Here is a 223,219-nt window from a genome sequence, read left to right as displayed (position 1 = left end):
GATGCCACGCGAAGCCATGTTCTGACTCAGTTGCTGATCCAGCATCGAGGTAAACATCCGGCTTTGCTGGTTGTCGAACGCGCCTTCCTGCGGCGTGGCGTCGCGCATGCTTTTCATGACCATGTTCAGGAACAGCGCCTCGAACTGTCGCGCGGTAGCTTTCAGCGCTTCCGGGGAGTTCTGGCGCGCCGCCTGGCGCAAGTCGCCCACGCCCTTCTGGTCGATGGCGAGCTGGCCGGATATATTGTTGGCGGCGCTTAGCATGATGCGTTAAATAATTTCCAGTTCCGCTCGCAAGGAGCCGGCCGCCTTCATCGCCTGCAGGATCGCCAGCAGGTCTTGCGGCGTGGCACCGATCGCATTCAGCGCCTTGACCACCTCGGCCAGCGAGGCGCCGCCCGGCAGCAGCATGACCTTGCCCGGCTCCTTGTTGATCTCGATCTGCGAAGTCTGGGTAACCACGGTCTGGCCGCCGGATAGCGGCGCCGGCTGGCTGATGACCGGCTCAGTATTGATCACCACCGACAGATTGCCGTGCGACACGGCGCAGGTTTCCAGCGTCACGGTCTGGTTCATCACCACCGAGCCGGTGCGGGCGTTCAGGATCACCTTCGCCATCATTTGCGCCGGCGTCACGTCCAGGCTTTCCAGCGCGCCCAGGAATGCCACCCGCTCGTTGCTGCCGGCCGGCGCCTGCACCTGGATCACGCGCCCATTCTGCGCCGCCGCGATATTCGCGCCGAAGCGATTGTTGACCGCCTGCACCACGCGACTGGCAGTGGAAAAATCGCTGTAATTCAGTTCCAGATGAATCACGTTGTCCTGGCCCACGGCACTGGGCACCGCGCGCTCGACCGTGGCGCCGGACGAAATGCGGCCGACGCTCAGGTGATTGATCTGCTTCGAACTGCCGCCGGCCGCGGCACCGGCGCCACCGACCAATATGCTGCCCTGCGCCATACCGTAGATCTGGCCATCGGCGCCTTTCAACGGCGTCATGACCAGCGTGCCGCCGCGCAGACTCTTGGCATTCCCCATCGACGACACCGTGACATCCAGCATCTGACCTGGCTGCGCGAACGGCGGCAGCGAAGCAGTCACCATCACGGCGGCCACGTTCTTCAACTGCATGCGGTTGGCCGGCGGCAGGTTGACGCCCATCTGCTGCAGCATGCTGACCACGCTTTGTACGGTAAACGGGGTTTGCGTGGTCTGGTCGCCGCTGCCGTCCAGCCCGACCACCAGGCCGTAGCCGATCAACTGGTTTTGCCGCACGCCCTGAATGCTGGCCAGATCCTTCAGGCGCTCGGCATGCAGCGCCGGCGCGGCGCCGATACCGGCCGCGCACAAGGCCGCCAGCAGCAGCCTGCGGGTCAAGCCAATGGTGGGCTGGATTGTCATGTTCAAACCTGCCTTTCTGTTCTACAACGGCATGACGCTCAGGAAGAAGCGCGCCAGCGCCCCCATCACTTCGGTCTTGTCGATATTGGTGTTGGTGCGGTACTCGACCCGCGCATCGGCCACCTGGGTCGACGGCACGACATTGCCGGCGACGACATTGTCGGGACTGACCACACCCGAAAAACGGATGTATTCGGTGCTCTTGTCGAGCGCGATCTGTTTCTCGCCGCTGACCACCAGGTTGCCGTTCGGCAGGACGTCGACCACCGTCACCGTGATGGTGCCGGTGAAGTTGTTGTTGGAATTGACGCCGCCCTTGTCTTCAAACTTGAGCGCACCATTGCTGGCGAACGAAGAATCGCGGGTCGTGCTGGCCGGCACCCCGAACAGCTTGGACACGCCGAAGCCGACGCTGCCGGTCTTGCTGCCGTTGCTGTTGGCGGATTTGCCGGCAGCGGTCTTTTCAACGATCGCAATCGTGATCACGTCGCCCACCAGGCGCGCACGGCGATCTTCAAACAACGGCCGGTAAGCCGCGCTCTGGAAGATCGCGCCATTCGCCGGCGCCATCGCCGCCGCCGGTTGCGGGCGCGCGCTGGTCGGCTGCATCACGATCGAATCCGGCACGCTGGCGCAACCGCCCAGCACCAGCAGCATGGTCAGACAAACTAGGGGCGACAGGTATTTCATATCCACTCCATTGCGCATCCGGGCCGGGTTGCAACCGCGCCCGTTCACGCTTGCTTGAACATTACAGTTGGGACAGCCGTTGCAGCATCTGGTCGGACGTGGTGATGGCCTTGCTGTTGATTTCATAGGCGCGCTGGGTCTGGATCATGTTGACCAGTTCCTCGACCACGTTCACGTTCGAGGTTTCGACGTAACGCTGCGCCAGCGTGCCGCTGCCGTTCTCGCCCGGCGTTTCAAGATTGGGGTTGCCCGAGGCCGCGGTCTCGATGTACAGATTCTCGCCCCGGCTTTCCAGCCCGGCCGGATTGATGAAGGTGGCCAATTGCAGGGTGCCGATCTGCACCGGCTGGGTGGAGCCAGACTGGGTAACCGAAACGGTACCGTCACGACCGATGGTCAGACTCTGCGCGCCGGCTGGAATCTGCATCGCCGGCTGCACCACGTAACCGCTCGACGTGACCAGTTGCCCCTGGCTATCAGTCTGGAACGAACCGTCGCGGGTATAGGCGGTGGTGCCATCCGGCAGCAGCACCTGGAAAAAGCCGGCGCCCTGGATTGCCACGTCCTTGTCGTTGCCGGTCTGCTGCAGGTTGCCCTGAGTGTGGACGCGCTCGGTCGCCACCGGCCGCACGCCGGTGCCAAGCTGCAGGCCGGACGGCAATTGCGTCTGCTGCGACGACTGCGCACCGGGCTGGCGCAGGGTCTGGTACAGCAAGTCCTCGAACACCGCGCGCGAGCGCTTGAAGCCGGTCGTGCTGACGTTGGCCAGGTTGTTTGAAATGACATCCATCTGGGTTTGCTGCGCTTCCAGACCGGTCTTGGAAATCCATAGTGAGCGAATCATTATTCCTCCGAACCTGCGGTGCCGGCGTCCCGGATGGGGCGCCCGCCTGATTATCGATTGTGCCTGCTGTGCACCTAACTCAAAGCGAGGAGCTGAGCGGCTTTATTGGCGTTGGTCTCGGCGTTCTGGATCAATTTCATGTGCAGTTCGAACTGGCGCGCCAGGCTAATCATGTTGACCATCGCTTCCACCACGTTGACGTTGCTGCCTTCCAGCGAGCCTCCAATCAGGCTGACGTCCGCATCCGCCTCGGCTTCGCCGCCGCCCTTCAATCGGAACAGGCCATCGTCGCCGCGCACCAGCGCATCCGCAGGCGGATTGACCAGCTTGATGCGGCCCAGTTCGTTGACGGCATTCTTGTCGCTGGTGGTCGGTACCGCCGATACCGTGCCGTCACGGGCGATGGCCACGTTCACGTTCGGCGGCACGCTGATCGGACCGCCGTCGCCCAACACCGTCAGGTCGTTATGCGTTTGCAGCACGCCGTTTTCGCTCAATTTCAGACTGCCGTGGCGGGTATAGGCTTCGGTGCCGTCTTCCAGTTGCACCGCAAACCAGCCGGCGCCTTGCAGCGCCACATCCAGCTCGCGGCCGGTGTGCTGCAGCGGTCCCGGCGCGAAGTCGCTGCCGACCGTCGAATCGACTACGAAAGCGCGCGTCGGCAAGCCCTCGCCTTGCACCGGCACCGCCCGAAACGCATCGATCTGGGCCCGGAAACCGGTGGTGGTGGCATTCGCCAGGTTGTGCGACACGGTCGCCTGCTGCGCCAGGATGTGCTTGGCGCCGGTCATGGCGGTGTAGATCAGGCGGTCCATGTTTTCTCCCGCTGTGGACAGTCAGTCGCGCTTAGCGCAGGTTGACCAGGGTCTGCATCATCTGGTCCTGGGTCTTGATGGTTTGCGCATTGGCCTGATAGGCGCGCTGCGCGGTGATCATGCTGACCAGCTCGGCGGTCAGGTCGACGTTGGAGTCTTCGGTCGCGTTCGATTGCAGCGTGCCAAGCGTGCCGGTATTCGGCGAGCCGGAGAGCGCCACGCCGGACGCTGCAGTTTCGCCCCACAGGTTGTTGCCCAGCGGCGCCAAGCCGTTCGGATTGGCGAAATTGGTCAGCGTCACCTGCCCCAGCAGCCAGGTCTGGCCATTGGTGTACTTGCCCAGCAAGCTACCGTCCGGGCCGATATTGAAGCCGGACAGACTGCCCGAGGCATAGCCGTTCTGGGTTGCGGCGCTGCGACCGAAATCCGAGCCGTACTGCGTGGTGCCGATGAAATCGACGGTCAGATTGATCGGCGACGTGGCTCCGCCGCCAATCGGAATCGCAAACGCGCGCTTGGCCGTCAGCGGCGGTGTCGCCGGGGCGTCCGGCACGATGACGCCGTCGGTGGTGAATTCGAAGGTGCCGACCGGGTCCCCTGGCGCTGCCGGGAGCGGAGGATCAACCAATACACCGTCGCAAGATGCGAACATGCTCCACTCGCCGTTGCCGACGGCCGGCGCAATCGGTCCGGTCTTGACATAGTAGGTCTGCAGCGAATGGACATTGCCGAGGCTGTCGTAGACCGGCAGCGGCGTTGACCAGGCATAGGTGGAAGGATCGTTCATGTCGAAATTCGCTGGATCCAGGATCGGCGTGCGCGAATCCAGCCGCAGTATCATGGTTCCGGCGGTCGTCGTCTTGGGAGCGATGTCGGCGGTATTGATCTGTAGATCGATTTGCTTGCCGGTATCCAGCGCCGGCAGGCCGGTCGCCGCATTCAACACAGTGCCGTAGCCGGTCAGGCGCGCATAACCCTGGCTGGGGTTGACGATGTAGCCGCTCTTGTCGAGCTCGAACTGGCCGTTGCGGCCGTACATTACGGTGCCGTTGCTGACCATGCGGAAAAAACCGCTGCCCTTGATCGCGATGTCGAGCGGGTTGTTGCTGGAACTGACATTACCCTGCGTGAATTGCTGCGACACGTTGGCGACGTTGACGCCGATCCCGACCACCGAGGCGCCGGAGCCATTCATCGAATTCGCATACATGTCGGCAAACTGCGCCTGCCCCTGCTTGAAGCCGACCGTGCCCGAGTTGGCGACGTTGTTGCCGACCACATCCAGGTTCTTGGCTGCGGCATTCAGACCACTCAGACCTTGTTGAAAACTCATTATTGGCTCCTGTTTCAGTTCTCGTGTGTTGTGCCGGGATTAGATGATTTGCCGGATATCCGCCAGGCTGACGCTGTTGCCGCCGGTCAGATTGAGCGTGGCGCCCTGCCCTCCGGTCGAGACGCTGCCAACCTGGCCGAACGAGAGCGCGCTTGCCGGGCTGGCCACGCCGCCGCGCACGGCCGCCACCTCGAAGGCATAGCTGCCGTCCGCCGCCTGCGTGCCATCCTGGGCCTTGCCGTCCCACGCCAGCGGCTGCGCACCGGCCTGCTGCGCGCCGAGGCTGATTTGCTGCACGATCTGGCCGTCGGCATTGCGGATCGTGATTTGAACGTCGTCCGCAGGTTCGGCCAATTCGATGCCGAATATCGCCTTGTCGTCCTGCAGCGTCATGCTTGATCCGGGCACCAGCACACCGTGCCCGATCAGGTTGGCCGCCTGCAGCACCTGGCTGCTCTGTTGGCCGCTCACCATCGCCGCCAGCGTGGTATTCAGCTTTTCGATGCCGGTCACGGTCGACAACTGCGCCATTTGACTGGTCACCTGCGCATTGTCGAGCGGGTTCAAGGGATCCTGATTCTTCATTTGCGCCACCAGCAATTTCAGGAATCTATCCTCGGTGGCCGCGGTGCCGCTGGCTTTGCCGCTATCCGAGGCGGGATTCATCGTCGCCAGCAGGCTCGGGGATACCGTATTGTTTTGCACTGTGCTCATGAGAATCCTTCTGCGCGATGGTCGCCAGCCTGTTGTGAATGATCTTATTGACCGATGGTCAGGGTTTTCAGCAGCATGGTCTTGGCCGCGTTCATGGTTTCCACGTTGGTCTGGTACGAGCGCGAGGCGGAAATCATGTTGACCATTTCTTCCACCGTGTTTACGTTCGGCATCGCGACGTTGCCGTTGGCATCGGCCAGCGGATGTTTCGGGTCATACACCAAGCGCCCCGGCGAAGCATCTTCGACCACCTGCTGCACCTTGACGCCAGCCGCCGCGCCTTGCAGCGGCACCGCTTCGAACACCACCTGCTTGGCCTTGTAGACTTGGCCGGTCGAACTGGTGGTGCTGTCGGCATTCGCCAGATTGCTGGCGACCGCATTCAGCCGTTGCGCCTGTGCGCTCATGGCGGAACCGGCGACATTGAAAATGTTGAAGAGTGACATTGGATTACTCCCGTAAGTCGCGCGCCGGATCAGCCCTGGATCGCCGCCAGCAGGTTTCTGATCTGCATGCTGACCACCGTCAGGCTCGCCTCGTAGCGCAGCGCATTGTCGGCAAACTGGTTGCGCTCGACGTCCATGTCGACCGTGTTGCCATCGACGTTGCCCTGCGCGGTAGTGCGATACAGCAGCGGTGTACCGCCCACACTGGCGATTGCGCCGGAACCATTCAAATGCGCAGTTGCGGTTTTGACCAAACCGCCATGCGCCTGTTTTTGATGGTTCAACGCCCCCTGCAGCGCCTGATTGAAATCGATGTCGCGCGCCTTGTAATTCGGCGTGTCGGCGTTGGCGATGTTCGACGCCAGCATTTGCTGGCGCTGCGCGCGCAAGCTCAGCGCCAGTTCATTGAAGCGCAGTGCATCGTCCAGCTTTCCGATCATGTCCGGCTCCCGAAATGACCGGCCCAAGAAAGTGCGTCTTGCGCCGATAAGGGTTTTTGTATAGCTCGTATCATACGAAAGCTGAACCGGTTCGATTGCCCGATCAAGCACCCAAACCCATCCCTGTTTCACGCTTTAAGCGCTGCCGGAATCCGTACCATTGACCGTGCCCAAAAACCCCAGTCGATATGAAAAATCCTCTGCTCATCCTGGTCGTGCTGATCTCGCTGCTGTCGCCGGTGGTTATCGCGCACGCCGCCGACGCTCGCCAGGACCTGGCCACGTTGCAGAAAACCGCGCAGCAATTCCTGCGCGCGCAGGCAGCAGGGCTGCCCGGCACCGTCGAGGTTGAAGTGGACGCCGTCGATTCGCGCCTGAACCTGGCCGCCTGCCCGGCCCCCACGGCTTTCCTGGCGAACGGCAGCCGCGCCTGGGGCAAGACCACGGTCGGGGTGCGCTGCACTGCACCGGCCTCGTGGACGGTGTATGTGGCAGCACGCGTGCGCATCCTTGCCGAATACGTGGCCGCCGCCGCGCCGCTGGCGCAAGGGCAGGTAATTGGCGCCGACGATATCGCGACGCTGAAAGGTGATCTGACCACGTTGCCGCCCGGCATCGTGACCGACCCTTCGCAAGCCATCGGCCGCAGCGTGGCACGTTCCCTGCCCCTCGGCGCGCCGTTGCGTGAGGATTCGCTGCGCAACCAGCAGGCGATCCGGAGCGGCCAGGCCGTGCAATTGGTCACCATCGGGCCGGGGTTTCGCATCTCCGGCGAAGGCCGCGCGGTCAACAATGCCAATGAAGGCCAGATCGCCCAGGCGCGTACCGCGGCCGGGCAACTGGTGAGCGGCGTGGCCCGCGCCGGCGGCGTGCTGGAAGTTCGTTTTTGATCGATCGGCCAGTTTTGCGAGTACGCGGCCAAATGTTAAAGTTTGTGGCGATATCGTCGATAATCAGGTGCGCCCTGAGGCGATTTGCCCTAACCAGACAAGGATGATGTCGTGAAAATCGATAATTCGATCAAGAAAACCACCGGCCTGCCGGTTGCCTCGACCGAGACACGTGGCGGCAGCGGCGCCGGGAAAACGGGCGCGGCCGCTGCGGCCGGCGCCGCGCCGGCCTCCGACAACGTGCATATTTCCGCGCAACTGAAGGCGCTGTCCGGCCAGGTGGCCAGCGGCGCCGTATTCGATAGCGGCAAGGTCGAGGAAATCAAGGCGGCGATTGCCGGCGGCCAGTTCCAGGTTGACCCCGAAAAAGTCGCCACCGGCTTGCTGGAATCGGTACGCGATCTGATTCATTCACGCAAAAACTGACAATGACCACGACGCTCCCCGATCCTGCCGGCAATCTGGCCGAAGAACAACAGGTAGTGCAAAACCTGCTGGCATTGCTGCAACGGGAGCAAGAGTTGTTGATGGCGACTGGAATCGACGGCCTGCCGGAAACAACCACAGAAAAAAATCTCTTGATCAACCGCATGGTGGCGCTCGGCCGGGCGCGCTACACGGCGCTGGCTGCCGCGGACCACGACGCCGACGAAAACGGCATGCGGGCCTGGCTGGAACAAGGTCGGCACCACGCCGCGCAACGGCTCTGGACCGACTTGCGCACCCATGCCGAAGCGGCCAGGGAACTGAATCGCACCAACGGCATATTGATTGGCAAGCATCTGGCACGCAACCAGGGCGCACTGAATGTATTGCAAACTGCCGCCGGCGCCGGCGGCAGTTTCTACGGCCCGGATGGTCAATCCACCGTGCGCGGCTCAAGCCATCGGTTGATCGCCGGCTGATCGCCACATAAAGCCGGAAATTGCGGCTTTTTCGGCAATTCCGCGCTTCTCAAGCATCCATCAGCAAACCAACGATAACGCGGACCGTGGTTCGCGACCTGACATCGTCTTGTGCGTCGCCGCTTTATCCTGCTGAAACCACATGGCGCCGCCCATGCCTGCCCGGCGTTCACTTGCCGGCTGCGACGCCAGTTGCTGAGACCGGCACCTCGGTCACGGTTTCCGGCAGCGACGACAGGATCACGACTTCAACCCGGCGGTTGCGTTGCCGCCCGTCCGGCGTGTCGTTGGGCCCGAGCGGCCGGGTGTCGCCATAACCGACTGCGGTCAGGCGTTGCTTGTCCACGCCTTGCTCGATGAACAGCCGCACCACGCTGCCGGCGCGCACCGCCGATAATTCCCAATTCGAGGGAAACATCGCGGTGGCGATCGGGATGGTGTCGGTATGACCTTCAACCTGGATCGCATGTTCGCTCCCCTTCAGCACCGCGGCCACCGCGATCAGCGCCTGGCTCGACTCGGCCGTCAGCTTCGCTTCACCGGGAGCAAACAGGACACTGGCGTTGATTTCGATGTTGACGCCGCGGCTGCTTTGGGTGACGCGCACCTTGCCCTGTTTCACCAGCGGCGCCAGCGCATCGAGCAGGCTGCGCGCCATCGCGGTCATGTGCTCTTTCTCGCGCCGCAGCGCTTCGCTGTTGCGTGGCTTGGAGGACCCCAACTGCATCGGCCGCAGCGGTAGCTGCGGCGTGACTTGTACCGGATTCGGCGGAACCAGCGGCGACATGCGCGCCTGGCCAAAGGCATTGCCAAGCGCATTCGACAGTACCCGGTACTTGCCTTCGTTGACCGACGACACCGCGTACATGACGACAAAAAAAGCAAACAGCAGTGTCATGAAGTCGGCGTACGAAACCAGCCAGCGCTCGTGGTTATCCGCTTCGTCCTCATGTTTTTTTCGCGCCATGCCGACAGTCCTGCTCAAGCAAAGAGGTTGGGAGCGCGCCTTTGCAACGCGCCGGAGAAACCACTCCGAAAAATACGGCTTGGAGCGGCTCTCGCTCGATCCATATACTCAACTTACCGATAGCCAATTTCGCATTAAAAATGGCGGTTATATTAATATACTCCGCCAATTCCCGAGTTTACCGAGTAGTTCTCACTGTTCGAAATAGGCACGCATCCGTTCTTCGATCACGCGCGGATTGTCGCCTTGCGCAATTCCGGCAAAGGCGTCGAGCAGCATGTCCAGCCGTTGCACCTGCTGCGCCACCACCGCCTTCAACTTGTTGGCAATCGGCAGGAACACCAGGTTGGCCAAACCGACACCGTAAATGGTGGCGACGAAGGCGACCGCGATACCGGCGCCCAGCTTGGACGGATCGGACAGGTTTTCCATCACGTGAATCAACCCCAGCACGGCGCCGATGATGCCGATGGTCGGTGCATAACCGCCGGCCGCTTCCCAGATCTTCAATGCCTGGCGCCGGCCGCTTTCGTAGGTGGAGATTTCGACTTCCAGGATTTCCCGTATCCGGCCCGGTTCAATGCCGTCCACCAACAGGCGCAGACCCTTGGCGATGAACGGGTCTTCGCTACGCTCGAGGAAACGCTCCAGGCTGAGCAAGCCCTCGCGCCGGGCGGTGAAGCTCCAGACGCCGGCGTCGCGAATCAGCGCTTCGTGTTCCAGCGGCGGCGGCAGGAACGCCCACACCACCATGCGCACGCCGCGCACAAAAGGCACCAGGCCGCTTTGCAGCAGCACCGCTCCCAGCGTGCCGATAACGACGATGACGAAAGCGGCCGGCTGCACCAGCGAGGCCAGATGGCCGCCTTCCAGCAACTGCCCGCCGAGGATGCCGACCAGCGCAAGAACCAGCCCGGCTACGCTACCCCAGTCCACGCCTGCTCTCTCAAGGTGGCGCGCATGCGCGCGATCGCCTGGCCGTGCAACTGGCACACGCGCGACTCGGACACGCCCATCACGGCGCCGATTTCCTTCAGGTTCATTTCCTGTTCGTAGTACAGCCCCATCAGGATTTTTTCGCGCTCGGGAAGAGCTGTGATAGCGTCGATCACGGCCTCGCGGAAACCGCTGTTGAGCAGGGCCTGCAGCGGATCGTCGTTGGTGTCGGGACAGTAGCGGTCGAGAAAATGCTCATGGCCGCCTTCGGACGTATCATGAAAATCCTCGTAATACACCAGTTGATGGCCGCCGCCGTCGGCCAGCATCTCCTGGTAGGCTTCCAGCGACAGCTTCAATTGCTTGGCGACTTCGGTTTCCTTTGGCGGCCGCCCGAGGCGCTGCTGCAGCGTCGCCATCGCGACCTCGATCTTGCGCATATTCTGGCGCATGCTGCGCGGCAGCCAGTCGCTATTGCGCAACTCGTCCAGCATGGCGCCGCGGATACGCTGCACCGCGTAGGTTTCGAACTGCGCGCCGTGCGTCTCCTCGTAACGGTTGACGGCATCCAGCAAGCCGATCATACCGGCCTGCACCAAGTCGTCCGCTTCGACGCTGGGCGGCAGCCGGGCTTTCATCTGATAGGCGAGTTTCTTGACCAGCGGTGCGTGCTGCGTGAGCAGATTCTCCCTGTCCGACTTTCCGTTGGCGTTATACATATTCAAATTCCGCGATTGACCCCACTGGCCAGCATGCCATGGTTTCCTAACGGTAACTCACCCGGCGCCAATCGTCCAGCCATGCGGCGGAACGCAACCGAGGCACCGGCCAGCGGAAAGGCGTCCACCACCGCCCGCCCGAGGCGCGCGGCGCGCCCGATGTGGTCGTCAGCCGGAACCGAGCCGAGCGCATGCAGCGGCAGCGCCAGATAGCGGTTGGCCGCCTGTGCCATGTTGCGAAACACCAGTTGCGCCTGTTCTTCGCTGGCACCCGATACCAGCACGCCAAACGAGCGCCGACCGAAAGCAGCATTCAGGCGCTTGATCAGCGCGTAGCCGGCGGTGATCGAGGCGGCATCGGTTGCTACCTGGACCACCACTTCGCCGGCTGCCAACGCCGCCAGCGGCAGGCTGCCGTCGTCGCCGAGCGCGGCGTCCGCCAGCAGGATATCGGTTTGCTGTGTCAGCCGGCCGCATAACCGTTCCAGTTCGCCTGCGTGCGCCGCCAGTGGCGCCGGCCGGTTGCTGCCCGAAACCAGCGCCGCCAGCCCAAAGCCCTGCGGCAGCATACGCACCGCCTGTTCCAGCGTACGTTCGCCGCGCGCTACCTGCATCAGGCTTGCGCGCGGCAAGTCGCCCAGGCGGCCGGCGACGCCATTCGCCCGCAAACTGGCGTCCAGCAGCAGGACATCGCGGCCGGCGCGCGCCAGCGAGGCGCCCAGATTGATCAGCGTGGCGCTCTTCTCCGCCTCCGGCAGCACTGACAGCAGCGTGACAATGCGCGGCTTCGGCCCCGCCAGCATGCGCCGCAAGCCTTCCGCCTGGTCGTGATGAAAATTAGACAAGGCTGACCTCGCGCAGACTCTTGTCGTTCATCGCGTGCGCGGTGTTGGCCACCACCAGCGGCAATTCGGAATCCTGCAACGTGAACGGCGCGGTTTCGCGTTTCAGTTTGAAGGCGCGGTCGACCAGGTACTGGCGATTGGCCACGTGCAGATCTTCCGGCACGCGCTGGCCATTGGCGACGTAATACAGGCAGAGCTTGTGGCGGATCAGCGCATCCAGCGTGCTGCCGATGGTGGCCGCCTCATCCAGCTTGGTCATGATGCAGCCTGCCAGGCCGTCGCCCTTGTAGGCGCGGATCACTTCATTCAGGGTTTCGCCAGTCGAGGTGGCATTCAGGCACAACAGCCGCTTGACCTCGGCGCCGGCCCCGGTACTTGCGCCGGCCAGCATCGCCACCTGTTGCGCCACCATCTGGTCGCGCTGGCTGACGCCGACCGTGTCGATCAGCACCATGTGCTTGCCCTTCAATTCCTGCAGCGCGATCTTCAGGTCGGCTTCGTCCTTCACCGAGTGCACCATGACGCCCAGAATCTTGCCGTAGATGCGCAACTGCTCGTAGCCGCCGATGCGGTAGCCATCGGTGGTGATCAGCGCCAGCTTGCCGGCGCCGTGCCGCATCACGCAACGCGCCGCCAGCTTGGCGGTGGTGGTGGTCTTGCCAACGCCGGTCGGACCGACCAGCGCATACACGCCGCCCTGCTCCAGAATCTGGTCTTCGTTGTCCATCGTACCCAGATTGCGCGCCAGGATGGTCTTGATCCAGTTCATGCCGGCTTCGCGGCTGTCGCCGTCCTGCAGCTTTTCGGTCAGGTAGCGCGCCAGGCTGGCGGAAAACCCGGCCGCCAGCATCTCGCGCATGATCACCGCCTTCATCGGCTCGCGCTTTTGCAGCGCGCCCCAGGCCAGCCCGGCCAGTTGCGCCTCCAGCATGCCGCGCATCGAGCGGATTTCGCTCATCACTTCGTTCAGCTCGTTGCTGCTGACCGCGGCAGCCGCGGGCGCCTGCTCCGGAGCGCGGCTGAGCATCGCTGCCAGATTCGCCGCCTGCGTGTTTTCGTTGCGGCGCGGCAGCGCTTCGCTTGCGACTGGCGCCTCGATCGCGCTTTCCTGGTCGCGCGCGGGAGCCGCCAGCGAAGCGATGTCGTCGTGCGCCAGCGCCAGGATTTCGACGCCTCCCTCCACTGAGCGGTTGGACAGGATCACAGCGTCCGGTCCGATGGCGTCGCGCACCTGGCGCAATGCCTCGCGCGAGGTATGGGCTAGGAATTTCTTGACGTTCATGCTTGGCCTCCAATCAGGCTGGTCACTCTAATGGTTTTCGAATCCGGCAGTTCGGCCTGCGACAGCACCTTCAATTGCGGCAGCGCGCGGCGCAGGAAGCGCGCCAGCAGGGCGCGCAGCGGCGCCGGCACCAGCAGTACCGGCGGCAGGCCCATTTGTTCCTGCTGGCGCGTGGCGTGTTCGGCCTGCTGTGCCAGGGTGTCGGCCAGGCCGGGCTCGATGCCGGCGCCCTCCGGACCGCTGGCATGCAGCGCCTGCATCAAGAGGCGCTCGAGCCGGTTGTCCAGCGTCATCACCGACAATTCGCCGGTGGAGGGGAAGATCTGCTGCACGATTGCCGGCCCCAGCGCGACGCGTACCATCGCCGTCAGTTCGTTCGGGTCCTGCGTGCGCAGCGCCTGTTCCGCCAGGGTTTCGACGATGGTGCGCATGTCGCGGATGTGGATGCCTTCGGACAGCAGGTTCTGCAGCACCTTTTGCAGCGTCGCTAACGGAATCAGCTTCGGCACCAGGTCTTCCACCAGCTTCGGCGCATCCTTGCCGACGTGATCCAGCAACTGCTGCACCTCCTGCCGCCCCAGCAATTCCGCCGCATGGGTCGTGATTAGGTGATTCAGGTGGGTGGCGACCACGGTGCCGGCGTCGACCACGGTGTAGCCCATGGTCTGCGCCTGTTCGCGCAGGCCGCCGTCGACCCAGGTGGCGGGCAGGCCGAAGGCCGGATCGCTGGTGGTCGGGCCGGGCAAGGCGCCGGTCACCATGCCGGGATTGATGGCGAGGAACTGGCCGGCGTGCGCTTCGCCGCTGCCGACTTCGACCCCTTTCAAGGTAATGCGGTAGGCCGACGGCTTCAGTTCCAGGTTGTCGCGAATATGCACCGGCGGCGACAGGAAGCCAACTTCCTGCGCGAATTTCTTGCGAATGCCCTTGATCCGACGCAGCAGTTCGCCGCCCTGCCCCTTGTCCACCAGCGGAATCAGCCGGTAGCCGACTTCCAGGCCCAGGGTATCGACCGGGACGATGTCTTGCCAGGTCGCTTCCTCGATTTCCGGCGCGACCACCGCCGCCACCGCCTCGGGTTCTGCCTGCGCCGCCTGGGCAGCGCGCTGCGACAGGACATAGGCGCCGCCGCCCAGGACACCGGCCAGCAGCAGGAAGGCGACGTGCGGCATGCCCGGAATCAGGCCCATGCCGCCGATGATGGCGGCGGTGATGTAGAGCACCTGCGGTTTGGCCAGCAACTGCCCGACCAATTGGCCGCCGATATCCTGTTCGCTGGCCACGCGCGACACCACCACGCCGGCCGCGGTGGAAATGATCAGCGACGGAATCTGCGCCACCAGGCCGTCGCCGATCGCCAGTAGCGTGTAATTTTTCAGCGCCGCATCGAATGCGAGGTCATGCTGCACCATGCCGACCACCAGGCCGCCGATGATGTTGATGACGGTGATGATGATGCCGGCGATGGCGTCGCCGCGCACGTATTTGCTGGCGCCGTCCATGGCGCCGTAGAACTCGGCTTCCTGCCCGACTTCCTGGCGGCGGCGACGCGCTTCCTGCTCACCGATCAGGCCGGCGTTCAGGTCGGCATCAATCGCCATCTGCTTGCCCGGCATCGCATCCAGCGCGAAACGTGCGCCGACCTCGGCAATGCGGCCGGCACCCTTGGTGACCACCATGAAGTTGATGATGGTCAGGATCACGAACACCACCAGTCCGACCGCGTAGTTGCCGCCGATCAGGAAATGGCCGAAGGCCTCGATCACCTTGCCGGCGGCATCCGGGCCGCTGTGCCCTTCGGTCAGCACGATGCGGGTGGAAGCGACGTTGAGCGACAGGCGCAACATGGTCGAAACCAGCAGCACGGTCGGGAATACCATGAAATCAAGCGGCTTGACCGTGTACAACGCGGTCAGCAGAACGATGATCGACAGCGCGATATTGAAGCTGAAGAACACGTCCAGCGCAAATGCCGGCAACGGCAGAACCATCATCGCCAGCATCATGACGATGATGATCGGCGCCGCCATTGCGCGCGAGCCTTCTCCAGTCAGCCAGGCCGGCAGTTTCAGGCCGTTCATGCGGAGGCACCCGGTTCAGCGGCGGCGGCTGCGTTGTTCGGATCCAGCTCCGGCGGCACATCCAGTTCCTGCGGCAGCTCGGGGCGAATCCCGCCCTGTTTTTTATAGCTGCGCAACTGGAATACATAGGCCAGCACTTCGGCCACCGCTGTATACAACGCTTCCGGGATTTCATCGCCGAGTTCGGTGTGGCGGTGCAGTGCCCGCGCCAGGGCCGGCGCTTCCAGCATCGGCACGTTGTTGGCGGCGGCGATCTCGCGGATCCTGGCCGCCACTTCGTCGGCGCCCTTGGCCACCACCTTCGGTGCGCGCATCGCGCCGTCGGCGTATTTCAGCGCCACCGCATAGTGGGTCGGGTTGGTGACCACGACGTCGGCAGTCGGCACTTCCGCCATCATGCGCCGGCGCGCCATCTCGCGCTGCATCGAGCGGATCTTGGCCTTGATCTGCGGGTCGCCGTCGGATTCCTTGGATTCCTGCCGCACTTCCTGGCGCGTCATCTTCAGCTTGTTGGCATAACGCCACATCTGGAACGGTGCGTCGATCAGCGCGATCAGCACCAGTGCGCCGACGATCGAGATGAAGCCGGTCAGCATCAGGCGCGCCAGGTGCAGCGTGCCGTCCCTGGCGGTTTCCACGCCCAGCCCGAGCATGGCGTCGAGCTGGTGGCTGATCACCAGCCAGGACACGCTGCCGACCAGGATCGTCTTGGCGATTGCCTTGCCCAGTTCCACCGCGGCATTGACCGACACCATGTTGCCCAAACCCTTGAGCGGGTTGAGCTTGTCGAATTTCGGCTGCAGCGCCTTGGCCGAAAACAGCCAGCCGCCGATCAGCAGCGGCGAGGCGAGCGCCACGATCACAAGCAAAATCGCGATCGGCGCAAAGGCCAGCATGACACCAGTGACGCTGGCGCCGATCTGCTCGAACAGCACATTGGGATCGAAGGCTTGCGCGCGGTCGAAGCCAAGCCCTGCTTCCAGGCTCCGGTTCAGACGCTGTACCACCCCGCCGCCGAAAAACCACAGCCCGCTGCCGGCCGCCAGCAGGATGGTGCAGGTCGCCAGCTCGCGCGAACGCGGAACGTCGCCCTCTTCGCGCGCCTGCTCGATGCGCCGGGGCGATGCGGGTTCTGTCTTTTCGAGATCGCTGTCTTCAGCCACCGCCGACTCCTGTCATGGCGCCATCGGCGTTCCACACGACGCCATAGGCCCATCAGGCTTGATTATTGGTGAAGCGGCTGGCACGCGATCAGCCGAACAGGGATGGAAATGGGCTTCTTTTCAGGATTCTCCGACCCGGGGTGCGCAGTGCGTCGATCAATGAGGACCCCCTTCGGCTTAAGTGCCAGGGAAATCGATTTCCACTTGGCGCTTACCTTCTTCAGGTCGCGGAGACCGAATTATCGCCGTCGGCGATCGGGACGAAGCCCACGGCGCATTCGAACCGACGCAGCAACCGCTGTTACAAGGCAGGCAGCAGCATCGAGTTACGCTGCGGCACGGAGATACCCAACAGCACTGCCAGCAGCAGCGCAGCAGTCAAATTGTGCGCCAAGGCCAGCGCCAGCGGCAGATCCAGCGCAACCAGCCCCAGCCCCAGCGCCACCTGTAGCGCCGGCAAACCCGCCAGCAGCATGGCGGCAGTCCGTTGCCCTTGACGCCAGACGCGCCAGGCCAGCACCACCAGCGCGGCAGCCAGCAGCAGCCCGCCCGCACGGTGCAGCACATGTACCAGTGCGCCTTCCGCGTGAGTGGGCAGTACTCCGGCAGGGGGCTCCACCCAAGGGACGAACAGCTGCCAGGAGCCGGCACCGAGGTTGCAGGCGTCAAAGGCGGGGCAGCTCATGCCCGCATGGCCGGTACCCACGAGGCCGCCCAGCGCTACCTGCACCAGCATGAGCAGGGCAGCCAGCCAAATCCAGGCCGCCGGCAGCGGGCGGTCCACGGATGGTGCCGGGCCGCGCGCCGCCACCAAGGCCAGGCGCACGCTGAGAGCAAACAGGGCAACCCCCCCCAGCAGGTTGCCCAGCGTCACGGCGGGCAGCCGCGATTGTGCCGTCCAGCGCCCGAGCACGGCCAGAAACAGCACCAGCCCCAGCAGCCCCAATGCCATGCGGCCCTCGGGCCACAGTGCAGGGCGCCGGCCCAAGGCAGTCATCACCATCGCCAACACCAGCAGCAAGGCCGCCGAGGCAATTACCCGGTGGGCCAGGCGTGCCGCTGCCGTGGCGCTGTCGGCCGCGGGAACTGCGACATTCGCGGGTAGCGTCCGCAGCGCCTGGCCGTAGCACTGCGGCCATGGCTCACACCCCAGCCCGGCATTGGACAGGCGGAGGTAGGCGCTCAGGCTCATAACCAAGAGCACCATGACGGCGCATACCCAGGCCATGCGCCGCAGCAGCATCGATCTGCGGGACACGGAGGGGGCCTCCAATTCCATTTCAACCGGAGTCATGGGGATATTCGAAGAAAGGACATGGTTTAAAAGTGACAAATGGCTGCATGAACTGCCACCGGCAAGGTAAATCGCCCCGAATCGCGGAAGTATGCATGAAATCGTACTTGGGAATCCGGTTTTGTCGGGTTATCCACAAAGACCGGATGCCTTTTTCCAAGTATTGATTTAGATCAATGTTCAAGCCGGTAGCAACGGACAACAATGCCAGTTGCCAAAAAGCTTACTTGGGAGAAAACCATGAACCACCATGACGATGAGAACGACAAAGTTCCGCTCATACAGCAGCTGCTGGACAGCCCTTTCCTGCTGCTGTTTCTGGGCGTGATGGTCCCCATGATCGTGTACAACCTGTGGGGCGTCATCGACATCCTGACCATTCCAGCGGCCAAATAAAGGAGCCAACCCATGAGCGCAATTCTCCCTCCCTCAGAGCGGTTGTGGTGGAAACACCCGCTGGACCGCCTCGAAGCCGTATGGATCGGCATCTCCTTCGTCTGGTGCATGGTCATGTTTTTCATGATGGTGTTCTGGCACGTCTACGGCAAGCAGAACCTGGCGACCGAAACTTACAAGACCACCCCGGACAAATTTGCCGCCCAGGCGCAGGCCGTCGTCGACAAGTGGACGGTGCGCACCGAGACCGATCAGAAGATTCCGGTCGTGGCTCCGCCCGAGGGCGCCGACGTCTACATGATCGGCCGGCTCTGGAACTGGTGGCCCATCCTTGAGCTGCAAAAAGGCAAGACCTACAAGCTGCACCTGACCTCGATGGACTACAACCACGGCTTCTCCCTGCAGCCGACCAACATCAACATCCAGGTGGTGCCCGGCTACGAGCACGTGATCAAGGTCACGCCCAACGAGTCGGGCACCTTTTCCGTCGTGTGTAATGAGTATTGCGGCATCGGCCACCACGAGATGGTGGGTCGCATCTATGTAAAGTAACGCGAGGAACGCCATGACCGTCAATACCACTTACCGTACCTGCCCGCGTTCCGGCCTGCAGTTCGAAGCCCAGGCAGAGAAACTCATGATCGTCAACGCCGTCACCGCCGTGGTGGCACTGCTCGTCGGGGGCCTGCTGGCCATCGGCGTGGTGCTGACCCGCTGGCCGGCGGTGCACTGGCTGCCGGCCGACACCTTCTACATGGTGCTCACGGCCCACGGCATCGACATGCTGATCTTCTGGGTCATATTCTTCGAGATCGCCGTCCTGTATTTCGCCTCATCGACGCTGCTGCGCTGCCGCCTGGCCACGCCCAAGATCGCCTGGGCCGCGTATGCGTTGATGCTGATCGGCGCTGTGATGAACAACGTCGCCGTGTTCCGCGGCGATTCGAGCGTGATGATGACCTCCTATGTGCCGATGATGGCGCACTGGTCTTTCTACCTCGGCCTGATCCTGTTCGCCGTCGGCGCGCTGATCGCCTGCTTCATTTTCTTCGGCACGCTGGTCGTGGCCAAGCGCGAGAAGACCTATGAGGGTTCGGTGCCGCTGGTGACCTTTGGCGCCCTCACCGCTGCCATCATCGCGGTGTTCACCCTCCTTTCCGGCGCCATCATCCTGGTCCCGACCCTGTTCCTGTCGGTCGGCGCCCTGAATCAAGTCGATCCGCTGATCTACCGGACCATCTGGTGGGCACTGGGCCACTCGTCGCAGCAGATCAACGTAGCGACCCACATCTCGATCTGGTACGCCGTGGCCGCCATTGCCTTCGGCGCCAAGCCGATGTCCGAGCGCGTCAGCCGCGGCGCCTTCCTGCTGTACATCCTGTTCCTGCAACTCGCCAGTGCCCATCACCTGCTGGCCGATCCCGGCGTCAGTACAGAATGGAAAGTGGTGAACACCAGCTACTTCATGTACTTCGCCGTGCTGGCCTCGATGATCCATGCCCTGTCGATCCCCGGCGCGATGGAAGTGGCGCAGCGCGCCCGTGGCTACAACAAGGGCCTGTTCGAGTGGCTGCGCAAGGCGCCCTGGAGCAATCCGACGTTCTCCGGCGTGTTCATCGCGCTGGTAGGTTTCGGCTTCCTGGGCGGGATTTCCGGCGTGATGATGGGTACCGAACAGCTCAACCTGCTGATCCACAACACCATCTACGTGCCTGGCCACTTCCACGCGACCGTCGTGGTCGGCACCACGCTAACCTTCATGGCCCTCACGTATTACCTGATCCCGGTGCTGTTCCGGCGCGAAATGATCGCGCCCGGCCTGGCCAGGATCCAGCCCTACCTGTTCGGCTTCTCGATGTACTTCTTCTGCCTCGTGATGATGGGAGCCGGTACGCTGGGCGTGTCCCGCCGCCACTGGGACATGGCCTTCAGCGGCCATGCCCTGGCCTATGAGTGGCCTGGCGCCGCCTATCTGATGATGGGCCTGGTCGGCATCGGCGGTGTCGCAGCGATCGCTGGCGGTGTGATCTACGTCTACGTCACCGTCGGCTCCGTGTTCTTCGGCAAGAAGCTCGACGCCGGCGTGACCAGTCCGAACTTCACACCGGTGCCTCGCGCCGCGCCCACGGCCGCCGCGCAAACTTATGGCTCCGCCGGTTTCGTGGCGCCCGGCACTTTCGTGCTGGCCATGTTCTTCCTGGTGTCCTTCGTGCTGTACTACTTCGTCAACTGGAAGTACCTCGGCCAGTTGTGGGGCCTGAGCTAAGCTGGACCCGGCGCGATGCACACCACCCCGCTCAAGCCCGCCGGGCGCGGCACGGCGCAGATGGCGCGTGACGTCATCTCGCTGTTCAAGCTGCGCATCGGCGTGCTCATCATGATTACCGCGCTGGTAGGCATGGCGGTGACGCCGGGCCCGGCACCCAGCTTGATGCAGGTGCTGATCCTGGCCCTGTCGGTGCTGCTGGCGTCCGCCAGCGCGGGGGCATTCAACCAGTATGTCGAGTACCAGAGCGATCGCCTGATGGCGCGCACCAAGAAGCGCGCCTTCGTCACCGGCGCGCTGCCGCACCACCCCGCCTGGCTGGTCCTGATGACCGTGCTGCTGGCCGGTGCGGTAGTGGCAGCCTGGGTCATGCTGAATGGCACGGCGGCGCTGCATGTGTTTCTCGGCGCCTTCTTCTACGGGGTGGTGTATACCCTGTGGCTGAAGCGGCGCACTGCCCTCAACATCGTCATCGGCGGTCTGGCGGGAAGCTTCGCCGTGCTGGCGGGCGCTGCCGCCGTCGATCCCGCGCTCGGACCGCTGTCCTGGCTGCTGGCCCTGGTGCTATTTCTATGGACGCCTCCGCACTTCTGGAGCCTGGCGATTGCCAACCGCGACGACTATGCGCAGGCGGGCGTGCCGATGCTGCCCGTGGTCGTCGGGCCGGCCCGCGCGGCCCGCACGGTGCTGATCAGCACCGTGGCGCTGTTCGTCGCCTCGCTGCTGCCGCTGGCCTATGGCGCCGGGCCGGTGTATGCGGTGGGCGCGCTCGCCGGCGGCCTGCACTTCGTCCGCAAGTCCTGGCAACTGGCGCGCCGGCCTGGGCGTGCCACCGCCATGGGCTCTTTCTTCGCATCGCTGGTGCAACTGAGCGTCCTGCTGGCCGCTGCCTGCATCGACGCCCTGTTGCGTTGAGGGCGGGCCGTGGCCAAGTCGCTACTCTCCAGACTCCGGTGCGGGTTCGCGTTCTGTGGCCTGGCGCTGGCGCTGCTACCGGCGGCACTGGCCGCGGACAAGCCTGATCGCGCCGCCGACCTCGGGCTGGACCGTGAGCAGGCGCTGCGTACGAGCCAGGCCGCGATCGGCCGCCAGATCGGCGACCACATCCTGCTGAACCGCGAAGGCCGTCCGGTGGCCCTCTCCTCGTTTCGCGGCAAACCCCTGCTGGTGAGCTTCATCTACACCGGCTGCTTCCAGGTGTGCCCCACCACCACGCGTTCCCTGCAGGAAACCGTGGAGGGCTTGCAAAAGGGCCTGGGGCCGAACCAGTTCAATGTGGTCAGCATCGGCTTCAACCAGCCGGCCGATTCGCCGCAGGCTCTGAAGGCTTTTGCCGCCCAGTATCAGATCAGGCAGTCCAACTGGGATTTCCTGAGCCCGCCGGCAGCCATCGTTCCCGCGCTGACGCAGGATTTCGGCTTCGCCTACGAGGCGACCCCGGCGGGGTTTGACCATGTTTTGCAGGTCTCCGTCCTCGATGCCGAGGGCCGCATCGTGCGCCAGGTGTACGGCGAATCCCTGTTCCCGGCCGAATTGGGGGAACCGCTGAAGATGCTGCTGGCCGGGCAGCCGGTGCAATCGAACGATGTACTGGACCACCTGATGGACCGGGTGCGCATCCTGTGCACCGTGTACGACCCCAAGACCGGCGCCTACCGGGTGGACTACACGCTGCCGATCCAGATTGCCGGCGGCGCGACCTTCTTCATCCTGATGCTGGTATTTTTCATCAATGAATGGCGCTCGAACCGGCAAAGTTCACGCAACAAGCGGGTGCGAAACACCTGATGCTTGCCAGTACCATGCCAGTGCCAGGTCCAGCCGTCGCCGCCGAGGACTCCCGCACCTCAATCTCGCCTTCACCGGTTCCCCGCCCTGCCGCCGCCTACCGGGCGCTGGAGCATGCGTTCGATCGACCTTTCAGCGCGGCGCTGAATCCGCTCAAGCACCTGGGCGCCCTCGGCTTCATGCTGCTGTGGCTGCTGGTGGCGAGCGGAACCATCCTCTACATCGTGCTCGACACCTCGGCCGCGGAAGCGTACCGCTCGATCGAGGCGCTGGCCGAAGTGCCCTGGATGCTGGGCACCGTACTGCGCGGCGTGCACCGCTACGCGGCCGACGCGTTCGTGGTCGTCATGCTGGCCCACATCGGGCGCGAATGGGCGCTGGGGCACTACCGGCATTTCCGCAAGATACCCTGGCTGACCGGCGTGCCGCTGGTCGCGCTGGTCTTTGTCAGCGCGGTGGGCGGGTTCTGGCTCAACTGGGACCAGTTGGGCCAGTATTCGGTGGTGGCGACGGCCGAATGGATCGATGTCCTGCCCTTTTTCGGCTCGCCGCTGGCACGCAATTTCCTCGGGGCCGTCAGCCTTAACGACCGGCTGTTTACCCTGCTCGTCTTCATCCACATCGGCGTACCGCTGCTGCTGATCTTCGGCCTGTGGTTCCACATCCAGCGCATCAGCCTGGCCAAGGTGTTTCCGCCCCGGCCTCTGGCCACGGGGACTTTCCTCGCGCTGCTGGCGCTGTCCTTCGTGCTGCCGGTTTACAGCCAGGGCCCGGCCGACCTCGGCACGGTGCCGACGGCGCTCGCGCTCGACTGGTTCGTGCTATTCATCCATCCGCTGGCCGACGCCACCTCGGGCGCCACGGTCTGGCTGCTGCTGGGACTGGCCTTCGTGCTGCTGGCGGTGCCGCCCTTGCTGCCGGCACCGCCGCGCCAGCCGGCGGCCGTGGTCCATCCGGACCAGTGCAGCGGCTGCGCACGCTGCTTCGACGATTGCCCCTATTCCGCGATTACCATGGTGCCCCACCCGAACGGCCGGCGCGGCATGCGCATGGCGGAAGTGCGTGCCGACCTGTGCGCCAGTTGCGGCATCTGCGCCGGCGCCTGCCCCTCGTCCACTCCATTCCGCGGCGCCCAAGTGCTGGTGACGGGAATCGACATGCCGCAATTCCCCATCGACCACCTGCGCCGGCAACTGGTGCAGGGCCTGCGTGCGATGCCGGGCGCCAGGCGTTTCGTGGTTTTCGGCTGCGAGCAGGGAGCGCGCACGCGCCTGCAGGCGCCCGATGTGCTGCATTTCGGGCTGGCGTGCGCCGGCATGCTGCCGCCCTCCTTCGTCGAATACGCGCTGCGCGCCGGCGCCGACGGCGTCCTGATCAACGGCTGCCGCGCGGGCGGCTGCGAATTCCGCCTGGGCCAGCGCTGGACCACCGAGCGCCTGGCGGGGGAGCGCGAACCGCACCTGCGCCGCTCGGTGCCTACCGAGCGCTGGCGCACCGCATGGACCGATCCGGGCGACGAACGCGCGCTCGCGGCCGCCGTGCACGAACTACGCCGGCAATGCGATGCCGGCACCCCTGTTCCTGAGGAGAAACATCAATGAACCGCGCACTCAACTGGAGCGGCCAGGCCCTGCTGTACGGCTGCTTTGCCGTGGCGCTCGGAGTGTTTTCGCGCTGGCCAGCGTACCACCCGCTGCCGCCCGACACGGCGCAGATCAAGGTCAGCTTCATCCACCACGGGGCGCGCATCGCCGAGTGCCGCCCCTACACCGCCGAAGAGCAGGCGAAGATGGCGCCAAACATGCGCAAGGCGATGAAGTGCGAGCGCGAGCGTTCGCCAGTCAGCATCGAGGTCGACATCGACGGCAAGCCGGCGCTGCGCCGTACCGCGCCGCCCTCGGGACTGTCGCGCGACGGCGCCTCCACCCTGTATCAGCGCCTGGACATTCCCGCCGGCGAGCACCGCATCGCGGTTCGCTTCAAGGACAACCAGTCGGCCGCTGGCTTTACCGACCAGCGCGAGCAGACCGTGACGCTGAAGCCGGCGCAGATCATGGTCATTGACTTCAATCCTGATAAGGGAGGCATCGTCCTGCTATGAGCGCAAGCGTCTCGCCCCTGCCGGGGCTTTCCCGCGTGCCAGCGCGTCTGCCGGCGGCCTGCCCCGGTGCCGACTACCAACTGAGCATCCCGCAAGATACGCGCCGCGCGCTGGCACGGGGCTGGCTGTGGCTGGGGCTGGCCGCGCTGATCGGATCGGGCCTTTTTTCAGTGCTGCTGGTGGTCTCGCGCACGCCTTACGTGAACCAGTGGCTGCCGGCGGCCAATTTTTTCCATATCTCGCTGGTGCTGCACGTGGACCTGTCGGTGCTGGTCTGGTTCGTGGCGATGGCCGGGCTGCTCTGGAGCCTGCACGGCGGCACCCGCGCCCGCGAGATCGGCTGGCTGGCGCTGTGGGTCACGGCGGCCGGCACGCTGGCCATGGCGCTGGCGCCGTTCGTCGCGCCAGGCGAGCCAATCATGGCCAACTACATCCCGGTGCTCGAATCGCCGCTGTTTCTCGCCGGTCTGGTGGTGTTCGGCGTGGGGTCCACCCTGCTGGTGTTGCGCAGCCTGCTGGCCGCACCCCGGCTGGGGCTGCAGTACGGCGGCAGCGGCGCGCTGGACTTCGGCCTGAGCACCGCTGCCGTCGCCACCGCGGTGGGGCTGCTGTGCCTGGCCTGGTCCTGGGCCGAGCTGCCGACGACGCTGCATGACAAGACCTATTACGAAATCCTGTTCTGGGGCGGCGGCCACGCGCTACAGTTCACCTGGACGCTGCTGATGCTGGTGTCCTGGCTGTGGCTGGCCAGCACCTGCGGCGCGCGCCTGGTGTTGAGCCCGCGCGTCACGGTGCTGATGTTCCTGCTGGCGCTGGCCGGCGTCTTCGTCATTCCCTATGCCTATCTGGCCTATCCAGTGGCGTCGGTCGAACACCGCGACCTGCTGACCTGGTCCATGCGCCTGGGCGGCGGCCCGGCCATTGCCCCGGTCAGCCTTGCCGTGGTGTTCGGCGTGCTTAAGCTGCGACGGCTCGAACCGGCCATGCGGCCGCTGCGCGCGGCGCTGCTGTCCTCGGTGCTGCTGTTTGCCGCCGGCGGCCTGATCGGCGTCTTCATCAACGGCAGCAATGTGCGCATTCCGGCGCATTACCACGGCTGCATCGTCGGCGTCACGCTAGCGCTGATGGGTGCGGTGTACCGCATCCTACCCTCGCTGGGCTACCAGGCGCCGCAGGATCGCATGGCCACCTGGCAGCCCTGGCTATACGGCATCGGGCAACTGATGCACATCATCGGGTTGGTCTGGTCCGGCGGTTATGGCGTGCAACGCAAGGTGGCGGGCGCCGAGCAGGTGCTGCGCAGCACCGCCGAAGTCGCCGGCATGGGCCTGATGGGGCTTGGCGGCCTGATCGCCATTATCGGCGGGCTGCTGTTCGTGGCGGTCGTGATCCGCGCCATCCGCCACCCGCTTGCCGCCACCGTACAAGGCTGAAGGAAAGCGAAGAATGATCAAGAAATTCCAAGCATTGCTGCAATGGCCGTTCCTGCGCGCCGAAGGATTGTTCAACGCCGCCTTCGGCGACCGCATTAACCCGTTCTATCACCTCGGTGCCATCACCTTCTTCCTGTTCTGGGTGGTCGGGGCCAGCGGCCTATACCTCTATGTATTCTTTGAAACCGGCATTCCCGAGGCCTATACCTCGGTCGTGGCTCTGACCGACAAGCAATGGTGGCTCGGCGGCGTGCTGCGCAGCGTGCACCGCTATGCGTCCGACGCCATGGTGCTGACCATGGTGCTGCACATGCTGCGCTACTTCGCATTCGACCGCTATCACGGCTTCCGCTGGTTCTCCTGGGTCACCGGGGTAATGCTGATCTGGATGGTGTATGCCTCGGGCGTGAACGGCTACATGCTGCCCTGGGACCAGTTGGCGCAATACGTCACCGTTACCAGCTTCGAATGGCTGGACTGGCTGCCGATCTTCAACGGCACGCTGATGCGCAACTTCCTATATTCCGACCACGTCGGCAGCCGCTTCTTCACGCTACTGTCGTTCATGCACCTGGGCCTGCCGCTGGTGGTGCTGATGGTCATGTGGATCCACGTGCAGCGCGTGCCCAAGGCGCGTACCACACCGCCCAGGCCGATCGTCGTCGGCCTGCTGCTGACTGTGCTGGCGCTGTCGCTGGTGGCTCCGGTGCGGATTCAGGGTGGCGTCAGCGACCTCGCCAATGCAGTCACCCGCGTGGAACTCGACTGGTTCTACATGGCCGTGTTCCCACTGCTCACCGAATGGCCACTGGGCCACGTATGGGCGCTGGTGATTGGCGCGTCCGTGCTGCTCGCGCTGCAGCCCTGGCTGCCCCTTCGGTTCGGACGCGGCGCCAAGACCAAATTCCAGGTGGCGGTGCATGGCGAACAGGGCTTGCGCACCGAGTTCACGGTGCGCAAGGGCGAGACCATCCTCGACGCCGGCCTTCGCGAGGGCCTGACCCTGGACTACGACTGCCGCAACGGCGGCTGCGGCCGCTGCATCTGCAGCGTGGCGCACGGCAGCTACGACCAGCGCCCGTACCAGATCAGCGCGCTCTCCAACGCCCAGAAAGCCCAAGGCAAGGCCCTGATGTGCTGCATGGAACCGAGCGAGGATATGGCAATCGAGGTCGAGTACGACATCGGCGGCAAGGCCACGGCGCCCGAGGTGCACAGCGCCACCGTGGTGGGCATGAAGCGCCTGGCCGACGACGTGATGCACCTGGTGCTGGAACTACCCGACGGCAAGGCGCTGGACTTCGCCGCCGGCCAATACATCAACATCCTGCTCGACGACTGTCAGCGCCGCGCCTTCTCGTTTGCCAACCGGCCCGGAGAGGGCAGCCGGATTGAGCTGCACATCCGCCTAGTGCCCGGCGGGCGCTTTACCACCCATGTGTTTCAGGGCATGAAGGTGGGCGATCTGCTGCGCTTCGAAGGCCCGCTCGGCAGCTTCACGCTGCGCGAAAGTCCGCACCCCATTCTGTTCGTCGCCGGGGCTACGGGGTTCGCCCCCATCAAGAGCATCGTGGAAGATGCCTTCGCGCGTGGCGTGCAGCGCTCCATGCGCTTGTATTGGGGCGTGCGTCGGCGCCAGGACCTGTATATGCTCGAACGCTGCGAGCAGTGGCAGCGCGCCCACCCGAACTTCACGGTGGTGCCGGTCCTCTCCGAGCCCGCCGAAGGCGACGGCTGGACTGGTCGCACCGGCTTGGTGCACGAAGCCATGCTGGCTGACTTCCCGGACCTCCGCAGCCATGAGGTGTACCTGTGCGGTTCGGTTCAGATGGTGGAAACGGCCGTCCCCGCCTTCATCGCCCGGGGACTCGATGAGAATGCCTGCTTCTCCGACGCTTTCCTGATGACGGTGCCAGCCGCCGCTGCGTCGGCCCGGCAGGCCTGAGCAAAAGCCGCCGGCGCCGACCCACCGCGCCCGGCGGCTTTTTTATGTGCGCCCGCGACGGGTAGGTCTCCGCAGATAAGCAGACGGATTTGACGCGCACCCTACAACTGCAGGTTATGCGACCAAGCCAGCGCCGATAGATGCAGTTGATTTACTTCATCCGCCTCGACCTGCAGCGAAGCCGCCAGCGATCCGACCAGCGCGCTATTCAGCTCACACGCTTCGGCCAACGCCAGATATGGCCCGTAGATACCTCCACGCGAGGACAGTGCCTGCGCCAGCCCTTCGGGAAACTGCATCTCTTGCAGTACCTGCGCCATTGGAATTCCAAGCAGCCGGTCCAGCAGGGAAAACAGGCCGGCCACGAACAGGTTTTCGGATTCCCCGCGCGGGAGGGTTGGCGTTCCCAGCAGTTCGGCCAGACGGCCGCGAATCACCGCGGTCTGCATCAGTACCGGGGAGTAGCCGGTAGTACTGGCAGTAGCCAGCAGCAGCGAAAGCCAACGAAACAACGGGGCATAGCCCAGCAGGGTCACAGCGTGCCGCAATGAATGAATTTCCGTGCCATGCCCAAAACCAGCTGAATTGATGTAGCGCAACAGCTTAAAAGACAATGCGGCGTCGCGCTTCAGCACCGCTTCCAGTTCGCGCACATCGGCATTTTGCCGCACCATGCGCATCAACTGCAGCACCACCGTCTGCGCCGGATTCATGCCTTTCGGCTGCGGCCCGGGACGCGGGGTCAGATGCAGCTTGCCGACAAAGGCGTCCAGGCCGAGCGCTGCGCAGGAATCATATTGCTGCCAGGTGCTGACGCCACGCGCTACCAGGCGCACCGATGATTGCTTGAAGGCACCGTAAATCTTGGCCTGACTGGCCAGATCGTCCGGATCGAAACGAACTTCGATATGCGTCAGCAATGCCAGCAAACCCTTGTCAAGCGCCTTGAAATCGGCATTGCGCAACAAGATGCCATAGCCTTGTGCGCGCAATTCCTGGACTGCGCTTAGAACCGCCGGGTCTGCCAGATCCGCCGCAGTCAGGGCCAAAACGGTATTTTTGGGCGGTAGCGCCAGTAGCGCATCGGTCGCCAGCAGCTCCGGCGACGCCTGCAAAAACAGGAGCGCGCCACCCAGCAGCCAACCGCTTTCGCCATTGTTCAGATGTTGCCCGATGAGTCCGGCCAAAGCGACCGGATTGGAGGCACCTGGCAACCCCTTATCGCTGCCAGACTGCTGCCAGCTCAGCTCGTAGCCGAGCACCTGCTGTTTGGGATCAAGAAGCGGTTCTCGGACGATAAAATCTGAGGTATGCATGAAATCTGTCCTGACAAGCAACGATTAATCAGGAACGCCCGGTGGCTCGCCGCACCGATGCGCGGGCGATGCCGCCGCTCGCTCAGGCGCCAGCTTTTTCAAGCTTTTCAAAAATTTTCGCCAGCTTTTCATCCAGTGTGGCTGCAGTAAACGGCTTAACTACGTAGCCACTCGCACCCGCCTGTGCCGCCGCAATGATATTTTCCTTCTTCGCTTCGGCGGTGACCATCAACACCGGCAATTTCGACAGTGTCGGATCGGCACGGATCGTTTGCAGCATGGTCAGTCCATCCATCACCGGCATGTTCCAATCGGAGATCACGAAATCAAAATTGTCGGTGCGCAGCTTGGACAGAGCCATCGAACCGTCTTCCGCCTCATCCACGTTGGTATAGCCCAATTCCTTGAGTAGATTTCGAACAATGCGGCGCATTGTAGAAAAATCGTCAACCACTAAAAATTTGGTATTGGGACCGGCCATGAATCACTCCATTATTGCGTAAGACTCGTTATCGATCGGACCGGTAGCTCCGGCGCCGAACAAACGGGGAATAGGATTGCGGTGCCTATATTAATCTAAACCCGCAGCGCCCGGCTGCTATGCGTGGCAAGATAGTTCAACACCATGCCGGGAAGCTCGTTCAGTGCGCCGGTGTGATGAACGGCGCCGATGGCGATTGCTTCGCGCGGCATGCCGAACACGACGCAGCTCGCTTCGTCCTGGGCGAAATTTTGGGCGCCAGCCTGTTTCATTTTCAGCATGCCCTGCGCGCCGTCCTTGCCCATCCCGGTCAGGATGACGCCGACCGCATTCTTGCCGGCGCAACCTGCAACCGAGTCGAACAGGACATCGACCGAAGGCCGGTGCCGGTTTACTGGTGCGCCGGCGTCGAGCCGAGTCATGTAATTGGCGCCACTGCGTACCAGCAGCAAGTGAGCATTTCCAGGCGCAATGTAGGCGTGGCCGGGCAGAATGCGCTCCTCGCCGGCCGCTTCACTGACCGCGATCTTGCACAGGCTGTCGAGGCGCCGCGCGAACGATCGCGTAAACCCTTCCGGCATATGCTGGGTTATCAGGATGCCAGGGCTGTCCGACGGCATTTGCACCAGAAAATTCTTGATCGCCTCGGTGCCGCCGGTGGAAGCGCCAATGACGATCAGTTTTTCGCTACTGGTCAGGGGGTTGCGAATCAAGGGCAGTTCGCCCGCTGCCTGGCTGGCGCCGGCAGTGGCCATGGTGCGCGCACGGATATGCGCCTTCGACGCGATGCGGATCTTGTCGGCAATCAACTCCGTATAGTCGCGCATGCCGCTTTGAATCGACAGCTTCGGTTTGGTCACGAAATCGATAGCGCCAAGTTCCAGCGCGCGCAAGGTGATTTCGGACCCGCGCTCGGTCAGCGACGATACCATCACGACTGGCATCGGTCGCAACCGCATCAGCTTTTCCAGAAAGTCGAGGCCATCCATCTTTGGCATCTCGACGTCCAGCGTCAGGACATCCGGATTGGTCTGCTTGATCAAATCGCGCGCCACCAGCGGATCGGGTGCGACGCCAACCACTTCCATATCGGGCTGGCTGCCGATGATCTCTTTCATGACGCTGCGAATCAACGCTGAGTCGTCAACAATGAGCACCTTAATTTTCATAAACTCGTCTTCCGAATCACTCCACGCAAACGGTTGCAATCAAAACAGCTCGATTGCACCGCTGACGCGATTATTCTCCAGCCGGTTCGCGTAATCCTGTTCGCGATTGGCCAGCGTGTTGTTGTTCAGCTGTTTCAGTTTTTTTACCAGAACTTTCCCCGAGCGCGGGAAAAAATAAACTTTGCGCGGATGAATGTCATTCAAATCCTCAGCCACCATCCGAATGTTTTCCGCCTGCAGATACTCGCGCACGAATTGCGCATTGCGTTGGCCGACGTTCATCGAAGTAAATCCGGCCAGTACATTGCCGCCGCCGAATACCTTGGCTTCCAGGTTTTCGCGCCTGGCTCCGGCCTTCAACAGCTCGTTGATCAAAACTTCCATGGCATAGGTGCCATAACGCATCGAGGCCGACACCGGGCTGTCGAGATCACCGCTGGCAGGCAACATGAAATGATTCATGCCGCCGATTCCGGTGATCCTGTCCCGAATGCAGGCCGCAACGCATGACCCCAGCACGGTCACAATCAGCATGTCCTTGCAGGTGAAATAGTATTCGCCGGGAAGTATCTTGGCCGCATCCCGATCGAATGTGCGGTCGTAATACACATTATTAGCAAATTGCTCTTCAATTCCCTGGCTCATGACTGCAAGTCCAATTCGGGTTTCTTGCCACTCGCCTTTTTGTCATTGTGTAGCGCGAGCTCGTATACGGTCTTGGCACGTAACCTGAACGCGTCCGATATGTATGAGAAATTTTCCGAATGTCCAGCAAATAGCAATCCGTGTGCCTTCATTAGCGGTGCAAAACGGGACAAAATCTTTGCCTGGGTCATCTTGTCGAAATAAATCATGACATTTCGACAAAATATTGCATCAAACGAAGTGGAAATCGGCCAATTGCTAGCCAACAAGTTAAGTGGCTGAAACGTAATTAATTTCCCCAGTTCCGGACGTATCCTGGCCAAGCCACTCTGTGCTCCAGTCCCTTTCAGAAAAAACCGCTTTTTCCGCTCTGCGGAAAGCTTGTCGAGCCGTTCGATCGGATAGACGCCGCGTGCTGCTATCCCCAGCACGTTGGTATCGATATCCGTAGCCAGGATATGCACCGGTGGCGTCAGCGTTGCATACGTCTCGCACAAAGTCATGGCGATGGAATATGGCTCTTCACCAGTCGAACTGGCGCAGCACCAGATGGCAACCGGTTCGCGTAGCTGGCCAACATGCTCGGCAAGAATCGGAAAATGGTGCGACTCACGAAAAAAAGAGGTGAGGTTGGTGGTCAGCGCATTCACGAACGCCTCCTGCTCACCATCGTCGCCGCCACGCTCCAGCCAGTCGAGATAATCCGAGAATGTATTGATTCCAGTCGCGCGCAGGCGGCGCGCAAGGCGGCTGTACACCATCTCCTGTTTGCTGGCTGCCAGTGCGATACCGGCGTGCCGATGGATCAGGCTTCTTGCTCTTTCAAAATCGCGAGCAGTGAATTCGAATTCCTTGACTGCGTCGAGTTTATTCAGCGGCGCTGGTTTCAATCTGCTGCTCTTTCCTGTCAATTGCGCAAGCACATCGCGCCACGATCGGTGTCATCCGCTCTTCTGCATCAGGCGCTGTGGCGACACCTCGATCAAGCGCGCTGGTGCCGTTGGGGCGCTAACAGCGTCTGTGGTTAGCGCGCTGGAGCGATAGCCAACGCGGAAGGCTCCCCAGTGCTTACCATTCACATAAATTGGCACTGATAAATCATGCATGACTTCACCCGTATCGCGTTTATACGTTTGCAACAAAAACGACCCGGTATTGGCGCCACAACGGGCACCGGTTCGGTCATTGAAAATCCGCTTGGTCCGATTGTTGACCAAATCGAATTCATAATTGCCGGTCAGCGGCTGCGAGAATTTCCTGTTGTGGGTCGGGAAATAGCCGTTGTTATCCACTGCCCCGGCATAGGCCAACTGCGGCATCGCTTCCAGCAGCCCCTCTTGCAACTGCGGTAACACACGATCGGTAAATCTGTCAAACCGGGTCGAGTGTTTCTGCGGATTGGTTTTTGGAATCGGTGTATAAGACCGATCGAACAACGCATCCTCGCTGATCTGTCCGCCCTGAATCGCGTCGGCAAAAATTTTACCGACTTCTTTGGCCGCCGCTTCTGCGGAAGCGCGAATCGTATCATGCGTGGTCTGGATATTGAATTCCGCAATGGCACCATACACGGCCTCAGCCCGCTCCGACAGAGCCATCGCCGAAGCTGCGGCCGGTGGCAGTTCGGCATCGGTCAGCAACATACTGTCGCGGATTTTCAGGACGCCGTTGGCGATCTGGCGCGTCGTTTCGACGTGCTCGCGCGAAGCGTGGGCAATCTGCTGAACTTCATCTTCTGATACTGACGCAGCACGTTCGATATTGCCAAGGAAATCATGCACACGTCCGGCATTTTGCGCGGCCTCCATCACCTTGCCGGTTAGGGAGGCCATTCCACCCGCCGCTCGCTCAGCCTCTTCATTGATTTCGCGCACCATGTGGCCGATATCGTCGGTAGCGTTTTTGGTGCGCTGTGCCAATTGCCGGACTTCACCAGCCACCACGGCAAAGCCGCGCCCATGCTCACCTGCGCGTGCAGCCTCAATCGCGGCGTTCAGCGCCAGCAAATTGGTGCGGGCGGCAATCTCGTTAATCACTTCGGTAATCCCGTGAATACGTCGCGCCTTGTCTTGCAGTTGCGCCATTACCTGCGATGCGGCTTGGGCATCCTGGCGGGCGTTGTTGATTTGATTCACGCTTTGATCCACCTGGGATCGCCCGGCGGCGCTTTCGTCACGCACCTCGTGCGCCATGTTGGCCGCACGCTCGGCATTCGCCGCAATCTGCACCGTGGTACTGGCATTCTGCTCGGCTCTGCTCACGATTTCGTTGAGCGTCCGGAGATCGTACTCAATCTTGTTTTTGACCGAATCGACGAAAAATGATGTTTCTGCTGCGCCGATCATGATGTGGTCGATTTCCTGAGCAACCTTGTACCCAAAACGTGTGCCGCCAGCACCACCTCGCTCGCCAATCAGTACGGCGGCCAGCACGCCGCCAATTGATGCGATCACCGCCACCGCCAGCGAGCCGATTACAGCACCCGCCAGCCAGTCGATCAGGAGGGCGATAAGAATACTGGCGAATACACCCGCCGCCAGCAGCTTTAGCAGAGGCAAGAGTTTACGCATAGGGTTCATCGCATTCCAAACGGTAGGTTTTTGACACCAACAAAATCAGGTGATTGATCAGTTTATCTATCACGTTATCGACTATCGGCAAGATGAACTTGAATCTTGCCAGATGCACATCTCGCTCTTACATTAGAATTCGTCCCAATCATTGCCCACGGGCGCGGCCACCGTGGCCTTCCCAGCCGAGCCCTCTCCTTCCAGCTTGAAGACGCTGACTGCCTGCGCCAGTTGCACCGCCTGTTCCTGCATGCTTTCCGCCGCCGCCGCCGCCTGCTCCACCAACGCCGCATTCTGCTGCGTCATTTCGTCCATTTGCCCAATCGCCCGGTTCACTTCTTCGATCCCGCTGCTTTGCTCCTGGCTGGCAGCCGTGATTTCGTTCATGATGTCCGCCACGTGCTTGACCGAGGTCACAATCTCCCCCATCGTCTTGCCCGCTTCGTCCACCAGCTTGCTGCCTACGTCCACCTTTTCTACCGAGTCCCCGATCAGCCCCTTGATTTCCTTGGCCGCTCCCGCCGAGCGTTGCGCCAAGTTGCGCACTTCCGCCGCCACCACCGCAAATCCGCGCCCCTGTTCCCCGGCCCGCGCCGCTTCCACCGCCGCGTTGAGCGCCAGAATGTTGGTCTGGAACGCAATGCCGTCGATCACGCCGATGATGTCTACGATCTTTTTCGAGCTTTCCTTGATCGAACCCATGGTGTCCACCACTTGCCCCACCACTTGCCCACCCTTGACCGCAAAGTCGGATGCCGAGACCACCAGTTGATTCGCTTGCCGCGCATTCTCCGCGTTCTGCTTCACCGTTGACGTCAGCTCTTCCATCGACGAGGCCGTCTCTTCCAGCGAACTCGCTTGCGACTCCGTGCGCGATGACAGGTCCGCGTTCCCGCTCGCAATTTCTTCGGAAGCGCTGGTAATGGCGTCGGTCCCGACCCTGACCTTGCCGACGATTTGCAGCAAACTTTCGTTCATCCCCTTCAATGCCCGCAGCAAATCGCCAATTTCATCCTTACCAACCGCGTTCACACGCGATGTCAATTCACCCGCCGCCACTTTCCGGGCCACCTCTACCGCATCCTGCAAAGGCGCCGTGATGCTGCGCGTCAGCAGAAATGCCAGCACTCCACCCAATGCCAGGGCAACCGCCCCCATCAGGATAAACAGGTATGTCAGATTTCTTTGAGCACTGATGCTCCCCGCCAGCGTTTCCCGCTCAACCGCCTGCTGCGCCGCCACCAGCTTGTCAATTTCTACAACCGCTCTTTGATTCAATGGATCGATGCGGCCGGCGATAATTTTTCCGGCTTCCTCGCCGTTGAACGCCAACACTTGTTGAATCGCTTCCTTGAATGGCGCCTCGAGTTCCTTATCCAGTCTTGCAATTTCGTCCAGAGCTTTTTGTTCGCCCTGGCTCAATCCGGCTGCCACCAGCCGCATACGCGCATCGATGTAGCGTTTGCTTTCTTCCTTGACTTTGGCTTCTTCTCTTTGCATCGCCGCAACATCGGATTGCAAGCCGATGTTGCGCATGGCGATCCCTCCCTGCAGCAATGCGCTTTTCATGGTCACTGCCAATTCGCTTTTGGCGTTGGCCGCCTGCAACCTGTCAATCAGACTGGCCCCGCTCCGCGCGCTTGAAACATTGCCGATCATCAGTACCGCAACCAATATCATCAAGATCAAGCCAAAGCCCACTCCCAGGCGAGCGCCAATACGTAGGTTGCGCAGGTTCATCCTGTTTCCTCCTGATTCAGTTTTTATTGTCCCAGCTCTGGCAATCTGTGTAACGACGACCATAGTGGAAGCTGCTTACAACGGTGTACATTGTTCGCAACCGGATTATGAATCCATCAAATCACTCGTTGGCGTATCGAATTCCTCCTCTATCCATTCTTGCCGTTGGTGCTCTTGCTGGCCAACTCAGACCTGGTCGCAAGTATCTTGGTACAAGCAATGATTCGTTGCTGGAGGCTTCCAATCATGTATTTGCACCGCATTCGTTCAACCGATTCAGCAGCTAGAACGCTAAAACTCTTCCCAGTCCTCATTGCCCGCAGTTACCGCTGGAGCCGAACGAACTACCGCCGGGCGTCCGGTCTTGGGGCCAGCCACCGCCGCAATCCCCTTCGCGCCGCGCGCGTCCGCTACCGGTGGCTGCGTCTTGGCCGCAGGCCTGGCTACCACCATCACCTTCCCAGCCGTGCCCTCTCCTTCCAGCTTGAAGACGCTGACTGCCTGCGCCAGTTGCACCGCCTGTTCCTGCATGCTTTCCGCCGCCGCCGCCGCCTGCTCCACCAACGCCGCATTCTGCTGCGTCATTTCGTCCATTTGCCCAATCGCCCGGTTCACTTCTTCGATCCCGCTGCTTTGCTCCTGGCTGGCAGCCGTGATTTCGTTCATGATGTCCGCCACGTGCTTGACCGAGGTCACAATCTCCCCCATCGTCTTGCCCGCTTCGTCCACCAGCTTGCTGCCTACGTCCACCTTTTCTACCGAGTCCCCGATCAGCCCCTTGATTTCCTTGGCCGCTCCCGCCGAGCGTTGCGCCAAGTTGCGCACTTCCGCCGCCACCACCGCAAATCCGCGCCCCTGTTCCCCGGCCCGCGCCGCTTCCACCGCCGCGTTGAGCGCCAGAATGTTGGTCTGGAACGCAATGCCGTCGATCACGCCGATGATGTCTACGATCTTTTTCGAGCTTTCCTTGATCGAACCCATGGTGTCCACCACTTGCCCCACCACTTGCCCACCCTTGACCGCAAAGTCGGATGCCGAGACCACCAGTTGATTCGCTTGCCGCGCATTCTCCGCGTTCTGCTTCACCGTTGACGTCAGCTCTTCCATCGACGAGGCCGTCTCTTCCAGCGAACTCGCTTGCGACTCCGTGCGCGATGACAGGTCCGCGTTCCCGCTCGCAATCTCGGCCGACGCCACCCCGATCGTTTCGGTGCTGCGCCGAACCTGCCCAACCGTTTGAATCAGGCTGTCGGTCATGTGCTTTAGCGCCTGCAGCAACTGACCGATCTCGTCCTTTCTAGTGGATGCGGCGCAGGCCTGCAGATTACCGGAAGCCACCCGTTGCGCCACTCCAACTGCCTCACCGAGCGGGCGAACAATACTGCGGGTCAGCAACCACGAACACAAGCCACCGATCACAAGAGCAAACAGGCCGAGCGCAATCAGGATCACGCGTCCGGACCGGAAAGTATCGTCGGTATTCGCAGCAACCGCATCGATATTCCGACGTTGATAGTCAGACATTTTCTCGATGCTCAAAACATATGCGTTCATTGCGGGGGTCATCTTGGTGTCGATCAGTTTCTTAATTTCTTCTTCGCTATCGAATGACTTACCCTTAATGACTGCGTTGTTGGCATCCAGATAGATGGCATGTTTTGCCAAAATATCGGCAAACAATTTCTTTTCCTCCACCGTAACCAAAGCAGATTCCAATTTTTTCTGCAAGTCGCGGACTCTCTTGCCCTCCTCTTCGATTTGGTCTTCGAAAAATCTCTGCGCTCCGTAACCGGCACTCTTGGTAACCGCAGCAGTGCGCACGCCATTGAGGCTCACCGAGCGCAGCCAGTCAACCGACAATCGTTCCTTGACCAGCATTTGCTTGACCATGTAGTCGGTCGATTGACCTACTTCTTGCAAGCGCCAAATACTCACGGCGATCATCAATGCCGTCAGGATCAGCACTGCACCGAAGGCGATTGCAAGTCTCAAGCCGATTTTCAAGTTAGCGATTTTCATAGAACCCCTGCGCCGACGATAATTTTCGCTGCGTATAAAATTTACGAAGCGATGTGATTGTTCCTGGATACCATAGGGGCGGACTAAAAAAATCAGCCCATCCTGAAAATTTTCAGTTGACAATCACCTCTTAAAATTCCGCCCAGTCCTCATCGTTACCGCCGGCGGCCGCCGTCATTTTTTTGCGTGGAATTTCTTCCGTAAGCGTGAGACGCTTGCCCGCTCTCGCGGCCGACACCGGCAACCTGGCCTCGCTCGCCGGCCGCGTCGATTTCCTCCCCCATTCGCCCTCGGCCAGCTTGAAGACGCTGACTGCCTGCGCCAGTTGCACCGCCTGTTCCTGCATGCTTTCCGCCGCCGCCGCCGCCTGCTCCACCAACGCCGCATTCTGCTGCGTCATTTCGTCCATTTGCCCAATCGCCCGGTTCACTTCTTCGATCCCGCTGCTTTGCTCCTGGCTGGCAGCCGTGATTTCGTTCATGATGTCCGCCACGTGCTTGACCGAGGTCACAATCTCCCCCATCGTCTTGCCCGCTTCGTCCACCAGCTTGCTGCCTACGTCCACCTTTTCTACCGAGTCCCCGATCAGCCCCTTGATTTCCTTGGCCGCTCCCGCCGAGCGTTGCGCCAAGTTGCGCACTTCCGCCGCCACCACCGCAAATCCGCGCCCCTGTTCCCCGGCCCGCGCCGCTTCCACCGCCGCGTTGAGCGCCAGAATGTTGGTCTGGAACGCAATGCCGTCGATCACGCCGATGATGTCTACGATCTTTTTCGAGCTTTCCTTGATCGAACCCATGGTGTCCACCACTTGCCCCACCACTTGCCCACCCTTGACCGCAAAGTCGGATGCCGAGACCACCAGTTGATTCGCTTGCCGCGCATTCTCCGCGTTCTGCTTCACCGTCGACGTCAGCTCTTCCATCGACGAGGCCGTCTCTTCCAGCGAACTCGCCTGCGACTCCGTGCGCGATGACAGGTCCGCGTTCCCGCTCGCAATTTCTTCGGAAGCGCTGGTAATGGCGTCGGTCCCGACCCTGACCTTGCCGACGATTTTCAGCAAACTTTCGTTCATCCCCTTCAATGCCCGCAGCAAATCGCCAATTTCGTCTTTACCAACCGCGTTCACACGCGATGTCAATTCACCCGCCGCCACTTTCCTGGCCACTTCCACCGCATCCCGCAAAGGCGCCGTGATGCTGCGCGTCAGCAGAAATGCCAGCACTCCACCCAATGCCAGGGCAACCGCCCCCATCAGGATAAACAGGTATGTCAGATTTCTTTGAGCACTGATGCTCCCCGCCAGCGTTTCCCGCTCAACCGCCTGCTGCGCCGCCACCAGCTTGTCAATTTCTACAACCGCTCTTTGATTCAACGGGCCGATACGTTCAACAATAGTCTTGGCGGCCTCCTGTTCCCCATTAAATGTTTGCAGTTGTTCGATCGCTTCATTGAGCGGAGCCTCCAATTCCTTATCCAGCCGAGCGATTTCTTCCAGCATCTTCTTTTCCGCCGAACTCATTCCGAGTGCTACCAATTGATCGCGCGCCGCGGAAAACCGTTTGCTTTCTTCCTTGACTTTGGCTTCCTCCTTGCGCATTGAAGCAACATCATGCTGCAAGCCGATGTTGCGCATGGCGATCCCTTGCTGCAGCAATGCGCTTTTCATGGTCACCGCCAATTCGCTTTTGGCGTTGGCTGCCTGCAACCTGTCAATCAGACTGGCTCCGCTCCGCGCGCTTGAGACATTGCCGATCATCAGTACCGCAACCAATATCATCAAGATCAAACCAAAGCCCACTCCCAAGCGAGCGCCAATGCGTAGATTGCGCAGGTCCATCATGTTTCCTCCCGATTCAATTCTAATTTTTCGACGTCTGCCATTGTTGTAGTGACGCGCTGGATCGCAACTGTTTGCTGCAATCGAATTCTGCTCTGCCAGGTAAGATTCGGTTAGCGCATTCCAGAAATATATGATGTGCCCTTATACCCTGATCGGCACCCGCCAATTGACCCATGCAATATTGATACGGCTATCGAACACTCCTCTTAAGCGGTAATACATCAGAATTCTTCCCAGTCCTCATTGCCCGCAGTTACCGCTGGAGCCGAACGAACTACCGCCGGGCGTCCGGTCTTGGGGCCAGCCACCGCCGCAATCCCCTTCGCGCCGCGCGCGTCCGCTACCGGTGGCTGCGCCTTGGCCGCAGGCCTGGCTACCACCATCACCTTCCCAGCCGTGCCCTCTCCTTCCAGCTTGAAGACGCTGACTGCCTGAGCCAGTTGCACCGCCTGTTCCTGCATGCTTTCCGCCGCCGCCGCCGCCTGCTCCACCAACGCCGCATTCTGCTGCGTCATTTCGTCCATTTGCCCGATCGCCCGGTTCACTTCTTCGATCCCGCTGCTTTGCTCCTGGCTGGCAGCCGTGATTTCGTTCATGATGTCCGCCACGTGCTTGACCGAGGTCACAATCTCCCCCATCGTCTTGCCCGCTTCGTCCACCAGCTTGCTGCCTACGTCCACCTTTTCTACCGAGTCCCCGATCAGCCCCTTGATTTCCTTGGCCGCTCCCGCCGAGCGTTGCGCCAAGTTGCGCACTTCCGCCGCCACCACCGCAAATCCGCGCCCCTGTTCCCCGGCCCGCGCCGCTTCCACCGCCGCGTTGAGCGCCAGAATGTTGGTCTGGAACGCGATGCCGTCGATCACGCCGATGATGTCTACGATCTTTTTCGAGCTTTCCTTGATCGAACCCATGGTGTCCACCACTTGCCCCACCACTTGCCCACCCTTGACCGCAAAGTCGGATGCCGAGACCACCAGTTGATTCGCTTGCCGCGCATTCTCCGCGTTCTGCTTCACCGTCGACGTCAGCTCTTCCATCGACGAGGCCGTCTCTTCCAGCGAACTCGCCTGCGACTCCGTGCGCGATGACAGGTCCGCGTTCCCGCTCGCAATCTCGGCCGACGCCACCCCAATCGTTTCGGTGCTGCGCCGAACCTGCCCCACCGTTTGAATCAGGCTGTCGGTCATGTGCTTTAGCGCCTGTAAAAGCTGTCCGGTTTCATCCCCGGATCTCACCTCGATTTTCTGTGTTAGATCGCCGGCGGCAACACTGCGGGCAATTAGCACGGCTTTGTTTAGCGGCATGGAAATGGCGCGCGTCAGCCAGATGCCAATCCCTATCGCGAACAGGACTCCAAGCGCGATTGCGGTCACGCACGAATTCCGAACCCAGATGTATAGCTCCTGCGAATTTGTAAAATCAGCTTTTGCCACGTCCAATTGGATCTTGATCAGTTGCGCAATCCCCTGCTCTACATCCACGAAATTCTGACGCATGGGCCCTTGCATGATCTCCATCGCTAACTGGGTGTTTGGGGCGCGTAAAGCATCGATCGCCGGCTGCAAACCCTCGGCCACAAGCTTTTGATAGCTACCGTAAGCCTTATCGGCAATTTTTCTTTCCTCTTCCGCAAAATTGCCAGACCGATATGCTGCCCAAGTCTTATTGGTTTCGGACATTCCCAGGTCGACCTGATCCATCCGTTTGCTGATGGCCGCCGGATCATCGTTGAGGGATTGTGCAATCGCCAACTGATTCTTGTTGATCGCTACAATGATCTGGTTCAATTGCCCGGTCGGCACCAGCCGATGCGCATAAAGTGCTTCCAACGATCCATTGGTATAGCTCAAACTGGAGATGCCGATGACACCGCCGCAAATCAGCATTACGGATAGAACGCCAAGCACAAAAACAAGCCGCGACCGAATACTTAGATTTTTCAACACCTTTTTGCCCCCCTGGGTCGATAGCCGGATCACCAAATACCAAACGGGTTTGTTTGATGAGCTAGCCGATATCAGGCTGCAATCTTATCGATCAGTCCCATCTCGGCGCTCGACATCAACTTGTTGATGTCGACCAAAATCAGCATGCGCTCATCCAGGGTTCCCAATCCGATCAAATAATCGGTGTTGAAAGCGGTGCCCATTTCAGGCGCCGGCTTGATCTGCTCGGCTGACAATGTAATCACGTCAGACACGCTGTCAACCACCATACCGACGATACGTCCGTTGATATTCAAAATGATCACTACCGTAAATTGATCGTAAATCGGCTCACCGAGGTTGAACTTGATCCGCATATCAACGATCGGGACAATGATGCCGCGCAAATTCACAACACCTTTGATAAAGTCCGGTGCGTTCGCGATACGCGTGACGGCTTCGTAACCGCGAATTTCCTGCACCTTCAGAATATCGATGCCGTACTCTTCCTTGCCCAGCGTGAAAGCAAGGAATTCATCCCCTGTCCGATCTGCTTTTCCCTGCGACTCTGTCATATTTGACTGCTCGCTATGTAACATGGCTCTTCCTTTTCAAGAAAAAATGGATTCATCTTTGAGTTGTCGGCTCGAGCGTAAAAGCGCAGCCACATCAATAATCAGTGCTACTCCCCCGTCACCAAGAATCGTGGCCCCCGAAATGCCGGCAACCTTGCGATAATTTGATTCAAGGTTCTTGACAACGACTTGTTGCTGCCCAACCAGGTCATCCACAAACAATGCAGCCTGTCGGCCCTCGGATTCGAGGATGACCACGATTCCCTTTGATGGATCGGTGAAATGAGGATCAATCCCGAACATTTGATATAGCGGAATGAGCGGCAAATAGTTGCCGCGCACCTTCACCACTCGCCCCTGCCCACTGATTTCCTTGATATCCGCGGGAGCCGGTTGCAGTGATTCGACCACATAACCGAGTGGAAGAATATAAATCTCATTTCCTACCTTAATCGACATACCGTCCAGGATTGCCAGTGTCAGCGGCAGTGAAATGGAAATGGTGGTCCCAAACCCCTTGCTGGAACGTATATCAACGGCGCCACCCATGGCAGTGATATTGCGTTTGACGACATCCATACCGACCCCGCGCCCGGACACATCGGTAACCTGCTCGGCAGTTGAAAACCCGGGGGCAAGGATTAATTGCCAAACCTCGCCATCCGGCGCATCGTCAGTGATCGACATGCCCACCTGCCGCGCTTTACGGATAATCTTTTTACGATCTAGGCCGCCGCCATCGTCGGTCACATCGATCACAATATTGCCCCCCTGATGTGCCGCTGAAAGCGACAGCCGACCAAGTTCATTTTTGCCGGCTCTGGCTCGTTCCGCCGGCTGTTCAATGCCATGGTCAATACTGTTTCGAACTAGGTGCGTAAGGGGATCGACAATACGTTCGATCAGTCCCTTATCCAATTCGGTAGCTGCACCATGGGTGACGAATTCAACCTTTTTCCCTAATTTTGTCGCTAGATCTCGCACCATGCGTGGAAATCGCGAAAATACATAATCCATTGGCATCATGCGAATCGACATTACCGCTTGTTGCAGATCGCGGGTGTTGCGCGTCAACTGGCTTACGCTATCAAGCAGACGTTCATGCGCCATCGGATCCAGCGAACCGGTACGCTGCTCAATCATGGCCTGCGTGATGACCAATTCGCCGACCAGATTGATCAACTGATCCACCTTTTCGATCCCGACCCGAATTGAAGATGACTCGTGGTTTACTGTCGTTTTTTCAACCGCAGTTCTGGTTACGCTTTCGTTTTCCTGATGTAAATCAGGGATGTTTTTTCCGGCAGACTCCGGTTCTCGTACCAGCACCCGCCCAATCTCGGCAACTGGCTGGATATTCTCTTCAACGCCATCCGCAACCGGCTTCCCATTGGAGCTATCGAAAAGTGCAAACGGTTCAAAAAATCCGTACCCTTGTTTCTCTTCTTGCTCCCTGGTGGTAAGCGCGACTGCTTGCGGCGTCGGGGGCGTGCCCGACTCAAGCGTAATTTTCAGATCGGCCGGTTCCATAATAAAAGAGCAAATCGCGACGATATTGCTGACGTCTTCCGACGTGGCAAGGAAAAACACCGATCTACCATCAGCCAGCACGGACCTTGTGATCATTCCCAACAATCCCAATTCCACCGCCAACGCCTCGACGTCGCGCTCCGCAATCGCCGGCAATTCAATCCGAAAATGCTGCTCCGACGGCGGCGCCAATTCGGCCGGCCGCGACAAGGATTTCGCAGCCATTACAGATAAATCGGGGAGCGGCGCGGTTTCGACATTCTGCGATAACGACTGCAACATCATGCGCACATTGGTCACCGCATCCGAATCCACGGCAGAGCCGTGGCGATGCCCATCCAACTGCATTTTGAGAACATCCTTGGCATGCAGAAACGCATCTACATGCTCGGTAGTCAGCGCCATCTCGCCGTTACGTATCTTGTCGAGCAAGGATTCAAGGACGTGCGTGACTTCAGTCAGATCACCAAGCCCGAAAGTGGCTGCTCCACCCTTGATTGAGTGCGCCGTACGGAATATGGCGTGCAGTGATTCACTGTCCGGGGCAGTTACGTCTATCGCCAGCAGCAATTTTTCCATTTCCGCGAGCAACTCTTCAGCCTCGTCGAAAAACACCTGGAAAAATTGGCTCATCTCAATGGTCATCATCAAACTCCGTTGTGGATACTCTCAGCGTTCTTGAGGTTTCACTTGACCGTTAACCAATCACCTTTTTGACGACCTCCGTCAGACGTTGTGGGTCAAACGGCTTGACTAGCCAGCCGTTAGCCCCGGCCGCGCGCCCTTTTGCCTTCATGTCATCGCTCGATTCCGTCGTCAACATCAGAATTGGCACCCGTTGGTAATTCGAGATCTTGCGTAGCGCACGAATCAGGGCCAGGCCATCCATGCGCGGCATGTTCTGATCTGTCAGCACTAGGTCAAACGTTTGCTGTTGGGCTTTTTCCAAACCATCCTGGCCGTCCACCGCCTCGGTCACCCGATATCCAGCAGCCTTCAGACTAAACACCACCATTTGCCGAAGTGAGCCTGAATCATCGACTGCAAGTATTGTTTTTGACATTTCCTCTCCTGCATTTTTCATTTTGCTACGGGATATTTGTTCGAATGATTACTGATCAATCACTAAAACAATTCAATATCACCGCTTTCCATATGAGTCTGACCAACCGCTTTCCATAAATCGCTTTCCAGTTTTCCGCTCTGCTGTTCAAGCAACAGATTGACGTCGTTTAGCAACCCAACAATTTCCTCAATGCCGGTTTGCGCCATCATTCCGGAACTGCTGGTTCCTAAAGTTTCCAGCACCTTGCTCAAACCGGCTATCCGCTGCAAGGCTCTGCCAATCAACTGATTCGTCATGTCATGAAACTGAAGCGCGGTAACAACCGCGTTCAAATGGATATCCGTCTCGGCGGATTCCGCCTCCAGACGCGCAGCATACCCATCTCCATCACTTACATGTCGCTCCAATAATCTTTCGACAATTTTCTGCTGGGCGCAAATTGATGCATGAATTGCCATGAAACTGGCATTCAACTTCCCAATTGCCCCAGCCAGCAGGAAATTGGTTTGAAGCAAATCGGCCTCGATCTGGCTCAAGTGCTGGTTACCATGTTCGGCGACACTGGCCAGCAGGCGCTTCAATTGCAAATTCAACAATTTTTTTGTTGTCATAGAACCGTCCTGTTGTCGTCAACTCGCCCGTCCCAATGGCAGCGAATCAATTCCCGACCGTCTCAGTTATGCCTTGCTGAATTTCAGTCTCGTTTGCAACGGTTACTGTTCCGCCGTCCTGCGATGCCACTTCTTCCGCCTTTTTGTTCATCACGATAATGCTGATACGCCTGTTTACCGGGTTCAGTGGATTTTTTTTGTCAAACAATACCGCGGAAGAAAGCCCTACCACGCGCAAAACTTTCGCCTCATCCATCCCGCCCTGAATCAACTCTCTGCGCGATGCGTTGGCGCGATCGGCTGACAACTCCCAGTTACTGTAGCCCTTTTCCCCACTGGAATATACTGTGGCATCAGTGTGCCCGGACAAGCTGATCCGGTTCGGTACGTCATTCAACACCTGTCCGATCTCGTGCAAAATAATTTTCGTATAGGGTTGCAGTTCAGCCTTGGCCAGCGCAAACATCGGACGGTTTTTTTCGTCGACTATTTGAATCCGCAAACCTTCGGAAGTAATGTCAATCAGTAGCTGATTTTTGTATTGTTTCAGTAGGGGATTGCTGTCGATCAAGGTCTCGATGCGCTGCTTTAGCGCCTTCAGACGCTCTGCTTCCACCCGCTCAAGCGCCGCCTCGGCCGCTTTCAAATTGTAGGTTTTTTTGGTAACCGTATTTTCGCCCTTCTTGAGTTGGCCATCGCGCTGGCTGAGGTCGCGCCCTCCTCCGGGAATCACACTCGAACTGTCGCCGCTACCGGAACCGCCAGCCATTGCCACCTTGAGTGGCGTCTTGAAATACTCGGCGATTCCCTGCAAGTCCCCTTTGGTAGTCGAACCCAGCAACCACATCAGCAAGAAAAACGCCATCATCGCCGTGACGAAATCGGCGTAGGCAATTTTCCATGCCCCCCCATGAGTCCGCCTACCCGCCTTTTTAACCCGCTTGATGATGATCGGACGTAGTCCTTCGTCGGCCATGAGACGTTCCGTTACCTGGTTTTAGACGCCTTGATATGGGCCTCCAACTCGAGGAAGGATGGACGCTCAGTCGAAAACAGAACTTTTCGTCCGAATTCGATAGCCAGCGCTGGAGCATATCCATTCAAGCTGGCCAATAAGGTTACCTTGAGACATTGAAGAATCTTGGTCGATTCGTGCAGCTTCTGCTCCAGCAGGGTGGCAAGCGGTCCGATGAAGCCATAAGCCAGCAAAATCCCGAGAAAAGTGCCAACCAGCGCATGGGCAATCAATATCCCCAATTCCGCGGGTGGCAAGCCAACCGACTCCATGGTATGCACCACTCCCATGACGGCTGCCACGATGCCGAAGGCAGGCATTGCATCGGCCATTTTTGCCAGGCAATGTACCGGGATCTCACCTTCGTGGTGATGCGTTTCTATCTCGTTATCCATCAAATTTTCGATTTGAAACGCATCCATGTTGCCTGAGACCATCAAGCGCAGATAATCGGTCATGAATTCAACGATATGATGGTCGGCCAGCACCCCGGGATATTTGCTGAAAATCGCACTTTCCGCCGGCACCTCGATATCGCCTTCAATTGACATCAATCCTTCTTTGCGCACCTTGCTCAATATTTCGAACTGTAGCGCCATGAGCTCCATATACAGCGTCTTGGTATATCTTGATCCCTTCAACAAGCCCGGCAGGGCCCGCAAAGTGGCCTTGATCGCCTTGCTGTTATTGCCGACCAAAAAAGAACCAATTGCAGCGCCGCCAATCATCAGTAACTCTACCGGTTGCAGCAATGCCGCGAAATGGCCCCCCGCAAGGCCGAATCCGCCGAACACGGCAGCAATGACAATCAGGTATCCAAATATGACTAACAAACCTGCAACTCCAGTTGAACGGCAAGATCCGCTTGCCAACCTGCCCTTACAGGCTTGACCAAGAACAGTTGTGGGATTTCATTGGAAAATGGCTACGATCCCGGAGAATGACACCAGTCGGTTACGACCCGCCCCCCCGAAACTTGAGATGCCGTATGGCAATGTACCATACGCATTACTCAAATTACATGTGCCAGCCGTACAGAATCGGACCGGTCTCTTCCGGCTGCAGCCGAATCTGCGGGTCAATTCCCGGGATTCGGAATTCATGACTCAACAATAGTGTCCCGGGACGCATTTCTGCCCGAGCCTTTTCCCATAACGACGGCATCGCGGCGGGAGATAAATAGACAAACAGAACGTCATACTCGGAAAAATCAAGACGATTGTAATCGCCGAATATAAAGCGGCTGTTGCTTGAACCGAGAGCCTTTCGGGTGCGGCTGATTAGCCACGGCAATGGCGCCGCCTCGATACCGGTAAAGCATGCATCGGGATGGTGCTCAGCCAGATAAACGATCATTCCGCCTACCCCGCTGCCGGCATCCAGCACCCTCAATGGCCGACCTGCCGGCAGCAAGCGATCGACGGCAGCCCATACCGCCAGTCGGGATGGATAAAAGGGCACCTGAGTACGAAAAGTGGTCCAGTAAAATATTGCTAGGAAAATGAAGCCCGCAAGGAAAAATCCGGATGGCAGTTGAAGTGACTGCGCAGCCCAAATCGCGATGGGGAAAAAGAATTGGATAGGCATCCACCATGGCGCAAGCTGGACCTTGCGCGACGCGACCGATGCAATCGTACCTTGGAATATCAGGAACGGGAGGACGGGGATATCAAGCCCGATCACCCTCGCCAGCAAAAAAATGGCCACCGTGACAACAGCAACAGCGCACTGAATCATCAACGCACGCCAAGCAGGCAATTGCCATGCTGACTGGCGCGGCTGAGCCTTCATCCCGATGGCTGTGCGGTCAGGTTGAGGGTTCTGAACTTGATTTACAGATCAGGCAACCAAAGGAAGAGGGGCGGATATGGCCTGTCGAGCCTTTTTGGTTTTTCCGGCACGGGAAGGCATACGGCAAAGGCCACAAAAGTAGTGATCATGCAAATCAAGATGATGCACCACGAAATGCCCCCCACATTCGCTGCACGGCGTTGTCGTCAACATCTTACTCTCAAAGAAACGCAATAAGGTCCACGCCCTGGTCAAAGACAACACCGGTTCTTCGCTGCCGCTGTGACCAATCTGTTCCAGATAGAGCTTGTATGCCTTGACCACTGCCGTAATTCCTGAAACGGAGGCATGCGTGGTCAGATAGGTGTAAATATTGATGAACAGCGAGGAGTGCACGTTCGGCTGCCAAGTGACAAACCAATCCGTTGAAAATGGCAGCATGCCCTTTGGCGGCGATACTCCCTTCAATTCCTTGTACAGCTTCAAAAGCCGTTCGCGTGACAGCGTGGTTTCCGCCTCCAGCAATTGCAATCTGGCACCGAGATTGATCAATTCGATGGCCAGTTGGATTTCCTGCGCTTCAGTGACGACGCTTTTCTTGATCATTTGTTCGTGTCCCGCTCACGGAATGGATGCCGACTGCCGCATTGATCATCAAACAATTTCTTCAACTGGCTGGCCAGCCATCAAGATAGCAGCATGTGACTGGGCCAGCATTTTGTCTTTGCCGTGGCTGGTCAACAGACCAAGAATGGCACCGTCATCGAAACGAAAACGAGCCACCATCATGTTAGTGCCCGCAAGTTTCAGTATCTGACTATTGCTCAAGCCTTCGATCAGATTGGCTATCTCCTGACTGATACCAAGACGAAATACGGCAGCGGCCTTGTCGGAACGGATCATTTGCTGCGCAAGCATCAAGTACCCCAGATTCGCATCGCGAATTTCGGCCATCATGTCGTTGGTGTTCATATCCCTCTCCCGTCCGGTCAGTGCTGTTTGGCTGTTTATTCCGCCAGTGACTGCATTCTGAAACCAGACGCCAAAGCCAGAAATTGGCTTCGCTCGGTATTTCTTGTAGGGGGCAATAAGGCATGCCTGTAGGAAATTCTCCTACAAGCATAGAAAAACATATATTCCGCCCCTCCTGAAAAAGAGACGGAACCGAGTACTGGAGCGGATCTTGAGCCTTTTATAAAACTTGTGCTTCAGGCCAAATCCATCATGAAAGGTAGGTTAGATTTAAAATATTTTCTGCGTAATTTTTACACCGTCATGTAATTCCGACAAAAACACCGCCAGAAAAAATAACAATAAAACAACAATCTGTCAGTCTATGCATTATTAACGACTGCATTTCTGGAAACTTTTGGGCTGAAAAGCAGAATTTTTAAAAATTTCTACAAGACACGGCCGCTGTCCCTTTAACGACCCATGCAATCAGAACTTTAGGGCGTCGTGAAAATTTTTTGAGGGATAGTTCACCGATGCCCTCGCTTGGCCGGATTGGCGCTACATCGAGGTCGTGTGAGCTATACCAGGTGCTGGAATTTCCCGGAATCCAGATCGACGGGGCGAGATGGTGCGTGCACAGGCGCACACGCATCGCGGCTGTCAACCCTTTAAGGTGTAAGCCGCCTACGGCGACTGAGCGCGTGACTTTGCTGGCTATTGCTCTTCAAACGGCTGGCTGTCCAGGTCGGTACGCTCCCTGGCCTCTTCGACCATGCGCCGCTGTTCAATCCGTTTGCGCATGATCGCGGCGTGCTGCTCAGCAGTCATTGGCGGCACGGTCATCAAGTCCTTTAGCAACGCCATATTCCTGTCTTTGTTTTCCATTTCCCCGCCTGCCCCTTTCGGGTTCGAAAGGCATTTACCAAAAAATCAGTCTCGCCTTGTTTGGTACTTTACCATTTTGACGCGCACTGAAATCGGTATCGATAACACCAGCGGACCGATATTTTAGTTCCAAGGGATGGACAACTGGACTTGAAATGCCGAGGGACGCGGCATGATCACGGCTTCTGCAACCCTCAAACCTGAACTGCCGAAATCGCCCCGGACAAAGGTATCGGGCATAAAAAAGCCCCTGACAAGTCAGGGGCTTGGTATTGCTGGCGGAGACGCAGGGATTCGAACCCTGGATACAGGTTTAAGCCCGTATGCTTCCTTAGCAGGGAAGTGCCTTCGACCACTCGGCCACGTCTCCATTGCCTGTTGTGGCGGGGGCGCCGCAACAAGGCTTCGCATGATAGCTTTTCAGGCGGACTTGGTCAATGAAACTCTACCGCCCGATGCCCGCAATCAGTTGCTTTCGAGACCGAATGCCTTGTGCAAGGCACGCACCGCCAGTTCCATGTATTTCTCGTCGATCAGAACTGAAATCTTGATTTCGGAAGTGGAAATCATCTGAATGTTGATTCCTTCCTCGGACAGGGTACGGAACATTTGCGACGCAATCCCGACATGGCTGCGCATGCCGACGCCCACCACCGACACCTTCGACACCTTGTTGTCGCCGGCCACGCTGGCAGCGCCGATATGCGCCTTGACGCCATTGTTCAGGATCTCCAGCGCCCGCGCATAGTCACCACGCGGAACGGTGAACGTAAAATCGGTTTTGCCGTCGACCGACTGATTCTGGATAATCATGTCTACTTCAATGTTGGCGATCGCCACCGGGCCCAGAATCTGGTAGGCGATGCCGGGACGATCCGGCACGTCCCTGACGGTAATCTTGGCTTCATCGCGGCTAAACGCGATGCCGGTAATCGTGGCTTGTTCCACCTTGGTATCTCCCTCAAACGAAATCAGAGTGCCGGAGCGTGCTTCCTCCTCCAGCGGTATTAACGGATCGGTCAGCGATGACAGGACGCGGGTCGGCATGTGGTAATTGCCAGCGAATTCGACCGATCGAATTTGCAGGACCTTGGAGCCGAGCGAGGCCATTTCCAGCATTTCTTCAAAGGTGACCGTATCCAGTCGGCGCGCCTCCGGTACCACCCGCGGGTCGGTGGTGTAGACGCCATCGACATCGGTGTAAATCAGGCATTCGCTGGCCTGCATCGCTGCAGCCACCGCCACCGCCGAGGTGTCCGAACCCCCGCGCCCGAGGGTGGTGATATTGCCGTTTTCATCGACCCCTTGAAAGCCGGTAATGATGACGATCTTGCCGTCGTCCAAGTCGCGTCGCACCTTGGTGTCGTCGATCGAATGGATCCGCGCCTTGGTGTGCGCGGAATCCGTCTGCACCGGAACCTGCCAGCCGGCGTACGACACGGCCTTCTTGCCAAGCGCATGCAGGGCCATGGCCAGCAATGCGACCGACACTTGCTCGCCGGTGGCGGCAAGCATGTCCAGCTCGCGCAGATCCGGTTGCGGCACGATTTCCCGGGCCAGTCCGAGTAGGCGATTGGTTTCGCCCGACATGGCGGAAGGGACGACGATGACTTGGTGGCCGGCACTGTGCCACTTGGCGACACGCTGGGCGACATTCCTGATGCGCTCGGTCGAACCCATCGACGTGCCGCCGTACTTATGAACGAATAAGGCCATTTTGGAGAAGGAAAAGGAAGGAAAAAGGCGCGCAAACAATCTTTAACTTTACATTGTGCAGCGCAGAATAACAAGGCCCGCGCACGGTGGGCGTGATGAGAGCGCTTGCGGCCAGGCGCGGACGATGCGCACAGGCCGCCATTGTGGAGGAACGCTGCCGGTGATTGTCCTGCCGTCACACCATGAGGCTGCCACCCGGTACTCAGCCACACCCAATTTTCTGCAGTCAATCAATACCAAAAAATACCGGGTATATTGAAAAAATATAGAGAAAATAATCGGAATACGCCGCGATAGGATAGAGTATATAACGCTACCGCAATCGCTGGCGGCACATGACAGCCGCTGCGACTGGCTCACCCCGGTTCATGCGCGGACGGCATTCCAATCTCGGCCAGCCACTGCAGGGCGATCCCCGGCTTGGCCGTGACGACACGCGCATCCATCCCGATACCGCCGACAAACACCAATCGTTCGTCGAGATACACCAGCGGCAGCCGCGGCCGCTGCCAAGACGGGATCGCCCGCTCCTGGAACAAATGCTTGAGATTTTTGGATGGCCGGTTCAGGGCCGGCTTGAGGCGCTCGGAACCGCTGCGTGGGCAAATCAGCAGCGTTCCGCCCCTCAAGAGTTCGGGCGCAAGGCCTGGAGCGGCCGTCGATCGAAAAACCAGCCGGCCGCCCCACTCCGGCACCTCGATCGCCGCCTGCCCTTGCCATTGCAGGCGCAACGTGCCAAGTGGCAGCGTCGTCGGCGCGGGGTGCAGTTCCAACCGATTTTCAACCCGGCGCAACTGCACCGCGCCGAAATCGAAGAACGGGTGCAGGTCGGCGGCAGCCTCAAGCATTTGCCAGCGGATTTCCTCCAGCCGCGCCCTGCTTGGCAGGCGCAACCCCTGCCGGCCCAGCCAGTAGCGCAGCAGATTCCCAAGTCGATCCGGCGACAGGCGCTGGAGCGCTGCGATCTCCAGCGCCTCGCCGCCCTGGCCAGCCGCACAGACCAGCAGATCGGCCTGCGCTACTTCGTCTAGCAGGCGTTGCGCAGTTTGCATGTGCGTGGCGACGCGCGCCAGGCAGGGCGAAAAGGCGGGAAATTCACTTGCCACCACAGGAAAAAGCTTATGGCGCACGCCGTTGCGGCGATAGCGCAGATCGACATTTGATTCGTCGTCGACATGGGCCAGTTGCAGTTCGCGCGCGGCTTGCTGCAGCACGCCGCGCGGCACGGCGAGCAGCGGCCGCCCCAGGGCAATGCCGCCGCCCAGCAACGCGCTGTCCTGTTGCAGCGCCGGCATACCGGACAGGCCCGGCAGGCCGGCGCCGCGCATCATATGCAGGAATACCGTTTCCGCCTGGTCGTCCTGATGGTGCCCGGTCAGCAACAGCGTGGCGCCCAGTTGGCGGCACAGAATGCCGAGTTCTCGATAACGAGCGACGCGCGCCGCCTGTTCCACGCCGCTTGGATCGGACTGGCTGACCTGGACTTTCGCGGCGTGAAACGGAATCGACTGGCGCACGGCTTCATGGCGGCAATGCTGAAGCCAGGCATCGGCGTTGGCGCTCAGACCATGATGGATATGCAGTGCATACAGCGGCAAGCCGCGCGCCTGGGTAAATTGTCCGGCCAGTCGCAGCAGCACCGAAGAATCGACGCCGCCGCTATAGGCCACCGCCAGCGCCGGCGCCGCGCCGGGCGCGGAAAGACAAACGCGCGCCAGAATTGCTTCCAGCGCGCGTTCAAATACGAGCGGCAAGCCGTCGCGCTTATTCCTGCGCGGCGATTTCCTTGAATTTTCCATAACTCATCAGTTTCTCGTGGCGCGCCGCCAGCAGATCCTTGGTCTTGACGCCCTGGAATTGGCGCAAGGCATCCGCCAGCGCCCGTTTCAGCAAGGCAGCCATCTGCTTCGGATCGCGGTGCGCGCCGCCCAGCGGCTCATGCACGATCTTGTCGATCAGGTTGATCGCCTTCAGCCTATGCGCGGTCAGGCCAAGCGCTTCGGCCGCATCCGAGGCGCGCTCCGAAGTCTTCCACAAGATCGAGGCGCAGCCTTCCGGCGAAATCACCGAGTAAGTTGCGTATTGCAGCATCAGGACCGCATCGCCGACCGCGATCGCCAGCGCGCCGCCCGAGCCGCCCTCGCCGATGATGGTGGCGATCAGCGGCACTTTCAGTTCCGCCATCACGTACAGGTTATGGCCGATCGCTTCCGACTGCCCGCGTTCCTCGGCGTCGATGCCGGGAAAGGCGCCGGGCGTATCGACGAAGGTAAATACCGGCAGGTCGAATTTTTCCGCCAGCTTCATCAGGCGCATCGCCTTGCGGTAGCCTTCCGGCTTCGGCATGCCAAAGTTGCGCAGCGCACGCTCCTTGGTGTCGCGCCCTTTCTGATGGCCGATCACCATGCACGACTGGCCATTAAAACGGGCCAGTCCGCCGACGATTGACAGGTCGTCGGCATAGCTGCGGTCGCCGTGCAGCTCATGGAAATCGGTAAAAATCTCGTTCACGTAATCCATCGTATACGGACGTTGCGGATGGCGCGCGATCTGCGATACCTGCCACGGTGTCAGCTTGGCGTAGATATCCTTGGTTAACTGCTGGCTTTTTTTCGACAGCCGTTCGATCTCTTCCGAGATATCGACCGCCGAATCGTCCTGCACGAAGCGCAATTCCTCGATCTTGGCATCCAGTTCGGCAATCGGCTGCTCAAAGGATAAAAAAGTGGTTTTTGTCATCGGACTTCTTTCGTTTCAATAGTCGCTCGGAACCGGGTCGAGGCTGCGCCACAGATACCAGGTGGCGACCGTACGCCACGGCTCCCAGTTGGCCGCGACCTCGCGCGCATCGCTGCGCGATACCGGGTCGCTGGAAAAATAATTGACGCTGATGCCGCGGATCAACCCCAAGTCGTCCAGCGGCAGGATGTTGGGCCGGAGCAAATTAAATATCAAAAACATCTCCGCTGTCCAGCGGCCGATGCCGCGAATCTGCACCAGTTCCGCGATCACATCCTCGTCATCCATCTCGACCCATTTGTCGACATGCAGACGACGCGCCTTGAAATGCTCGGCCAGATCCAGAATATATTCCGCCTTCCGCTTGGACAGCCCGCAAGCGGCAAGATTTTCATGGCCCGCCTTCAGCACCTGCGGCGGCGTGCATTTCGGACAAGCCTGCAAGAATTTCTGCCATACGCTTTCCGCCGCCTTGACCGAAATCTGCTGGCCGACGATCGAGCGCGCCAGCGTGGTGAACGGTTCGCCGCGTCCGACCAGATGCAGGTCGCCGAACTGCGGAATCAATTTCTTCATGATGCGGTCACGCTTCATCAACTCGACCTTGGCCTCTTCCCAGTAGTGCGGAACGCCGCAGCCCATCGCCGGCACCATGCGCGTCATGCCCGCCGCCATTCGGTGATGCCGCCCGGCTTGTCTTCCAGCACGATTCCGGACTCCAACAGTTCCGCGCGGATGCGGTCGGCCGCGGCGAAATCGCGCTGCCTCTTGGCTTCGGTCCGCGCCGCAATCGTTGCCAGAATTTTTTCTTCCTGCGCTGAAACCTCAGCCGGAGCGGCATGTTCGGTTGCCGGCGACATGGGTTTACGGCCTTTCAAAAAATCATTGGCATTGCGCTGTAGCAGGCCCAACACTCCCGCGAGCTGCTGCAACTGGCGCGCCAAGGCGGCTGAACGGCTGCGGTTGACTTCATTGGCCAAGTCAAACAACACCGCCAGCGCCTGCGCGGTATTAAAGTCATCGTTCATCGCGTCGGCAAAACGCCGCGCGTGGACTTCCGTCTGGTCCAGCGGCGACGCATCCGGCACCACCTCCTTCACCGCGATATACAGCCGGGACAGGGCGTGGCGCGCATCGTCCAGGTGCGCATCAGAATAATTCAGCGGGCTGCGGTAGTGGGCGCGCAGGATGAAGAAGCGCACCACCTCGGCGTCGTATTGCTGCAGCACCTCGCGGATCGTAAAAAAATTGCCCAGCGACTTCGACATTTTTTCATTGTCGACGCGCACGAAACCGTTGTGCATCCAGTAGTTCACGAAGGTCTGACCCGAAGCGCCCTCGGATTGCGCGATTTCATTTTCGTGATGCGGGAACTGCAAATCCTGGCCGCCGCCGTGGATGTCGAAGTGCGCGCCCAGCAGTTCGCAGGACATGGCCGAACATTCGATATGCCAGCCGGGGCGGCCGGAGCCCCAGCGAGAATTCCATTTGACTTCGTCCGGCTCGTTCTGCTTGGAAGCCTTCCATAAAACAAAGTCGAGCGGATCGCGCTTGCCGGTATTTACATCCACCCGCTCGCCGGCGCGCAAATCGTCCAGCGACTTGCCCGACAACTTGCCGTAGGCAGGAAAGTCGCGCACCGAATAATTGACGTCGCCATCGCTCGCCCGGTATGCCAGGCCCTTCTGTTCCAGCGTTTCGATCAGGCTCAGCATCTGCGGCACATACGCGGTTGCGCGCGGCTCGTGATCCGGCTTTTGCACACCGAGCGCGGCGGCATCCTCATCCATCGCGGCAATGAAGCGCTGCGTCAGTTGGGCGATGGTTTCGCCGCGTTCCACCGCGCGGGCGATGATCTTGTCGTCGATATCGGTGATGTTGCGCACATAGTCGACCTCGAAGCCGGAGGCGCGCAGCCAGCGCTGCACCATGTCGAATACCACCATGACGCGGGCATGACCAAGGTGGCAATAGTCATATACGGTCATGCCGCACACGTACATGCGCACCTTGCCCGGCTGAAGCGGCACAAATGCCTGTTTTTCACGCGCCAGCGTGTTGTAGATTTTCAAGGCGCTCATGGATGAATAGTCTGTTGCGGACGGGAAGCTGCTGCAGCGCGAGGTGGGCGCGGCGCGCTGCCTTCGCGGGCGGCGCCAGCCCTTGCAACCAGGCCGCCCGATCTCTCTTGCGAGAGTATTTTGATAAAATGGCTTTTTGCGGAGTATAGCATTGATGAAACTTGGCGCCGTCGCCGCGCGGCACCGAAAACCTGGCGCCGCTCGTGCCTGATGGCACTACTCAAGCACTACCAAGCCATTGACCTCCATTCCCTGCATATTGTATTTTTTCAAGGAACCAAGATGCAAGATTCACGCCGCAAATTCACCGCCCTGCTCGGCATGCTGTCACTGGCCGGCGCCATCGGCATCGCCCATGCGGCCGAAGCGCCGCAGGTCGCACTGAAAACCAGCATGGGCGAGATCGTGCTGGAACTGTACCCGGAAAAAGCGCCGAAAAGCGTGGATAACTTCCTGCGCTACGTCAAGGAGGGCCAGTACAGCGGCACCATCTTCCATCGCGTCATCAATGGCTTCATGATCCAGGGCGGCGGCTTCGACGCCAACATGCAGCAGAAGCCTACCCGCGAGCCGATCCCGAACGAAGCCAAGAACGGCCTGAAGAACGTGGCCTACACAGTGGCAATGGCGCGCACCTCGGACCCACATTCGGCCACCGCGCAATTCTTCATCAATGTTGCCAACAACGCGGCGCTGGATTACCCAAGCCAGGATGGCTGGGGTTACGCGGTGTTCGGCAAGGTCGTCAAGGGCACGGAAGTGGTCGACCGGATTCGCCAGGTCAAGACCACCGGCAGCGGCATGTACCGCGACGTGCCGGCCACGCCGGTCGTGATCGAGTCGGCCGCGCTCGTCAAGTAACGCATTTCAATCCTCCCTCTCCAACAAACAGGAAATCCCATGGCTGTTCTGCTCACCACCAACCACGGCAACATCAAAATCGAACTGGACGCCGACAAGGCGCCGAAAACCGTCGCCAACTTCCTCGACTACGTCGGCTCCGGCCACTACGACGGCACCATCTTCCATCGCGTGATCGACGGTTTCATGATCCAGGGCGGCGGCTTCGAACCCGGCATGAAGCAGAAGCCGACCAACGCCCCAGTGGAAAACGAAGCCGCCAACGGCCTCAGGAACGAGCCATACAGTATTGCCATGGCGCGCACTTCCGATCCGCATTCGGCATCGGCGCAGTTCTTCATCAATATCAAGAACAACAGCTTCCTCGATTACCCAGGGCAGGACGGCTGGGGCTACTGCGTGTTCGGCAAGGTGGTCGAAGGCACCGAGGTGGTCGATCGCATCAAGGCGGTCAAGACGACGCGCGCCGGCATGCACGCCGATGTCCCGGTCGAGGACGTGATCATCGAAAAAGCGGAAGTGGTCTGAGCCGCCAGCGGCAAACCCACGCCGGCCAAGCACGATGCCTGCACTGAACGCGCGGCCGGCCGTAACAAGCAATTCGGCGCAACCGGAAATGGTTGCGCTATTTGTTTCCGACTTGCATTTGCAGCCCTCGCTGCCGCGCACCACCCAGGCATTTTTCGATTTCCTGGAACTGCATGCGCGGCGGGCGCAGCGACTCTACCTGCTGGGCGACCTGTTTGAATCCTGGGTCGGCGACGATGACATTGCCAACCCATTCAACCGCCGCATCGTCGACGCCCTGCGCGCCGTGGCCGACGCCGGCGTGGCGGTGTTCTGGATGGCGGGCAATCGCGACTTCCTGGTGGGCCCGGAATTCGCGGCGGCGGCCGGCCTGACGCTGCTGCCTGATCCATTCGTCGCCGAATTTGCCGGGCTGGCCGGCGCGTCCGGCCCATGCCGGATCGTCCTCGCCCATGGCGACGCCCAATGCAGCGACGACATCGGCTATATGAAATTTCGCGCCGAGGTGCGCCAGAGCGCTTGGCAGCAGGCGTTTCTGGCGCTGCCGCTGGCGCAGCGCAAAACCATCGTCGCCGGCATGCGCGACAGCAGCCGCGCCGAACAGCGCCTGAAAACGGCCGAGATCATGGATGTGAATGCGGGCGCGATTGCGCAATTATTCGCCGCGAGCGGCTGCAGCCGGATGATCCACGGCCACACGCACCGGCCGGCGCGCCACGAATATGCCAGCCAAGCCGGCATGCGCCAGCGTTACGTATTGCCGGATTGGGATTGCGACGCGGCGCCGGCGCGCGGCGGCTGGATCGGGCTGGATGCGCACGGCGTATTGCATCGCTTCGGTCTTGACGGCCTGGCGCTGCGCTGATCCAGCCCAAGCGCCTCCAAGCCGGCACGGCAATAGTGCAAAATAACGGGAGTATGCCAAAACAACGATCGCGTTTCGCCCGGAATCAGCCTGCACAATATGGGGTATATAACCCTTCACAAGGACTGCGGCGGGTGCTGACGGCCGATGTCAGTCAAACTGCTTCTTGAATTGCTCAAACTGCTGCACCAGCGCTTCCAGTTCGAGCCGCAAGCCTGCCACTTCCTGTTCCAGTTGCGCCACCCGGTCGTCACGCGCCATCGGCGCCGGGCGCCCGGCAACCGCGGCTGCCTGCAGAGAAATCAGCGAATCCTGTCCCGCCAGCAAATGCGCGTAACGCGCCTCCTTCGAGCCGGGGGCGCGCTCCAGGCGCGCTACCAGGGGCGGGTATTTATCGATCAGGAATTGCAGGCCGGTTTCCACCTCGGCCACGCTGGCAAATTCATGCAGGCGGCCGCTACGGGCGCGCACTTCACCAGCGGTCTGTGCGCCGCGCAGCATCAACGTCACCAGGATCGCCAGCTTGTCCTGCGGCAGCGTCCACTTGATGCGCAGGCGGTGTTCGTACTTGATCACCCGCGCGCCGGCCTGCCGCACTTCACTGACGAATTTTTTCTCGATCAGCCGCGCCAGCACCTCCTGCACCGCCGACTCTTCCAGCGCCATCACCGGATCGCGGCTGGAGAGCTGGTTGCAGCCATTGGTCAGGGTATTGATCGACAGCGGGTAATTATCCGGGGTCAGCGCTTCCTTTTCAGCCAGCACCGCCAAGACACGAATCTCGAGCGGATCAAGCGCGGACTCTGCCGACGGCGCAGGCACGGGTTGGTCGTTCATCATGCGCGCCTCACTCGACCAGACGGGTCAGTTCGGCCGGATTGAATTTATCCAGTTCCGGCAAGGTCTCGCAGCCGATGCCAGCCGCCTTCAGCGCCGCCACGATCTTCATCATCTGCGCTTCCTGGATCGCGGCATTGTCGATCAAGCCGTGCAACGCCTTCGATAGCGGATCATCGCCATTGGGCGTCACGCCGTAGGCGGCAAACATGCGCGCCGCCGCTTCTTCGCGCACATCCATCGTTTCCTTCTGGATGATGCGCGCCGGATTGCCGACCGCGGTGGCGCCCGGCGGCACTTCCTTTACCACCACTGCATTCGAGCCGATCTTGGCTGCCTCGCCCACCGTAAATGCGCCCAGAACCTTGGCGCCGGCGCCGATGATGACGTTGTTGCCCAGCGTCGGATGGCGCTTGGCGCCCTTGTGCAAGGAGGTGCCACCCAGCGTCACGCCCTGATAGATGGTGCAGTCGTCGCCGATCTCGGCGGTTTCGCCGATCACCACGCCAAAGCCGTGATCGATGAAGACGCGCCGGCCGATCGTCGCGCCCGGATGAATTTCAATTCCGGTCAGGCCGCGCGCTATATGGGAAATGAAACGGCCCAGCCATTTCAAGTCGCGCAGCCAGCACCAGCGCGCCCAGCGGTGCATGACGACCGCATGCAAGCCGGGATAGCAGGTCGCGACTTCCCACACCGTGCGGGCGGCCGGGTCGTGCGCCATGATGTTATCGATGTCTTCGCGAATACGGGTAAGCATGGGAACTCGGAGGTGTCCTTCAAGAGGCGAGAGGGTTGCACTGGGCGTTCGCGCCAGTCGCTGTGCTGGATCGGCGCGGCGGCCAGCGCACTTTCATCGCGGCATTATAAAAGCAGGTGGCGCTGCCGCGCTTGTGATGCCGCAAAGAACGATCAGGCGCGCGCCAGACGCTGGCGACGCGCCTCGTACAGGCAGACGCCGGACGCCACCGACACGTTCAAGCTTTCCACCGCACCGAACATCGGCACGCTCACCAGCACATCACAGGTCTCGCGCGTCAGGCGCCGCATGCCCTCGCCTTCGGACCCCATCACCAAAGCCGCCGGGCCGGAAAAATCGGCCTCGTACAAGCTCTTTTCGGCAGTATCGTCAGTACCGATCAGGCAAATGTCGCGCTCCTTCAGCTCGCGCAGGGTGCGCGCCAGATTGGTCACCGTGATGTACGGCACGGTTTCGGCGGCGCCGCTGGCAACCTTGGCCGCCGTCGCATTCAAACCCACCGCGCGGTCCTTGGGCGCGATCACCGCATGCGCACCGGCGCCATCTGCCACGCGCAGGCAGGCACCAAGGTTGTGCGGATCGGTGATGCCGTCCAGCACCAACAGCAGCGGCGGACCGTCGATCGCGTCCAGCAATTCATCCAGGTTGCGCGCCAGCGACAGCTCGCCGGCTTTCGCCACCACGCCTTGATGGCGGCGCGTGCCGACGATGCTGTTCAAACGCTGATCATCCGCATGGATGATGCGGACATTGGCCGCCTGCGCCGCGCGCAGCAATTCCTGCATGCGGCGGTCGTGGCGCCCGGCGTCGACATAGATTTCCTCGACCGACGAGGCTTCATGGCGCAAGCGCGCGGTGACGGCGTGGAAGCCGAAGATCATTTTACTTTTCATTGCTTAATGTTTTTTCTTGGCGGGATTGGCGCGTGGTTTCAGTAGCGCCGCGCGGCTGGCGCCGGCGGCGGATCTGGCCGGGGCCGTGGCTTTTTTGGCCGCGGGGGCGCTCTTCCCGCCCTTGACTGCCTTGGCCGGCGGCGCCGATTTCGGTTGTTCGCGCCGTGTCTGCTCGGCGTCGGCGCGGCGCGCTTCGCTCTTCAGCACGGTCTTGATGGCCGGCTCGTGCATCAGGCGCAAATCGATCTTGCGCGCATCCAGATCGACCCGGCTCACCTGTACCTTGACGCGGTCGGTCAACTGATACCGGATGCCGGTTCGTTCGCCGCGCAATTCGTGGCGTGCCTCGTCATATTGGAAGTAATCCGCGCCCAGTTCCGTTACGTGCACCAGACCTTCGATAAACAGCGTATCGAGCTGGACGAAGATGCCGAAACTGGTCACGCCGGAAATGGTGCCGGTAAATTCCTCGCCCAGCCGGTCTCGGATGAAATAGCACTTGAGCCAGGCTTCGACATCGCGCGAGGCTTCGTCGGCCCGGCGCTCGTTGGCGGAACAGTGAATTCCAAGCGACTCCCACACCGTGAGGTCGCCCTCGCGTTTTTTCTTGCCCTCGGCCTTGTCTCGCACCTGCTGTTTGCGCGCGGCCGGCGACAACGTCGCGTTCAGGCTCTCGACGTCGATCCCTTTCGGATCGTAGCGCTTGCCCTGCAGGATCGCCTTGATCGCGCGATGCGTCAGCAGATCCGGATAGCGCCGGATCGGGCTGGTGAAATGCGCATAGGCTTCATACGACAAGCCGAAATGACCGATGTTTTCCGGACTGTAGACTGCCTGCTGCATCGAGCGCAGCAACATGGTCTGCAGCAGCAGCGCGTCCGGGCGGCCCATGATCTTGGGCAGCAACACCGCATAATCGGAAGCGGCAGGCGCATCGCCGCCAGCCAGATGCAGGCCGACCTGTTTCAGGAAAGTGCGCAACTGCTCGAGCTTTTCCTTGCTCGGCACTGCATGCACCCGGTATAGCGACGGATGCTTGTGGCGCTGCAGCAGATCGGCGGCGCAGACGTTGGCCGCCAGCATGCACTCCTCGATCACCTTATGGGCGTCGTTGCGGGTGCGCGGCAGAATCTGTTCGATCTTGCCGGCGGCATTGCAGACAATATAGGTTTCAACCGTTTCGAAATCGATCGCGCCGCGCGCCCGCCGCGCCTGCAGCAGCGCCTGGTAAACCTCATGTAGGTGCAGCAAATGCGGCACCAGTGCCGGCCGGCGCGCCGCTTCAGGGCCGGCGGTGTTGCCGATGATGGCAGCCACCTCGGTATAGGTCAGCCGCGCCGCCGAATGGATCACCGCCGGATAGAATTGGTATGCCTTGATCTCGCCCTTGGCGGAGATAACGGCGTCGCACACCAGGGTCAGGCGGTCGACGTCGGGATTCAGCGAACACAGCCCGTTCGACAGCTTTTCCGGCAGCATCGGGATGACTCGACGCGGGAAATAGACCGAGGTACTGCGTTCCAGTGCGTCGGCATCCAGCGCGTCCTTCGGCTTGACGTAGTGGCTGACGTCGGCAATGGCGACGATCAGGCGATAGCCGCTGCTGCGGCCGATCTTGATCGGCTCGCAGTACACCGCATCATCGAAGTCGCGGGCATCCTCGCCGTCGATCGTGACCAACGGAATGTCGCGTAAATCGACACGCTCGCCCAGTTCGCTGGCCTGGACTTCGCTCGGCAGCCGGGCCGCCTGTTTCAGTGCGGCGGCGGAAAATTCATGCGGCACGCCATACTTGCGCACCGCGATTTCGATTTCCATACCGGGGTCGTCGATGTCGCCGAGGATTTCGACGATCTTGCCGACCGGCTGCGCATAGCGCGACGGCTGTTCGGTCAGTTCGACGCTCACCACCTGTCCGGTCTTGGCCTTGCCGGGGGAACCTGCCAGCAAGATGTCCTGGCCGATCCGCTTGTCTTCGGGCGCGACCACCCAGACGCCGTTTTCATTCAGCAGGCGGCCGATGACGTGGGTATTGGCGCGCTGCACCACCTCGACGATCGTGCCCTCCGGCCGGCCGCGGCGGTCGGTGCCGGTGACGCGCGCCTGGACCCGGTCGCCATGCAGCACCTTCTGCATTTCCTTTTCCGGCAGAAAAATGTCGCCGCTGCCGTCATCTGGAATCAGAAAGCCGTAGCCATCGCGATGGCTACTGACCCTGCCCTCGATGAAATTCGGCAAATGGCTGAGTTCGAAATAACCGGCGCGGTTCGAGCTGATCTGGCCATCGCGCTCCATCGCGTTCAGGCGGCGCGTCAGGCCATCCAGTTCTTCATGCTGGACGCCGAGCGCCTTAGCCAGGGATTTCAGGTTGTGCGACGCGGTCGCGCTGCGCAAAATGCCGAGAATTTCCTCGCGGCTGGGGATAGTGTAGGGATATTGGCTCAAAAGCTTGTGTCTTTAATTGTGAAATTCAGTTGTGATCGATCGGAAGCCAGTGTAGCGGAGCGGCGCGATTTTTGCCCGAGGCCCGAAAGGCGTGAGAAAAAAATCGGTATGCAGTTTGACTTTCGAGGCATTTCCGCTATAATCGCATTCTTTGTTGGCCCACGTGGCGGAATTGGTAGACGCGCATGGTTCAGGTCCATGTGCCGCGAGGTGTGGGGGTTCGAGTCCCTCCGTGGGCACCAGGTAAAACCGGAAAAACCCGTTGATTCGTCAACGGGTTTTTCCGTTTACGGGCGCGCGGCGGCTGGTCTGCCGCTGCCCGTGCTTGCCGCTCCTTGCTCGGAACAGAGCGTTGCGGTGCAAAAGGGGATATCAGGCTTCCCCTTTCTTCATCCAGGCTGCCAACTGGTGTGGCCGCAGACCGTCATACTCTTCAAATGGCTGGTGAATCCAGGGATTGGTCGGCAAATAATCAAGATAGAAATCCGGCTTGACCGCCGAGCAACCCTTGCACCAGATTACGGCAGACTTGATCTCGGTCACCGCCGGAAAATTTTCCTGCAGATGGTGCTGCACCTTTTCCAGCGTCACACCGGAATCCACCAGATCGTCCACCAGCAGCACCTTGCCGGAGAGCGCACCTTTGGTCATCGTGATGTACTTGGCAATATCCAGATTGCCACGCACCGTGCCGGCCTCCTCCCGATAAGAACTGGTTGAAAGAATCGCCAGCGGCACATCGAAGATGCGGGAAAAAATATCGCCCGGCCGCAAGCCGCCACGCGCCAGGCACAGCACCTGGTCGAATTTCCAGCCCGATTCATGCACCAGCAGCGCCAACCGCTCGATGGCGCGATGGTATTCGCGCCACGATACCCACAGGTCCTTGTCAGTCGATTCGGCCATATGTCGTCTCGTGCTTTCCTGTTATTTGAATGGGTGGCGCAAGACGATGGTTTCTTCCCGGTCGGGCCCGGTCGATACCATGTCGATCGGCACTCCGGTCAACTGCTCGATGCGCTTGATGTAAGCCAACGCGTTGTGCGGCAACTCCGCCAGCGCCTTGATGCCGACCGTCGATTGCTTCCAGCCCGGCATTTCTTCGTAAACCGGAACGCAACGCGCGGCATCGTCGGCGCCGATCGGAAAAATGTCGATCTGGCGACCATCCAGCATGTACCCGGTGCACAGATGCAGCCTTTCCAACCCATCCAGCACGTCCAGCTTGGTCAGGCAAATGCCTGTCACGCCGTTGATCTGCACCGAGCGCCGCAACAGTGCCGCGTCAAACCAGCCGCAGCGGCGCGCGCGCCCGGTGACGGTTCCAAATTCGTGGCCGACCGCCGACAAATGCTTGCCAACACCGTCGGCGGTCGACAGTTCAGACGGGAACGGGCCGGAACCGACGCGCGTCGTATATGCCTTGGTAATCCCGAGCACATAGTGCAGCATGTTGGGCCCGACACCAGCGCCGCTCGCGGCGTTGCCGGCAACGCAGTTGCTGGACGTGACAAACGGATAAGTGCCGTGGTCGACATCCAGCATACTCCCCTGAGCGCCCTCGAACAACAGGTGCCCGCCGGCGGTATGCGCCGCATACAGTGCGCTGGGAACATCCGCCAACATGGGCGCGATACGCGGCGCAGTGGCCAGCGCATCATCCAGCGTCTTTTGATAATCGACCGGCTGCACCTTCAGGAAATGACTCAGCACGAAATTGTGGTAATCCAGGTTCTCGCGCAGCTTGTCGCTAAACCGCCGTTCGTCCAACAAGTCGGCCACGCGAATAGCGCGCCGCGCCACCTTGTCCTCGTAAGCCGGCCCGATGCCCTTGCCGGTGGTACCGATCTTGGCGTCCCCGCGGGCGGCTTCGCGGGCCACATCGATCGCAACGTGATATGGCAGGATCAGCGGACATGCCTCCGATATCTTCAGGCGGGAAATGACTTCGACGCCGATCGCTTCCAGCTTGTCAATTTCGCGCAGCAGATCCGGCACCGACAACACAACGCCATTGCCGATATAGCAGGCCACGCCAGCGCGCATGATGCCGGACGGAATCAGTTGCAATGCAGTTTTTTGACCATTGATCACCAGCGTGTGGCCGGCGTTGTGCCCGCCCTGGAATCGCACCACGGCTTGCGCATGGTCGGTCAGCCAATCGACGATCTTGCCCTTGCCCTCATCGCCCCACTGGGTGCCAATGACAACAACGTTTTTCGCAACACTATTCTGTACCATTACTTAATCCAAATCCTTGAGAATCCAGTTTCCATTTTCAGCCACCACCACCCGATCGCAATCGAATTCATCGGGGCTGGTCTGCTGGCCAGGCAGGCTTTGAATCACCACCTCGCCGTTTTCGCGCCATGCCGCAATTTTCCTGCGCAAGTCAGGATCCGTGCTCCACGGCGCACAAATTGCGCACTTGCGTCTGGCCACCGGCAACAGGCGTGCCAGTTCGCGCAAATCCATCGAAAAGCCGGTTGCCGGGCGCGCCCGCCCGAAGGCTTCGCCAACATGGTCATAACGTCCGCCGCGCACCACTGCGTTCGGAAGGCCGGGAACGTACACGGCGAACATCACGCCGCTGTGGTAGTGATAGCCACGCAAATCGGCCAGATCGATCGTCACGTTCGCGCTTGCCGCCAGTTCCACCAGCGACTGCAACTCGTCCAACGCCTTCTGGATGCCGGCCAATGGCGGCAATACCCGCCGCGCCTCGGCAATCACCCCAGCATCACCGTACAGTCCGGGCAACGCCAGCAACGCGGCCCGCGTGACCGGGTCAAAATGGGCGCTGATCTCGCGCAGTCCAGGCATATCCTTGGCGCCCAAGAGTGCAAACAGTTCCGCTTCACACTCCTTGGCGGCGGGGTCGTTGGCTACCAGAGCGCGCAATACTCCGACATGGCATAAATCCAGACGCAGTTGCGAAACTCCGGCCAGGGCTAGGCAGGCCAGCGCCAATTCCTGGATTTCGGCATCCGCTTCGAGCCCTGCGTGGCCGTAAATTTCAGCGCCGATCTGGAACGGCTCGCGCGTCGCATGCAGACCGCTTGGCAGGGTGCGCAGCACGGTGCCGGCATAGCAAAGGCGGGTGATTGAGGTCCGATTCAGCAAATGGGCATCGATCCGCGCCACCTGGGTCGTCATGTCGGCACGCACCCCCATGGTTCGCCCCGATATTTGATCGACCAGTTTGAAGGTGCGCAGATTGGTGTCCTGTCCGGCGCCGGTCAGCAAGGACTCCAGATATTCCAGCATCGGCGGCATGACCAACTCGTAGCCGTAGACGCGGAAGCGATCAAGCATGAGGCGCCGCAACTCTTCGATCTTGCGCGCCTCGGACGGCAGGACATCGGCAATATTTTCAGGAAGAACCCAATGTGGCATAGGAAAAATTTAAAAAAAGTCTGCCAAATCGGGACTGGCGAGATTAACCAAGACATCAGGCTGGACGGACATATCTACCATCCGAACACCCTGTGCTGCCATAAAAATCCAGAGGCGCATATGCGGGAAAAGATCGCGCGAACGCAGACGCCGCCTTCAACTGGCGGCATCTGCGTTCAATTCCAGCAATTCACATTTGCCGCATTACCTACTTCTTCGGCGCCGCGGCGCTGCCGCCAGGAGCCTTGAAATACTTGAAGAATTCGGAATTCGGATCAACCACCAGCAGATCACTGCGCGTCTTGAAACTAGCCCGATAAGCTTCAAGACTTTGATAAAACTTGTAGAACTCGGGATTTTGACCAAATGCCTCGGCGTAGGTACGCGATGCCTTCGCATCCCCTTCACCGCGAATTTTCTCCGCATCGCGATAGGCTTCGGCCAGAATCACCACCCGCTGCCGGTCGGCATCGGCCCGAATTTTCTCCGACTCGGCGGCACCGGTCGAGCGCAACTCGTTGGCTACCCGGGCACGCTCGGATTTCATCCGGTCATAGACCGAGGCGTTGATCTGATCGACATAATCGACCCGTTTCAAGCGCACATCGATGATCTCGACGCCAATCTGTTTCGCTTCGTCCTGTACTTTCTTGCGGATTGCATCCATCACCTTGCCGCGCTCGCCGGAAATCACTTCACGCACCGTACGCTTGGTGATTTCCTCGTTGAGCGCCGCCTTGACGATTTGCGCCATCCGGTTCTGGGCGCGCCGCTCATCGTTGCCGAAGCTGACAAAATACAGCCGCGGATCGGTGATATGCCATTTGACGAAAGTATCGACCAGAATATTTTTCTTTTCCGCCGTAATGAAGCGATCGGTATCGGCCGCATCAATCGTCAAAATCCGCTTGTCCAGAAACAGCACATTCTGGAATGGCGGGGGCAGTTTGAAATGCAGCCCTGGTTCATTGATCACCTGCTTGACTTCGCCCAACGCGAACACGATCGCATACTGGCGCTGGTCAACCACAAATACCGTGGACAGCAAAATGAACAACGCGATGAATCCCAGGACGATGGAGGTCAGGAGGCGGTTCATTATCGAACCTCCCGTTGACGCGAATCCCGGTTGCGTACATCGCGCTGGCGGCTGTCGGAGGGCGATGACGGCATCTCGGCATCCTGCTTGCCGTCGCGCACGACCGGTGCGGCCGGCACCAAAGCAGGTGATTTACCGTTGCTCAGATCGGTAGCCGCTGCCTGCGCAATAAGCTTGTCCAACGGCAAATAAAGCAGGTTGTTACCGCCTTTGGCATCAATCATCACTTTTGTGGTATTTGCGAATATTTGCTGCATGGATTCGAGGTACATGCGGTCACGGGTGACGGCCGGCGCCTTTTGATATTCGGTCAGCACCTGTTTGAAGCGCGATGCATCACCCTCGGCCGTTGCTACCACGCGAGCGCGGTACGCCTCCGATTCCTGCATCAGCCGCGAAGCCGCGCCGCGCGCTTTCGGAATGACATCATTGGCGTATGCCTGCCCTTCGTTTTTCTGCCGCTCACGATCCTGCCCGGCCTTGACTGCATCGTCGAAGGCCGCCTGCACCTGCTCGGGCGGCTGTACACCTTGCATCGTCACATTGGTGATCTGGACGCCGGTCTGGTACAGATCAAGAATGCGCTGCATCAACTGGCTGACGTCGAGCGCGACTTTCTCGCGTCCCTCATACAGAACAAAATCCATCTTGCTTTTGCCAACCACCTCGCGAATCGAAGTTTCAGCAACCTGACGCACGGTTTCTTCCTGGTCGCGATTATTGAACAACCATTCGGAAGCGCTTTTCAACGTGTACTGCACGGCAAACTGGATGTCGATGATATTTTCATCTTCAGTCAACATCAGCGCTTCCTGCAGTTGCTTGTTCTTGGTATTCGAGCGATAGCCGACTTCGACCGTGCGCACCTGGGAAAGATTGACGGTTTCGTGGCTCTGAATCGGATACGGCCAGCGCCAGTTAAAACCCGGAAGCGACATGTGGCTGTACTTGCCGAATGTCAGGACGACGCCGGTCTGGCCCTCTTGTACAATGAAAAAGCCGCTCGCCAGCCACAAGAACAGCGCAATGATTGCGATCACGCCGGCACCGATGCCGGTACCCTTCATATCGGGCGTGAACCCACCACCGCCGTTGCCGGAATCGCCGCCACCCTTGCGATTGCCAAACAACCGGTTCAGGCGCTGATTGAAGTCACGCCACAATTGGTCAAGGTCCGGCGGGCCGTCGTTCGGCCTTCTGCCGTCCTGCTGCTGATTCTGCTGATTGCCATCCTGGGAGTCGCGCCCCCAGCGAGGATCGTTCAGTGAAAATCTCAAGCCGCGTTTTTTTAAAAAGGAAACAAGCATTCTATGAGGATCCGGCTCTTATTAAGTTATGGGTTGGAATGCCCGCTAACATCGTTCATATTTCAGCAGCTATCGTCGCAACCTGTACTTTATCGATACGCGCCGTGGTGGTCATCTGTGCGAATTCCGCAATGGCCTGCCGCAGCAAATCCAAACCGCTCCCTGTCTGAGCGCTGATAAAAATACGGCAAATTTTATCATACTCGTCACGCTCGACCGCTGGCCCCAGATCGGTCGCATCGATCTTGTTCCATACCAGGATTTGCGGGACGTGATCGGCGCCGATTTCCTGCAAAACGGCATTGACTTGCGCAATTTGCTCCAGCCTCGCCGGGCTAGCGGCGTCCACTACATGCAGCAGCAAATCAGCTTGTACGGTTTCGGCCAAGGTAGCGCCGAACGCCGCTACCAGTTGGTGCGGTAACTCCCGAATGAATCCCACCGTATCCGATATCACCACGCTCCCCGCTTCGCCAAGGTAAATACGACGCGAGGTCGTATCCAGCGTCGCAAAGAGCTGATCGGCTGCATACACCCCCCCTTTGGTGAGGGCATTGAACAAGGTCGATTTCCCGGCGTTGGTATATCCCACCAGCGAGACGGAAAAGGTGGCACTGCGCCCGCGCGCACGGCGCTGGGTCTCATGCTGGCGACGCAGTTTGTCCAGCCGGGAACGCAGCGTCTTGACTCGAATCCCCAGCAGCCGACGGTCCGTTTCCAACTGCGTCTCGCCCGGTCCGCGTAAGCCGATGCCGCCTTTTTGCCGCTCCAGGTGCGTCCAGCCGCGCACCAGGCGGGTCGACAGGTGCTGCAATTGCGCCAGTTCAACCTGTACCTTGCCTTCGTGACTCTTGGCGCGCTGCGCGAAGATGTCCAGGATCAGGCTGGTCCGATCCACCACCCGGGTCTGCAGCACGCGCTCCAGATTGCGCTGCTGCGCAGGTGTCAGCGCGTGATTGAAAATGGCGATATCCAGTTGATGCTCTACCACCAACTGGGCAATTTCCTGAGCCTTGCCCGATCCGACAAACAGTGCCGTATCCGGGGTCGTGCGTTTTCCGGTGACGGTGATGATTGGGGCGGCGCCGGCGGATTTCGCCAACAGGGACAACTCCTCCAACGTGGCAATGAAATCGGTGTTGCCGAAATCTATGCCAACCAGCGCGGCACGCATGCTGATCGCGTCTGTCAAGAGGGAACGCTTTCCGGCATCAGTCAGACTCGGCTTCGATGTTCAGGTTGACTGCGCGCGCAGGAACGACTGTTGAAATCGCATGCTTGTAGACCATCTGCGTCACCGTATTACGCAACAGGACGACGTACTGGTCGAAGGATTCGATATGGCCCTGGAGTTTGATTCCGTTCACGAGATAAATCGAGACCGGAACGTGTTCTTTACGCAAGGCGTTGAGGAAGGGGTCTTGTAACAATTGCCCTTTGTTGCTCATGGCAGCTCCACTGTGTTGTTGTGTTCAGGAGTTGGAGGCGACCCGTTCAATTTCAAGTGCCCCACGGAGAGTATGTCGCGACTTTAATCGATTTCAGGACCGAGCGCCAACCGGCGCTTACTTTGGCTGTCGCGCGTAAGGATTTTTCCCGGTCCGAAATTCGATGCGCATCGGAGTCCCAACCAGCGAAAAGGTTTCCCGGAAATGTTTTTCCAGATAACGCTTGTAGTTGTCTTCCACGGCTTCCAGTGCATTGCCATGAATCACCACAATTGGCGGGTTCTTACCGCCCTGATGGGCATACCGCAGCTTGGGTCGAATCGAGCCCTTGCGGCGTGGCTCCTGCCGCTCCACCGCTTCGATCAGCGCCCTGGTCAGCTTGGGCGTCGTCAAATCCGCCATGGCGGCGGCGTAAGCCGCGTCCACCGACTTCATCAGCGGGCCGATCCCGGTTCCTTTCAATGCGGAAATAAAATGGAACTTGGCGAACGTCAGAAAATCCAGCTTGCGTTCCAGATCAATTTTTATCTCATCGCGTTCCGGGCTGGTCAGTCCATCCCACTTGTTCACCGCCACCACCAGTGCCCTGCCGGTTTCCAGAATGAAGCCGGCGATATGCGCATCCTGCTCCGAAATATCCTGCTGGGCGTCGAGCAGCAGGATGACGACGTTCGCTTCCGAGACCGACTGCAGCGTTTTCACCACCGAAAATTTTTCAATTGCCTCAAACACCTTGCCGCGGCGGCGGATGCCGGCGGTATCGATCAAGGTGTATTGCCTGCCGCCGCGCTCGAACGGGATTTCGATTGAATCCCGCGTGGTTCCGGGCATGTCGAAGGCGATCACCCGCTCTTCGCCAAGCAGGGTATTGACCAGCGTCGATTTACCCACATTCGGGCGACCGACAATGGCAATCTTGATACCTTGCTCAGTCACCGGGGCCGACTCGTCCAAGGCCGGTTGCGAACGCGCCAGAGCCAGATCAAGCGCCTCGTCCACCAGGTCCATGACGCCGTCGCCGTGGGCGGCGGAAATCACATACGGATCGCCCAGCCCCAGTTCGTAGAAATCAGCCGCCACCGTCGTGTATTTCATGCCCTCCGATTTATTGACGACCAGCAAAACCGGACGCCCCGCCTTGCGCAGAAAATCGGTAATCGTCTTATCGTGGGGCGTCAGTCCTTGCCGACCATCGACGATGAAAACCACAACGTCGGCTTCGGCCACGGCCTGCCTGGTCTGCTTCGCCATTTCATGCAGAATGCCGTCTTTCGCGACCGGCTCGAAGCCGCCGGTATCGATCACCAGGAAGGGCCGCTCGCCGATCCGGCCGTGACCGTAATGGCGATCGCGAGTCAGCCCGGGAAGGTCTGCGACCAGCGCGTCACGCGAACGCGTCAAGCGGTTGAACAGCGTCGACTTACCAACGTTGGGGCGTCCTACAAGGGCAATAACCGGTTTCATCAAATTTTTCTATTCGGTGGTCAAGGCGACCACGGATCCGGCTTGAGTTTGGAAAATCAGGTTGCGGCCGACCACCACAGGTTCGGCAAGAACCGCGCTGCCGTCACTACTGACGCGGCCGATCAGGGAACCATCCTCACGTGAAAGAAAATGGACATAGCCCTGATAGTCGCCAACCGCAACGGCCCGCCCGAACGAAACCGGAGCCGACAGGCGGCGGTATGCCAGCTTGTCGTTACGCCAAGTGCTGGCGCCGCTCTGACGGGAAAATGCCGTCACGGCACCGCGCTCATCCGCAGCAAAGACAAAACGCTGGTCGATGGTGACCCCGACATAACTGGAAAATTCCTTGATCCAGCGCGCTGCTCCAGAGCTGGCATCAAAACAGCCGACCCGCCCTTGATACGCTACCGCGCACACCTCGCGCTCAAGCAACGCCGGGCGGCCCGAGGTGTCGGCGATACGTTCCAGCTCGGTGGTGCCACGCGGATCGCCTACCGCGACCTCCCAGCGTGGACCGCCGTTACTGAGGGCCAATGCGGATAATCTGCCTCCGGGCAGCGCCACGAATGCGGTTTCGCCACTGATTACGATTCCGGGTGCGGTGCGCAGCGTCAGTGGCGGAATTGCACGCTGCGCGGCCCAACGGCGGGCGCCGCTACTGGCGTCGTAAGCAACGATATGGTTATCCAGGCTGCGCACGACTACCAGGCCCTGGCCAACGGCGGGAGCCGAAAGAATTTCACTGCTTGCCTGCGCCTTCCAGCGCAGCTTGCCATCGGCGTCAAATGCCAGCACGGCACCCTTCTCGCCGGCCACCGCCACGGTATTGCCATCGGTACCGACGCCGGCGGTCAGCGGAGTGCCGGCATTGATGCGCCAGATGGCGCCGCCGCTGGCGACATCGATCCGCATCAGGGAACCGTCGGCGGCGGCGACGAACACGCTATTACCGGCCACTGCCGGAGAAAATAGATAGGCTCCGGCACTCCCGATCGAGCTGGACCATGCGGTGCCCACCGCCAGCGTCGGCGTGAAATTCACCAGCGCGGCCGGCGGATTGAGCGGCGGCGCCTTGCGCGCAAACGGGTTCAGCGAGGACAAGGTGGAACACCCGGTCAACAAGGCGACAGCGCCGATCGCGACCAACTTGGTTGCTCTATGCATTTGATTTTTTTCCCTTATGCCTTTTAAGCCGGCACTCAACCGGCGCTCTTCGCCGGCGCGCCACCAATCGCATCCAGCTTCAACTGCACCAATTGCCGGCCGGGATTTTTTTGATCCATTTTTTCCATGGCAAGCTGATAGGCGCTGCGCGCCTCTTCCAGCTTGTCTTGCGCCACTAGGAGATCCCCTTTGCGATCCGCAACTTCGCTCTCAAACGCCGGCGGAAAAGTCCCCGACAGAACTTTCATGCCTTCGTCATAGGTTTTTTGGTCCAGGTAAATGGCGGCCAGTCGGATTTTCGCCAATGCCTTGTATTCTTCGTCGCGCGCGTTGTCGGCAGCCCATTGCAATTGCACGCTGGCGGTCTTCAGGTCGTTCGCGTCAAATGCCGCTTTGGCCGCCGTGAGCGCCGCCATCTGTGCGTATCCGGTTCGGCTGAACTTGTCTTCCATGTCGCTTGCGGCACGCTGCACCTTTTCATTGTCCTTGGCGCCGACTGCTTTCTGCAACTCTTCATAGAGCTGTGACGCCTGTTCCGACTGCTTCGCCTGGTACCAATTCCAGCCGGACCATCCGGCATAACTTCCGAGCGCGATAATCAGCAACCACGTCAGCAGATTGCCATACTGGTTCCACCATGCCTTGAGGGTTGCGAGCTGTTCCTGTTCTTCGAGATCGTATGCCATGATGGATAAATTTAAGGATGATAATGAACGTGGTCGTGGTCGTGATCATCGCCGATAATTTGGTCGACCAGATAATCGGCTACCGCATCAAACGCAACCGCAACTTGCTGGTTGTCGCCATCGCCGTCACGCAGTGCCTTGATGGCGGCAGTGCCGGCGGCGATTTCATCGTCGCCGATGATGATCGCGTAGGCCGCGCCGCTGGCATCCGCCCGCTTCATTTGCGACTTGAAGCTGCCGCTGGCATTCGCCGCCGCGCAATGTAGCACAACATCCAGGCCGGCATCGCGCAATCGCTCGCCCAGTACGAACGCCTGCAATTGCGCCGCCTCGCCCTGGTGCACCAGATAGATATCACACTGATTGGGTGAAACCGGCTCGCCGCTGGCGCGCATCAATTCCAGCAAACGCTCAACGCCCATGGCAAAACCACAGGCCGGCGTCGGCTTGCCACCGAACATCTCGACCAGCGGGTCGTAGCGGCCGCCGCCACACACTGTGCCTTGCGCTCCCAGTTGGTCGGTGACCCACTCGAATACCGTCCGGTTGTAGTAATCCATGCCCCGCACCAGGCGCGGATTGATCGTGAACGGGATATTGTTGTGGCGCAGGATTTTCTGCAGCCCTTCGAAATGCGCCTTCGATTCCGCCTCCAGATAATCCAGCAGGCGCGGTGCTTGATTGATCATGTCCTGCATTGCCGGGTTCTTGCTGTCGAGGATGCGTAGCGGATTGGCATGCAAACGCCGCTTTGCATCGGCATCCAGCAGGTCGGCGTGCTGCTCGAAGTAGGCAATCAGGTCGGCCCGATGCCGATTGCGCTCGGCGGCGTCGCCGATCGAATTCAATTCGAGCCGTATGCCCTGCAGTCCGAGATCGTCCCACAGACGCTGACACAGGAGGATCAGTTCGGCATCGATGTCCGGCCCGCCAAAACCAAGCGCTTCCGCCCCGACCTGGTGAAACTGTCGGTACCGGCCGCGCTGCGGCCGTTCGTGCCGAAACATCGGGCCCGCATACCAGAGGCGCTTCGGGCCATCGTAGGTCAAATTGTGTTCCAGCGCGGCGCGCACCACGCAGGCTGTGCTTTCCGGCCGCAAAGTAAGCTGATCGCCATTCATCGAATCGGTAAACGAATACATTTCCTTTTCGACGATATCGGTCACCTCGCCTAGCCCGCGCGCGAACAAGGCGGTGGATTCCAGGATCGGAGTACGAATTTGCTGGAAACCGTAGCTTTTCAAGATCGTATGGGCGGTGTTCTCGAACAGTTCCCACAGTGGTGCATCTGCCGGCAGGATGTCGTTCATCCCTTTCACGCCGACGATTTTTTCCGTTTTTTTACTATCCGACATCGTTTTGAGAGAGTTGGTGAGGCGCGTTCGATTCTTGCGCCGGAACAAGGAGATTCAGGCGGCCAGTGTCTTACCGTAATGCGATCGGACATAGGCCAGCACAAGCTCCTGGAATTCTTCGGCGATATGCTCGCCGCGCAGGGTCAGTTTCTTTTCACCGTCGACAAACACCGGCGCCGCCGGTGACTCACCGGTGCCCGGCAAACTAATGCCAATATTGGCATGTTTTGATTCGCCCGGGCCGTTGACGATGCACCCCATCACCGCCACGTTCATGTTTTCAACCCCCGGGTATTGCTCCTTCCAGAGCGGCATCTGCTCCCGCAAATAGGTCTGGATCTTGCTGGCCAGCTCCTGAAACACCGTCGACGTGGTGCGGCCGCAACCAGGGCAGGCGATCACCATCGGCGTAAATTTCCGCAGGCCCATGGTTTGCAGGATTTCCTGCGCCACCACCACTTCCTTGGTACGGTCGCCGCCCGGCTCCGGCGTCAGCGAGATCCGGATCGTGTCGCCGATCCCTTCCTGCAGCAAGACTGACAACGCTGCGGTGGAAGCGACAATCCCCTTGCTGCCCATCCCGGCTTCGGTCAGCCCGAGGTGCAACGGATAGTCGCAGCGGCGCGCCAGCTCGCGATACACGGCGATCAGGTCCTGCACACCGGATACCTTGCAGGACAAGATGATGCGGTCGCCTGCCAGCCCCAGCCCTTCGGCGCGCCGCGCATTCTCGATCGCCGACGTGATCAATGCCTCATACATTACCGCCTGTGCATCCCACGGCTGGGCGCGCCTCGCGTTTTCGTCCATCGTGCGTGCCAGCAAGGCCTGATCCAAGCTGCCCCAATTGACGCCGATGCGTACCGGCTTGTCGTATTTGCAGGCGATCGCGATCATCTGGGCGAACTGACTGTCGCGCTTGGCGCCATGGCCGACATTGCCCGGGTTGATCCGGTATTTCGACAAGGCTTGGGCGCAATCCGGGAAATCGTTCAGCAGCGTATGGCCGTTGTAATGAAAATCGCCGACCAGCGGCACATCGACTCCCATGCGGTCGAGCTGATCCCGAATAGCCGGCACGGCGGCCGCCGATTCCGCGTTATTGACAGTAATGCGCACCAATTCGGAGCCGGCGCGCGCCAGTTCCTTGATCTGGATCGCGGTTGCCACGACATCCGCGGTATCGGTATTGGTCATCGACTGGATCGCCACCGGCGCCGCGCCGCCCACCAGCACTTCCCGCGTGCGGTAGCGAATGCTGACGCGGCGGCTTGAGCGGCGCGCGCCGGAGCCCGAGGGAATCGGTTCGGTAACGGATGACATGCTGTGCCTTACTTCAGGTTGATACGCGCCACATTGCTGGAAGCGCCGGTTTTCAAATCGAGCGGTATGTTGCGCAGAGAGGCATCGACGCCGGCGCTATTGCCCACCACCAGTGATACCGGTTCGACGATTTTGAACGTTTCCGTGGTGCCTGCCTTGGCCAGGCGCGCGACAACCACGCTACCGTCCTCGCGCTTGATCTCGATCCAGGAATCCTGGCGCAGCACCAGGCTCAACAAGTCATCGCCCGTCGGCGATGGTGCCGCTGCGGTAACCGGGACTGCCTCGGCCGCTGCTTGCAGCGGCACCGATTTCGCGGCGGTCGCGCCAGTATCCACCACCTGGATCAAGTCCGCCTTTGCCACCACACCGGCCGCCCCTGCGTCGCCGGCGTCGTTATCAACCGCGACTTTAGCCGGGACCGCAGCGGGCTCCGCGATTTGCGCCGCCGGCTGGCCGCCAACGACTGCCGATAACCCTTCGGATACATCAGACCACCAGCCTGCCTGCTGGACTCCCCAGACGCCGCCACCCAACATCAGGGCCAGCGCCAACAGCAACGCGCCTTTCCGGTTTGGCGCAACCCGATCGCGATACATCGATGGCAACCGCGTTTCAGAAAACGGTGCCGACAAGTCGCCTTGCCGGCGTATCGATTCGATTGGAGAGCAAGCATCGGCAGTCACCGTCGCCAGCAGCGGTGCCGCATCGATTTTCAGCAAGCGAGCATAAGTGCCGATGAAGCCGCGCGCCACCATCATGCTGGGCAGGGCTTCCCACCGATCGGCTTCGATGGCCTCGATCTGGCGCGGCGCCAGCTTCAGTTGCGTCGCCACCTGCTCGATCGACCACCCCTGGGATTGACGTGCGGCGGCCAGTTGGCTGCCGGGTGACGGCGGCGCAGCAGCCGGCGCCAGGCCGTCGAAGGTGGAAGATTCGTTGTGTGCCAGCTCACTCATCAAACGCTCCGCGCAAATAGCTCGCGTATTCCGTTGAGTCCGGGAAGCGTCGCCGCAACTGCGTTACCAGGCTGGCCTCCGCGCTCCTCTGCCCTTGCCGGCGCTCCAGCTTGATCCCGATCCAGAGAATTTCCGCAGTCAGCTGTCCCGACTTGAGCGCGCGATCGATATGAAACCGCGCCCGTTCATCGTTTCGCTGTCCGTAATAGACCTTGGCCAGATTGGCGTTGACTGACGGATTGGCCGGCTCATACTGAAAAGCCTGCAAAAAATAGCGCTCGGCGGCTGCATCATCGTTCAGCTTCAGGCTGCAGGCGCCGGCATTGTTCAAGGCCTTGGCCGGCGACTGGTACGACTTGTTGGCCAGTGCCGCTTCAAAGTACGGCAGCGCCGCCTTCTCGCGCCCGTTCTGGCACAGGAACCAGCCATAGTTATTCGACAAATCGGGATTGCGCGGCTGCAGCTTGAGCGCATGCAGCAGATTGTCTTCGGCCAGGCGCGTCTCGCCCATTTCCATGTAGATCAATCCGCGCAGGCTGTAAGCGTCGGCGAAGGAAGGGTCGGCATTCAGCGCCTGCTTGATTTCATCCAGCGCCACTTCCAGTTGCCGCTGGCCGTAATATCCGATTGCCAGTTGCATGCGGATTTGCGCTCGTTTCTGTGCGTCGGTTTGATCGGAACTGGTACGTAACTCGGCCTGCGCGCCGCCGCCGTCACTGCCCGCCTGGTTCGCCGCGCAGCCGCCGAGTATGCCAAACACGGCCAATGCGATCGCCAGCGGCAAACCGGCCAGAATCCGCGTCACGAAGAGACCTCCACCACGCGGCCAAAATCCTTACCGTACTTTTTCTGGTATTCGGCCATTTTCTGCATGCGCTCCTGCACCTTGGTGCGATCCTGCACCTCGCCGGCCAACTGGCCGCAAGCGGCGTCGATATCGTCGCCGCGGGTCTTGCGGATGGTGGTGACGATGCCGGCATCCATCAGGATTTGTGCAAAGGCCTTGATGCGCTGGTTGCCGGATCGCTTCAGTCCGGATTCGGGGAAAGGATTGAATGGAATCAGGTTGAACTTGCAGGGCAGCGGCGCGGCCCCGCCTTGCACCAGCGCAAGCAGTTCGCGCGCATGGGCGTCGCTGTCGTTGACGCCATCCAGCATGCAGTATTCAAACGTGATGAAATCGCGCGGCGCATGCGGCAGGTAGCGGCGGCAGGCCGCCAGCAGTTCCGCCAACGGGTGCTTCTTGTTCAACGGCACCAGGCTGTCGCGCAACGCATCGTTCGATGCATGCAGCGACACCGCCAGCGCCACCGGGCATTCCTGCGCCAGCTTGTCGATCATCGGTACCACGCCGCTGGTGGACAGCGTCACGCGGCGGCGCGACAGGCCGTACGCGTGATCATCCAGCATCAGTTTCAAGGCGCCCACTACCGGATGGAAGTTCAGCAGCGGCTCGCCCATTCCCATCAACACCACGTTGGTGATCTGGCGCTCGCCCTTGGGGCCGCCCTCGATGCCCTTGCTGCGGCGCAGGGTAAACTCAGCCAGCCACAACTGGCCGATGATTTCGCCGACCGTCAGATTGCGACTGAAACCCTGCTTGCCGGTCGAGCAGAAGCGGCAGTTGACGGCACAGCCGGCCTGGGTCGAAATGCACAGCGTGCCGCGCGTTTCTTCCGGAATGAAGACCGCTTCGACCGCATTGCCCTTGCCCACATCCAGCAGCCATTTACGGGTGCCGTCGGCCGATATATGGTCGCTGATGATGCCCGGCGCGGTGATGGCGGCATGCTGCGCCAACTTGTCGCGAAAGGACTTCGCCAGATCCGTCATGAGCTCGAAATCGCTGGCGCCGAACTGGTGAATCCAGCGCTGCAACTGCCGGGCGCGCATTTTGGCGCGACGCGGCTCTTCGCCCAGCTCGATGCAAAAAGCAAGGAGTTGGGAGAAATCCAGATCCAGCAGGTTGGTAACGGCAGCGACCATGATTGACTCGATGTTTCGCCGCCACGTTCAGGCTCTCGCGCAGCGGCTTCGGCGAAAGCGCCGATTAACGTGAATAAACGTTCAGTGCCGGGAAGAAATAGGCAATTTCAACTTGCGCCGTCTCGGCCGCATCCGAACCGTGTACCGCGTTGGCGTCGATGGAATCGGCGAAATCGGCGCGGATCGTGCCTTTTTCGGCCTTCTTCGGATCGGTGGCGCCCATCAAGTCGCGATGGCGGAGGATCGCGTTTTCGCCTTCGAGAACCTGCACGATGACGGGCCCGGAAATCATGAACTCGACCAGGTCCTTGAAGAACGGACGTTCGCGGTGCACGGCGTAGAAACCTTCGGCTTCGGCGCGCGACAGATGCATCATGCGGGCGGCAATGATTTTCAGGCCGGCGTTTTCAAAACGGGTATAAATCTGTCCGATTACGTTTTTTGCGACTGCGTCGGGCTTGATAATCGACAGGGTGCGTTCAATTGCCATCTATGAAAACTCCAATGAAATGAAAGGGTTAAAGCGATGATCCGAAAATTTGTTTAGCCTAGAATTTTATCATGAAACCCCGGCAACCACGGCACCGCATGACGACCTTCACACGACCGCCGGAACGCCGCCGCCCGGCGAGACTCGTATATACTCTGACATTGTATTGAACTGCATACCGCATTTTGCGGACACACTGGAGGCAAAATGAACCAAAACATTCAATCGGCTTACGGCAATGCCAGCGCCGCGCTGGTAGTACGCAACCGGGTGCTGCGCAACACCTACTGGCTGCTGGCCATCTCGATGATTCCCACCATCCTCGGCGCCTGGCTCGGTGTGCAACTCAAGCTGTCGCTGTTTGCCGGCAGCCCGATGATCGGCTTCATCGCCTTCCTGGCGATCGCGTTCGGCTTCATGTATGCGATCGAAAAAACCAAGACTTCCGGCCTCGGCGTCGTGGTTTTGCTTGGCTTCACCTTCTTCATGGGCGTGATGCTGTCGCGCCTGATCGGCCATGTGCTCGGCTTCTCCAATGGCGCATCGCTGGTGATGACGGCCTTCGGCGGCACGGCGGCGATTTTCGGCGTGATGGCAACCGTGGCCACGGTCTCCAAGCGCGATTTTTCCGGAATGGGCAAATGGCTGTTTGCCGGCGTGCTGGTGATCATCCTTGCTGCCGCTGCCAATATTTTCCTGCAGTTACCGGCGCTGTATCTGACCATCTCGGTGGTCGCAATCGCCATATTCTCGGCCTACATCCTGTATGACGTGCAACAGGTGCTGAATGGCGGCGAAACCAACTATATCTCGGCAACCCTGGCGATCTATCTGGATCTGTACAACATTTTCGCCAACCTGCTATCGCTACTCGGAATTTTCGGCGGCAGCCGCGATTAAGCGCTTTAGCCAATAAAAAACCGGCCCGCGGGCCGGTTTTTTATTGGGCAACCGCCTCATTCGACCGGCGCCGCCGGATCCGCAGCCAGCGGCGCCTTGCGCAACAATTGCATCGGTCCGAACAAGGCCTGCATGACCGGATTGGTGATGAAGCTCAGATTGTAGGGGTGTTCGGAAACCGCCTTCGGGAAGCGGCCGCTGACCGGCAACTGATCCAGTTGGCCGGCGATTTTGCCCCACAGCACCAGCGTCGGCGGCGCCACTCCGCACTCCTCGGCTTGTGCCGCCAGCGCCGCCAGCACCGCGTGCATGAAAGGCAGCCACGCCCTGGCCTCCTTTGCCGGCGGCATCTCCGGCCGGTATACCAGCGTCGCGTTCAATAGCAGGAAGCCGTTATCGAGCAGCCGCTGCTGCAAATCGGCGCGGCTGCGAATCCAGCCGGAGCCATCCGCTTGTGCCCGCTGCGCGACCGCCGTCAGCGCGCCGGCAGAAAGATGCTGCGGCTGCGCATGCCCCCCGGCCACCAGCAGCATCTTCATGAAGTTGCGCAGCGAGGTGGCGCGGTTGACCGCTTTCGACAAGCCCTGTTCCGACCATAGCGAATCGACCGCGCCATCCATGAAGCACACGCCGGTGGCGCTGGCCGCGCGCGGATACGGCCCTTCGCCGATCAGGACATACCGCACCTGCCGCAGCGGACCGGCGAACGCCGCAAACAGGCGACCATCGGTCGGCAGATAGGCGCCGGCTTCGAGTCCGGGCAAATAGGCTGGATCAAGCTGCGCCATCGCCTCCAGCCCTTGCCGCAAGATGGCATGCCAGGAAGAGTGGGTGGAAGCGAGAGCGGCAGAAATGGGAGCGGGAATCACGAAAGATGGCATCGATAAAAAGGGATGAAAGCAATCGGCGGCAAACCGTCCGCTGGCACCGGACCGGTACGCGACACCTCATATACTCCCAGTTTCATACCATGATTCCGGATATAAAACGGGCATTTTAATAATATACTCTCAAAATACTTGAAAAACTGGTGCTGGACAACCCGATGCGCCCGGCGCCTACGCCTTGCCCAACAAGGAGGCGACATTCTCCCCACCCGAGGCGCCGAACAACTGCTGCTTCAAGCTGGCGAGCTGATCGCGCACCTGTGCCGCTTTCTCGAACTCCAGATTCCTGGCATGGTCCAGCATCAGTTTTTCCAGCCGCTTGATCTCCTTGCTGGCCTGCTTTTCGCTCATCGCCTCATAGCGCGCGTGCTCCTCCGCCGCCTGCATTTCCTCGCGCGCCTCCTGCGGACTGTAGACGCCGTCGATCAGTTCGCGGATGGTCTTCTTGATGCCGATCGGCGTGATGCCGTTGGCCAGATTGAACGCGACCTGCTTGCTACGGCGGCGGTCGGTTTCGTCGATCGCGCGCCGCATCGAATCGGTGATCTTGTCGCCGTACAGGATCGCGGTGCCGTTCAGGTTGCGCGCGGCGCGGCCGATGGTCTGGATCAGGCTGCGCTCGGAACGCAAGAACCCCTCCTTGTCGGCGTCCAGGATTGCCACCAGCGACACTTCGGGAATATCCAGCCCCTCGCGCAGCAGGTTGATGCCGACCAGCACATCGAAGGTGCCCAGCCGCAGGTCGCGGATGATTTCGACCCGCTCGACGGTATCGATGTCGCTGTGCAGATAGCGCACCTTGATGCCGTTTTCATCCAGGAATTCGGTCAACTGCTCGGCCATGCGCTTGGTCAGCGTGGTGACCAGCACCCGCTCGTTCTTCTTCACGCGCTGGTTGATTTCCGACATCAGGTCGTCCACCTGGCTGGAAGCCGGGCGCACGCTGATCGCCGGATCGGTCAGGCCGGTCGGGCGCACCACCTGCTCCACTACCTGCCCGGCGTGCGCAGTTTCGTACTCGGCCGGGGTTGCCGAGACGAACACGGTCTGGCGCATTTTCGATTCGAATTCATCGAAGCGCAGCGGCCGGTTGTCGAGTGCCGACGGCAGGCGGAAACCATAATCGACCAGGTTGGTCTTGCGCGCCCGGTCACCGTTGTACATGCCGTTCAATTGCCCGATCAGCACGTGCGATTCGTCCAGGAACATCAGGGCATCCTGCGGCAGATAATCCACCAGCGTCGGCGGCGGCTCGCCCGGCTGGGCGCCGGACAGGTGGCGCGAATAGTTCTCGATGCCCTTGGTGAAACCGATTTCCTGCATCATTTCCAAGTCAAACCGGGTGCGCTGCTCGAGCCGCTGTTCCTCGACCAGCTTGCCTTCCTGCCGGAACCACGCCAGCCGTTCGCGCAATTCGTCCTTGATGGTTTCGATCGCGCGCAGCACGGTGGCACGCGGCGTCACGTAATGCGAGCCGGGATAGACTGTGAAGCGCGGAATCTTTTGCCGCACGCGGCCAGTCAACGGATCGAACAACTGCAGGCTGTCGATTTCGTCGTCGAACATGTCGATGCGCAGCGCAAGTTCGGCATGTTCAGCCGGAAAGACGTCGATCGTGTCACCCCGCACGCGGAAGGTACCGCGCGCAAAATCGACCTCGTTGCGCGTGTATTGCATCTGGATCAGGCGCGCGATGACGTCGCGCTGGCTCAGCTTGTCGTGGGCGCGCAGGGTCAGGATCATCTGATGGTATTCGTTCGGGTTGCCGATACCGTAGATCGCCGACACCGTTGCCACGATCACTACGTCGCGCCGCTCCATCAGCGACTTGGTGCAGGACAGCCGCATCTGCTCGATGTGTTCGTTGATCGAGGAATCCTTCTCGATGAACAGGTCGCGCTGCGGCACGTACGCTTCCGGCTGGTAATAGTCGTAATAGCTGACGAAATATTCGACCGCATTCTGCGGGAAGAACTCGCGGAATTCGCTGTACAGTTGCGCCGCCAGCGTCTTGTTCGGCGCGAACACGATCGCCGGCCGCCCCAGCCGCGCAATCACGTTGGCCATCGTATAAGTCTTGCCGGAACCGGTCACGCCCAACAGGGTCTGGTAGAACAGGCCGTCCTCGACTCCCTCCACCAGCTTGGCGATTGCCTGCGGCTGGTCGCCGGCCGGCGCGAATGGCTGATACAGCTTGTACGGGGAATCGGGAAAGGTAATGATCCGGGATTCGTCGAGCGTGCTCGGCACTTCGGATAGTTCAGCCATTGCATTCGACCTTTGGTAAAATTCTCGTTTGCAATTCAGCGCCGGGCTTAAGGTTCCGCACCGCGTTGAACCCTCCTTGCAACCCAAAATTGCAATCAACTTTTCATGTTATCACGATGAACGCACCCACTTCTGCCGCCCTCTTCAGCACCGTTCAACTGGCCCCGCGCGATCCGATTCTCGGCATCACCGAAGCCTATAACGCCGATCAAAATCCGCAAAAAATCAATCTCGGGGTCGGCGTTTACTATGACGACAACGGCAAGGTGCCGCTGCTGGAATGCGTGCAGAAAGCGGAAGCGCAATTGGCGCAAAAACTGGCACCGCGCAGCTATCTGCCGATCGATGGCCTGCCCGCCTATGACAAGGCCGTGCAAGAACTGGTATTTGGGGCCGACAACCCGGTAGTTCAAGAAAAACGCGCGATCACCGTGCAGGCTCTGGGCGGAACCGGCGCATTGAAACTCGGCGCCGATTTCCTGAAACGCATCGCGCCGACCGCGCAAGTCTGGATCAGCGACCCGAGCTGGGAAAACCACCGCGCATTGTTCGAAGCAGCCGGTTTTACCGTCAACAATTATCCGTACTACGATTCCGAAACGCATGGCGTGGCCTTCGACAAAATGCTCGACGCGCTGAAAACCATGCCGGCCGGCTCAATCGTAGTGCTACACGCCTGCTGCCACAACCCGACCGGCGCCGATCTCTCCGATGCGCAATGGAAAGACGTGATTGCGGTCGTCACCCAGCGCGGCCTGATCCCCTTCCTCGACATGGCCTATCAAGGCTTCGGCGACGGCATCGCGGAAGACGGCAAGGTGGTGCGGCAGTTTGCCCAAGCCGGCGGCCCGCTGTTCGTCTCAAATTCTTTCTCCAAGTCATTCTCGCTGTATGGCGAACGGGTTGGCGCGCTCTCTATCGTCGCCGCCAGCGCCGAGGAAGCCGGCCGCGTGTTGTCGCAATTGAAACGCGTGGTGCGCACCAACTACTCCAACCCGCCGATCCACGGCGGTCAGGTGGTTGCCACCACCCTGGTGGCGCCGGAACTGCGCCAATTGTGGGAAGACGAACTGACTGGCATGCGCGTGCGGATTCGGGAAATGCGGCAATTGCTAGTCAAGAAACTGAAGGAACAGGCGCCGGCCCACGACTTCGATTTCGTCACCCGTCAGCGCGGCATGTTTTCCTATTCGGGCCTGACCAAGGAGCAAGTCGCCCGTCTGCGCAACGAATTTTCGATCTATGCGGTGGATACCGGCCGCATCTGCGTCGCCGCGCTGAATTCGCGCAACATCGACCGAGTTGTGGAGTCAATTGCCAAGGTGCTTTGATACCGGACCAGCAAGCCGGAATCGTTAAGAACGATTGGCGATTCCGGCAGAAAATTTCGGCGCTTAAAGTTTGACACTAAGCGAAGTCCCAGCCTATAATCCTGCTTCTTTTCCCTGATAGCTCAGTCGGTAGAGCGACGGACTGTTAATCCGCAGGTCCCTGGTTCGAGTCCAGGTCGGGGAGCCAAGACACATAAGCCTCGCAGCGATGCGGGGCTTTTTCGTTACGCTCGCGTAAGCATTATTCCGACACTTCCCGTCGACAGACGCTTACGCTCAGCCTCTGCCCGCAACCTGCGGAACGTCGCCATCGCGCGCGACATTACTTTCGCAAGCGCGCTTCCTGCACCGACTGGTCAAACACAGCATCGGTCATCATCGACAATTCTGTGGTCAGCAAATTGATGATGTCGTCGGCGGTGACGATCCCGTACAAGGCGCCGGCAGCCGTCACAACTGGCATCCTGCGTATCCGGTGATCGCGCATCAGGCGCAATGTTTCAATAAAACCGGCCTCTTCGGATACCGTCACGATCGGCCTGCTCATGAAATCACCCGCCGTGAACGCCTCCGGGTCGAGTTGCAGCGCAATCGTTTCGATCACGATATCGCGATCGGTGATGATGCCCACCGGTATGTTTTCCCCGTCCTTGGTTTCGATCACAATCACATCGCCGACATGGTGCTTGCGCATCAGTGCGGCCACTGCCGGCAGCGAAGCATCGGCCTCGCAGGATACAACGCCAATGTTGCAACACTCCTTGATCGGCATGGCAATTCTCCCGTCCTCTCTGGTTCAGTCTGCGGCTTGAACTATGATCCGCCGACTACCATCTTGGTCCGCAAAAATGTCCTGGCTCTGATCTGGAGCAGCATCCGCTCAATCGGCCGGCGGATGCGCGCCGGGAGCTTTTGCACACTGTTCTTGCGTAACCCTGCTTCGGCTTCACCCGGGCTTGCTTTCGACATGGGGCGCATATCTCGCCGACAACCTCCCTGCCTGCATCGGCAACTCGATCGATCGCCACTACTCCAGCTCGGTGATCATCAACCAAGGGAACGAGCACGACTGTGAACCGGAGCTTAACCGCGGTCGCCGCGGATGTAATGCTCGAGTTGCTGGATCATGAACTGCTGCTCGGAAATGATGTCCTTCACCAGGTCGCCGATCGAGATCAGGCCGATCAGCTTGCCGCCATCCATGACCGGCAGATGGCGCAGCCGGTTTTCGGTCATCAGTGCCATGCACTCCTCGTTGGTTTGCTCGGGGCTGACGTACATGACGGAGGAAGTCATGATGTCGCGCACCGGCGTTTCCTTGGACGATCGCCCCATGAGCACCACTTTCCTGGCGTAGTCGCGCTCGGTAATGATGCCGACCACCGCCTCGCCCTCCATCACCAGGAGCGCACCGATGCGCTGTTGTGCCATCAGTTTGACGGCATCCAGTACCGAAGCCGTCGGCCCGATCGTGTGGACGACCTGGCTAAGCTTGGAGCGCAGAATATGGGAGACCCTTTTCATCGCCGAACTCCTTCCTGAAGATCGATAAGAGAATCATATACCCGTGCATTTTTTATCGGTGGGCTGGCCTGCCTCGCCTCCACCCAACTACAAAATAAAAATTCCCGCCGGCATGCTGTCGTTTCACCGCGCCGATGGTGAAATTGGCGGCGAAGCGGCTGGAGAAGAAGTTGAAGAGCGCGGCGATCGGCAGGTCGCCGGATCACGGGACAATCGAACACGTACCCCATGCCGATGCGGCGCGCCGGCCCGGACAGTACCCGGGAGAGTCAGATATTTCCGGCACCCGGGTCGCCTCAACGCTCACCATGCGGTTTCGCCGCAACGGTCTGCAGTTACGCATACGGCGCCTGCGCATCGAGGAGTCGATGCCTTGCTATACTTGAAGCCGTTCTCTCACCGGCAAACCGTCATGACAGACTTTCGGATGATCAAACCCCTTTTAGCGAGTCTGCTGCTCGCGATTGCCGCTTCCAGCGTCCCACTGGATGCCACCGCCGCACCGCAAGCGGTGGATGTCCAACAGGCTGCGGCGCTGCAAGGCAGCGGTGCGTTGCTGATCGACGTGCGTGAAACCGATGAATATGCAGAAGGACATGCGCCCGGCAGCGTCCTGATTCCGCTCGGCCAGTTGCAGCAGCGGCTGCCGGAAATCGAGAGTTACAGGGACAAGCCGGTAATACTGATTTGCCGCTCCGGCAGCCGTTCGGCCAAGGCGGTCAAGCAGCTCCAACAGGCCGGCTTTAGCGCGGCCTCCAACATCGAAGGCGGCATGATTGCCTGGAAAAAGGCCGCCTTGCCGGTTGTTTCCGGCAGCGCTGCCCGCTAGATATCACGCATCAACCACTTCGTCCCGGCGAGGTGGCGCGCTTGCCTGCTCCCTACAAAGTCCGGAATACCACTCTACTGATCGCGCAACGGGTCCAGCAGATGCCTCAGGGCGTTATGGTCCAGTTCATACATCAATGCCAGCAAGCCACCCAACTCGCCCTGGGGAAGTCCGGCACGCGCCAGCCAGCCAAGGTAGTGTGCGGGTAAATCCGCAATCAGCCGCCCCTTGTATTTTCCGTAAGGCATTTCGCGGCTGACCAGCAGTTTCAGGTATTCAGGAGTCATCGTCGATGATGGCACGCAGATGGGCCGGTTGGAAGAATTCTCTTCAAAAGGCATGATGATTGATGCCTGCCATTACATCCTGTAAAGTTTCAGGGCGCAGTGGCGGGAACGTGGTGCGGGGATGCGCCCGCGCAAGCGCCCCGCCATCGGTTTGCAGCCATCCGACCGGATCGGACAAACCCGCTTTGGCATTGAGTCTGAGACGATAGCCTCCACCGGCAAAAATGAACCACAAGTCGGCCGACGATCCGAAATCAGAGGAAGATCGCTATTTCACCACGGCGCTGGCGCGCGGGCTGGATGTACTGGCTTGTTTTCGTCCCGAAGACACCACACTGAGCAATCAGCAGATAGCGCAACGCTGCCACCTGCCGAAATCGACCGTGACGCGCATCGTCTATACGCTGACCAAGCGCGGCTATCTCGCCCAGATCAAGCCTGACGGCCGGTATGCGCTGGATACTGCGACGCTGGCGCTGGGCAGCGCGATGCTGGCCGGACTCGATGTTCGCGCCTTCGCGCGGCCGCTCATGCAGGAGTTGGCAGATTTTTCCCAAGGCACGCTGGCGCTCGGCCTGCGCAACCGGCTTTCCATCATTTTTACCGAAGTGGCACGCAGCAGCGCGACGCAGGCCCCGACCTTACAGGTCGGCTCGCACATTCCGATCGCGATCTCGGCGATCGGGCGCGCATATCTGGCCAGTGCCAGCGACAAGGAGCGCAGCGCCATCCTGAAACTGGCGTGCCCAAACGAACCGGGAGACAACGGCGTGCGCGTCGGGATCCAGCGCGGCCGGCAGGATTATCGCGAATAAGGTTGCGCCACCTCGTTTGGCGAATGGCAGCCTGATGTCAACGAAATTGCCGTGACGTTCCGGTCGCACGGCACGATAGCGATGCATGGAGTGAGCTGCTGCGGCCCCTCATCCAGCTTGTCGAAGGAATTCTTACTGGCCGAGGTACGCCCACGACTACTGGTGCTGGCCCGGCAACTGGAATTCTCGGCGCGTTCCTGATACCGGCCAGGCAGCTCGCCAGCCGTCGCCGGACCAACAGAGCCTAGATACTCCTCCAATATTCACATACTCCCATGCATACCACAAAAATTCGTCCATAAAATTTGTCATATCTGAATATACCCCGTTGATTTTTGGGACTCTATGTGAATTTCAGTGGGTAATCGACCCTGAGCTTCCCGCAGAGGACTAAATCATATTGATGCAGTTATCAAGATTGCGAAAGCTGCGGGGATTGCGTTTTTCCAGTTGCACATTGCTGTTGATGGCCGCGAGGATACCGTTGGAAATGCGCAATTTTGCTACTCTACGATGCCCGGCCAGTGCGCCTCGACGGTCTGGGCAAAGGGCGTGAGAGCCGGGGCGTCGGCCGCCGCCTCGGTGTACCACTGGCTCAGGAAGGTGGTCGCGGCTTCGGTATCGGGTATCTCCCACAGGTCATGAAATAGCGTCTGCAAGAGGTACGCCTCGCCCAAGGTCGGGTGCAGGACGCCGACGTCGCTCGACGGTGTCGTGCACCGCGCACAGCCTGTCGTTGGCGTCGGCAAACCGGCTAGGGTTCAGGCGTGAATTGGTGATACGGGGCGGGTACGGGCAAACCCGAGGTCCAGAAGGCTTTGGCGTAGCGCTGTGGCCAGAGGCGTGCCAGCGGGCAAAGAGACGCGGGACGCGAGAGTGCGCCCATCCAATTCATGAGGCCGTTGCCACAAATAGCCCATGCTCGCCAGTTCGCGCCACGGCGGGTAGAACAAGCCCACCATGCGAATGAAACCCCAGGGCAGACTGCCGACATGGAATCCCTGAGACGGCCGCAATTTGAATTCAGTGGCCGCTGCTTCAATACCGGCCAGTAATTCTTGGCCGGTTATCGTGTGGCCTGCAAAGTGCAGGTTCTCAAAATGCGCCGGAGTTGGCTTGGAGGCCACACGTTCAAACGCCCCCGCCAGGTCCGGCAAGTAGGCCCACGCGTGCGAAAGGTCCAGCGGCCCGGGGTAGACGAGCTTGCCGCGTCGGATGTCCTTGACGATTACCTGGTCCAACCAGGAGCCGCTGCCGCAACCGAAGAAGTCGCCAGCGCGAATGACAACGCAACGCATCCCCTGGCCCTGCGTCTGCGCGTCTTGCGCAGCCCGGCGCATCTCGTCCTCCATCGCGGCACGAATGAATGCTTTAGCGTGGTCGGGTTGCTGCGGAGTGTCTTCCCGCAGGACGAAAGGGAGTTGGCTGCCAAAGTTGTAGACATTGCCAGGCAGCATGAAGGTCGCGTCCAAAGCGCGCGCCACTGCAAGTCCCTGGCGCAATAGGGGCAGGGCTTCGGTGTGCCATTGGGTGTAAGGCGGGTTGATGGCATGCACGACGACACTGGCGCCGGCGGTACCGCGAACCATGGCCTCGGTGTCGCTCAAGGCAGTGGTCACCTCCGTCACGCCCGCTGGCCAAGTCGTGGCGGCTGCACGTCGCACCTGCGCCAGCACGCGCCATCCCGAGTTTGCAAAAACCCTTACGGCTGCTTGCCCGAATCGGCCGTTGGCGCCGAGTATCAAGACCGTTTTCATCACGCACTCCTTTTTATTAAGGCCTTTATTCTGGACATGATTTACTCATTCGTAAATTGATGAAGTCAGCAAGCCTGATATACACTAATGCATGGCCATCAATTTTGACTGGAGTCTGGTGCGCAGCTTCCTCGCGGTGCTGGATGCTGGCAGTCTGATGGGCGCCGCCCGCGCCCTGGGCGCGCAACAACCCACCTTGGGGCGCCACATTGCCGAACTGGAAGCCCAACTCGGCACGCCGCTGTTCGAACGCACCGGCCGTGGCCTCGTGCCCACTGCCGCAGCGCTGGCCATGGCCGACGCCGCGCGTCAGATGCAGGACTGTGCGGACCTGCTGGCGCGCCGCATCAACGGAAACCGCGAGGCCACCACCGGCACCGTTCGCATCACCACAAGCGAGGTCGCGGCCAGCTACTTGCTGCCCAGCTTGCTGGCACAATTGCAGCAAGCGGAACCGGGCATCCAGGTCGAGCTAGTGGCCTCCAACCAGATTCACAACCTGCTGCGTCGCGAAGCCGACATCGCCGTGCGGATGGCGCGCCCTGCGCAACAAAGCCTGGTGGCGCGCAAGCTGGCCGACATCCCCATCGTTGCGGCCGCACACGATAGCTACCTGAAGCGTGCGGGAATTCCTCGCAAGCCGGCCGACCTTTTGCGCCACACCCTGATCGGGTACGACAAGGACGACACCATCCAGCGCGGGTTTGCCACGCTGGGCATTGATCTGGCGCGCGAGGTGTTCAGCGTCCGCACGGACAATCATCTGGCCTATGGCCAGCTGCTGGCAGCGGGCGCCGGTATCGGATTCGTAGCCGCCTACAACTTGCGCCACTGGCCAGGCACGCGGACAGTGCTGCCGATGCTGAAGATCCCACCGTTGCCATGCTGGCTAGCCGTGCACCGAGAGATCCGGGGCAGCGCGTTGGTTCGCAGGGTTTATGACTTCCTGGCGGAAGGGATTCCGGCGGAATTGACCAAAAGCTCCCGTTAGCGGCCGCAAAGTGCGGCAAAGCCGGGCATGCCTCTCTCCAAAAACGAAAAGCCCCTTGCGGGGCTTTTTCCTTTTTTCTGGCGGAGAGAGGGGGATTCGAATATACCAAAGCCCATTATTTCATGCGGGTTTCACAGAAATACTGGCAATAAGCTGTCATTTCAGTTTCCACCATGGCCGACGCCTAGTGGCTCCGATTTCGGAATTCGAACCGCCGATTAGTCCTCTCGATTCACCTTCTTCTTCGTCGCTGCCCAGCGCTCCTGCAATTCAGTCAGTTGCTCGGCGTTCGGGATACAGACCTCGGCGTAATTGCGCTTGGCGATGTCGAGCTCGGCTGCGCATGTGGAATCAACGGCCGGGCCGGCTGTGCCAGCACCGGGTCTAGATCCGGCATCGTCACGCACGCCGAGTTGCGCGTCGTTGAGCACCCGGCCAACATCAGCAGGGACAGGGCAATCCACAGGCAGGGCAATTTTGGGTAGCGCACGGGCTTTCTCCAGTTGACGATTGACGCGATCGAGGTAGGCCGCGCTGGCGCGGTTGGTCATGCGCTGTAGTTCGTGCTCCGATTCGCGGGCATTCGCGATATCTTTGGCTTGCGCGGCCACCCAGTCGGCCCGCTCCACGCGTTTTCCGGCATTGAACACATACCAGTAGCTGCCCGCCAACAGCGTGAGCGCGCAAACCGCAGCTATGAGGCGGGCGCTCATAGCAACCCCTCGTATTTTTTCATCCGGTCGAACACCCGCGCCGGATACCGGCTGTTGATCTCGCAGAACGATTCGGCATAGCCGGTGACCCTTTCTCGCGCCTGCGGGCACTGGCGATCCAGATGCCCGAACCATTGCCCCGGATCGCAGGCCGACTCGGCGCGGCACAGCCGCACGCGCTTGGCCACGCTGCCAGCGCCACCGTTGTACTTCGCGGCGTCGCAGGCCCGCGCATCGAGCGTGCTGGACATCATGGCCTCGCAGTCGCGTGCGGTCGAGCGCAGCTTCAGCACCGCCGCACGCAGCTGATAGGTGACGTTGGTGCAATCGGCCCAGGTCCAGCCGGCCAGCGACGGATCCATGCGGCGTGTCTCGGCCAATGCGTCGAAGCGCACACGACCGGCGACGTCATAGGCGATCGTATGCTGCGACAGGCCGCAGCCGTGCTCGCGCGCGGTCTTGAGCCGAGCATTCACTCGCCACAGGCTTTCTTGCTCGATCACGCCGGCCGGAAATTGGCGCGGTACCAGATCGGGCCAGAAGCGATCGATCTCGGCCGCCAGTTGCGGCACCAACTGCGCGGCAGCGCCAGGCAACGGCTGGGCCGATGCCTGGAGGGCCAGCGCCGCGGCGAAGGCCAGCGCGATCCTGCGCAGAATCACAGCACCCCGTACAGGACAATGAAAGCAACCAGCCGCACCGCCCAGGCGAATTGGTGCGCGGCGAAGGCCAGCGCGGCAGACTGCGGGTTGAACTGTGCCATCCGCGCGCACTCCTGCACATCAACTTGTGGCGAAATGCCTATGCGGAGCCACATTACCGAAATCTCCGCCCACGCCAGGATCGCGGCAGCCTTCAGCCCCATCATCAGCTCCGGGAAGCGGCCGACCAGATCAAAGCGGTCGCGCCCCAACTGCACCAACAACTCAAGCCCAAGGAGCGCCATGCACGTCAGCACGAAAAACACCAGCGTGCGCCCTGCCATTCGCCTGATGATTCCCATCACTTCACTCCTTTAAAATAACCTGCTGCCGCAATACCTATAATGGCTACGATGACGGCTTTCCAGACGATGCCCCAAACACCCCGCCCCAGGTCCTTGTAAAAGCGGTTGACGATCGCCTGTTCCGCCTGGTTGACGATCGCCTGCACGTCGGCGTCCGTCAGCGTTCTTTCCCTACTGTCCATTGTCGGCATAGTTGGCCTTATTTTTTGAAGTTGAAAATCACGCGCACATTGTTCGCCACCACCGCCGCGTACACCGCGATCAGAGCGGCGAGAATGTAGAGCACATACTCGGACGGCAGGACGTAGATGTAGATCAGCGTCAGTAGCGCCACTTTCGGCGCCACCAGGCCGAGCGGCAGCTCGAGCTTGTCGATCAGCCACGCCATGACAGGGTTGGTTTCGTAGCCGATCTCGTTGTGGATGATGTACGCAGTACTTGCCACGTCCGCCCCTTGTAGCAGGCAGAGTACGAAATACAAAGCAAGCGCGGTCATGCCGGAACTCCCTCGCCGGCCGGCCGGCGCAGAGCTACCAGGGCCAGCGCTTCCGCCGCCGCCGCGTCGATCACTGCCTGAGCGGCGCTGCGCGCGTCCGCATCCTGATGATCGCCATCGATGTGCTCGCACGCCAGCCGCGCCTGCGCTCGTTCGACCGCCATCGCCGCCGCCAGCAGCGCCATGTCGGCCCGCGCATCGATCCCCGCCTGCCGCGCTGCCTCGGACACCACCGCGTATCGCGCCAGCTCGGCCTGTTCGTCCGCGCTCATCGTGTACTGCCCCAATGCCGCGCCGGTCGCTTTGCGATTCAGAATCGCGGTCGCAACGTCGGAAAACTCGCTGCGAATCATGGCCTCGGTGCGGTTGAGGATGTCGGCCTCGCTCCAGACGTCATTGGCCATCAGATTGATAAAACTCGCCATCAGTTGCTCCTTACGGCCATGATCGATACCCACACGCCAGCACCCGGAGCGACGCCGAACGTGACGGTTTCGCGGAAACCGTCGAAGCTGGTCGTATAGTCTTTGGTCGTGCCGAGCCGCTTCAATGTTCCAGTGGTGTACACCGCCTTGGTCGTGAATCCCAAGGGTAGCGTGAAGGCGGTTTGGGCGCCGACGGCGTCGAACTCGATGAATACGGGCTCTTTACCGAGTGCCTTTTTGGCTTCTGCTTTGCGCTTCAATTCATCGCGCAGCAGCAGTGCCGGTTGGTAAAACCGTGCCGCCGTCGCGCCGCCAGTGATGTACGCCCCTTGACCTGCCGATAGGCTGGTGATGCTGCCAACCGAGGTCGCGGCACTCTCGACGCGCAGCAGATCACGAAATGCACTACGGCCCCAGGAGGTACCAACATGCAGAATGTCGGCATCTTCGTCATGCGCCAGTGCGGTGACGGCAGTAGATGTGCCATCGAGCGTGCATTGGGCGCCGGGCTGGAATAATGGCAGTTCGGTGCGATACATATGGGCGAGTTGATCGGCGGAGGGCGTCGTCATCGTGTAGCGGATCAATGCCTTCGGCAGCGTGCCCTCGATGCGAATCACGCCGGCGCTTTCAGTCACGCCATCCAGCGCCGCGCCGGTCTTGAATTCCCACACACCCGATGCGGCCTTTTGCCATCCCATCAAGAATCCGCCAGTAGCAAAACCGCTGGCAGTCAGGTAATTCGCCACCGAAAATCCGCTATAGCCAACTAGTTGCGCACCCGATGCGACCGGGGCTTTGGTCAGCGTACCGGTGACGTTCAATCCGTTGTTTTTGACGCTGCGGTCAGGGACTGCGAGTTTGCAGGAAACATCGTCTACAACCGCAGTATTTGTGGCATTGAATACCATTACGTGAACGTAGAGCGTCGCCGAAGTCGCTACGAAGGTGAGAGTATTTTCACCCACCACAAAATTAGTGGTGTCGAGGGTCGCTATTGAGGCGCTTCCCACCGCACTGGCACTGACCCAGAAATACCTATTTGCTGTGTTGGATGAAACCAGTGTGCAACGCGCAGTGTAGGTTTTGCCAATCACACAATTGATTGACACGTATCCGCCCTGTCGCATGGATGCGGCAGTTCCCGTGACAGTCATTTGCCCGGATGCCCAGGATAGCGTTCCGCCTTGTGCGGTTGTATTCCACCCGGTTAAGTCCGTGGCAAACGTGCCATTCGCAACTAGCTCACCCGATTCTGTGATTGTCTCCGCTACCGTATCCGCCAGCCAGGCACCTCGAATGTCACCGACCAGCCAGCCGGTGCCGTAGGCGTTCGTAATATGGGCAACCATCGACTTCAGGCTTTGGCCTACTGAAATTTCCTCATTGAGTATTTGGGTGTAGCCCAACTCGCCGCCGTGGGCGACGATGGCCTGCTTGCCAGCGAATTTTGCGCCGGCTGCATACAGTGGCGCGGGAGCAGTGTTGTGAACGTATCGATAAGCGCCGAACCCTGCGGAAAACGGCGGTTTGGCAAACGCAACATTGCTCCCTGCCGCAATCGACCACCACAGGTTGTCCCGCCCATCAAAATGGACATTGCTTGCGCCGACGCTATTAAACCCGTTGACGACCGTGCCATCGTGTTTGATCACGCTGACGCCACCCCCGGTCGCCACGGCAATCGTCGGCACCGCCAAGCCCGTCGCTGGATCAATCGGCGCGCCCGGCAACACGGTCAGGGCGACGCCGTTGACCGTGTTGTGTACAATCGCTTTTGTTGCGTCAATTCCCCCTGCCGTGCCGAGAGATGACAGCGCCCGGCCAGTATAAGTTTGCTTTCCGCTTGTTCTAAAGACAGCCCACTCCTGTGCGATAAAATCAAAGATCGCAAGGTACTGTGCCTCGCCGCCATTCGCCCCAATCAGTAGCTTCCCGCCTTGCGCGAAACAGGATGAGACATTGCTAACGACTTGACCGATCCCCATCGTTGCCCACATCGGGCAACCTGGCTGCGTCAGGTCGTACAGCACGATTCGGCTTGTTTCTGCAATAATCGCTGCCTGCGCCGGGAAGCCGCGCACGTTGCCGCGAAAGACTTCGACGACCTGCGGGCTGGCCGCACCGAGCGCGTAAAATTTCTTGTCGGTGGTGTTCTGAAAATACGCTCCGGTGACCGCGCCAGTCATCGCCCATGCTGCTGCTGCGGTGGCCGCTTGGCCGAGCCATGCGCCGTTGATCGGTTCGTTGTACCAACTCTTGTCCTGGCAGCGCAGGCGCCAGGCGCCGCCATCACTGTCCTTGCTGGTGTCGTAAAGGATGGTCTTGACGATTGAGCCAGAATGCAGGGTCTTGCTGATTGACGGCAGCGTCTCGGCCGGGGCCATGCTTGCGCCCCAGGCGGCGATGGCTTGATCGCGGGCGGCGGACGAGGCGGCGGCGGACGATACAGCGCTTCCTGCCGCGGCCTGAGCATTCGTGTTGGCGGTTGACGCATTGACGGCGGACGCGTCCGCAAATGTCTTGCTGTCCAGCGCACTGGCCTCGGAGGCGGCGGCCAGCAACGCCTTACTCGTGGCGACGCTCGCGCCGTCGGAAGCGGTGGCCGCGCTTACGGCAGCGGCGCTGCTGGACACCGTGGTGGCCGCCTGCTTGGCATTCACGTCGGTCTGCAACGCATTGGCTTCGCTGACAAATGTGGCCAGCGCCCCCAACAGTGCGTCACCGCGCGCCGCAAAGTTGGCTGGATCGGCGCGGCTCGGCGCGGGCGGCAATGGAGCAATCGCCATCAGGTCATCCCTTCAATTTCGAGGTTGCAAAACGATGTCGTTGGATACGCGACATCGATCGAGAAATCACGATAAAAGCCCAGCACGGTCAGCGGTTCAAAGCCGGCATCGTCCACCCCGATCCAGACGCACGGCGTGGCGCGCAGATCGGCCAAGATGCGTTGCACTTTGTTAATCTGGCTGGTGCTCAACATCAGTTGCGCGCTCAAGCGCTTGGAAAACTTCCGCTTGACCAACGTAGTCACGCCGGCGGCGCTGGTGTCCTTGCGACTGAAGTCGATGATGCCAACCGATGCCCCAAACTGCGCATCGCCCAGATCGTAAAAAGTGCCAATGATCAGGGAGCCGCATTTCACGGCGTCAGCGCTGGTGAGCGTGAGCGTGATGTGAGCGTCGATGTAGGGCGGTAGGTCGGTGAACGCCGCTTCGCCAAGCTGCACCGATGGTTCGAAAAAATATTGATACCAGTCGGCGATCACCGTGCCGTCCAGATCCATCTCGTGGTTGTACACAATCGGTCCGGACAGGCCGTCGCGCACAGTGATCGACAGGTGCGCGGCTTCCAGCCCAAACAGAGCCAGGCTGTTGGCATAACCCGGCTTGATCACCACGGTCAACGGGCTGGCGTCAGCCGTTTGTGAGCTGACCTCCTGGTCAAACATCAGCCAGCGATTGGTGGGCGCGATATTCGCCCAGTACAATGCATCGGTGCCTGGCGTGTGCCCGACATTGGGCGTCTGCACCGATTCGTAAATCACGTGCTGGTAGATGACGCGCGCACCGACTGCGTAATCGGTGCCAGCGGTATACGTGGCATAGTCGGCTTCCGCCACGCTGCTGCTGACCAGCATGGTGTCGTCGATGGTGGTCGGCTTGATGACCTTCATGGCGCCACCGTATGCAAAGGTGTGTCGGCATCGGTGCGCACCAAGATGCCGTCCTGCTCTGCGCGCTCAGCCAGCCGCGCCAGCCTGGCATTCGTGGTCGCGATGGCGCGCAACTCGATGCGCATGTTCGCGTTCTCCTGGCGCAGCGCCCGGATTTCGGCGACCATCTCGGTATTGCCGTTGCCGCCGGCCAGCATCGCGCGAGTCTGGGCTGCGTTGAAAATCCGCGACGGCCCGGTCGCCTCCAGCTCGGGGCCGCGCTCGCCGACGATGCGCAGGCCGCCGCCGAAATCGCCGCCGGTCGCAAACGCCGGGACGGCCTGGCCGGTGATCGCCGCGACCACCGCATGCAAACCATCTGCGGTCTTGTCGCGCCCGGCATTGATGGCGTTGACGATCAATTGTTCGGCTGACCTACTGGAAGCATCCAGCGCCGCCAGCGTGGCGTCGATCTGGCCCAGCAGCGCCAGGCTGTCGGCGTCGTAATTGGTCGGCGTCAGCGCTTCCAGCCGGCCGGCGATGGCTTCGGCGCGGGCGATCGCGGTGGCGGCAAAGGTGGTGTAAGCGCCGCCGGAGAGCACATCCTTGGCCTTTTCCAGCATCGGGCTCAGCAGGCCGTTCAATTTGTCGCCGTAGCCGGCCAGCGCCTCGCCGTCGATTGACAGCGCCATCGAGTATGCGGTGGCATAGTCGGCCTGCAGCTTGTCAAGTTGCTGCGCGTCCGTCATCTGGCTGTAGCGGTAATCAGCGACAGTGCCGCGCAGGCCGGCCGCGCTCTTGCCCATCAAGTCAGCCAGCTGCCTTTGCGCTTCGTAATACTTGACCGTCTCTTCGCGCAAGTTCGACAGCTTGCCGACCGATTTGCTGGCATCGATCGCAAAGGCTTGCAGCGCGTCGGCGTAGGCCAGTTGCGCTTGCGTTGCCTGCGCTGTGGCCGCCTCCCGCTCGGCGGCAAGCGCGCTTTGGGATGCTGCCAACGGCCCGGTCAGTGACTGGATTGTTGCGTCGATGCTGGCCAGTTGTGCGTTTCTGACTTCTTCGCCGGCCCGCCGCACCGTGTTGTTGTACGCCTCCGTGGCCTGCACAATCGCAGCATCCACTTGCGCGATCGTGTCATTCAGCCGTTTGTCGGCCGCGTACCTGCGAGATGCGGCTATCGACTGGTAGTAATCCATGACCTGCCAGTCAGCATCGATGCTTGCGTATTCCGCATCGCGCGCGGCTTTTGCTTGCGCCCGAATCTGCTCCTGCCGCACGAGTTCGGCCTGCAGCGTGGCGCTGGCGGCGTTTCTATCAACGCCGCCGGAATAATCCGAGCCGGCGACCGTATCGCGTTGCGCCTGGATCGCGCGCAACTCTGCCTCGCGCTGATCAATAGACGACTGCGCGGCATACATGGCATTCAGCCGCTCATGTGCCGACAGCACTTGCGCATTGCTCGGCAGCCCGGTATTGATGCCGGCAATCCCGCTCTGGATCGCCGCCTTGCTCATCACGGTCGGATTGATGATCTGCAGCGCGGCGTCGCGCAGTGCGATGCGTTCGCTGCCAATGTCGCCGATCACGCCGGAAATTCGTTCGGCCAGGCTCTCAAACACCTTGCCGACCGCGGCGGTAAAGGTTTCGGTATTGACGCCATCCAGGGCGGCACTCAAGCCCTGGAAGTCGATGGTGGCGCCATCGGCACCGCGGCGCAACGCGGTGATCTGGTCACTCAGCAGCCCGGCCGCCAGTTGCGCGCCGCTCAGATCGCCGCTTAAATTCTGCGTGCGGCTGCCGAACGTGATCAAGCCGGATTTGACATCGAGGAACAGGGTCGAAATATTTCCGGCCGCAGTGTAGGTGCTGACCAACGTATCGCCCAGCAGCAGCGTCTTGAGCGTGGCCGCATCGAGCGCCGGTAGCAGTTGGCCGCGCCCGGTGAACACGCTTATCAGATGATCCGCTGCCTCCTGCGCCATCCGCGCCGTGGCGTCGGCCACCGCTGCAAACTCCGGCGCAATCGCCAGCAACGTGACATACGCCGCCCGCCCAGATTCGGTATTCAGATCGAGTGCCAGCGCCATGTCGCGCAGTTGATCTTTACTGCTCGGCAGCGTCAGATTGACCTTCGCCAGAGCGGCCGCCATGTCTTCCTGGCTGCGCGCGGCGCGCTCGCCCTCCGAGTAATACAGCTCGTAGAACTTGGCACTGGCGCCGGTCATGTTCTCCAGGCCGCCAAAGGCATCGGCCAGCTTGCTGGCAGCATCGCCGCCAGCCAGGCCGACCTGGAACACGCGCTGGCGCAGCATCGACAGCCAGGCGTTGGTCGCGGTGATGCTAACCGACAGCCGTTGCAGCGTGTCGCTGGCGGCCTCGCCCTCTTTGCCGAAGGCGTCGATACCCGGCGCCACGGTGCGCGCCAGCGTGTCGCCAATGCCGGCAAAGACGCCGGCAATCAGTTCCTCGTTCTTCTTCGCATCGTCGGTCAGCGTCACGCTGATGCGCTGGCTGAAATTTTCCAACGCATCAGCGGACAGGCCGAGCGTGGCGCCCAGTACGCCGGTCGACGCGCGCATTTTCAGGAACAGGTCGGTGAAATTGCGGCTGGTCACCGCGTCCAGCGCGCCGGTATCGCGGCCGTTGCGGTCGCTGCGGAACCAACCGCCATCCTGATGCCAATCGGCAAAGGTGTTGCCAGCAAAGCCGCTAGCGCCGAACGCGCCTTCGATGCCCTTGCCGCGCAACTCCTTTTCCCCCATGCCGAAGGCGCGGTTGATCAAGCCGCCAATGGCGCCACCGATCACGCCGCCAATCGGCCCGCCCAAGATAGTGCCGATGATCGCGCCGCCAGCATTCGCAATGTTGGCATTGCCGAACGCGGCAAACTTGCCTGAAATAGCGCTGCCGAGCATGTAACCGCCGACCGTCGCCACCACGGATGGCAGCGCGGCACCGATCGAACTGCCAAGGCCTGCGGCTCCCGACGAAGCGCCAAAGCCGCCGGCGCCCTGCATGCCGAAGCCGACATTCATCAGCGATTCGGAGCCGAAGAATTCGCCGACACTGGTGACCATCGAACCGAGGCTGGATGACAAGCCGGCAAAGCCGCCGGTGATCGTGCTGTACAAGGTTTTGGCCGTGCCCAGCAGATTGCTGACGCCACCAAAGCCGCCCTCCACGCCGGCCGCCTGCGCCATGCCGGCCGCGCCAGTTGCCGATACCGTCGCGCCGATCTGGAAAATCCATTTCTTCAACGTCATCTGGTACAGCAGGTCGAGCAAGCCGTTTTTCAGCGCATCGCGCAGGCGATCGAACGCGCTTTTGCCGCTGTCGAAAATCGACACGAAGGTATCGTGCGCAGTGCGGTCGATGCTGTCGAAAATGTCCTTGTATTGCTGCTTGACTTCGGTTTTTTGCAGGATGCCGATGAGTTCTAGCTGTTTGTCGATCTGCTGCTGCGTGGCGACGGCGCCGGCATTGTCGGCGTCGACGCCGTTAAATTTCGCCAGATTCAGTTGCAGTTGCGCCAGCGTGAGTTCGGCGATCTGGCTCTTGCTCAGGCCGAGCTGGTCGTATTCATTCTGCGCCGCTTTCACGGCATCGGAGGCGGCCTTGACGGCGGCGCTGTAGCCTGCCTGCTGTTCCTCGAAATAGGCCTTGATGCTGTCGGCTTCGACCTGGCGCTGCTTGACGCGCTCGTCAACAATGGCGATTTCGGCCTTGTACACGGCCAGCCGTTTTTCCGACACCGCCAATGCATCGATTTCCGCGATCGTTCCAGCCTTGTGCGCGGCGGTCAGTGTCAGTTTGCCGCTGGCCAGATCCTGCACCAGCTTGATGCGCAGCTTGTCGCTTTCGGAGGCGGTTCGGCCCAACGCGATTTCGAGTTCGTTTTCATCGATCTTGGCTTTAATCGACGCCGTCAGATTGATGTAGGCGGCGTTTTCCCTTTCAGCCTCGGCGGCGGCTTTTTTGGCGGCCGCGCCGGCATCTAAAAGGACTTTCGCTGCAGCCTCCGCAGCGATGGTTTTAGCGTGAGCTGCTCCCGCTGCCGCTTCCTGTTGCTCAAATTCAGCAATGGAAAGCGTTTTCAAATCCTTGGATAAACTTGCCGCCGCCGTGCCTGCGGTCAACATTTTCTGTTCCCACTTGTCAAATGCCTCCCTTGCCACTGCGGCGTCGTTGACCATCGCCTCATGAATTGCTCCAACACCCGCGAAATCACCTCGCGCCAGGGCTGCCGCTTGCGCGGCAATCCCACCGATTTCGGTCCCAACCGCTTTGAACACAAACGCGAGATTCCCGCCCAAGATGATGACGGCGCGCAGCGTTTCGGTTAAGGGATTGAAAGAATCTGCAGCGCGGCTTGCGTCGTCCCGTACGTCCAGCATGGTGTCGGCCAAGCTATTCAGCAGCGGCAACATTTGACCCACGGTCTGATTCAGAAAACCATGGGTGCTTGTTAATTCGGCCAGTTTGTCGTTGAGGTCATCGGCTCCTTTCGTGATGTCATCGTTCATGTGCGACAGCCGCTGGCCTTTTTCGACCATCTCGCCGATGCTCTTGCCCCCTTCGGCCAGCAGCGGCGCGGCGCTTTCCCACGATTTGCCGAGCGCTTCGGCACCGACTGCGGCGCGTAGTTGCGGATCCTGAATCGCCACGAAAACATCAGACAACTGCTTAAACGCTTCCAGCGGGTCTTTGGCGGTCACGCCCAACTTGGCGAACTTGTCAGCGTCCTTCGCCATGCTGACCGATAGTTTATTGATCGCTTTCGCCACGCCATCGAGGTCGCTGCCGGACTGTTCGGCGGCGAGTTTCAGGCCCGCCAGATTCTCGACAGTCAAGCCGGTCGATTTGCTCAGGTCGTTCAGATGGTCGGCGGCGTCGATGGCGCCCTTGATCATGCTGGCGAAAGCGCCGATCGACAACGCGCCGCCGATCGCGGTCAGCGTCGACAGCGAATGACTCACATCGCCGATCTTGTCGCCGACCTGTTTCAGGCCGCTGACCACTGGCTGCACGCCATCCAGAGACAGCCGGATTTTTGCTTCAGTCGCCATGCGCTACGCCCCCATCATCTCTTTTCGTTCCAGACATCCAACGCGGCGCGCTCCATGATCTGCAGTCCGGCAAACAGTTCCGGCTGGTCTTTTTTTCGGATGCCGCGCAACGCCATGCAGGCTTGCACGCCGGCATAGTCAAGCCCGGTTGCGCCGCTCATGCCAACCCGCCACTGGGTTTGCACGACAAGCCAGAAATTGAACACCGCAAGATTCTCGGGCCACAGTGCAAAAACCTCTCTCGCTGGCAGCGCGGACTCGGCTTGCAGGCCGAAGGCGGCAAGTGCTTCGGTGACGTTGCTGCCTGCACTGTCTTCGTCATCCGCATCACCCGGGATATGTAGCTGGCCGCGCGCCAGCAGTTGCGCGGCCTGTGTTAGTTTTTTGCCTTCGCGCCACATTCCTTGATGTAGGCATTGAAGATGGTCACTGCGACGCCGGCAGTGCCCAGCATCATGTCGCGCGATTCGTCGTCGAACGCGGACGGTGTGCCGTCTTCTTCCACTACCAGCCGCTGCCCCTCCCAGCCGCGCAGCACGGATGTCAAGAAGTCGCTGACCAGGCTGTCCTTGTCGTCCAAGCGCGCCTTGATTTCAGCTTGATCCAGCCGATCGCAGATGACGCTGAACACGAACGAGGCCAACTTGCCGTTGTCGTTGAGGGTGAATTTGATCGGAACCTTGACCGTGTTTTCAATCACCAGTTTGCGTGCCATGTCTTTCCTTTTGTAATGTGATACCGCTGCGCTTACAGCACGGCGATCTTCAGTTCGTCGTTGCCAGCATCCGGCACCAGGCGCAGGTCGAAGCCGATCATCCGGGTGCCGTCCAGATCCACCTTGCGCGGATTGACCATCTGCACCGCCGGCGCGAATAGCACGATCTGGTTGCCAGCCGCGGTGCCGATGGTCAGCGCCACGCTTTGCGTGGTGTTTGCCTTGACTGCAGTCATGAACGCCACTTCGTCGGCGGCCGACAGCTCCAGCTCGGCCGAGCCGGACGCGCTGCGGTTGGTGATGCGTACCAGTTCCTTCGATAGCAGCGGCGTGAACGCGACCTGGTTGCCAAGGTCAAGCTCGAGGCCAGTCGAGGCCTGGGCTGTGCCGCCGGTGAGCGCGCCGTCGGCATAGGTGGCTCCGAGCGTGATGTCGACGGTGTTGGCCATCGTCATCACCACCGGCTTCTTCCACGCGGTATAGACGCCGGTCGGGTTGGCGACGGCCGATGTGCCGCCAACTTTGCCGGTGAACTCGAATTGCAGCTTCGGGATCTCACCGACCTTGGCGCTGATCTTGCAGTTGCCCATCGCGCCGACCAGCTTGTGCAGCACGCCGTCGTCGTGGTAGTAGATGGTGGCGGTCTTCATGCCGGTCGACACCGGGTTATATTCGACCAGGTCGGGCGCGCTCAGCACCGCTTCCGACATGCCGCAGGCCTGCAGCAGACTGCCCCAGGCCGGCGCGGTGCCGGCGGTGCCGCTGCCGGCCAGCTCGCAGCTAAAACTGACCTTGCTGCTGGCTGTACCGACCAGTTGCTCGTCGGCGCCCAGCGTGCCGCGGACGTTCTTGCGATCGACGTTTTGCGCCTCCAGCGGCGTGAAGGACATGTCCGATACCAGGATGGCGTTGTCGGCGCCGGTCGGCGCGGCGTCGGTGCCGGCGGCGGCTTCCACCTTGGCGAGGATGACGGTGTTGCGAATCAGACGGGTCATGATGGCTCCTGCGTTAGGTCTTGCGTGGGTTGTGGGGTTGCGGCGGGATGCGGCACCCAGCCGAGGTTCGGATTCCAGCGCCAGCTACCGCCGGCCGGCGGCGTACCGCGCGGGCCATTGGGTGCAGGCGGCGGTGCGGGCGTCTGCGCGGCGGTTTTCTTCGGCTTGCTCATACAAGACTTCCCTGGTTGGTGCGGTGGCGCACCGGATACGTCAGTCGCACCCAGCCGGTTTTCTGGGCGCCGGTGCCGTACTCGGCGTCGATGGTCGGCGCGCCAATATCCAGCACCACCCCGCCCAGCGTGCTGTCCTCGGCCAACCGCTGGTAGACCGCCTGCAGCAGATCGTCGACGGCCAGGTCGCCGCCCTGCGTCATCGAGCGCGCGTAGCATTCGACCGCGATGCGCGAGTGCCAATCGACCGGGGCGCCGCGGATCGCGCCGGGGCGCGGTTCGGCGCCGTCGAGCTGGACATTGACGGCGCTGGCAATCTCTTCCGCCAGCACGCGGTCGCGGGCGCGAAAAATCACCGGGCAGACTGCCGGCGCACGTTCCAGCGCGGCGACAACGGCGCCGGTGATGGCCGCGAAGGCGGTCGTCATGCGGTGCGCTCCAGGATCAGCACGGAGACGCCGGCGCCGTCCGGCTGATGCTCGGCCACCGCGTAGGTGACGCCGCCCAGCACCAGCGGCTTGCCGACCGGAGAAGCCGGCACGGCGGCGCTCGGAAGCGTGAAGGCCGGTGCGGTGGCGGCGAGGCCGAGGCTGGCGCCGTCGACTGCGTAGGCGTTGTCGAAGATGCCGGTCACCGGCACGCCGTCGAGCGCAGCGCTGGCATTCGCCAGGTGGCGGAACACGCCGGTGTTGACGCGAGCTTCGAGCGCGGCAAACGGTGTTTCCATGCGCCTTTACGCCACCGTCCCGTTCAGCCGGACGATCCCGGTGGCGCTGGGGTTAGCGGCCGCTTCCACCGCACAACCGATCAGCGTGTTGCTGGTCGCGGTGGTAGTGCACTCTTTGGCCGTGTTGTCCCAATAGATCTTGGCGCCGACAGTCCACGCCTGCGCGCTCGTCTTGTTCAACGAGAACACGCCTTGCGGGGTGAAGGTGCCGAGAGCGCCGCTGACGACATCGGCCAGCGCCACGGCGAACAGCGAGCCGATCAGTGCGCCTTCGCCGCCGGTGCGGTCATACGGCGCCAGCAGCACGAGGGTGTCGCCTTCCTGAATGTAGTTCTTTGCCATTTTCAATACTCCTGATCTGGATTGAGAGGCGGCCAGTCAAGGCCGCGCCTGGTTTAATGAACTGTTACGCGCCGGCGTTCTTGCCCATGGTGCGGTGATCCAGTGCCTTGACGCCGGCATCGATGCGCACCTTGAACTCGACGCCATCGACGTTCCAGCCGTTCTGCTGTTCCAGCGTCGGCGCCTGGTTGCCGTCCAGGTAGGAGACCTCGACGGTGTCGTGCATTGCCGGGTTGGCCGCGCCGTACCATGCGCTGGCGCTGGCGGCATCCAGGCGAGCATCGGAGATGACTTCGAAGGTGCCGCGCACGCTGTTGGGAACGGTGTTGTTTTTGCTGGCGGCGCCGACCTCGAACTCGGAGTCGCGCACCACCTTGGCGGTACCTTCCAGCGCAATGGGCACAAGCAAATTGGCTAGACGGATGTTGAGTGCGCCACCACCGGCGGTCTGCTTGGCCATCGCCACGCGCATGGCGTCCACGCTCGTGGTGCTGATTGCGGCACCGGTCGGCAGGTTGCCGTGGTTGGCGTGGAACAACGCCACGCCGTCGGCCATGTTTGGGTTGCCGGTCAGGACCGCATAGGCAAGGTTGCCGACGGTGCGGATGGCTGCGCGGCCCATTAGGCGCGGCAACTTGGAGAAGGCGTCCAGGTCGTCGTTGATGATGGTTTGGCGGGTGATCGAAAAGCGCTTGCCGTAGGTGGCGAGTCGGATCTGCTCACCGCGCTCGCCGACGGTGGCATACCCGTACTCGGCGCCATCCGGAACTTCGCCGAGCGCCGGGAAATCGTTCAGGCCGACGCGGTTAGCGATCTTGAAGTCGGACAGGGTGCCGACGTTGGTCCAGAGCTGGAAGGTTTCCTCGGCTTCCTCGTAGCCCTTCAACATGGCCTTTTCTGCCACGTTGGCCAGCAGTAGCGGGAAATCGCTGCCGGTGTGCGTAAAAGCGGCAGCGATCAGCTTCATTTTGTCCATGCCGCCGGTCTTGATGCCGGACTGCTCCAGCGAGGCACGGGCAATCTCGAACAGAGAGTAACCCCGGAACTGGTTGGACGAGTCATGCTTGGCCAGTCCGCCACGCGCCAGGATGGCGGCGGAGACGCCGGCGCGGAACTTGTCGCGCTCATCTTCGATCGTCACGACGCGCGTGCCGGCCACCGGCGTGGCACCGGCAGCGATGTGCGCGAGCAGCTTGGCGTTGGCCTGGTCGACGCTGCAGTTGACATCGCTTTCGCAAGCGGCACGCAGATCTGCAACGCCAGTCATGTCGGCGAACTTGGCGAAGGCGCCCGAGATGGCATCGCGACGGTCCGCCTCGGCGGCGACGGCGGCGGCGCGGATTTGCTCTTCGTTCAGAGTGACGGCGGGTTGCGACGGTGCCGCCGTTTGGGTAGCTTGGGGCATTGTAGGCTCCTGAGGTTGAGGTGCGGCGGCTGCCGCAGGGGTTGAAACTTGGGGAATGGATTTGAAACGCGCGGCCAGCGCCTGGCGATCCAGCGACGCCGCCAGTGGTAGCGACTGCACGGCGGCGTCAATGAACTTGCCGGCTATGGCCTCTTCTGCGGTGTACCAGTGGTCTTCACCATCGGTCAGCAGGGCAAGAATTTCCGTCTTGTCGCGACCAGTCTTGCTGGCGTAACTCGTGGCCATAGCATCGGCCCAGGTGTCCAGCATGTCGGCGAACTTGCGCATCTCGGCACTGTTGCCGGCTGCATAACCCCACGGTGCATGAACCATCAGCAGGGCGTTTTCCGCCATCTCGACGGTGTCGCCGGCCATCGCGATCAGGCTGGCAATCGACGCGGCGACCCCATCAATGGTGATGGTGACCTTGGCCTTGTGGCGCTTGAGCGCGTTATGGATGGCGATGCCGTCGGAGACAGAGCCGCCGTAGCTGTTGATGCGAACGGTCAGCTCGTCGACGTCAAGCGCTGCGATCTCACGCACGAAATCCTTGGCCGTGACCGTGTCGTCCCACCAGGATTCGCCGATGTCGCCGTATATCAGCACTTCCGCGGTCGATGCCTGCGCGCGGGCGCGGATGCTGTACCAGGGATTTTGTTGAGCCATCTGTTCGCACTCCTGTAAGTACGAACAGTCTGGCAATTTAGAAGTCTCATTTCCAGGGGAAAAATGAGACTATTTTTAAGCTTGGTCCGGCGCCGGGTCCGCGGAGTAATCGATCCCGTCTCTAGCGCGCAGGTAGTCCTGCGCCGTACCCGCCGCGCTGGCCTTGCCAGCGTCGGAATCGAAGATCAAATCCTGGTCGTCGGCTTCCTTGCGGAAGGCCGCGATCTGGCTTATCACGTCGCGCGGGTTGGCCCCGCGGCGGCGGATGACTTCGACTTCGCTGGCAAAGCCGGCACGCACCAAGGTACGCATGGCAATCGCTTCCTTGAACGGATCGATCCACGGCATCGACTGCCCAACAAACAGCGCATTGTCGGCCGTGTCGATATCGAGGTCTTTGGGCATCGGCACCACGCCGGACAAATGCGCCGCCAGTACGAAGTCTTCCCACACCGGCTGCACGAACTGGCCAGTGAACTCATCGGCCAGCACGGCGTAGTGGATCCACTGCTCCACCAGTTCCTGACGCTGCGACGAATAGGTGCCGCCGTAGTCGCGGGCGATGCTGGAATAGCTGCCGCCGAGGCCAGCGGCCACGGCACGCAACTGACCCTGGCGGAAGGCGACCACGTTGGGATTGGGCCGGTTGGAATCGATCATGCCGATCTCTTCGCCGACGGCCAGGCTGTCGATGATCATGCCGGGAGCCAGACCGATTTCGCGTGGAATCGGTCGGCCATCGGCATCCGTTTCCATGCCTTCCGGGTTGTACAGGTCCGGGGCGCCTTTCTTGACGTAGGCCGTGAGCGCGGCTGCAATCTTGGCTGCGATGCGCTCTGACTCTTCGTAGTCCTTGATGTCTTCGAGGCGGGTAATAACGCTGGCGAATTCCGAGACGCCGCGCAGCTGGTTAATGCGATCGACGCTGGCCACGTGCAACATGCGTGCTGCTTCGATGCGCTTCATCTCCTGCCTCAGGCTCAGCGAACCGGAATCGCCCGGGTAGCCCTTGTAGACCCAGAAGGCGGTCGACTTGCCCCAGGCGTTACGCTCGATGCCCTGGCGGATGCGCTTGGCGTCATCGTCGTAATCCATCGGCACCATCTCAGCTTCGAACAACTCCAGCGAATACGGCACGCGGGTGCCGTGGTCCAGGTACGGCACCGGCCCGATCAGGCGCTGCGAGAAAGCCTCGCCATCGCGCAGCCAGGTCTTGACCACCATCCGCTGCACCTTCGCATAGTGGTGCGAGTGCGTTACTTCCGGGCGGCGGCACCAGTCGCGATAGGCTTCGCGCAGGGCCTTTGCATATTCTTCGTGGATCTCGCCGTTCTTGCGACGCGGCTGTGGCTCGACGCCGATGCCGCCCGGACCAACCACATTGTTGACCAGCACGCGCAGGGCGCCGCGGGCGATGTCGTGGTTTTGCTCCAGGTTGCGTGCCAGCATCCGCAGCGCCGCGGCGCCTTTCTGTACCTGCAGGTCGGGAGAGCGCGCATCGCGCGTCGACTTGCGCAGGCGCGACGGCTTGGCTGCTTCGTACTCGGCCAGCACCCTACGCGCCGCAATGCGCTTCAGGCCGGCGGTCGGGTTCAGGTAGGCGACCAGCCGATCGATGCCGTTCATGGCCACAGGTTTCGCCATCTCAATTGCTCCGGTTGAAGCTGGCCAGCTTGAAGGGCATGCCGCCGATGGTCGGCACCCGGGCGGTGCTGGCCAGCTCGGCGGCGACGCGCTGCTCCCATTCCTGCCGACCGGCGCGGATCGACGGGAGGTCTTCCATGCGCAGCTTGCGGTCGCCGAACGACACTTCCTTACCCTCCAGCAGCGCCTGCTCGGCGGTCAGGTATTTGGTCAACATCTCGGTGGCGGTGGTCATCGGTGCGTCCTTTCAGGAAGTCTTGCCACCTTACCGGCGGCGGTGTCTCATTTCCAGGGGAAGAATGAGACTTTTTGCCTGTGGCGTCAGCTGCCCTTCAGGTATCGGTAGAACTGGGCCTTGCTGACGCCATGTCTTTGCTGAAGCTCGAGGCGGTTACGACCGTTGAATTCGGTCCGGATTAGCTCCGCCTTCGATTCGCCGTCTTTCCGGATATAGGGCTCCTGCCCGCCCCAGATGCAGCGCAGCTTGCGCTCGATCTTTTTCGCGTCCGCCTCCGGCATCGCGTCTGCGCCCAGGATCATGCGCACTTGATTGAAGAAGTCGGTAATGATGTCTTCGGCTTCGTTCATCGAATCCCCCGCCGCAGCCAGTCCTCGCTGGCGAATTGATTACGCTGTTGCGGCGCCGCCGGACGCACCGGCAGCGCTTTCGTCTGTGCTGCTTGCGTGGCTGGCGCAGGCTCGGTCGCGGGCTGGTGGAAAAGATCGGCCATCACTGGCTGCACTTTGCCTTCAAGTTCGTTCCAGAATCTGGCCGGCTTCTTCGTCAACTCGAAATGGGTTTCCAGCCACACCGCGTAGTTGGTGCAGTCCAGCGCCTCGACGCGCTTGCGGAGCGACGTCCAGGCGCTTTCGTCGCCCCGCGTGGTGCGGCGAGTGGTGCGCGCCTCGCCAGTCAACTGCTTGAAGAATTCATCGGACAGCTCGTGGCTGAAGTGCATGTAACCGGGGCCAGGTGTGGTGATTTGCAGTCGGCCATGGATCAGGTCCTTGGCGAGGTTAGTGCCGACCCACCAGAGGATCAGGCCGTTCTTCCGCACGCGCCCGCGGAAATCGATGTCCACCTTGCTGGCGCCATCCTTGATGTGCTTCTCCCGACCGGATCGGCCGGCGATCGCGAACACGCGGCGGCGCTGGTGCTTGGCCGCCCAGGTGTAGACCGCCTGGGTCTTGTGGCCGCGGGTGTCGATCGCGGCGCCGTAGATGCGCAGGCTCTGGCCGCTCGCGTGCGGAAAGTCGGTCTCGAAAAGGAACTCTTCCAGGTCCGTCCACACGTCGTCTTCGTCCGGGTTGCCGAAGAACACGCGATGCGCCACCACCCACATCTGGCAGCCGCGCCCGTAACCCCAGACCACGCATTCCAGCCGGTTGTCTTGGGTGTCGATGCCGGCCAGCAGCAGGACGGCGCCCATGGGAACTCGCTCGAGCGGATACGGCTCAGCACGGGCGCGCAGTTCGTTGTCGTCGGTCTTTTCAAATTCCTCTGCCCAGTACTCGCCCAGGGTGGTGTTCCAGAAGGTTTGCAGCTTTTCCTTCTTGCCTTCCTGCGCCTCGCGATGGGCGGCGAGGAAATCGCGGACGATGTCGGTCCACGATACGTTCGGGCTGTAGGCGCTCCAGGCGCCGACGAAGGCGATGCGCGCCGGCGGGCGAATGATCTCGCCCGCGGCATTGCGAAATACACCGGCGGCATCGAGCGTAGTGCCGTCGTCGGCTTGGTACCGGCCCTGCTCGCCCACGGCGAGGTATTGCGCCTGGCCGATCAAGGCGCCGCAGTGCGGGCAAAGGTGGCGAACCGTCTCAGGGTCATTGCCCACCCACTTGAAGCCGTGCGGTTCATCCTTGCCGCCCCAGGAGATGGCGTGGAATTCTCCGCATTCCGGGCACGGAATGTGCGGGGCAAGTCGCATGTCCGCGACGCGCTCGCGCTTTTCAATGTTGGAAAAGCCCTTGAGCTTGGGCGTGCTGGCGAATACCATCTTCGGGAAGGTGGCGCCCTCGACGCGCTTTTCCCCGAGTGTGCCGGGGTCGCCTTCCTTTTCGATGTTGCTGTCGAAGGCGTCGTACTCGTCCATGTAACCGACATCGACGCTGATACGTCGGTAATTCTTTGCTGCTTTGCCGCCCTTCAGGTGCAGCATGGAGCCGAGGAATTTTTTCTGCTGCAGGGTGTTGTCCTTGTCGCGCCGTAGGAAGGCCGGGAATGCCGACTCCATCACCGCCACGTCGCGCAGCATCGGGTCCAGCTCGGTCTTGACGAACTCGTCCCGGTCGTCGTCGGTCGGTTGCCACAGCACCTGGTTGCGACGCTTGTGCTGGGCAAAATAGCCGATCGCAGCCAGGATGATCTTGGTTGCGCCGACGCGCGCCGCCTTGCGCCAGTCCACCTCGCGAATATCGTCGTTACTGATGCATGCCATGATGGCGCGCTGGAACCACCAGGGCGTCCACTGCTGCTCGACGTAGGACGATTCGGCGGACAGATAGAAATGCTCGCGCGCCCATTCTTCCAGCGTCATCGGCTCCGGAACGCCAAAGGCGGACAGGCCGCGCTTCAGGTGTTTTTCGAGCGCCGGTATGATGAAGCGGGTGTGTTCAGACAAATCCATTAGTCGCCACCCTCCATGGTTTCTGATGCGTCGACGGTGGCGTTCTCGTCATTGAGTAGGTCAGCCAGCGATATCGACGCCACCACATTCCTTGCGCGAGCCACTTCACCCGCGATGGTGTCGAGATCGCCGGCGGTCAGGGTGGGTACCCGCCGGCGGATCATGCTCGGGATGCCGTCCAGTATCCCGGCCGTCCGTGACGCAGCCTTGGTCAGCACCTGCTCGATCAAGATCACCGGCGCCAGCTCACCGCGCGTCACCGCGTTTTGCATTTCGATTTTTTCGCGCTGAGCACGCGCGAGCGCTGCGCGCTCTTCCACCAGATCGAGCTCGCCCTCACCGGCGCGGCCCGCCGCCTGTTCGCGCAAGTTCGCACAGTAGGCGCGCAGCCAGTCGGCGGCGGTGCCGTCCTCTGGGAGTACGCCACGGGAGAGCAAATCACTCACGGCCGGCTGGCTGATCCCAACTAATCTACCGAACACCGCTTGTGTTACTTTCCCTTTTAAATCAATCACATAACCCCCTTAGCAAAACCACGTAACTAGCGACAAACCGGGATATGAATTACCCGTAATCGGGGTTTGCCTGGGAGTACCTTGACCCCGGGGTGGGCATCATGCCTTGCCCGCTGCAGGCCGTGCGGTGCGCAGCGCGTTCTGCAGTTCACGCTCGAAGTGACCGCCGAATTTTTGCTCTGCCGCCGCGGTGCCGATCTCGAAGAACTTGAGGCGCGGCTTGTAGCTGGTTCCCTTGACGAACAGCAAAACGGGCTTGATTGCCTTGCCGAATCCGGTATCGGTACGGCTCCAGATCCCGGCTGGCAGGTGCTGCATCCGATTGCCGCGTGATGTTCCTGGGCCGTGGCTGACGAAATATTCCAGGCCACGCTTGGTCCGCGTGCCGCGCTTGAGCTTCTCGCGGCCGCCGGCAGTGACGTTCTTGCTATACCCCTGCTCGCCGAAGGTGCGGAACCACGCCAGAATCTTGACGATCTGGCCGCGGCTCATGTTGCCGTATGCGTCGATCTCGGCGCCGCCGCCCGGCACGGCATGCCAGCCTGGCGGCAGGATGCCGGCGCGCTGCAGCAGTTTTTCGAACTGCTTCTGCTGGCGCTCACCGCCGAAGATTTCCGGGCCGAGAAAGCGGTCGGCCGGGGTGCCTGAGGCGAAAGGATCATCCTTGACCCATACCAGCGCATCCAGCTTGTCCGGTCTCGCGCCTTTCAGGAACAAGCTGTTCAGCGTGTATGGCACCGGCCGATCGAACGCGCGCGGCATTTCATCGCGGATCGCGGTGCGCACGTCCTGGGCGGTGCGGGTCAATGCCACCGCGGCGGCGAACCGCGCCTGCTTGCCGATGGCGTCCACTCGGCGCGCGACCTCGTCGAAGTTGGTGGTAATGCTGATCTTCATGCTTTATCTCCCGCGCGATCCCGCCACACCCTGGTGCCAATCTCGTGCCCGTTCTCGGATGCCCAGAACGTCGGTTCGCCCTTCATCCCCTTGCGAATCTGCTGGTCGATCATTTCCTTGCCGAACGCCGCACGCAGGTCATCGATCCAAGCGGCCACGGTCGGCATCTGTTTCCGAAGATTCGGCTCACTCATTCCGTCCAACCTCGAAAAGGTTGGGTGAGAGGTTGGACGGTCAAGAGCCGCGCCAGCATTGATTCCGCCAACCTCCCAACCTCGCCAACCCGTTTTGGTGTTTTGCTGGAAAGCGATTCGCAGCAGGAACAGCTCGCCGCCCGCGTATACGCATACGCGCGCACATATGCGGGCGCATGTCGGTTGGCGAAGTTGGGAGGTTGGCGGAGCCAATATCCATGCGGGTTTGCGCCGTCCAACCTTAAAAACAACAGGTTGGACGGCGCGGCGATGTGGGACGATTCCGCCTTTTCCGCCTGCGCACCATGCGCCCGCGATCCCTGGCTGCCAATCGAGTTTCCACCCGCTAAAACCGAATCACAACGGCAACGCATCTTCGGCCTCCTGCGGCAAGGTTGCCGATACCGCCGCCGCCGGACGCACGTAGTACCGCTCGCGCGCGCCGGATGCTTCCCGCTCCTTACCCCAGCCCATCTTGCGCATGCAAGCGGCTATACGCATGGTTTCCTGCTTTGCTGCCCCCAGCTTGCTCAGATCGAATTGGAGCGCCTTGACCAGCAACTCGCGCGCAGTCACCCGCTGCAGCTTGCCGCCGAGCGTCGGCGCGCCATAAGCATCGATACCCTCGACGTACTCGTACAGGCGGCCAAACCAGACGTCCGGGATTTCCCGCCGCTCCTGTTCCGGGCTGATCAACCGCTCTTGCTGATCACGTGTCGGATACCACAGCACACCGGCTTCCATCAGGATCACCGCCTCAGCAAACAACTGATCGCGATCGCGTTTCAGCGCGTCGGTATCAATGCGCCCGCACGCCACCGGCCAGAAGCGCCGGTTGCCGGTGGTGTCCTTGAAATATTCGCCCTCGTTGGTAGTCGCGGCAAATGCGGTGCGGCGCGGCATGTTCTTCATGCGGCGGCCATAAGGCTCGCGAAAACGGTCGCTGGTGGACGACATGAACGCCTTGATCGCGGTCACCTCGGAGCGGTTGAATTGCTCCAACTCCGCCACCTCATACAACAGCACGCCCTGGATCGACAAATAGCCGTCCTTCTCGCCCATGCGAAACGGCGTATCGGCAAACCAGTCACCGCCGAGAATTTTCAAGGCGGTCGACTTCCCGGCGCCCTGCCCGCCCTCGAACACCGGCGCATGATCGTGCTTGACGCCCGGCTCGTAAGCGCGCTTGACCAGGCCAATAAAAAACATTGTGGCGACCAACTGCAGATATTCCGAATCCTGACAACCCCAGTACGTCGAAAAGGCGGTTTCGATGCGCTCCACGCCATCCCACTTGGCCTTGCACGCATCCAGATAGTCGGTCACCGGGTTGAACGCATGTTCGCGCGCGGCCTGCGAGACGGCCTTTTCGATGTCGCCAATGGCGGCGATCACCAGACCATAGGTTTGCGCCAGATACATGCCGAGGTGGAAATCATCGCCCTCGGTCCACTCGCCCACATCGCCGACCCACGGCACCGGGCGGCGCTTGACCTGCAGCCCGGAAAACTGGTCCAGCGCGACGATCCCCTGCAGCAGCGGGTCACCCTGTAGTGCCATGAAGACATTTTCGCGGCACGCCTTGATCCCGCCGTTCGCCGTCGGGATGAACCGAGCTCGCACCGCCCGCACCGAATCGGCGCCGCTCGCGCCAGCGGGTGCAGGGGTGGAAGCAGCATCGAGCACCGCCGTGGCCGCGTTCGGATCGTGCAAGGCGCGTAGCAGCTCCCGCACATCGCGCCCCTCATCGACCGCGTCGGCCACATCCCAGCCTTCCGGCACGCCGTCCGGCAGCGTCACCCAGCGCACCTCGCAACCTTGCGCAGTCAGGATGTCGGTAATCTGCCGCGCGGCGCGCATGCCGGGCTCGTCGTTGTCTGGCCAGATCACCACCTTGCAGTCGTGCACCGGCGACCAATCGCTCTTGGCCGCCGCCTTGGCGCCGCCAGACCAGCTCAGCACATCGAGACCTCCGGCCAGGGCTCGGTAGGCGGCGTCGGCACATTTCTCGCCCTCGACGATCAGCCGCAGCGCGCCGTCCCGCAGCGGTGCGGCCAGATACAGCGGCCGCGGCGCCGGGAATGCCATCCACCGCCAGTCGCGCGCGCCGGTAGCCGGGTGCTCCGCATACACGCACGGGAGTACATCCTTGCCGCCATCCGACGTCTGAAACCGGTAGATTAGCCCCAGCAGCCTGCCCTGTTGATCGAGATATTCCCAACGCGCTTGCGGTTTTCCGCGCTTCAGGTGTGCGACCGGCGGGAATGGCGCATCGGTCGGGACCGGCAGCAGCGGCGCCCATTCGGTACGCGGTTTCGGCGCTGCCGGCTGTTCCCCACGTATCGCTGGCGCCGGCACCGATTTCTGCTGGCTGGCGGCGCCAGCATTGTTCCGTGCGCGCGAGCCGTCATCGGACAAGGTGATGCCCAGCCGGTTGGCAATCGCCGCGCAGGCCTTGCCTTGCGAGATCCGCTCGATCGCCGCATACAGCGAAATCAGGTCGCCGCCGGCAAAGCCGTCATTGACACCATCGGAGTGCATCGCGAAATCCGACCAGCGCCCAACGCCGGCGCCAGACACGCAGATCCGCAGTGACTTGCCCGCCTCACCCGCCAGTGACCCCACGCACCAATCGTGCCCCTCGCGCACCCCAGACGGCAGCCATTCCGCTACCAGCGTTTCGATCGATGCCAGGGCAGCCTGCGCTACCCGGTCGAAATCGTGCGCCTGCAGCGTCATTCGGTAGCGCCTCCCGGCACGATCCGCCGACCACAGAACAGCGACGGAATCCGTTTGTAATCATCCATGCCGGGCCGGCACGGGCCGCCCGCGCGCAGCGCCCCGGGCGCCAGCTCCCGGAATTCCGGCGCGCTCCGTGCTGGCGCCGGCGGCGTGGCCGGTGCTGCCGACTCCGCCTGCGGCCTGGCTGCGCGCTCGGCGCGAATGAAAGCGTAGGCGCCCTGCGTCAGGCGTACCTGGTCACCATCACAAAACGCCATCCGCCAGTTTTCGATCGGCTGCAACACCGTCAGCCGGAACTTCGCCGGCGCCCGATGCGTGGCAGGCGCCAGCGCGCGCAGCGCATCGATCGCGAGCGCGCCGCCGCGGTCGTACAACGCTTCCAGCATCATGCGTGCTATGCTCCCGACGCGGGGACCGGCGGGCCGGGTCATGCGGACCTCGCTTCCGTCGCCGCACGCACCCGCTCGCGCAATTCGCACAAGGCCGCCAGCGCCTCCTGCATCTCCTTCTCCAGCTTGTCCATTTCAGCCAGCGTCACCTTGCCATCGGCCAGCGCCGCTGACGTGCTGCTCATCACATCGGCGAATTCCTGCACCGTGTGGCACATGGCCTGCGTCAGGTCCCGGTTCGACAAATGATCGACGTCGGGCACCGCAAACGCGATCAGCCGGTGGCGCCAGTTCTTAGCCAGCAGCGCGCGCAGTGGATCGGCCACGCCCGCCTCCTGGCAATACTCGATGATCAGCGAATCCTCTTCGTCGCTGACGTAGTGCGTCTTGATGCCGGGCGCCAGCTTGTTGCGCAGCACGTTGACCGACATTCCCATGCGCTTGGCCAGCATCTCAATGCCGCCCGGGTAGGCCCGCGCCAGGTTGTAGCGGGCGTCGTGCTGGTTGATGTCCGAGTATCGGTAGGTCATGGCGATTTTTCCTTTTTATTACCGATGCTCAACAAACCGGCATCGGATACTCTTGCTTCACAGACAATTTGGCGGGAGTTCCAAAGTGATACATTGCCAATTCCACTCAACAACGTTCCGGCAAAGGAACTCCCATGAAGCTACCTTCAGTGCGGCACCCGACGCGGTTCCATATCGGCGGTATTTACATCGAGGTCGTTTCCCTGTCGCCGCTGACCGATGCCCAAGCCGCCAAAGTCGCCCGGTTGTTCTACCGCAGCCGCAAATTCACGAAAAAGGATCAAGGTCGTTTATTTCAGGCAATAACGCAGTTCGATTCCGATTCCGCAGCGCTTCTATAAGCTGCTCTACATCGCGCTCAGGCAGGAACAGCGTGCTGGCGGTCTCGAATGAAAATATTTCCACAACGCCCTCAGGGTCGACGGATAGCGACAAGCGCAGCCCGCTCTTGTCCCAGGGATGGCAACCAATTGGAGGGGACGAAGGACCGCCAGCCACGTCACCCACCACGGTCATTGCCTTCATCGAAATTCTTTGTTTGATATTTCTCAATGTCTTGAATTTGGGCAAAAAAAGAGATGCCATCCGACGCACGCCAGGCGCCACGATTTGTTCATTCCACGTGCCCTTTCTGATCCCCTACCCGCCGGGTCTTGGCGATCGTCTCGCGCACAGTGGCGCCGTCGATGGGGTGGCCGGGGATGGGGAATGAGGTTTCCGAGCTTTCCGTGGTGGTCGGCTCATCTCCAAACGCGCTTGGTCGAGCCAGCCTCAGGAACATGAGCCGCGCATTTGGAATGCCGTTGTGTCGCCACTGCGAGACGGCGGCCATTTCGACCTTGCAGAGTCGAGCCACTTCCGCAGTTCCGCCCAGTTCGTCAATAATTTGTGATGGATTCATAGCTCGATCTTAAGTCGACTTAAGTTTGATGTCAAGCCAACTTAATATCTAGATTGTTAAGCTACCTTTATGAAACTATTGTCAGAGCGCCTAAAGTTGGCGATGGATGAAAAAGGTCGTCGCGACGGGGTTGTAATTAGCCCGGCCGACATTGCGCGCGCCGCTGGTGTGTCTGACGCGTCGGCAAGCTACTGGCTTGGCGACACAAACGGGATCAGTGCAGCAAAGGCGCGGCTGGTTGCCGCATATCTTGGCGTGAATGCGATTTGGTTGGAAAACGGATCTGGTGATCGGCTATCGGATCAAGGGCTCGCCGGCGTCGAAAGCAATGTTGTATCAATCACAAAAAAGCGCGATGATGTTGAAATAAGGCAATACAAAGATGTTGCCGGATCAATGGGGCATGGCGTGTTATTACGGGATCAACCAGGCGAAATTCAGAGCTGGAGGGTGAACGGAGAATGGGTGCAGAAAAACATTCCTGCCCACACCGGCGTTGAGAATCTCGCAATCGTTACCGGCTTCGGCCCTTCAATGCGAGGCATGTTCAACCCGGGCGATCCGCTGCTGGTTGATCGTGGCGTGCGCGAAGTCAAGGAGGATGCCGTCTATTTTTTCCGCGTTGGCGACGAGGGGTTCATCAAAATCCTGCAGCGCGTTCCAGGCGTTGGTCTTCGCGCCATATCCAAAAACAAAGAATTCGAGACGTGGACGATCACACCAGAGATGGATTTTGAAGTGTTCGCTAAGGTGCTGAAAGTCTGGCAGAGCGAAGATTTTTAAGGCGTCGCGGCACGCCGGCATGCCGTCTGCCGGGGACAAGGGAGAGGGAAATGGCATCAACGCGCCATCTTTTCGGTTTCAGGGGGATAACATGCACCACGAAATGATCTGTACAGCTTGCGGTACGCAGGGCCATCCAAAAACAGTGACGAAGGGCTCAATTTTTACCGAACTCATTCTCTGGATTTGCTTTTTGGTACCAGGACTGATTTATTCGATTTGGCGGCTGAGCAGCCGCCACCAGGCCTGCCGCGCCTGCGGAAGCCAAAACATCGTGCCCACTGATTCGCCCATTGGCAAGAGGCTGGTCGCCGAATCAAAATAGTGCACTGGCCCGCCAGGAAACGCAGGTTTGACGGTGTTGCGCGCGCTCGTCATTCTCCTCTGCGCGCTGTCGCTCGGCAGCGCGCATGCATTCCAAGCGGCGCAGCAACCAGCGATCGAGGCCGCATTCTCGCCAGGCGACGGCGCCCAGGCGCTGATTTTGCGCACGATCGATTCATCGCAGCAAAGCATCCGCCTGGCCGCGTATGCATTCACGTCGCCTCCGGTCATTCGGGCGCTGATCGCCGCCAAGAAGCGCGGCGTTGACGTACGCGTGGCGGTCGATGGGTCAAATAGCAAGTCGAAGAGCGGAATCGCGGCACTGAACCTGGTGGTGAATGCCGGCATTCCAGCGCGCACGGTAGCGACCTACCGGATCCACCATGACAAGTTCATCGTCAGCGATGGCAAGACGGTGCAGACTGGCTCGTTCAACTACTCGGCCAGCGCGGCGAAGGCGAACAGCGAAAACGTGGTGGTGATCAGGAACAATCCGGGGCTGGCAACGAGCTATCTGGGGCACTGGCAGTCACGGTGGGATCAAGGGGTGGATTGGCAGTCGTCGTATTGAGTCCAAAAAGGGAGGCGGCAAGTGCTTGCAAAAAAAATAGGTGTGAGACAGGCCCTAATCTGGGCTTCGTTCCTGCTGCCGGCACTGGCATACGCCCATGGCGGCGGACTGGACTCGCAGGGCTGCCACCATAACCGCAAGACGGGGGATTACCACTGCCATCGCAGCTCACCCGCCGCGAACCCGGAGCCTGACGAAGCGCGGCGCCCGACATCCGCCAAGCTGGCGCCAACTGCACAGTCCGATCAAACCTGCCTCGTGGGGCCGCGTGGCGGGAGGTACCGCATCGTCAATGGCAAGAGGCGGTATGGGTGTTGATGTGATGCGGGCACCCATCTCTCCCAGATATGCTATGCTTTATTTCAGTCGGTTGATTTTATTTGTGGCCGGCTGTCGTTCGTAAGGGAAAACAAGGGGCGTGTTCATCACGGGGGGTTAGCATGAAGGATACTTGGGACGACTAAGTCATGGCGGTGGAGCAAGTACAAAAAATAATGCTCTTGGGGGAATCAATAGGCTTCTGGATACAAACAGGAGCCTTTTTCATATCGGCGATTGGCGCCATGTATGTGATCCGCGCCAACGGCAAGCAGGCGCGCAACCGCGCCACGATTGACCTAGTCTTACATCAACGAGGTGATCAAAATCTAACTGAGGCACGGAGCATTGTGGTGGATTTACACCGGAAAAATGATAGTAACCTCTCAAAATATTTGGATCAGCCTGACTCGCCCCAATACAAAGCAATACAAGCTACCCTGAATAACTACGAATTTCTCGCTTCGGGAATTCGGGAAGGCGCCTTCGACGAAAAAATATACAAACGGATGCGTTACTCGATGATCATGAAAGACTGGAACGCGTTAAATGGTTTAATCGTTGAGATACGACTGAAACAAAAAACCGAGACGTTGTACCAAGAATTTGAATGGCTGTGTAATCGTTGGAAAGACGATCCGCTGACAAAAAAACCACCCACTCTTCTACGGCGATTATTTTCTTTGTAGCAGCGACCCGCCAAGCCCACCCTCCGCGGTGGGCTTTTTTACGCCCTCCCCGCCTGACATATCCCCGCAACCTACACCAGAACGCAGGGACCAAGCTAGTGTGCCACCCAGACCCAAGCCGAGATAACGAACACTATCGGACTTGCCAGCGCAAGCAATCGGGTGCGGTCAAGCCATGCCGCTACCCGATGATTCCGCACTCTCACCTGATCAATGCGACCCTGGATATTTCTCAATTCCACCGCCCGGAGCGCATCGAGCGGATACTCTTTCTGGCAAAGATTTGCCGGCTCGTTCGTTGGCGTTGGAAGCGATGTTGTTAGCATGCAAAACGCTACCAACAGACAGCCGACAACCATAAGCCATGCAGCAAGCACCGCCGCGCCGATAGCCAGTGGAGATGCCGATGGCTGTTCAAAGCCTTTAATGGCGTACGCCAAAGACCCAGCCATCCCGGCAAGCACCAGTGCAAGCGTTGCCGCTGCTTCCTTAGCCAGCGTTTCCGCATTCTGCAATCTAAATCTCAGGTTTTCCAACCCGGCCTTCTCAGCCCATTCCAGTACGTCGCTCATTTCCCTCTCCTGGTTGACTTGATTGTAGCAACCGCATTTCCCACCCGGATTTGGGTGTTGGGGAGATTTTACAACAACCTTAAGCGTACTTAAATTATATTCTTAAGCTAACTTGACATTTCCCTTAAGCTGTCTTACGATGGTTCCATCGCATCACCAAACACAGCCAGCCAGGCGAAGGGGAGAAGAGGATGGAAACGAAACAGGACGCAGCAAGCGCACCCTACACCCTGCGCTTCATCGAATGGCAGTGTGGCCACCACGGCACACGCCCCGCGGACATTCCAGTCCACAGCATCGAGCAAGCGCAATCCATTCTTTGGGCCATTGCATCCGCAATCAGCCAGCCGGGTAACGCACGTGCTGCCATCTTTGATGATGAACGCGGCGCCGCCATCTACCTCACAGACGACTACGTCGAGCAACTCCCGCAGGAGTTGTCAGCGCGAACGATCGTCTACCACGGCACCGAGGCGGAAATCGCCGAACTGCTGGGCTTGCAAGCGGCATGGGACTACGTCTATGGCGGCACCCTGCCGCAATGGGACGGCACCACTCGGCTGGACGCCATGGAGGTCATCACCAGCCTTGATGCGGCCGCCATAGAGGCCTCCATAGCGCCACCTGACTGGCACGAAGAGCGCATTTCCGTGTGCGATGTTCCGCCGGTCCTCAGGCCGGCCAGCGAACTTCTGGCAGAGCTGCGTGAGGCTGCCGACGAAATGGGCAAGGAAGGCGGTGCCGCATGACTACGCCAGCCAGTTACCGCTGCCGCACACGGCCCCATGGCCAGGCGTGCGAACTCGACCCCGCGCTCGACGCCTTCATCCAGCTCAAGGCGCCAAACGCCACCGAAGCATTCCGCCTGGCGCGCTTGGTCACCCCAGATCGCGTCATCGTGATCGACGTCGAGCGGCTGGATGGCTGAGCAAGCCCCGCCAGCGCCAACACCACACCCCACAACGGAGGCCAACATGCAGCACACCATCAGCATCGCCATCAATGCCGAATCCCTGGACAACACCACTGATTCCCACCTGGCCGCCCTCTGGCACGTCGCCCAGGCCAACCCGGCGCCGTATGGCGATCGTGACGCCGGTGACCTCACCGAAACCATCGGTCGCGAAATCATCCGCCGCTTTTTGGGCGCCACGCGCCCCGAACTGTGGGCCCATCAGGGCCGCGACCATTTCTGGAAGGCGCTGACCGATCACTGTGTTTTCCGCGACGGCCAATGGGTGCCGAAGCGGGCTGATGACAATGCCAACCAGGTCGCGGCGTCGACTACCCCGCCCCGCATCGGTGCCGACTGGCCCGAGCAAGGCGGCGTCTACGCCGGCGTCGTACGCGGCGAGGATGGGGCCGCCGATCATCACCTGATCCTGCTGCTTGGCGAAGCCGAATCGATCAACTGGAGCGATGCCAAGCAATGGGCCGAGAACGCTGGCGGCGAACTGCCGACTCGGCGCGAACAGGCGTTGCTGTACGCGAACCTGAAGGATCGATTTACGGGCGCCTGGTATTGGTCGAGCGAGCAGTACGCCTCCTACTCCGACCACGCCTGGTGTCAGTACTTCGGCTACGGCGGCCAGGACGGCCTCCGCACGCACGACGAGTTGCGTGCCCGCGCCGTCCGCAGATTAGTCATTCAGTAATTCAACCCTTTCATGACCGCCCTCCTCCAGGCGTTTGATGCCCGCATGGTGCCGTTCGCCGAGCGGCATCCGGCCATCAGCGCGATTGGTCTTATTTTGATCATCGGATTTTTAGGGAGCTTCTCCCCATGAGCACACAACAACTATTCACGCTGTCATTGACACCGCTGTTTCGCTGGCTGCGGCGCCTGTGGATTAAACGCCGGCTCTATGCGATCGACTACCACCTGGCGTTCATTGCATCCGAACGCGAAAACGGCTTCCAGGCGGAGCGCCTCCTGCATGCCGAGCAGGCACTGCTGCAGTCGGAACTGCGCGGCTTCTAAGCCATGGCGCCCGTCGAGCCGGATCTGTACGACCTGCAGATCGTGCACCGCAAGTTCGCGTTCCAGATGCCGTTCGCCGACATGCTGAATAACCCGACCCAGAACCGGGTGCTGCGCCTCCTGGCGCGCCAGCACCGTAAGCAGTGTATCCGCTTCGACGTCAAGAAGCGCCAGGCCAACGACCTCGATTAACCGCAACACCATCACCAAGAAGGAGAACCATGAGCAAAGCATTTGCCGTGTTTTTGCAGGACCTGCGCGACGGCCGCGCCCACACAGAGATGTCTGCCCACTTGGCCGAGCTGATCAGCAAAGTCAAGGAGACCGGCAAGGGCGGCGAGCTGTCCTTGAAGATCAAGATCAAGCCCGCCACGCGCGGCGGCGATGTCGACAAGGTGACGATTTCCGACGCCATCACGCTGGCGCTGCCGAAGCCGGATCGCGGCGAGGATTTTTTCTGGTTGACCGACGACAACGACCTGACCCGCAACCACCCGAAACAGCAATCGTTGGAGCTGCGTGAAGCCGCGCCGGCGCCATTGTCCAACCTGAAGAGGGCTCAATAATGACCAACCAGACCAACCCCATCGCCGGCCACGGCGAGACCCTGCAGATCACCGACAGCGCCCTGCAGCACATCGGCGGGATGGCCGTGGCCGCCGCCAATGTCAAGGTGCATGGAGGCACCACGCACCTGCTGGTGCCGGACGGCTACAAGCATATCGACCTGACGGATGCGGTGGAAAAAGCCAGCCCGCTGCCGAACCGTAAGCGCGGCAGGGTTGAGTTGCGCGACATGGAAAGCTTCCTGGTCTATGCAGCAGATCAGAACTGCGCCGGAGCCGGATACATCTACGCCGACCCGGACGCGCGCACACTGACCGCCGTCTTCAACGACCAGAAAGAAAGCGGCCGCCCGGGCTGGCGCGATCACCGCGCCGTGTATGCCGCCGACCTCAGCCGCGAGCTCACCACCTGGCTGGCGCACAACAAGAAGCCGATGGAGCAGGAAGAGTTTGCCGTTTTTCTCGAGGACAACATCGCCGACGTGGTCGAGCCCTCCGGTGACGTCATGCTTGCCGTGGCGCTGACCATGCAGGCCAAGACGGAAGTCAATTTCAGCAGCAGCAAGCGGCTCGACAACGGCCAGGTGCAACTGGCCTACAGCGAAACCATCGACGCCCGCGCCGCCAACGGCTCGCTGGAAATTCCGCGCGAATTCAAGATCGGCGTGCGACTGTTCAAGAGTGGTGAAGGCTATTCGATCAAGGCCCGCCTCAAGTATCGCCTCGGCGCCGGCCGCGTCAAGTTCTGGTACGAACTGGACCGCCCGGAAAACGCCATCGAAGACGCGTTCCAGACCTACATCGAGCGCGCCCGCGAGAGCGAATACACCGTGCTGGTCGGCAAGGCGGGATAACCATCCATCGCCCCAGCCGGAGGTGGGCAAACACCGGCAGCACAGGCGCGGAAATCCTTTCAGCATCGCCTCCGCCGCGTGACTGTGTGGGCAGCCTGGGAAGACAGGCATTTCACAACCCATTCAGGAGCCAGTAATGTCAGCACCACCTACCGCCGCAGATCTGATGCTCAACGCTGCCGGCCATTTGAACGCTCGCGCTGCGACGTATGACAAACCCGATGGCGAGCGCAGCATGGGCCGCGCAGTGCAAGCGTTCAACGCCAAGACCGGGCACGACCTGACCGAAGCCGAGGGCTGGCTGCTGCTGCAGGACCTGAAGGACGTACGACTGTTCCAGCGCCCCGGCTATCACGCCGACAGCGCCGAAGACTGCATCGCCTACGCGGCGCTGAAGGCCGAGGCCAAGGCCAAGGAGTCGGTGCCGGCGCGCGTCGTCACCATCCTCGACAACGACCACTGACCGCCATGGCACACGCAACCCGGCGCACCAAGCGCTACCGCCCGCGCACGGTCAGCCCATTCGGTGGCTTGGCCGCTATCGACCGCCTGCACGCCCGGGCCGAAGACGCCCGGCCGATCGCTGCCGACGACCAGACCGACCTGCAATGCGCCTACTGGCTGGCATTCAACGCCATGACCACAGGAGCCTCCAGCGAAGAAAACTGGAGCATTGTCGTCGTCTCGCTCAATGTCGCGCTGATCCTGACCGAGCGCGGCATCGGCCATGAGTACGAGCCCTACATCGTCAAGGCACTGGATGGCGCCTTCCGCGCGAAGGTCCGCGCCGAGCGGACCGCCATCTGGCGCTACGACGGCGAGGCGATCTGCGCGATCCGCGAAGCCCTGGGCGTCCACGACGAGCAAGTGAAGATCACCAGCAAGGAAGAAATGCGCGCGGCGCTGGCCGAGGTCTACGCGCGCATCAACGGCGGCCATGTCTACCGGAGCGCGCCGGAACACCAACCAAGCGGCATCTAACAGAGGAGAAGTCATGCAAGCCACCCAAGCCATTCCAACCGACGCGACCGCCATTCCGGCCTGCGTCATTGCAATCCCGATCCTGAATTCGGGCGAACACTACGCCGGGATCGTCATCGGCGAAGACGGGATGCCGAGCCACCACCTGATCCTGCTGCCTGGCGAAGCCGAATCGATCAACTGGAGCGATGCCAAGCAATGGGCCGAGAACGCTGGCGGCGAACTGCCAACGCGCTGCGAACAGGCGCTGCTCTATGCCAATCTGAAAAATCAGTTTAAGCGGGACTGGTACTGGTCTGCTGAGCAGTACGCCTCCTACTCCGACTACGCCTGGTATCAGCACTTCGCCAACGGCTACCAGCTCACCAGCCACACGGACTACGAGTTGCGTGCCCGCGCCGTCCGCAGATTAAAAATTTAATCATTCATCCATTTTCAGGGAGCAGCAATGAGCAAAGCACAGTGGATCAAAGAGAACCTCAAGGACGGCGAACAGTACGCCGGCATCGTTCTCGGCAAGGAGGGACAGCCGGACCACCACCTGATTCTGCTGCCCGGCGAAGCCGAGGCACTCACCTGGCAGAAGGCCAAGAAGTGGGCGGCGAAGATCGGTGGCGAACTGCCGACGCGACGCGAACAATCGTTGCTGTTTGCGAACCTGAAAGAGCAGTTCCAGCCGCGGTGGTACTGGTCCGGCGAGCAGTACGCCTCCTACTCCGACTACGCCTGGTGTCAGGACTTCGACTACGGCAACCAGAACTACTACCACACGAGCGGCGAGTTGCGTGCCCGCGCCGTCCGCAGATTAAAAATTCAGTAATTTAGTCCTTTCATCAGCATGGCACTCCACACCAACCTGCCGATCTACAAGGTCGCCTACGATCTGCTCGACGTCATCACGGACCTCGCCAAGAACATGCCCAGGGATTTCAAGGCATCGATCGGCGGCAAGCTCCGTGATGAATGCGTCGAGATCGTGGTACTGATCTTCCGCGCAAACGTCGCGCGCGAGAAAGCGGCCCACCTGGGCACGCTGATCGAGCGGCTGCAAGTCGCCGAGCTGCTGCTCCGGCTCTCGCGCGACAAACGGTTGATCTCGACCGGCCAGTACGCCAAGGCCATCGAATTGACCAACAGCGTCGGCAAGCAGGCTGGTGGCTGGCGCCGTTCCGCACTTTCGCCCGCTTCCTGACGGTCACGGCCATCATGACTGAGCGAACTCTTAATCTGGTTGTGCCGCTGGCTCACGAGGCCACCGCCATGCGCACCACGGAAACCACCGGCAGCTGGCTTGGCAGGTCTGGCGCAGTTTCCCCGCTGATCGGCCCCGGCCTTCGGCTGGGCGACGTAGATAGCACGACAGGACGCAGTACGCCTCCAACTCCGACTACGCCTGGTATCAGAACTTCGACAACGGCAACCAGAACAACAACCACACGAACAACGAGTTGCGTGCCCGCGCCGTCCGCAGATCAAGCCGCGCACCACCATGCTGATTTTTCTTTTTCTGAACTGGTCGAAGCCTATTTCGACTGCCGCAAGAATAAGCGCAACACCGCCAGCGCTCTCGCCTTCGAGCGGGATCTGGAGCGCAACCTGATACGCCTGCATGACGAGTTGGGCGACGGTTCCTACCAGCCTGGTCGCTCAATCTGTTTCATCATCACCCGGCCGAAACCGCGCGAAGTGTGGGCCGCCGACTTCCGCGACCGCATCGTGCACCACCTGCTGTACAACCGCATCGCGCCGCGCTTTTACGCTTCGTTCATCGCCGACACCTGCGCCTGCATCCCCGGCCGCGGTACGCTGTACGCCGCCCGGCGTCTCGAAGCAAAGATCCGTAGTGCTACTGAAAACTGGTCGAAGCCGGTCTGGTACCTGAAGCTCGACCTCGCCAATTTCTTTCCCAGCATTGACAAGCAGGTGCTATGGCAACAGCTTGCGGGGCGCATCACCGAGCCGTGGTGGCAGCAACTCACGTATACCATTCTGTTCCACGATCCACGGCAGGATTTCGAACTGCGTGGCGCTCCGGACATGATCGACCTGGTGCCGCCGCACAAACGGCTGGGCAGCCAGCCCGCGCATCTTGGCCTGCCGATCGGCAATCTGTCCTCGCAGTTTTTTGCCAACGTCTACCTGGACGCGCTCGACCAGCACGCCAAGCACCAACTGCGCGCGCGGCACTACATCCGCTACGTCGACGACTTCATCCTGCTGCACGAATCGCCGCAGTGGCTCAACGCAGCGCTGGCCGACATCGATGCATTCCTGCCTGAGCGGCTGCACGCGCACCTGAATCCGAGCAAGACCATCCTGCAGCCGGTCGATCGCGGCGTCGATTTTGTCGGTCATGTGATCAAGCCGTGGAGCAGCCGCACCCGGCGCCGAACCGTGCGCGAAGCGGTCAGGAGGATCGCCAGCGTGGAAGCAGGCCAGGTGCACGCCTCCGCAAACAGCTATTTCGGCTTGCTGGGTCAATCCGACAGCAGCCACAGCGACCGGGCGGCGCTGGCCAAGGCCGTGATGCGGCGTGGTCATTGCGTTGCGCGCGACCTAACCAAGACCTTCCCTCGGCACGTCTCCAGGGGGCAAATATGACATCCACCCTATCGCGCCTGTCTATTCCTACGCACAGCAAAAATTCAGGACCGTGCGGCAACCGCGATTACTGCGGGCGGCGCGCGTTCTGCGGGTGCGCTACTGAAGCCGCCTTTCCAGCGCGCGACCTGTCGAAACCGACCGGTCAGCAAGGCCTGTTCCGCAAGTTCGACTTGCGGCCGGTTGACGGTAGCCACGCGCCAAGCGGCAAACATCACGGATATCGCTACTCTGTGCTCGACCTTACGCTCTTGCGATCTGATGTGCGTGCGCCACTGGCGGCACATGGCGGAAGGAGGGCTTGTGAGGCCGCCTATTAACTCATTCCTTTTCAAGCGCAGCTATGAGTTCGTCAACGCGCTCCATTCCCAATTCGAATGCCTTTGCCTTGGCCAGTTCGCGCGTTTCGTACGAATTTGCCACCGTTGCACCAGCAAGCTTCTCATTGTTTTTATGTACTCGGTAATGACCGCGCCAGTCGCCAGGTCCATTCTGTGTCGCTGCGAAATGGACTGCATAACCGCAGTAATCCTTTTCCGTAAACATTATCAGTCCCGACATATAACCTCCGTGTTGTTTAAGGAAATCCTAGCATGAAAGAGCGCCCTATCCTTTTCAGCGCGCCGATGGTGCACGCCCTGCTCGACGGCGCGAAGATGCAGACACGGCGCCCGGTTAAGTTCCCGCGCACCCGTGACGCCTTCGTGATGATCGATCACGGCGACGGCTGGTGGCCCTATCAAAGCGACGATGGGGAAAGCGAGCTCTGTAACGACGGGAACGAGCATCCGTACAACTGCCCCTACGGTCAGCCAGGCGACGGTCTGCGTGTCAAGGAAGCCGCCTGGATGTGGTGCGAGCGCCGCCCCAACGGCAAGACCAAGACCGGCCGCGATAAGTGGCTGTATGTGCCGCTGCACTCGGCGCCGGTGATCTACGCTGCAGACCACCCTCAGCGACCGGCGATCGACGTAGTGTCACCGGACACCGGCAATCAATGGGGCTGGCGGCTGAAAATCGGCCGCTTCCTGCCCGCCTGGGCCAGCCGCATCAGGCTCGAAGTGACTGGCGTGCGCGTCGAGCGGCTGCAGGAAATCAGCGAGGCGGATGCGAATGCGGAAGGCGCCCGCTCCACTGATCCTATATCAGGCCGCGTGACACTCGATCCTGCATCGCGCCAAGGTAGTTACGTCACGCACTACAGGCATATCTGGGAATCGATCAACGGCGCCGGAAGCTGGACCGCCAATCCGTGGGTGTGGGTCGTTGAATTTCAACGGGAACACTTGGATCCTGCTGGAAAAAGCCAATAGATCAGCGCCTATTGTCAATATGCTACGCTACCAAACAATACCCAAATTCTCCAAAGAATCCGGCTACACGGAGGACGCGATCAACAGCAAAATCCGCGACGGTGTATGGCTGGAGGGGGACGTTTGGCTAAAGGCGCCGGACGGCCGGCGCCTGATTGATGTTGAAGGATATTGCAAATGGGTCGAGAAGGCACAGGAGTCACCGCAGCGAGCGAAACCTCGATCGAAATCACCTTTACCTTTCGTGGCCAGCGCTGCCGCGAACGAATCAAGCTCGCCCCAACCCCTGCGAATCTAAAGCGCGCCACGCAGCACCGCGCCGCTATCCTGGATTCCATCCAGAAAGGCACTTTCAACTACCGCATTACCTTCCCAGACAGCGCGCGTGCGGCTCTTTTCGTCGAGCGCCAGGGAGAAATCAAGACCGTCGAAAAATATCTGGATGAATGGCTCGAGCACCAACGCGCCCACCTGAAGGCATCGACCTACGACGGCTATCGCAAGATCGTACTGAATCACTTGTCGCCTGGTCTCGGCAAATTGATCTTGTCAGACCTGAAGCGGCTTGACATCAAAGACTGGTGCGCTAAGCAGGGAACGACCAACAAAACCATCCGGAACCGGCTCTCGGTGCTGCGCGCCGCGCTGGGCGATGCACTGCAGGATGACCTGATCGAATCGAACCCACTTTACGGCTGGCAATGGAAAAGCAAGGAAGCGCCGGATAGCGACGACGACGTCGATCCATTCACGGCCGAGGAGCAGACCGCCATTCTAGGCAAGCTACACGGGCAGGAGCGCAACCTTTTCCAGTTCGCATTCTGGACGGGCATGCGCACGTCCGAACTGATCGGCCTCGAGTGGGGGGATGTGGACTGGCACCGCGGGACGGTGCAGGTAAGACGCTCGCTGACCAGGGCAGCGATCGTAGCCAAAAGCGAAGGGGAAACACCAAAGACGCGAGCCGGCCGGCGCGACGTCAAGCTACTCGCCCCGGCGCTTGAGGCGTTGCTCTCTCAAAAGACTTTCACGTATCTGGCCAACAACCAGATATTCAGCAACCCTCGCACCGACAAGCGCTGGAGTGGCGACCTGGTGATTCGCGAAGCCTGGAAGCGCGCGCTGAAGTTGGCGAAGATCCGCTATCGTCGACCGTATCAGACCCGGCACACTTTCGCCAGCATGATGCTGACTGCCGGCGAGTCGCCAATGTGGGTGGCTCAACAGATGGGCCACAAGGATTGGACGATGATCGCCCGCGTGTATGGCAAATGGATCAAAGACGCGCAGCCAGAAGCCGGCAATAAAGCGGTCGCGATGTTTGGAAATGCTGGCAAAAATGTTGGCATTTCAATGCCAACATCACCCCATTCAGACCCATCAGATGACCAAGAAAAAAGCGCGCAACCGTTATAAATCAATAGGTTACGCGCTTGCTATTGGCGGAGAGAGGGGGATTCGAACCCCCGATAGGCTATTAACCTATACACGCTTTCCAGGCGTGCGACTTAAACCGCTCATCCATCTCTCCTGAATCCGTACTTCGTTTTGACGAAGCCGCTGATTATAGCAAAATTCTGCCCGGGAAAGATGGTTTCACCGGCGCCCAGTGCTTGCGAAATGGCACGACGCCCTTCTGCTGCGCTGGCGCGCCGCCAGCCTCTCATCGCGCCTGTTTCAACTGCTCCAGGATGGCCGGGTTTTCCAGCGTCGAGACGTCTTGGGTGATTTCCTGCCCGCGTGCCAAGGTGCGCAGCAGGCGCCGCATGATCTTGCCGGAGCGGGTCTTCGGCAGGTTGTCGCCAAAGCGGATTTCCTTCGGCTTGGCGATCGGGCCGATTTCCTTGGCAACCCAGTTGCGCAACTCCTGCGCGATCTGCTTGGCTTCCTCGTCCTGCGGCCGGCTGCGCTTCAAGACCACGAAGGCGCAGATCGATTCGCCGGTGGTGTCGTCCGGCTTGCCGACCACCGCGGCTTCGGCCACCATCGGATTGGCTACCAGCGCCGATTCGATTTCCATCGTGCCCATCCGGTGGCCGGAAACGTTCAGCACGTCGTCGATGCGCCCGGTGATGGTGAAGTAGCCGTTTTCTTCGCTGCGGATTGCGCCGTCGCCGGCCAGGTAGGCGCCGCCCAGTTCCGGCGGGAAGTAGTTTTTCTTGAAGCGTTCCGGGTCGTTCCAGATGGTGCGGATCATCGACGGCCAGGGGCGCTTGACGACCAGCATGCCGCCCTGCCCGTTCGGCACTTCGTTGCCGGATTCGTCGACGATGGTGATCTGGATGCCGGGCAGCGGCAGGGTGCAGGAGCCCGGCACCATCGGCGTGGCGCCCGGCAGCGGGTTGATCATGTGGCCGCCGGTTTCGGTTTGCCACCAGGTGTCGACCACCGGGCAGCGCTCGTTGCCGACGTTCTTGTAGTACCAGACCCAGGCTTCCGGGTTGATCGGTTCGCCGACCGAGCCGAGAATCCGCAGCGAGGAGAGGTCGTAGCGCTTCGGGTGGACGGCTTCGTCGGCGGCGGCGGCCTTGATCAGCGAGCGGATCGCGGTCGGCGCGGTGTAGAACACCGAGCATTTGTGGCGCGCGATCATGTCCCAGAAACGGCCGGCGTTCGGATAGACCGGGATGCCTTCGAAGACGATTTGCGTGGTGCCGACCGCCAGCGGCCCGTAGGTGACGTAGCTGTGGCCGGTGACCCAGCCGATGTCGGCGGTGCACCAGAAGACGTCGGTCGGCTTGATGTCGAATGACCAGCGCATGCTTTGCGCAGCCCACATCAGGAAGCCGGCCGAGGAGTGCTGCACTCCTTTCGGCGTGCCGGTCGAGCCGGAGGTGTAGAGGATGAACAGCGGGTGTTCGGCGCCGACCCATTCCGGTTCGCATTCGGTGGCCTGGCCGGCGACCAGGTCGTGCATGTATTGGTCACGACCGGCGAGCATGTCGATCGGGGCGCCGGTGCGCCGGTAGACGATGATGTTCTTCAGCGTAGTGCAGCCGCCCATGCCGATCGCTTCGTCGACGATTGCCTTCAGGGCCAGGTGCTTGCCGCCGCGCACCTGCTCGTCGGCGGTGACCACCGCGACCGCGCCGGCGTCGATGATCCGTTCCTGCAGCGATTTGGCGGAGAAGCCGCCGAATACGACCGAGTGGGTGGCGCCGATCCGGGCGCAGGCCTGCATCGCGACCACGCCTTCAACCGACATCGGCATGTAGATGACGACGCGGTCGCCTTTCCGGATGCCGAGCGCACGCAGGCCGTTGGCGAATTGGCAGACTTTCCGATGCAGCTCGCGATAGGTGACCTTGGTGACGTCGCCGCCGTCGGTTTCGAAGATGATCGCGACCTTGTCGGCGTTGCCGTTTTGCAAGTTGACGTCTAGGCAGTTGTAGGAGACGTTCAGTTGCCCATCCTCGAACCATTTGTAGAACGGCGCATTCGATTCGTCCAGCACCTTGGTAAACGGCTTGTGCCAGTGCAGATTCTCGCGCGCGCGCGCGGCCCAGAACCCTTCATAATCGCGCTCGGCTTCGGCTCGCAACGCGCGGTAGGCATCCATGCCCGAAATCGCCGCGTGCTTGACCAGCCCCGCCGGCGGCATGAATACGCGATTTTCTTGTTTGACGGATTCTGTCTCTGCCATGGTCTCTGCTCCGAATATTGGTTTGTAGTAGGAAAAATCGGGGTTAAACATATACATTTACACTTACTCAAGCCTTACATATTTGCTTTTCAATAACAAATCCGCGATCGTCGCCAACCAGGCACCCCTTTCTGGCCCACCACCATCTCGCTGTTTTCCGCTTGACATAGTGCCTTTAAAATACTAGCCGGCATCGTAGTCGTCAAGCCGCAGCCATGCCCGACTCGGCAGCACGTCGGCTGCCGCCCGCGAGTGTAAAATGCGGGGGCGGCTTGTGTTGCCATCCGTACAGATCAGATTTTGCGCGCCAGCCCCATCGCCGCCGCATTCTGCTGCAACCCCCTGATGTTGATTGTCGAGCACCGTGGCTGCACCGGATTTGCCCATCAATTCGCCTGAAAATTCCGCCAACCTTTCATTGAAAATCGTCATGACCGTCATCAAGCAAGAAGACCTCATCGAATCGGTAGCCGCAGCGCTGCAATACATCAGCTATTACCACCCGGTCGATTACATCCGCCATCTGGCGCGCGCCTATGAAAGCGAGCAAAGCCCGGCCGCCAAGGATGCGATCGCCCAGATCCTGACCAATTCGCGCATGTGCGCCGAGGGCCACCGGCCGATCTGCCAGGACACCGGAATCGTCAACGTGTTCCTGAAGATTGGCATGGGCGTTCGCTTTGAAGGCTTTTCCGGCTCGATTGTCAATGCCGTCAACGAGGGCGTGCGGCGCGGCTACCTGTATCCGGACAACACCTTGCGCGCCTCGATCGTGGCCGACCCGCTATTCGAGCGCAAGAACACGCGCGACAACACGCCGGCTGTGGTGCATATGGAAGTGGTGCCGGGCAACACGGTCGACGTCCAGATCGCGGCCAAGGGCGGCGGCTCGGAAAACAAATCGAAATTCGTGATGCTGAACCCATCCGACTCGCTGGTCGACTGGGTCATGAAGACGGTTCCGACCATGGGCGCCGGCTGGTGCCCGCCCGGCATGCTCGGCATCGGCATCGGCGGCACCGCCGAGAAAGCGATGCTGATGGCCAAGGAATCGCTGATGGAAGACATCGACATGACCGACCTCCTGGCGCGCGGCCCGCAAAACAAGACCGAAGAGCTGCGCATCGACTTGTACCAGAAGGTCAACGCGCTCGGCATCGGCGCCCAGGGTCTTGGCGGCCTGACCACCGTGCTCGACGTCAAGATCAAGATGTACCCGACCCACGCTGCCTCCAAGCCGGTGGCGATGATTCCGAACTGCGCCGCCACGCGCCATGCCCATTTCGTCCTCGACGGCTCCGGCCCGGTATATATCGACCCGCCGGCGCTCTCCGAATGGCCGGATGTGCATTGGGCGCCGAACGCTCAAAAATCGAAGCGGGTCGACATGGATTCGCTGACGCGGGAAGAAGTCGCGTCCTGGAAACCCGGACAAACGCTGCTGCTGAACGGCAAGATCCTGACCGGGCGCGATGCCGCCCACAAGCGCATCCAGGACATGCTGGCCAAAGGCGAGCAACTGCCGGTCGATTTCGCCAACCGCGTGATCTACTACGTCGGCCCGGTCGATCCGGTGCGCGACGAAGTGGTCGGCCCGGCCGGCCCCACCACTGCCACCCGCATGGACAAGTTCACCGACATGATGCTGGAAAAGACCGGGCTGATCGCGATGATCGGCAAGGCCGAACGCGGCCCGGTGGCGATCGAGTCGATCAAGAAGCACCAATCGGCGTACTTGATGGCGGTGGGTGGCGCCGCCTACCTGGTGTCGAAGGCGATCCGCAATGCGCGCGTGGTCGGCTTTGCAGATCTCGGGATGGAAGCGATCTACGAATTCGAGGTGCGCGACATGCCGGTCACGGTCGCGGTCGATGCGCAAGGAACCTCGGTGCATGAAACCGGGCCGAAGGAATGGCAGCAACGGATCGCCGCGATTGCGCGGGCGCGCGGCGCCGCCACCCAGGAGTAAGGCAGGTAGAGCGTTCGATGCCAGCCAGCTTCCAGAAAGAATCGCCAATGGGGTCGCACGGCCCCATTGGCATTTTTGATTCGGGCGTCGGCGGCCTGTCGGTGTTGCGCCATATCCGCCAGGCGCTGCCACGGGAAAACCTGCTGTACTTCGCCGATTCCGGCTTCGCCCCGTACGGCGACAAGCCGGAAGCGGAAGTGCTGGCGCGCTCCTTGCAAATCGCCGAATTCCTGCTGGAGCGCGGCGCCAAGGCATTGGTGGTCGCCTGCAATACTGCGACCGCGGTCGCGATTGCCGCGCTGCGGGCACGCTACCCGCAATTGCCCGTAGTCGGCATCGAACCCGGCCTGAAACCGGCGGCAGAAAAAACGCAGACCAGGATCGTCGGCGTCCTGGCAACCGGGCGCACGCTGGCCAGTGAAAAGTTCGCGCTATTGCACCAACGCATTGCCACTGCCAGTGGCGTCGATTTCCTGCTGCAGCCATGTACCGGCCTCGCCAGCCAGATCGAGAAAGGCGAACTGCGTTCCGCCGCCACCGCCAGCCTGGTGCAGCAATACGTGGCGCCGCTGCTGGCGCGCGGCGCCGACACCCTGGTGCTCGGCTGCACCCATTACCCCTTCATCCGGCCGCTGATCGAAGAGAACGTGCATCAACTGGATGGGCGCGCGATCCTGATCCTGGATACCGGCCTGCCGGTCGCGCGCCAGCTTGCCCATCTACTGGCAAAAACTGGGCTGGAGCGCACGGCGCTGGAAGCCGGCACGATCGCGGCCTTCACCAGCGGCCGCGAGCAAGCCCTGGCGGCGGCCTTTGCCAACCTGCTGCAACTGGCGCCATCGATTGCCGGCGTGCCGGACGCGCTATCGGCTTAAGGCAGGCCCAGCCGCGGGATTCGGCCGCCAAAAAGAAAAAGCCCGGTTCGAAAACCGGGCTTTTTCCTGAATCTGCTGGGGTGGCCGATGGGACTCGAACCCACGACGACAGGAATCACAATCCTGGACTCTACCAACTGAGCTACGGCCACCATTGAACGATTATCGCGATCGCGCTAATCAAGCAAGCCTGCGATTATACGAACTTTGCGCGACGCTGGCAAATCGGAATCGTCGCGCCGGACATTACCGCCATCAAACCCTTGTCCAGTCTGCGCCTGGCCGGCTGGGCAAGCTTCGCTCCATTCCCGCCCGCCCTTCAGAGAATCCGCGAAAACCGTGAGTATGCTCAGAAATCGTCCATTTTATGAGCGAACCTGGCCAGAAACACCGGGAGTATCGACGCAGCGCCGGAATCCTCAGCGGGCCGCCGCACCCAGGGACAGGATGCGCTCGACATAGCGCGCGATCAGATCGATCTCCAGGTTCACCTTGTCGCCGCTTTTCAGGTGTTTCAACGCGGTGACCTCGATCGTGTGCGGAATCAGGTTGATCGAAAAACGGCAGGCGGCGCTGTCGTCGCTTACCCGATTGACCGTCAGCGAAACGCCGTTGACGACGACCGATCCCTTGTAGGCGAGGTATTTGGCCAGTTCCAGCGGCGCGGCGATCACCAGCTCCCAGGATTCGCCGACCGGCTCGAATTTGACTACCGTGCCGAGGCCATCGACATGGCCGGAAACCAGATGGCCGCCGAGCCGGTCGGCCAGCGTCAGCGCTTTTTCCAGGTTGACTTCGCCCAAGACATCGAGACCGGCGGTACGGCTCAGGCTCTCGCGCGAAACATCCACCGCAAAGCCGGTGGCGCTCTTCGCCACCACCGTCATGCAAGCGCCGTTGATCGCGATCGAATCGCCCAGAGCGACATCCTCCAACGGCAGGCCGCCGGCATCCAGCATCAGGCGCACGCCGGCATCGGCGCTCGCACCAAGCGACTTGACATCAACAATCCTGCCAATGGCAGCAACAATTCCTGTAAACATAGTTAAACCGGGTGAAGTGAAGAATGGAGCATCTCTATTCAAGTCATGCCCGCCAAGGGCCGGCGCCCAGCGGCTTCGGAGATTCAAAGACGCGGGGTAGCGCCGGCGCGGAAACGACTAAGGGTTAGGAGTGCTATCGCGGGGCAGGCAAGCCTCAATCACTGAGCCGCGCAAGAATGCGCAAATCATCGCCGACCTGGCGCACATCGTGGAATTTTAGCGCGATCCGGTCGGCCAGCCGCTCGATTGCCGGCAACTCGAACATGTCAAACCCCGGCCCCAGCAACTGCGGCGCCAGATACAGCAGCAGCTCATCGACACAGCCTTCGCGGATCAGCGAACCGTTCAGCTTGGCGCCGGCCTCGACATGCAGCTCGTTGATCTGGCGTCGGCCAAGTTCCTGCATCAACTGCGGCAAATCGACCTTGCCTTGCGGGTTGGGCAGAAAAATCACTTCGGCGCCAGCCTCGCGCAGCATCGCTTCCTGCTCGGGATCGCGGCGCGCGGTGACGACCCAGGTACCGCCGCCGGCCAGCACCCGCGCCTGCGCATGGATGGCCAGCCGGCTGTCCAGCACGATGCGGCGCGGCTGGCGCGTGGTTTCGACCGCGCGCACGGTCAGTTGCGGATCGTCCTGCCGGACGGTACCGATGCCCGACAGGATGGCACCGGCGCGCGCGCGCCACCGATGGCCATCGGCGCGCGCCGCCTCCGACGTGATCCATTGGCTCTGGCCGTTCGCCAGCGCGGTCCTGCCGTCCAGGCTGGCCGCCACCTTCATCCGCACCCAGGGTTTGCCGCGCTGCATGCGCGAGAAAAAACCGATATTCACCTCGCGCGCCTCTGCGGCCAGCACGTCGCAGACCACCTCGATGCCGGCCGCCTGCAGCCGTGCCAGGCCCTGTCCCGCCACCAGCGGATTCGGGTCTTGTACCGCCGCGACCACGCGGCCGACGCCGGCAGCAATCAGCGCGTCGCAGCACGGCGGCGTGCGGCCAAAATGGCTGCACGGCTCCAGCGTCACGTACACGGTGGCGCCGCCCACATCCCGGCCCTTGGCGCGAGCGTCATTCAGCGCCTCGATTTCGGCATGATTACCGCCGGCCGGCTGGGTCCAGCCTGCGCCGATCACGTGGCCGTCCTTGACGATGACGCAGCCGACGGCCGGATTCGGCGGGCTGATGGCAAGAGCATTGTGCGCCAGCCGCAATGCCTGCGACATGAACGCGTTATCCTGATTCATAAGGTGGAGTATGTCGATAATTTCCGCTATTTAATTGCGGAAAACAGTATATCTATATAGGAGTATATGTCGCGCCGGCGATCCGGGCAATTCCCGATCGAAGCATCACGCGCGGCGTGATGCGGCCTTTCCTCCCGACGGCCGCCGGGGCGCTCACCTTAACACAAGACCAGGGCCGGCAATGGCCGTGCAATTCTCACCGGCCGCCCCAGCAATCGTCCACCGTTGCCGTATTGCCGCTCAAGGTTCGCTTGCCGGTCTCGTCCAGCAGGAAGGTACCGCATTTGTCGCTTTTAACCGGAGTTGCCACCAACTCGTAACCGGTTGCCGTCGTCTTGCCATCGGTCAGCGTGATGTTGTATTTTGCGCTGCCGGATTTGGGCGACTGGCCCAGGCCGGCATCTTGCAGCGTCGTGGTGGTGGCGCCGACATACGTGTTGTTGACCGTATAGCCGCGCTGCAACCAGTTGGAGGCTTCCAGCAAGGTGGCGATGGCTTCGGCACGATTACCGCGCCGCACCGACTCCAGATAACTCGGCACCGCGACCGAGGCCAGAATCGCGACGATGGCGACCGTGATCATGAGTTCGATCAGGGTAAAGCCGCGTTGTCGATGATGCTGTTGAAGCTGCATAACATTCCCCATTCTCGTCAAATCCGATCAGTGTTTGATGGTGAGTTGATGCCAGGTCCGAAACGGCGTCACCCCGGATTTAAAGCCGATTTCCTGCGGACTGCCGCCATCCAGCCGGTTGCTTAGCCCGACCCGCTGGCCTGGCTTGACGCTAACCCAGGCCGGATTGGCCACCGTACCGGCGATCGTCACCGAACTCAGATTGGTGAGCGTCGTGCCATTTACGGTAAACACCGCATTGGTCGCGACGCCGCCAGACAAATAATTGATCGCCATCAGTTGCGACACGCCGCCCCCCTGACATAAATCGCTGGTTGGCGCCAGCGTCGTTGCCAGCATCACGACGTTATCCATGATTTGCAAATCGCCGATCACGCGCTCGCCGTCGGACAGGGAGAGATCGATATACCAGCCGCGCTTGGTGTCCCAGTCGATCGCATTCATGGAGAGCGTGCGACCGCCAGTTGCTGCGGTAAACGATTGCTTCACCAACTCCGTCCGCCCGGTTACGGCGCCGGCGGAGGGTTTGTCCCAGATGCCGTAAATACTCTGCACATCGACATTCGCCTTGTCGCCTTCCTCGATGAATTTTCCGGTCGCCACCGTGACCATATATCCGCCATTGGGATGCGGCGCCAGGGCCGGGCGCTTGATCATCGGCTGGATCTTGTCGTCGCCATTGACCGCGCTGAACAATTTACTGCTGGTCCAACTGGATGAGCTGGCATTGTCGAAATTGAATTTCCACAGATTCCCCAGCAAGTCGCCGGCGTAGGCGCCAACCAGTTCGCGCTGGGCGTTGAATAGCAGCGCCGGCGCCGACAGGCCGTTGACGCTGCCAGTGGTCAACTCAAAGCTCTTGATCAAGGCCCCGGTCGACAGATTAACCACATACAACACCGCCTTGCCGTCGGCGCTGTCATAGCCGTTGCCAAAAATCGCACCCCACTGGCCATTGCGCAAACGCACCGCAGTGACCTGTCCCATCACCCTCCCCATATCGGCAAGGTCGCCGGCGCCTTTCTCCCACAGCACCTTGCCGGCAGTCAGACTGCCGGGATTGGTGATGTCGATCGCAAAGACACCGCTACCACCGGCGCCAACCGATCCGAGCAGGATGGTTTTCCATGCGTCTCCGAGATAGGCATCGCCTTCGGTCAGCAGGCCATCGACGTAATAGTTATGACCGTAATCCGGGCTGGAAAGACTGACCAGCTTGGAGTAGATCGCATTCGGCACGTAGGCAAACGTCTCGACCCCGCTGGTGGCGTTAAAGCCATGCAGCATGCCGTCATTGGCACCCACATACAGCATCGGCGTGCGGCTCGACTTGCCGCTGACGAAGTCGCGATAGGTAGTGCCGCCGCCGCTGGCATCAGGCAATACCCGATAGCCAAAATCGGATTTCTTGACGTACACCGGAGCCGAATTGACGATGTCACCCAGCTTGTTGGCCCGATACCGGTATATTCCCGGACCGGCACCGATCTCGGTCTGTTCCTTGGCGCCATTGCCACGCAGGTACTCCAGCACATCCGCAGATGTCAACAACGATTGCTGGCTGCCGCTGCCGGCAGTCAGGTTGTCCCACAAAAAATCCACCGCGGCACCGGAAGTCGGGTTCCAGGTCACGATATTGCGTGCATTCCACGCGGGCAACTTGGTAGCGGCATCCCATTGCACCGTCCCGACCGTCCCGGCGGAAGTAAGGTTGTAAGCTTTTAAATGTCCTACCCACTTGCCTGACTCAAAGCTCGGCACATAGAAGTAGCTGTCACCATCGATCGCACTGCCGGTGATCGCGCCAGTCGAGGCAGCACCAGTCTGAACCGCAATGTCTTTCAGTACCGAGGTCAAGCCGGCCTGCAGCGCCGTTGGATTCTTGGCACTGAAGTAGCGCCCCTTGCCGACCACCGCCGCGTGCCACAGGTCATCGATGGCGGTTGAGCTGTCCGCGACCGGTGTCGGCCAGGTCGTCGGCTCGGTCTCGGAATACGGGATGGTGCCATCGGCGCCCAGCCCGATGGTGAAGGTGGTCATGTGCTGCCAGGTGGCGGTATCCCGGGTATTGGTCGGCTTGATGTTGTTGTCCAGCGCACTGCGCAGATCCGTCTTGTAGTAATAATCCGCGATCGACGCCAGCGAGGTGCCGACAGCGGAGGGGAAGCCGGAAGGAAGGGTGTCGTTCCAAAAACCGTCGGTCGCCATGATGTGGTAGCTGGGGCGGCAACTGGTCAATTTCGACGAGGCGGCACTTTCGCGATAAGGGTCGTTGCCAGTGTAATCAAACCCGGACAGCGTCCCTGCATACAGTTGGCCGATCCGGTCCATCTGGATCCGCAGCGGCGTACCGCCATTCGGATTGATCGCATACAGCTTGGTGTAGAAATCCTGCTTTTGGGTCGAATCGAAATCGCGGATGGTGAGCCAGCCCGCTCCATCGGTTACCGCGGCGTTCGGGCTGGTTGAACCCGGCCCGTTGATGGCATTGAAACCGACCCGGAACTTGGACGGATTGACCGGATTCACGATCGGGTCGATCGGCGCGAACGCCAAGCCGATCGAAGTCTTTGTCATCAGGATGCGGGTGCGGTAGTAGCTGAACCAGTTGGCGAAGTTCTGCAGTTCCTGGTCCCCGGTACAAGTGGCGCCGGTGCCGCAATCGGTTCGGGTGGAAGCCTTGGTGTAAGTGTTGCCGGACAGGATGTCGACGCGCGTATAGTTGGCGTCGGTATCCTGGCCGCTGGATCCGTCCGGGACACCGCTCCCATTCCACACATAATAGAAAGCGTAGCGCGCAACCTGCTTGTCATAGGTAACATAGACAGGTTTTTTGGAGGTGCCGGTATTCACGGTTGTCGCGGTATCGTAACAACTGGCGTAGTTGCTTGAAGCCGAGAAGGTCGATGCGTTGTAAAGCGGCAAGGTGACCGGCAGTGGCGTCTTGTTTTCGACATAGCAGGTCTTGCTCAGGTTGACTGTCGAAGTACTGCCACTGGAAGTGGGATAGGGATCGATCCGCGCGGCGGTAGTCGAACTATTGCCCATGCCGGCACCCTTGTAATCCACGCCTGGACTATAGGTGACCGCCGGATCGTAATAAATCTGGTTATAGGCCTTGGAATAAAAGGCGCGCAGCGTCTTGCTGCTATTGAACTCGGCTTTGGCGTCGGCACCAGTTACCGTCTCCCACTCCATACTGCCTGAGTTATCCAGCGTGAACATGATATTCGGCTTGGGCGGCTGGGCCAGAAACAAGGGCGTTTGCGATACCGCCGCCAGTGCCGCGCCGGTGTTGGCCGCGGCGGCAAGCCACAAGCCCGCGAGCAACGCGCGTTGCAGGTCAAACCCCGGGCGCTTCGACGAAATGGCTCGCGACATGGCGATTCCCCCTATCTCAATTAAATTTCAGGTAGCTCTGCAACAGCACCACCGCATTGTCGGTACCGCCGACGCCACGCGCGGTCACCCGGTAAGCCTGGAGGCTGTCGTCTTTTTTCAGTTCGGTCGGGCCCAATTCCAGCGAATCAGCCATGTCCTCCACCATGCAGCGCACACCCTTGATCGGCTTGCCGCTACCATCAGCAATCTCGATCGAAACGGCCGTTCCCTCCCAGTTGGCTGGCACTTCCCACAAATTGGGGCTGGCCGGCGTCTGAATGGTCAGCTTTGAAGTCGGTACGACGCCGCCCTGGATTACATTTTCGCAATAGCGCAATGCGCTTTCGGCGGCCTGGAACGCCAGTTGCTGGTTGCGCTGGTTGCCGGCCATTTTTTCACCCAGCGTGACGTTGCGGATCGCGGTGGCGCCGAGCAGCAGCATCACGACCAGGAAAATCAGCACGATCGGCAAGGCAATGCCGGCTTGCACAGGCGATATTTTTCGCTTCATGTCGGTTGTCATGTTCATCGCCCCACCCTCAATAAACCAGGCTTGGCATGGCGTTATTGCGCAAGGTAAACACCTTGGTGAAGGCCCTGCGCAGCCTGTTGTCTGTCGCCGTCTGGGTCGCGCCGGCACAGTCGGTATAGGTCCGGTTGCCTTCAGTCACATTGTTGGCGCTGGCCACCAGCAGGCAAACCTGGACGCTGATCACCTGGTCCCAATTTTTTTTGTTGATTGCGCTGAGGGGTAGTGCCTCAACGCCGGCCGCATTCAGATATTGATCGGGAGTAAAGACGCCTTTGCTATCTGCGCCATAGGTCACCGTCATGTCTTCCACGTTGCTGAGCACCGGTTGCGAGACGGTGTTGCCGTTACCGTTGCAATACAGCGACTGCGCGGTCTCACCGGTCTTGGTGTCAAGAAAAAAAATATTGACAACCGTGCCTGCGGCATTTTGCCCGTTACAGTCCGCGCCGGCGCCAGTATTGGAATCGTAGGCGTCCACCGTGTAACTGATTCGAAATGCCGGTTTGCCGGTGGTGCCACAGTCCAAGTTACCCGCACTTGCAACCGGATTTACGAAACCCCTGTCACACCCCTTCAAAGCTTGCCCTGTAAAGTCCGTAGTCGCACTGGTCAGCAGGTTGCCAAAGCCCGCCTGCATCAAGTTGCGCCCGATCAATGTCATCGCATAAGCAGCGTCTTCCTGCAGGCGCGCATTGTCGTCGTTCAGGCGAAAGCTGGCCTTACTGTTGATGAACAGGGTACTGACGAACAGCAGCAGGACCAGGCCGATCACGATCGAGATCATCAACTCAACCAGGGTCAAGCCGGCTTGCAAGCGCTGCCGGGCGCCGGGAACGGATTGGATTTTCATGGCATGAACACCGTCTGGAAGCAGCGCACGTCCTTGTCGGTACCTCGCGCACAATTCGGGTCGGCGGGATCGTTGCTACCTTTTGGTTTATTCGGTTCCTTCAAATAAACCGTGACGGTGAAGCCATTGGTCACATCGCCGTCGATCGAGCCCCAGCCGCCGGCGACGGCCGAGCCAAGCGCCACGCGCCAGTTGTAAATGTCCTGGCTGGCGATTTGCGCCGGCGTGCAATCGCTGGTGCAATTCGTGACGCCCGGCGCGGTGTTGGCCGGATAGGTGTCCGCGGTTCTGTAATAGTTATTTTTTGCTCCCGCCACATTGGCCCGCACGCGGTCGGCAATGTCGGCGCTGTACTGGCTCGCCAGCGAGCGGAACTGCGCCACCTTTTGGTAGCGCAGCGACGCCATCTGCAGACCGGCAAAGCCGAGCAGCGCAAACGATGCGATCACCAGCGCCACCAATACCTCGATCAGCCCGACGCCGGCTTGTCGGCGGCTGCCCATCCGCAGGCGCTGACTTTCTGTGCTGCTTGTCCTTGGCACATTGGTCTCCATTTTCAGCAACCAGCAGCGCCGATCGTGGCGACGGCAGTGCGCCCGGTACGCCCGATGTCGACTTGCCGCCGGCTTAATTTGCAGTCATTGTCGAAGGTGAAGCCGGTGCTGTCGCTATCCGCCGCCAGTACCGGCTGGCCCATGCCGTTGTAAGTGATGGCGTCGAGCGAGGAACTCGCGCTTGTCCCGGCCGGCAAGGCGCCGTGCCGGCTCAGGATTTCATCGTTTTTGGTGGCGTCGTCCGGATTGGGTATGGCGACCAGCCAGCCGCTGCTCCAGTCGCCGGCGCCGGTGCTGCAGGTATCCGACGTTTCGGCGTTGGCGCTGCGGCAGATTTTTACCTGACTGCCGCGCTTGATCGCTTCGGAGCGGGCCAGCAGGTTGGCGGCGACGAATTCGTTCACATGGCCGGTCAGGCGGTTTTGATGAATCATGTCGCGCATCGATGGGATGCCGATCGCCAGCAGAATTCCGGCAATGGCGATGGTGATCATCAGTTCGATCAGGGTAAAACCGCGCCCGGGCCGAATATGCCCACCATCAAAAAACTTGGCCGCGTAAGTTTTGCTCATCTGACATCCATGTTGGTTTGGACTTGATGTTAGGCAACATTTGCGCGATGGACAATGGCCAGACGATCAAACGTTCCCTGGAGCAGATGAGCGGTCGTTGCTGACGATCAACTGCGGGCATCCGGATCGCGCCCATCACCGCTAGCTGGGGCAAGTCACGGCGTCGCGAATCACCCGGATGCGCCCGGTACGCGCAATGCAGACAGTGCGATCGAACTGGCCGTCGTAACTGAATATGAGCCTGGCTCCGGCCAATGCTCCGACCGGGCCACCGGAACCGTTGTAGGTGATCGATTTCAGCGAGGTCGGCTTGGCGGCGGCGTAGATCTTGGCTGGCAGCGCGCCTTGGCGCAGCAGCACCAGCTTTTCATCGGGCACGATGACGATCCAGCCGGAACCCCAGTCGCTGCTGTCGTAATCGCCGCTGGCGGTGGTGATGCATTTATCGGTGCCGGCTTCGGCCTTGACGCTGCGGCACAGCGTGACCGGACGACCGCGCTTGATCGCTTCCGAGCGCGCGAACGTGGCCGCCGCAATGAATTCATTCACATTCGCCGTCAGGCGGTTCTCGATCATCATGTCGCGCATGGAGGGCACGCCGATGCTCAGCAAGATGCCGGCGATCACGAGCGTGATCATCAACTCGATCACGGTAAAGCCGCGGCCGCGCTGACCTTGTTTGCACATGGAAATTCGCCCTTGCCTCATTCTTGTTGCCCTTAAGACACATCGAATTCAGCGGCAGCGTAATTATTTGTCAACAAACCGCCAAGGGTCGGGCGACAAAAGGGCGCTTGCGGGGGATGAGCGGCGGCGCTGAGCGCGAGCTTCCTGGCCGCCAGACCGCCATGCGTGCGAAAGTTTACTTTGCCGAGGTACCGCCGTGCTCGCGGTCGATTTCCGCCACCGCCTCCTGGAACTCGGTCACATCCTCGAAGCTCTTGTAGACCGAGGCAAAGCGGATGTAGGCGATCTTGTCGAGTCGCTTCAATTCGCGCATGACCAGTTCTCCGACCTGGCCGGAGAGAATTTCGCGCTGGCCGCTGGAAAGCAGCTTTTCCTTGATGTGCTGGATCGCCGCATCCACCGCTTCGGCCGAGACCGGCCGCTTGCGCAGCGCCAGCATCAGGCTGGCGCGCAGCTTGGCCGGATCGAATTCGACCCGGCTGCCATTTTTCTTGACGATCACCGGCAGGTTGAGCTCGATCCGCTCATAGGTGGTGAAGCGCTTGTCGCAGGCCGCGCAGCGCCGCCGGCGGCGGATGGTGTCGCCCTCTTCCGAGACGCGGGTATCCAGGACCTGGGTGTCGTCGTGGTGGCAGAACGGACATTTCATGATGATGGGCGCAGATCAAAAATACTTTGATTCGGATGCAGTGACGCCGGCCTGATCCGGCCGGCGTCACTGCGCTGATCATCTTGTGCTTGCTGCCCGTCCATATACTCCATCACGCACAATGCAAATCCACGGATGAAATGGACGTTTAAACCATATACTCCGAGTGCTAGTGAAAAATATTTTCTGCGTCAGGCATATACCGGGAACGCGTCTGTCAGTTTTTTCACTTCCGCCCTGACCCGCTCGATGTTGGCCGCATCGTGCGGTGCGTCGAGCACGTCGGCGATCAGGTTGCCGACCTTGGCCGCTTCCGCTTCCTTGAAGCCGCGCGTGGTCATCGCCGGCGAGCCGAGGCGGATGCCGCTGGAGATCGACGGTTTTTCCGGGTCGTTCGGGATCGCATTCTTGTTGCAGGTCAGGTGCGCGCTGTTCAAGATGGTCTCGGCTTCCTTGCCGGTGATGTTCTTGGCGCGCAAGTCGACCAGCATCACGTGGCTTTCGGTGCGGCCGGAGACGATCCGCAGGCCGCGCGCGACCAGCGTTTTGGCCAGCGTGTCGGCATTCTTCAGCACCTGCACCTGCAGCGCCTTGAATTCCGGGCTCAGTGCTTCCTTGAACGCGACCGCCTTGCCGGCGATGACGTGCATCAGCGGGCCGCCCTGGATGCCGGGGAAGATCGCCGAATTGATGATTTTTTCGTGCTCGGCTTTCATCAGGATGACGCCGCCGCGCGGCCCGCGCAGCGATTTGTGGGTCGTGGTGGTGACGAAATCGGCGAACGGCACCGGGTTCGGATAGACACCGCCGGCGATCGGGCCGGCATAGTGCGCCATGTCGACCATGAAATAGGCGCCGACATCCTTGGCGACCTTGGCGAAGCGCTCGAAATCGATCCGCAGCGCATAGGCCGAGGCGCCGGCGATGATCAGCTTCGGCTTCTTCTCGTGCGCCAGGCGCTCCATCGCGTCGTAGTCGATTTCTTCCTGCTCGTTCAGGCCATAGGAAACCACGTTGAACCATTTGCCGGACATATTGAGCGACATGCCGTGCGTCAGGTGGCCACCCTCGGCCAGCGACATGCCCATGATGGTGTCGCCCGGTTTCAGGACCGCGAAGAACACGCCCTGGTTGGCTTGCGAGCCGGAATTCGGCTGCACGTTGGCGGCTTCGGCGCCGTACAACTGCTTGACGCGGTCGATCGCCAGTTGTTCGACGATATCGACGTATTCGCAGCCGCCGTAGTAGCGCTTGCCGGGATAGCCCTCGGCGTATTTATTGGTCAGCTGCGAGCCTTGTGCTTCCATCACGGCGGGCGAGGTGTAGTTTTCCGAGGCAATCAGCTCGATATGCGATTGCTGGCGGGCGTTTTCCTGCTGGATCGCGGCCCAGACTTCGGGGTCGACGTTGGCGACGGTGTGGTTTTTGGTAAACATGAATTTTCCTATCGATGGTGGTGATCCGGATCGAATGAGGGCCAAATGTAAGGGAATTGCGGGCAGCCTCAAACCTTTTACCATCTTGGCTACCCAGGCGCACGGCTGATGAAATCTCACGCTTCCCGGTGGGTGCCCACCTTGTGCCGGATGCTGAAAATCCCGGCTTTTCGCCAGTCACGTGAGACGAGAATGGTTCGCGCATTGTAGGGGAAGGCACGGATTTCGGCAAGAAGCCCCCCTTTTTCCGGGGAAGCGGAAAGCGGCTGGGATCGACCGAAATCAACCGAACAGTTGCGTCAAATCCACAGTCGAGCGCCGGCCGATGTGGACATGGTGCTGCGCCAGCCACGCCGCGGCCCGGGCCCGGCCCCGATCCCGCAACATTTCAAAAAATCGCTCGCTGGCAGCGAGCTTGGTTTCCGCCGCCAGCTCGCTCATCGCCTGCTCCGCTTCGATCAGGTGGAAATTGGCGCAGGCCAGGCGGTGCTCGATGCGCCCCAGGCGCCAGCGCGAACGATCCACGGATTCGCGCAGATGGGCAAACATGCGCATTTCGCGCAGGAAGGTCGAATTGAACGCCAACTCCAGCACGCGGCTCTTGATTTCATGCGCGCTGCGCGGCGTTTCCTTGTGCATCAGCGGCGCCAGCAGCACCAGCAGGATGTCGCGCGAGATGCATTCATGGAACAGCGGAAACACCGCCGGGTTGGCGGAGTAAGCGCCGTCCCAGTAGGGTTCGCCGTCGATCTCAACGCTGCGGTTCATCATCGGCAGGCAGGCCGAAGCCAGCAGCACGTCGACGCTCATCTCCGGCGCACGGAACAGCCGCAGCTTGCCGGAGTTGGCGTTGGTGGCGGCGACAAACAGTTTTACCCTGCTTTGCCGGCGCACACGCTCGAAGTCGACCTGCCCGGCCAGGATGTCGCGCAGCGGATTCAAGTCGAACGGGTTCAACTGGTCCGGCGAAAAATAGCGGGCCCATTCCAGCATGGCCTTTAGCCCCGGCATCAGGGCGACGTTCTGCCCATCCGCCAACGGCTGCGCGATATCGAACGGCACGCTGCGCGCGACCGCGCTCCAGAACTTCTCCAGCGCCGCACGCGCGCCGTCGCGGCCGCCGGCAGCCAAACCGTGCGCCAGGATCACCGCATTCATGGCACCAGCGCTGGTGCCGCTGACGCCGTCGAATTCCACCCGCCCGTCTTCCAGCAGGCCATCCAGCACGCCCCAGGTGAATGCGCCATGGGCGCCACCGCCTTGCAGGGCAAGGTTGATCGATCGTTCGGCTGGTTTTCCGAAAAACATGGCTCGCTCCTATTCCGTGCTACGCGCCGGCGGGCGGCAACCGGGCGGGTCGCCACATGTTCTTGCAAGGTGGTAGGCGCAGCATGTTTTGTGCACTGCAGCATAACACCGGCGGCGACTTCCTGCCGCATGCGACGGCTCTCATGGCGCGCCGGTTCGGAACATTTAGGCGGTGAAAAGAAATCGACGGAACGTATTGATCGGCGGCATTGCCAATGCGGGATCGGCTTGAGATCGATCAAGCATGGACCGAGTCGGCGGTACAGAATCAAGTCACGGCTACATTTGGCCCCCGCATGAATGGAACGGCCTCGAACAACCCTCACTGATGGAGCAAATAATGAACAAACTGTATGCCGCCTTGATGACGGCGATAGGCTTTACTGCCCTCACTGCCCTCCCCGCCCACGCCCAGTACACCACCCCAAATAGCGGGATGCAGGGCCAGGGAACGATGACCCAGCAGGATGAAATGCAGAAGGACAACATGAAGCAGGACAAGGACAAGGACAAGATGAAGAAATCGAAGGCCAAAAAAGCCAAATCCGGCGAGGAAAGGATGAAAAAAGATGACGCGATGAAGCAGGACGACGCGATGAAGAAGGATGGCGACACGATGAAGAAGGATGATGACACGATGAAAAAATGATTCCGGACCCGGTGTATTACCGGCACCGTTTGCCGGTGCGAATCATGCACTGGATCAACGTGCTGGCGTTTTTCATGCTGCTGATGAGCGGCTTGCAAATCTTCAATGCCTACCCTGCCCTGTATTGGGGTCAGTCGTCCTACTCGGGCCGGCCGCCGCTGCTGCAACTGACCGCGCGGCAAGAAGCGGACGGTCAGGTGGTCGGGGTGACCAGGGTTCTGGGACATGAATTCACCACCACTGGCGTGCTCGGCATCTCGACCAATCCGGATGGCGCACTGGAGGCGCGCGGTTTCCCATCCTGGGCCACGATTCCCGGTCCCCAGTGGCTGGCGATGGGGCGGCGCTGGCACCTGTTTTTTGCCTGGGTATTCGTCATTAACGGTTGCGCCTATCTTGCGTACACGGTGTTCAGCGGACATCTGGCGCGCGACCTGGCGCCGACGGCCTTCGACTGGCGCTCGGTCGGACGCTCGCTGCAAGACCATCTGCTGCTGCGCCATCCGCAAGGCGAGGCGGCGAAGCGCTACAACGTGCTGCAGAAGCTGGCCTATATGATCGTCATTTTCGGCCTGCTGCCGCTGATCGTTTTGATGGGCTGGGCCATGTCGCCGTGGCTCGACACCGTGATTCCAGGCTGGGTCGGCTGGGTTGGCGGCCGCCAGTCGGCGCGCACGCTGCATTTCGTGCTGGCCTGGGCGCTGGTCGGATTCGTCCTGATCCACGTGTTTGAAGTGGTCGTCAGCGGCTTCTGGAACAATCTGCGCTCGATGATCTCCGGGCGCTACCGGATTCCCGCCGCGAAAGACAGCCATGGCACCGAATGAACCCCGCCGGCGCTTCGTCGCGCGCACGCTGGCCGCCGGCGCGGCGCTTTTGGCCGGCTGCGACCGCCTGTCGAGCTCGGCCTGGTTCCCGCGCATGCTGGAAAGCGGCGAACGGCTGAGCCGCGCCACCCAGCACCTGGTGACCTCACGCACCTCGATGGCGCAGGAATTCAGCGAGGCCGAGCTGTCGCCCAGCTTTCGCAGCAACGGCACCGCCAATCCGGAAAGTCCGCAGTACCAGGCGCTGGCCGCCGCCGGCTTTCGCGCTTACCGGCTGCAGGTTGCGGGGCTGGTCGAGCGGCCCGCCAGCCTGTCGCTGGCTGAACTGCGGCAACTGCCTGCCCGCACCCAGATCACTCGCCACGATTGCGTCGAAGGCTGGAGCGCGATCGGCAAATGGAAAGGCGTCCGGCTCGGTGCCCTGCTGCAACGCGTCGGCCCGCAACCGGCGGCGCGCTATCTGATGTTTCATTGCGCCGATCCGATGGACGAAGACGGCACGCTGTATTACGAGAGCATCGACCTGGAAGATGCACTCCACCCGCAAACCCTGCTCGCCTACGAATTGAACGACCACCCGCTGCCGATCGCCAACGGCGCGCCGATCCGGCTGCGGGTCGAACGCCAGCTCGGCTACAAAATGGCCAAGTACGTGATGGCGATCGAACTGGTCGCCAGCTTCCGCCACATCGGCGGCGGCAAGGGAGGTTACTGGGAAGACCAGGGTTACGAGTGGCACGCCGGCATTTGAGGCATACGTCATGCCGAAGCTGATCTTTACGCAGCAGTTGCGCCGTTTCACCGAGGCGCCTGAAATCGATACTTCGGCAGCCACCTTGCGCGCAGTGCTGGAAGCCGCATTCGCGCTCAATCCGCGCCTGCGCGGCTACGTGCTGGACGACCAGGGCCATTTGCGCACTAACGTCATGATCTATATCGATGGCTTGCGCGTGCGCGACCGCGCTCACCTCGACGACGCGCTGTCGGAAAACAGCGCCATTTATGTGCTGCAAGCCCTGTCCGGAGGTTGACGATGCAAAACGAAGTCTTGATTGCGACCCGCAAGGGCTTGTTCGAACTGACTCGCCGCAATCGCGCTTGGTCGCTAAAGGAATCCGGCTTCCTCGGCGAGCCGGTGACGATGGTGCTGTCCGATCGGCGCGACGGCACGCTGTATGCGGCGCTCAACCTGGGCCATTTCGGCGTCAAGCTGCATCGCCGCGAGCACGGGACCGACGCCTGGAGCGAAATCGCCACGCCAAGCTATCCGCCGCAGCCGGAAGAGTGCAAGGATGAGGCGCCCTGGAAGCTGGCAATGATCTGGTCGCTGGCCGCCGGCGGTGCCGACCAGCCCGGCGTGCTGTGGGCCGGCACGCTGCCCGGCGGCCTGTTCTGCTCGCCCGATCGCGGCAATTCGTGGCAACTGGTGCGATCGTTATGGGACGCGCCGCCGCGCAAAGAGTGGTTCGGCGGCGGCTACGATGTGCCGGGCATCCACTCGATCTGCGTCGACCCGCGCGACAGCCGCTGCGTACTGGTCGGCATCTCGTGTGGTGGCGCCTGGGCCACGCGCGACGGCGGCGACAGCTGGAGCACGCGCTCGGCAGGCATGCGCGCCGACTACATGCCGCCCGAGCGCGCCGAAGACCCGGCGATCCAGGACCCGCACCTGATCGCGCAGTGCGGGGCGGCGCCGGACGTGCTGTGGGCGCAGCACCACAACGGTATCTGGCGCTCGGCGGATGGCGGCACCTACTGGCGACGGATGGGACAAGGCAGCGCCGGGCCGGTGTCGGACTTCGGCTTCGCGGTCGCCGCCCATCCGCAAGACCCCGATACCGCCTGGTTCGTGCCGGCGGTCGCCGACCAGCAGCGCATCCCGGTCGGCGCCGCACTGGCGGTCAGCCGCACGCGCGACGCTGGCCAGTCGTTCGACACCTTGCGCGTCGGTTTGCCGCAACGGAATTGCTATGACCTGGTCTACCGCCACGGCCTGGCGGTGACGGACGACGGCCGGACGCTGGCGATGGGATCGACCACCGGCGGCCTGTGGGTTTCGGAAAACGGCGGCGACGTATGGCAGGAGGTCACAACCAGGCTGCCGCCGATTTATGCGCTGCGGTTTTCCTGAACCTGCCGCTTGTCAACAGGCCATACCGGTTCGCGATCCAGGTCGGCACAAGGCGCGAAGCCGCAGACAGTGCTGCGGCACCGCAAGCCGAAGCAACACCGTGATCGCTTTGATTTCGAATCGGTATCAATCGTTGGAATCCTTGCCATGCAGGACCGGCCGCACGATGCCGGCGCGAATCACGAAGTCGCCAAAGTGCTCGGCCGGCGTGCGGTCGGCGGCAAAACGCCCGAACAGCGCGTCGAGTTCCTGCAGGATGCGCTCCTCGCCGATGTTTTCAAGATAGAGCCGGTTCAGCCGCTGGCCGTGATGGCCGCCGCCCAAGTACATGTTGTACTTGCCGGGAGCGCGGCCGGTGAACGCGATCTCCGAAATATAGGGCCGCGCGCAGCCATTCGGGCAGCCGGTCATGCGCAAGGTGATCGGCTCATCCGCCAGACCATGCTGGGCCAGGATTGGCTCGATCTTGCCGATCAGCTCCGGCAGATAGCGCTCGCTCTCGGCCATCGCCAGCCCGCAGGTCGGCAGGCCGACGCAGGACATCGAATTCAGGCGCAGCGTGCTAGCCTGGTTCGAATCGCCCAGCCCATGCACCGCCAGCACGCGCTCGACCTGTTTCTTGTCCTTGGCGGCGACATTCGCGATGATCAGGTTCTGGTTCGGCGTGACGCGGAATTCGCCGTGATGGATACGCGCCACTTCCTGCAGGCCGCTCATCAGCCGCAGATTGCCGCGATCAACGACGCGGCCGTTTTCGATGAACAGCGTGTAATGCCACTGGCCGTCCGAACCCTTGATCCAGCCATACTGGTCGGCGTTGCTGCTGAAGGCGAAAGCGCGCGGCGCTTCCAGTGCCAGGCCGAGCCGCTGTTCCAGTTCGTTTTTCAGCCACGGCAAGCCCTTGTCGTCGACCGTGTATTTGAAGCGCGCGCGCGCGCGGTTGGCGCGGTTGCCGTAGTCGCGCTGGATGGTCAGGATGGCCATCGCGCAATCCAGCAGCCGTTCCTTCGGGATATAGCCGATCACGTCGCCCAGCCGCGGATAGGTTTCCGGCGCGCGGTCGGTACGCCCCATGCCGCCACCGACGGTGATGTTGAAGCCGCGCAGGCTTTCTCCCTCGGCAATCGCGATGAAACCGACATCCTGGCTATACACGTCGATGTCGTTTTGCGGCGGAATCGCAAAGCCGAACTTGAACTTGCGCGGCAGATAAGTGGGACCGTACACCGGCTCTTCCGGCTCGGAGGAAATGTATTTCTCACCATCGAGCCAGATTTCGTGGTAGCCGCGCTGCTGCGGGATCACGTGGTTCGAGGTGGCGCGCGCCAGCTCCAGCACTTCCCGATGCAGGGCCGACAGATGCGGATTAACCGACGACATCACGCCGCGCGCATCGTCGCCGCAGGCGGCGATGGTATCCAGCAATACCTCGTGCAAGCCCTGCAGCGTGTGCTTGACGTTGTGCTTCAGTACACCATGAAACTGGAAGGTCTGGCGCGTGGTCAGCCGCAGCGACGGCGTGCCGTAGGCCAGCGCCAGTTCCGACAATTTCAGCCATTGCTGCGGCGAGCAGACGCCGCCCGCCAGCCGCACGCGGATCATGAACTGGTAGGCCGGCTCCAGCTTCTGGCGCCGCCGCTCGTCGCGCAGGTCGCGGTCGTCCTGTTGATAGATGCCGTGGAACTTCATCAGCTTGGTGTCGGTTTCGGTCACCGCGCCGGTCACCGTGTCGCGCAGGCTTTCGACGATGGTGCCGCGCAGATAATTGCTGGCGGCCTTCAGGCGCTCGTCGGCGGAGAGTTTTTCCAGCGGCTGCGAGATGTCAGCACTGCGGTCAGCACTGCGGTCGGCGCTGCGATCGGTTTCGATGATTTGGTTTTCCATGGGCTTCCAGTTTCAGTACACGTCTTTTTGATAGCGCCCGGCCGCCTGCAGCTCGCGCAGGAATTCCTGCGCATCGTCGGCGCCGCGGCCGCGCTGCTCCTCGATCACCGCCAACAGCGCGCCCTGCACGTCCGGCGCCATCTGTTCGGCGTCGCCGCAGACGTAGATGTAGGCGCCGTCGGCAATCCAGTCGAACAATTCGGCGCCGCGCTCGCGCAGCTTGTGCTGGACATACACCTTCTGCTGCTGGTCGCGCGAGAAGGCGACGTCGGCGCGCGACAACAGGCCGCTGCGCCTCCATTCCTGCCACTCGGCCTGGTACAGGAAGTCGGTGCGGAAATTTCGGTCGCCGAAAAACAGCCAGTTGCGGCCCGGCGCCGCCAGCGCCTCGCGCTGCTGCAGGAAGGCGCGGTACGGCGCGACGCCGGTACCGGCGCCGATCATGATCACCGGCGCATTCTGGTCCGACGGTAGGCGGAAATGCTCGTTGCGCTGCAGGTAGATCGGCACGCTGTCGCCGCTTTGCAGGCGATCCGCCAGATGCACCGAGGCGACGCCATGGCGCTCGCGCTGGCGCAGCCGGTAGCGCACCGGCGCCACGCACAGGTGCACCTCGCCCGGCGCCAGTTCGGCGGCCGAGGCGATCGAGTACAGCCGCGGCTGCAGGCCGCGCAGCGCGGCGACGAAATCGCGCGGCGCGATGCCGGGCACCGGGCGCGCCTTGAGCAGGTCGATGATATGGGTCGCTTCCAGGAAAGCGGCCCGTTCGGCTCCGCTCTTTTGCGCCAGTTGCGCGGCCAGCTCGTTGTCGCCCGACAGCTCGGCCCATTTCTCGATGAAGCGCGGGGTGACGGCGGTGATTTCGAATTCGGATTGCAGCGCACGCCGGATTTCCAGTTCGCCGTTGCGCCCGGCCACCGGTTCCGAGCCGGACCAGCCGAACAGCGCCAGCAGTTCGTCCACCAGCGCCGGATCGTTTTGCGGCACCACGCCCAAGGCATCGCCCGGCACATGGATCAGGTCCGAGCCGTCCAGCGCCAGCTCGATGTGGCGCGTATCCTTCGACGAGCCGCGGCCGGTGATGCGGATGTTTTCCACCACCTGCGCCAGGAACGGGTTGTTCTTGCTGTACGGAGTGGCCGCTGGCGGCTGCGGCGCCGGGCGCACGGCGGCCAGCCCGGAGGCGGCATGCGCACCATGTGCCCCGGCCGGCACTGCCGCCTGGATCTGCTCCAGCACCGAATCGATCCAGCGGCCGGCATCGGCCTCGTAATCGACGTCGCAATCGCAGCGCGCAAACAGGCGTTGCGCGCCCAGTTCTTCCAGGCGGCGGTCCAGTGTTTTGCCGGCCTGGCAGAAAAATTCATAGGTCGAATCGCCCAGCCCCAGCACCGCGAAGCGCAATTGCGGCAGCGCCGGCGCCTTGCGTCCGGCCAGGAATTCGAAGAACGGCAGCGCCGGCTCGGGCGGCTCGCCTTCGCCATGGGTGCTGGCGACGAACAGCACCGTTTCCTCATCCTTCAGCGCGCGCGGCTTGTAGCGCGCCAAATCCTCCGCCTGCGCCGCGATGCCGGCCTGCTGTGCACGGCCGGCAAGCTGGCGCGCCAGTTCCGCCGCGTTGCCGGTTTCGCTGGCATACAGAATCTTGATCGTGGCCGCCGCCTGGGAAGCCTGGCCGGCCGGCGCGCTCGCCGCCGCCGCAACCGCTGCCACCGCCTGGAAGTTGCCACGCGCTTCAGCCACACCGGCAAAATAGCCGCTGATCCAGAACGCCTGCTCAACGGAGAGCGAGCGACCGAGCGAACGCAGCAATTCGCGCTGGGAGTCGTCAATGCCGGTGCCAGGCAGCGCAGGAGGCATCATGTCCATATTCGTATTCCTCTTCGATTGATCCGGCCACCGGATCGCCATGCCCCACCCGCCGGGTGGATCGGGAAGGAAACTGTAAAAGTGAAGCCTGTAAAAACAAACGATTTATTTGTTTTGTCCTTATGCATGGCGGGGCATTGCGTAGCGGCACCGGCCGCACCACGGAAATTCCGGCTCCGACTTTCCCGGTCGCCATGCCCGGCTTGCCTTGTGCAATGGCTCCGATGGCCCGACGTGCCAGTGCTAGCGGGAACTTCACAAGCTTGTTGCCCAAGAGTGGCAAGCCTGGAGCGGCGACCGCGTCAGGCAGTCGCATGGCGCCCGCCCCGGGCGGCCGTGTGAAGGATAGCGCAACCGGCATCCGATAAAATACGGATACAATGGCCAACTCCTGTATCCGACGGAGTATATGGATTCCTCCATTCATTCATGTACGGAACGCGGGGCCGTATCGATGAGTATATGAAGTTGCAGCAAGCGGTCGCCGGTAGCGCCGGACTGCCTCACCCCTGAAAGGAAAAGCGCCACGATGCCGTTCTCAACCTGGAAACGCCTGCTGGAAATCCCGCCCGAAAGCTGGGTGGTCGCGATCGCGGTGGCTCTGGTCACCTATCTCGTCTTGCGCACCGTGGTCGGCTTCATCGCCGCGCGTTTTCGCGCGCTGGCGCGCAGGACCGACGGCCTGGCTGGTACCATCGTCGGCGAAGCGCTGGGGCATACCAGCCAGGTGCTGATGCTGCTGGTGGCGCTGCTGGCCGGCTTGAGCGCGGTCGAGTTGCCGCCGATACGGGAGACCTGGCTGGCGCACGGCTGGGTGATCGTGATCGGCTTGCAGGTGGCGCTGTGGCTGAACCGCGCCATCATTGCCTGGATGCACCAGTACCAGGCGCGCGCCGGCACCGACCTGCGCAACCGTGCCACTACCACCACGATGGCGCTGCTGATGCGCTTCGTCATGTGGCTGACCGTGATCCTGGCGGTGCTGGCCAATCTCGGCATCAATGTCACGGCGCTGGTGGCCAGCCTCGGGATTGGCGGCATCGCGGTGGCGCTGGCCTTGCAGACCATCCTCTCCGACCTGTTCGCATCGCTGGCGATCGCGTTCGACAAACCGTTCGTGGTCGGCGATTCGATCTCGTTCGGCGCCATCTCCGGCACCGTGATCCGGGTCGGCATCAAGACCACGCGCATCCAGGCGCAGGGCGGCGAGATGGTGATCATTTCCAATACCGAACTGCTGAAGCAGATCGTGCACAACAGCCGCCCGATGCAGCAGCGGCGGGTTGCGTTCGGCTTTCGCGTCGCCTACCAGACGCCGGTCGAACAACTGGCCGCATTGCCGCAACTGGTGGCCGAGATCGTCGGCGCCATCGAGCATGCGCGCTTCGATCGCGCCCACTTCAAGGGCTTCGGAGAAAGCGCGCTGGAATACGAAGTGGTGTACCACGTGCTCAAGCCCGACTATGCGCTCTACATGGATATCCAGCAGCGCATCAACCTGGAGTTGATGCGCGCCTGCGCCGCACGCCAGATCCGTTTCGGCTATCCGGTGCGCACCGTGCAGATGGCCGGCGAGGCAAGCGAAGCAAGCCAGGCGGCCGAGCCGCCCGACTGAGCCGATTCAATGCCGGCGCGCCTCCAGCACGCCGGGCACTTCGCGAATCACCGTGAGCGCCTTTTGCAGTTGCTCGGTGGCGGCGATTTCGGCGGTAAATGCCATGCGTGCCTGGCCCCTTGCGCTTTGCGTGCTGACGCCGATCACGTTGATTTTCTCGCGCAGCAGCACGTCGGAAATGTCGCGCAGCAATCCCTGGCGGTCGTTGGCCAGCACGAAGATGTCGACCGGATACACGGTGTCGCCGCCCGGCTTGCCCCAGGTGGTCTGGATTATGCGCTCGGGCGCATGGCGCTGCATCTCGGCGAAGTTCTTGCAGTTGGCGCGATGGATCGACACCCCCTTGCCGCGCGTGACGAAGCCGACGATCGCATCCGGCGGCGCCGGTTTGCAGCATTTCGCCAGTTGCGTCAGCAAGCCGTCGGTACCGACCACCAGCACGCCCGAGCGGGCGCCGTGGATCACGCTCGAGGCGCGGCTCTTGCGTGTGATCGCGGCTTCCGCTTCTTCGACGGTGGCGGGCGCGGCTTTTTCTGCCTCGCCGCCATGCAGAGCCTGCTCCACCTGGCGCAGGCTGAACGTATCCTTGCCGACGGCGAGGAATAGATCGTCCGGCTTGGCAAAATCGAGCTTGCGCGCCAGGTCTTCCAGGTTGACCGCCGTCTTGCCCTCACGCTGCAACGTCTTTTCGACCAGCGCGCGGCCGTGGGCCAGGGTTTCCTGCTGCTCGATGGCGTTGAACCAGGCGCGCACCTTGGCCCGCGTGCGGTTGCTGACCGCATAACCGGGGGAGAGCCAGTCGCGCGACGGCCCGGCCGCGCCCGGCACGCCGCCGGAGCCGGCGCGCACGGTGATGATTTCCACCGTCTGGCCGTTCTTCAGTGGCGTATTCAAGGGCACCATTACGCCATCGACACGGGCGCCGCGGCAACGATGCCCGACCTCGCTGTGCAGGTGGTAGGCGAAGTCGATCGGTGTCGCCCCGCTCGGCAACTCGATCACGCGCGCCTGCGGCGTCAGCACGTAGATGCGGTCGTCCAGCGCCGCCGACTTGAGTTGCTCGACCCAGTCGCGACGATTATCTTCACCGCCGACCACCGATTCGGCAACCTCGGTCTTCCAGGCCAGCAATTGCCGCAGCCAGGCAATCTTTTCGTCGTATTTCTGCGCCGCGAAGTTGGAGCCGCCGCTTTCCTTGTAGCGCCAGTGCGCGGCCACGCCGTATTCGGCGAAATAGTGCATGTCGCGGGTGCGCAACTGCACTTCCAGCGGGCGCCCGTCCTCGGCCAGCACCACCGTGTGCAACGACTGGTAACCGTTCGGCTTGGGGCGCGAAATGTAGTCGTCAAATTCACTCGGCACCGGGGTCCAGATGTGGTGCACGATGCCCAGCGCCGTGTAGCACGCCTTGACGTCGTCGACGATGACGCGAAACGCGCGCACATCGTACAGCTCGGAGAAATCCAGCTCCTTGCCGCGCATCTTGTTCCAGATGCTGTAGATGTGCTTGGGCCGGCCCGAGACTTCGGCCTGCACGCCGGCCGCCGCCAGTTCCGCGCGCAGGCGGTCGATCGCGGCGGCGACGAAGCCTTCGCGCTCGATGCGCTTTTCTTCCAGCATCCTGGCGATGCGCTTGTAAGCGGCCGGCTCGAGGAAGCGGAACGACAGGTCTTCCAGTTCCCATTTCAATTGCCAGACGCCCAGGCGATTGGCCAGCGGCGCGTACAGGTCGAAGGTTTCGCGCGCATAGCGCCGGGTGTCGGCGTTTTCCAGTTTCTGTTCGCTGAAGTAGCGCAGCGTGGTCACGCGCGAGGCCAGCCGTACCAGCACCACCCGCATGTCGGAAGCCATCGCCAGCAGCATCTTGCGCAGCGTCTCGACCTGGGCGCCGGCTTCCTGGGCGGAATTCTTGCCGCGCGCCGTGCCTTGCTGCTGGCCGAAGGTTTGCGCGTGCAGCCGGATCAACTGCCGCACGCCAGCCACGAAGTCGGCGATTTCCTGGCCGAATTCAGCTTCGATCCTGGGCACCGCTGCCGGATTCACCGCCGGCAATTCGAACAGCAAGCCGACGATGCGGGTGTCGGCATCGGTTTTCAGCATTGCCAGCACCGCCGCCGCCGCCTGCGAAAAGCGCAGCGCATCCTGGCCGGTCAACACCGTGCGGCCGGCATACAGCGGCGCGACGAAGGCCAGCGCCCGCTGCACGCGCGCACTGTCTTCGACCGCGAGGCCGGCGCACAGTTGCGCTTCCAACTCGTCAGCCAGGGCGACGGTCGAAACCATGCGGATTTACTTCAGCGCCGCCGTCACCACCATCTCAACCAGCCACTCGGTCTTCGCCAGCTTGGCTTCCACCGTGGCGCGCGGCGGCGCGTCGCCGGCCGCCACCCAGCTGTCCCAGACCGCGTTCATGCCGGCGATATCCTTGATGTCGGCCAGGAAGATCTGGCACATCAGGATGCGCGTCTTGTCGCTGCCGACTTCCTGCAGCAAGCGGTCGATATGCGCCAGCACTTCGCGCGTCTGGCCTTCGATGTTGTGCGTCACGTCTTCCGCGACCTGGCCCGCCAGGTAGACGGTGCCGTTGTGGATGGCGACTTCCGACAGGCGTTTTCCGACGTGCAAGCGTTTGATTTCCATTCTGTCCTCACTAGGTAAACTGAATTGATTGAAAAGCAGGCTGAAAATTTCAGCCAAGCAAAAACCGGCGGGCCAGCGCGATCTGGCCTTGATGCACGAAGGTCGGCGCGTGGCCGACGCCATCGATCTCGACCAGTTGCGCGCGCGGCCCGCGCTGGGTCATGCGCTGCGCCACCTCCGGCGTCAGCAGGTCCGATTCGGTGCCGCGCACCAGCAGCGTCGGACAGGTGATCGCATCGTAGGCGGCCCAGAGGCCGGCCTCGGCCTGTTGCGCAATTTGCGGCGTGATCGCCTTGAACGGCAGCGCCAGTCCCAGATCGTAATTCCGGGTCCACAAGCCATCCTTGTCCTGGCACAGCACATCGGTCGCCAGCTTGCGCCATTCGGCCTCGCTGTGCGGACCGAAGGTGCGCGAAATCTGGCGTACGTAATCGGCCGCCTGCTGGAAGGTTTCAAAGCGCACCGGCTGGCTGATGTAGTCGCCGATGCGCGCCAGCGCCTCCGGGTTCAGCGTCGGGCCGATGTCGTTCAGGATCAGCTTGCGGATTGGATTGCCGGCCAGCGAGGCCATGCCGATGCCGATCAGGCCGCCCATCGAGGTGCCGAACCAGTCGACCGTCTCCGCCTCCAGCCGCGCCAGCAGGCTCACCATGTCGGCGACGTATTGCGGCACCTGGTAGTACTGCGGATCGCGCAGGTGGTCAGAGCGGCCGCGCCCGACCACGTACGGCGCCACTACCCGATAGTCGGCGCACAGCGCGCGCGCCAGGTGATCGAAATCGTCGGCCACGCGCGTCACGCCATGCACGCACAGCAGCACTTTCGGGTTGCGCGGATCGCCCCATTCCTTGTACACCATGCGGTGCAGGCCGGCTGGGGAAAGGCATTGCACGTGCTTGAAGCGCGGATCGGTCATGGTATTTTTACTAGGTCTTCGATTCCGACATTTTACTGTCGTTGCGCTTAAAATCGTGCCGAGACAGGCGTTTTGGACAATTCACTTGAGGAACATCATGCAAAAATCGCTGCAGGGAAAAACCGCGCTGGTCACCGGCTCCACCTCCGGCATCGGCCTCGGCATGGCGCACGCGCTGGCCGCGCAAGGCGCGCATATCGTCTTCAACGGCTTCGGCGACGCCGCCGAGATCGTCAAACTGCAAGACGACACGGCACGCCAGTTCGGCGTCCAGACCGCCTACCACCCTGCCGACATGTCGCAGCCGGCCGAGATCGAGGCCATGATGAAATTTGCCGCCGACAAATTCGGCGCGGTCGATGTGCTGGTGAATAACGCCGGCATCCAGCACGTAGCAAACATCGAGGATTTCCCGGCCGAAAAATGGGATGCGATCATCGCCATCAACCTCTCCTCGGCCTTCCACACCACGCGCCTGGCGCTGCCGGCAATGAAGGCACGCAACTGGGGCCGCATCATCAACATCGCCTCGGTGCACGGCCTGGTCGGCTCGGCGCAAAAATCCGCCTACGTCGCCGCCAAGCACGGCATCGTCGGCCTGACCAAGGTCACCGCACTGGAAACCGCCGCCACCGGCGTCACCTGCAACGCCATCTGCCCCGGCTGGGTGCTGACGCCGCTGGTGCAAAAGCAGGTCGACGCCCGCGCCGCGCAGGCCGGATTGTCGAACGACGACGCCAAGAAAAGCCTGCTGGCCGAAAAGCAGCCGTCCGGCGAATTCGTCACGCCCGATCAACTCGGTGCGCTGGCGGTCTTCCTGTGCAGCGAAGCCGCCAGCCAGGTGCGCGGCGTGGCGTGGAACATGGACGGTGGCTGGGTTGCGCAGTAAGGGCCACCGCAAGCTCCACTACCCGGTAATCGCCCCGGCTGTTTTCACATACTCCATTACTCGATAGCTGAAGCCGGATATAAAACGGGAGTTTTTTGCACATACTCTAGGTTTTTATGGGGCGGTTTCAAACACGAAGTGGAACACCGCCTGGCCGAAGGCGGCGTTCCGATCGGTTCGGTGATCGTGCATCGCGGGCAGCAAGGCAGCCCGATTTTGCACGGCGAACTGGAGTTGATCGCCATCAGGCAAGTGCTTTGGAACGAAGACAGCGGCAAGCCGTCGAATGAGTCGGGCGCGGGCGGTAAAACGCCGCCGTGCGGCCCATCACCAGCACCAATCCCACGCGCCGGAGAGCCGAATGCTTGCGGCAAAAACCTGTCTAGAAGCGATCCGCCTTGGCGCCATCTACCTGCTGGCGGCGATCGTGGCGGCCCCCGCCAGCGGCGCAAGTACCGGGCCGGCTGGAGCCACCAACCGGGTCACGGTGCAGGTACCGGCCGGCATGGACCGCGCACCTTTCGACGTGCCGCGCACGCTGTTGGTACCGCCGGGATTTTCGATCCGTGTGTTGGCACGGGTAGCGGACGCCCGCTTCATGGCGCTGGCGCCGAACGGCGACTTGCTGGTCTCCAGTCCGGCGACAGGCCGCGTAACGCTGCTGCGCCCCGGCAGCGGCGACACCGCGGCCGCCACCTTCGTGTTCGCCGCAGGTTTGAAGATGCCACACGACATGGCCTTTCATGCCATCGGCCGCACCACCTATCTCTACCTGTCGGAATCGAACCGGATCATCCGCGCCGCCTACGTCAGCGGCGCCACCGCCCTCGGCCGGAGCGAGGTGGTGGTGGATGGCTTGCCGGATGGCTCGACTGCGGGCCTGCAGGGCCGCTACAACCACCCGCTGAAAAACTTCACGCTGCACCAGGACAAGCTGTACGTCTCGATCGGCTCCAGTTGCAACGCCTGCGCCTCCGACACCGTGGCCGATCCGGTGCGCGGCGCGCTCTATGTGTACAGCGAGGATGGCAAAAACCCGCGCTTGTATGCGCGCGGCGTACGCAACATCGAGGGGCTGCGCTTTCGCCCCGGTAGCGACGAACTGTGGGTGGTCGTCAACAATCGCGACAACATCGCCTACCCGCTGCACCGCGATTTCGACGGCGACGGCCGCGACGATTTCGGCCGGGTGATGCAGCGTTACGTCGATGGCCATCCGCCCGACCTGCTGATCAAGATAAAGGACGGCGGCCAGTACGGCTGGCCGTTCTGCAATTCGGACCCGGACCAGGGGCTGGACGACATGCCCTACCAGCGCGACGCCGAGCTCAACGCCGACGGCAGCCGCCTTGACTGCGCCGGCATCGAGCGCGTGACGAAAGGCCTGCCGCCCCATTCGGCGCCGCTCGGCCTGAGTTTCCTGCGGGAGTCCGGTTTACCGGTGCCTTACCGCAATGCGCTGGTGACGGCCTTGCACGGCTGCTGGAACTGCAGCGCCTTGAATGGCCACCAGATCATGCTGGTGCCATTCCAGCCCGACGGCAGCCTGGGCGCCGCGGTCGATCTGGTCAGCGGCTGGGTCACCAATGCGGCGCGCAAGGAACGCTGGGGCCGGCCGGTCGCTGTGATCCCGGATGGCCGGAACGGACTGTATATCTCGGACGATCTGTCCGGCACGATTTACCAACTGAGCAGCCACTAGCTTTTCTACAAAAAACGGCGCCCGGGGCGCTGTTTTTCATGTCACGCATATTGCGCTCATTGCAATGCGCTGGTGTCCAGGCTGGCTTCGGTTTTTTCGCTGATTTCCGCCACCGTCACGCCGCTGGCCAGTTCGACCAGCTTCAAGCGGCCGCCCACCACGTCGATCACGCCCAGATCGGTGATGATGCGATTGACGACGCCGACCCCGGTCAGCGGCAGATTGCACTGCTTCAGGATCTTGGGCGAAGTCGAGCCATCCTTGGCTTTTGCCACGTGCTCCATCAGCACCACGACGCGGCCGACGCCGGCCACCAGGTCCATCGCGCCGCCCATGCCCTTGACCATCTTGCCGGGGATCATCCAGTTGGCCAGGTCGCCCTGTTCCGACACCTGCATCGCGCCCAGGATCGCGATATTGATCTTGCCGCCGCGGATCATCGCGAACGAATCCGCCGAACTGAAGTATGACGAGCCCGGCAATGAGGTTACGGTCTGCTTGCCGGCGTTGATCAGGTCGGGATCGATCGCGTCCTCGGTCGGGAACGGGCCGATGCCGAGCAGGCCGTTTTCCGATTGCAGCCAGACTTCGATATTCTGCGGTACATAGTTGGCCACCATGGTCGGCAAGCCGATGCCGAGGTTGACGTAAAAACCGTCCTGCAGTTCCTGCGCCGCGCGCGCGGCCATTTGCTCACGAGTCCATGCCATCTCTGTTCTCCGTATTCTCTAGTTGCTGCCTGGGTTGGCACGCACGGTGCGCTGCTCGATCCGTTTTTCCGGGTGGGCGTTTTGCACGATGCGGTGCACGAAGATGCCGGGCGTATGGACATGGTCCGGGTCGAGCTCACCGACTTCCACCAGCTGTTCCACTTCGGCGATCGTGATCTTGCCGGCCATCGCGACGTTCGGGTTGAAGTTGCGCGCGGTCTTGTTGAATACCAGGTTACCGGCCTTATCGCCTTTCCAGGCCTTGACCAGCGAGATGTCGGATACCAGCGAACGCTCCATCACGTATCGGTGGCCGTCGAATTCGCGCACTTCCTTGCCTTCGGCGACGATGGTGCCGAGGCCGGTGCGGGTGAAGAAGGCCGGGATGCCGGCGCCGCCGGCGCGCAGTTTTTCCGCCAGCGTGCCTTGCGGGGTGAATTCCAGTTCCAGTTCGCCGGCCAGAAACTGGCGCTCGAATTCCTTGTTCTCGCCGACGTACGAGGCAATCATTTTCCGGATCTGGCGCGTCGCCAGCAACTGGCCCAGGCCGAAACCGTCGACGCCGGCATTGTTCGAGATCACGGTCAGATTCTTGACTGCCGAATCGCGCAGTGCGGCGATCAGAGCCTCGGGAATCCCGCACAAACCAAAGCCGCCCACCGCGATCGTCTGGCCGTCTTTCACCACATCCGCCAATGCCGTCGCCGCGTCCGGATAAACTTTCTTCATACCAACACCTCTTATTGTGTAAAGTAGTGCGTCAAAGCCTTAACGCCTTCGCGATTTTCCGTTCTGCGTCAGTCAGCATAAGACTGCATGCGGAATCGCACAATACCGTAGAACTACGAATTTTAATCGATCAGATGGAGGGGACTCTTCCATGAGCGCGGTACTGCCAATTGATTACGACGTGATTTTCCAGCGGTCTCCGGTCGGCATGTGCATCTCCAGGAACCGCGTCATCCAGGCCAGCAATCACGCGCTGGACCAGATGTTCGGCTATGCGCCGGACGCGCTGGCCGGGCAGTCGTTTCTGGTGCTGTACCCGACCCCGGACGAATTCGAGCGCACCGGTGCCCGCATCACGCCGATCATGAATGCCAAGGGTTGCTACTCGGACGACCGCATCATGAAACGCGCCGATCAGGAATTGTTCTGGTGCCACGTCACCGGCCGCTCGCTGACCCCGGGCGACCCGCACGGCGCCGGCATCTGGGTATTCGAGGACTTGAGCGCGAAGCGGCGCGTATCGGCCGAACTGACGCCGCGCGAACGGGAAATTTCAGCGCTGCTGGCGGAAGGAAAAACCAGCAAGCTGATCGCGCGCGAAATCGGCTTGAGTCCGCGCACGGTGGAAATGCATCGCGCCAAGCTGATGCGCAAATTCTCGGCCGCGACCTCCAGCGAACTGGTACACCGCTTGCTGGGCGTGGCCCTGTAGGCGGCGCCGCCTTATGCTCCCAGTTGCGGTAGGCGCGCCTGCGTCAGGCGCGCCAGCAGCTTCGGGTTCAGCGCCACCGATTTTTCCCTGGCGTAGTTGACCCACACCACCTTGGCGCCGCCCTCGGCGACGATCAGGTCCGGGTTGTCCACGCGCCGGATCTCGTGCACGGTTTCAAAACTGGAGCGCCCCGGCGCGCCGACATACGTCAGCACTTCAATTTCGCCCGGAAACTTCAATTGTCGCATGAATGAACAATGCGCATTGACGACCACCGGTCCTTCGCCGCTGAACATATCTGGCTCGAGATCAATGCTGGAGAACCATTCAATGCGCGCTTGCTCCATGTAACGAAAATATACGGCATTGTTGACGTGCCGCATCGCATCCATATCACCCCAGCGAATCGGCATACGCGTGATATGCACCAGATTTTTGTCAATTGTTGTCATGCCTTACGAGGCTCCATAAATCAATCTCCATGAACGCATTTATTGCGCGCTGGCGCCGTCGTCGGCGGTCATGATGGCGCCATTGATGAAGTGCGACTCATCGGCCGCCAGCAGCAGCAGCAGTCCGTCCAGGTCTTCCGGCTGGCCGAGGCGCCGGCGCGGCAGCATCTCGATCAGTTTCTGGCCCTGCTCGGTCTCGAAGTGCGCGGCGTTGATTTCGGTCCGGATGTAGCCCGGGCAGATCGCATTGACGTTGATGCCGTAGCGGCCCCATTCCACCGCCATCGCCTTCGTCATGTGCACCACGCCGGCCTTGCTGATGCAGTAGATGCCGATCTGCGGCAGTACGCGCAGGCCGGCGACCGAGGCGATGTTGATGATCCGATGCTGCTTCTTGGGATCGCCCTTGGCGCGCGCGATCATACGCTTGGCGGCTTCCTGGGCCACGAAGAAGGCGCCGCGCAGATTGGTGTCCATCACATACGCGTAGTCTTCCGGCGTGACATCGAGCAGCCGCTGAGTGGTCGAGACGCCGGAATTATTGACCAGGATGTCGATCGGACCGGCCTCGGTTTCTGCATGCGCAATGGCGGCCTTGATGCTGGCATAGTCGGACACGTCGAGCGCCACCACGTGCGCGGCGCCGCCTTCGGCTTCAATCTCGGCGCGCAGCTCCTTCAGGCGCTCGGTGCGGCGCGACGCCAGCACCACCTGGGCTCCGGCTTGCGCCAGCGTCTTCGCGAAGCGCGCGCCCAAACCGCTGGAAGCGCCGGTAATCAGCGCGATTTTTCCATGAAAGTTGAATTCGATCCCCACAAGCTTCTCCCGATGTGCGCATTTAGTCAGCCTAGCCTCAGCAGACACGTTATCATGCACCCCGCGATTAGTGCGCAGTGCCTAGTATTCTGCCGCAAAATCCATGACAATTAGCACACCCGTTCGAAAAATAAATTTTACCGCCAACACCATGACTTCAAACTCGACCCCAAGCATCCTGGAACAATACGGCCCGCGCGAAGCGATGGAATACGACGTCGTTATCGTCGGCGGCGGTCCCGCCGGCTTGTCCGCCGCGATCCGCCTGAAACAGCTGGCCGCCGAAAAAGGCAGCGAGGTTTCGGTCTGCGTTCTGGAAAAAGGCGGCGAGCTGGGCGCGCACATCCTGTCCGGCGCGGTGATGGCACCGCAGGCGCTGACCGAACTGATCCCCAACTGGCAGGAGCTGGGAGCGCCGCTGAACGTGCCGGTCACCGAGGACCGCTTCCTGTTTCTGAGCCAGACCAAGGCGTACAAGACGCCGGGCTGGATGCTGCCAGCCTGTTTCCAGAACCACGGCAACTACGTCGTATCGCTAGCCAACGTGGTGCGCTGGCTGGGCCAGCAGGCCGAAGCGCTGGGCGTGGAAATTTTCCCCGGCTTCCCGGCGGCCGAAGTGCTGTACAGCGACAACGGTCAGGTTCTAGGTGTCGCCACCGGCAACATGGGCGTCGATCGGCACGGGCAGCCGACCGCCGCGTTCCAGCTCGGCATGGAATTGCGCGCGAAGTACACGCTGTTTGCCGAAGGCGCACGCGGCAGTCTCGGCAAGCAGTTGATGGCCAAATACAATCTGAACCAGGGCCGCGACCCGCAAACCTATGCGATCGGCATCAAGGAACTATGGGAGATCGACCCGAAGATGCACCAACCGGGACTGGTAGTGCACACCGCCGGCTGGCCGCTGGATAACAAGACCTATGGCGGCTCCTTCCTCTACCACCTCGACAACAACCAGGTCGCGGTCGGCTACGTGGTCGGCCTGGCTTACGAAAATCCCTACCTGTCGCCATACGAGGAATTCCAGCGCTACAAGACCCATCCTGAAATCCGCAAGTTCTTCGAGGGCGGCAAGCGCATCTCCTATGGCGCGCGGGCACTGACCGCGGGCGGCCTGCAGTCGCTGCCGAAGCTGGTGTTCCCGGGCGGCGCCTTGATCGGTTGCGATGCCGGTTTCTTGAATGCCTCGCGCATCAAGGGCAGCCACGCGGCGATCAAGAGCGGATCACTGGCCGCCGAAGCTGCATTCGACGCGCTGGCATCCGGACGCCAGCACGACGAACTGGCCGCCTTCCCGCAGGCATTCGAGCAATCCTGGCTGCACGAGGAACTGCACGTGGCGCGCAATTTCAAGCCGTGGATGAGCAAGGGCCTGGTGACCGGCACGCTGATGGTCGGCATCGACCAGGTCGTATTCCGCGGCAAGGCGCCATGGACCCTGCACCACTCGCAGGCAGACCACGAATATCTGAAGCCGGCCGCCGAATGCCAGCCGATCGTCTACCCGAAACCGGACGGCAAGCTGACCTTCGATCGCCTGTCGTCGGTCTTCATCTCCAACACCAACCATGCGGAAGAGCAGCCGATCCACCTGACGCTGAAAGACCCGACGGTGCCGGTGGACGTCAACCTGGCGATCTATGCCGGGCCGGAAAGTCGCTACTGCCCGGCCGGCGTGTATGAATTCGTGAAGACGGAGAACGGCGGTGATCGGCTGCAGATCAATGCGCAGAACTGCGTGCATTGCAAGACCTGCGACATCAAGGACCCGACCCAGAATATCGTCTGGATTCCGCCGGAAGGCGGCGGCGGGCCGAATTATCCGAACATGTAAAAATAAAAAGGCCGTGATTGCGGCTTTTTTTTCGGACAGCTTTCGTGGTGACGCTGACGGCGGTGGCTACATCCATTTATATACTGCCTTGAATGCAAGCCGATTCCGGCCGGTAAATGGCCGTCCATACAACATACTCCATCTTTACCTGGCAGAAGTCGCCAGTGGAACGATGAACCCGACTCAGACGATCCACTCCCCCGCCACGATCTTTTGCAGCCAGAAGGCGCCAATCACGGTCTTGACGTCGGTGATTTTTCCCTGCCGGACCCATTCCAGCAAATCCACCAGCGGCGCGCGGAAGGTTTCCAGGAATTCGCCGTCGTCGAGCCGGCTGGGACCGGGGCTCAGTTGCCGGGCCAGGAACAGATCCAGATGTTCGTCGGAATAGGCGATCGCGTTGTGGATGGTGCACACCGGCTGCCAGTCGAGCGCGGTATAGCCGGTTTCTTCCTGCAATTCGCGCTTGGCGCACGGCAGCGGCTCTTCGCCGGCATCGATTTTCCCGGCCGGGAACTCAATGAAGACGCGCTCCAGCGGATAGCGGAACTGCCGCTCCAGCAGTACCGTGCCGTCTTCGAACAGCGGCAGGATGACCACCGCGCCGGGATGGCGGATGTATTCACGCTGCGCGGTCTTGCCGTCCGGTAGCCGCACGCTGTCGCGCTGAACCTTGAGGAAGCCGCCGTCATAGGCGAGCGTGCCGTCGAGGCAGGTTTCTGTCAGGTGGCTATCCATGCCGGAACTCCGGGAAATAAGGCCGCTGGAATGCCGCGACCGCGTGATGCTCGCGGCTAGTCGGAGCGGCGCCGTTTGCGCAAATAGCGATACACGAAACCGGGATAAGCGAGCACGATGAACAGGCAGGCGGTTATCGCGTAAAACTCCCAGCCCTGCGCAAAGGCATTGCCGAGTTGCACTTCGAGAAAGCGTGCGATGGCGCCAATCAGCGCATACAGCGCCGCCAGTTCAATCAGCCGCAGCCAGACCGGCTTGACCGCACGCCCGCCAAACGCCACGGGGACCAATGCAAACAGGCGCTCGTTGACAAACGGCAGGTTGGCGGCCAGCACTGCCAGCACGATCACCAGCCAGCTATAGGAAGAAACGTTCACAGGGAGTCCCGGACAGCCTTTCTGCTCATGATGCCAGCGTCTTCACCATGGCCACAGCCAACGCGCTCATCAGCGGCCCCGGCAGCAGACCCAGCGCCAGCAGCGCAACGCCGTTGATGCTCATCGCCACCCGCATATCGGGGTTGACCACGATCGGCTGATCGTCGGCCGGTTCATCGAAATACATCAGCTTGACTACCCGCAGGTAGTAGAACGCGCCCACCACCGACAGCAACACCGCGACGATCGCCAGCCAGAGCTGGCCGGCGCCCAAGACCGCCTGCAGCACCGAGAACTTGGCGTAAAAACCCATGGTCGGAGGCACGCCGGCCAGAGAAAACATCAGGATCATCATCATCAGCGCGAACCACGGGCTGCGCCGGTTCAGGCCCTTGAAGTCTTCCAGATTCTCGGCCTCGAAGCCAGAGCGGGCCAGCAACACGATCATGCCGAAGGTGCCGAGCGTGGCCAGAACGTAGGTAATGATGTAGAACATCGCCGAGCTGTAGGCGTTGGCGGTGCCCGAGACGTTGCCGTCCACCACGCCCGACAACAGGCCGAGCAGCATGAAGCCCATCTGGCCGATGGTCGAATAGGCCAGCATGCGTTTCAGATTGGTTTGCGCGATGGCGGTGATATTCCCGACCGCCATCGACATCACGGACAGGAACACCAGCATTTGCTGCCAGTCGAATGCCAGCGGCAACAAGCCTTCCACCAGCAAGCGGATGCAAATCGCGAATGCAGCCAGTTTCGGCGCCGTTGCCACCAGCAGCGTGATCGCCGTCGGCGCGCCGTGGTAGACGTCCGGCAACCACATGTGGAACGGCGCGGCGCCGAGCTTGAACGCCAGGCCGGCCACCACGAACACGACACCAAATACCAGCACCGTCTTGTTCACCACGCCGGAGGCGGTGACGCGCGCCACTTCGATCAGGTCCAGCGAGCCGGTGGCGCCATACAGCATCGACATGCCATACAGCAGGAAGCCGGACGACAGCGCGCCCAGCACGAAATACTTCATTGCCGCCTCAGTCGGAATCGGAGTATCACGGCGCAGCGCAATCAGCGCATACAGGCTGAGCGACATCAATTCGAGGCCGAGATAAATGATCAGGAAATTATTCCCCGAAATCATGATCATCTGCCCCAACAGCGTAAACAACGCCAGCACGTAATACTCACCCCCGAGGTGGCCGCTGATCATGTTGCGCGCGCTGACATACTGTTGCGAATAAATCAGCGAGAAGCCGACCGACAGGTAGCAGAACAGCTTCAACACATTCGACATCGGATCGGAGATGAACAGATTGTGGAAGGTGTAGCTGGTCGCGCCACTGTTGAAATCTATCATGGTCAGCGCCGCGCAAACCGCGATCGCAACCAGCGACAGTACGTAAGTAACGTGCCGCTTGGCGCTCGTCAGAAACAGGTCGATCAGCAGAATCGCCGATGCCGCTATCACGAGGAAAATCTCCGGATATGCCGGAACCAGGTTCATATTGTTCATTTGGTCGCCGCTAGTTGCGCTTGCAAGATGCGTTGCTAATGGATTTTGGAAATTGCGACATGCTGCAGCAAATCAGCCACGGATACCTGCATCGCATCGATAAAGGGCGCCGGGTAAATGCCCATCGCGAGTACCGCGATGCCCAGCAGGCTCAGCATGAAAAACTCGCGCTTGTTGATGTCGGCCATCTGCGCCACCCGTGCATTGCCGACCGCGCCGAAGATCACGCGCTTGACCAGCCACAGCGAATAGGCCGCGCCCAGAATCAGCGCCAACGCCGCCAGCAGGCCGATCCAGAAGTTGAATTGCACCGCGCCCAGAATCACCATGAATTCGCCGACGAAACCCGAGGTGCCGGGCAAGCCGCAATTGGCCATCGAAAACAGGATGAAGAAGGCCGCGAACTTGGGCATGCTGTTGACCACGCCGCCGTAATCGGCGATCTGGCGCGAATGCAGGCGGTCGTACATGACGCCGATGCACAGGAACATGGCGCCCGACACAAAGCCGTGCGAAATCATTTGCGCGATCCCGCCCTGCACCGACATGTCGTTGAAGGCGAAAAAACCAAGCGTGACGAAACCCATGTGGGCAATCGACGAATACGCCACCAGCTTTTTCATGTCGGCCTGGACGATCGCCACCAGCCCGATATAAATCACCGCCACCAGCGACAGCGTGATGATGAAACCGGACAGGTAATGGCTGGCGTCCGGCGTGATCGGCAGCGAGAAGCGCAGGAAGCCGTACGCGCCCAGCTTCAGCATGATGGCCGCCAGCACCACCGAGCCGCCCGTAGGCGCCTCGACGTGGGCATCCGGCAGCCAGGTGTGCACCGGCCACATCGGCACCTTGACCGCAAAGGCCGCCAGGAAGGCGAGGAAAATCAGGATCTGCTCCGTCATCGAGAGCGGCAGCTTGTGCCAGACCAGGATATCGAAACTGCCACCGGAAGCGATGTACAGGTACAGGATCGCGACCAGGGTCAGGACGGAGCCGAGGAAGGTGTACAGGAAAAACTTGAATGCCGCGTACACCCGGTTGGGGCCGCCCCAGACGCCGATGATGATGTACATCGGGATCAGCGTGGCCTCGAAGAAGACGTAGAACAGCAAGCCATCCAGCGCGCTGAAGACGCCGATCATCAAACCGGACAGGATCAGGAAGGCGCCCATGTATTGGGCCAGCTTGTTTTCGATGACTTGCCAGGCGGCGATCACCACGATCACCGTGATGAAGGCGGTCAATGGAATGAACCATAGCGACAAGCCGTCGATGCCCAGGAAATAATCGATATTGAAGCGCGCGATCCACGGCATTCTTTCGACAAACTGCACGCCATGGGCGGCGTTGTCGAAGTTCAGCACCAGCGGCAAGGTGGCGGCAAAACTGACCAAGGCGCCGATCAGCGATACCATTTTTACCAGGCTGCGGTCGCGGCCGCTGCCGAAGGCCAGCACCAACACGCCGAACGCGATCGGACACCAGATGGCAAGACTAAGCAAGGGAAAAGTTGACTGCATCATAATTATGGTTGTTTTTGCGCCGCCGCTTACTTAGCGAACGGAAACGGCATGAAATAAATCAGGAAACCCAGTACGCCCAGGATCATCACGAACGCGTAGTGGTAGATAAAACCGCTTTGCGCAAGACGAATGAGGCCGGCAAACCAGCCCACCAACTTGGCGCTGCCGTTGACGATCAAGCCGTCGATCAGGCCGCGATCACCGGCTTTCCACAAGCCAGTCCCGAGCCAGCGGGCACCGCCGGCGAACACCACCTCGTTGATCTTGTCCATGTAGTACTTGTTGTCCAGCAGGGTGAAGATGCCGCTGAATTTTTCCTTGAGCATGGCCGGCACGCGCGGGTTGACCATGTAGAAGTAATACGCCAGGGCAACCCCGGCCAGCGCCAGCCAGAACGGCAGCGCGGTCAAGCCATGCAGCGCCATCGCCAGCGGACCGTGGAACTCCTCAGCCAGTACCGCCATCGCCGGGTGCGCGCTGCTGACAAAGATCGCGTCCTTGAAGAAATCGCCGAACAGCATCGGAGCGATCGTCACATAACCGATCATCGCCGATGGAATCGCCAGCAGGATCAGCGGCACCGTCACCACCCACGGCGATTCATGCGGCTTCTGGCCGGGCGCCAAGCCGTGATGATGGCCGTCGCCGGCATCTTCCTCGCTTTCGTCGGCATGCTCATGCGGTGCGTGGGCGCCAAACCGCTCCTTGCCATGAAACACCATGAAATACAGCCGGAACGAGTAAAAAGCGGTAACGAACACACCAGCGGACAGCGCAAAATTGGCAAATCCGGCGCCGGTCAGGGTGCTCTGGTGCACCGCTTCGATAATGCTGTCCTTCGAATAAAAACCGGAAAAGAAGGGAGTACCAATCAAAGCCAAAGAGCCGATCAGCGTCGTCAGCCAGGTGATCGGCATGTATTTGCGCAGGCCGCCCATGTTGCGCATGTCCTGATCGTGGTGCATGCCGATGATGACCGAACCCGCTGCCAGGAACAGCAGCGCCTTGAAAAACGCGTGCGTCATCAGGTGGAACACGCTGATCGAATATGCCGACACACCCAGCGCGACCGTCATATAGCCCAGTTGCGACAGCGTCGAATAAGCCACCACACGCTTGATGTCGTTCTGGATCATGCCGAGGAAGCCCATGAACAGCGCGGTGATCGAGCCGATGATCAGGACAAAGGACAGCGCCGTATCCGATAGCTCAAACAGCGGCGACATGCGCGCCACCATGAAGATGCCGGCGGTTACCATGGTCGCGGCGTGAATCAGGGCCGAAATCGGGGTTGGACCTTCCATCGAATCCGGCAGCCAGACGTGCAGCGGAAACTGCGCCGACTTGCCCATGGCGCCGATGAACAGACAGATGCAGGCGACGGTCAGCAGCATCCAGTCGGTGCCGGGGAACAGCATCTGCGCCAGTTCGCCCTTCTTCGCAAAAATCTCCGCATAGTTCATCGACCCGGCAAACGCCAGCAGCAAGCCGATCCCGAGCACGAAGCCGAAGTCGCCGACGCGGTTGACCATGAACGCCTTCAGGTTGGCCACGATCGCGGTCGGCCGCGTATACCAGAAACCGATCAGCAGATAGGACACTAGCCCGACCGCCTCCCAGCCGAAGAACAGTTGCAGCAGGTTGTTGCTCATCACCAGCATCAGCATCGAGAAGGTGAACAGCGAGATATAGGCAAAGAAGCGGTTATAACCCTCGTCGTCCTTCATGTAACCGATGGTATAGATATGCACCATCAGCGAGACGAAGGTCACCACGCACATCATCATGGCGGTCAGGCTGTCGACCAGAAAGCCGATTTCCAGCTTCAGGCCAGCTACCGTCATCCAGTTGTAGATGGTGCCATCGAAATGGGCGCCGTCCAGCACTGCCAAGAGCGTCTGGCAGGAGATGACGAAGGCGATCAACACGCCCAGAATCGTGACCGTGTGCGAAGTCGCGCGGCCGACCTTGTTGCCGAAAAATCTGGTGCCAAACAGGCCGGCGATCACGGCGCCGACCAGCGGCGCCAGCGGCACCGCAAGGAGTAAATCCGGGTTAAGTTGCCCAGCCATGTTGAACCCTGTCTATATTATTCAGTTACTGTTTTGATCAGCCTTTGAGGCGATCGAGATCTTCGACATCGATGGTTTCCAGGTTACGGAACAGGACCACCAGGATGGCCAATCCGATCGCTGCCTCGGCGGCAGCCACCGTCATGATGAAGAAGACGAAAATCTGCCCGGCGGCATCGCCCAGATAGTACGAAAAGGCGATGAAATTCATGTTTACCGACAACAGCATCAGTTCGATTGCCATCAGCAAGATGATGATGTTCTTGCGGTTCAAGAAAATGCCGACGATCGAGATTGCGAACAGGATCGCGCCCAGGATCAGGTAGTGTGCTAACGATAAAGCCACGGTACGCTTCCCTTATGATTGGTCTTTGACGGCTTGTGCGCCGGTCGCCCCGGCATCGTTGCGCGCGGACTCGGATTTCATGCGGACGACCCGAACCCGGTCGCGGCTTTTCACCTTGACCGCATCGGCCGGATCGAAATATTTGCGGTCCTTGCGACGGCGAATCGTCAGCGCCACTGCGGCAATCATCGCCACCAGCAAGATCACCGCCGCCACCTCGAACGCGAACACGTACTGGGTGTAGAGGACCTTGCCGAGTTCCTTGGTATTGCCGATGTGGGCCGAGGCCGCGGGAACATCCAGCTCAAGCCGGAATCCATGCAGCAGCACCGCCGACATTTCCAGCACGATGACGACGCCGATGACCGAACCGAGCGGCAGATAAGACCAGAACCCCTCGCGGATCTTGCTGACATTAATGTCGAGCATCATCACCACGAACATGAATAGCACCATCACCGCGCCGACATACACCAACACCAGCACGATGGCGAGGAATTCCGCTTTTAACAGGAGCCAGATGGCGGCGCTGGAAAAAAACGACAGTACCAGGAAGAGGACCGCATGCACCGGATTACGGTCGGTGATGACGCGCAACGCCGACAACACCAGGATCAGCGCAAACGCATAGAACAAGAAAGTTTTGAATTCCATAGAAAGCCAGTTTTAGCTGAATCAACGATACGGGGCATCGACGGCACGGGCCGCAGCGATTTCTTTTTCATAGCGGTCGCCGACTGCCAGCAGCATTTCCTTGGTGTAGTACAGATCGCCCCGCTTTTCGCCGTGGTATTCCAATACATGGGTTTCCACGATGGAGTCGGTCGGGCAGGATTCCTCGCAAAAACCGCAGAAAATGCATTTGGTCAGATCGATGTCGTAACGCGTGGTACGGCGCGAGCCGTCGGCGCGCTGCTCCGATTCGATCGTGATCGCCATTGCCGGGCACACCGCTTCACACAGCTTGCAGGCAATGCAGCGCTCTTCCCCGTTGTCGTAGCGGCGCAATGCATGCAGCCCGCGAAAACGCGGCGACTGCGGCGTCTTCTCCTCGGGGAACAGCACGGTAATCTTGCGCGCGAACATATACCGGCCAGTCAGCGCCAAGCCCTTGAACAGCTCCCGCAACATCAAGCTTCCGAAAAAATCCTTGATTGCAACCATGTTGGCCTCCATTGCCACTCAGCCTCGCGCTTCTTTATTTCCAGATATTCAATGCCGGGATCTGCATCCACGCAGCGACGATCACAAGGTACGCCAGCACCAGCGGAATGAAAACCTTCCAGCCGAGACGCATGATCTGGTCGTAGCGATAGCGCGGAAAAGACGCACGCGACCAGATGAACAGCGATACCACGAAAAACGTCTTGATGCCGAGCCAGATCCAGCCCGGGATCCAGGTGAACGGCGCCATGTCGATCGGCGGCATCCAGCCGCCCAGAAACATCAGCGAGGCCAATGCCGAGATCAGGATCATGTTGGCGTATTCAGCCAGGAAGAACATGGCGAACGACATGCCGGAATATTCGACCATGTGGCCGGCCACGATCTCGGACTCGCCTTCCACCACGTCGAATGGATGGCGGTTGGTCTCGGCGATGCCGGAAATCACGTAGACAAAGAAAATCGGCAGCAGCGGCAGCCAGTTCCAGGACAGGAAATTCAAGCCGAGTTCCGCAAAATAGCCCTTGCCCTGGCCAAGCACGATGTCGGTGAAATTCAGGCTACCGGACACCATTAGCACGATCACCAGCGAGAAGCCCATCGCGATTTCATACGACAGCATCTGGGCCGAGGCGCGCATGGCGCCGAGAAAGGCATATTTCGAGTTGGAGGCCCAGCCGGCGATGATGACGCCGTACACTTCCAGTGAAGTTATCGCCATCACGAACAGCAGGCCGGCGTTGATGTTGGCCAGCGCCACCTCGGGTCCAAACGGAATGATGGCCCACGCCGCCAGTGCCGGCGTGATGGTCATCACCGGAGCGATCAGGAACAGGGCCTTGCTGGCCTTGGCCGGAACGATGATCTCCTTCAACAGCAGCTTCAAGGCATCCGCGATCGGCTGCAGCAAGCCGGCCGGGCCGACGCGATTCGGTCCGAGGCGGATGTGCATCCAGCCGATCATCTTGCGCTCCCACAGCGTCAGATAGGCGACGCAGCCCATCAACGGCAACACCAGAGCGATAATTTTGACCAGATTCCAGACCAGCGGCCACAGGCCTCCGAACCAGCCCTGACCGGTCGCATGCAGATTCAAGAGCAATTGGTCCATCAGGCTTTCTCCACCGAGAGTGCGCCAAACATCGGCCCCAGCGCCGCGGTGCTCGCGTGCGCGGCGGCAATGCGCACCACATTGTCTGGCAGACCGGTATCGATTTCGGCAGCCAGTTGTATGCTGTTCTGTCCTTGCGCAACCCGCAGCAGCGCGCCATCCGTTACTGCCAGTTTTTGCGCCAGCGCCTGCGAGATCAGCGCGCGCGGTGGCCGCGCATCCCCGGTTTCCTGCAACGATCCGGCACGACGCACGATCGCGTCGCTGAAATAAATCGGCACGTCGGCGATCCGTTCCAGGCCTCCGCCGGCGGCCTGGTTTGCAGCCGCCTGCGGCTGAACCGCGGCGATATTGTTCAGGCGCGCAACGAGGTCGATCTTGTCAGCCGAATCGCCGCCCAACACTTCATTGCGAATCTCCTCGGAAGATTCGTACTCGAAGTTTTCCAGATCCAGCAAATTCCCCAATACGCGCAACACCTTCCAACCCGGACGGGTTTCGCCCAGCGGCTTGACTGCGCCGTTGAAGCTCTGCGCCCGACCCTCGCAGTTGACGAAGGTCCCCGAGGTTTCGGTAAACGGCGCGATCGGCAACAAGACGTCGGCATACTCGGCCGCATGGCGGTACGGCGACAGGACTACTACCATATCGGCCTGCGCCAGCGCCGCACGCGCGGCGACCGGGTCGCCGGCGTCCAGTTCCGGCTCGGTATTCAGCAACAGATAAGCCTTGCGCGGCGCGGCAAACAGCTGGGCCGCATTGCGTTCCTTGCCCGGCACCGCATGTGCCAGGTAGCCGCCCACCGTATTCGCGCCTTCGGTCAGATAACCGAGGCGGGCATCGGTATGTTGCGTCAGCCACTGTGCCGCGGCATGCAGTTGCGAAGCCTGCGGGTGCTGTACTGCGGCGTTGCCAAGGAAGATGCCGCGCGCTTCGCCGCTCAGCAAGCTGGCGGCAATTTTTTCCGCGGCAGCCGACGGCTGAACCGATTCAAACCCGGCGGGCGCCGCGACGTTCCTGCTCTTCGCCACCACCGCGATCACTTCGCCCAGGGCCGACAGCCACGCCGACGGCGCTGCGATCATCTTGTTGGCGACCGGCATCAGCAGATCTTCATCCACCGCGTGCAGCACGCTGACCTGGGCGCCACGCTTGACCGCCTGGCGCAGACGGGACGCCAACAACGGATGATCCTTGCGCAGGAAGGAGCCGATCACGAAGGCACGATCCAGTTGGCCGAACTGCGCTACCGACATGCCCAGCCACGGCGTCACTTGGCCATCCAGATGGAAATCGGACTGGCGCAGACGGAAATCGACATTTTCCGAACCCAGGCCGCGTACCAATTTTTGCAACAACGACAGTTCTTCCAGTGTCGAGGTTGGCGCCGCCAGCGCGGCCAGCGCGTCGCTGCCGTGTTCCTGCTGGATATTGCGCAGGCCATGGGCGACATATTCGAGCGCAGTCTGCCAGTCGGTTTCCTGCCACTGGCCGTCCTGCTTGATCATCGGCTTTTGCAGGCGCTCCGGGCTGTTCAAGCCTTCATAGGAAAAACGGTCGCGATCCGAGAGCCAGCATTCGTTGACATCCTCGTTTTCCAGCGGTAGCACCCGCATCACGGTGGCGCCCTTGACTTGCACGATCAGATTGGAGCCAAGACCATCGTGCGGGCTGACCGACTTGCGCCGGGTCAGCTCCCAGTTGCGGGCGCTGAAGCGGAACGGCTTCGAGGTCAGCGCGCCTACCGGGCACAGGTCAATCATGTTGCCGGACAATTCGGAATCGATTGCCTTGCCGACGAAAGCGGTGATTTGCGCATGCTCGCCGCGGCCCAGCATGCCAAGCTCCATCACGCCGCCGATTTCCTGGCCGAAGCGCACGCAACGGGTGCAGTGGATGCAGCGCGTCATTTCCTTCATCGAGATCAGCGGTCCGCCGTCCTTCGGCGTGACGATCCGCTTTTCCTCGACATAGCGCGATCCGGAAGCCCCATAACCAACCGCCAAGTCCTGCAACTGGCATTCGCCGCCCTGGTCGCAAATCGGGCAATCCAGCGGGTGGTTGATCAACAGGAATTCCATCACCCCTTTTTGCGCGGTAATGGCCTTCGGGCTATGGGTATGCACCACCATGCCGGCCGACACTGGGGTCGCGCACGCCGGCAGCGGCTTCGGCGCCTTCTCGACTTCCACCAGGCACATGCGGCAATTGGCCGCAATCGACAATTTCTTGTGATAGCAGAAGTGCGGAATATAGGTGCCGAGCTTGTTGGCGGCATCCATCACCATGCTGCCTTCCTGCACTTCGACTTTCTTGCCGTTTATTTCGATTTCAACCATGGCTATGCTTTTCCGCCCTGAGATGCACTATGCGAATCCGTATTTGTTAAACGTGGCCGGGTACCGAGCAGCACTTGTGCTCGATATGGTGCTCAAATTCTTCCCGATAATTCTTGATGAAGGCCCGCACCGGCATCGCCGCTGCATCGCCCAGCGCGCAGATGGTACGCCCCTGGATGTTGTCCGCCACCGAATTCAGCAGATCCAGATCTTCCGGCCGGCCCTGGCCGTGCTCGATCCGGTGCACCACCCGGTACATCCAGCCGGTGCCTTCGCGGCACGGCGTGCACTGGCCGCAGGATTCCTCATAATAGAAATACGACAGGCGCATCAGCGAACGCACCATGCAGCGCGTTTCGTCCATCACGATCACGGCACCGGAGCCGAGCATCGAACCGGCTTTCGCAATCGAGTCGTAATCCAGATCGGTCTGCATCATCACGTCGCCGGGAATCACCGGCGCCGACGAGCCACCAGGGATCACCGCCTTGATCTTCTTGCCGCCGCGCATGCCTCCGGCCAATTCCAGCAGGGTCGCGAACGGCGTGCCAAGCGGAATTTCATAGTTGCCAGGCCGCTCGACGTCACCCGAGATCGAGAAAATCTTGGTGCCGCCATTGTTCGGCTTGCCCAGTCCGGCGTAGGCCTCGGCGCCAATCTTGAAGATGAATGGCACTGCCGCGAAGGTTTCGGTATTGTTGATTGTGGTTGGCTTGCCATACAGGCCGAAGCTGGCGGGGAACGGCGGCTTGAAGCGCGGCTGCCCCTTTTTGCCTTCCAGCGATTCCAGCAGCGCAGTCTCTTCGCCGCAAATGTACGCGCCATATCCATGGAATGCATGCAGCTGGAAATTGAAATCGCTGCCCATGATCCGATCGCCAAGAAAACCTTCGGCCCGCGCTTCTTCCAGCGCCTCCTCAAAGCGTTCGTATTCCTTCCATATCTCGCCGTGGATATAGTTGTAGCCGACCGTGATGCCCATCGCATACGCGCCGATCGCCATGCCTTCGATCAGCGCATGCGGGTTGTAGCGGATGATATCCCGATCCTTGAAGGTGCCCGGCTCGCCCTCGTCGGTATTGCAGACCAAATATTTCTGACCCGGAAACTGGCGCGGCATGAAGCTCCATTTGAGGCCGGTCGGGAAACCGGCGCCGCCACGCCCGCGCAACGAAGATGCCTTGAGCTCGGCGATCACCTGCTCCGGCGGCATTTTCTCGGTGAGGATGCGCCGCAGGCTTTCATAGCCGCCGCGCTTGACGTAATCCGCCAGATGCCAGTTGCTGCCGTCGAGTCCGGCCAGGATCAGAGGTTTGATATGACGATCGTGCAGGCAGGTCATTTGGCAGCATCCCCGCTCAATTCGCCGATCAGCGCGTCGATTTTTTCGTTCGACATCCAGCTGCACATGCGCTTGTTGTTAACCAGCAGCACCGGTGCGTCGCCGCAAGCGCCCATGCACTCGCCCTCCAGCAGCGAGAACTGGCCGTCCGCCGTGGTTTCGTGGAAGTCGATGCCGAGTTTCTGCTTCAGATACTCCGCCGCCTTTTCGCTGCCGGACAGCGCGCACGGCAGATTGGTGCAAATCGTGATCTTGTGCTTGCCGGCCGGCTTCTGGTTATACATGTTGTAGAACGACGCGACTTCCTGCACCGCGATGCTCGGCATGCCCAGATAGTCGGCCACTTCCTGCATCAGTTCCGGCGACAGCCAGCCGATTTCGTCCTGGCCGACGGCGAGCGCCGCCATCACCGCCGACTGTTTCTGCTCAGGGGGAAACTTGGCGATCTCACGATCGATTTTTTGGTACGCCTGTTCTGATAACAGCATTGCTTTTGCCTCGAATATGGATGCGCGATGTGCGCTCAACCTACCTGTCAATTTCGCCGAACACGATATCCTGCGTGCCAATGATCGTCACCGCATCGGAGATCATGTGGCCTCTGGCCATTTCATCCAGTCCCTGCAGATGGGCGAAGCCGGGAGCGCGGATCTTCAGCCGATACGGCTTGTTGGCGCCATCCGAGACGATGTAGATGCCGAACTCCCCTTTCGGGTGTTCCAGCGCAGCGTAGGCCTCTCCAGGCGGCACGTGCATGCCTTCGGAAAACAGCTTGAAGTGATGGATCAACTCCTCCATGTTGGTCTTCATGCTGACCCGCGACGGCGGCGCAACCTTGTAATTGTCGACGATCACCGGGCCCGGATTGTTGCGCAGCCACTCGACGCACTGCTTGATGATGCGATTCGACTGCCGCATCTCTTCGACCCGTACCAGATAGCGGTCATAGCTGTCGCCGTTGACGCCAACCGGAATATCGAAATCGAGCAGGTCATACACTTCGTACGGCTGCTTCTTGCGCAAATCCCATTCGACGCCGGAACCGCGCAGCATGGCGCCGGTAAAGCCCATCGCCAGCGCGCGCTCCGGCGACACCACGCCGATGCCGACCAAGCGCTGCTTCCAGATGCGGTTATCGGTCAGCAGGGTTTCATACTCATCGACATAGGTCGGGAAGCGATTGGTAAAGTCTTCGATGAAATCCAGCAGCGAGCCCTGGCGGTTTTCATTCATGCGCTTGATCGCCTTGTCGTTGCGCACGATCGATGCCTTGTACTGCGGCATGCTGTCGGGCAGATCGCGATACACGCCGCCCGGGCGGTAGTACGCAGCATGCATCCGGGCACCGGATACCGCTTCGTAGCAGTCCATCAAATCCTCGCGCTCGCGGAACGCGTACAGGAACACCCCCATCGCCCCCACGTCCAGCGCGTGCGCACCGAGCCACAGCAAGTGGTTCAGCAGGCGCGTGATTTCGTCGAACATGACGCGGATGTACTGGGCGCGCAACGGCACATCGATGCCAAGCAGCTTTTCAATCGCCATCACATAGCCGTGCTCGTTGCACATCATCGACACGTAGTCGAGCCGGTCCATGTAGGGCACCGATTGCAGGTAGGTTTTTTGCTCCGCCAGCTTTTCAGTCGCGCGATGCAGCAAGCCGATATGCGGATCGGCGCGCTGGATGATTTCGCCGTCCAGTTCCAGCACCAGCCGCAACACGCCGTGCGCAGCCGGGTGCTGCGGACCGAAGTTCAGCGTGTAGTTCTTGATCTCTGCCATTATCTGATCCCGCCGTAATTTTCTTCACGAATCACGCGCGGCGTGACCTCACGCGGCTCGATCGTCACAGGTTGGTAAATCACGCGTTTTTGTTCCGGGTCGTAGCGCATCTCGACATAGCCCGACACCGGGAAATCCTTGCGGAACGGATGGCCGATGAAGCCATAGTCGGTGAGGATGCGCCGCAGGTCGTTGTGGCCCGCAAACAGGATGCCGAAGAAATCGAAGGCCTCGCGCTCGAACCAGTTGGCGGCCGACCACAGATCCGACACCGAGGCGATCTGCGGTACGTCGTCATCCGGCGCAAACACCCGCACCCGCACCCGCCAGTTGTGCGTGACCGACAGCAGATGACTGACCACGGCAAAGCGCGCGCCCTGCCATATGCCATCGCCATAGTCGGAGTAATCCACGCCGCACAGGTCGATCAATTGCTCGAAGCGCAGATCCGCATGGTCGCGCAAGGCGCACATCGACGAGTGATAGGTCGCCGCCTTGACGACGACGGTGACTTCGCCCAGCGCGATCGTCATTTCCCGCAGATCATCGCCCAGCACGGCGCGCAGGGAGGCTTCCAGAGTTTCGAGTTTGGTCGTCATGCGTTTCTCTCAGCGCGCGATGGTGTTGGTGCGCTTGATCTTGTTCTGCAACTGCATGATGCCGTACAGAAGCGCTTCGGCAGTCGGCGGGCAACCCGGCACATAGATATCGACCGGCACGATGCGATCGCAGCCACGCACCACCGAATACGAGTAATGGTAGTAGCCGCCGCCGTTGGCACAGGAACCCATCGAGATCACCCAGCGCGGCTCCGACATCTGGTCGTACACCTTGCGCAGTGCCGGCGCCATCTTGTTGCACAGCGTACCGGCCACGATCATGACGTCGGACTGCCGCGGCGACGGCCGGAACACGACGCCAAAACGGTCCATGTCGTAACGCGCCGCGCCCGCATGCATCATCTCCACCGCGCAGCAGGCCAGACCGAAGGTCATCGGCCACATCGAGCCGGTGCGCGTCCAGTTGATCAGCTTGTCGGCCGTCGTGGTTACAAAACCTTCCTGCATTACACCTTCAATCGCCATGACTTACTCCCAATCCAGCGCGCCTTTCTTCCACAGGTACCAGAAGCCGACCACGAATTCCGCGATGAACAGCAGCATCGTGATAAAGCCGGTCCAGCCGAGGTCGCGCATCGCAACGCCCCAGGGGAAGAAAAAAGCGGTTTCCAGATCAAACAGGATGAAAAGAATTGCAATCAGGTAGTAGCGCACATCGAATTTCATGCGCGCATCTTCAAACGCCTCAAAGCCGCACTCATACGGAGAGATTTTTTGCGAATCCGGCCGATACGGAGCGACGAGGCGCCCCAGCACCTGAGGCACGACACCGACACCGATGCCGACCAGAATAAAAAGCAGAATGGGGAAATAATCTTCGAGATTCACGATTCGCTGCCAGACAGGAATGGATAATTGTGCCGAATGATGCGCTGCATGATACGTCCGGTCAATTCAAAATTTTGTCAATAAAAAGCCAGCTCAGGCACATCCCTCGCTGGCTCTCTTATTCTGAGTGCTTATCTGGTGCCGACGGCGAGACTCGAACTCGCACAGCTTTCGCCACTACCCCCTCAAGATAGCGTGTCTACCAATTTCACCACGTCGGCACAACTTGCGTATTCTACTCTGTTTTGCCACCCCGATTCAATGCGCAAACGGCCGAAGCGCCTTCAAATTCGCGCTCAACCGCGCTATTTCGGAATCTGGCTGGACTGCCCTGCCGGCGCTGGCGGCACAGCGGGCGCGGAGGCGTTGGCCGCCGATTGCGCCGGAGCCGCAGATGGTGGTGCTGCCGGGTTTGCGGCCGGCGCGGACGCCGCCGGCAAATTCTCCATCACGCCACCGCCGGCACGCGTATGGCGACCGCCGTAAAACGCCAGCGCCAGCGTGGCCATGAAAAACACTGCAGCGGCGCCGGCGGTAAATTTGGACAGAAAGTTGGAAGAGCCGGAGGCACCGAACAGGCTGCCGGAGGCACCGGAGCCGAAGGCCGCGCCCATATCAGCGCCTTTACCGTGCTGCAGCAGCACCAGGACAATGATGGCCAGCGCGGAAAGTACCTGAATCACGACGATGGCGGTAAATAGATAGTTCATTAATGACTTTCGATCTTGAGTGAATTCTTGCGTTAATCGTTGCCTGCCAACGCTTGTGCGGCGTGCGCGATGGCGAGAAAATCAGCCGCCTTCAAGGCCGCGCCACCGATCAGGCCGCCGTCGATATCCGGCATCGCCAGCAATTGCGAGGCGTTATCGGGCTTCATGCTGCCGCCATACAAGATTCGCACCTGAGACGCAGCCGAGGCATCACGGGCCGCCAACCGTGCGCGCAAGGTCGCATGCACTTCCTGGGCCATCGCCGGGGTTGCGGTCTTGCCGGTGCCGATGGCCCAGACCGGCTCGTACGCCACCACGATTTTTGTCAAATCCGCAGCATCCAGCGCAGCCAATACGGCATCGATCTGGCTCTCAACCACCGCACCGGTCTGGCCTGATTCGCGCTGCTCCAGCGTTTCGCCGACACAGACGATCGGAATCAAGCCGCCAGCCACCGCCCGCGCCGCCTTTTGCGCCACCACCTGATCGGTTTCAGCGTGCAGCGCGCGCCGCTCGGAGTGGCCGACGATCGCATAAGTGCAACCGAAATCGCGCAGCATCGCCGCCGAAACCTCGCCGGTATAAGCGCCCGCCTCATGCATCGAGACGTCCTGCCCACCCCACGCGATCGCTGTTGCGCCGAGCAGGTCCCGGCATTGGGCGAAATACGGCGCCGGCACACACACCGCCAGATCGCGAGCGCCAGCACCGCCGGCCACGATACCCGCCAACAGAGCCGCATTGGCGTCCAGCGAGCCATTCATTTTCCAGTTGCCGACGATCAGTTTGCGACGCATAAGACCCTACCGTTCAAATAACCCGGCATTCTATCGCGCCGCAACAAGCACGGTCAAACACGCACCCAAGTTCGACTTGCGCGCCGCGCCGGAAGTTGCGCCGCCTTCGCCAATTCCGGAAGCTTCGCGGCAGCGCTCACCAAAGATCACCAATGGCGGAGTATGCCGAAATATTGCCATTTTCGGTAGGTAATACGGCGAACTTCAAAAATACTCCGGATATTTATGAAATGGTCAGCATGATCTTGCCGATATGCGCGCCGCTTTCCATCAACGCATGCGCCTGCGCCGCCTGCTCCAGCGGGAAGGTGCGATAGATGACCGGCTTGATTTTGCCGGCTTCGATCAGCGGCCAGACCCGTTGCCGCAACTGCTCGGCGATGGCCGCCTTGAATGGCACCGGCCGCGGGCGCAGGGTTGAGCCGGTCAGCGTCAGGCGCCGGCGCAAGACCTGGCCAAGGTCGATCGTGGCGCGGGAGCCGCCCAGCAAGGCGATCAGCACCAGCCGCCCATCATCCGCCAGGCAGCCGATCTCGCGCGGCACATACTCGCCGCCAACCATATCCAGGATCACATCGACACCCTTGCCGGCAGTCGCGGTCTTGACCGCTTCGACAAAATCCGCGCTGCGGTAGTTGATGCCCAGTTCGGCGCCAAGCGCCTCGCAGGCGCGGCATTTTTCATCCGAACCGGCGGTGGCGAAAACCCGATGGCCCAGCGCCGCCGCGATCTGGATCGCGGCAACGCCAATCCCGGAACTGCCGCCCTGCACCAGCAAGGTTTCACCGGCGGACAGGCGCGCCCGATCGAAGACATTGCTCCAGACCGTAAAGAAGGTTTCCGGCAGCGACGCCGCCTCGATCGCAGACAAACCACGCGGCACCGGCAAGCACTGGCCGAGCGGCGCCGTGCAGTACTCGGCATAGCCGCCGCCCTGCACCAGTGCGCACACCATGTCGCCGATCTGAAAGTCGGTGCCGGCCAGATCGCCATCGACGATGGCGCCGGCGATTTCCAGCCCGGGCAGATCGGAGGCGCCGGGCGGCACCGGATAATGCCCGACGCGCTGCAATACGTCGGGCCGATTGACGCCGGCCGCATGCACCTTGATCAGCACTTCGCCCGGCTTCAGGACCGGCAGCGGCCGTTGGCATGGCTGCAGCACCTCGGGTGCGCCATATTCGGTGATTTCAATCGCTCGCATGCTTGCCTCTCCAGAAATTCATTGATGTTGGGCGAACCGGCTAACCCGGTTCGCGCGTTGTGGCGCCAGTTCCGGCTTCGGTGTTGCTGATGATGCGCGCGTTCCGTTCGAACGTGATGTAGGCCCAGGCCCAATCGGTCATGACCATCAGGCGATTGCGAAAGCCGATCAGGAAATACAGATGGACGAACAGCCAGAACAGCCAGGCCGGATAGCCGGAAAACTTGATGCGGCCGACCATCGCCACCGCCGCCTTGCGGCCGATGGTGGCCAGCGAGCCGAAATCGCGGTAGCGAAAGACGACGCCCGGCTGCCTTTTGATGCGCAGCAGGATATTGCGCGCCGCAGTGCGCCCCATCTGCTTGGCCGCCGGCGATACGCCCGGCACCGGCTTGCCGCCGCTGCTGACGGCCGCCAGATCGCCGATCACGAATACCTCCGGATGGGCGGGGAGCGACAAATCCGGTTCGACCCGGACCCGGCCGCCGCGGTCGAGCTGCGCGCCGCCAGGCGCCGCCAGCGCACGGCCCAGCGGCGAGGCGGCGACGCCGGCCGACCAGATCACGGTTTTCGATTGCAGCCGCTCCTCGCCCTCCGGCCCCGAAAAAGTCACGCCATCGGCGTCGATCGCGCTCACCTGGCAGCCGGTGCGCACTTCGACGCCAAGCCGCAGAAGTTGTACGCGCGCCTTTTCCGACAGGTCGGGCGGATACGGCGGCAGTACGCGCTCCGAACCTTCCAGCAGCACCACGCGCGCGTGGCGTGAATCGATATGGCGGAATTCCCCGCGCAAGGTATGGCGGCCGATTTCCGCCAGCGTACCGGCCATTTCGACGCCGGTGGCGCCGGCGCCGATCACGGCGAAGGTCAGCCATGCGGCGCGCCTGCCTTCGTCGGCCTCGCGCTCGGCATGCTCGAAGGCCATCAGCGTGCGCTTGCGGATCTCGAACGCGTCTTCCAGCGTCTTCAGTGGCGGCGCATAGCACGCCCAGTCATCGTGCCCGAAATAGCTATGGGTGGAACCGCTGGCGACGATCAGGTAGTCATAGGCGATTTCGTCGCCGTCTTCCAGCACCACGCAGCGGCGCCCGACATCGATATTGGTGACGCAGGCCATCAGCGTGGTCAAATTGCGCTGATCGGCCAGGATGTGGCGGATCGGCGCCGCAATCGCCGGTGCCGACAGCCCGGCGGTCGCCACCTGGTACAGCAAGGGCTGGAACAGGTGGTGGTTGCTGCGATCGACCAGCGTAATCCGGACCTCGGCGCCGGCCAGTTCGCGCGCAGCCGCCAGGCCGCCAAAGCCGCAGCCGATGATAACGATGTGGACCATGGACGATTGCGCCGGTCAAGCCGGCGGGTTTTGCGTTTTCAAGACGGCAAGCGACGCGCAAAAGCACGTTGCAGACATGGCCGACATGGTAACCGAAGCAACCCAATACCGCCGGGATCGCGCCGGCAAACCGGGGCGACAACGTCCAATTGTGGAGTATGTAGTAAAAACGGGCAAATTTTGCCCATATGTCGGCGACTCTAAAAAATGCCCATCCCAGTATTAACGATCTAGAGTTGCGCCACGGCCGTCGACTGCTGATTCTTGCGCCCAACGAAAAAAGCCGCGCGGCGTTCCCACCGGGCGGCTTTTTTTTGGCGGTGCGATCCGGGATGCCGGATCGCGCCTCGGACCTTACTCGGCCACGTGCGGCGTGGCGTGGTTGCCGCCCTCTTCCGCGGCGGCGGCCTTCATCGACAGCTTGAGGCGGCCGCGGTCGTCGGTTTCCAGCACCTTGACGCGCACTTGCTGACCTTCCTTCAGGTAGTCGGCCACCGCATTCACGCGCTCGTTGGCGATCTGGCTGATATGCAGCAAGCCGTCCTTGCCCGGCAACACCTGGACGATGGCGCCGAAGTCAAGCAGCTTCAGCACGGTACCTTCGTACACCTTGCCGACTTCAACCGAGGCCGTCAGCTCCTCGATGCGACGCTTGGCTTCCTGGCCGGCGCTGGCATCGACCGAGGCGATGGTGACCACGCCTTCGTCGCTGATGTCGATCTGGGTGCCGGTTTCCTCGGTCAGCGCGCGGATCACGGCGCCGCCCTTGCCGATCACGTCACGGATTTTTTCCGGGTTGATCTTGATCGTGATCAGGCGCGGCGCGAAGTCGGACAGCTCGGCTTTCCCGTGCGGCACGGCTTCCTGCATCTTGCCGAGGATGTGGACGCGGCCTTCCTTGGCCTGCGCCAGCGCGACCTGCATGATTTCCTTGGTGATGCCCTGGATCTTGATGTCCATCTGCAGCGCCGTGATGCCGTTGGCGGTACCGGCCACCTTGAAGTCCATGTCGCCCAGGTGATCTTCATCGCCCAGGATGTCGGTCAGCACCGCGAACTTGTTGCCTTCCTTGATCAGGCCCATGGCGATGCCGGCCACGTGCGCGGTCATCGGCACGCCGGCATCCATCAGCGCCAGGCAGCCGCCGCACACCGAGGCCATCGACGACGAACCGTTCGATTCGGTGATCTCCGACACCAGCCGCACCGAATAGCTGAAGTCTTCCGGCGCCGGCAAGGCCGCCTGCAAGGCGCGCTTGGCCAGACGGCCGTGGCCGATTTCGCGCCGCTTGGGCGTGCCGACGCGGCCGGTTTCGCCGGTGGCGAACGGCGGCATGTTGTAGTGGAGCATGAAGCGGTCGCTGTATTCGCCCATCAGTGCGTCGATTTTTTGCTCGTCGCGCGCGGTGCCGAGAGTCGCCACCACCAGCGCCTGCGTCTCACCGCGGGTAAACAGCGCCGAGCCGTGGGTACGCGGCAGCACGCCGGTGCGGATCGAGATCGGCCGCACGGTGCGGGTATCGCGGCCGTCGATACGCGGTTCGCCCTCGAGGATCTGCGAGCGCACGATCTTCGCTTCCAGATCGAACAGGATGTTGCCAACTTCGGCCGCGTCCGGCGCCGCGGCACCGGTCGAGGCCGCTTCGGCAGCCAGGGCGGCGTTGACTTCCGTTGTGGCGTCCTTCAGCTTGGCGGTGCGCGCCTGCTTGTCGCGAGTCTGGTAGGCATCACGCAACTTGGCTTCCGCAAAGTGGGTCACACGCGCGATCAGGGCCTCGTTTTTCGGCGCCGGACTCCACTCGACTTCCGGCTTGCCACCGTCGCGCACCAGTTCGTGGATCGCATTGATCACCGCCTGCATCTGCTCGTGGCCGTAGACCACGGCACCCAACATGACTTCCTCGGACAATTGCTTGGCTTCCGATTCGACCATCAGCACCGCGATTTCAGTGCCGGCCACCACCAGATCCAGATCGGATTTCGCCAGTTGCGAGGTGGTCGGATTCAATACGTACTGGCCGTCGATGTAGCCGACGCGAGCTGCACCGACCGGGCCGTTGAACGGCACGCCGGAGACCGCCAGCGCGGCCGAGGCGCCGATCATCGCGGCGATATCGGGATCGATCTCGGGATTGACCGACAGGACATGGATGATGACCTGTACTTCGTTCAGATAGCCTTCCGGGAACAACGGGCGGATCGGGCGATCGATCAGGCGCGAGGTCAGGGTTTCCTTTTCCGATGGCCGGCCTTCGCGCTTGAAAAAACCGCCCGGAATACGGCCGGCAGCGTAGGTCTTTTCAATGTAATCCACGGTCAGCGGGAAAAAATCCTGGCCAGGTTTGGCATCCTTTCTGGCAACCACGGTGGCCAGCACAACGGTATCTTCAATCGAGACGAGTACGGCGCCGGAAGCCTGGCGCGCGATTTCACCGGTTTCCAGCGTGACTTGATGCTGACCATACTGGAAGGTCTTGGTGACTTTATTAAACATGGGGTTTCCTTTCTATTTTTACCGACAGAGTTTCAGGCGCTGTCGTTCACCTCACCACAGATGGCAGCCCGCCATCTCACCAGCCGTTGCCACACGCCGTTTTTGCAAACTACAAAAACGCAAATGCCCACGTCAGCGGACTGACGCGGGCATTCCAGCTCAGGATCGGCCTGGATGTCGCAATGAAATTACTTGCGCAGACCGAGTTTTTCGATCAGTGCACGATAGCGATTGGCGTCTTTGCCTTTCAGGTACGACAACAGGCTTTTACGGCGATTCACCATCTTGATCAGGCCGCGGCGGGAATGATGATCCTTGACGTGCGCCTTGAAGTGGCCGTTCAGTTCATTGATACGGGCAGTCAGCAGGGCCACCTGTACTTCCGGCGACCCGGTATCATTGGCGCCACGCGCGTTATCGGCAACGATTGCCGCCTTGGCGGCTTTTTCTATCGACATACAATTACCTTTCACATGCGATGCATGGAGTCGCAACCCCGTACATCGTGAACAACAAGTTAAAAAAGCTGGTCAAATCGGCCAGAGCGCGGAGTATACAGTAAATGCCCGGACAGCTCAATTGTCGGAATACCAGCATTTTATTGACCGCCATCTTTTCCATGAAAAAAAACCTGTCGCAGATTTGTTGCTGCATAGCCATATCCGTCCTGGCTGGCTGCACCACATTGACCAGCCAGCCGCCGGTCAGCCTGGGCGCCCCGGAAACAACGCTGGTGGCGCGCGTCGGAATACCAACGGCGCGCTACCCGCTGGCGGACGGACATATGCTGGAATACCGGCGCGGACCATGGGGCCAGGAAACCTTCATGGCTCGCATTGGCGCCGACGGCCGCCTGTTGTCGTGGGAACAGGTACTGACGACGCAGAAATTCGCCACCATCAAGCTCGACCGTGACAACAAGGAGGATGTCCTGCGTACCATCGGCGCCCCCAGTGAAACCAGCTACCTGACTCTGGTTCAGCGGGAAGTCTGGTCGTACCCGTACAAGGAAAGCGGTGTCTGGAATTCCTTGATGCACGTGTACTTCGATAATTCCGGCATCGTGCGCAGGCTGGAAAACGGCCCCGATCCGAAATTCGACCCTGATCCGGAGCGCGGGCTATTTGGCCGCCTGCGCCGATAGCGGCCAATGCGCGGCCGGCCCGAATCCCGGCTCTTGAAATTTTTGCCAGCCGCCATATCTGGAAACCGTCGGAGCGCGGCTCCCTTTTTAACAGGAGATATCATGAATCTTGTGTTACGCAATGGGTTTCCAGTATCGACGGTCTTTCGTGCAAGTTCCTACGATCAGCCTCTGGAACGCCTGATGGACAGCATGCTTGAAGGTTTTCTTACATCCCGGGAAAGCCAGGACCTCACCACGGTCAGCCCGCGCATGAACGTGATCGAGAACGATCAGGGATTCGTGGTCCAGGCCGATATGCCCGGTGTCGCCAAGGAAGATATCAAGCTTTCCGTGGACAGCCGGCGCGTCTCGATCGAGGGCGAAGTGAAGCGCGAAATGACGCCGAAGGAAGGCGAGAACCTGCTGCATTCGGAACGCGTCATCAGCAAATTCAGCCGCAGCTTTACGCTGCCGAGCGAGGTGGACGAAAATCGTGCCGATGCCAAGCTGGAAAACGGCGTCCTGACGCTGGTGCTGCCGAAGAAAGAACCGGCGCAACCAAAAAAAATCACCGTCCAATAGGCTACGTCATCAGCAGCTCCAATAAAAAAAGGCCGCACCGGCGGTGCGGCCTTTTTCATGGTCCGGTGTGACTGCCGTCATCCAGGCTGCAATTACAGTTGCGGATTCAGTTTTTCCGCGTGCGACTGCAGTTTGTTCAGCGCCGACAGATACGCCTTGGCCGAAGCCACGACGATATCAAGATCGGCGCCGACACCATTGACGATGCGCCCGGCTCGTGACAGGCGCATCGTCACTTCACCTTGGGATTGTGTCCCGGTGGTGATCGAATTTACTGAGAACAGCAAGAGTTCGGCGCCGCTTTGCACCTTGCCCTCGATCGCATTGACGATCGCGTCGACCGGGCCGTTTCCTTCTCCAGTGCAGTGTGATTCGGCGCCATTGATCGAAAAGACGATTTTTGCGCTGGGCTTTTCCCCTGTCTCCGAATGCTGCGACAGGGACACAAAGCGGTAGTATTCATTTTCGCTGGACTGCATTTCATCCGACACCAGCGCCACGATGTCTTCGTCAAAGATTTCCGATTTGCGATCGGCCAATTCCTTGAAGCGCATGAAGGCGGCGTTCACCTCGGCCTCGGAATCGAGCCCGATACCGAGTTCTTCCAGCCGCTGCTTGAAGGCATTCCGGCCAGACAGCTTGCCCAGGATCAGCTTGTTGGCGCTCCAGCCGACATCTTCGGCCCGCATGATTTCATAGGTATCGCGCGCTTTCAGTACGCCATCCTGGTGAATGCCGGACGCGTGCGCGAATGCATTGGCGCCAACCACTGCCTTGTTCGGCTGCACCACGAAACCGGTAGTCTGGCTCACCATGCGGCTGGCCGCCAGCAGATGCTGGGTGTCGATTCCGAGCGCGAGGTTGAAGTAATCCTTGCGCGTCTTGACGGCCATCACGACTTCTTCCAGCGAGCAGTTGCCGGCACGCTCACCCAAGCCATTGATCGTACATTCGACCTGGCGCGCGCCGCCGATTTTCACTCCGGCCAGAGAGTTGGCGACCGCCATGCCGAGATCGTTGTGGCAATGCACCGACCAGATTGCCTTGTCGCTGTTCGGTACCCGCTCGCGCAGGTTCTTGATGAAATTGCCATACAGCTCCGGAATCGCATAGCCGACCGTATCCGGTACGTTGATGGTGGTGGCGCCCTCGGCAATCACCGCTTCAATCACGCGGCACAGGAAATCGACGTCGCTGCGATAACCATCCTCCGGGCTGAATTCGACGTCCGCCACCAGATTGCGGGCGAAGCGCACCGACAAGCGGGCCTGCTCCAGCACTTGCTCCGGCGTCATGCGCAATTTCTTTTCCATGTGCAGCGCCGAAGTCGCGATGAAGGTGTGAATGCGCGCCTGGGCCGCACCGCGCAAGGCCTCCGCTGCGCGTGATATGTCGCGGTCATTGGCGCGCGACAGCGAACACACGGTGGCGTCCTTGATCAGCGCGGCGATCGCCCGGATTGCCTCGAAATCGCCGTCCGACGCGGCGGCAAATCCCGCCTCGATGACATCCACCTTCAATCGTTCCAGTTGCTTGGCGATTCTGACCTTTTCGTCCCTGGTCATCGAGGCCCCCGGCGACTGCTCGCCATCGCGCAACGTGGTATCGAAAATAATGAGCTTGTCGACCGAATTTGCTGTCATTTGAAACTCCTTGAAAAAATGCGCTACGATTTTTGAATACCTTTTCGCCTGTCCTTGCCGACGGCACGAACGGGAAACTGCACGAATTGTGGGGGTATGGGATTTTTGCGCGTTAGCGCAGTAGGCAAATCGATAGCAGGCCTGGAATCAGGCTGCTGAAAGCGGAAATAATGGTGTGCTTGGCGCAGAACATTCAAAAACTATAGGCCCATTTCGCCAAAAGCGCAACCTTTTGACGAAACAGTGTCCGCTAGTGATGCTCGCCGTCCTCGCCGCCTTCGACCTCGGTTTGCACGATGCTCACCGGCTTGCCCTTGAACCAGCGCCAGAAATACAGCGCATATCCGGACAAGCCATACAGCACGAAAAGGCCGAACAACACCTTTGGCGGATCGCCCGAAATGGCGACCAGCACCAGCACCATCAAAAATGCAACGATGAACGGCACCGGTTTGCGGAAATTGATGTCCTTGAAGCTGTAAAACGGCACATTGGTCACCATGGTCAGCCCCGCGTACAACGTGATAGTCCATGACAGCCAGTCGAGATCGGCGCCGGCAAAGCGCAAGTCATCCATCAACCAGACGAAGCCGGCTACCAGGGCCGCGGCTGCCGGACTCGGCAGACCTTGAAAATACCGCTTGTCGACCACTTCGATATTGGTATTGAAACGCGCCAGGCGCAGCGCGGCGCCGGCGCAATACACAAACGCGGCCAACCACCCCAGCTTGCCCAGGCCGCGCAACGACCATTCATAGACCACCAGCGCCGGCGCCGCGCCAAACGACACCATATCCGACAAGCTGTCGTATTGGGCGCCGAACTCGCTTTGCGTATTGGTCATGCGCGCCACCCGCCCGTCCAGGCTATCCAGCACCATCGCCGCAAAAATCGCAATCGATGCATGATCGAACTTCAGATTCATCGCCATCACGATCGCGTAAAAGCCGCAAAATAGCGCGGCGGTCGTAAATGCGTTCGGCAGCAGGTAGACGCCACGCCGCGGCATTGGACGCACCGCGAGTGCCGCCCCTTCCCCTGATTCTCCCGAATCAGTCTGCTGCTGGGCACGGCGCATTTTCAGCAAGGATCCGGTTTGGCTTTTGGCTTTGCGGCGATGAAAGGTGACCATGCAAAATATTCCTGTTCAGTGTGCGGGGAAATAGCAAGCGTCAGAAAGTGGCCAGGACCGTTTCCGTTGCCGCCACCTTGTCGCCAACCGCCACGTTCGGCTTGGCACTCAACGGCAGATACACGTCCACCCGCGACCCAAAACGAATGAAGCCGTAACGCTGGCCGCGCGACAGGCTTTCACCCGGCTTGACATAACAGAGGATGCGGCGGGCGACCAGGCCGGCCACCTGTACACAGGTGACGGTTTGTCCGTTTGATGCGGTGATGACCAGCGCGTTGCGCTCGTTTTCGATTGAGGCCTTGTCCAGATCGGCATTCACGAACTTTCCCGGAAAATATTGGGTCGTTTCGATCTTGCCGTCGACCGGAGCCCGGTTCGAGTGCACGTTGAATACGTTCATGAATACGCTGATTTTCAACGCTTCGCGCTTGGCATACGGATCGTGTGCCTTTTCCACCACGACGATACGGCCATCCGCCGGCGACAGCACGATACCGGCGGCTTGGGGAATCACCCGTGCCGGGTCGCGGAAGAATTGCAGTACGAAAAACGCGATGATCCAGAATGGGATCGACCAGACCGGCGCCAGCCATAGCACCAGGATGGCAACGGCGAAAGTGATGGCAAGATACGGCCAGCCCTCACGGGCAATAATCGGATGCGGATAATTGTTCAACGATGCTCCAGGTTGTAGTCGAAACACAGCCATTGCAATGGCTGCATTTCCATGAAAAAGATCAAAAAGTTAGATACAGGTGATTCTACGTTGGCCAGCAGAGTGTCTCTCTGATGATGGCCTGCTCGGCTCATTTGAATTTGACTTTGCCCACCAGCCGCATGCCAAGCGTCGTCTCGCCCGGCTCGAAACTTGGCTCCTCCACCGGAGCTGCGTCGGCTGCCGACGCTCGCATCATCAGCTTCGGCGCCGCCGCGGCTGGCGCATAAGCGCCCGAGCCCTCGAAATCCACCGTCTCGATTACCGCATCGGCAGGGTTGCGGCCCATCGCGCCGGCAATCGCGCCAATCCGCTCCAGCAAGTTCTGATAGGTCGCCTCAATCCGCTGCCGATCGAGTTTTTTCTGCGTCGCATCGGTCAGGCCGAATTGTAAGCCATTCAATGCCAACACACTCTGCGCGGCGGCGACGGTTTTCGCCAGACCGTCCAGGTTGGACGTCTTCATTTCCAGATACTGGCCGACGCGCCAGCCGATCTGGGTCCTGGCCTTGCTGCCCGGCGCACGCACCGCCTCATCCGCGTATACCGGGTAAGTGTAGTAGCCACGCGTCTTCAGCGTCGCACTACGATCCGCCTGGCGAATGATGTCGGTACCTTGTTTCATTTTCCTGTTGACTTGCGACGCCGCCACGGCCTTGTCCTTGTTTTGTTCCTCAAGCATGAAGGTCGCATGCGCTTCATCATTGGCCTGCGTTACCTCGCCAAACGCGGGAACAATCACCAGGGCGCCGGCAGTTGCCACCGCAGCCGGCGTCTGGCCATGGGCCAGCAGCGGAGTCGTGCCGACGACAGTCAAGGCCGCCATGAATGCCCAAGTTCCAATTTTCGCCACGACGATTCTCCAGAAAAAAATGGGGCGACACCCAGTGACGCCCCATTTACTTTACCAATTACAGGATTCGGTGCAACAACTTCCGTCCAACAACAGTGGAGCCGTTACCGCCGGATTAGTTTTTGCTTTGATCCACCAGCTTGTTCTTCTTGATCCAAGGCATCATGGCACGCAATTTCTCGCCCACCTGTTCGATCTGATGCTCCGAAGTCAAGCGGCGGCGCGAACTCAAGGTCGGTGCACCAGCCTTGTTTTCCAGAATGAAGCTCTTCGCGTATTCGCCGGTCTGAATGTCTTTCAGGCATTGACGCATCGCGTTCTTGGTGTCTTCGGTGACAATCCGCGGGCCGGTGACGTACTCGCCGTATTCGGCATTGTTCGAGATCGAGTAATTCATGTTGGCGATGCCGCCTTCATAGATCAGGTCGACGATCAGTTTCAGTTCGTGCAGGCATTCGAAGTACGCCATTTCCGGCGCATAGCCGGCTTCCACCAGCGTTTCGAACCCGGCCTTGACCAGTTCGACGGTACCGCCGCACAGCACGGCCTGCTCGCCGAACAGATCGGTTTCGGTCTCTTCGCGGAAATTGGTTTCGATGATGCCGGCACGGCCGCCGCCGTTGGCCATGGCATACGACAGCGCGATGTCGCGCGCAACGCCGGATTTGTCCTGGTACACCGCAATCAGTTGCGGCACGCCGCCGCCCTGGGTATAGGTCGAACGCACGGTGTGACCCGGCGCTTTCGGCGCCACCATGATGACGTCCAGATCGGCGCGCGGCACGACTTGTCCATAGTGCACGTTGAAGCCGTGCGCGAAGGCCAGCACCGCGCCCTGCTTGGCGTATGGCGCGACGTTCTCATGGTAGACCTGGGCGATGTTTTCATCGGGCAGCAGGATCATGATGACGTCGGCTGCTTTCACCGCATCGTTCACTTCGGCCACGTTCAAGCCGGCATTTTTCGCCTTGTCCCAGGAAGCGCCGCCCTTGCGCAAGCCCACCGTAACCTTGACGCCAGAATCGTTCAGATTGAGTGCATGGGCGTGGCCTTGCGAACCGTAACCGATGATGGCGACGGTCTTGCCCTTGATCAGGGACAGGTCGCAGTCTTTGTCGTAGAAAACTTTCATGTCGTTCCTATTGATTTATTGAAATTAAAGAGGGAAAAAATGCGGGATCAGATTTTCAGGATACGTTCGCCGCGGCCAATGCCGGAACCGCCGGTACGTACGGTTTCCAGGATCGAGCTGCGGTCGATCGAGTCGATGAACGCATCCAGCTTGGTCTTGTTGCCAGTCAATTCGATGGTATAGGTCTTTTCCGTGACATCGATGATGCGGCCACGGAAAATATCCGCGGTGCGCTTCATTTCCTCACGCTCCTTGCCCACCGCGCGCACCTTGATCAGCATCAATTCGCGCTCGATGTGCGGGCCTTCGGTCAGATCAACCACCTTCACCACTTCAATCAGGCGATTCAAGTGCTTGGTGATCTGCTCGATCACATCGTCCGATCCCGAAGTCACCACCGTCATGCGCGACAGGGTTGCGTCTTCGGTCGGCGCCACGGTCAGGGTTTCGATATTGTAGCCACGCGCCGAAAACAGGCCGACCACGCGCGACAAGGCTCCCGCCTCATTTTCCAGCAGGACAGAAATGATATGTCGCATGATTACAGATCCTCCGAACCAAGCAGCATTTCGGTCAGTCCCTGGCCGGCCTTGACCATCGGCCAGACGTTTTCGGTTTGATCCGTAATGAAATTCATGAATACCAGCCGGTCTTTCATCGCAAACGCTTCCTTCAGCGCGCCATCGACGTCTGCCGGCTTGTCGATCAGCATGCCGACATGGCCATAGGCTTCCACCAACTTGGTGAAATCCGGCAAGGAATCCATATACGACTCCGAATAGCGCGAACCGTAGTCGATCTCCTGCCACTGGCGCACCATACCGAGAAAGCGGTTGTTCAGCATGATGATTTTCGGCGTCAGGTGATACTGCTTGCAGGTTGCCAACTCCTGGATGCACATCTGGATCGAACCCTCGCCGGTGATGCAGGCCACGGTGGCATCCGGATTGGCCATCTGCACTCCCATCGCATACGGCAGGCCGACACCCATGGTGCCCAGCCCGCCGGAATTGATCCAGCGCCGCGGCTTGTCGAAGCGGTAGTATTGCGCCGCCCACATCTGGTGCTGGCCGACATCGGAAGTAATGAAGGCATCGCCCTTGGTGATCTGCCAGACTTTCTCGACCACCGATTGCGGCTTGATGTCGGTGTCCGAGCCTGCATATTTCAGACACTCACGCCCACGCCACTGGTTGATCTGCTGCCACCAATCGGTCAGCGGCGGCAGCTTGGCGTCGATCGTGTCCAGTTGCGCCAGCAATTCCTGCAGCACGTCCTTGACGTTGCCAACGATTGGGATGTCGACCTTGACGCGCTTCGAAATCGACGACGGATCGATGTCGATGTGAATGATCTTGCGCGCGCGCGTTGCAAAATGCTTTGGATTGCCGATCACGCGGTCATCGAAACGGGCACCGATCGCGATCAGCACGTCGCAGTGCTGCATCGCCATGTTCGCTTCATAAGTACCGTGCATGCCGGGCATGCCGACAAACTTGTCGCTGGATGCGCGGTAGCCGCCCAGACCCATCAGCGTATTGGTGCAGGGAAAGCCAAGCTTGTCGACCAGTTGATTCAACTCCGGTGCCGCGTTCGCCAGGATCACGCCGCCGCCGGTGTAGATCATCGGCCGCTCGGCTTGCAGCAACAGTTGCAGGGCCTTGCGGATCTGGCCAGAATGCCCCTTGTCGACCGGTTTGTAGGAACGCATTTCGAGCTCTTTCGGATACTCGAATACGCATTTCTGCACGGTGATGTCTTTTGGAATATCCACCAGCACCGGGCCGGGGCGGCCGGTAGTGGCGATATAGAACGCCTTTTTGATCGTCAGTGCCAGATCGCGCACATCCTTGACGAGAAAATTGTGCTTGACGCACGGCCGGGTGATGCCGACCGTATCGCATTCCTGGAATGCATCCTGCCCAATCGCATTCGATGGCACCTGGCCGGAGATGACCACCATCGGAATCGAATCCATGTAGGCGGTCGACAGGCCGGTAACCGCGTTGGTCACACCGGGTCCGGACGTAACCAGCGCCACGCCGACTTTCTGCGAACTGCGCGAATAGGCGTCGGCGGCATGCACTGCGGCCTGTTCGTGACGCACCAGAATATGCTGGAATTTTTCCTGCTTGTAGATGGCGTCGTAAATGTAGAGTACTGCGCCGCCGGGATAGCCGAACACATGTTCGACGCCTTCCTCGGCCAGGCAGCGCACGACGATTTCGGCGCCCGTGATGGGTGAAGACATGGTGCAAGTCCTTTCAAGGTCCATTGGAAATTGATCGGATGCTCTCTCCTGGCGAAACCATGCGCGGCAACAGTGCTTCGGCTTCCCTTTGCGTGCAGTCACGCGATTTCGTCGCGCGCCAGTGGGCGCGCTACCAAAACAGCGCTTGGTGCAACTCGTTTGGCCGGATGTGCTGAGGCAGCGCTACGGATTTCTCACGCTTTTGACGTGGGTTAGAGCAAACAGCTTTCAAATGAAGCATGTCTCTTCGACTTTGGCGTGGTGCGTCAAACATGAAAAGACCGGGGTCTCCTTGGGATTCCAAGGAGCTTGATACGTTAATGCGTTGCACCATTTTGGTCAAGCAAAATCCCGCCGAATCACTTGAGTATCGCTCTTCAGCGGCGAAATCAGGCACAATGTGCGCTTTTTTGCTAGCATGCGCACACCGCGAACCAAGTGCCGGCGAGTATTCAGGCCATTTCCCCCAACCAATCCCAGGTAACCCCGCCCGACGTCGCATTGCATGGCCACTGACAAAGAGCTCTCCGATTTCCTCGCGGACATCGAACGCCGCGCCTTCAAGCAGGCGTTGTACGCGGTACGCAAGGAGGAGTCGGCGCTGGATGTGGTGCAGGATTCGATGCTCAAGCTCGCTTCCAGTTACGGCGATCGCCCTGCCGCCGAATTACCATTGTTGTTCCAGCGCATATTGCAGAATACGATACGCGACTATTATCGTCGGGAAAAGGTGCGTAATACCTGGGTTTCGCTGTTTTCCGGCAACAATCACAGCGACGAGCGCGGCGAAGAGGTCGATCTGCTGGCGACGTATGTGCCGGAAGATTCGTCAGCCGCGGGGCCCAGCGCTGACCAGGTCGAGCGCGAACAGATTCTGGCGATCATCGACGCCGAAGTACAAAAGCTTCCTGATCGTCAACGGGAAGCCTTCCTGATGCGTTATTGGCAGGATATGGACATTGCCGAGACCGCCCTGGTGATGGGATGTTCAGAGGGCAGCGTCAAAACCCATTGTTCGCGCGCCACACATGCGCTGGCGCGCGCGCTGAAAGCCAAAGGAATCAGCCTGTGAACAACACCGAAGAACTGGAATTTGCCTACAAGGTACGACGCGCTTTGGACCAGCGCAGCGAGGCATTGCCAGCCGCCACGGCAGCGCGCCTGCTTGCCGCGCGCGAATTCGCCTTGTCGCACAAAAAAATGGAAGTCCGGGCTGCGGCGCCGGCCTTGGCCGCCGCCGGAGCCTTCCGCTCCGGCCCCCAGAGCCGCTCCTGGCTGGCGCGACTGGGGGTTGCCGCGCCGCTATTGGCCGGATTGCTGCTGTTCGTCGGCTTGTATCAATACGAGCAGCAAAGCCACATCAATGACATCGCCGACCTCGACGCCGCGGTGCTGGCGGATGAGCTGCCGCTATCGGCGTATGCAGATCATGGCTTCAATGCCTTCCTCGCCAAGCGGGGAGATTGAGCGTGGGATGGCCGGCTGCAATTGGTACTGCCGGCGGCCTGCGCCGTCATGCACTGCTGATCCTGTTAGGGCTGGCGGCGCTCATCCTGCTTGCCATTGCCGCCATCCGAAGCAGCTCCGATCTCGGCAGCCGGGCACCGGCGGCCAGCGCGCCAGCAGCGCCCGCCCCTGCCGCCACATCGCCCAATAAAAAAGCCGGGAGCACGGCTGCGACCAAACCCGCCTGGGCCGAGTTGAGCGCGGCCCAGCAAACGGCGCTGGCGCCGCTGGCGCCGGAATGGGACAGCATGCCGTCCGCGCGCAAAACCAAATGGCTGGCCATCGGAAAAAAATACGCCACAATGAGTCCGGCCGAGCAACAGCGTGTGCAAAAACGCATGAGCGAATGGGTGAAATTGACACCCCAGCAACGGCTGGTGGCGCGGGACAGTTACACGCGTGCAAAAAAACTCGATCAGGACCAGAAATCGGCACGCTGGGAGCAATATCAGCAATTACCGCCGGAGCAAAAGGAAAAACTGGCAAATACCACGATCAAGAAACGCGTCACTACCTTGCCACCGGCACAAGGTGGGAATAAGGCGGCTGTGGCGCCGATGAAATCCACCCCGCAACCGGTGTTGGAACAGGCCTTGACTCCACAGCCGGGAGGACATCCGGGCGGGATGCCCGCAATCCCGGTTCCGGCACCACCGCCCGCGGCGGCGGCCTCAACCGCCGCGCCGGCAACAGCACAAACAACACCCGCAACACCGCCGATACTTGCACTACCTCCCGAACAGCCCGCTCCGCCTCCCGAACCGCTCGCATCCATGCCCGATCCCATTCAACATTAGAATTGTCATTCCCTTGAGTCCGGCTCTCACCACCCCCTCGCTTGCGCGCCGCCTGTGCAGCATGCTGTATGAATCGATGCTGCTGTTCGGCGTGCTGTTTTTTGCCGGCTGGCTATTTTCCACCTTGCTGCAACAGCGTCACGCGCTGTACTTGCGCAACGGCCTGCAGGATTGGTTGTTCGTTGTCATCGGCATTTATTTCGTCTGGTTCTGGAGTCACGGCGGCCAAACGCTGGCGATGAAGACCTGGCGCATCCGCCTGGTTGCCGCTGACGGCGGACCGGTCGGTGCGCTGCGTGCCCTGGGCCGCTATCTGTTGGCCTGGTTCTGGTGCGTCCCCGGCCTGATCGCGGCCTGGATGCTGGGCGCCAGGGGCTGGCTGCTGGTCCTGATTCCGGCGGGCAACCTGCTGCTATGGTCGCTCACCGTCTACCTGGATCGCGAGCGCCGCTTCCTGCACGACCGCCTGGCCGGAACGCGCCTGGTCGATGTGGCGCCGCCGCCCAAGGCCGGCCGGCGCTGAGCCGGGTTTCAAGCTGGTATTACAGGGATTGGTAGTTGCAACATACTCCAGCCATGACCAATCAACACCGCTTATTATCTGAGCGATTTTTCACCATACCCCAGGAAAAGCAAAATTCCCGGCATATCTAGAGGTCAAATGGGTGTGGACTGCCGGCATAAAGCTGGTTCAATATGCGCCCTTCGCGCGCCACGATGGTGGCAACGAATTGCTGCGGTTTTGGCATCGCCTTGAACGCGTTGAATCCGCGCTCCAGAAAATTTTGCAAATCGCCTAGCTTGGCCACCCTGGCCGGACCGCGCATCATCGCCAGCGTCGCTCCGAGCAATGGAATCCGCACCAGCCGGCACAGGCCGTTGCCGACCGACTCCACTTGCCGCAACTGCTGCTCGCGTGCGGCGCGCGTGGCGCTTTCGCGATAGGCGGCGGCATAGTCGCGCTCGTTAAAATCCGGCCCCAGACGCGCCGCCAGCGCCGTATCCAGTTGCTCCGACAGCGCATCCAGTTCGATCGCCTCGGCCACCGCCATCAGTGCCGGCAGGGGCAACAGGCGCTCCATGGTCGGCAACACACGCTCGAGGTCGGCATCGCGCTGGATCACATTCTTCTCGCCATATAAATCGTCCAGGAAAAAGCGCGCGGCTGCCGCCGACTCGGGCGCCGCCAGCAAATCGGCATGGCTGCGTGTCATGCGTGCCGCCTGAAACTGCTGTAGCGCCAGCCGCGCAGCCTGGGTGGCCGGATCGCTCCGGGCGGCCGATCTTTGCTGCGCCAACGCCTGCAAATTCGCTCTGAGCGTCGCCACCAGTTCGTGTTTTTCCATGCTTGCCCCCCTGCAGCAGGCGCGCGTAACCGGCGCCAGCGTAGTTGCCGAAGCCATATTCTTGCAGCGATCGCCGCCCGTACCAATGGCGGCACTAGAAGTGAAGCTCTAGTTCCGTCCGATTGGGCATCCAGCACGTGCGGTACACTGAAAAAAACTTGACAACATCATGACCATGATCTCCCGTCGCGCATTCATCCAGACCGGCCTGATTGGCGCCGCCACGCTGGCGCTCGCTGGCGGCCTGTATCGCTTCACGCTCGGCAAGCCAGCGCAGCGCTTTCGGCTGGACGCTGCCGGCACCGCAGCACTGGCAGCGATCGTTCCGGCCATGCTGCAAGGCGCGTTGCCGGCAACGCCGGCGGCCGATCCAGGCATCATTGCCGCCGTCATTGCGCGCACCCAGGCGGCGATCGGGGGCCTGCCGCTGCGCACCCAAAAGGAAATCGCCGACCTGTTCGGCTTGCTGACGCTGGGACCGACCAGGCGCCTGCTGGCCGGCGTGCCAGACGACTGGCCTAACGCCAAGCCGGCGGATGTGGCAGCCTTCCTGCAAAGCTGGCGCATGCATCGTTTCGGCATGCTGCAAAGCGCCTACCAGGCGCTGCATGACCTGATCATCGGCTCCTGGTACAGCGACGAAAGCGCTTGGCCGGCGATCGGCTACCCCGGCCCGATTTCCCTTCCCCACTGACGCGCCACCATGAGCCAACCCGCAGCCCCTTCGCACACAGCAGCAATCCCCGATCCGGTACAGGCAGGGATCGCCGCCGGCTGGAAAGTCACCGATGCCTCCACCCTCACGGCCAACCGCAGCATCGAGGCCGACGTCGCCATCATCGGCAGCGGCGCCGGGGGCGGCGTCACCGCCGAAATCTTGACGCTGGCCGGCCTTTCGGTGGTGTTGATCGAGGAAGGCCCGCTGAAATCCTCGCGCGACTTCAAGATGCGCGAAGCCGAGGCCTACCCTGCCCTGTACCAGGAATCGGCGGCGCGCAAGACCGGCGACAAGGCGATCAATATCCTGCAGGGCCGCTGTGTCGGCGGCTCGACCACCGTCAACTGGACCTCCAGCTTCCGCACCCCGGAAGCGACGCTACGCCACTGGGAGAAAAACGGCCTCTCCGGCTACGGCGCAGCGGCGCTGCAGCCCTGGTTCGAGCGCATGGAGCATCGTCTCGGCATTCATCCCTGGCCGGTCGCGCCAAACGAAAACAATGACCTGCTGCGGCGCGGCGCCGCCCGCCTCGGAATCCCGACCCACACCATACGGCGCAATGTCAGGGCTTGCTGGAATCTCGGCTATTGCGGCATGGGCTGCCCCACCAACGCCAAGCAATCGATGCTGGTCACCACGATCCCGGCAGCGCTTGCCGGCGGCGCGCAATTGCTGACCCGCACCCGCGCCGAGCGCCTGCAGTTGCGCGGCGACCGGGTCGACAGCCTAAGCTGCAGCGCGCTCGACGCCGACGGCCTGGCGCCGACGGGCGTCACGATCACCGTGCGGGCGCGCCATTTCGTCGTCTGCGGCGGCGCCATGAATACGCCGGCGCTGCTGCTGCGCTCGCAAGCGCCGGATCCACACGGCCTGCTCGGCAAGCGCACTTTCCTGCATCCGACCGTGATCTGCGCCGCCCTGTTCCAGCAACAGGTCAACGGTTTTGACGGCGCACCGCAATCGGTCTACTCCGACCATTTCCTGGAAACCCAGGCGATCGACGGCCCGCTTGGCTACAAGCTGGAAGCGCCGCCGCTGCACCCGGTGCTGTTCTCGACCACGATGCAGGGCTTCGGCGCGCAGCATGCGGCGATGATGCAGCAGTTTTCCCACACGCACGCGTTGCTGGCGTTGCTGCGCGACGGCTTTGCCGAACAGTCGCCGGGCGGTGCCGTGCAACTGAATAGCGACGGCTCGCCGCGCCTGGATTACCCGCTGGACGCATTTTTCTGGGACGGGGTACGGCGCGCGCTGCTGTCAATGGCCGAGATCCAGTTCGCCGCCGGCGCCAAGAGCGTGCATCCGGTGCATGAAAAGGCGGACGGCTATACCACTTGGACGGCGGCGCGCAGCGCGATCAACGCCTTGCCCTATCAGCCGCTGCAAACGCGCGTAGTGTCGGCGCACGTAATGGGGGGCTGCCCGCTGGCGGACGACCCGGCACGCGGCGTGGTGGCCGGCAACGGCGTGCACCACCAAGTGGCCAACCTGTCGATTCATGACGGCTCGCTGTTTCCAACCTCGATCGGCGCCAATCCGCAATTGTCGATTTACGGCATCACCGCGCGCCTGGCGAGCGGCCTGGCCGAACGGCTCGGCGGCAAGCCGGCGGCCTGAGCGCTGGCGGCGCCAGCCATGATCGCCCGCGCCGCGCGCATCCTGCTGCTGCTGCAACTGGCGTCGGTGCTGGCACTGGCGGTGCTGGCGCGCCAACTGTGGCAGTGGAATGAAGCGGCGGCACTGGTGTTCGGCGCCGGCCTGCTGTACCTGCTGCGGGTAGGGATTACCGCCTGCAGTTTTTGTCTGGCGGCGCGTTATCGCGGCGCCATCCCTCCCGCCTTCCGCCTCGACTGGCGTGGCCGGCGCCGCCTGTTCTGGCAAGAGTTCGACGCCACCTTGTTCGCATCCTCATGGAGCATGCCGTTTCGCCAGTTCCACCAGCGCCCGGCCGCCGCGCCGCGCGGGCCGGCGGTGCTGCTGGTGCACGGCTACGTCTGCAACAGCGGCTATTGGGATGCCATGAGCCGGGCGCTCGCGCGTGCCGGCATCAGCCACCACGCACTGGATCTGGAACCGGTACTCGGCAGCATCGAGCAATACGTACCGGCGCTTGACGCCGCGATCCGGGCGCTGTGCGCGGCCAGCGGCAGCCAACGCATCGTCGTGCTGGCGCACAGCATGGGCGGACTGGCGACCCGCGCGTATCTGCGCCGGCATGGCGCGGGCCGCATCGCGAAAATCATCACGCTCGGCACCCCGCATCATGGCACCGCGCTGGCCCGCTTCGGGGTCGGCATCAACACGCGCGAAATGCGCTGGAGCGGACGCTCCGGCCAGGGCCAGCCCAGTGCCTGGCTACAGGCGCTGGCGGCCAGCGAAGATGCCGAACTGCATCGCCTGTTCGTGTCGATTTACTCGCACCACGATAACATCGTGTCGCCGCCTAGCTCGTCCCGGCTGGCCGGCGCCAAAAACGTCGAACTGGGCGGAATCGGCCACGTGGCGCTGGCGCAAGATGCCGGCGTCCAGGCGCTGGTGGTCGAGGAAATCCTGGGTACCGGATCGCCTTGAGCTAGCGCGACATCGCCTCAGCCGGGTTTATCCCGCCCGTCGATCAGCCTGCCGGCAAGCGCGGCGCTGGTCCGGGTGGCAGCGCGCAATGACGCGTAGACCAGAGCACTTACAGCTTGCTGGCATTGTTCGATTACCTGCACCGGGGCCGCGATGACCTCGACCTGCGCCAGCAACGCATATGCCTGCCGCGTGATCGCTCGCTGCACCTGCTCGCTGGCATCAATCCCGGCGGCGATCCCATCCACCGCCAGATCTTTCAAACCATGAACCTGCGCTATCGATAATGAGGGCATGTCTGTTCCTTCTTCAGTTGGTGGCGCACCAGGCGCGTATCTGTTCGTACACCGCAGCATCGTGCGCTAGCTGCATATGATGCATTCGGGCAAACACCTTGATGTTTTGGTCCGGCAGTACGGCGGCCACCGAATCGGTCCGACCGCGCTTCTTGCGCGGCAGGGGAACCAGCGCATCGCCCAATAGCAGGCTGGCGATATGCTGCGGATTTTCAGCCAGGCTAGCGGCAATCAGATAGTGTTGCGCCGAAGCCAGCCACGCAATCGGCTGCAATTTCCGCTCCGATGTCGACACCAGCGCATCGCCGCGACGCAAATCCTTGATGCCACGGCTGCGCAAATCGAGCGCGTCGCCGATTATCGCGATAATCGGATTCGGCACCGCTTTCAGCGTTGCCACCGCGGCGTGCGTCAATCGTTCCAGCGGCGCACCCTCATGCGGTGTACCGAGATAAAACACCCGGGTCACGCGCTCGACCCACGGCAAATTTTGCCGACTCGCCACCTCGCAAGCACCGCGCAGCACCAGGCCGCCCATGCTGTGGCCAAGCAGGACGATTTCATCCACCGCCAGCGGATAGGCAGCCAGCAGCTCCGCGAGCAGCGCAGCCAGCGCCGCGCCATTCTGCGCAATCGGCAAGCCGCTGTTGTAGCGCAGGTAAAACGGCGTGTAGCCCAGTTCCGATTGCAAGCGGCTGCCGTATGTGACACAACCACCGTCGGGCGCCTTCCAGCTCCAGGTATTTTCGTTGCAGCACAGCCCATGCACCAGAATGCACAGCTTGGCCGTGGCTGCCGGCTGCGCCCGCAGCAAGTCGGCGCGGGTTAGCGGCAGCGATCGTCCGTCGTGCATGAACCCCATGCGCAAGGCCAGGCCATTGTTGCGTTGCTGCAGATAATCGCCCAACGTCCCATTCAGGACACTGACGCCGGCGGCAATCCAGTACGGGCGCCGCTCGGCGAGTGGGCGATGCGGCAAATCGGTCATGGGACCTTTCGTCCTTAAATCCTGCTGCCAGCCATGATTCCATTTCCGGCCTGCACGTGCAGGAACTTTTTTAATCACAAGGCAACAGACGAATATCAAGCGCGCTGCCGGCGAAGGAAGTTGCGATGAAAAAATTACTGCTCACGGTCTCTGCACTCGCGGCTTTTTTCAACCCCAGCCTGCCGGCATTCTGTGCCGACATCGTGGCGACCGCGGCCGCCGACGGCTCGTTCAAGACCTTCGTGAAAGCACTGCAAGAAGCCGGCCTGGCCGACACCCTGAAGGGCCCGGGTCCTTTCACCATCTTCGCACCGACCGATGGCGCGTTTTCAAAATTGCCTGCCGGTACCCTGAACGCGCTGATGAAGGACAAGGTCAGGCTGGCGCAAGTGCTGACCTACCATATCCTCCCGGGAAGAATCCTGGTCACCGAATTCAAGCCTGGCCAGACCAAGACCATCCAGGGCGACATGCTGACGGTGACGTCCGACAATGGCAAGGTTACGGTCGACAACGCCAACGTGATCCAGAGCGACCTGCTTGCCGACAATGGCGTGATTCAGGCAATCGATACGGTGCTGCTGCCGAAATGAGAAATGCCGCGGGTGCGCCGAAGCGCACCCGTTCCGGATTTAAAAATGTACGCCGCGCAACATGTGTTCCAGCGCCGCCTGATCCGCCGTCAACCGCGGCGCTTTCTTCTCGCCACCGGCCGCCGCATCCGAATCGGAAAACATGCGGAAACTGGTGTTCATGACGATTTGCGCCACGCGCGGTACCAGCGCATGCAGCACCTGGCCGGTAATCCCTAGCCGGGTGGCGATGCGTACCGGCTTGTAGACGATCGCCTGGGCGATCAAGTCGGCCGCTTGCTCCGGCGCCAGGGTTGGCACGTTCTGGTAGATCTTGGTCGGCGCGATCATCGGCGTGCGCACCAGCGGCATGTTGATCGTGGTGAAATTGATCCCCATGTCGGCGAATTCGGATGCCGCGCAGCGGGTCCAGGCGTCCAGCGCCGCCTTCGATGCCACATATGCGGAGAAGCGCGGCGCATTGGTCAATACGCCGATCGAGGATATGTTGATGACCTGACCGCGCTTTTGCACCACCATCGCCGGCAGCAGGCCCATCGTCAGGCGCAGCGCTCCGAAGTAGTTCAACTGCATGGTGCGCTCGAAATCGTGGAAGCGCTCATAGCTCGATTCGATGCCGCGCCGGATCGAGCGCCCGGCATTGTTGACCAGCACATCGACGCAGCCGTGGTTGGCGATCAGCAGTTGCGCGAAGCGGTCGCAATCGGCCATGTCGGCGATATCCACCGCGTAGGTGACGACGTCGAAGCCGCGTGCACGAATTTCCTTCTGCGCCTCGGCCAGTTTTTCCTCGTCGCGGCCGCAGATGATCGTAGTCGCGCCCGCTTCCGCCAGCTTGTGGGCCGCGGCCAGGCCGATGCCGGACGAACCGCCGGTGACCAGCACCACCTTGCCGGCCACCTGTCCCCCCAGCGTGCGGTCAATGAACAGATCGGGGTCGAGGTTGCGCTCCCAGTAATCCCAGATGCGATCGGCATAATCTGCCAGGCGCGGGCAGGCGATGCCGCTGCCTTTCAAGGCGGCGGCAGTGGCGCGATTGTCGAAACGGGTCGGATAGTTGATGAATTGCATCAGGTCTTCCGGCAGCCCGAGATCCTTCATCACCGCATTGCGCACGCGCCGCACCGGGGTCAGCGACATCAGGCCCTTCTTCACCGATTTCGGCACGAAACCCAGCAAAGCGGCGTTGATGCGCAGGCTCATGGTCGGCGCGTGCGCAGCGCGCGCGAAGGTGTTCAGCACGTCGCCCACGCGCAGCGGCTCGGGGTCGGTCAGGTGGAAGCAATCGGAGGCCAAATCCGGCTGGTGCGCAATGTGATCCATCGCGTCGACCACATAGTCGACCGGCACGATATTGATGCGCCCGCCCTCGATGCCGATGGTCGGCATCCACGGCGGCAGCAACTGGCGGATGCGCTGGATCAGCTTGAAGAAATAATAGGGACCGTCGATCTTGTCCATCTCGCCGGTCTTGGAATCGCCCACCACCATGCCGGGGCGGTAAATACGAAGTGTGCCTTTGCCGCCCTTGTATTCCTCGCGCACGATTTTTTCCGATTCATGCTTGGTGGCGAAATACGGATGGTCGAGGTTTTCCGCTTCCTCGAACATATCCTCGCGGAAGATACCTTCGAACAGACCGGCCGCCGCGATCGAACTGACGTGATGAAAATTCCTGGCGCCGATGGCGTTGGCCAACGCCACGGTGTTGCGCGTGCCTTCAACGTTGACCGCCATCTGTTCCTCGGCATCGGCCTTGAGGTCGTAGATCGCGGCGAGATGAAAAAAGTGGTCGATATTTTTCGTGAGTGCCTTGAGATCGGTCTTCGACAAACCCAGCTTCGCTTCACGCAGATCGCCGAACACAGGAATCGCGCGCGCCTTGCCGACGCCCCAATACGCCAGCAGCTCGGACACCTTGTCCGCGCTTTCCTGCCGCATCAGAAAATGAACCACGCTGCCTTTGCGTGCCAGCAGTTTTTTGACCAATCGTTTTCCGATGAAGCCGGTGGCGCCTGTCACGAAATATTGCATGTTTCCCCCTGGTTTATTTCGACTATAATTTTCGAATCATTACAGCCCCGGGTCGGATTGGCAATAGCTGCCGTGGCATCTGCGTCACGATACGAGTTCTTTAGAATTCCGGCTCTATGGCTTTAGGTACCGGTCTCTAGTTTTGGCGCTTACACTGCTTGCATCAGTACCACGCTCGCCGGTCGATCCGGCGTTTTGAATCCCGGGTTGAATCAACTCACGACTGGAGAACATGATGGTGAAAAAATTGAAGGCGCTGGCCAAAACCGACGATCATCAACTGGCCGAAGCGGTGCGCACCTCCGCGCAACAGATCTGGCAAGCCGGCCTCGGCGCATTTGCCAAGGCGCAGGAAGAAGGCGGCCGGGTGTTCGCCAAGCTGGTCAAGGAAGGCACCGAACTGCAAAAGCGCACCCAGAAGCTGGCCGGCGACAAGGTATCCGGCGTTTCCGACACCGTGACCAAGATGGCTGACAACGTCAGCAAACAGGCAGCCGGCTCGTGGGATAAATTGGAGCAGGTGTTTGAAGACCGCGTCGCACGTTCGCTGACCAGCCTCGGCGTGCCGTCGCAAAAAGACATCCAGGCGCTGACGCGCCGGGTCGAGGAACTGAACAAGGCGGTGGCCGCGCTATCCGGCAAGAAACCGGCAGCGGCGAAAGCCGAAGGCGCTGCGCCGGCACGGGCCGCGGCCAAACCGGCGGCAAAAAAAACAGCCGCCAAACCGGCAGTCAAGGCTGCAGCCAAGCCGGCAGCAAAAGCTGGTGCCAAGCCCGCCGCCAAGAAAGCGGCCAGCACTGCGGGCGCCTGATCGTTCGAGCTTCCGATTTGCCATTCCCCACCGGAGTTGATCATGTCCGCGGTCGCGCGACCGCGGCCGATCACTCGGTGCATCGGGCTTGTGCCTCGCACAAGCCCGTTTTTTCGTTGTCTCCCGGATAATCGCTCATGACTTCCGCTCGCGTCACCCCCATCCGCAGCAAACACACGGCTTCCACCGGCCGCTCGGGGCGCTCCCGCATCGGGATCGCGCTGGCGGGCGGCGGGCCACTGGGCGCGGTGTATGAAATCGGCGCGCTGGCGGCGATCGAGGAATCGATCGAAGGGCTGGATTTGAACGATGCCGACATCTACGTCGGCATCAGCGCCGGCGGCATCGTCGCCGCCGGCCTCGCCAACGGCATCACGCCGCATCAGATGTGCCGCATGTTCGTCGAGAGCGATCACGGCGATCCGACCGGCGAGCGAGTGCAGCCGGAACTGTTCTTTACTCCGGCCTGGGGTGAACTCGGCAAGCGGACGGCGGCACTGCCGCCACTGCTGGCGCGCTCGGCATTCGACTACCTGCGGCGCGGCGGCCGGGGTAGCGTCGTCCATTCGTTCGAGCGCCTGAAGCGGGCGCTGCCGATCGGCCTGTTTGCCAGTTCCGGAATCGATGAATTCCTGCAGAAAACTTTCTCCGAAGCCGGACGCAGCAATGACTTTCGCAAATTGCAGCGGCGCCTGGTGATCGTCGCCACCGACCTCGATTCCGGCACATCGGTCGAGTTCGGCCAACCCGGCCTCGACCACGTGCCGATCTCGCAGGCGGTGCAAGCCAGCACGGCGGTGCCGGGGCTGTTTCCGCCGGTCGCGATCGACGGCCGCCATTTCGTCGATGGCGCATTGAAAAAAACCCTGCATGCATCGATCGCGCTGAAGGATGGCGCCGACCTGACGATCTGCCTGAACCCGCTGGTGCCCTACAACAGCACGACCCTGGGCGGCGACAGCGTGGCCGAACACGGCCTGCTGGCGGTGCTCTCGCAAACCCTGCGCACCATCATCCATTCGCGCCTGGAAATCGGCATCGACAACTATGCCCGCCTGTACCCGCAAGCCGACGTGCTGCTGTTCGAACCCAGCCCATCCGACGCCGAAATATTCTTCGCCAATCTGTTCAGCTACACCAACCGTCGGCGCCTGTGCGAAAACGCCTATCAGCACACCCGCCTGACGCTGTGGCAGCAGCGCGCGACGCTGGCGCCAAAACTGGCGCGGCATGGCTTGCGGCTAAAAGTGCCGCTGTTGCAGGACACCAGCATGACGCTGGTGAAAACACCCGCGCCGCGCAGCAAGGACCGCTTCGCGCTGGGGCGCCTGAATCAGACGCTGCACGACCTGGAACGCTATCTGAGAGTCGCCGGGAGCTGAGCCAAAAACCGGATCAACAACCGATTCAAGAGCTGCCTCAAAAGCCGAATCGAGCTGAAATCCAACGGTGGTATGCTTGCAGCAAAAAACCATCAAGGGAGACGACCCGCCATGCAGCAAAAAGCTCCGCGCCGCACGCGCGAACGCATCCTCGAACTGTCCCTGCGCCTGTTCAACGAATTCGGCGAACCCAACATCACGACCACTGTGATCGCCGAAGAGATGAATATTTCTCCCGGCAACCTGTACTACCACTTCCGCAACAAGGACGACATCGTCAATTCGATCTTCACCAGTTTCGAAGCGGAAATCACGCGCATGCTGGGCGCTCCGGACGGCCGCCGCGTGAATATCGAAGACGTCTGGCTCTACCTGCACCTGATGTTCGAACTGGTCTGGCGCTACCGTTTTTTCTACCGCGACCTGAGCGACCTGCTGTCGCGCAACCGCACGCTGGAACTGCACTTCAAGCAAATCCTCGCCTACAAGATCAAGGTCGCGCGCGAGTTGTGCGAGGGCCTGCAGCGCGAAGGCGCGCTGGAAGCGACGCCGGCCGAAATCGACACGCTGGCGACCAACATGGTGGTGGTGGCCACCTACTGGCTGTCATACGAATACGTGCGCAATCCGCGCAAGTACAGCGAGCAGCAAGCGATGGCCGATGCGCTGGCGCGCGGCTGCTACCAGACTCTGTCGCAGATCGGACCGTATCTGCGCGGCGAAACCCGCCTGCTGTTTCAAAAGCTGGCCGACGAGTATTTGAAGAAAATCAAATAAGGAGAAGCCCATGGCCTGGACCAAATTCCCGTACCCGAACGACGCCTATATCTACAACGCCGCCAGCCTGAAAAAGAACTGGGCGCGGCTGCATGCCGGCGACGCCGAAGCGCTGCCCAAGGACGCGGCGCTGATCGACGCCTGGATCGCCTTCCATGCCGGCAATTTCGAACAGGCGGCAAAAGCCGGCCTGGCGCTCGGCATGCCCGGCTACGCGGTGGCCAACAAGGCGACCTGCATGTACGCCACTCACGTGGAAAAATCCGACGCCAAGAAACTGAAGCTGTACCAGGAGGTCGCCGAGCGCTGCGAACAGCAACAGGCCGAACAGCCGAAAAATGCCGCCGGCTTCTACTGGCACGCCTACGCGCTGGGCCGCTATGCGCAAGGCATTTCGGTGGTCAAGGCGCTGTCGCAGGGCATTGGCGGCAAGGTCAAGAGCAGCCTCGACACCACCCTCAAGCTGGCGCCCGCGCACGCCGACGCCCATATCGCGCTGGGTGCCTACCACGCCGAAATCATCGACAAGGTCGGCGCCATGATCGGCGGCCTGACCTACGGCGCCAAGAAGGATGAAGGCATCAAGCACTTCAAGAAGGCGCTCAGCCTGAACCCGGATTCGGCGATCGCGCGCGTCGAATACGCGAACGCGCTGGTGATGCTGGAGGGAAAAAAGAAGATGGCGGAAGCGCTGGCGCTGTATCAGGAAGCGGCCGCGTGCGAGCCGGCGGACGCGATGGAGCGGCTGGATGTGGAGATGGCGAAGGAAGAGCTGGAGGATTGATTTCGGGTCCACTCATCAAGTCCGCTTCGGCGCATCGGATCAGACCCGATTCTGTCGGCAGTGCAGGAGTTAATCGGAGCCAAAGTAAGGGAAAACGACTGCGATCGGCCATTTTCGGACAGATGGCGCCCTGTCTGAAACCGGCCATTCGCCGATCAAGAAGTCGTGAATCCCGCTATCTATCCAGTTGAATTATTGCCGAGGCATGCTGTGGGGTGCCATACTCCGCACTGGACTTCCCCATGAGATTCGGTTCCACGGCCCATGGATTTACATGTTTATCCAGATACACGGCGGTGCCGCGTGTACCAGCGTATATCGGAGCTAGACAATGAGTGATTCGCCGCGAGTCTTTATCGCTTCATCTCATGAAGCGCTTCAAGTTGCTGAGGCTGTCAACATACGGTTGGAAGGCGACGGTCTGATCAAACAGTGGGACAACGCGTTCGACCTTTCAACGCTTACGCTACCCGCACTGTGTGCGCGTACGAAAGAAACTGACTTTGCGGTATTTGTCTTTCATAAGGACGATCAGACGATTGTTCGCGGCAACACCTATAGCTCGGTCCGAGACAATGTCGTATTTGAACTCGGACTGTTCATCGGTGGTCTTGGCATTGAAAAGTGCTTTGTTCTCGTCCCGAAGTCGGTGGAAGGCGACTTTCGTTTGCCCACCGACCTTGCAGGTCTTACCGTCACATCCTACGATGACTCGATTGAAGACATGGTGGACGCAGTTACAACCAGTTGCGCGAAGATCAAACAATCCATGCGAAAGTCGTGGGGCGCGATCACAGCGGCTGCCGCGCAGCAGCCATCACCTCAAGTTCTCCAACGCGATCCTGTGCGGGAGTTGCAGTCTGAGCTCTGGCGCGCGCGGATTGATCTCCAACGGGCAGTCGAGCAGGTGGCTGTGATGCAGAGCGCCATCACTACTTACTTCATGGCGGTCGCAAAGCCAGCCACGGAAAAGGAGATTGCGAACTGGGAGGAAGGGGCCAAGCAAAGTTACAACAGCGTACCCAAGATCGGGGCACGAAATACGTTCTTCGTTGATCGCGATGTAATTATTCCCTCGCTTCACGGCGCAAACTCAATCTCAGTAATTGTTGCGGGTGGCGCCAGAGTATTCGGCTTGGAACAGTCGAGCCACAACGCCGTCTATTTTATGGATGGGTTCAGAAAGCTCGGCGCGTAACGCACAAACATGCAATGCACCCGGATCGCGCACGAAAAGCCGCGCAAGGCAGGTGATTTTAAAGGTGAGCGTCTGCTTTCCAAGTCCAGCAACGGTAGCAACGGGTCGAGCGCAGCCTGTCGTGACCGGCAGCACCCGGCCAGTTCCGAACGCTGGCCACGGCGGCTTTCCGGCGTCTCCTTTTGTCGTTCCCGGGCCTTAGATGACAAGGGTGCCACCACCAGCAACAGGCCAGAAGCGCCTGCTCGTGTCCGCCGCTGGTTTACGGACGAACCCCGCGCGATATGCCGCTTGACTCAAGTCTGCTGCCGGCTCGACAATCATCCGTCATGATCCCACGGCATTCTTCTTGCACTCGCTTGCTCATCATCACGGCGGCAGCATTCTTCAGTCTTGCCTTACCTGCGCATGCACAGGCCACGTCAACCGAGCCCGGGCCTCGCCTGACCTACGCTCCGACGACGGCTTCAGAGCCTGCAGCGGCGCGCCACAGCGCACACACAGGGGCACAGGCCGCCACGCTGCGTGCTATCGGCGCCTCAGGGTCACTCACGCAGGAGCTGCGCTACGGCGTGAAGTCGCCTCAAGTGCGCGAGTTGCAGGTGCGGTTGCGGCTTGCCAAATACCTTGCGCTGTACGATGTCGACGACCGCTTCGGCATGCTTACGCGAGAGGCGGTGCTGAAGTTTCAACGCGACAACGGACTCAGCGCCACTGGCATGGTCGACCAGCAGACCTGGGACACGCTGCTGGTGCGCTCGCGCGTGCCGACCGAGGCCGAGCTGAACAACACCGACGTCGGTTCTTGGTTCGCGGCGCCGGAGCAGACCGGTTACATTATGGAGTTGCAGCACCGACTGGGCCAAGTGGGGCTGTACCAAGGCGCGGTCGACGGCACATTCAACGACACCACCCGGCGGGCGATCGAAGCTTGGCGCGTCCGCATTGGCTTGCCGGTGAGTGAGGTCATGGACGAGCGCACCTGGGCGCTTTTGATCCGCCGCACGCGAAACCCCCGCTATGCCGAGTTGTTCGACGCGTCGCCGGCCAGCACACTTGTCCAGGAGCTCGACCCCCGCTGTGCGGAGGGCAAGGTGGTGTGCATATCCAAGAAACAACGAAAGATGTCCTATGTCGTCGATGGCAAGGTGCACTTCACGCGGGAGGCGCGTTTTTCCAGGCCCGGCTGGGACAGCCCCGAGGGCGAATTCCGCATCTGGTACATGAACAGCGACACAGTCTCAAAGATCTTTGGCGAACGCACTCCGATGCCCTACGCCATGTTCTATCAGGGTAACGTTGCCATCCACTACTCACAGGACTTCGCCGATAAGGGCTACGAGGGCGGCTCGCACGGTTGCAGCCAGCTACGCGACTACCAGGCCGCCAAGTGGCTCTATGAGCAGCTAAAGGTCGGAGACCGAGTGGTTGTCTATTAACTGCGGGGCAGTCGAGTGATCGAGCGGATCCCCACGCACCTGTGGTTGTGCAGGCCTTGCGTCCCGGGCTGCGGTGACTGGCTGCGCTTGGCGCGGGTAGAGCCGTGTGAAGGGCTATGAATCACGAGAGTTTGCCAGAAGTTGGGTCTGCTTTACGGTCAGGCGGCGGGCCGAGCGCATGCTGAGCAGCGGCAGGCCCGCCAAAACACCCAGGTGGATCACCCTAGGGCGGGCGGGTTCATCCCAGTGAGCCCGAAAACATGCCGTTTGAAAAACCTATTCCCCTGGTCAACAACGTCTGATCGATGACCAGCAGCCACAACGGCGGCTTCTACAGCAATTTCCTGATGCGGCCCTCTGGATGGAAGCAGCTTCAGCCTTTCTGGTTTTCATCCAACGGCTGCTTCGGGGCGCCCAATTTGACTTGGTCGATTTCTGCTATGAGTCGTGTATAGCCAATCCAACTCGCCCGCATCGTTCCCCATCAGGGATGAATCCCACCAGTTGCCACGGCGCTGCAATCCCAAATCGCCCTACTCCCTCGACGGCGGCGCCAGCGGCCGCAAGGCAATCGGTGCCGACATCACGATCGAGGTGCGGGTTTCGCCGAAGTGATTGATGCTGCCGACGAATTGCTCCAGGTGGCGGACGTTGCGGGCGACGACGCGCAGGATGTACGAATCCTGGCCGGTCACGTGCAGGCATTCGAGCACTTCCGGCATCTGTTCCAGTTGCGCCAGCAGCCTGGCCTTGTCCGGCTGCATCGCGGTGATGCCGACCAGGGCCATGACGCCGTAGCCGACTTGCTCCGGCGCCACCACGGCGCGAAAGCCCTCGATCACGCCGGCCTCTTCCAGCCGTTTCAGGCGTTCCGAGGTGGCCGGCACCGACAGCGCGACTTTCTCGGCCAACTCCGTCAGCGAGATCCGGCCGTCGGCCTGGATCGCTTCCAGGATTTTCCATGAGCGCGCGTCGATGTCCATAAAATCCTGCCCTAATTTGCAAAACAAACAGAATATTTCAGGTGATCGGATAGATCTACCTGAATTTCGCCATTCAAGCGGTACGTCGGCTTGCGCATAATGATGCCATCAGACACACCTGCGGAGTTCCATGTGGATGGCATCCTGTTTCTGAAATCGGCCTTGATCGGCCTTTCGATCGCGGCCCCGGTGGGGCCGATCGGCTTGTTGTGCATCCAGCGCACCTTGAGCCACGGCGCCCGCATCGGCTTCATCAGCGGCCTCGGCGCCGCCTGCGCCGATGCCTGTTTCGGCCTGATCGGCGCGTTCGGCGTGGCCGCCGTCACGCAAGCCTTCGTCGCGCTGGCGCAGCCGCTGGCGCTGGCCGGCTCGGTGCTGCTGGTCTGGATGGGGGCCAGGCTGCTGCGCGCGCCGGTGGCGCAACAGACTGCACGGGCACGCGAGACGGTGAAGGCGCTGCCGGCGTTTTCTTCGGTGTATGCGCTGACGATGACCAACCCGCTGACCATCCTGTCCTTCGTCGCCGTCTTTTCGGCGCTGGGAGCAGGCGCGGCGACCGATGCCGGCAGGGCGGCGCTGATGGTGGCCGGCGTATTTGCCGGCTCGGCGCTGTGGTGGCTGGGCCTGGCGCTGATGGTGGCGACGCTCCGGCACCGCATCAGCGCGCGGATCATGACCCGCGTGAACCAGGCCGCCGGCCTGTTTCTGCTCGGTTTTGCGCTGTGGCAAATCGCGCGGGTATGGGCGGCCTGACGCGGCCTGCCCGGATTTTTTAGCTGGCGGCGGCCTGTCCGCCGTACAACTGCGCCGCGGTGACGCCGGTATCGAGCCGCGTCAGCGGCAGTGGCGGCGGTACCAGCGGCAGGCGCAGCGCCTGGTACGCGGCTTCGCTGGACAGGCCGTAGGGCGCGGCGTCCTGGTTGTCGAACGCGTAGTAGACCGCGTCGACGCCGGCCATCACCAGCGCCGCCACGCACATCGGACACGGGTGGCCGCTGGCGTACACCACGCTGTCCTGCAGGTTTGGTCTGCCCAGCTTACGGCTGGCGGCGCGTACCGCTTCCATCTCGGCATGGGTGGTCGGGTCATGGCTGTGCACGATGTCGTTGACGCCGGTGGCGACCACTTCGCCGCCGATCGCCAGCACCGCGCCGAACGGGCGGCCGCCGCGTGCCAGGTTGGCGGCGGCCAGGCGCACCGCTTCGCGCAAGTGTTGTTGGTGGCTGGTTGGCATGGGGGAACTCCTGTGATGATTTGGTATGAACTGCTCAGCGCGCGCCGGCGGCGCGCAGCAAGGCGGCGCTCTCAGTCTGGCCGCGCCGCAGCGCATGCTGCAACGGGGTCACACCGTCGCGGTCCGCCAGATTGAGGTTGGCGCCGGCGGCAATCAGCTGGCGCACGATGTCCTGGTGCGCCGGCCCGCCGTCGGACAACAGGATCGCTTCCAGCAGCGCGGTCCAGCCGAGGCGGTTGACGTGATCGAGATTGACGCCGGCGGCGATCAGCGTGCGCACCGCCTCCACATGGCCGCGCTCGGCGGCCGGAATCAGCGCGGTGCCGCCGTAACGGTTGGTGCTGGCGAGGTCGGCACCGTGCGCCAGCGTCATTTGCAATATGTCGACCCGGCCTGCGGCGCCGGCCAGCAGATACGGGCTGTCTTGCTTGGCATCCCTGGCGTTGACGTCGGCGCCGGCCGCGATCAGCGCGCCGGCGATGGCGATGCGGTTCAGCTCGATCGCCAGCAGCAGCGGCGTGCGGCCAGCCGCGTCGCGTATTTCGCGCAGCGACGGCCCGGACGGGCTCGCCAGCAGGCGCTCTGCCGCCGCCGTGTCATCGGCACGGACCGCTTCGTGCAGTGGCGTGGCTCGGGCGGCGTTCATCAGGCAGAACAAGAAAAACAGCAAGGTGGGCAGGCGGCAAAGGCGTGGCAACATGGCGCTGGAATGATTGCAGTGACGGAACGTGAGACTGTATAGAAATGCGGATCGATTGGGAAACCGGATTTTGGGAAATCGCGTGGCTCGACCACGGCTGGCGGATAGCAGCGATTCAAATCCGCCTGCGGCAACTTACGGACTAATCAGGAACGGGGCCGACCGGGCCGCAACATTCGTTAGAATGACAGGATCTTGCGGCATGCGCCGGAACCGCCGATTGACACGCCAATCAATGCGTTTGATCGCGGCCCGGCATCGAACTCGCGCTACGCCTGCTAACGCTGCAGCGCATGCCGCACCGGCGTAGCCGGCGCTCTACCCTCCCCTGCAACCTTGTCTTGAGATTGGTGAACTGTTCATGAAATCGATTTGCATCTATTGCGGCTCCGCGGTCGGCGCCTCCCCGGTGTATGCGCAGGCCGCGCGCCAGTTGGCGCAGGGCATGGTGGCCAACAACATCGGCCTGGTCTACGGCGGCGGCAACATCGGCCTGATGGGCGTGATCGCCAGCGAAGTCATGCGCCTGGGCGGTGAAGCCACCGGCGTGATTCCGAAGGCGCTGCTGGACAAGGAAATCGGCCACCTCGGTCTGACCCGGCTGCACATCGTCAAGGACATGCACGAGCGCAAGGCGATGATGGCAGAACTGTCGGACGGCTTCATCGCGATGCCGGGCGGAGTCGGCACGCTGGAGGAATTGTTCGAAGTGTTCACCTGGTTCCAGCTCGGGCTGCACGACAAGCCGATCGGCTTGTTGAACGTGAACGGCTTTTACGACGGCTTGATCCAGTTCATCCAGCACCTGGTCAGCGAGCAATTCCTGAAGGCGAACCAGGCCGGCTACCTGATGCACGAAGCCGAACCGGCGACGCTGCTGGCGCGCTTCACGTCCTACGTGCCGAAGTATTACGACAAGTTCCTGGATCAGGATACGGCGGGCGAAATCCTGCGTTAGCGCTCCGCAGGATTTCGAAAAAATTGGAGTATATTACAAAAACTTCCATTTTCAGGGCGGGAAAAGCTATATAACCAGGGAGTATTTGACCCTCTATCCAGCCAGCGCCTGGCTGAAATCCTGCAGCAGGTCGGCTTGATCCTCGATCCCAACCGAAACCCGGATCAGCGATTCGGCGATGCCCATGGCGGCGCGCCGCTCGCGCCCCATTTCGTGGAAGATGGTGTGCGCAACCGGAATCACCAGCGTGCGCGTGTCACCCAGGTTGCTGGCCGCGATCCCCAGTTGCAGGCGGTTCAGGTAGTCAAAGCAGTCGATTCCCTCGGCCAGCTCGAAGCTGAACAGGCTGCCGCAGGCGCGGAACAGTTCGCGCGCCAGCGCGTGCTGCGGATGCGACGGCAAGCCCGGGTAATGCACCGCCGCCACGC

General features: G+C 61.0%; 230 protein-coding genes, 6 tRNA genes and 1 riboswitch (2 of these 237 cut by a window edge). Of the genes, 73 read left to right on the top strand and 163 right to left on the bottom strand.

The features are described 5' to 3' along the window. The 9 genes from flgJ to flgB form a co-directional block, all read right to left on the bottom strand. Window positions 1–264, bottom strand: the 5' portion of a protein-coding gene (gene flgJ, locus ACK2VC_RS16445; protein ID WP_486731454.1) for a flagellar assembly peptidoglycan hydrolase FlgJ. The gene continues 633 nt to the left of window position 1, outside the view; the window shows 264 of its 897 coding nt (coding positions 1–264); it begins with the start codon at window positions 262–264; its stop codon lies beyond the left edge, outside the window. 6 nt (window positions 265–270) lie between these two features. Further along, window positions 271–1,401 carry a flagellar basal body P-ring protein FlgI gene (locus ACK2VC_RS16440; RefSeq protein ID WP_486731453.1) on the bottom strand — a complete coding sequence of 377 codons (1,131 nt, stop codon included), beginning with the start codon at window positions 1,399–1,401 and terminating at the stop codon, window positions 271–273. Between the two features lie 21 nt (window positions 1,402–1,422). Then, window positions 1,423–2,091, bottom strand: coding sequence for a flagellar basal body L-ring protein FlgH (locus ACK2VC_RS16435; protein ID WP_486731452.1), 669 nt, complete (start codon window positions 2,089–2,091; stop codon window positions 1,423–1,425). Between the two features lie 61 nt (window positions 2,092–2,152). Next, a complete protein-coding gene (gene flgG, locus ACK2VC_RS16430) occupies window positions 2,153–2,935 on the bottom strand; it encodes a flagellar basal-body rod protein FlgG (protein WP_486731451.1) in 783 nt (260 codons plus the stop codon). Window positions 2,936–3,009: 74 nt separating this feature from the next. Further along, the gene (gene flgF / locus ACK2VC_RS16425) at window positions 3,010–3,750 is read right to left on the bottom strand and encodes a flagellar basal-body rod protein FlgF (RefSeq protein WP_486731450.1); all 741 of its coding nucleotides are present in this window, start codon (window positions 3,748–3,750) and stop codon (window positions 3,010–3,012) included. A gap of 31 nt (window positions 3,751–3,781) precedes the next feature. After that, entirely contained in the window at window positions 3,782–5,083 is a 1,302-nt protein-coding gene (flgE, locus tag ACK2VC_RS16420; RefSeq protein ID WP_486731449.1) for a flagellar hook protein FlgE, read from the bottom strand. A gap of 39 nt (window positions 5,084–5,122) precedes the next feature. Beyond that, window positions 5,123–5,797: a flagellar hook assembly protein FlgD gene (locus tag ACK2VC_RS16415; protein WP_486731448.1), complete on the bottom strand. Its 675-nt coding sequence runs from the start codon at window positions 5,795–5,797 to the stop codon at window positions 5,123–5,125. 44 nt (window positions 5,798–5,841) lie between these two features. After that, window positions 5,842–6,243 (bottom strand): flagellar basal body rod protein FlgC, encoded by a 402-nt coding sequence (gene flgC, locus ACK2VC_RS16410; RefSeq protein ID WP_486731447.1) that lies wholly within the window; start codon window positions 6,241–6,243, stop codon window positions 5,842–5,844. A gap of 29 nt (window positions 6,244–6,272) precedes the next feature. Then, a complete protein-coding gene (flgB, locus tag ACK2VC_RS16405) occupies window positions 6,273–6,683 on the bottom strand; it encodes a flagellar basal body rod protein FlgB (RefSeq protein ID WP_486731446.1) in 411 nt (136 codons plus the stop codon). Window positions 6,684–6,871: 188 nt separating this feature from the next. On the opposite strand from flgB, the gene flgA reads away from it, so the two are divergent. The 3 genes from flgA to ACK2VC_RS16390 all read left to right on the top strand — a co-directional run bounded on the left by flgA (window position 6,872) and on the right by ACK2VC_RS16390 (window position 8,478). Further along, window positions 6,872–7,573: a flagellar basal body P-ring formation chaperone FlgA gene (gene flgA, locus ACK2VC_RS16400; RefSeq protein ID WP_486731445.1), complete on the top strand. Its 702-nt coding sequence runs from the start codon at window positions 6,872–6,874 to the stop codon at window positions 7,571–7,573. Window positions 7,574–7,684: 111 nt separating this feature from the next. Continuing rightward, window positions 7,685–7,999 carry a flagellar biosynthesis anti-sigma factor FlgM gene (gene flgM, locus ACK2VC_RS16395; protein WP_486731444.1) on the top strand — a complete coding sequence of 105 codons (315 nt, stop codon included), beginning with the start codon at window positions 7,685–7,687 and terminating at the stop codon, window positions 7,997–7,999. Between the two features lie 2 nt (window positions 8,000–8,001). Continuing rightward, the gene (locus ACK2VC_RS16390) at window positions 8,002–8,478 is read left to right on the top strand and encodes a flagella synthesis protein FlgN (protein ID WP_486731443.1); all 477 of its coding nucleotides are present in this window, start codon (window positions 8,002–8,004) and stop codon (window positions 8,476–8,478) included. 169 nt (window positions 8,479–8,647) lie between these two features. Here the strand turns inward: ACK2VC_RS16390 and motD are convergent, their stop codons facing one another. From motD to ACK2VC_RS16350, 8 genes are all read right to left on the bottom strand, one after another. Then, the gene (gene motD / locus ACK2VC_RS16385; protein ID WP_486731442.1) at window positions 8,648–9,445 is read right to left on the bottom strand and encodes a flagellar motor protein MotD; all 798 of its coding nucleotides are present in this window, start codon (window positions 9,443–9,445) and stop codon (window positions 8,648–8,650) included. A gap of 192 nt (window positions 9,446–9,637) precedes the next feature. After that, window positions 9,638–10,381 carry a flagellar motor protein gene (locus ACK2VC_RS16380; RefSeq protein ID WP_486731441.1) on the bottom strand — a complete coding sequence of 248 codons (744 nt, stop codon included), beginning with the start codon at window positions 10,379–10,381 and terminating at the stop codon, window positions 9,638–9,640. Further along, the gene (locus ACK2VC_RS16375; protein WP_486731440.1) at window positions 10,363–11,100 is read right to left on the bottom strand and encodes an RNA polymerase sigma factor FliA; all 738 of its coding nucleotides are present in this window, start codon (window positions 11,098–11,100) and stop codon (window positions 10,363–10,365) included. The genes ACK2VC_RS16380 and ACK2VC_RS16375 overlap by 19 nt, the downstream gene beginning before the upstream one ends. Before the next feature lie 2 nt (window positions 11,101–11,102). Beyond that, on the bottom strand, window positions 11,103–11,945 hold the full coding sequence (locus ACK2VC_RS16370; protein ID WP_486731439.1) for a MinD/ParA family ATP-binding protein: 843 nt from the start codon (window positions 11,943–11,945) through the stop codon (window positions 11,103–11,105). Beyond that, the gene (flhF, locus tag ACK2VC_RS16365) at window positions 11,938–13,227 is read right to left on the bottom strand and encodes a flagellar biosynthesis GTPase FlhF (RefSeq protein WP_486731438.1); all 1,290 of its coding nucleotides are present in this window, start codon (window positions 13,225–13,227) and stop codon (window positions 11,938–11,940) included. The genes ACK2VC_RS16370 and flhF overlap by 8 nt, the downstream gene beginning before the upstream one ends. Then, window positions 13,224–15,308 carry a flagellar biosynthesis protein FlhA gene (gene flhA / locus ACK2VC_RS16360; RefSeq protein WP_486731437.1) on the bottom strand — a complete coding sequence of 695 codons (2,085 nt, stop codon included), beginning with the start codon at window positions 15,306–15,308 and terminating at the stop codon, window positions 13,224–13,226. The genes flhF and flhA overlap by 4 nt, the downstream gene beginning before the upstream one ends. Beyond that, a complete protein-coding gene (gene flhB, locus ACK2VC_RS16355) occupies window positions 15,305–16,471 on the bottom strand; it encodes a flagellar biosynthesis protein FlhB (RefSeq protein ID WP_486731436.1) in 1,167 nt (388 codons plus the stop codon). Before flhB ends, flhA begins: the two co-directional genes overlap by 4 nt. A 301-nt stretch (window positions 16,472–16,772) precedes the next feature. Next, complete coding sequence (locus tag ACK2VC_RS16350; RefSeq protein ID WP_486731435.1) at window positions 16,773–17,729, bottom strand: COX15/CtaA family protein; 957 nt, start codon at window positions 17,727–17,729, stop codon at window positions 16,773–16,775. Between the two features lie 276 nt (window positions 17,730–18,005). Here ACK2VC_RS16350 and ACK2VC_RS16345 point away from each other — a divergent pair, with 276 nt between their 5' ends. The 9 genes from ACK2VC_RS16345 to ACK2VC_RS16305 are packed head-to-tail and all read left to right on the top strand — an operon-like array spanning window position 18,006 to window position 27,694. Beyond that, window positions 18,006–18,161, top strand: coding sequence for a hypothetical protein (locus ACK2VC_RS16345; RefSeq protein ID WP_486731434.1), 156 nt, complete (start codon window positions 18,006–18,008; stop codon window positions 18,159–18,161). Window positions 18,162–18,173: 12 nt separating this feature from the next. Then, entirely contained in the window at window positions 18,174–18,713 is a 540-nt protein-coding gene (locus tag ACK2VC_RS16340; protein WP_486731433.1) for a cytochrome C oxidase subunit II, read from the top strand. Between the two features lie 13 nt (window positions 18,714–18,726). Continuing rightward, window positions 18,727–20,427, top strand: a complete 1,701-nt coding sequence (locus tag ACK2VC_RS16335; protein WP_486731432.1) for a cbb3-type cytochrome c oxidase subunit I — start codon at window positions 18,727–18,729, stop codon at window positions 20,425–20,427. 15 nt (window positions 20,428–20,442) lie between these two features. Beyond that, window positions 20,443–21,342 carry a heme o synthase gene (gene cyoE / locus ACK2VC_RS16330; protein ID WP_486731431.1) on the top strand — a complete coding sequence of 300 codons (900 nt, stop codon included), beginning with the start codon at window positions 20,443–20,445 and terminating at the stop codon, window positions 21,340–21,342. 9 nt (window positions 21,343–21,351) lie between these two features. Further along, complete coding sequence (locus ACK2VC_RS16325) at window positions 21,352–22,215, top strand: SCO family protein (RefSeq protein WP_486731430.1); 864 nt, start codon at window positions 21,352–21,354, stop codon at window positions 22,213–22,215. Continuing rightward, window positions 22,215–23,816 carry a hydrogenase iron-sulfur subunit gene (locus ACK2VC_RS16320; protein ID WP_486731429.1) on the top strand — a complete coding sequence of 534 codons (1,602 nt, stop codon included), beginning with the start codon at window positions 22,215–22,217 and terminating at the stop codon, window positions 23,814–23,816. The genes ACK2VC_RS16325 and ACK2VC_RS16320 overlap by 1 nt, the downstream gene beginning before the upstream one ends. Continuing rightward, complete coding sequence (locus ACK2VC_RS16315) at window positions 23,813–24,316, top strand: hypothetical protein (protein WP_486731428.1); 504 nt, start codon at window positions 23,813–23,815, stop codon at window positions 24,314–24,316. The genes ACK2VC_RS16320 and ACK2VC_RS16315 overlap by 4 nt, the downstream gene beginning before the upstream one ends. Further along, window positions 24,313–25,749, top strand: coding sequence for a cbb3-type cytochrome c oxidase subunit I (locus ACK2VC_RS16310; protein WP_486731427.1), 1,437 nt, complete (start codon window positions 24,313–24,315; stop codon window positions 25,747–25,749). Before ACK2VC_RS16315 ends, ACK2VC_RS16310 begins: the two co-directional genes overlap by 4 nt. A gap of 13 nt (window positions 25,750–25,762) precedes the next feature. Further along, window positions 25,763–27,694, top strand: coding sequence for an FAD-binding oxidoreductase (locus tag ACK2VC_RS16305; RefSeq protein ID WP_486731426.1), 1,932 nt, complete (start codon window positions 25,763–25,765; stop codon window positions 27,692–27,694). 101 nt (window positions 27,695–27,795) lie between these two features. Here ACK2VC_RS16305 and ACK2VC_RS16300 read toward each other — a convergent pair whose 3' ends face one another. The 26 genes from ACK2VC_RS16300 to cysS all read right to left on the bottom strand — a co-directional run bounded on the left by ACK2VC_RS16300 (window position 27,796) and on the right by cysS (window position 56,362). Beyond that, window positions 27,796–29,010: an EAL and HDOD domain-containing protein gene (locus ACK2VC_RS16300; protein WP_486731425.1), complete on the bottom strand. Its 1,215-nt coding sequence runs from the start codon at window positions 29,008–29,010 to the stop codon at window positions 27,796–27,798. 82 nt (window positions 29,011–29,092) lie between these two features. Continuing rightward, complete coding sequence (gene cheY / locus ACK2VC_RS16295; protein ID WP_486731424.1) at window positions 29,093–29,491, bottom strand: chemotaxis response regulator CheY; 399 nt, start codon at window positions 29,489–29,491, stop codon at window positions 29,093–29,095. Between the two features lie 95 nt (window positions 29,492–29,586). Then, on the bottom strand, window positions 29,587–30,660 hold the full coding sequence (locus tag ACK2VC_RS16290; protein WP_486731423.1) for a protein-glutamate methylesterase/protein-glutamine glutaminase: 1,074 nt from the start codon (window positions 30,658–30,660) through the stop codon (window positions 29,587–29,589). Window positions 30,661–30,699: 39 nt separating this feature from the next. Further along, window positions 30,700–31,305: a chemoreceptor glutamine deamidase CheD gene (cheD, locus tag ACK2VC_RS16285; protein ID WP_486731422.1), complete on the bottom strand. Its 606-nt coding sequence runs from the start codon at window positions 31,303–31,305 to the stop codon at window positions 30,700–30,702. Next, on the bottom strand, window positions 31,302–32,195 hold the full coding sequence (locus tag ACK2VC_RS16280) for a CheR family methyltransferase (RefSeq protein ID WP_486731421.1): 894 nt from the start codon (window positions 32,193–32,195) through the stop codon (window positions 31,302–31,304). The genes cheD and ACK2VC_RS16280 overlap by 4 nt, the downstream gene beginning before the upstream one ends. 51 nt (window positions 32,196–32,246) lie before the next feature. Further along, on the bottom strand, window positions 32,247–33,875 hold the full coding sequence (locus ACK2VC_RS16275; protein ID WP_486731420.1) for a methyl-accepting chemotaxis protein: 1,629 nt from the start codon (window positions 33,873–33,875) through the stop codon (window positions 32,247–32,249). Window positions 33,876–34,007: 132 nt separating this feature from the next. Further along, window positions 34,008–35,615 carry a methyl-accepting chemotaxis protein gene (locus ACK2VC_RS16270; protein WP_486731419.1) on the bottom strand — a complete coding sequence of 536 codons (1,608 nt, stop codon included), beginning with the start codon at window positions 35,613–35,615 and terminating at the stop codon, window positions 34,008–34,010. 291 nt (window positions 35,616–35,906) lie between these two features. After that, entirely contained in the window at window positions 35,907–37,634 is a 1,728-nt protein-coding gene (locus ACK2VC_RS16265) for a methyl-accepting chemotaxis protein (protein ID WP_486731418.1), read from the bottom strand. Between the two features lie 130 nt (window positions 37,635–37,764). Next, the gene (locus ACK2VC_RS16260) at window positions 37,765–39,471 is read right to left on the bottom strand and encodes a methyl-accepting chemotaxis protein (protein ID WP_486733266.1); all 1,707 of its coding nucleotides are present in this window, start codon (window positions 39,469–39,471) and stop codon (window positions 37,765–37,767) included. A gap of 224 nt (window positions 39,472–39,695) precedes the next feature. Beyond that, window positions 39,696–41,420, bottom strand: coding sequence for a methyl-accepting chemotaxis protein (locus tag ACK2VC_RS16255; protein ID WP_486731417.1), 1,725 nt, complete (start codon window positions 41,418–41,420; stop codon window positions 39,696–39,698). A 71-nt stretch (window positions 41,421–41,491) separates the two neighbouring features. Next, entirely contained in the window at window positions 41,492–41,974 is a 483-nt protein-coding gene (locus ACK2VC_RS16250; protein WP_486731416.1) for a chemotaxis protein CheW, read from the bottom strand. A gap of 36 nt (window positions 41,975–42,010) precedes the next feature. After that, window positions 42,011–44,149 (bottom strand): chemotaxis protein CheA, encoded by a 2,139-nt coding sequence (cheA, locus tag ACK2VC_RS16245; RefSeq protein WP_486733265.1) that lies wholly within the window; start codon window positions 44,147–44,149, stop codon window positions 42,011–42,013. A 52-nt stretch (window positions 44,150–44,201) separates the two neighbouring features. Beyond that, the gene (locus ACK2VC_RS16240; protein WP_486731415.1) at window positions 44,202–44,567 is read right to left on the bottom strand and encodes a response regulator; all 366 of its coding nucleotides are present in this window, start codon (window positions 44,565–44,567) and stop codon (window positions 44,202–44,204) included. A 62-nt stretch (window positions 44,568–44,629) separates the two neighbouring features. Beyond that, on the bottom strand, window positions 44,630–45,181 hold the full coding sequence (locus ACK2VC_RS16235; RefSeq protein WP_486731414.1) for a chemotaxis protein: 552 nt from the start codon (window positions 45,179–45,181) through the stop codon (window positions 44,630–44,632). Window positions 45,182–45,227: 46 nt separating this feature from the next. Beyond that, window positions 45,228–46,157, bottom strand: coding sequence for a flagellar motor protein MotB (motB, locus tag ACK2VC_RS16230; RefSeq protein ID WP_486731413.1), 930 nt, complete (start codon window positions 46,155–46,157; stop codon window positions 45,228–45,230). A gap of 11 nt (window positions 46,158–46,168) precedes the next feature. After that, window positions 46,169–47,029, bottom strand: a complete 861-nt coding sequence (gene motA, locus ACK2VC_RS16225) for a flagellar motor stator protein MotA (protein WP_486731412.1) — start codon at window positions 47,027–47,029, stop codon at window positions 46,169–46,171. A 184-nt stretch (window positions 47,030–47,213) separates the two neighbouring features. Next, the gene (locus tag ACK2VC_RS16220) at window positions 47,214–47,987 is read right to left on the bottom strand and encodes an SAM-dependent methyltransferase (protein WP_486731411.1); all 774 of its coding nucleotides are present in this window, start codon (window positions 47,985–47,987) and stop codon (window positions 47,214–47,216) included. Between the two features lie 48 nt (window positions 47,988–48,035). Further along, a complete protein-coding gene (flhC, locus tag ACK2VC_RS16215; protein WP_486731410.1) occupies window positions 48,036–48,593 on the bottom strand; it encodes a flagellar transcriptional regulator FlhC in 558 nt (185 codons plus the stop codon). A 48-nt stretch (window positions 48,594–48,641) separates the two neighbouring features. Beyond that, entirely contained in the window at window positions 48,642–48,959 is a 318-nt protein-coding gene (gene flhD, locus ACK2VC_RS16210; RefSeq protein ID WP_486731409.1) for a flagellar transcriptional regulator FlhD, read from the bottom strand. A gap of 696 nt (window positions 48,960–49,655) precedes the next feature. Next, window positions 49,656–49,826, bottom strand: a complete 171-nt coding sequence (locus tag ACK2VC_RS16205; RefSeq protein ID WP_486731408.1) for a hypothetical protein — start codon at window positions 49,824–49,826, stop codon at window positions 49,656–49,658. A gap of 276 nt (window positions 49,827–50,102) precedes the next feature. Next, a tRNA-Ser gene (locus tag ACK2VC_RS16200) sits at window positions 50,103–50,196 on the bottom strand. A 95-nt stretch (window positions 50,197–50,291) separates the two neighbouring features. Continuing rightward, the gene (locus ACK2VC_RS16195; protein ID WP_486731407.1) at window positions 50,292–51,542 is read right to left on the bottom strand and encodes an aspartate kinase; all 1,251 of its coding nucleotides are present in this window, start codon (window positions 51,540–51,542) and stop codon (window positions 50,292–50,294) included. 356 nt (window positions 51,543–51,898) lie between these two features. Beyond that, the gene (tilS, locus tag ACK2VC_RS16190; protein WP_486731406.1) at window positions 51,899–53,296 is read right to left on the bottom strand and encodes a tRNA lysidine(34) synthetase TilS; all 1,398 of its coding nucleotides are present in this window, start codon (window positions 53,294–53,296) and stop codon (window positions 51,899–51,901) included. 10 nt (window positions 53,297–53,306) lie between these two features. Then, window positions 53,307–54,281, bottom strand: a complete 975-nt coding sequence (locus tag ACK2VC_RS16185) for an acetyl-CoA carboxylase carboxyltransferase subunit alpha (protein ID WP_486731405.1) — start codon at window positions 54,279–54,281, stop codon at window positions 53,307–53,309. Between the two features lie 15 nt (window positions 54,282–54,296). Then, a complete protein-coding gene (locus tag ACK2VC_RS16180) occupies window positions 54,297–54,944 on the bottom strand; it encodes a DNA-3-methyladenine glycosylase family protein (protein WP_486731404.1) in 648 nt (215 codons plus the stop codon). Then, a complete protein-coding gene (gene cysS / locus ACK2VC_RS16175) occupies window positions 54,941–56,362 on the bottom strand; it encodes a cysteine--tRNA ligase (protein ID WP_486731403.1) in 1,422 nt (473 codons plus the stop codon). The genes ACK2VC_RS16180 and cysS overlap by 4 nt, the downstream gene beginning before the upstream one ends. Window positions 56,363–56,644: 282 nt before the next feature. On the opposite strand from cysS, the gene ACK2VC_RS16170 reads away from it, so the two are divergent. The 3 genes from ACK2VC_RS16170 to ACK2VC_RS16160 all read left to right on the top strand — a co-directional run bounded on the left by ACK2VC_RS16170 (window position 56,645) and on the right by ACK2VC_RS16160 (window position 58,616). Continuing rightward, on the top strand, window positions 56,645–57,223 hold the full coding sequence (locus tag ACK2VC_RS16170) for a peptidylprolyl isomerase (RefSeq protein ID WP_486731402.1): 579 nt from the start codon (window positions 56,645–56,647) through the stop codon (window positions 57,221–57,223). Between the two features lie 39 nt (window positions 57,224–57,262). Further along, window positions 57,263–57,751 carry a peptidylprolyl isomerase gene (locus ACK2VC_RS16165; RefSeq protein WP_486731401.1) on the top strand — a complete coding sequence of 163 codons (489 nt, stop codon included), beginning with the start codon at window positions 57,263–57,265 and terminating at the stop codon, window positions 57,749–57,751. An 88-nt stretch (window positions 57,752–57,839) separates the two neighbouring features. Further along, the gene (locus tag ACK2VC_RS16160; protein ID WP_486731400.1) at window positions 57,840–58,616 is read left to right on the top strand and encodes a UDP-2,3-diacylglucosamine diphosphatase; all 777 of its coding nucleotides are present in this window, start codon (window positions 57,840–57,842) and stop codon (window positions 58,614–58,616) included. 150 nt (window positions 58,617–58,766) lie between these two features. Here ACK2VC_RS16160 and ACK2VC_RS16155 read toward each other — a convergent pair whose 3' ends face one another. The 4 genes from ACK2VC_RS16155 to rnr form a co-directional block, all read right to left on the bottom strand. Next, window positions 58,767–59,453: a YceH family protein gene (locus ACK2VC_RS16155; RefSeq protein WP_486733264.1), complete on the bottom strand. Its 687-nt coding sequence runs from the start codon at window positions 59,451–59,453 to the stop codon at window positions 58,767–58,769. Window positions 59,454–59,463: 10 nt separating this feature from the next. Beyond that, complete coding sequence (gene cysE, locus ACK2VC_RS16150; RefSeq protein WP_486731399.1) at window positions 59,464–60,213, bottom strand: serine O-acetyltransferase; 750 nt, start codon at window positions 60,211–60,213, stop codon at window positions 59,464–59,466. A 152-nt stretch (window positions 60,214–60,365) separates the two neighbouring features. Further along, window positions 60,366–61,106: a 23S rRNA (guanosine(2251)-2'-O)-methyltransferase RlmB gene (gene rlmB, locus ACK2VC_RS16145; protein WP_486731398.1), complete on the bottom strand. Its 741-nt coding sequence runs from the start codon at window positions 61,104–61,106 to the stop codon at window positions 60,366–60,368. Window positions 61,107–61,109: 3 nt separating this feature from the next. After that, the gene (gene rnr / locus ACK2VC_RS16140) at window positions 61,110–63,551 is read right to left on the bottom strand and encodes a ribonuclease R (protein ID WP_486731397.1); all 2,442 of its coding nucleotides are present in this window, start codon (window positions 63,549–63,551) and stop codon (window positions 61,110–61,112) included. 157 nt (window positions 63,552–63,708) lie between these two features. On the opposite strand from rnr, the gene ACK2VC_RS16135 reads away from it, so the two are divergent. After that, window positions 63,709–63,793 (top strand) — tRNA-Leu (locus ACK2VC_RS16135). A gap of 130 nt (window positions 63,794–63,923) precedes the next feature. Here ACK2VC_RS16135 and ACK2VC_RS16130 read toward each other — a convergent pair. The 16 genes from ACK2VC_RS16130 to ndk all read right to left on the bottom strand — a co-directional run bounded on the left by ACK2VC_RS16130 (window position 63,924) and on the right by ndk (window position 80,231). Beyond that, window positions 63,924–64,457 (bottom strand): phosphoribosyltransferase, encoded by a 534-nt coding sequence (locus ACK2VC_RS16130; RefSeq protein WP_486731396.1) that lies wholly within the window; start codon window positions 64,455–64,457, stop codon window positions 63,924–63,926. A gap of 21 nt (window positions 64,458–64,478) precedes the next feature. Beyond that, window positions 64,479–65,792, bottom strand: a complete 1,314-nt coding sequence (locus ACK2VC_RS16125) for an adenylosuccinate synthase (RefSeq protein WP_486731395.1) — start codon at window positions 65,790–65,792, stop codon at window positions 64,479–64,481. Window positions 65,793–65,795: 3 nt separating this feature from the next. Then, entirely contained in the window at window positions 65,796–66,947 is a 1,152-nt protein-coding gene (locus ACK2VC_RS16120; protein ID WP_486731394.1) for an ATP phosphoribosyltransferase regulatory subunit, read from the bottom strand. Between the two features lie 208 nt (window positions 66,948–67,155). Continuing rightward, on the bottom strand, window positions 67,156–68,046 hold the full coding sequence (hflC, locus tag ACK2VC_RS16115; protein WP_486731393.1) for a protease modulator HflC: 891 nt from the start codon (window positions 68,044–68,046) through the stop codon (window positions 67,156–67,158). Further along, window positions 68,046–69,353, bottom strand: a complete 1,308-nt coding sequence (gene hflK, locus ACK2VC_RS16110) for an FtsH protease activity modulator HflK (RefSeq protein ID WP_486731392.1) — start codon at window positions 69,351–69,353, stop codon at window positions 68,046–68,048. Before hflK ends, hflC begins: the two co-directional genes overlap by 1 nt. Before the next feature lie 55 nt (window positions 69,354–69,408). Further along, on the bottom strand, window positions 69,409–70,527 hold the full coding sequence (gene hflX / locus ACK2VC_RS16105) for a GTPase HflX (RefSeq protein WP_486733263.1): 1,119 nt from the start codon (window positions 70,525–70,527) through the stop codon (window positions 69,409–69,411). 37 nt (window positions 70,528–70,564) lie between these two features. Continuing rightward, entirely contained in the window at window positions 70,565–70,801 is a 237-nt protein-coding gene (gene hfq, locus ACK2VC_RS16100; protein WP_486731391.1) for an RNA chaperone Hfq, read from the bottom strand. Window positions 70,802–70,918: 117 nt separating this feature from the next. Next, window positions 70,919–72,265 (bottom strand): ribosome biogenesis GTPase Der, encoded by a 1,347-nt coding sequence (gene der / locus ACK2VC_RS16095; RefSeq protein ID WP_486731390.1) that lies wholly within the window; start codon window positions 72,263–72,265, stop codon window positions 70,919–70,921. A gap of 9 nt (window positions 72,266–72,274) precedes the next feature. Further along, on the bottom strand, window positions 72,275–73,432 hold the full coding sequence (bamB, locus tag ACK2VC_RS16090; RefSeq protein ID WP_486731389.1) for an outer membrane protein assembly factor BamB: 1,158 nt from the start codon (window positions 73,430–73,432) through the stop codon (window positions 72,275–72,277). A 35-nt stretch (window positions 73,433–73,467) separates the two neighbouring features. After that, the gene (locus tag ACK2VC_RS16085) at window positions 73,468–74,118 is read right to left on the bottom strand and encodes a YfgM family protein (protein ID WP_486731388.1); all 651 of its coding nucleotides are present in this window, start codon (window positions 74,116–74,118) and stop codon (window positions 73,468–73,470) included. Between the two features lie 11 nt (window positions 74,119–74,129). Next, window positions 74,130–75,473: a histidine--tRNA ligase gene (gene hisS, locus ACK2VC_RS16080; protein ID WP_486731387.1), complete on the bottom strand. Its 1,344-nt coding sequence runs from the start codon at window positions 75,471–75,473 to the stop codon at window positions 74,130–74,132. Between the two features lie 54 nt (window positions 75,474–75,527). Next, window positions 75,528–76,796, bottom strand: coding sequence for a flavodoxin-dependent (E)-4-hydroxy-3-methylbut-2-enyl-diphosphate synthase (ispG, locus tag ACK2VC_RS16075; RefSeq protein ID WP_486731386.1), 1,269 nt, complete (start codon window positions 76,794–76,796; stop codon window positions 75,528–75,530). Window positions 76,797–76,804: 8 nt separating this feature from the next. Next, complete coding sequence (locus tag ACK2VC_RS16070; RefSeq protein WP_486731385.1) at window positions 76,805–77,755, bottom strand: helix-turn-helix domain-containing protein; 951 nt, start codon at window positions 77,753–77,755, stop codon at window positions 76,805–76,807. Further along, window positions 77,748–78,560 carry a type IV pilus biogenesis/stability protein PilW gene (pilW, locus tag ACK2VC_RS16065; protein WP_486731384.1) on the bottom strand — a complete coding sequence of 271 codons (813 nt, stop codon included), beginning with the start codon at window positions 78,558–78,560 and terminating at the stop codon, window positions 77,748–77,750. The genes ACK2VC_RS16070 and pilW overlap by 8 nt, the downstream gene beginning before the upstream one ends. Further along, window positions 78,557–79,741, bottom strand: a complete 1,185-nt coding sequence (gene rlmN, locus ACK2VC_RS16060) for a dual-specificity RNA methyltransferase RlmN (protein WP_486731383.1) — start codon at window positions 79,739–79,741, stop codon at window positions 78,557–78,559. The genes pilW and rlmN overlap by 4 nt, the downstream gene beginning before the upstream one ends. Window positions 79,742–79,805: 64 nt before the next feature. After that, window positions 79,806–80,231 (bottom strand): nucleoside-diphosphate kinase, encoded by a 426-nt coding sequence (gene ndk, locus ACK2VC_RS16055; protein WP_486731382.1) that lies wholly within the window; start codon window positions 80,229–80,231, stop codon window positions 79,806–79,808. A gap of 207 nt (window positions 80,232–80,438) precedes the next feature. On the opposite strand from ndk, the gene ACK2VC_RS16050 reads away from it, so the two are divergent. Then, complete coding sequence (locus ACK2VC_RS16050; protein ID WP_486731381.1) at window positions 80,439–81,131, top strand: Bax inhibitor-1/YccA family protein; 693 nt, start codon at window positions 80,439–80,441, stop codon at window positions 81,129–81,131. 56 nt (window positions 81,132–81,187) lie between these two features. On the opposite strand, the gene ACK2VC_RS16045 is transcribed toward ACK2VC_RS16050, so the two are convergent. Together ACK2VC_RS16045 and uvrB are read right to left on the bottom strand one after the other, a co-directional pair. Next, entirely contained in the window at window positions 81,188–82,012 is an 825-nt protein-coding gene (locus tag ACK2VC_RS16045; protein ID WP_486731380.1) for a uracil-DNA glycosylase family protein, read from the bottom strand. Window positions 82,013–82,189: 177 nt separating this feature from the next. After that, the gene (gene uvrB, locus ACK2VC_RS16040) at window positions 82,190–84,286 is read right to left on the bottom strand and encodes an excinuclease ABC subunit UvrB (RefSeq protein WP_486731379.1); all 2,097 of its coding nucleotides are present in this window, start codon (window positions 84,284–84,286) and stop codon (window positions 82,190–82,192) included. A 116-nt stretch (window positions 84,287–84,402) separates the two neighbouring features. Between uvrB and ACK2VC_RS16035 the strand changes: the two genes are divergently transcribed. Both ACK2VC_RS16035 and ACK2VC_RS16030 read left to right on the top strand, forming a co-directional pair. Then, window positions 84,403–85,617, top strand: a complete 1,215-nt coding sequence (locus ACK2VC_RS16035; RefSeq protein WP_486731378.1) for an amino acid aminotransferase — start codon at window positions 84,403–84,405, stop codon at window positions 85,615–85,617. A gap of 111 nt (window positions 85,618–85,728) precedes the next feature. Further along, a tRNA-Asn gene (locus ACK2VC_RS16030) sits at window positions 85,729–85,804 on the top strand. 135 nt (window positions 85,805–85,939) lie between these two features. Here the strand turns inward: ACK2VC_RS16030 and ACK2VC_RS16025 are convergent. Continuing rightward, window positions 85,940–86,389, bottom strand: coding sequence for a CBS domain-containing protein (locus ACK2VC_RS16025; protein ID WP_486731377.1), 450 nt, complete (start codon window positions 86,387–86,389; stop codon window positions 85,940–85,942). Between the two features lie 311 nt (window positions 86,390–86,700). Next, window positions 86,701–87,141, bottom strand: coding sequence for a CBS domain-containing protein (locus ACK2VC_RS16020; RefSeq protein WP_486731376.1), 441 nt, complete (start codon window positions 87,139–87,141; stop codon window positions 86,701–86,703). Between the two features lie 412 nt (window positions 87,142–87,553). Between ACK2VC_RS16020 and ACK2VC_RS16015 the strand changes: the two genes are divergently transcribed. Further along, the gene (locus tag ACK2VC_RS16015) at window positions 87,554–87,970 is read left to right on the top strand and encodes a rhodanese-like domain-containing protein (protein ID WP_486731375.1); all 417 of its coding nucleotides are present in this window, start codon (window positions 87,554–87,556) and stop codon (window positions 87,968–87,970) included. A gap of 74 nt (window positions 87,971–88,044) precedes the next feature. On the opposite strand, the gene ACK2VC_RS16010 is transcribed toward ACK2VC_RS16015, so the two are convergent. Then, complete coding sequence (locus ACK2VC_RS16010) at window positions 88,045–88,257, bottom strand: DUF3820 family protein (protein ID WP_486733262.1); 213 nt, start codon at window positions 88,255–88,257, stop codon at window positions 88,045–88,047. A gap of 224 nt (window positions 88,258–88,481) precedes the next feature. Between ACK2VC_RS16010 and ACK2VC_RS16005 the strand changes: the two genes are divergently transcribed. Continuing rightward, window positions 88,482–89,072 carry an IclR family transcriptional regulator gene (locus ACK2VC_RS16005; RefSeq protein WP_486731374.1) on the top strand — a complete coding sequence of 197 codons (591 nt, stop codon included), beginning with the start codon at window positions 88,482–88,484 and terminating at the stop codon, window positions 89,070–89,072. Between the two features lie 503 nt (window positions 89,073–89,575). Here the strand turns inward: ACK2VC_RS16005 and ACK2VC_RS16000 are convergent. Together ACK2VC_RS16000 and ACK2VC_RS15995 are read right to left on the bottom strand one after the other, a co-directional pair. Then, a complete protein-coding gene (locus ACK2VC_RS16000; protein ID WP_486731373.1) occupies window positions 89,576–89,731 on the bottom strand; it encodes a hypothetical protein in 156 nt (51 codons plus the stop codon). Between the two features lie 102 nt (window positions 89,732–89,833). Continuing rightward, on the bottom strand, window positions 89,834–90,829 hold the full coding sequence (locus tag ACK2VC_RS15995) for an NmrA family NAD(P)-binding protein (protein ID WP_486731372.1): 996 nt from the start codon (window positions 90,827–90,829) through the stop codon (window positions 89,834–89,836). A 91-nt stretch (window positions 90,830–90,920) separates the two neighbouring features. On the opposite strand from ACK2VC_RS15995, the gene ACK2VC_RS15990 reads away from it, so the two are divergent. After that, complete coding sequence (locus ACK2VC_RS15990; RefSeq protein WP_486731371.1) at window positions 90,921–91,820, top strand: LysR family transcriptional regulator; 900 nt, start codon at window positions 90,921–90,923, stop codon at window positions 91,818–91,820. Window positions 91,821–92,038: 218 nt separating this feature from the next. On the opposite strand, the gene ACK2VC_RS15985 is transcribed toward ACK2VC_RS15990, so the two are convergent. The 26 genes from ACK2VC_RS15985 to ACK2VC_RS15860 form a co-directional block, all read right to left on the bottom strand. Next, on the bottom strand, window positions 92,039–92,533 hold the full coding sequence (locus tag ACK2VC_RS15985; RefSeq protein WP_486731370.1) for a hypothetical protein: 495 nt from the start codon (window positions 92,531–92,533) through the stop codon (window positions 92,039–92,041). Next, window positions 92,530–93,195 carry a hypothetical protein gene (locus tag ACK2VC_RS15980; RefSeq protein WP_486731369.1) on the bottom strand — a complete coding sequence of 222 codons (666 nt, stop codon included), beginning with the start codon at window positions 93,193–93,195 and terminating at the stop codon, window positions 92,530–92,532. Before ACK2VC_RS15980 ends, ACK2VC_RS15985 begins: the two co-directional genes overlap by 4 nt. Continuing rightward, complete coding sequence (locus tag ACK2VC_RS15975; RefSeq protein ID WP_486731368.1) at window positions 93,192–93,539, bottom strand: hypothetical protein; 348 nt, start codon at window positions 93,537–93,539, stop codon at window positions 93,192–93,194. The genes ACK2VC_RS15980 and ACK2VC_RS15975 overlap by 4 nt, the downstream gene beginning before the upstream one ends. After that, window positions 93,536–93,730: a hypothetical protein gene (locus ACK2VC_RS15970; RefSeq protein WP_486731367.1), complete on the bottom strand. Its 195-nt coding sequence runs from the start codon at window positions 93,728–93,730 to the stop codon at window positions 93,536–93,538. The genes ACK2VC_RS15975 and ACK2VC_RS15970 overlap by 4 nt, the downstream gene beginning before the upstream one ends. 8 nt (window positions 93,731–93,738) lie before the next feature. After that, window positions 93,739–94,035, bottom strand: a complete 297-nt coding sequence (locus ACK2VC_RS15965; protein ID WP_486731366.1) for a DUF5658 family protein — start codon at window positions 94,033–94,035, stop codon at window positions 93,739–93,741. Beyond that, a complete protein-coding gene (locus ACK2VC_RS15960; RefSeq protein ID WP_486731365.1) occupies window positions 94,032–94,460 on the bottom strand; it encodes a hypothetical protein in 429 nt (142 codons plus the stop codon). The genes ACK2VC_RS15965 and ACK2VC_RS15960 overlap by 4 nt, the downstream gene beginning before the upstream one ends. Then, window positions 94,460–97,249, bottom strand: a complete 2,790-nt coding sequence (locus ACK2VC_RS15955) for a hypothetical protein (protein WP_486731364.1) — start codon at window positions 97,247–97,249, stop codon at window positions 94,460–94,462. Before ACK2VC_RS15955 ends, ACK2VC_RS15960 begins: the two co-directional genes overlap by 1 nt. Beyond that, the gene (locus ACK2VC_RS15950; RefSeq protein ID WP_486731363.1) at window positions 97,249–98,136 is read right to left on the bottom strand and encodes a hypothetical protein; all 888 of its coding nucleotides are present in this window, start codon (window positions 98,134–98,136) and stop codon (window positions 97,249–97,251) included. The genes ACK2VC_RS15955 and ACK2VC_RS15950 overlap by 1 nt, the downstream gene beginning before the upstream one ends. Then, window positions 98,133–103,181: a hypothetical protein gene (locus tag ACK2VC_RS15945; RefSeq protein ID WP_486731362.1), complete on the bottom strand. Its 5,049-nt coding sequence runs from the start codon at window positions 103,179–103,181 to the stop codon at window positions 98,133–98,135. The genes ACK2VC_RS15950 and ACK2VC_RS15945 overlap by 4 nt, the downstream gene beginning before the upstream one ends. 14 nt (window positions 103,182–103,195) lie before the next feature. Continuing rightward, window positions 103,196–103,582: a DUF1799 domain-containing protein gene (locus ACK2VC_RS15940; RefSeq protein ID WP_486731361.1), complete on the bottom strand. Its 387-nt coding sequence runs from the start codon at window positions 103,580–103,582 to the stop codon at window positions 103,196–103,198. Further along, window positions 103,558–103,896, bottom strand: a complete 339-nt coding sequence (locus ACK2VC_RS15935; protein ID WP_486731360.1) for a hypothetical protein — start codon at window positions 103,894–103,896, stop codon at window positions 103,558–103,560. Before ACK2VC_RS15935 ends, ACK2VC_RS15940 begins: the two co-directional genes overlap by 25 nt. 32 nt (window positions 103,897–103,928) lie before the next feature. After that, window positions 103,929–104,891 (bottom strand): phage tail tube protein, encoded by a 963-nt coding sequence (locus ACK2VC_RS15930; protein WP_486731359.1) that lies wholly within the window; start codon window positions 104,889–104,891, stop codon window positions 103,929–103,931. 169 nt (window positions 104,892–105,060) lie between these two features. Next, window positions 105,061–105,492 carry a hypothetical protein gene (locus ACK2VC_RS15925; RefSeq protein ID WP_486731358.1) on the bottom strand — a complete coding sequence of 144 codons (432 nt, stop codon included), beginning with the start codon at window positions 105,490–105,492 and terminating at the stop codon, window positions 105,061–105,063. Beyond that, window positions 105,489–105,791, bottom strand: coding sequence for a head-tail joining protein (locus ACK2VC_RS15920; RefSeq protein WP_486731357.1), 303 nt, complete (start codon window positions 105,789–105,791; stop codon window positions 105,489–105,491). The genes ACK2VC_RS15925 and ACK2VC_RS15920 overlap by 4 nt, the downstream gene beginning before the upstream one ends. Window positions 105,792–105,797: 6 nt before the next feature. Beyond that, entirely contained in the window at window positions 105,798–106,133 is a 336-nt protein-coding gene (locus tag ACK2VC_RS15915) for a DUF2190 family protein (RefSeq protein ID WP_486731356.1), read from the bottom strand. 64 nt (window positions 106,134–106,197) lie between these two features. Then, window positions 106,198–108,204, bottom strand: coding sequence for a ClpP-like prohead protease/major capsid protein fusion protein (locus tag ACK2VC_RS15910; RefSeq protein WP_486731355.1), 2,007 nt, complete (start codon window positions 108,202–108,204; stop codon window positions 106,198–106,200). Between the two features lie 75 nt (window positions 108,205–108,279). Then, complete coding sequence (locus ACK2VC_RS15905) at window positions 108,280–109,848, bottom strand: phage portal protein (protein ID WP_486731354.1); 1,569 nt, start codon at window positions 109,846–109,848, stop codon at window positions 108,280–108,282. 1 nt (window position 109,849) lies between these two features. After that, a complete protein-coding gene (locus ACK2VC_RS15900; RefSeq protein WP_486731353.1) occupies window positions 109,850–110,083 on the bottom strand; it encodes a hypothetical protein in 234 nt (77 codons plus the stop codon). 86 nt (window positions 110,084–110,169) lie between these two features. After that, a complete protein-coding gene (locus ACK2VC_RS15895) occupies window positions 110,170–110,436 on the bottom strand; it encodes a Mor transcription activator family protein (protein WP_486731352.1) in 267 nt (88 codons plus the stop codon). Further along, complete coding sequence (locus ACK2VC_RS15890) at window positions 110,433–112,385, bottom strand: phage terminase large subunit family protein (RefSeq protein ID WP_486731351.1); 1,953 nt, start codon at window positions 112,383–112,385, stop codon at window positions 110,433–110,435. The genes ACK2VC_RS15895 and ACK2VC_RS15890 overlap by 4 nt, the downstream gene beginning before the upstream one ends. Before the next feature lie 89 nt (window positions 112,386–112,474). Further along, window positions 112,475–112,990, bottom strand: a complete 516-nt coding sequence (locus ACK2VC_RS15885; protein ID WP_486731350.1) for a terminase small subunit — start codon at window positions 112,988–112,990, stop codon at window positions 112,475–112,477. A 99-nt stretch (window positions 112,991–113,089) separates the two neighbouring features. Continuing rightward, window positions 113,090–113,887: a hypothetical protein gene (locus tag ACK2VC_RS15880; RefSeq protein ID WP_486731349.1), complete on the bottom strand. Its 798-nt coding sequence runs from the start codon at window positions 113,885–113,887 to the stop codon at window positions 113,090–113,092. After that, the gene (locus ACK2VC_RS15875; RefSeq protein ID WP_486731348.1) at window positions 113,884–114,081 is read right to left on the bottom strand and encodes a hypothetical protein; all 198 of its coding nucleotides are present in this window, start codon (window positions 114,079–114,081) and stop codon (window positions 113,884–113,886) included. Before ACK2VC_RS15875 ends, ACK2VC_RS15880 begins: the two co-directional genes overlap by 4 nt. Window positions 114,082–114,438: 357 nt before the next feature. After that, a complete protein-coding gene (locus ACK2VC_RS15870; protein ID WP_486731347.1) occupies window positions 114,439–116,820 on the bottom strand; it encodes a VapE domain-containing protein in 2,382 nt (793 codons plus the stop codon). Further along, a complete protein-coding gene (locus ACK2VC_RS15865; protein WP_486731346.1) occupies window positions 116,817–117,212 on the bottom strand; it encodes a hypothetical protein in 396 nt (131 codons plus the stop codon). The genes ACK2VC_RS15870 and ACK2VC_RS15865 overlap by 4 nt, the downstream gene beginning before the upstream one ends. A gap of 38 nt (window positions 117,213–117,250) precedes the next feature. Beyond that, window positions 117,251–117,742 (bottom strand): phage regulatory CII family protein, encoded by a 492-nt coding sequence (locus ACK2VC_RS15860; RefSeq protein WP_486731345.1) that lies wholly within the window; start codon window positions 117,740–117,742, stop codon window positions 117,251–117,253. 134 nt (window positions 117,743–117,876) lie between these two features. On the opposite strand from ACK2VC_RS15860, the gene ACK2VC_RS15855 reads away from it, so the two are divergent. Continuing rightward, window positions 117,877–118,083: a hypothetical protein gene (locus ACK2VC_RS15855; RefSeq protein ID WP_486731344.1), complete on the top strand. Its 207-nt coding sequence runs from the start codon at window positions 117,877–117,879 to the stop codon at window positions 118,081–118,083. Between the two features lie 272 nt (window positions 118,084–118,355). Here the strand turns inward: ACK2VC_RS15855 and ACK2VC_RS15850 are convergent, their stop codons facing one another. After that, window positions 118,356–118,643 (bottom strand): helix-turn-helix domain-containing protein, encoded by a 288-nt coding sequence (locus ACK2VC_RS15850; RefSeq protein WP_486731343.1) that lies wholly within the window; start codon window positions 118,641–118,643, stop codon window positions 118,356–118,358. Window positions 118,644–118,712: 69 nt separating this feature from the next. Here ACK2VC_RS15850 and ACK2VC_RS15845 point away from each other — a divergent pair, with 69 nt between their 5' ends. The 5 genes from ACK2VC_RS15845 (at window position 118,713) to ACK2VC_RS15825 (ending at window position 121,328) form a co-directional block, all read left to right on the top strand. Beyond that, window positions 118,713–119,426 carry a S24 family peptidase gene (locus ACK2VC_RS15845; protein WP_486731342.1) on the top strand — a complete coding sequence of 238 codons (714 nt, stop codon included), beginning with the start codon at window positions 118,713–118,715 and terminating at the stop codon, window positions 119,424–119,426. A gap of 91 nt (window positions 119,427–119,517) precedes the next feature. Next, entirely contained in the window at window positions 119,518–119,751 is a 234-nt protein-coding gene (locus tag ACK2VC_RS15840) for a hypothetical protein (RefSeq protein WP_486731341.1), read from the top strand. A gap of 33 nt (window positions 119,752–119,784) precedes the next feature. Further along, complete coding sequence (locus ACK2VC_RS15835; protein WP_486733261.1) at window positions 119,785–120,321, top strand: phospholipase D family nuclease; 537 nt, start codon at window positions 119,785–119,787, stop codon at window positions 120,319–120,321. Window positions 120,322–120,342: 21 nt separating this feature from the next. Then, window positions 120,343–120,639, top strand: a complete 297-nt coding sequence (locus ACK2VC_RS15830; protein ID WP_486731340.1) for a YHYH domain-containing protein — start codon at window positions 120,343–120,345, stop codon at window positions 120,637–120,639. A gap of 149 nt (window positions 120,640–120,788) precedes the next feature. Continuing rightward, window positions 120,789–121,328 carry a DUF4760 domain-containing protein gene (locus ACK2VC_RS15825; RefSeq protein ID WP_486731339.1) on the top strand — a complete coding sequence of 180 codons (540 nt, stop codon included), beginning with the start codon at window positions 120,789–120,791 and terminating at the stop codon, window positions 121,326–121,328. Window positions 121,329–121,423: 95 nt separating this feature from the next. Here the strand turns inward: ACK2VC_RS15825 and ACK2VC_RS15820 are convergent, their stop codons facing one another. After that, window positions 121,424–121,900, bottom strand: coding sequence for a hypothetical protein (locus tag ACK2VC_RS15820; RefSeq protein ID WP_486731338.1), 477 nt, complete (start codon window positions 121,898–121,900; stop codon window positions 121,424–121,426). 191 nt (window positions 121,901–122,091) lie between these two features. Between ACK2VC_RS15820 and ACK2VC_RS15815 the strand changes: the two genes are divergently transcribed. From ACK2VC_RS15815 to ACK2VC_RS15755, 13 genes are all read left to right on the top strand, one after another. Further along, window positions 122,092–122,649, top strand: coding sequence for a hypothetical protein (locus ACK2VC_RS15815; RefSeq protein ID WP_486731337.1), 558 nt, complete (start codon window positions 122,092–122,094; stop codon window positions 122,647–122,649). After that, window positions 122,646–122,828 (top strand): hypothetical protein, encoded by a 183-nt coding sequence (locus tag ACK2VC_RS15810; protein WP_486731336.1) that lies wholly within the window; start codon window positions 122,646–122,648, stop codon window positions 122,826–122,828. Before ACK2VC_RS15815 ends, ACK2VC_RS15810 begins: the two co-directional genes overlap by 4 nt. Before the next feature lie 46 nt (window positions 122,829–122,874). Continuing rightward, window positions 122,875–123,555, top strand: coding sequence for an Lcl C-terminal domain-containing protein (locus ACK2VC_RS15805; protein ID WP_486731335.1), 681 nt, complete (start codon window positions 122,875–122,877; stop codon window positions 123,553–123,555). A 128-nt stretch (window positions 123,556–123,683) separates the two neighbouring features. Further along, window positions 123,684–123,881 carry a hypothetical protein gene (locus ACK2VC_RS15800; protein WP_486731334.1) on the top strand — a complete coding sequence of 66 codons (198 nt, stop codon included), beginning with the start codon at window positions 123,684–123,686 and terminating at the stop codon, window positions 123,879–123,881. Window positions 123,882–123,884: 3 nt separating this feature from the next. Further along, entirely contained in the window at window positions 123,885–124,073 is a 189-nt protein-coding gene (locus ACK2VC_RS15795; RefSeq protein ID WP_486731333.1) for a hypothetical protein, read from the top strand. A 29-nt stretch (window positions 124,074–124,102) separates the two neighbouring features. Further along, complete coding sequence (locus tag ACK2VC_RS15790) at window positions 124,103–124,447, top strand: hypothetical protein (protein ID WP_486731332.1); 345 nt, start codon at window positions 124,103–124,105, stop codon at window positions 124,445–124,447. Next, window positions 124,447–125,301: a DUF2303 family protein gene (locus ACK2VC_RS15785; RefSeq protein ID WP_486731331.1), complete on the top strand. Its 855-nt coding sequence runs from the start codon at window positions 124,447–124,449 to the stop codon at window positions 125,299–125,301. Before ACK2VC_RS15790 ends, ACK2VC_RS15785 begins: the two co-directional genes overlap by 1 nt. Window positions 125,302–125,437: 136 nt before the next feature. Then, window positions 125,438–125,764 (top strand): hypothetical protein, encoded by a 327-nt coding sequence (locus tag ACK2VC_RS15780; RefSeq protein WP_486731330.1) that lies wholly within the window; start codon window positions 125,438–125,440, stop codon window positions 125,762–125,764. A gap of 5 nt (window positions 125,765–125,769) precedes the next feature. Further along, window positions 125,770–126,282 (top strand): hypothetical protein, encoded by a 513-nt coding sequence (locus ACK2VC_RS15775; protein ID WP_486731329.1) that lies wholly within the window; start codon window positions 125,770–125,772, stop codon window positions 126,280–126,282. A 13-nt stretch (window positions 126,283–126,295) separates the two neighbouring features. Further along, window positions 126,296–126,703, top strand: a complete 408-nt coding sequence (locus ACK2VC_RS15770; RefSeq protein ID WP_486731328.1) for an Lcl C-terminal domain-containing protein — start codon at window positions 126,296–126,298, stop codon at window positions 126,701–126,703. Between the two features lie 27 nt (window positions 126,704–126,730). Continuing rightward, window positions 126,731–127,102 carry an Lcl C-terminal domain-containing protein gene (locus ACK2VC_RS15765; RefSeq protein WP_486731327.1) on the top strand — a complete coding sequence of 124 codons (372 nt, stop codon included), beginning with the start codon at window positions 126,731–126,733 and terminating at the stop codon, window positions 127,100–127,102. Window positions 127,103–127,120: 18 nt separating this feature from the next. Beyond that, entirely contained in the window at window positions 127,121–127,474 is a 354-nt protein-coding gene (locus tag ACK2VC_RS15760; RefSeq protein WP_486731326.1) for a four helix bundle protein, read from the top strand. Window positions 127,475–127,488: 14 nt separating this feature from the next. Next, window positions 127,489–128,883 (top strand): RNA-directed DNA polymerase, encoded by a 1,395-nt coding sequence (locus tag ACK2VC_RS15755; RefSeq protein ID WP_486731325.1) that lies wholly within the window; start codon window positions 127,489–127,491, stop codon window positions 128,881–128,883. Window positions 128,884–129,204: 321 nt separating this feature from the next. Here the strand turns inward: ACK2VC_RS15755 and ACK2VC_RS15750 are convergent, their stop codons facing one another. Beyond that, window positions 129,205–129,444, bottom strand: a complete 240-nt coding sequence (locus ACK2VC_RS15750; RefSeq protein ID WP_486731324.1) for a hypothetical protein — start codon at window positions 129,442–129,444, stop codon at window positions 129,205–129,207. A gap of 32 nt (window positions 129,445–129,476) precedes the next feature. Between ACK2VC_RS15750 and ACK2VC_RS15745 the strand changes: the two genes are divergently transcribed. Together ACK2VC_RS15745 and ACK2VC_RS15740 are read left to right on the top strand one after the other, a co-directional pair. After that, the gene (locus ACK2VC_RS15745; RefSeq protein WP_486731323.1) at window positions 129,477–130,196 is read left to right on the top strand and encodes an ASCH domain-containing protein; all 720 of its coding nucleotides are present in this window, start codon (window positions 129,477–129,479) and stop codon (window positions 130,194–130,196) included. Window positions 130,197–130,373: 177 nt separating this feature from the next. Next, window positions 130,374–131,612: an Arm DNA-binding domain-containing protein gene (locus ACK2VC_RS15740; RefSeq protein ID WP_486731322.1), complete on the top strand. Its 1,239-nt coding sequence runs from the start codon at window positions 130,374–130,376 to the stop codon at window positions 131,610–131,612. A 24-nt stretch (window positions 131,613–131,636) separates the two neighbouring features. Here ACK2VC_RS15740 and ACK2VC_RS15735 read toward each other — a convergent pair. From ACK2VC_RS15735 to ACK2VC_RS15725, 3 genes are all read right to left on the bottom strand, one after another. After that, a tRNA-Ser gene (locus tag ACK2VC_RS15735) sits at window positions 131,637–131,727 on the bottom strand. Between the two features lie 132 nt (window positions 131,728–131,859). Next, window positions 131,860–133,839, bottom strand: a complete 1,980-nt coding sequence (gene acs, locus ACK2VC_RS15730; RefSeq protein ID WP_486731321.1) for an acetate--CoA ligase — start codon at window positions 133,837–133,839, stop codon at window positions 131,860–131,862. Between the two features lie 183 nt (window positions 133,840–134,022). Continuing rightward, window positions 134,023–134,271, bottom strand: coding sequence for a hypothetical protein (locus tag ACK2VC_RS15725; protein WP_486731320.1), 249 nt, complete (start codon window positions 134,269–134,271; stop codon window positions 134,023–134,025). Here ACK2VC_RS15725 and ACK2VC_RS15720 point away from each other — a divergent pair. Then, window positions 134,270–135,808: a fumarate hydratase gene (locus ACK2VC_RS15720; protein ID WP_486731319.1), complete on the top strand. Its 1,539-nt coding sequence runs from the start codon at window positions 134,270–134,272 to the stop codon at window positions 135,806–135,808. The two genes, ACK2VC_RS15725 and ACK2VC_RS15720, sit on opposite strands and share 2 nt — an antisense overlap. A 17-nt stretch (window positions 135,809–135,825) precedes the next feature. Then, the gene (murI, locus tag ACK2VC_RS15715) at window positions 135,826–136,683 is read left to right on the top strand and encodes a glutamate racemase (RefSeq protein ID WP_486731318.1); all 858 of its coding nucleotides are present in this window, start codon (window positions 135,826–135,828) and stop codon (window positions 136,681–136,683) included. A gap of 76 nt (window positions 136,684–136,759) precedes the next feature. Here murI and ACK2VC_RS15710 read toward each other — a convergent pair. The 13 genes from ACK2VC_RS15710 to ACK2VC_RS15650 all read right to left on the bottom strand — a co-directional run bounded on the left by ACK2VC_RS15710 (window position 136,760) and on the right by ACK2VC_RS15650 (window position 149,572). Beyond that, a tRNA-His gene (locus ACK2VC_RS15710) sits at window positions 136,760–136,835 on the bottom strand. Between the two features lie 267 nt (window positions 136,836–137,102). Further along, entirely contained in the window at window positions 137,103–137,726 is a 624-nt protein-coding gene (locus ACK2VC_RS15705; protein WP_486731317.1) for a riboflavin synthase, read from the bottom strand. A gap of 154 nt (window positions 137,727–137,880) precedes the next feature. Beyond that, entirely contained in the window at window positions 137,881–138,948 is a 1,068-nt protein-coding gene (gene ribD, locus ACK2VC_RS15700; RefSeq protein WP_486731316.1) for a bifunctional diaminohydroxyphosphoribosylaminopyrimidine deaminase/5-amino-6-(5-phosphoribosylamino)uracil reductase RibD, read from the bottom strand. Between the two features lie 217 nt (window positions 138,949–139,165). Then, window positions 139,166–139,603 (bottom strand): type IV pilin protein, encoded by a 438-nt coding sequence (locus ACK2VC_RS15695; protein ID WP_486731315.1) that lies wholly within the window; start codon window positions 139,601–139,603, stop codon window positions 139,166–139,168. A gap of 27 nt (window positions 139,604–139,630) precedes the next feature. After that, window positions 139,631–142,984 (bottom strand): pilus assembly protein, encoded by a 3,354-nt coding sequence (locus ACK2VC_RS15690; protein WP_486731314.1) that lies wholly within the window; start codon window positions 142,982–142,984, stop codon window positions 139,631–139,633. A 16-nt stretch (window positions 142,985–143,000) separates the two neighbouring features. Beyond that, window positions 143,001–143,507, bottom strand: a complete 507-nt coding sequence (locus ACK2VC_RS15685; protein WP_486731313.1) for a pilus assembly PilX family protein — start codon at window positions 143,505–143,507, stop codon at window positions 143,001–143,003. A 16-nt stretch (window positions 143,508–143,523) separates the two neighbouring features. Then, a complete protein-coding gene (locus tag ACK2VC_RS15680) occupies window positions 143,524–144,366 on the bottom strand; it encodes a PilW family protein (RefSeq protein WP_486731312.1) in 843 nt (280 codons plus the stop codon). After that, window positions 144,363–144,908, bottom strand: a complete 546-nt coding sequence (gene pilV / locus ACK2VC_RS15675; RefSeq protein ID WP_486731311.1) for a type IV pilus modification protein PilV — start codon at window positions 144,906–144,908, stop codon at window positions 144,363–144,365. Before pilV ends, ACK2VC_RS15680 begins: the two co-directional genes overlap by 4 nt. Before the next feature lie 14 nt (window positions 144,909–144,922). Beyond that, window positions 144,923–145,492, bottom strand: a complete 570-nt coding sequence (locus ACK2VC_RS15670) for a GspH/FimT family pseudopilin (RefSeq protein WP_486731310.1) — start codon at window positions 145,490–145,492, stop codon at window positions 144,923–144,925. A gap of 141 nt (window positions 145,493–145,633) precedes the next feature. Beyond that, on the bottom strand, window positions 145,634–146,179 hold the full coding sequence (locus ACK2VC_RS15665; RefSeq protein WP_486731309.1) for a GspH/FimT family pseudopilin: 546 nt from the start codon (window positions 146,177–146,179) through the stop codon (window positions 145,634–145,636). A 175-nt stretch (window positions 146,180–146,354) separates the two neighbouring features. Beyond that, on the bottom strand, window positions 146,355–146,828 hold the full coding sequence (gene nrdR / locus ACK2VC_RS15660) for a transcriptional regulator NrdR (protein ID WP_486731308.1): 474 nt from the start codon (window positions 146,826–146,828) through the stop codon (window positions 146,355–146,357). A 191-nt stretch (window positions 146,829–147,019) separates the two neighbouring features. Continuing rightward, a complete protein-coding gene (glyA, locus tag ACK2VC_RS15655; RefSeq protein ID WP_486731307.1) occupies window positions 147,020–148,264 on the bottom strand; it encodes a serine hydroxymethyltransferase in 1,245 nt (414 codons plus the stop codon). Between the two features lie 84 nt (window positions 148,265–148,348). Next, window positions 148,349–148,455, bottom strand: a riboswitch (ZMP/ZTP riboswitch). A 91-nt stretch (window positions 148,456–148,546) separates the two neighbouring features. Beyond that, the gene (locus ACK2VC_RS15650) at window positions 148,547–149,572 is read right to left on the bottom strand and encodes a patatin-like phospholipase family protein (RefSeq protein ID WP_486731306.1); all 1,026 of its coding nucleotides are present in this window, start codon (window positions 149,570–149,572) and stop codon (window positions 148,547–148,549) included. A 244-nt stretch (window positions 149,573–149,816) separates the two neighbouring features. Here ACK2VC_RS15650 and ACK2VC_RS15645 point away from each other — a divergent pair, with 244 nt between their 5' ends. Genes ACK2VC_RS15645 through ACK2VC_RS15625 form a run of 5 tightly spaced genes read left to right on the top strand, consistent with a single transcriptional unit; the run spans window position 149,817 to window position 153,179 of the window. Continuing rightward, entirely contained in the window at window positions 149,817–150,221 is a 405-nt protein-coding gene (locus tag ACK2VC_RS15645) for a hypothetical protein (RefSeq protein WP_486731305.1), read from the top strand. Beyond that, window positions 150,218–151,048 carry a cytochrome b/b6 domain-containing protein gene (locus tag ACK2VC_RS15640; protein ID WP_486731304.1) on the top strand — a complete coding sequence of 277 codons (831 nt, stop codon included), beginning with the start codon at window positions 150,218–150,220 and terminating at the stop codon, window positions 151,046–151,048. Before ACK2VC_RS15645 ends, ACK2VC_RS15640 begins: the two co-directional genes overlap by 4 nt. Next, the gene (locus tag ACK2VC_RS15635; protein ID WP_486731303.1) at window positions 151,035–151,799 is read left to right on the top strand and encodes a molybdopterin-binding protein; all 765 of its coding nucleotides are present in this window, start codon (window positions 151,035–151,037) and stop codon (window positions 151,797–151,799) included. Before ACK2VC_RS15640 ends, ACK2VC_RS15635 begins: the two co-directional genes overlap by 14 nt. Window positions 151,800–151,809: 10 nt before the next feature. Beyond that, a complete protein-coding gene (locus ACK2VC_RS15630) occupies window positions 151,810–152,079 on the top strand; it encodes a MoaD/ThiS family protein (protein ID WP_486731302.1) in 270 nt (89 codons plus the stop codon). A 2-nt stretch (window positions 152,080–152,081) separates the two neighbouring features. Then, window positions 152,082–153,179 (top strand): WD40/YVTN/BNR-like repeat-containing protein, encoded by a 1,098-nt coding sequence (locus ACK2VC_RS15625; protein WP_486731301.1) that lies wholly within the window; start codon window positions 152,082–152,084, stop codon window positions 153,177–153,179. Window positions 153,180–153,305: 126 nt separating this feature from the next. On the opposite strand, the gene cysI is transcribed toward ACK2VC_RS15625, so the two are convergent. Genes cysI through ACK2VC_RS15610 form a run of 3 tightly spaced genes read right to left on the bottom strand, consistent with a single transcriptional unit; the run spans window position 153,306 to window position 157,248 of the window. After that, window positions 153,306–155,063: an assimilatory sulfite reductase (NADPH) hemoprotein subunit gene (gene cysI / locus ACK2VC_RS15620; protein WP_486731300.1), complete on the bottom strand. Its 1,758-nt coding sequence runs from the start codon at window positions 155,061–155,063 to the stop codon at window positions 153,306–153,308. Between the two features lie 12 nt (window positions 155,064–155,075). Continuing rightward, window positions 155,076–156,926: an assimilatory sulfite reductase (NADPH) flavoprotein subunit gene (locus tag ACK2VC_RS15615; RefSeq protein WP_486731299.1), complete on the bottom strand. Its 1,851-nt coding sequence runs from the start codon at window positions 156,924–156,926 to the stop codon at window positions 155,076–155,078. Beyond that, window positions 156,892–157,248 carry a hypothetical protein gene (locus ACK2VC_RS15610; RefSeq protein WP_486731298.1) on the bottom strand — a complete coding sequence of 119 codons (357 nt, stop codon included), beginning with the start codon at window positions 157,246–157,248 and terminating at the stop codon, window positions 156,892–156,894. The genes ACK2VC_RS15615 and ACK2VC_RS15610 overlap by 35 nt, the downstream gene beginning before the upstream one ends. Before the next feature lie 213 nt (window positions 157,249–157,461). On the opposite strand from ACK2VC_RS15610, the gene ACK2VC_RS15605 reads away from it, so the two are divergent. Further along, window positions 157,462–158,547, top strand: a complete 1,086-nt coding sequence (locus tag ACK2VC_RS15605) for a mechanosensitive ion channel family protein (protein WP_486731297.1) — start codon at window positions 157,462–157,464, stop codon at window positions 158,545–158,547. A 6-nt stretch (window positions 158,548–158,553) separates the two neighbouring features. Here ACK2VC_RS15605 and ACK2VC_RS15600 read toward each other — a convergent pair whose 3' ends face one another. From ACK2VC_RS15600 to ACK2VC_RS15590, 3 genes are read right to left on the bottom strand one after another with little or no spacing between them, the layout of a single operon-like run. Beyond that, entirely contained in the window at window positions 158,554–160,830 is a 2,277-nt protein-coding gene (locus tag ACK2VC_RS15600) for a RelA/SpoT family protein (protein WP_486731296.1), read from the bottom strand. Window positions 160,831–160,836: 6 nt separating this feature from the next. Further along, window positions 160,837–161,187, bottom strand: a complete 351-nt coding sequence (locus ACK2VC_RS15595) for a RidA family protein (protein WP_486731295.1) — start codon at window positions 161,185–161,187, stop codon at window positions 160,837–160,839. Between the two features lie 49 nt (window positions 161,188–161,236). Then, the gene (locus ACK2VC_RS15590) at window positions 161,237–162,103 is read right to left on the bottom strand and encodes an alpha/beta fold hydrolase (protein WP_486731294.1); all 867 of its coding nucleotides are present in this window, start codon (window positions 162,101–162,103) and stop codon (window positions 161,237–161,239) included. Window positions 162,104–162,200: 97 nt separating this feature from the next. Here ACK2VC_RS15590 and ACK2VC_RS15585 point away from each other — a divergent pair, with 97 nt between their 5' ends. Both ACK2VC_RS15585 and ACK2VC_RS15580 read left to right on the top strand, forming a co-directional pair. Then, window positions 162,201–162,992 carry a 3-hydroxybutyrate dehydrogenase gene (locus ACK2VC_RS15585; RefSeq protein ID WP_486731293.1) on the top strand — a complete coding sequence of 264 codons (792 nt, stop codon included), beginning with the start codon at window positions 162,201–162,203 and terminating at the stop codon, window positions 162,990–162,992. Window positions 162,993–163,353: 361 nt separating this feature from the next. After that, on the top strand, window positions 163,354–164,694 hold the full coding sequence (locus ACK2VC_RS15580) for a PQQ-dependent sugar dehydrogenase (RefSeq protein WP_486731292.1): 1,341 nt from the start codon (window positions 163,354–163,356) through the stop codon (window positions 164,692–164,694). A gap of 56 nt (window positions 164,695–164,750) precedes the next feature. Here the strand turns inward: ACK2VC_RS15580 and ACK2VC_RS15575 are convergent, their stop codons facing one another. Continuing rightward, entirely contained in the window at window positions 164,751–165,404 is a 654-nt protein-coding gene (locus ACK2VC_RS15575) for a CoA transferase subunit B (protein WP_486731291.1), read from the bottom strand. 18 nt (window positions 165,405–165,422) lie between these two features. Next, window positions 165,423–166,133, bottom strand: coding sequence for a CoA transferase subunit A (locus ACK2VC_RS15570; protein WP_486731290.1), 711 nt, complete (start codon window positions 166,131–166,133; stop codon window positions 165,423–165,425). Between the two features lie 151 nt (window positions 166,134–166,284). Between ACK2VC_RS15570 and ACK2VC_RS15565 the strand changes: the two genes are divergently transcribed. Further along, window positions 166,285–166,845, top strand: coding sequence for a LuxR C-terminal-related transcriptional regulator (locus tag ACK2VC_RS15565; protein ID WP_486731289.1), 561 nt, complete (start codon window positions 166,285–166,287; stop codon window positions 166,843–166,845). 11 nt (window positions 166,846–166,856) lie between these two features. Here ACK2VC_RS15565 and ACK2VC_RS15560 read toward each other — a convergent pair whose 3' ends face one another. Both ACK2VC_RS15560 and ACK2VC_RS15555 read right to left on the bottom strand, forming a co-directional pair. After that, window positions 166,857–167,297: an acyl-CoA thioesterase gene (locus tag ACK2VC_RS15560; RefSeq protein ID WP_486731288.1), complete on the bottom strand. Its 441-nt coding sequence runs from the start codon at window positions 167,295–167,297 to the stop codon at window positions 166,857–166,859. Window positions 167,298–167,336: 39 nt separating this feature from the next. Then, window positions 167,337–168,113, bottom strand: a complete 777-nt coding sequence (locus tag ACK2VC_RS15555; protein ID WP_486731287.1) for an SDR family oxidoreductase — start codon at window positions 168,111–168,113, stop codon at window positions 167,337–167,339. Between the two features lie 151 nt (window positions 168,114–168,264). On the opposite strand from ACK2VC_RS15555, the gene ACK2VC_RS15550 reads away from it, so the two are divergent. Further along, complete coding sequence (locus ACK2VC_RS15550) at window positions 168,265–169,947, top strand: electron transfer flavoprotein-ubiquinone oxidoreductase (protein ID WP_486731286.1); 1,683 nt, start codon at window positions 168,265–168,267, stop codon at window positions 169,945–169,947. A gap of 183 nt (window positions 169,948–170,130) precedes the next feature. Here ACK2VC_RS15550 and ACK2VC_RS15545 read toward each other — a convergent pair whose 3' ends face one another. The 23 genes from ACK2VC_RS15545 to rpsO form a co-directional block, all read right to left on the bottom strand. Beyond that, window positions 170,131–170,685: an NUDIX domain-containing protein gene (locus ACK2VC_RS15545; RefSeq protein WP_486731285.1), complete on the bottom strand. Its 555-nt coding sequence runs from the start codon at window positions 170,683–170,685 to the stop codon at window positions 170,131–170,133. A gap of 56 nt (window positions 170,686–170,741) precedes the next feature. Continuing rightward, window positions 170,742–171,062 (bottom strand): DUF2818 family protein, encoded by a 321-nt coding sequence (locus tag ACK2VC_RS15540; RefSeq protein WP_486731284.1) that lies wholly within the window; start codon window positions 171,060–171,062, stop codon window positions 170,742–170,744. Window positions 171,063–171,087: 25 nt separating this feature from the next. Continuing rightward, window positions 171,088–172,572: an NADH-quinone oxidoreductase subunit NuoN gene (nuoN, locus tag ACK2VC_RS15535; RefSeq protein ID WP_486731283.1), complete on the bottom strand. Its 1,485-nt coding sequence runs from the start codon at window positions 172,570–172,572 to the stop codon at window positions 171,088–171,090. A 35-nt stretch (window positions 172,573–172,607) separates the two neighbouring features. Continuing rightward, on the bottom strand, window positions 172,608–174,098 hold the full coding sequence (locus ACK2VC_RS15530; protein WP_486731282.1) for an NADH-quinone oxidoreductase subunit M: 1,491 nt from the start codon (window positions 174,096–174,098) through the stop codon (window positions 172,608–172,610). Between the two features lie 26 nt (window positions 174,099–174,124). Next, entirely contained in the window at window positions 174,125–176,170 is a 2,046-nt protein-coding gene (gene nuoL / locus ACK2VC_RS15525) for an NADH-quinone oxidoreductase subunit L (RefSeq protein WP_486731281.1), read from the bottom strand. Window positions 176,171–176,207: 37 nt separating this feature from the next. Continuing rightward, on the bottom strand, window positions 176,208–176,516 hold the full coding sequence (nuoK, locus tag ACK2VC_RS15520; protein ID WP_486731280.1) for an NADH-quinone oxidoreductase subunit NuoK: 309 nt from the start codon (window positions 176,514–176,516) through the stop codon (window positions 176,208–176,210). A 12-nt stretch (window positions 176,517–176,528) separates the two neighbouring features. Continuing rightward, window positions 176,529–177,170 carry an NADH-quinone oxidoreductase subunit J gene (locus ACK2VC_RS15515; RefSeq protein WP_486731279.1) on the bottom strand — a complete coding sequence of 214 codons (642 nt, stop codon included), beginning with the start codon at window positions 177,168–177,170 and terminating at the stop codon, window positions 176,529–176,531. 21 nt (window positions 177,171–177,191) lie between these two features. After that, on the bottom strand, window positions 177,192–177,680 hold the full coding sequence (gene nuoI / locus ACK2VC_RS15510) for an NADH-quinone oxidoreductase subunit NuoI (RefSeq protein WP_486731278.1): 489 nt from the start codon (window positions 177,678–177,680) through the stop codon (window positions 177,192–177,194). 34 nt (window positions 177,681–177,714) lie between these two features. Beyond that, entirely contained in the window at window positions 177,715–178,791 is a 1,077-nt protein-coding gene (nuoH, locus tag ACK2VC_RS15505; RefSeq protein ID WP_486731277.1) for an NADH-quinone oxidoreductase subunit NuoH, read from the bottom strand. After that, window positions 178,791–181,130, bottom strand: coding sequence for an NADH-quinone oxidoreductase subunit NuoG (gene nuoG / locus ACK2VC_RS15500; protein WP_486731276.1), 2,340 nt, complete (start codon window positions 181,128–181,130; stop codon window positions 178,791–178,793). The genes nuoH and nuoG overlap by 1 nt, the downstream gene beginning before the upstream one ends. 46 nt (window positions 181,131–181,176) lie before the next feature. Beyond that, window positions 181,177–182,472, bottom strand: coding sequence for an NADH-quinone oxidoreductase subunit NuoF (nuoF, locus tag ACK2VC_RS15495; protein ID WP_486731275.1), 1,296 nt, complete (start codon window positions 182,470–182,472; stop codon window positions 181,177–181,179). Beyond that, entirely contained in the window at window positions 182,469–182,960 is a 492-nt protein-coding gene (gene nuoE, locus ACK2VC_RS15490) for an NADH-quinone oxidoreductase subunit NuoE (RefSeq protein ID WP_486731274.1), read from the bottom strand. The genes nuoF and nuoE overlap by 4 nt, the downstream gene beginning before the upstream one ends. A gap of 40 nt (window positions 182,961–183,000) precedes the next feature. After that, window positions 183,001–184,254 (bottom strand): NADH-quinone oxidoreductase subunit D, encoded by a 1,254-nt coding sequence (locus tag ACK2VC_RS15485; protein WP_486731273.1) that lies wholly within the window; start codon window positions 184,252–184,254, stop codon window positions 183,001–183,003. Then, window positions 184,254–184,853: an NADH-quinone oxidoreductase subunit C gene (locus tag ACK2VC_RS15480; RefSeq protein WP_486731272.1), complete on the bottom strand. Its 600-nt coding sequence runs from the start codon at window positions 184,851–184,853 to the stop codon at window positions 184,254–184,256. The genes ACK2VC_RS15485 and ACK2VC_RS15480 overlap by 1 nt, the downstream gene beginning before the upstream one ends. A gap of 9 nt (window positions 184,854–184,862) precedes the next feature. Then, entirely contained in the window at window positions 184,863–185,339 is a 477-nt protein-coding gene (locus tag ACK2VC_RS15475) for a NuoB/complex I 20 kDa subunit family protein (RefSeq protein WP_486731271.1), read from the bottom strand. Between the two features lie 3 nt (window positions 185,340–185,342). Next, a complete protein-coding gene (locus ACK2VC_RS15470; protein ID WP_486731270.1) occupies window positions 185,343–185,702 on the bottom strand; it encodes an NADH-quinone oxidoreductase subunit A in 360 nt (119 codons plus the stop codon). A 136-nt stretch (window positions 185,703–185,838) separates the two neighbouring features. Next, window positions 185,839–185,923: transfer RNA gene (locus tag ACK2VC_RS15465), tRNA-Leu, on the bottom strand. Between the two features lie 84 nt (window positions 185,924–186,007). Continuing rightward, window positions 186,008–186,412 carry a preprotein translocase subunit SecG gene (gene secG / locus ACK2VC_RS15460; protein WP_486731269.1) on the bottom strand — a complete coding sequence of 135 codons (405 nt, stop codon included), beginning with the start codon at window positions 186,410–186,412 and terminating at the stop codon, window positions 186,008–186,010. Window positions 186,413–186,444: 32 nt separating this feature from the next. After that, on the bottom strand, window positions 186,445–187,209 hold the full coding sequence (tpiA, locus tag ACK2VC_RS15455) for a triose-phosphate isomerase (RefSeq protein ID WP_486731268.1): 765 nt from the start codon (window positions 187,207–187,209) through the stop codon (window positions 186,445–186,447). Window positions 187,210–187,432: 223 nt separating this feature from the next. Then, on the bottom strand, window positions 187,433–188,413 hold the full coding sequence (locus ACK2VC_RS15450; protein WP_486731267.1) for an NAD(P)H-quinone oxidoreductase: 981 nt from the start codon (window positions 188,411–188,413) through the stop codon (window positions 187,433–187,435). A gap of 40 nt (window positions 188,414–188,453) precedes the next feature. Then, a complete protein-coding gene (locus ACK2VC_RS15445) occupies window positions 188,454–189,746 on the bottom strand; it encodes an NAD(P)/FAD-dependent oxidoreductase (protein ID WP_486731266.1) in 1,293 nt (430 codons plus the stop codon). 354 nt (window positions 189,747–190,100) lie between these two features. Beyond that, window positions 190,101–192,239 (bottom strand): polyribonucleotide nucleotidyltransferase, encoded by a 2,139-nt coding sequence (pnp, locus tag ACK2VC_RS15440; protein WP_486731265.1) that lies wholly within the window; start codon window positions 192,237–192,239, stop codon window positions 190,101–190,103. 188 nt (window positions 192,240–192,427) lie between these two features. After that, window positions 192,428–192,697, bottom strand: a complete 270-nt coding sequence (gene rpsO / locus ACK2VC_RS15435) for a 30S ribosomal protein S15 (protein WP_486731264.1) — start codon at window positions 192,695–192,697, stop codon at window positions 192,428–192,430. A 227-nt stretch (window positions 192,698–192,924) separates the two neighbouring features. Here rpsO and ACK2VC_RS15430 point away from each other — a divergent pair, with 227 nt between their 5' ends. Together ACK2VC_RS15430 and ACK2VC_RS15425 are read left to right on the top strand one after the other, a co-directional pair. Beyond that, on the top strand, window positions 192,925–193,383 hold the full coding sequence (locus ACK2VC_RS15430; RefSeq protein ID WP_486731263.1) for a hypothetical protein: 459 nt from the start codon (window positions 192,925–192,927) through the stop codon (window positions 193,381–193,383). Between the two features lie 102 nt (window positions 193,384–193,485). Then, window positions 193,486–193,947 (top strand): Hsp20/alpha crystallin family protein, encoded by a 462-nt coding sequence (locus ACK2VC_RS15425; protein WP_486731262.1) that lies wholly within the window; start codon window positions 193,486–193,488, stop codon window positions 193,945–193,947. Window positions 193,948–194,039: 92 nt separating this feature from the next. Here the strand turns inward: ACK2VC_RS15425 and ACK2VC_RS15420 are convergent, their stop codons facing one another. From ACK2VC_RS15420 to ACK2VC_RS15390, 7 genes are all read right to left on the bottom strand, one after another. Further along, window positions 194,040–195,590: a 2-isopropylmalate synthase gene (locus ACK2VC_RS15420; protein WP_486731261.1), complete on the bottom strand. Its 1,551-nt coding sequence runs from the start codon at window positions 195,588–195,590 to the stop codon at window positions 194,040–194,042. Window positions 195,591–195,840: 250 nt separating this feature from the next. Beyond that, a complete protein-coding gene (gene pssA, locus ACK2VC_RS15415) occupies window positions 195,841–196,668 on the bottom strand; it encodes a CDP-diacylglycerol--serine O-phosphatidyltransferase (protein ID WP_486733260.1) in 828 nt (275 codons plus the stop codon). Window positions 196,669–196,762: 94 nt separating this feature from the next. Continuing rightward, on the bottom strand, window positions 196,763–197,434 hold the full coding sequence (locus ACK2VC_RS15410) for a phosphatidylserine decarboxylase (protein WP_486731260.1): 672 nt from the start codon (window positions 197,432–197,434) through the stop codon (window positions 196,763–196,765). Window positions 197,435–197,531: 97 nt separating this feature from the next. Continuing rightward, window positions 197,532–198,266 carry an SIMPL domain-containing protein gene (locus ACK2VC_RS15405; RefSeq protein ID WP_486731259.1) on the bottom strand — a complete coding sequence of 245 codons (735 nt, stop codon included), beginning with the start codon at window positions 198,264–198,266 and terminating at the stop codon, window positions 197,532–197,534. A 142-nt stretch (window positions 198,267–198,408) separates the two neighbouring features. Further along, a complete protein-coding gene (gene ilvC / locus ACK2VC_RS15400; protein ID WP_486731258.1) occupies window positions 198,409–199,425 on the bottom strand; it encodes a ketol-acid reductoisomerase in 1,017 nt (338 codons plus the stop codon). Between the two features lie 47 nt (window positions 199,426–199,472). Continuing rightward, entirely contained in the window at window positions 199,473–199,964 is a 492-nt protein-coding gene (gene ilvN, locus ACK2VC_RS15395) for an acetolactate synthase small subunit (protein ID WP_486731257.1), read from the bottom strand. A gap of 2 nt (window positions 199,965–199,966) precedes the next feature. Beyond that, a complete protein-coding gene (locus ACK2VC_RS15390) occupies window positions 199,967–201,676 on the bottom strand; it encodes an acetolactate synthase 3 catalytic subunit (RefSeq protein ID WP_486731256.1) in 1,710 nt (569 codons plus the stop codon). A 505-nt stretch (window positions 201,677–202,181) separates the two neighbouring features. Between ACK2VC_RS15390 and ACK2VC_RS15385 the strand changes: the two genes are divergently transcribed. The 4 genes from ACK2VC_RS15385 (at window position 202,182) to ACK2VC_RS15370 (ending at window position 204,502) form a co-directional block, all read left to right on the top strand. After that, window positions 202,182–202,748 carry an RNA polymerase sigma factor gene (locus ACK2VC_RS15385; protein ID WP_486731255.1) on the top strand — a complete coding sequence of 189 codons (567 nt, stop codon included), beginning with the start codon at window positions 202,182–202,184 and terminating at the stop codon, window positions 202,746–202,748. Next, on the top strand, window positions 202,745–203,143 hold the full coding sequence (locus ACK2VC_RS15380; protein WP_486731254.1) for a DUF3619 family protein: 399 nt from the start codon (window positions 202,745–202,747) through the stop codon (window positions 203,141–203,143). The genes ACK2VC_RS15385 and ACK2VC_RS15380 overlap by 4 nt, the downstream gene beginning before the upstream one ends. A 2-nt stretch (window positions 203,144–203,145) precedes the next feature. Then, complete coding sequence (locus ACK2VC_RS15375) at window positions 203,146–203,979, top strand: DUF3106 domain-containing protein (protein ID WP_486731253.1); 834 nt, start codon at window positions 203,146–203,148, stop codon at window positions 203,977–203,979. Between the two features lie 61 nt (window positions 203,980–204,040). Next, window positions 204,041–204,502 (top strand): RDD family protein, encoded by a 462-nt coding sequence (locus tag ACK2VC_RS15370; protein WP_486733259.1) that lies wholly within the window; start codon window positions 204,041–204,043, stop codon window positions 204,500–204,502. Between the two features lie 127 nt (window positions 204,503–204,629). On the opposite strand, the gene ACK2VC_RS15365 is transcribed toward ACK2VC_RS15370, so the two are convergent. Continuing rightward, entirely contained in the window at window positions 204,630–205,325 is a 696-nt protein-coding gene (locus ACK2VC_RS15365) for a DUF8198 family protein (protein ID WP_486731252.1), read from the bottom strand. A 169-nt stretch (window positions 205,326–205,494) separates the two neighbouring features. On the opposite strand from ACK2VC_RS15365, the gene ACK2VC_RS15360 reads away from it, so the two are divergent. Genes ACK2VC_RS15360 through ACK2VC_RS15350 form a run of 3 tightly spaced genes read left to right on the top strand, consistent with a single transcriptional unit; the run spans window position 205,495 to window position 208,614 of the window. Further along, window positions 205,495–206,019, top strand: coding sequence for a hypothetical protein (locus ACK2VC_RS15360; RefSeq protein ID WP_486731251.1), 525 nt, complete (start codon window positions 205,495–205,497; stop codon window positions 206,017–206,019). A gap of 9 nt (window positions 206,020–206,028) precedes the next feature. Beyond that, window positions 206,029–207,660 (top strand): FAD-dependent oxidoreductase, encoded by a 1,632-nt coding sequence (locus tag ACK2VC_RS15355; RefSeq protein ID WP_486731250.1) that lies wholly within the window; start codon window positions 206,029–206,031, stop codon window positions 207,658–207,660. A gap of 18 nt (window positions 207,661–207,678) precedes the next feature. Beyond that, window positions 207,679–208,614, top strand: coding sequence for a lipase family alpha/beta hydrolase (locus tag ACK2VC_RS15350; protein WP_486731249.1), 936 nt, complete (start codon window positions 207,679–207,681; stop codon window positions 208,612–208,614). Window positions 208,615–208,631: 17 nt separating this feature from the next. Here ACK2VC_RS15350 and ACK2VC_RS15345 read toward each other — a convergent pair whose 3' ends face one another. Both ACK2VC_RS15345 and ACK2VC_RS15340 read right to left on the bottom strand, forming a co-directional pair. Further along, on the bottom strand, window positions 208,632–208,910 hold the full coding sequence (locus tag ACK2VC_RS15345) for a hypothetical protein (RefSeq protein WP_486731248.1): 279 nt from the start codon (window positions 208,908–208,910) through the stop codon (window positions 208,632–208,634). Between the two features lie 13 nt (window positions 208,911–208,923). Further along, the gene (locus ACK2VC_RS15340) at window positions 208,924–209,898 is read right to left on the bottom strand and encodes an esterase/lipase family protein (RefSeq protein WP_486731247.1); all 975 of its coding nucleotides are present in this window, start codon (window positions 209,896–209,898) and stop codon (window positions 208,924–208,926) included. Between the two features lie 125 nt (window positions 209,899–210,023). Between ACK2VC_RS15340 and ACK2VC_RS15335 the strand changes: the two genes are divergently transcribed. Then, the gene (locus ACK2VC_RS15335) at window positions 210,024–210,491 is read left to right on the top strand and encodes a fasciclin domain-containing protein (RefSeq protein ID WP_486731246.1); all 468 of its coding nucleotides are present in this window, start codon (window positions 210,024–210,026) and stop codon (window positions 210,489–210,491) included. Between the two features lie 39 nt (window positions 210,492–210,530). Here the strand turns inward: ACK2VC_RS15335 and ACK2VC_RS15330 are convergent, their stop codons facing one another. Then, window positions 210,531–212,525: an SDR family oxidoreductase gene (locus tag ACK2VC_RS15330; RefSeq protein ID WP_486731245.1), complete on the bottom strand. Its 1,995-nt coding sequence runs from the start codon at window positions 212,523–212,525 to the stop codon at window positions 210,531–210,533. A 232-nt stretch (window positions 212,526–212,757) separates the two neighbouring features. Here ACK2VC_RS15330 and ACK2VC_RS15325 point away from each other — a divergent pair, with 232 nt between their 5' ends. The 6 genes from ACK2VC_RS15325 (at window position 212,758) to ACK2VC_RS15300 (ending at window position 218,916) form a co-directional block, all read left to right on the top strand. Then, on the top strand, window positions 212,758–213,336 hold the full coding sequence (locus tag ACK2VC_RS15325) for a phasin family protein (protein WP_486731244.1): 579 nt from the start codon (window positions 212,758–212,760) through the stop codon (window positions 213,334–213,336). Window positions 213,337–213,473: 137 nt separating this feature from the next. Continuing rightward, entirely contained in the window at window positions 213,474–214,718 is a 1,245-nt protein-coding gene (locus ACK2VC_RS15320) for a patatin-like phospholipase family protein (protein ID WP_486731243.1), read from the top strand. Between the two features lie 111 nt (window positions 214,719–214,829). Then, window positions 214,830–215,495 carry a TetR/AcrR family transcriptional regulator gene (locus tag ACK2VC_RS15315; protein WP_486731242.1) on the top strand — a complete coding sequence of 222 codons (666 nt, stop codon included), beginning with the start codon at window positions 214,830–214,832 and terminating at the stop codon, window positions 215,493–215,495. A 10-nt stretch (window positions 215,496–215,505) separates the two neighbouring features. Further along, the gene (locus ACK2VC_RS15310; protein ID WP_486731241.1) at window positions 215,506–216,279 is read left to right on the top strand and encodes a hypothetical protein; all 774 of its coding nucleotides are present in this window, start codon (window positions 215,506–215,508) and stop codon (window positions 216,277–216,279) included. Between the two features lie 331 nt (window positions 216,280–216,610). Beyond that, window positions 216,611–217,477 carry a TIR domain-containing protein gene (locus tag ACK2VC_RS15305; RefSeq protein ID WP_486731240.1) on the top strand — a complete coding sequence of 289 codons (867 nt, stop codon included), beginning with the start codon at window positions 216,611–216,613 and terminating at the stop codon, window positions 217,475–217,477. A gap of 359 nt (window positions 217,478–217,836) precedes the next feature. Further along, window positions 217,837–218,916 (top strand): L,D-transpeptidase family protein, encoded by a 1,080-nt coding sequence (locus ACK2VC_RS15300; RefSeq protein ID WP_486731239.1) that lies wholly within the window; start codon window positions 217,837–217,839, stop codon window positions 218,914–218,916. Window positions 218,917–219,449: 533 nt separating this feature from the next. Here the strand turns inward: ACK2VC_RS15300 and ACK2VC_RS15295 are convergent. Beyond that, a complete protein-coding gene (locus ACK2VC_RS15295; RefSeq protein ID WP_486731238.1) occupies window positions 219,450–219,899 on the bottom strand; it encodes an Lrp/AsnC family transcriptional regulator in 450 nt (149 codons plus the stop codon). Window positions 219,900–219,998: 99 nt separating this feature from the next. On the opposite strand from ACK2VC_RS15295, the gene ACK2VC_RS15290 reads away from it, so the two are divergent. Then, on the top strand, window positions 219,999–220,652 hold the full coding sequence (locus ACK2VC_RS15290) for a LysE family translocator (RefSeq protein WP_486731237.1): 654 nt from the start codon (window positions 219,999–220,001) through the stop codon (window positions 220,650–220,652). 19 nt (window positions 220,653–220,671) lie between these two features. On the opposite strand, the gene ACK2VC_RS15285 is transcribed toward ACK2VC_RS15290, so the two are convergent. Both ACK2VC_RS15285 and ACK2VC_RS15280 read right to left on the bottom strand, forming a co-directional pair. Next, on the bottom strand, window positions 220,672–221,133 hold the full coding sequence (locus ACK2VC_RS15285; protein ID WP_486731236.1) for a nucleoside deaminase: 462 nt from the start codon (window positions 221,131–221,133) through the stop codon (window positions 220,672–220,674). A 34-nt stretch (window positions 221,134–221,167) separates the two neighbouring features. After that, window positions 221,168–221,779 (bottom strand): ankyrin repeat domain-containing protein, encoded by a 612-nt coding sequence (locus tag ACK2VC_RS15280; RefSeq protein WP_486733258.1) that lies wholly within the window; start codon window positions 221,777–221,779, stop codon window positions 221,168–221,170. A gap of 415 nt (window positions 221,780–222,194) precedes the next feature. Between ACK2VC_RS15280 and ACK2VC_RS15275 the strand changes: the two genes are divergently transcribed. Beyond that, a complete protein-coding gene (locus ACK2VC_RS15275) occupies window positions 222,195–222,791 on the top strand; it encodes an LOG family protein (RefSeq protein ID WP_486731235.1) in 597 nt (198 codons plus the stop codon). A gap of 93 nt (window positions 222,792–222,884) precedes the next feature. Here the strand turns inward: ACK2VC_RS15275 and ACK2VC_RS15270 are convergent, their stop codons facing one another. After that, a protein-coding gene (locus ACK2VC_RS15270) for a cystathionine gamma-synthase family protein (RefSeq protein WP_486731234.1) crosses the window boundary here: on the bottom strand, window positions 222,885–223,219 show its end. The gene runs 907 nt beyond the window's last position; only the last 335 of its 1,242 coding nucleotides appear in the window; its start codon lies off the right edge, out of view; it ends in the stop codon at window positions 222,885–222,887.

Source organism: Herbaspirillum sp. WTB6, assembly GCF_057457785.1.
This window is presented reverse-complemented; position numbering and strand designations above follow the sequence as displayed.

What these genes read in the sequence shown, in the direction of transcription:
- ACK2VC_RS16440 (WP_486731453.1), bottom strand. Translation starts at nt 1,401, where the DNA reads ATGACAATCCAGCCCACCATTGGCTTGACCCGCAGGCTGCTGCTGGCG.
- ACK2VC_RS16435 (WP_486731452.1), bottom strand. Translation starts at nt 2,091, where the DNA reads ATGAAATACCTGTCGCCCCTAGTTTGTCTGACCATGCTGCTGGTGCTG.
- flgG (WP_486731451.1), bottom strand. Translation starts at nt 2,935, where the DNA reads ATGATTCGCTCACTATGGATTTCCAAGACCGGTCTGGAAGCGCAGCAA.
- flgF (WP_486731450.1), bottom strand. Translation starts at nt 3,750, where the DNA reads ATGGACCGCCTGATCTACACCGCCATGACCGGCGCCAAGCACATCCTG.
- flgE (WP_486731449.1), bottom strand. Translation starts at nt 5,083, where the DNA reads ATGAGTTTTCAACAAGGTCTGAGTGGTCTGAATGCCGCAGCCAAGAAC.
- ACK2VC_RS16415 (WP_486731448.1), bottom strand. Translation starts at nt 5,797, where the DNA reads ATGAGCACAGTGCAAAACAATACGGTATCCCCGAGCCTGCTGGCGACG.
- flgC (WP_486731447.1), bottom strand. Translation starts at nt 6,243, where the DNA reads ATGTCACTCTTCAACATTTTCAATGTCGCCGGTTCCGCCATGAGCGCA.
- flgB (WP_486731446.1), bottom strand. Translation starts at nt 6,683, where the DNA reads ATGATCGGAAAGCTGGACGATGCACTGCGCTTCAATGAACTGGCGCTG.
- flgA (WP_486731445.1), top strand. Translation starts at nt 6,872, where the DNA reads ATGAAAAATCCTCTGCTCATCCTGGTCGTGCTGATCTCGCTGCTGTCG.
- ACK2VC_RS16390 (WP_486731443.1), top strand. Translation starts at nt 8,002, where the DNA reads ATGACCACGACGCTCCCCGATCCTGCCGGCAATCTGGCCGAAGAACAA.
- motD (WP_486731442.1), bottom strand. Translation starts at nt 9,445, where the DNA reads ATGGCGCGAAAAAAACATGAGGACGAAGCGGATAACCACGAGCGCTGG.
- ACK2VC_RS16375 (WP_486731440.1), bottom strand. Translation starts at nt 11,100, where the DNA reads ATGTATAACGCCAACGGAAAGTCGGACAGGGAGAATCTGCTCACGCAG.
- flhF (WP_486731438.1), bottom strand. Translation starts at nt 13,227, where the DNA reads ATGAACGTCAAGAAATTCCTAGCCCATACCTCGCGCGAGGCATTGCGC.
- flhA (WP_486731437.1), bottom strand. Translation starts at nt 15,308, where the DNA reads ATGAACGGCCTGAAACTGCCGGCCTGGCTGACTGGAGAAGGCTCGCGC.
- ACK2VC_RS16345 (WP_486731434.1), top strand. Translation starts at nt 18,006, where the DNA reads ATGAACCACCATGACGATGAGAACGACAAAGTTCCGCTCATACAGCAG.
- ACK2VC_RS16340 (WP_486731433.1), top strand. Translation starts at nt 18,174, where the DNA reads ATGAGCGCAATTCTCCCTCCCTCAGAGCGGTTGTGGTGGAAACACCCG.
- ACK2VC_RS16335 (WP_486731432.1), top strand. Translation starts at nt 18,727, where the DNA reads ATGACCGTCAATACCACTTACCGTACCTGCCCGCGTTCCGGCCTGCAG.
- cyoE (WP_486731431.1), top strand. Translation starts at nt 20,443, where the DNA reads ATGCACACCACCCCGCTCAAGCCCGCCGGGCGCGGCACGGCGCAGATG.
- ACK2VC_RS16320 (WP_486731429.1), top strand. Translation starts at nt 22,215, where the DNA reads ATGCTTGCCAGTACCATGCCAGTGCCAGGTCCAGCCGTCGCCGCCGAG.
- ACK2VC_RS16315 (WP_486731428.1), top strand. Translation starts at nt 23,813, where the DNA reads ATGAACCGCGCACTCAACTGGAGCGGCCAGGCCCTGCTGTACGGCTGC.
- ACK2VC_RS16310 (WP_486731427.1), top strand. Translation starts at nt 24,313, where the DNA reads ATGAGCGCAAGCGTCTCGCCCCTGCCGGGGCTTTCCCGCGTGCCAGCG.
- ACK2VC_RS16305 (WP_486731426.1), top strand. Translation starts at nt 25,763, where the DNA reads ATGATCAAGAAATTCCAAGCATTGCTGCAATGGCCGTTCCTGCGCGCC.
- ACK2VC_RS16300 (WP_486731425.1), bottom strand. Translation starts at nt 29,010, where the DNA reads ATGCATACCTCAGATTTTATCGTCCGAGAACCGCTTCTTGATCCCAAA.
- cheY (WP_486731424.1), bottom strand. Translation starts at nt 29,491, where the DNA reads ATGGCCGGTCCCAATACCAAATTTTTAGTGGTTGACGATTTTTCTACA.
- ACK2VC_RS16290 (WP_486731423.1), bottom strand. Translation starts at nt 30,660, where the DNA reads ATGAAAATTAAGGTGCTCATTGTTGACGACTCAGCGTTGATTCGCAGC.
- cheD (WP_486731422.1), bottom strand. Translation starts at nt 31,305, where the DNA reads ATGAGCCAGGGAATTGAAGAGCAATTTGCTAATAATGTGTATTACGAC.
- ACK2VC_RS16275 (WP_486731420.1), bottom strand. Translation starts at nt 33,875, where the DNA reads ATGCGTAAACTCTTGCCTCTGCTAAAGCTGCTGGCGGCGGGTGTATTC.
- ACK2VC_RS16270 (WP_486731419.1), bottom strand. Translation starts at nt 35,615, where the DNA reads ATGAACCTGCGCAACCTACGTATTGGCGCTCGCCTGGGAGTGGGCTTT.
- ACK2VC_RS16265 (WP_486731418.1), bottom strand. Translation starts at nt 37,634, where the DNA reads ATGAAAATCGCTAACTTGAAAATCGGCTTGAGACTTGCAATCGCCTTC.
- ACK2VC_RS16260 (WP_486733266.1), bottom strand. Translation starts at nt 39,471, where the DNA reads ATGGACCTGCGCAATCTACGCATTGGCGCTCGCTTGGGAGTGGGCTTT.
- ACK2VC_RS16250 (WP_486731416.1), bottom strand. Translation starts at nt 41,974, where the DNA reads ATGACAGAGTCGCAGGGAAAAGCAGATCGGACAGGGGATGAATTCCTT.
- cheA (WP_486733265.1), bottom strand. Translation starts at nt 44,149, where the DNA reads ATGACCATTGAGATGAGCCAATTTTTCCAGGTGTTTTTCGACGAGGCT.
- ACK2VC_RS16240 (WP_486731415.1), bottom strand. Translation starts at nt 44,567, where the DNA reads ATGTCAAAAACAATACTTGCAGTCGATGATTCAGGCTCACTTCGGCAA.
- ACK2VC_RS16235 (WP_486731414.1), bottom strand. Translation starts at nt 45,181, where the DNA reads ATGACAACAAAAAAATTGTTGAATTTGCAATTGAAGCGCCTGCTGGCC.
- motB (WP_486731413.1), bottom strand. Translation starts at nt 46,157, where the DNA reads ATGGCCGACGAAGGACTACGTCCGATCATCATCAAGCGGGTTAAAAAG.
- ACK2VC_RS16220 (WP_486731411.1), bottom strand. Translation starts at nt 47,987, where the DNA reads ATGAAGGCTCAGCCGCGCCAGTCAGCATGGCAATTGCCTGCTTGGCGT.
- flhC (WP_486731410.1), bottom strand. Translation starts at nt 48,593, where the DNA reads ATGATCAAGAAAAGCGTCGTCACTGAAGCGCAGGAAATCCAACTGGCC.
- flhD (WP_486731409.1), bottom strand. Translation starts at nt 48,959, where the DNA reads ATGAACACCAACGACATGATGGCCGAAATTCGCGATGCGAATCTGGGG.
- ACK2VC_RS16205 (WP_486731408.1), bottom strand. Translation starts at nt 49,826, where the DNA reads ATGGAAAACAAAGACAGGAATATGGCGTTGCTAAAGGACTTGATGACC.
- ACK2VC_RS16195 (WP_486731407.1), bottom strand. Translation starts at nt 51,542, where the DNA reads ATGGCCTTATTCGTTCATAAGTACGGCGGCACGTCGATGGGTTCGACC.
- ACK2VC_RS16185 (WP_486731405.1), bottom strand. Translation starts at nt 54,281, where the DNA reads ATGACAAAAACCACTTTTTTATCCTTTGAGCAGCCGATTGCCGAACTG.
- ACK2VC_RS16180 (WP_486731404.1), bottom strand. Translation starts at nt 54,944, where the DNA reads ATGACGCGCATGGTGCCGGCGATGGGCTGCGGCGTTCCGCACTACTGG.
- cysS (WP_486731403.1), bottom strand. Translation starts at nt 56,362, where the DNA reads ATGAGCGCCTTGAAAATCTACAACACGCTGGCGCGTGAAAAACAGGCA.
- ACK2VC_RS16170 (WP_486731402.1), top strand. Translation starts at nt 56,645, where the DNA reads ATGCAAGATTCACGCCGCAAATTCACCGCCCTGCTCGGCATGCTGTCA.
- ACK2VC_RS16165 (WP_486731401.1), top strand. Translation starts at nt 57,263, where the DNA reads ATGGCTGTTCTGCTCACCACCAACCACGGCAACATCAAAATCGAACTG.
- ACK2VC_RS16160 (WP_486731400.1), top strand. Translation starts at nt 57,840, where the DNA reads ATGGTTGCGCTATTTGTTTCCGACTTGCATTTGCAGCCCTCGCTGCCG.
- ACK2VC_RS16155 (WP_486733264.1), bottom strand. Translation starts at nt 59,453, where the DNA reads ATGAACGACCAACCCGTGCCTGCGCCGTCGGCAGAGTCCGCGCTTGAT.
- cysE (WP_486731399.1), bottom strand. Translation starts at nt 60,213, where the DNA reads ATGCTTACCCGTATTCGCGAAGACATCGATAACATCATGGCGCACGAC.
- rlmB (WP_486731398.1), bottom strand. Translation starts at nt 61,106, where the DNA reads ATGAAAAGTAAAATGATCTTCGGCTTCCACGCCGTCACCGCGCGCTTG.
- ACK2VC_RS16130 (WP_486731396.1), bottom strand. Translation starts at nt 64,457, where the DNA reads ATGGCCGAATCGACTGACAAGGACCTGTGGGTATCGTGGCGCGAATAC.
- ACK2VC_RS16125 (WP_486731395.1), bottom strand. Translation starts at nt 65,792, where the DNA reads ATGGTACAGAATAGTGTTGCGAAAAACGTTGTTGTCATTGGCACCCAG.
- ACK2VC_RS16120 (WP_486731394.1), bottom strand. Translation starts at nt 66,947, where the DNA reads ATGCCACATTGGGTTCTTCCTGAAAATATTGCCGATGTCCTGCCGTCC.
- hflC (WP_486731393.1), bottom strand. Translation starts at nt 68,046, where the DNA reads ATGAACCGCCTCCTGACCTCCATCGTCCTGGGATTCATCGCGTTGTTC.
- hflK (WP_486731392.1), bottom strand. Translation starts at nt 69,353, where the DNA reads ATGCTTGTTTCCTTTTTAAAAAAACGCGGCTTGAGATTTTCACTGAAC.
- hflX (WP_486733263.1), bottom strand. Translation starts at nt 70,527, where the DNA reads ATGCGTGCCGCGCTGGTTGGCATAGATTTCGGCAACACCGATTTCATT.
- hfq (WP_486731391.1), bottom strand. Translation starts at nt 70,801, where the DNA reads ATGAGCAACAAAGGGCAATTGTTACAAGACCCCTTCCTCAACGCCTTG.
- der (WP_486731390.1), bottom strand. Translation starts at nt 72,265, where the DNA reads ATGAAACCGGTTATTGCCCTTGTAGGACGCCCCAACGTTGGTAAGTCG.
- bamB (WP_486731389.1), bottom strand. Translation starts at nt 73,432, where the DNA reads ATGCATAGAGCAACCAAGTTGGTCGCGATCGGCGCTGTCGCCTTGTTG.
- ACK2VC_RS16085 (WP_486731388.1), bottom strand. Translation starts at nt 74,118, where the DNA reads ATGGCATACGATCTCGAAGAACAGGAACAGCTCGCAACCCTCAAGGCA.
- hisS (WP_486731387.1), bottom strand. Translation starts at nt 75,473, where the DNA reads ATGTCGGATAGTAAAAAAACGGAAAAAATCGTCGGCGTGAAAGGGATG.
- ispG (WP_486731386.1), bottom strand. Translation starts at nt 76,796, where the DNA reads ATGTCATCCGTTACCGAACCGATTCCCTCGGGCTCCGGCGCGCGCCGC.
- ACK2VC_RS16070 (WP_486731385.1), bottom strand. Translation starts at nt 77,755, where the DNA reads ATGAGTGAGCTGGCACACAACGAATCTTCCACCTTCGACGGCCTGGCG.
- rlmN (WP_486731383.1), bottom strand. Translation starts at nt 79,741, where the DNA reads ATGGTCGCTGCCGTTACCAACCTGCTGGATCTGGATTTCTCCCAACTC.
- ndk (WP_486731382.1), bottom strand. Translation starts at nt 80,231, where the DNA reads ATGGCAATTGAACGCACCCTGTCGATTATCAAGCCCGACGCAGTCGCA.
- ACK2VC_RS16050 (WP_486731381.1), top strand. Translation starts at nt 80,439, where the DNA reads ATGAACCAAAACATTCAATCGGCTTACGGCAATGCCAGCGCCGCGCTG.
- ACK2VC_RS16045 (WP_486731380.1), bottom strand. Translation starts at nt 82,012, where the DNA reads ATGCCATCTTTCGTGATTCCCGCTCCCATTTCTGCCGCTCTCGCTTCC.
- uvrB (WP_486731379.1), bottom strand. Translation starts at nt 84,286, where the DNA reads ATGGCTGAACTATCCGAAGTGCCGAGCACGCTCGACGAATCCCGGATC.
- ACK2VC_RS16035 (WP_486731378.1), top strand. Translation starts at nt 84,403, where the DNA reads ATGAACGCACCCACTTCTGCCGCCCTCTTCAGCACCGTTCAACTGGCC.
- ACK2VC_RS16025 (WP_486731377.1), bottom strand. Translation starts at nt 86,389, where the DNA reads ATGCCGATCAAGGAGTGTTGCAACATTGGCGTTGTATCCTGCGAGGCC.
- ACK2VC_RS16020 (WP_486731376.1), bottom strand. Translation starts at nt 87,141, where the DNA reads ATGAAAAGGGTCTCCCATATTCTGCGCTCCAAGCTTAGCCAGGTCGTC.
- ACK2VC_RS16015 (WP_486731375.1), top strand. Translation starts at nt 87,554, where the DNA reads ATGACAGACTTTCGGATGATCAAACCCCTTTTAGCGAGTCTGCTGCTC.
- ACK2VC_RS16010 (WP_486733262.1), bottom strand. Translation starts at nt 88,257, where the DNA reads ATGACTCCTGAATACCTGAAACTGCTGGTCAGCCGCGAAATGCCTTAC.
- ACK2VC_RS16005 (WP_486731374.1), top strand. Translation starts at nt 88,482, where the DNA reads ATGAACCACAAGTCGGCCGACGATCCGAAATCAGAGGAAGATCGCTAT.
- ACK2VC_RS15995 (WP_486731372.1), bottom strand. Translation starts at nt 90,829, where the DNA reads ATGAAAACGGTCTTGATACTCGGCGCCAACGGCCGATTCGGGCAAGCA.
- ACK2VC_RS15990 (WP_486731371.1), top strand. Translation starts at nt 90,921, where the DNA reads ATGGCCATCAATTTTGACTGGAGTCTGGTGCGCAGCTTCCTCGCGGTG.
- ACK2VC_RS15985 (WP_486731370.1), bottom strand. Translation starts at nt 92,533, where the DNA reads ATGAGCGCCCGCCTCATAGCTGCGGTTTGCGCGCTCACGCTGTTGGCG.
- ACK2VC_RS15970 (WP_486731367.1), bottom strand. Translation starts at nt 93,730, where the DNA reads ATGCCGACAATGGACAGTAGGGAAAGAACGCTGACGGACGCCGACGTG.
- ACK2VC_RS15965 (WP_486731366.1), bottom strand. Translation starts at nt 94,035, where the DNA reads ATGACCGCGCTTGCTTTGTATTTCGTACTCTGCCTGCTACAAGGGGCG.
- ACK2VC_RS15960 (WP_486731365.1), bottom strand. Translation starts at nt 94,460, where the DNA reads ATGGCGAGTTTTATCAATCTGATGGCCAATGACGTCTGGAGCGAGGCC.
- ACK2VC_RS15955 (WP_486731364.1), bottom strand. Translation starts at nt 97,249, where the DNA reads ATGGCGATTGCTCCATTGCCGCCCGCGCCGAGCCGCGCCGATCCAGCC.
- ACK2VC_RS15950 (WP_486731363.1), bottom strand. Translation starts at nt 98,136, where the DNA reads ATGAAGGTCATCAAGCCGACCACCATCGACGACACCATGCTGGTCAGC.
- ACK2VC_RS15945 (WP_486731362.1), bottom strand. Translation starts at nt 103,181, where the DNA reads ATGGCGACTGAAGCAAAAATCCGGCTGTCTCTGGATGGCGTGCAGCCA.
- ACK2VC_RS15940 (WP_486731361.1), bottom strand. Translation starts at nt 103,582, where the DNA reads ATGTGGCGCGAAGGCAAAAAACTAACACAGGCCGCGCAACTGCTGGCG.
- ACK2VC_RS15935 (WP_486731360.1), bottom strand. Translation starts at nt 103,896, where the DNA reads ATGGCACGCAAACTGGTGATTGAAAACACGGTCAAGGTTCCGATCAAA.
- ACK2VC_RS15930 (WP_486731359.1), bottom strand. Translation starts at nt 104,891, where the DNA reads ATGACCCGTCTGATTCGCAACACCGTCATCCTCGCCAAGGTGGAAGCC.
- ACK2VC_RS15925 (WP_486731358.1), bottom strand. Translation starts at nt 105,492, where the DNA reads ATGACGACCGCCTTCGCGGCCATCACCGGCGCCGTTGTCGCCGCGCTG.
- ACK2VC_RS15920 (WP_486731357.1), bottom strand. Translation starts at nt 105,791, where the DNA reads ATGGAAACACCGTTTGCCGCGCTCGAAGCTCGCGTCAACACCGGCGTG.
- ACK2VC_RS15915 (WP_486731356.1), bottom strand. Translation starts at nt 106,133, where the DNA reads ATGGCAAAGAACTACATTCAGGAAGGCGACACCCTCGTGCTGCTGGCG.
- ACK2VC_RS15910 (WP_486731355.1), bottom strand. Translation starts at nt 108,204, where the DNA reads ATGGCTCAACAAAATCCCTGGTACAGCATCCGCGCCCGCGCGCAGGCA.
- ACK2VC_RS15905 (WP_486731354.1), bottom strand. Translation starts at nt 109,848, where the DNA reads ATGGCGAAACCTGTGGCCATGAACGGCATCGATCGGCTGGTCGCCTAC.
- ACK2VC_RS15900 (WP_486731353.1), bottom strand. Translation starts at nt 110,083, where the DNA reads ATGACCACCGCCACCGAGATGTTGACCAAATACCTGACCGCCGAGCAG.
- ACK2VC_RS15895 (WP_486731352.1), bottom strand. Translation starts at nt 110,436, where the DNA reads ATGAACGAAGCCGAAGACATCATTACCGACTTCTTCAATCAAGTGCGC.
- ACK2VC_RS15890 (WP_486731351.1), bottom strand. Translation starts at nt 112,385, where the DNA reads ATGACGCTGGAAGAATGGGCGCGCGAGCATTTCTATCTGTCCGCCGAA.
- ACK2VC_RS15880 (WP_486731349.1), bottom strand. Translation starts at nt 113,887, where the DNA reads ATGAAGATCAGCATTACCACCAACTTCGACGAGGTCGCGCGCCGAGTG.
- ACK2VC_RS15875 (WP_486731348.1), bottom strand. Translation starts at nt 114,081, where the DNA reads ATGAGTGAGCCGAATCTTCGGAAACAGATGCCGACCGTGGCCGCTTGG.
- ACK2VC_RS15870 (WP_486731347.1), bottom strand. Translation starts at nt 116,820, where the DNA reads ATGACGCTGCAGGCGCACGATTTCGACCGGGTAGCGCAGGCTGCCCTG.
- ACK2VC_RS15865 (WP_486731346.1), bottom strand. Translation starts at nt 117,212, where the DNA reads ATGATGCTGGAAGCGTTGTACGACCGCGGCGGCGCGCTCGCGATCGAT.
- ACK2VC_RS15860 (WP_486731345.1), bottom strand. Translation starts at nt 117,742, where the DNA reads ATGACCTACCGATACTCGGACATCAACCAGCACGACGCCCGCTACAAC.
- ACK2VC_RS15855 (WP_486731344.1), top strand. Translation starts at nt 117,877, where the DNA reads ATGAAGCTACCTTCAGTGCGGCACCCGACGCGGTTCCATATCGGCGGT.
- ACK2VC_RS15850 (WP_486731343.1), bottom strand. Translation starts at nt 118,643, where the DNA reads ATGAATCCATCACAAATTATTGACGAACTGGGCGGAACTGCGGAAGTG.
- ACK2VC_RS15845 (WP_486731342.1), top strand. Translation starts at nt 118,713, where the DNA reads ATGAAACTATTGTCAGAGCGCCTAAAGTTGGCGATGGATGAAAAAGGT.
- ACK2VC_RS15840 (WP_486731341.1), top strand. Translation starts at nt 119,518, where the DNA reads ATGCACCACGAAATGATCTGTACAGCTTGCGGTACGCAGGGCCATCCA.
- ACK2VC_RS15825 (WP_486731339.1), top strand. Translation starts at nt 120,789, where the DNA reads ATGGCGGTGGAGCAAGTACAAAAAATAATGCTCTTGGGGGAATCAATA.
- ACK2VC_RS15820 (WP_486731338.1), bottom strand. Translation starts at nt 121,900, where the DNA reads ATGAGCGACGTACTGGAATGGGCTGAGAAGGCCGGGTTGGAAAACCTG.
- ACK2VC_RS15815 (WP_486731337.1), top strand. Translation starts at nt 122,092, where the DNA reads ATGGAAACGAAACAGGACGCAGCAAGCGCACCCTACACCCTGCGCTTC.
- ACK2VC_RS15810 (WP_486731336.1), top strand. Translation starts at nt 122,646, where the DNA reads ATGACTACGCCAGCCAGTTACCGCTGCCGCACACGGCCCCATGGCCAG.
- ACK2VC_RS15805 (WP_486731335.1), top strand. Translation starts at nt 122,875, where the DNA reads ATGCAGCACACCATCAGCATCGCCATCAATGCCGAATCCCTGGACAAC.
- ACK2VC_RS15800 (WP_486731334.1), top strand. Translation starts at nt 123,684, where the DNA reads ATGAGCACACAACAACTATTCACGCTGTCATTGACACCGCTGTTTCGC.
- ACK2VC_RS15795 (WP_486731333.1), top strand. Translation starts at nt 123,885, where the DNA reads ATGGCGCCCGTCGAGCCGGATCTGTACGACCTGCAGATCGTGCACCGC.
- ACK2VC_RS15790 (WP_486731332.1), top strand. Translation starts at nt 124,103, where the DNA reads ATGAGCAAAGCATTTGCCGTGTTTTTGCAGGACCTGCGCGACGGCCGC.
- ACK2VC_RS15785 (WP_486731331.1), top strand. Translation starts at nt 124,447, where the DNA reads ATGACCAACCAGACCAACCCCATCGCCGGCCACGGCGAGACCCTGCAG.
- ACK2VC_RS15780 (WP_486731330.1), top strand. Translation starts at nt 125,438, where the DNA reads ATGTCAGCACCACCTACCGCCGCAGATCTGATGCTCAACGCTGCCGGC.
- ACK2VC_RS15775 (WP_486731329.1), top strand. Translation starts at nt 125,770, where the DNA reads ATGGCACACGCAACCCGGCGCACCAAGCGCTACCGCCCGCGCACGGTC.
- ACK2VC_RS15770 (WP_486731328.1), top strand. Translation starts at nt 126,296, where the DNA reads ATGCAAGCCACCCAAGCCATTCCAACCGACGCGACCGCCATTCCGGCC.
- ACK2VC_RS15765 (WP_486731327.1), top strand. Translation starts at nt 126,731, where the DNA reads ATGAGCAAAGCACAGTGGATCAAAGAGAACCTCAAGGACGGCGAACAG.
- ACK2VC_RS15760 (WP_486731326.1), top strand. Translation starts at nt 127,121, where the DNA reads ATGGCACTCCACACCAACCTGCCGATCTACAAGGTCGCCTACGATCTG.
- ACK2VC_RS15755 (WP_486731325.1), top strand. Translation starts at nt 127,489, where the DNA reads ATGACTGAGCGAACTCTTAATCTGGTTGTGCCGCTGGCTCACGAGGCC.
- ACK2VC_RS15750 (WP_486731324.1), bottom strand. Translation starts at nt 129,444, where the DNA reads ATGTCGGGACTGATAATGTTTACGGAAAAGGATTACTGCGGTTATGCA.
- ACK2VC_RS15745 (WP_486731323.1), top strand. Translation starts at nt 129,477, where the DNA reads ATGAAAGAGCGCCCTATCCTTTTCAGCGCGCCGATGGTGCACGCCCTG.
- ACK2VC_RS15740 (WP_486731322.1), top strand. Translation starts at nt 130,374, where the DNA reads ATGGGTCGAGAAGGCACAGGAGTCACCGCAGCGAGCGAAACCTCGATC.
- acs (WP_486731321.1), bottom strand. Translation starts at nt 133,839, where the DNA reads ATGGCAGAGACAGAATCCGTCAAACAAGAAAATCGCGTATTCATGCCG.
- ACK2VC_RS15720 (WP_486731319.1), top strand. Translation starts at nt 134,270, where the DNA reads ATGACCGTCATCAAGCAAGAAGACCTCATCGAATCGGTAGCCGCAGCG.
- ACK2VC_RS15725 (WP_486731320.1), bottom strand. Translation starts at nt 134,271, where the DNA reads ATGACGATTTTCAATGAAAGGTTGGCGGAATTTTCAGGCGAATTGATG.
- murI (WP_486731318.1), top strand. Translation starts at nt 135,826, where the DNA reads ATGCCAGCCAGCTTCCAGAAAGAATCGCCAATGGGGTCGCACGGCCCC.
- ACK2VC_RS15705 (WP_486731317.1), bottom strand. Translation starts at nt 137,726, where the DNA reads ATGTTTACAGGAATTGTTGCTGCCATTGGCAGGATTGTTGATGTCAAG.
- ribD (WP_486731316.1), bottom strand. Translation starts at nt 138,948, where the DNA reads ATGTCGCAGGCATTGCGGCTGGCGCACAATGCTCTTGCCATCAGCCCG.
- ACK2VC_RS15695 (WP_486731315.1), bottom strand. Translation starts at nt 139,603, where the DNA reads ATGCAGCTTCAACAGCATCATCGACAACGCGGCTTTACCCTGATCGAA.
- ACK2VC_RS15690 (WP_486731314.1), bottom strand. Translation starts at nt 142,984, where the DNA reads ATGTCGCGAGCCATTTCGTCGAAGCGCCCGGGGTTTGACCTGCAACGC.
- ACK2VC_RS15685 (WP_486731313.1), bottom strand. Translation starts at nt 143,507, where the DNA reads ATGACAACCGACATGAAGCGAAAAATATCGCCTGTGCAAGCCGGCATT.
- ACK2VC_RS15680 (WP_486731312.1), bottom strand. Translation starts at nt 144,366, where the DNA reads ATGAAAATCCAATCCGTTCCCGGCGCCCGGCAGCGCTTGCAAGCCGGC.
- ACK2VC_RS15670 (WP_486731310.1), bottom strand. Translation starts at nt 145,492, where the DNA reads ATGAGCAAAACTTACGCGGCCAAGTTTTTTGATGGTGGGCATATTCGG.
- ACK2VC_RS15665 (WP_486731309.1), bottom strand. Translation starts at nt 146,179, where the DNA reads ATGTGCAAACAAGGTCAGCGCGGCCGCGGCTTTACCGTGATCGAGTTG.
- nrdR (WP_486731308.1), bottom strand. Translation starts at nt 146,828, where the DNA reads ATGAAATGTCCGTTCTGCCACCACGACGACACCCAGGTCCTGGATACC.
- glyA (WP_486731307.1), bottom strand. Translation starts at nt 148,264, where the DNA reads ATGTTTACCAAAAACCACACCGTCGCCAACGTCGACCCCGAAGTCTGG.
- ACK2VC_RS15650 (WP_486731306.1), bottom strand. Translation starts at nt 149,572, where the DNA reads ATGTTTTTCGGAAAACCAGCCGAACGATCGATCAACCTTGCCCTGCAA.
- ACK2VC_RS15645 (WP_486731305.1), top strand. Translation starts at nt 149,817, where the DNA reads ATGGACCGAGTCGGCGGTACAGAATCAAGTCACGGCTACATTTGGCCC.
- ACK2VC_RS15640 (WP_486731304.1), top strand. Translation starts at nt 150,218, where the DNA reads ATGATTCCGGACCCGGTGTATTACCGGCACCGTTTGCCGGTGCGAATC.
- ACK2VC_RS15635 (WP_486731303.1), top strand. Translation starts at nt 151,035, where the DNA reads ATGGCACCGAATGAACCCCGCCGGCGCTTCGTCGCGCGCACGCTGGCC.
- ACK2VC_RS15630 (WP_486731302.1), top strand. Translation starts at nt 151,810, where the DNA reads ATGCCGAAGCTGATCTTTACGCAGCAGTTGCGCCGTTTCACCGAGGCG.
- ACK2VC_RS15625 (WP_486731301.1), top strand. Translation starts at nt 152,082, where the DNA reads ATGCAAAACGAAGTCTTGATTGCGACCCGCAAGGGCTTGTTCGAACTG.
- cysI (WP_486731300.1), bottom strand. Translation starts at nt 155,063, where the DNA reads ATGGAAAACCAAATCATCGAAACCGATCGCAGCGCCGACCGCAGTGCT.
- ACK2VC_RS15615 (WP_486731299.1), bottom strand. Translation starts at nt 156,926, where the DNA reads ATGATGCCTCCTGCGCTGCCTGGCACCGGCATTGACGACTCCCAGCGC.
- ACK2VC_RS15610 (WP_486731298.1), bottom strand. Translation starts at nt 157,248, where the DNA reads ATGCGACTGCCTGACGCGGTCGCCGCTCCAGGCTTGCCACTCTTGGGC.
- ACK2VC_RS15605 (WP_486731297.1), top strand. Translation starts at nt 157,462, where the DNA reads ATGCCGTTCTCAACCTGGAAACGCCTGCTGGAAATCCCGCCCGAAAGC.
- ACK2VC_RS15600 (WP_486731296.1), bottom strand. Translation starts at nt 160,830, where the DNA reads ATGGTTTCGACCGTCGCCCTGGCTGACGAGTTGGAAGCGCAACTGTGC.
- ACK2VC_RS15595 (WP_486731295.1), bottom strand. Translation starts at nt 161,187, where the DNA reads ATGGAAATCAAACGCTTGCACGTCGGAAAACGCCTGTCGGAAGTCGCC.
- ACK2VC_RS15590 (WP_486731294.1), bottom strand. Translation starts at nt 162,103, where the DNA reads ATGACCGATCCGCGCTTCAAGCACGTGCAATGCCTTTCCCCAGCCGGC.
- ACK2VC_RS15585 (WP_486731293.1), top strand. Translation starts at nt 162,201, where the DNA reads ATGCAAAAATCGCTGCAGGGAAAAACCGCGCTGGTCACCGGCTCCACC.
- ACK2VC_RS15580 (WP_486731292.1), top strand. Translation starts at nt 163,354, where the DNA reads ATGCTTGCGGCAAAAACCTGTCTAGAAGCGATCCGCCTTGGCGCCATC.
- ACK2VC_RS15575 (WP_486731291.1), bottom strand. Translation starts at nt 165,404, where the DNA reads ATGGCATGGACTCGTGAGCAAATGGCCGCGCGCGCGGCGCAGGAACTG.
- ACK2VC_RS15570 (WP_486731290.1), bottom strand. Translation starts at nt 166,133, where the DNA reads ATGAAGAAAGTTTATCCGGACGCGGCGACGGCATTGGCGGATGTGGTG.
- ACK2VC_RS15565 (WP_486731289.1), top strand. Translation starts at nt 166,285, where the DNA reads ATGAGCGCGGTACTGCCAATTGATTACGACGTGATTTTCCAGCGGTCT.
- ACK2VC_RS15560 (WP_486731288.1), bottom strand. Translation starts at nt 167,297, where the DNA reads ATGACAACAATTGACAAAAATCTGGTGCATATCACGCGTATGCCGATT.
- ACK2VC_RS15550 (WP_486731286.1), top strand. Translation starts at nt 168,265, where the DNA reads ATGACTTCAAACTCGACCCCAAGCATCCTGGAACAATACGGCCCGCGC.
- ACK2VC_RS15545 (WP_486731285.1), bottom strand. Translation starts at nt 170,685, where the DNA reads ATGGATAGCCACCTGACAGAAACCTGCCTCGACGGCACGCTCGCCTAT.
- nuoN (WP_486731283.1), bottom strand. Translation starts at nt 172,572, where the DNA reads ATGAACAATATGAACCTGGTTCCGGCATATCCGGAGATTTTCCTCGTG.
- ACK2VC_RS15530 (WP_486731282.1), bottom strand. Translation starts at nt 174,098, where the DNA reads ATGATGCAGTCAACTTTTCCCTTGCTTAGTCTTGCCATCTGGTGTCCG.
- nuoL (WP_486731281.1), bottom strand. Translation starts at nt 176,170, where the DNA reads ATGGCTGGGCAACTTAACCCGGATTTACTCCTTGCGGTGCCGCTGGCG.
- ACK2VC_RS15515 (WP_486731279.1), bottom strand. Translation starts at nt 177,170, where the DNA reads ATGGAATTCAAAACTTTCTTGTTCTATGCGTTTGCGCTGATCCTGGTG.
- nuoI (WP_486731278.1), bottom strand. Translation starts at nt 177,680, where the DNA reads ATGGTTGCAATCAAGGATTTTTTCGGAAGCTTGATGTTGCGGGAGCTG.
- nuoH (WP_486731277.1), bottom strand. Translation starts at nt 178,791, where the DNA reads ATGGACCAATTGCTCTTGAATCTGCATGCGACCGGTCAGGGCTGGTTC.
- nuoG (WP_486731276.1), bottom strand. Translation starts at nt 181,130, where the DNA reads ATGGTTGAAATCGAAATAAACGGCAAGAAAGTCGAAGTGCAGGAAGGC.
- nuoF (WP_486731275.1), bottom strand. Translation starts at nt 182,472, where the DNA reads ATGACCTGCCTGCACGATCGTCATATCAAACCTCTGATCCTGGCCGGA.
- nuoE (WP_486731274.1), bottom strand. Translation starts at nt 182,960, where the DNA reads ATGCTGTTATCAGAACAGGCGTACCAAAAAATCGATCGTGAGATCGCC.
- ACK2VC_RS15485 (WP_486731273.1), bottom strand. Translation starts at nt 184,254, where the DNA reads ATGGCAGAGATCAAGAACTACACGCTGAACTTCGGTCCGCAGCACCCG.
- ACK2VC_RS15480 (WP_486731272.1), bottom strand. Translation starts at nt 184,853, where the DNA reads ATGACGACCAAACTCGAAACTCTGGAAGCCTCCCTGCGCGCCGTGCTG.
- ACK2VC_RS15475 (WP_486731271.1), bottom strand. Translation starts at nt 185,339, where the DNA reads ATGGCGATTGAAGGTGTAATGCAGGAAGGTTTTGTAACCACGACGGCC.
- secG (WP_486731269.1), bottom strand. Translation starts at nt 186,412, where the DNA reads ATGAACTATCTATTTACCGCCATCGTCGTGATTCAGGTACTTTCCGCG.
- tpiA (WP_486731268.1), bottom strand. Translation starts at nt 187,209, where the DNA reads ATGCGTCGCAAACTGATCGTCGGCAACTGGAAAATGAATGGCTCGCTG.
- ACK2VC_RS15450 (WP_486731267.1), bottom strand. Translation starts at nt 188,413, where the DNA reads ATGCGAGCGATTGAAATCACCGAATATGGCGCACCCGAGGTGCTGCAG.
- ACK2VC_RS15445 (WP_486731266.1), bottom strand. Translation starts at nt 189,746, where the DNA reads ATGGTCCACATCGTTATCATCGGCTGCGGCTTTGGCGGCCTGGCGGCT.
- pnp (WP_486731265.1), bottom strand. Translation starts at nt 192,239, where the DNA reads ATGTTTAATAAAGTCACCAAGACCTTCCAGTATGGTCAGCATCAAGTC.
- rpsO (WP_486731264.1), bottom strand. Translation starts at nt 192,697, where the DNA reads ATGTCGATAGAAAAAGCCGCCAAGGCGGCAATCGTTGCCGATAACGCG.
- ACK2VC_RS15425 (WP_486731262.1), top strand. Translation starts at nt 193,486, where the DNA reads ATGAATCTTGTGTTACGCAATGGGTTTCCAGTATCGACGGTCTTTCGT.
- ACK2VC_RS15420 (WP_486731261.1), bottom strand. Translation starts at nt 195,590, where the DNA reads ATGACAGCAAATTCGGTCGACAAGCTCATTATTTTCGATACCACGTTG.
- pssA (WP_486733260.1), bottom strand. Translation starts at nt 196,668, where the DNA reads ATGCGCCGTGCCCAGCAGCAGACTGATTCGGGAGAATCAGGGGAAGGG.
- ACK2VC_RS15410 (WP_486731260.1), bottom strand. Translation starts at nt 197,434, where the DNA reads ATGGCTGTGTTTCGACTACAACCTGGAGCATCGTTGAACAATTATCCG.
- ACK2VC_RS15405 (WP_486731259.1), bottom strand. Translation starts at nt 198,266, where the DNA reads ATGGCGGCCTTGACTGTCGTCGGCACGACTCCGCTGCTGGCCCATGGC.
- ilvC (WP_486731258.1), bottom strand. Translation starts at nt 199,425, where the DNA reads ATGAAAGTTTTCTACGACAAAGACTGCGACCTGTCCCTGATCAAGGGC.
- ilvN (WP_486731257.1), bottom strand. Translation starts at nt 199,964, where the DNA reads ATGCGACATATCATTTCTGTCCTGCTGGAAAATGAGGCGGGAGCCTTG.
- ACK2VC_RS15390 (WP_486731256.1), bottom strand. Translation starts at nt 201,676, where the DNA reads ATGTCTTCACCCATCACGGGCGCCGAAATCGTCGTGCGCTGCCTGGCC.
- ACK2VC_RS15385 (WP_486731255.1), top strand. Translation starts at nt 202,182, where the DNA reads ATGGCCACTGACAAAGAGCTCTCCGATTTCCTCGCGGACATCGAACGC.
- ACK2VC_RS15370 (WP_486733259.1), top strand. Translation starts at nt 204,041, where the DNA reads ATGCTGTATGAATCGATGCTGCTGTTCGGCGTGCTGTTTTTTGCCGGC.
- ACK2VC_RS15365 (WP_486731252.1), bottom strand. Translation starts at nt 205,325, where the DNA reads ATGGAAAAACACGAACTGGTGGCGACGCTCAGAGCGAATTTGCAGGCG.
- ACK2VC_RS15360 (WP_486731251.1), top strand. Translation starts at nt 205,495, where the DNA reads ATGACCATGATCTCCCGTCGCGCATTCATCCAGACCGGCCTGATTGGC.
- ACK2VC_RS15355 (WP_486731250.1), top strand. Translation starts at nt 206,029, where the DNA reads ATGAGCCAACCCGCAGCCCCTTCGCACACAGCAGCAATCCCCGATCCG.
- ACK2VC_RS15350 (WP_486731249.1), top strand. Translation starts at nt 207,679, where the DNA reads ATGATCGCCCGCGCCGCGCGCATCCTGCTGCTGCTGCAACTGGCGTCG.
- ACK2VC_RS15345 (WP_486731248.1), bottom strand. Translation starts at nt 208,910, where the DNA reads ATGCCCTCATTATCGATAGCGCAGGTTCATGGTTTGAAAGATCTGGCG.
- ACK2VC_RS15340 (WP_486731247.1), bottom strand. Translation starts at nt 209,898, where the DNA reads ATGACCGATTTGCCGCATCGCCCACTCGCCGAGCGGCGCCCGTACTGG.
- ACK2VC_RS15335 (WP_486731246.1), top strand. Translation starts at nt 210,024, where the DNA reads ATGAAAAAATTACTGCTCACGGTCTCTGCACTCGCGGCTTTTTTCAAC.
- ACK2VC_RS15330 (WP_486731245.1), bottom strand. Translation starts at nt 212,525, where the DNA reads ATGCAATATTTCGTGACAGGCGCCACCGGCTTCATCGGAAAACGATTG.
- ACK2VC_RS15325 (WP_486731244.1), top strand. Translation starts at nt 212,758, where the DNA reads ATGATGGTGAAAAAATTGAAGGCGCTGGCCAAAACCGACGATCATCAA.
- ACK2VC_RS15320 (WP_486731243.1), top strand. Translation starts at nt 213,474, where the DNA reads ATGACTTCCGCTCGCGTCACCCCCATCCGCAGCAAACACACGGCTTCC.
- ACK2VC_RS15315 (WP_486731242.1), top strand. Translation starts at nt 214,830, where the DNA reads ATGCAGCAAAAAGCTCCGCGCCGCACGCGCGAACGCATCCTCGAACTG.
- ACK2VC_RS15310 (WP_486731241.1), top strand. Translation starts at nt 215,506, where the DNA reads ATGGCCTGGACCAAATTCCCGTACCCGAACGACGCCTATATCTACAAC.
- ACK2VC_RS15305 (WP_486731240.1), top strand. Translation starts at nt 216,611, where the DNA reads ATGAGTGATTCGCCGCGAGTCTTTATCGCTTCATCTCATGAAGCGCTT.
- ACK2VC_RS15295 (WP_486731238.1), bottom strand. Translation starts at nt 219,899, where the DNA reads ATGGACATCGACGCGCGCTCATGGAAAATCCTGGAAGCGATCCAGGCC.
- ACK2VC_RS15290 (WP_486731237.1), top strand. Translation starts at nt 219,999, where the DNA reads ATGATGCCATCAGACACACCTGCGGAGTTCCATGTGGATGGCATCCTG.
- ACK2VC_RS15285 (WP_486731236.1), bottom strand. Translation starts at nt 221,133, where the DNA reads ATGCCAACCAGCCACCAACAACACTTGCGCGAAGCGGTGCGCCTGGCC.
- ACK2VC_RS15280 (WP_486733258.1), bottom strand. Translation starts at nt 221,779, where the DNA reads ATGAACGCCGCCCGAGCCACGCCACTGCACGAAGCGGTCCGTGCCGAT.
- ACK2VC_RS15275 (WP_486731235.1), top strand. Translation starts at nt 222,195, where the DNA reads ATGAAATCGATTTGCATCTATTGCGGCTCCGCGGTCGGCGCCTCCCCG.